General features: G+C 41.3%; 189 protein-coding genes, 6 tRNA genes, 2 rRNA genes and 2 pseudogenes (2 of these 199 running past the window's edge). 109 read left to right on the top strand and 90 right to left on the bottom strand.

Annotated elements, in window-relative coordinates; all coding sequences use genetic code 11:
- The 3 genes and pseudogenes from F5613_RS04375 to F5613_RS04365 form a co-directional block, all read left to right on the top strand.
- Nucleotides 1-812 carry the 3' end of an outer membrane protein assembly factor BamB family protein gene (locus F5613_RS04375; protein WP_394353430.1) on the top strand. The gene continues 1000 nt to the left of window position 1, outside the view, so the window shows 812 of its 1812 coding nt (coding positions 1001-1812); its start codon lies off the left edge, out of view; its stop codon occupies nt 810-812.
- A 20-nt stretch (nt 813-832) separates the two neighbouring features.
- Nucleotides 833-2014: pseudogene (locus tag F5613_RS04370) on the top strand (serine hydrolase domain-containing protein); the annotation flags it as partial.
- Between the two features lie 123 nt (nt 2015-2137).
- A complete protein-coding gene (locus tag F5613_RS04365) occupies nt 2138-2365 on the top strand; it encodes a helix-turn-helix domain-containing protein (RefSeq protein WP_179398809.1) in 228 nt (75 codons plus the stop codon).
- Here F5613_RS04365 and F5613_RS04360 read toward each other — a convergent pair.
- Nucleotides 2358-2996: a protein kinase family protein gene (locus F5613_RS04360; RefSeq protein WP_179398808.1), complete on the bottom strand. Its 639-nt coding sequence runs from the start codon at nt 2994-2996 to the stop codon at nt 2358-2360. The two genes, F5613_RS04365 and F5613_RS04360, sit on opposite strands and share 8 nt — an antisense overlap.
- 403 nt (nt 2997-3399) lie before the next feature.
- On the opposite strand from F5613_RS04360, the gene F5613_RS04355 reads away from it, so the two are divergent.
- The 8 genes from F5613_RS04355 to F5613_RS04320 are packed head-to-tail and all read left to right on the top strand — an operon-like array spanning nt 3400 to nt 12870.
- The gene (locus F5613_RS04355; protein ID WP_179398807.1) at nt 3400-4926 is read left to right on the top strand and encodes a type I restriction-modification system subunit M; all 1527 of its coding nucleotides are present in this window, start codon (nt 3400-3402) and stop codon (nt 4924-4926) included.
- A gap of 54 nt (nt 4927-4980) precedes the next feature.
- On the top strand, nt 4981-5973 hold the full coding sequence (gene xerA / locus F5613_RS04350; RefSeq protein WP_179398806.1) for a site-specific tyrosine recombinase/integron integrase: 993 nt from the start codon (nt 4981-4983) through the stop codon (nt 5971-5973).
- Nucleotides 5974-6029: 56 nt separating this feature from the next.
- Nucleotides 6030-6734, top strand: coding sequence for a restriction endonuclease subunit S (locus F5613_RS04345; RefSeq protein ID WP_179398805.1), 705 nt, complete (start codon nt 6030-6032; stop codon nt 6732-6734).
- 10 nt (nt 6735-6744) lie between these two features.
- Nucleotides 6745-7944 carry a restriction endonuclease subunit S gene (locus F5613_RS04340; RefSeq protein WP_179398804.1) on the top strand — a complete coding sequence of 400 codons (1200 nt, stop codon included), beginning with the start codon at nt 6745-6747 and terminating at the stop codon, nt 7942-7944.
- Between the two features lie 10 nt (nt 7945-7954).
- Nucleotides 7955-8611 carry a DUF4145 domain-containing protein gene (locus tag F5613_RS04335; RefSeq protein WP_179398803.1) on the top strand — a complete coding sequence of 219 codons (657 nt, stop codon included), beginning with the start codon at nt 7955-7957 and terminating at the stop codon, nt 8609-8611.
- Between the two features lie 11 nt (nt 8612-8622).
- Nucleotides 8623-9096 carry a restriction endonuclease subunit S gene (locus tag F5613_RS04330; RefSeq protein ID WP_179398802.1) on the top strand — a complete coding sequence of 158 codons (474 nt, stop codon included), beginning with the start codon at nt 8623-8625 and terminating at the stop codon, nt 9094-9096.
- The gene (locus tag F5613_RS04325) at nt 9097-9726 is read left to right on the top strand and encodes an abortive infection family protein (RefSeq protein ID WP_179398801.1); all 630 of its coding nucleotides are present in this window, start codon (nt 9097-9099) and stop codon (nt 9724-9726) included.
- 6 nt (nt 9727-9732) lie between these two features.
- Entirely contained in the window at nt 9733-12870 is a 3138-nt protein-coding gene (locus F5613_RS04320) for a type I restriction endonuclease subunit R (protein ID WP_179398800.1), read from the top strand.
- A gap of 89 nt (nt 12871-12959) precedes the next feature.
- On the opposite strand, the gene F5613_RS04315 is transcribed toward F5613_RS04320, so the two are convergent.
- The 5 genes from F5613_RS04315 to F5613_RS04295 form a co-directional block, all read right to left on the bottom strand.
- Nucleotides 12960-14405, bottom strand: coding sequence for a DNA primase (locus tag F5613_RS04315; RefSeq protein ID WP_179398799.1), 1446 nt, complete (start codon nt 14403-14405; stop codon nt 12960-12962).
- 5 nt (nt 14406-14410) lie between these two features.
- On the bottom strand, nt 14411-15745 hold the full coding sequence (locus tag F5613_RS04310) for a replicative DNA helicase (protein WP_179398798.1): 1335 nt from the start codon (nt 15743-15745) through the stop codon (nt 14411-14413).
- A 143-nt stretch (nt 15746-15888) separates the two neighbouring features.
- A complete protein-coding gene (locus tag F5613_RS04305) occupies nt 15889-16449 on the bottom strand; it encodes a hypothetical protein (RefSeq protein ID WP_179398797.1) in 561 nt (186 codons plus the stop codon).
- Between the two features lie 518 nt (nt 16450-16967).
- Nucleotides 16968-17486 carry a hypothetical protein gene (locus tag F5613_RS04300; RefSeq protein WP_179398796.1) on the bottom strand — a complete coding sequence of 173 codons (519 nt, stop codon included), beginning with the start codon at nt 17484-17486 and terminating at the stop codon, nt 16968-16970.
- 380 nt (nt 17487-17866) lie between these two features.
- Nucleotides 17867-18091: a DUF4248 domain-containing protein gene (locus F5613_RS04295; protein ID WP_079682895.1), complete on the bottom strand. Its 225-nt coding sequence runs from the start codon at nt 18089-18091 to the stop codon at nt 17867-17869.
- 169 nt (nt 18092-18260) lie between these two features.
- Here F5613_RS04295 and F5613_RS04290 point away from each other — a divergent pair, with 169 nt between their 5' ends.
- The 5 genes from F5613_RS04290 (at nt 18261) to F5613_RS04270 (ending at nt 22661) form a co-directional block, all read left to right on the top strand.
- Nucleotides 18261-18884, top strand: coding sequence for an HU family DNA-binding protein (locus F5613_RS04290; protein WP_246303332.1), 624 nt, complete (start codon nt 18261-18263; stop codon nt 18882-18884).
- Between the two features lie 100 nt (nt 18885-18984).
- Nucleotides 18985-19446 carry a glucosaminidase domain-containing protein gene (locus F5613_RS04285; RefSeq protein WP_179398795.1) on the top strand — a complete coding sequence of 154 codons (462 nt, stop codon included), beginning with the start codon at nt 18985-18987 and terminating at the stop codon, nt 19444-19446.
- 190 nt (nt 19447-19636) lie between these two features.
- The gene (locus F5613_RS04280) at nt 19637-19930 is read left to right on the top strand and encodes a hypothetical protein (protein WP_179398794.1); all 294 of its coding nucleotides are present in this window, start codon (nt 19637-19639) and stop codon (nt 19928-19930) included.
- 341 nt (nt 19931-20271) lie between these two features.
- Complete coding sequence (locus tag F5613_RS04275; protein ID WP_068187292.1) at nt 20272-21249, top strand: IS982 family transposase; 978 nt, start codon at nt 20272-20274, stop codon at nt 21247-21249.
- Nucleotides 21250-21794: 545 nt separating this feature from the next.
- The gene (locus tag F5613_RS04270) at nt 21795-22661 is read left to right on the top strand and encodes a helix-turn-helix domain-containing protein (RefSeq protein ID WP_068187278.1); all 867 of its coding nucleotides are present in this window, start codon (nt 21795-21797) and stop codon (nt 22659-22661) included.
- Here F5613_RS04270 and F5613_RS04265 read toward each other — a convergent pair.
- The 5 genes from F5613_RS04265 to F5613_RS04245 all read right to left on the bottom strand — a co-directional run bounded on the left by F5613_RS04265 (nt 22654) and on the right by F5613_RS04245 (nt 28069).
- Nucleotides 22654-24309, bottom strand: coding sequence for an MFS transporter (locus tag F5613_RS04265; RefSeq protein ID WP_179398793.1), 1656 nt, complete (start codon nt 24307-24309; stop codon nt 22654-22656). The genes F5613_RS04270 and F5613_RS04265 overlap by 8 nt on opposite strands.
- Entirely contained in the window at nt 24306-25385 is a 1080-nt protein-coding gene (locus tag F5613_RS04260) for an HlyD family secretion protein (protein ID WP_179398792.1), read from the bottom strand. The genes F5613_RS04265 and F5613_RS04260 overlap by 4 nt, the downstream gene beginning before the upstream one ends.
- Before the next feature lie 27 nt (nt 25386-25412).
- Complete coding sequence (locus F5613_RS04255) at nt 25413-26771, bottom strand: TolC family protein (protein ID WP_068187284.1); 1359 nt, start codon at nt 26769-26771, stop codon at nt 25413-25415.
- A 35-nt stretch (nt 26772-26806) separates the two neighbouring features.
- On the bottom strand, nt 26807-27547 hold the full coding sequence (locus tag F5613_RS04250) for a hypothetical protein (RefSeq protein ID WP_179398791.1): 741 nt from the start codon (nt 27545-27547) through the stop codon (nt 26807-26809).
- 264 nt (nt 27548-27811) lie between these two features.
- Nucleotides 27812-28069 carry a M24 family metallopeptidase gene (locus F5613_RS04245; RefSeq protein ID WP_068187288.1) on the bottom strand — a complete coding sequence of 86 codons (258 nt, stop codon included), beginning with the start codon at nt 28067-28069 and terminating at the stop codon, nt 27812-27814.
- 107 nt (nt 28070-28176) lie between these two features.
- Here F5613_RS04245 and F5613_RS04240 point away from each other — a divergent pair, with 107 nt between their 5' ends.
- Together F5613_RS04240 and F5613_RS04235 are read left to right on the top strand one after the other, a co-directional pair.
- Entirely contained in the window at nt 28177-29058 is an 882-nt protein-coding gene (locus tag F5613_RS04240) for a helix-turn-helix domain-containing protein (protein WP_179398790.1), read from the top strand.
- 44 nt (nt 29059-29102) lie between these two features.
- Complete coding sequence (locus tag F5613_RS04235) at nt 29103-30080, top strand: IS982 family transposase (protein WP_068187292.1); 978 nt, start codon at nt 29103-29105, stop codon at nt 30078-30080.
- Nucleotides 30081-30152: 72 nt separating this feature from the next.
- Here the strand turns inward: F5613_RS04235 and F5613_RS04230 are convergent, their stop codons facing one another.
- Nucleotides 30153-30386: a hypothetical protein gene (locus F5613_RS04230; protein WP_068186961.1), complete on the bottom strand. Its 234-nt coding sequence runs from the start codon at nt 30384-30386 to the stop codon at nt 30153-30155.
- Nucleotides 30386-31654: an MBL fold metallo-hydrolase gene (locus tag F5613_RS04225; RefSeq protein WP_179398789.1), complete on the bottom strand. Its 1269-nt coding sequence runs from the start codon at nt 31652-31654 to the stop codon at nt 30386-30388. Before F5613_RS04225 ends, F5613_RS04230 begins: the two co-directional genes overlap by 1 nt.
- Nucleotides 31655-32223: 569 nt before the next feature.
- Between F5613_RS04225 and F5613_RS04220 the strand changes: the two genes are divergently transcribed.
- The 4 genes from F5613_RS04220 to F5613_RS04205 all read left to right on the top strand — a co-directional run bounded on the left by F5613_RS04220 (nt 32224) and on the right by F5613_RS04205 (nt 39506).
- Complete coding sequence (locus tag F5613_RS04220; protein ID WP_179398788.1) at nt 32224-32808, top strand: RNA polymerase sigma factor; 585 nt, start codon at nt 32224-32226, stop codon at nt 32806-32808.
- 82 nt (nt 32809-32890) lie between these two features.
- Nucleotides 32891-34024, top strand: coding sequence for a FecR family protein (locus F5613_RS04215; protein WP_179398787.1), 1134 nt, complete (start codon nt 32891-32893; stop codon nt 34022-34024).
- A 66-nt stretch (nt 34025-34090) separates the two neighbouring features.
- Nucleotides 34091-37606, top strand: coding sequence for a SusC/RagA family TonB-linked outer membrane protein (locus F5613_RS04210; protein ID WP_179398786.1), 3516 nt, complete (start codon nt 34091-34093; stop codon nt 37604-37606).
- 25 nt (nt 37607-37631) lie between these two features.
- A complete protein-coding gene (locus F5613_RS04205; RefSeq protein ID WP_179398785.1) occupies nt 37632-39506 on the top strand; it encodes a RagB/SusD family nutrient uptake outer membrane protein in 1875 nt (624 codons plus the stop codon).
- Between the two features lie 264 nt (nt 39507-39770).
- Here F5613_RS04205 and F5613_RS04200 read toward each other — a convergent pair whose 3' ends face one another.
- The 11 genes from F5613_RS04200 to rmuC form a co-directional block, all read right to left on the bottom strand.
- Nucleotides 39771-41210 carry a glycoside hydrolase family 125 protein gene (locus tag F5613_RS04200; RefSeq protein WP_179398784.1) on the bottom strand — a complete coding sequence of 480 codons (1440 nt, stop codon included), beginning with the start codon at nt 41208-41210 and terminating at the stop codon, nt 39771-39773.
- Nucleotides 41211-41256: 46 nt separating this feature from the next.
- Complete coding sequence (locus tag F5613_RS04195) at nt 41257-42456, bottom strand: glycoside hydrolase family 76 protein (protein ID WP_068186976.1); 1200 nt, start codon at nt 42454-42456, stop codon at nt 41257-41259.
- A gap of 29 nt (nt 42457-42485) precedes the next feature.
- Nucleotides 42486-43619 carry a glycoside hydrolase family 76 protein gene (locus F5613_RS04190; protein WP_179398783.1) on the bottom strand — a complete coding sequence of 378 codons (1134 nt, stop codon included), beginning with the start codon at nt 43617-43619 and terminating at the stop codon, nt 42486-42488.
- Between the two features lie 64 nt (nt 43620-43683).
- The gene (locus F5613_RS04185; RefSeq protein WP_068187003.1) at nt 43684-44820 is read right to left on the bottom strand and encodes a SusE domain-containing protein; all 1137 of its coding nucleotides are present in this window, start codon (nt 44818-44820) and stop codon (nt 43684-43686) included.
- 83 nt (nt 44821-44903) lie between these two features.
- The gene (locus F5613_RS04180; RefSeq protein ID WP_179398782.1) at nt 44904-46535 is read right to left on the bottom strand and encodes a RagB/SusD family nutrient uptake outer membrane protein; all 1632 of its coding nucleotides are present in this window, start codon (nt 46533-46535) and stop codon (nt 44904-44906) included.
- A gap of 25 nt (nt 46536-46560) precedes the next feature.
- Nucleotides 46561-49902, bottom strand: a complete 3342-nt coding sequence (locus F5613_RS04175) for a TonB-dependent receptor (protein ID WP_218858860.1) — start codon at nt 49900-49902, stop codon at nt 46561-46563.
- A gap of 228 nt (nt 49903-50130) precedes the next feature.
- Complete coding sequence (locus tag F5613_RS04170) at nt 50131-51060, bottom strand: FecR family protein (protein ID WP_179398780.1); 930 nt, start codon at nt 51058-51060, stop codon at nt 50131-50133.
- 94 nt (nt 51061-51154) lie between these two features.
- Nucleotides 51155-51739 carry an RNA polymerase sigma-70 factor gene (locus F5613_RS04165; protein ID WP_179398779.1) on the bottom strand — a complete coding sequence of 195 codons (585 nt, stop codon included), beginning with the start codon at nt 51737-51739 and terminating at the stop codon, nt 51155-51157.
- An 80-nt stretch (nt 51740-51819) separates the two neighbouring features.
- Nucleotides 51820-53403, bottom strand: a complete 1584-nt coding sequence (locus F5613_RS04160) for a YfcC family protein (RefSeq protein ID WP_179398778.1) — start codon at nt 53401-53403, stop codon at nt 51820-51822.
- A 48-nt stretch (nt 53404-53451) separates the two neighbouring features.
- A complete protein-coding gene (locus F5613_RS04155) occupies nt 53452-53841 on the bottom strand; it encodes an L-rhamnose mutarotase (protein WP_068186992.1) in 390 nt (129 codons plus the stop codon).
- Between the two features lie 24 nt (nt 53842-53865).
- The gene (rmuC, locus tag F5613_RS04150; RefSeq protein WP_179398777.1) at nt 53866-55137 is read right to left on the bottom strand and encodes a DNA recombination protein RmuC; all 1272 of its coding nucleotides are present in this window, start codon (nt 55135-55137) and stop codon (nt 53866-53868) included.
- A gap of 163 nt (nt 55138-55300) precedes the next feature.
- On the opposite strand from rmuC, the gene tpx reads away from it, so the two are divergent.
- Nucleotides 55301-55801, top strand: a complete 501-nt coding sequence (gene tpx, locus F5613_RS04145; protein WP_179398776.1) for a thiol peroxidase — start codon at nt 55301-55303, stop codon at nt 55799-55801.
- A 237-nt stretch (nt 55802-56038) separates the two neighbouring features.
- Here tpx and F5613_RS04140 read toward each other — a convergent pair whose 3' ends face one another.
- Together F5613_RS04140 and F5613_RS04135 are read right to left on the bottom strand one after the other, a co-directional pair.
- Entirely contained in the window at nt 56039-56707 is a 669-nt protein-coding gene (locus F5613_RS04140) for a murein L,D-transpeptidase catalytic domain family protein (protein ID WP_179398775.1), read from the bottom strand.
- Nucleotides 56708-56755: 48 nt separating this feature from the next.
- Nucleotides 56756-57751, bottom strand: coding sequence for a L,D-transpeptidase (locus F5613_RS04135; protein WP_394353438.1), 996 nt, complete (start codon nt 57749-57751; stop codon nt 56756-56758).
- 889 nt (nt 57752-58640) lie between these two features.
- On the opposite strand from F5613_RS04135, the gene F5613_RS04130 reads away from it, so the two are divergent.
- Complete coding sequence (locus tag F5613_RS04130; RefSeq protein WP_179398773.1) at nt 58641-59462, top strand: hypothetical protein; 822 nt, start codon at nt 58641-58643, stop codon at nt 59460-59462.
- Between the two features lie 134 nt (nt 59463-59596).
- Here F5613_RS04130 and F5613_RS04125 read toward each other — a convergent pair whose 3' ends face one another.
- The 3 genes from F5613_RS04125 to F5613_RS04115 all read right to left on the bottom strand — a co-directional run bounded on the left by F5613_RS04125 (nt 59597) and on the right by F5613_RS04115 (nt 63987).
- Nucleotides 59597-61267, bottom strand: a complete 1671-nt coding sequence (locus tag F5613_RS04125) for a peptide MFS transporter (protein WP_068186890.1) — start codon at nt 61265-61267, stop codon at nt 59597-59599.
- Nucleotides 61268-61292: 25 nt separating this feature from the next.
- Nucleotides 61293-62360: a DUF4831 family protein gene (locus tag F5613_RS04120; RefSeq protein ID WP_068186896.1), complete on the bottom strand. Its 1068-nt coding sequence runs from the start codon at nt 62358-62360 to the stop codon at nt 61293-61295.
- A gap of 109 nt (nt 62361-62469) precedes the next feature.
- Nucleotides 62470-63987, bottom strand: a complete 1518-nt coding sequence (locus F5613_RS04115; RefSeq protein WP_079682984.1) for an NAD(P)H-hydrate dehydratase — start codon at nt 63985-63987, stop codon at nt 62470-62472.
- Between the two features lie 122 nt (nt 63988-64109).
- Here F5613_RS04115 and F5613_RS04110 point away from each other — a divergent pair, with 122 nt between their 5' ends.
- The 9 genes from F5613_RS04110 (at nt 64110) to rny (ending at nt 70635) form a co-directional block, all read left to right on the top strand.
- Complete coding sequence (locus F5613_RS04110) at nt 64110-64655, top strand: phosphoribosyltransferase (protein WP_079682914.1); 546 nt, start codon at nt 64110-64112, stop codon at nt 64653-64655.
- Between the two features lie 37 nt (nt 64656-64692).
- The gene (locus tag F5613_RS04105; protein ID WP_068186900.1) at nt 64693-65265 is read left to right on the top strand and encodes an adenylate kinase; all 573 of its coding nucleotides are present in this window, start codon (nt 64693-64695) and stop codon (nt 65263-65265) included.
- Nucleotides 65266-65273: 8 nt separating this feature from the next.
- Nucleotides 65274-66425 carry a GTPase ObgE gene (gene obgE / locus F5613_RS04100; protein WP_179398772.1) on the top strand — a complete coding sequence of 384 codons (1152 nt, stop codon included), beginning with the start codon at nt 65274-65276 and terminating at the stop codon, nt 66423-66425.
- On the top strand, nt 66379-67233 hold the full coding sequence (gene pgeF, locus F5613_RS04095; RefSeq protein ID WP_246303331.1) for a peptidoglycan editing factor PgeF: 855 nt from the start codon (nt 66379-66381) through the stop codon (nt 67231-67233). The genes obgE and pgeF overlap by 47 nt, the downstream gene beginning before the upstream one ends.
- The gene (locus F5613_RS04090; protein WP_179398771.1) at nt 67230-67898 is read left to right on the top strand and encodes a B3/B4 domain-containing protein; all 669 of its coding nucleotides are present in this window, start codon (nt 67230-67232) and stop codon (nt 67896-67898) included. Before pgeF ends, F5613_RS04090 begins: the two co-directional genes overlap by 4 nt.
- Nucleotides 67899-68044: 146 nt before the next feature.
- Nucleotides 68045-68245: a winged helix-turn-helix domain-containing protein gene (locus F5613_RS04085; RefSeq protein WP_068186909.1), complete on the top strand. Its 201-nt coding sequence runs from the start codon at nt 68045-68047 to the stop codon at nt 68243-68245.
- Between the two features lie 150 nt (nt 68246-68395).
- On the top strand, nt 68396-68689 hold the full coding sequence (locus F5613_RS04080; RefSeq protein WP_179398770.1) for a hypothetical protein: 294 nt from the start codon (nt 68396-68398) through the stop codon (nt 68687-68689).
- 5 nt (nt 68690-68694) lie between these two features.
- Nucleotides 68695-68991 carry a cell division protein ZapA gene (locus tag F5613_RS04075; RefSeq protein ID WP_068186914.1) on the top strand — a complete coding sequence of 99 codons (297 nt, stop codon included), beginning with the start codon at nt 68695-68697 and terminating at the stop codon, nt 68989-68991.
- 102 nt (nt 68992-69093) lie between these two features.
- Nucleotides 69094-70635: a ribonuclease Y gene (rny, locus tag F5613_RS04070; protein WP_083227670.1), complete on the top strand. Its 1542-nt coding sequence runs from the start codon at nt 69094-69096 to the stop codon at nt 70633-70635.
- Between the two features lie 69 nt (nt 70636-70704).
- Here rny and fabD read toward each other — a convergent pair whose 3' ends face one another.
- On the bottom strand, nt 70705-71586 hold the full coding sequence (gene fabD, locus F5613_RS04065) for an ACP S-malonyltransferase (protein ID WP_068186917.1): 882 nt from the start codon (nt 71584-71586) through the stop codon (nt 70705-70707).
- A gap of 126 nt (nt 71587-71712) precedes the next feature.
- Here fabD and F5613_RS04060 point away from each other — a divergent pair, with 126 nt between their 5' ends.
- From F5613_RS04060 to F5613_RS04035, 6 genes are all read left to right on the top strand, one after another.
- Nucleotides 71713-71907, top strand: a complete 195-nt coding sequence (locus F5613_RS04060) for a Sec-independent protein translocase subunit TatA/TatB (protein ID WP_068186919.1) — start codon at nt 71713-71715, stop codon at nt 71905-71907.
- A 6-nt stretch (nt 71908-71913) separates the two neighbouring features.
- Nucleotides 71914-72720, top strand: a complete 807-nt coding sequence (gene tatC, locus F5613_RS04055) for a twin-arginine translocase subunit TatC (protein WP_079682919.1) — start codon at nt 71914-71916, stop codon at nt 72718-72720.
- A gap of 87 nt (nt 72721-72807) precedes the next feature.
- Nucleotides 72808-75009: a GH92 family glycosyl hydrolase gene (locus F5613_RS04050; protein ID WP_179398769.1), complete on the top strand. Its 2202-nt coding sequence runs from the start codon at nt 72808-72810 to the stop codon at nt 75007-75009.
- A gap of 56 nt (nt 75010-75065) precedes the next feature.
- Nucleotides 75066-75281: a hypothetical protein gene (locus F5613_RS04045; protein WP_079682921.1), complete on the top strand. Its 216-nt coding sequence runs from the start codon at nt 75066-75068 to the stop codon at nt 75279-75281.
- Between the two features lie 6 nt (nt 75282-75287).
- The gene (gene radA / locus F5613_RS04040; protein WP_179398768.1) at nt 75288-76658 is read left to right on the top strand and encodes a DNA repair protein RadA; all 1371 of its coding nucleotides are present in this window, start codon (nt 75288-75290) and stop codon (nt 76656-76658) included.
- A gap of 83 nt (nt 76659-76741) precedes the next feature.
- Nucleotides 76742-78313: an NAD(P)/FAD-dependent oxidoreductase gene (locus F5613_RS04035; protein ID WP_179398767.1), complete on the top strand. Its 1572-nt coding sequence runs from the start codon at nt 76742-76744 to the stop codon at nt 78311-78313.
- Between the two features lie 89 nt (nt 78314-78402).
- Here the strand turns inward: F5613_RS04035 and F5613_RS04030 are convergent, their stop codons facing one another.
- Both F5613_RS04030 and F5613_RS04025 read right to left on the bottom strand, forming a co-directional pair.
- Nucleotides 78403-78774: a hypothetical protein gene (locus F5613_RS04030; protein ID WP_246303330.1), complete on the bottom strand. Its 372-nt coding sequence runs from the start codon at nt 78772-78774 to the stop codon at nt 78403-78405.
- Between the two features lie 28 nt (nt 78775-78802).
- Nucleotides 78803-79612: a peptidylprolyl isomerase gene (locus F5613_RS04025; RefSeq protein ID WP_179398765.1), complete on the bottom strand. Its 810-nt coding sequence runs from the start codon at nt 79610-79612 to the stop codon at nt 78803-78805.
- Between the two features lie 197 nt (nt 79613-79809).
- Here F5613_RS04025 and F5613_RS04020 point away from each other — a divergent pair, with 197 nt between their 5' ends.
- Both F5613_RS04020 and F5613_RS04015 read left to right on the top strand, forming a co-directional pair.
- Nucleotides 79810-81483: a putative transporter gene (locus tag F5613_RS04020; protein ID WP_179398764.1), complete on the top strand. Its 1674-nt coding sequence runs from the start codon at nt 79810-79812 to the stop codon at nt 81481-81483.
- 116 nt (nt 81484-81599) lie between these two features.
- Entirely contained in the window at nt 81600-82445 is an 846-nt protein-coding gene (locus tag F5613_RS04015) for an ROK family protein (RefSeq protein ID WP_179398763.1), read from the top strand.
- A 58-nt stretch (nt 82446-82503) separates the two neighbouring features.
- On the opposite strand, the gene F5613_RS04010 is transcribed toward F5613_RS04015, so the two are convergent.
- Complete coding sequence (locus F5613_RS04010; protein WP_179398762.1) at nt 82504-83373, bottom strand: hypothetical protein; 870 nt, start codon at nt 83371-83373, stop codon at nt 82504-82506.
- A gap of 92 nt (nt 83374-83465) precedes the next feature.
- Here F5613_RS04010 and F5613_RS04005 point away from each other — a divergent pair, with 92 nt between their 5' ends.
- On the top strand, nt 83466-84374 hold the full coding sequence (locus F5613_RS04005; protein ID WP_179398761.1) for a ThuA domain-containing protein: 909 nt from the start codon (nt 83466-83468) through the stop codon (nt 84372-84374).
- Nucleotides 84375-84432: 58 nt separating this feature from the next.
- Here F5613_RS04005 and F5613_RS04000 read toward each other — a convergent pair whose 3' ends face one another.
- Nucleotides 84433-86727 carry a cation:proton antiporter gene (locus tag F5613_RS04000; protein ID WP_179398953.1) on the bottom strand — a complete coding sequence of 765 codons (2295 nt, stop codon included), beginning with the start codon at nt 86725-86727 and terminating at the stop codon, nt 84433-84435.
- Between the two features lie 100 nt (nt 86728-86827).
- Here F5613_RS04000 and F5613_RS03995 point away from each other — a divergent pair, with 100 nt between their 5' ends.
- The 9 genes from F5613_RS03995 (at nt 86828) to xpt (ending at nt 99596) form a co-directional block, all read left to right on the top strand.
- Nucleotides 86828-88849 carry an alpha amylase C-terminal domain-containing protein gene (locus tag F5613_RS03995; protein ID WP_179398760.1) on the top strand — a complete coding sequence of 674 codons (2022 nt, stop codon included), beginning with the start codon at nt 86828-86830 and terminating at the stop codon, nt 88847-88849.
- Nucleotides 88850-88863: 14 nt separating this feature from the next.
- Complete coding sequence (locus tag F5613_RS03990) at nt 88864-89841, top strand: type I phosphomannose isomerase catalytic subunit (protein ID WP_179398759.1); 978 nt, start codon at nt 88864-88866, stop codon at nt 89839-89841.
- A 117-nt stretch (nt 89842-89958) separates the two neighbouring features.
- Nucleotides 89959-90981: a threonine aldolase family protein gene (locus tag F5613_RS03985; RefSeq protein ID WP_179398758.1), complete on the top strand. Its 1023-nt coding sequence runs from the start codon at nt 89959-89961 to the stop codon at nt 90979-90981.
- 9 nt (nt 90982-90990) lie between these two features.
- Nucleotides 90991-92136, top strand: coding sequence for an MFS transporter (locus F5613_RS03980; RefSeq protein ID WP_179398757.1), 1146 nt, complete (start codon nt 90991-90993; stop codon nt 92134-92136).
- Nucleotides 92137-92419: 283 nt separating this feature from the next.
- A complete protein-coding gene (locus tag F5613_RS03975; RefSeq protein ID WP_246303350.1) occupies nt 92420-94693 on the top strand; it encodes a GH92 family glycosyl hydrolase in 2274 nt (757 codons plus the stop codon).
- A gap of 90 nt (nt 94694-94783) precedes the next feature.
- On the top strand, nt 94784-95629 hold the full coding sequence (locus tag F5613_RS03970; RefSeq protein WP_079682935.1) for a helix-turn-helix transcriptional regulator: 846 nt from the start codon (nt 94784-94786) through the stop codon (nt 95627-95629).
- A gap of 193 nt (nt 95630-95822) precedes the next feature.
- The gene (pckA, locus tag F5613_RS03965) at nt 95823-97415 is read left to right on the top strand and encodes a phosphoenolpyruvate carboxykinase (ATP) (protein WP_179398755.1); all 1593 of its coding nucleotides are present in this window, start codon (nt 95823-95825) and stop codon (nt 97413-97415) included.
- 236 nt (nt 97416-97651) lie between these two features.
- Nucleotides 97652-99028, top strand: a complete 1377-nt coding sequence (locus F5613_RS03960; protein ID WP_179398754.1) for a nucleobase:cation symporter-2 family protein — start codon at nt 97652-97654, stop codon at nt 99026-99028.
- A gap of 1 nt (nt 99029) precedes the next feature.
- Entirely contained in the window at nt 99030-99596 is a 567-nt protein-coding gene (xpt, locus tag F5613_RS03955; RefSeq protein ID WP_068187330.1) for a xanthine phosphoribosyltransferase, read from the top strand.
- 70 nt (nt 99597-99666) lie between these two features.
- Here xpt and sucD read toward each other — a convergent pair whose 3' ends face one another.
- The 7 genes from sucD to F5613_RS03920 all read right to left on the bottom strand — a co-directional run bounded on the left by sucD (nt 99667) and on the right by F5613_RS03920 (nt 104050).
- Nucleotides 99667-100527 (bottom strand): succinate--CoA ligase subunit alpha, encoded by an 861-nt coding sequence (gene sucD / locus F5613_RS03950; protein WP_179398753.1) that lies wholly within the window; start codon nt 100525-100527, stop codon nt 99667-99669.
- Nucleotides 100528-100540: 13 nt separating this feature from the next.
- A complete protein-coding gene (gene sucC / locus F5613_RS03945) occupies nt 100541-101683 on the bottom strand; it encodes an ADP-forming succinate--CoA ligase subunit beta (RefSeq protein WP_179398752.1) in 1143 nt (380 codons plus the stop codon).
- 197 nt (nt 101684-101880) lie between these two features.
- A tRNA-Met gene (locus F5613_RS03940) sits at nt 101881-101952 on the bottom strand.
- Between the two features lie 656 nt (nt 101953-102608).
- Nucleotides 102609-102681: transfer RNA gene (locus F5613_RS03935), tRNA-Gly, on the bottom strand.
- Between the two features lie 8 nt (nt 102682-102689).
- Nucleotides 102690-102771, bottom strand: a tRNA-Tyr gene (locus F5613_RS03930).
- 32 nt (nt 102772-102803) lie between these two features.
- Entirely contained in the window at nt 102804-103298 is a 495-nt protein-coding gene (gene ribH / locus F5613_RS03925) for a 6,7-dimethyl-8-ribityllumazine synthase (RefSeq protein ID WP_068186755.1), read from the bottom strand.
- 71 nt (nt 103299-103369) lie between these two features.
- Nucleotides 103370-104050 (bottom strand): tetratricopeptide repeat protein, encoded by a 681-nt coding sequence (locus tag F5613_RS03920; RefSeq protein WP_068186757.1) that lies wholly within the window; start codon nt 104048-104050, stop codon nt 103370-103372.
- A gap of 180 nt (nt 104051-104230) precedes the next feature.
- Here F5613_RS03920 and recF point away from each other — a divergent pair, with 180 nt between their 5' ends.
- On the top strand, nt 104231-105343 hold the full coding sequence (gene recF, locus F5613_RS03915; protein ID WP_179398751.1) for a DNA replication/repair protein RecF: 1113 nt from the start codon (nt 104231-104233) through the stop codon (nt 105341-105343).
- Entirely contained in the window at nt 105330-105623 is a 294-nt protein-coding gene (locus tag F5613_RS03910; protein WP_179398750.1) for a DUF721 domain-containing protein, read from the top strand. The genes recF and F5613_RS03910 overlap by 14 nt, the downstream gene beginning before the upstream one ends.
- Before the next feature lie 8 nt (nt 105624-105631).
- Here F5613_RS03910 and F5613_RS03905 read toward each other — a convergent pair whose 3' ends face one another.
- The 4 genes from F5613_RS03905 to F5613_RS03890 all read right to left on the bottom strand — a co-directional run bounded on the left by F5613_RS03905 (nt 105632) and on the right by F5613_RS03890 (nt 110551).
- Entirely contained in the window at nt 105632-106183 is a 552-nt protein-coding gene (locus tag F5613_RS03905; RefSeq protein ID WP_179398749.1) for a 5-formyltetrahydrofolate cyclo-ligase, read from the bottom strand.
- A gap of 96 nt (nt 106184-106279) precedes the next feature.
- The gene (locus F5613_RS03900) at nt 106280-107917 is read right to left on the bottom strand and encodes a S41 family peptidase (protein WP_179398748.1); all 1638 of its coding nucleotides are present in this window, start codon (nt 107915-107917) and stop codon (nt 106280-106282) included.
- A gap of 13 nt (nt 107918-107930) precedes the next feature.
- Entirely contained in the window at nt 107931-108365 is a 435-nt protein-coding gene (locus F5613_RS03895) for a dCMP deaminase family protein (RefSeq protein WP_079682944.1), read from the bottom strand.
- A gap of 137 nt (nt 108366-108502) precedes the next feature.
- Entirely contained in the window at nt 108503-110551 is a 2049-nt protein-coding gene (locus tag F5613_RS03890; protein ID WP_246303328.1) for a M3 family metallopeptidase, read from the bottom strand.
- A gap of 245 nt (nt 110552-110796) precedes the next feature.
- Here F5613_RS03890 and F5613_RS03885 point away from each other — a divergent pair, with 245 nt between their 5' ends.
- The 3 genes from F5613_RS03885 to F5613_RS03875 are packed head-to-tail and all read left to right on the top strand — an operon-like array spanning nt 110797 to nt 115339.
- Entirely contained in the window at nt 110797-112731 is a 1935-nt protein-coding gene (locus tag F5613_RS03885) for a glycogen debranching enzyme N-terminal domain-containing protein (protein ID WP_179398746.1), read from the top strand.
- Between the two features lie 13 nt (nt 112732-112744).
- Nucleotides 112745-114007, top strand: a complete 1263-nt coding sequence (locus F5613_RS03880; RefSeq protein ID WP_079682947.1) for a glycosyltransferase — start codon at nt 112745-112747, stop codon at nt 114005-114007.
- An 18-nt stretch (nt 114008-114025) separates the two neighbouring features.
- Entirely contained in the window at nt 114026-115339 is a 1314-nt protein-coding gene (locus tag F5613_RS03875) for a glycoside hydrolase family 57 protein (protein WP_079682948.1), read from the top strand.
- 82 nt (nt 115340-115421) lie between these two features.
- Here F5613_RS03875 and kdsA read toward each other — a convergent pair whose 3' ends face one another.
- The 7 genes from kdsA to prmA all read right to left on the bottom strand — a co-directional run bounded on the left by kdsA (nt 115422) and on the right by prmA (nt 120443).
- On the bottom strand, nt 115422-116225 hold the full coding sequence (gene kdsA, locus F5613_RS03870; RefSeq protein ID WP_079682949.1) for a 3-deoxy-8-phosphooctulonate synthase: 804 nt from the start codon (nt 116223-116225) through the stop codon (nt 115422-115424).
- Nucleotides 116226-116236: 11 nt separating this feature from the next.
- The gene (gene miaA / locus F5613_RS03865; protein ID WP_179398745.1) at nt 116237-117154 is read right to left on the bottom strand and encodes a tRNA (adenosine(37)-N6)-dimethylallyltransferase MiaA; all 918 of its coding nucleotides are present in this window, start codon (nt 117152-117154) and stop codon (nt 116237-116239) included.
- A gap of 69 nt (nt 117155-117223) precedes the next feature.
- On the bottom strand, nt 117224-118225 hold the full coding sequence (gene gap / locus F5613_RS03860) for a type I glyceraldehyde-3-phosphate dehydrogenase (protein ID WP_079682951.1): 1002 nt from the start codon (nt 118223-118225) through the stop codon (nt 117224-117226).
- Nucleotides 118226-118532: 307 nt separating this feature from the next.
- Nucleotides 118533-118904 carry a hypothetical protein gene (locus F5613_RS03855; protein ID WP_179398744.1) on the bottom strand — a complete coding sequence of 124 codons (372 nt, stop codon included), beginning with the start codon at nt 118902-118904 and terminating at the stop codon, nt 118533-118535.
- Entirely contained in the window at nt 118864-119271 is a 408-nt protein-coding gene (locus tag F5613_RS03850) for a phage holin family protein (protein WP_079682953.1), read from the bottom strand. Before F5613_RS03850 ends, F5613_RS03855 begins: the two co-directional genes overlap by 41 nt.
- Before the next feature lie 6 nt (nt 119272-119277).
- Nucleotides 119278-119499, bottom strand: a complete 222-nt coding sequence (locus tag F5613_RS03845; RefSeq protein ID WP_079682954.1) for a YtxH domain-containing protein — start codon at nt 119497-119499, stop codon at nt 119278-119280.
- Between the two features lie 92 nt (nt 119500-119591).
- Nucleotides 119592-120443 carry a 50S ribosomal protein L11 methyltransferase gene (gene prmA, locus F5613_RS03840; RefSeq protein ID WP_179398743.1) on the bottom strand — a complete coding sequence of 284 codons (852 nt, stop codon included), beginning with the start codon at nt 120441-120443 and terminating at the stop codon, nt 119592-119594.
- A gap of 173 nt (nt 120444-120616) precedes the next feature.
- Between prmA and rplU the strand changes: the two genes are divergently transcribed.
- The 4 genes from rplU (at nt 120617) to serS (ending at nt 123308) form a co-directional block, all read left to right on the top strand.
- Nucleotides 120617-120934 (top strand): 50S ribosomal protein L21, encoded by a 318-nt coding sequence (gene rplU, locus F5613_RS03835; RefSeq protein ID WP_068186790.1) that lies wholly within the window; start codon nt 120617-120619, stop codon nt 120932-120934.
- A gap of 19 nt (nt 120935-120953) precedes the next feature.
- The gene (gene rpmA / locus F5613_RS03830; RefSeq protein WP_079682956.1) at nt 120954-121220 is read left to right on the top strand and encodes a 50S ribosomal protein L27; all 267 of its coding nucleotides are present in this window, start codon (nt 120954-120956) and stop codon (nt 121218-121220) included.
- A gap of 141 nt (nt 121221-121361) precedes the next feature.
- The gene (locus F5613_RS03825) at nt 121362-121886 is read left to right on the top strand and encodes a C40 family peptidase (protein WP_179398742.1); all 525 of its coding nucleotides are present in this window, start codon (nt 121362-121364) and stop codon (nt 121884-121886) included.
- Between the two features lie 150 nt (nt 121887-122036).
- Nucleotides 122037-123308, top strand: coding sequence for a serine--tRNA ligase (serS, locus tag F5613_RS03820; RefSeq protein WP_179398741.1), 1272 nt, complete (start codon nt 122037-122039; stop codon nt 123306-123308).
- Nucleotides 123309-123391: 83 nt separating this feature from the next.
- On the opposite strand, the gene F5613_RS03815 is transcribed toward serS, so the two are convergent.
- From F5613_RS03815 to rfbC, 12 genes are all read right to left on the bottom strand, one after another.
- Entirely contained in the window at nt 123392-125848 is a 2457-nt protein-coding gene (locus F5613_RS03815; RefSeq protein ID WP_179398740.1) for a DsrE/DsrF/DrsH-like family protein, read from the bottom strand.
- Between the two features lie 61 nt (nt 125849-125909).
- Nucleotides 125910-126275, bottom strand: coding sequence for a MarR family winged helix-turn-helix transcriptional regulator (locus F5613_RS03810; protein WP_179398739.1), 366 nt, complete (start codon nt 126273-126275; stop codon nt 125910-125912).
- 146 nt (nt 126276-126421) lie between these two features.
- Nucleotides 126422-127399 carry a dihydroorotate dehydrogenase-like protein gene (locus tag F5613_RS03805; RefSeq protein WP_179398738.1) on the bottom strand — a complete coding sequence of 326 codons (978 nt, stop codon included), beginning with the start codon at nt 127397-127399 and terminating at the stop codon, nt 126422-126424.
- 85 nt (nt 127400-127484) lie between these two features.
- Nucleotides 127485-128153, bottom strand: coding sequence for a YggS family pyridoxal phosphate-dependent enzyme (locus tag F5613_RS03800; RefSeq protein WP_179398737.1), 669 nt, complete (start codon nt 128151-128153; stop codon nt 127485-127487).
- A 5-nt stretch (nt 128154-128158) separates the two neighbouring features.
- On the bottom strand, nt 128159-128608 hold the full coding sequence (locus F5613_RS03795; RefSeq protein ID WP_079682966.1) for a DUF4494 domain-containing protein: 450 nt from the start codon (nt 128606-128608) through the stop codon (nt 128159-128161).
- Between the two features lie 273 nt (nt 128609-128881).
- Nucleotides 128882-129343 (bottom strand): nucleoside-diphosphate kinase, encoded by a 462-nt coding sequence (ndk, locus tag F5613_RS03790; protein WP_068186818.1) that lies wholly within the window; start codon nt 129341-129343, stop codon nt 128882-128884.
- A gap of 256 nt (nt 129344-129599) precedes the next feature.
- Nucleotides 129600-130847, bottom strand: a complete 1248-nt coding sequence (locus tag F5613_RS03785) for a DUF1015 domain-containing protein (RefSeq protein WP_179398736.1) — start codon at nt 130845-130847, stop codon at nt 129600-129602.
- Nucleotides 130848-130858: 11 nt separating this feature from the next.
- Nucleotides 130859-131782 (bottom strand): NAD(P)-dependent oxidoreductase, encoded by a 924-nt coding sequence (locus F5613_RS03780; RefSeq protein WP_068186821.1) that lies wholly within the window; start codon nt 131780-131782, stop codon nt 130859-130861.
- Nucleotide 131783: 1 nt separating this feature from the next.
- Nucleotides 131784-132851 carry a 3-phosphoserine/phosphohydroxythreonine transaminase gene (gene serC, locus F5613_RS03775; protein ID WP_179398735.1) on the bottom strand — a complete coding sequence of 356 codons (1068 nt, stop codon included), beginning with the start codon at nt 132849-132851 and terminating at the stop codon, nt 131784-131786.
- Between the two features lie 172 nt (nt 132852-133023).
- Complete coding sequence (locus F5613_RS03770) at nt 133024-134292, bottom strand: replication-associated recombination protein A (protein ID WP_179398952.1); 1269 nt, start codon at nt 134290-134292, stop codon at nt 133024-133026.
- 145 nt (nt 134293-134437) lie between these two features.
- Nucleotides 134438-135577 (bottom strand): dTDP-glucose 4,6-dehydratase, encoded by a 1140-nt coding sequence (gene rfbB, locus F5613_RS03765; protein WP_068186827.1) that lies wholly within the window; start codon nt 135575-135577, stop codon nt 134438-134440.
- A 19-nt stretch (nt 135578-135596) separates the two neighbouring features.
- Nucleotides 135597-136154, bottom strand: a complete 558-nt coding sequence (rfbC, locus tag F5613_RS03760; RefSeq protein ID WP_179398734.1) for a dTDP-4-dehydrorhamnose 3,5-epimerase — start codon at nt 136152-136154, stop codon at nt 135597-135599.
- Nucleotides 136155-136330: 176 nt separating this feature from the next.
- Here rfbC and F5613_RS03755 point away from each other — a divergent pair.
- Nucleotides 136331-136404 (top strand) — tRNA-Cys (locus F5613_RS03755).
- 334 nt (nt 136405-136738) lie between these two features.
- Here the strand turns inward: F5613_RS03755 and F5613_RS03750 are convergent.
- Both F5613_RS03750 and F5613_RS03745 read right to left on the bottom strand, forming a co-directional pair.
- Nucleotides 136739-138313 (bottom strand): RNA-directed DNA polymerase, encoded by a 1575-nt coding sequence (locus F5613_RS03750; RefSeq protein ID WP_179398733.1) that lies wholly within the window; start codon nt 138311-138313, stop codon nt 136739-136741.
- Nucleotides 138314-138401: 88 nt separating this feature from the next.
- Nucleotides 138402-140453, bottom strand: a complete 2052-nt coding sequence (locus F5613_RS03745; RefSeq protein WP_179398732.1) for an ATP-binding protein — start codon at nt 140451-140453, stop codon at nt 138402-138404.
- A 451-nt stretch (nt 140454-140904) separates the two neighbouring features.
- Between F5613_RS03745 and F5613_RS03740 the strand changes: the two genes are divergently transcribed.
- Nucleotides 140905-141783 carry a creatininase family protein gene (locus F5613_RS03740; protein WP_179398731.1) on the top strand — a complete coding sequence of 293 codons (879 nt, stop codon included), beginning with the start codon at nt 140905-140907 and terminating at the stop codon, nt 141781-141783.
- A 102-nt stretch (nt 141784-141885) separates the two neighbouring features.
- On the opposite strand, the gene F5613_RS03735 is transcribed toward F5613_RS03740, so the two are convergent.
- Nucleotides 141886-142341 carry a hypothetical protein gene (locus F5613_RS03735; protein ID WP_179398730.1) on the bottom strand — a complete coding sequence of 152 codons (456 nt, stop codon included), beginning with the start codon at nt 142339-142341 and terminating at the stop codon, nt 141886-141888.
- Nucleotides 142342-142510: 169 nt separating this feature from the next.
- Here F5613_RS03735 and F5613_RS03730 point away from each other — a divergent pair, with 169 nt between their 5' ends.
- The 10 genes from F5613_RS03730 (at nt 142511) to F5613_RS03685 (ending at nt 154560) form a co-directional block, all read left to right on the top strand.
- Nucleotides 142511-142933: a Fur family transcriptional regulator gene (locus tag F5613_RS03730; protein WP_179398729.1), complete on the top strand. Its 423-nt coding sequence runs from the start codon at nt 142511-142513 to the stop codon at nt 142931-142933.
- Between the two features lie 48 nt (nt 142934-142981).
- Complete coding sequence (locus F5613_RS03725) at nt 142982-143419, top strand: hypothetical protein (RefSeq protein ID WP_179398728.1); 438 nt, start codon at nt 142982-142984, stop codon at nt 143417-143419.
- Nucleotides 143420-143575: 156 nt separating this feature from the next.
- Nucleotides 143576-144781 (top strand): efflux RND transporter periplasmic adaptor subunit, encoded by a 1206-nt coding sequence (locus F5613_RS03720; RefSeq protein WP_179398727.1) that lies wholly within the window; start codon nt 143576-143578, stop codon nt 144779-144781.
- Between the two features lie 17 nt (nt 144782-144798).
- Nucleotides 144799-147918 carry an efflux RND transporter permease subunit gene (locus F5613_RS03715; RefSeq protein ID WP_179398726.1) on the top strand — a complete coding sequence of 1040 codons (3120 nt, stop codon included), beginning with the start codon at nt 144799-144801 and terminating at the stop codon, nt 147916-147918.
- Between the two features lie 12 nt (nt 147919-147930).
- Nucleotides 147931-149106: a TolC family protein gene (locus F5613_RS03710; protein WP_179398725.1), complete on the top strand. Its 1176-nt coding sequence runs from the start codon at nt 147931-147933 to the stop codon at nt 149104-149106.
- Nucleotides 149107-149442: 336 nt separating this feature from the next.
- Entirely contained in the window at nt 149443-149964 is a 522-nt protein-coding gene (locus tag F5613_RS03705) for a hypothetical protein (RefSeq protein ID WP_179398724.1), read from the top strand.
- Nucleotides 149965-150157: 193 nt separating this feature from the next.
- Nucleotides 150158-151738 carry an IS66 family transposase gene (gene tnpC, locus F5613_RS03700; RefSeq protein ID WP_179398951.1) on the top strand — a complete coding sequence of 527 codons (1581 nt, stop codon included), beginning with the start codon at nt 150158-150160 and terminating at the stop codon, nt 151736-151738.
- A 147-nt stretch (nt 151739-151885) separates the two neighbouring features.
- Entirely contained in the window at nt 151886-152407 is a 522-nt protein-coding gene (locus F5613_RS03695; protein WP_179398724.1) for a hypothetical protein, read from the top strand.
- 193 nt (nt 152408-152600) lie between these two features.
- Nucleotides 152601-154181 (top strand): IS66 family transposase, encoded by a 1581-nt coding sequence (gene tnpC, locus F5613_RS03690; protein WP_179398951.1) that lies wholly within the window; start codon nt 152601-152603, stop codon nt 154179-154181.
- Between the two features lie 226 nt (nt 154182-154407).
- Nucleotides 154408-154560, top strand: coding sequence for a hypothetical protein (locus F5613_RS03685; RefSeq protein WP_179398723.1), 153 nt, complete (start codon nt 154408-154410; stop codon nt 154558-154560).
- Between the two features lie 146 nt (nt 154561-154706).
- Here F5613_RS03685 and F5613_RS03680 read toward each other — a convergent pair whose 3' ends face one another.
- The 8 genes from F5613_RS03680 to F5613_RS03645 form a co-directional block, all read right to left on the bottom strand.
- Entirely contained in the window at nt 154707-155039 is a 333-nt protein-coding gene (locus tag F5613_RS03680) for a hypothetical protein (RefSeq protein WP_079684134.1), read from the bottom strand.
- A gap of 210 nt (nt 155040-155249) precedes the next feature.
- Entirely contained in the window at nt 155250-155948 is a 699-nt protein-coding gene (locus F5613_RS03675; protein ID WP_179398722.1) for a 3-keto-disaccharide hydrolase, read from the bottom strand.
- Nucleotides 155945-157294, bottom strand: coding sequence for a Gfo/Idh/MocA family protein (locus F5613_RS03670; RefSeq protein WP_179398721.1), 1350 nt, complete (start codon nt 157292-157294; stop codon nt 155945-155947). Before F5613_RS03670 ends, F5613_RS03675 begins: the two co-directional genes overlap by 4 nt.
- 3 nt (nt 157295-157297) lie before the next feature.
- Entirely contained in the window at nt 157298-158779 is a 1482-nt protein-coding gene (locus F5613_RS03665) for a DUF5018 domain-containing protein (protein ID WP_179398720.1), read from the bottom strand.
- Nucleotides 158780-158841: 62 nt separating this feature from the next.
- The gene (locus tag F5613_RS03660) at nt 158842-160668 is read right to left on the bottom strand and encodes a RagB/SusD family nutrient uptake outer membrane protein (RefSeq protein WP_079684130.1); all 1827 of its coding nucleotides are present in this window, start codon (nt 160666-160668) and stop codon (nt 158842-158844) included.
- 5 nt (nt 160669-160673) lie between these two features.
- Nucleotides 160674-163970: a TonB-dependent receptor gene (locus tag F5613_RS03655; protein WP_246303326.1), complete on the bottom strand. Its 3297-nt coding sequence runs from the start codon at nt 163968-163970 to the stop codon at nt 160674-160676.
- A 183-nt stretch (nt 163971-164153) separates the two neighbouring features.
- Complete coding sequence (locus tag F5613_RS03650) at nt 164154-165311, bottom strand: FecR family protein (RefSeq protein WP_179398719.1); 1158 nt, start codon at nt 165309-165311, stop codon at nt 164154-164156.
- A 161-nt stretch (nt 165312-165472) separates the two neighbouring features.
- On the bottom strand, nt 165473-166069 hold the full coding sequence (locus F5613_RS03645; protein ID WP_179398718.1) for an RNA polymerase sigma factor: 597 nt from the start codon (nt 166067-166069) through the stop codon (nt 165473-165475).
- Between the two features lie 261 nt (nt 166070-166330).
- On the opposite strand from F5613_RS03645, the gene F5613_RS03640 reads away from it, so the two are divergent.
- The 3 genes from F5613_RS03640 (at nt 166331) to F5613_RS03630 (ending at nt 170573) form a co-directional block, all read left to right on the top strand.
- A complete protein-coding gene (locus tag F5613_RS03640; protein WP_218858859.1) occupies nt 166331-167527 on the top strand; it encodes an AGE family epimerase/isomerase in 1197 nt (398 codons plus the stop codon).
- 248 nt (nt 167528-167775) lie between these two features.
- On the top strand, nt 167776-169194 hold the full coding sequence (locus tag F5613_RS03635; RefSeq protein ID WP_079684125.1) for a Gfo/Idh/MocA family oxidoreductase: 1419 nt from the start codon (nt 167776-167778) through the stop codon (nt 169192-169194).
- Between the two features lie 23 nt (nt 169195-169217).
- Nucleotides 169218-170573 (top strand): 3-keto-disaccharide hydrolase, encoded by a 1356-nt coding sequence (locus F5613_RS03630; RefSeq protein WP_179398717.1) that lies wholly within the window; start codon nt 169218-169220, stop codon nt 170571-170573.
- A gap of 580 nt (nt 170574-171153) precedes the next feature.
- Here the strand turns inward: F5613_RS03630 and F5613_RS03625 are convergent.
- Entirely contained in the window at nt 171154-171918 is a 765-nt protein-coding gene (locus F5613_RS03625) for a DeoR/GlpR family DNA-binding transcription regulator (RefSeq protein WP_179398716.1), read from the bottom strand.
- 204 nt (nt 171919-172122) lie between these two features.
- Between F5613_RS03625 and F5613_RS03620 the strand changes: the two genes are divergently transcribed.
- The 5 genes and pseudogenes from F5613_RS03620 to F5613_RS03600 all read left to right on the top strand — a co-directional run bounded on the left by F5613_RS03620 (nt 172123) and on the right by F5613_RS03600 (nt 177112).
- Nucleotides 172123-173688: a glycerol-3-phosphate dehydrogenase/oxidase gene (locus F5613_RS03620; protein WP_179398948.1), complete on the top strand. Its 1566-nt coding sequence runs from the start codon at nt 172123-172125 to the stop codon at nt 173686-173688.
- Between the two features lie 84 nt (nt 173689-173772).
- Nucleotides 173773-174684, top strand: coding sequence for a glycerophosphodiester phosphodiesterase family protein (locus F5613_RS03615; RefSeq protein ID WP_179398715.1), 912 nt, complete (start codon nt 173773-173775; stop codon nt 174682-174684).
- A gap of 4 nt (nt 174685-174688) precedes the next feature.
- Nucleotides 174689-175477 (top strand): dehydroquinate synthase/iron-containing alcohol dehydrogenase family protein, encoded by a 789-nt coding sequence (locus F5613_RS03610; RefSeq protein ID WP_179398714.1) that lies wholly within the window; start codon nt 174689-174691, stop codon nt 175475-175477.
- Nucleotides 175478-175551: 74 nt separating this feature from the next.
- Nucleotides 175552-176193 (top strand): annotated as a pseudogene (locus tag F5613_RS03605) (MFS transporter); the annotation flags it as partial.
- A 76-nt stretch (nt 176194-176269) separates the two neighbouring features.
- On the top strand, nt 176270-177112 hold the full coding sequence (locus tag F5613_RS03600; RefSeq protein WP_246303349.1) for an HAD-IIA family hydrolase: 843 nt from the start codon (nt 176270-176272) through the stop codon (nt 177110-177112).
- A gap of 127 nt (nt 177113-177239) precedes the next feature.
- On the opposite strand, the gene lpxA is transcribed toward F5613_RS03600, so the two are convergent.
- The 5 genes from lpxA to F5613_RS03575 form a co-directional block, all read right to left on the bottom strand.
- Nucleotides 177240-178013: an acyl-ACP--UDP-N-acetylglucosamine O-acyltransferase gene (gene lpxA / locus F5613_RS03595; RefSeq protein ID WP_179398712.1), complete on the bottom strand. Its 774-nt coding sequence runs from the start codon at nt 178011-178013 to the stop codon at nt 177240-177242.
- Between the two features lie 7 nt (nt 178014-178020).
- Nucleotides 178021-179415 carry a TolC family protein gene (locus F5613_RS03590; protein WP_179398711.1) on the bottom strand — a complete coding sequence of 465 codons (1395 nt, stop codon included), beginning with the start codon at nt 179413-179415 and terminating at the stop codon, nt 178021-178023.
- A 4-nt stretch (nt 179416-179419) separates the two neighbouring features.
- Nucleotides 179420-182611: an efflux RND transporter permease subunit gene (locus F5613_RS03585; protein ID WP_179398710.1), complete on the bottom strand. Its 3192-nt coding sequence runs from the start codon at nt 182609-182611 to the stop codon at nt 179420-179422.
- A 26-nt stretch (nt 182612-182637) separates the two neighbouring features.
- Nucleotides 182638-183831: an efflux RND transporter periplasmic adaptor subunit gene (locus tag F5613_RS03580; protein WP_179398709.1), complete on the bottom strand. Its 1194-nt coding sequence runs from the start codon at nt 183829-183831 to the stop codon at nt 182638-182640.
- Nucleotides 183832-184048: 217 nt separating this feature from the next.
- The gene (locus tag F5613_RS03575; protein WP_179398708.1) at nt 184049-184999 is read right to left on the bottom strand and encodes an aldo/keto reductase; all 951 of its coding nucleotides are present in this window, start codon (nt 184997-184999) and stop codon (nt 184049-184051) included.
- Between the two features lie 445 nt (nt 185000-185444).
- Between F5613_RS03575 and F5613_RS03570 the strand changes: the two genes are divergently transcribed.
- The 8 genes from F5613_RS03570 (at nt 185445) to F5613_RS03535 (ending at nt 193945) form a co-directional block, all read left to right on the top strand.
- Nucleotides 185445-186038 carry an HU family DNA-binding protein gene (locus F5613_RS03570; RefSeq protein ID WP_179398707.1) on the top strand — a complete coding sequence of 198 codons (594 nt, stop codon included), beginning with the start codon at nt 185445-185447 and terminating at the stop codon, nt 186036-186038.
- Between the two features lie 345 nt (nt 186039-186383).
- Nucleotides 186384-187505 (top strand): BF3164 family lipoprotein, encoded by a 1122-nt coding sequence (locus F5613_RS03565; protein ID WP_179398706.1) that lies wholly within the window; start codon nt 186384-186386, stop codon nt 187503-187505.
- A 33-nt stretch (nt 187506-187538) separates the two neighbouring features.
- Nucleotides 187539-188690, top strand: a complete 1152-nt coding sequence (locus tag F5613_RS03560; RefSeq protein WP_179398705.1) for a DUF4221 family protein — start codon at nt 187539-187541, stop codon at nt 188688-188690.
- Nucleotides 188691-188718: 28 nt separating this feature from the next.
- A complete protein-coding gene (locus tag F5613_RS03555) occupies nt 188719-189780 on the top strand; it encodes a TolB-like 6-bladed beta-propeller domain-containing protein (protein WP_179398704.1) in 1062 nt (353 codons plus the stop codon).
- A 314-nt stretch (nt 189781-190094) separates the two neighbouring features.
- Nucleotides 190095-190301, top strand: coding sequence for a hypothetical protein (locus F5613_RS03550; protein WP_179398703.1), 207 nt, complete (start codon nt 190095-190097; stop codon nt 190299-190301).
- Nucleotides 190302-190508: 207 nt separating this feature from the next.
- On the top strand, nt 190509-192038 hold the full coding sequence (gene istA / locus F5613_RS16490) for an IS21 family transposase (RefSeq protein WP_179398702.1): 1530 nt from the start codon (nt 190509-190511) through the stop codon (nt 192036-192038).
- A 2-nt stretch (nt 192039-192040) separates the two neighbouring features.
- Nucleotides 192041-192814 (top strand): IS21-like element helper ATPase IstB, encoded by a 774-nt coding sequence (gene istB, locus F5613_RS03540; RefSeq protein WP_179398589.1) that lies wholly within the window; start codon nt 192041-192043, stop codon nt 192812-192814.
- 36 nt (nt 192815-192850) lie between these two features.
- Nucleotides 192851-193945 (top strand): 6-bladed beta-propeller, encoded by a 1095-nt coding sequence (locus F5613_RS03535; protein ID WP_179398701.1) that lies wholly within the window; start codon nt 192851-192853, stop codon nt 193943-193945.
- Between the two features lie 57 nt (nt 193946-194002).
- On the opposite strand, the gene F5613_RS16630 is transcribed toward F5613_RS03535, so the two are convergent.
- From F5613_RS16630 to F5613_RS03515, 4 genes are all read right to left on the bottom strand, one after another.
- Nucleotides 194003-194746, bottom strand: a complete 744-nt coding sequence (locus tag F5613_RS16630; protein ID WP_179398700.1) for a winged helix-turn-helix domain-containing protein — start codon at nt 194744-194746, stop codon at nt 194003-194005.
- Nucleotides 194747-194931: 185 nt separating this feature from the next.
- Complete coding sequence (locus tag F5613_RS03525; RefSeq protein WP_068187386.1) at nt 194932-195753, bottom strand: IS3 family transposase; 822 nt, start codon at nt 195751-195753, stop codon at nt 194932-194934.
- Nucleotides 195750-196049 (bottom strand): transposase, encoded by a 300-nt coding sequence (locus F5613_RS03520; RefSeq protein WP_068187385.1) that lies wholly within the window; start codon nt 196047-196049, stop codon nt 195750-195752. Before F5613_RS03520 ends, F5613_RS03525 begins: the two co-directional genes overlap by 4 nt.
- A gap of 438 nt (nt 196050-196487) precedes the next feature.
- Nucleotides 196488-197540, bottom strand: a complete 1053-nt coding sequence (locus F5613_RS03515) for a winged helix-turn-helix domain-containing protein (RefSeq protein ID WP_179398699.1) — start codon at nt 197538-197540, stop codon at nt 196488-196490.
- 676 nt (nt 197541-198216) lie between these two features.
- Between F5613_RS03515 and F5613_RS03510 the strand changes: the two genes are divergently transcribed.
- The 8 genes from F5613_RS03510 (at nt 198217) to F5613_RS03475 (ending at nt 211412) form a co-directional block, all read left to right on the top strand.
- A complete protein-coding gene (locus tag F5613_RS03510; RefSeq protein WP_179398698.1) occupies nt 198217-199362 on the top strand; it encodes a 6-bladed beta-propeller in 1146 nt (381 codons plus the stop codon).
- Nucleotides 199363-199482: 120 nt separating this feature from the next.
- Nucleotides 199483-200541 (top strand): efflux RND transporter periplasmic adaptor subunit, encoded by a 1059-nt coding sequence (locus F5613_RS03505; RefSeq protein WP_179398697.1) that lies wholly within the window; start codon nt 199483-199485, stop codon nt 200539-200541.
- Nucleotides 200538-203609, top strand: a complete 3072-nt coding sequence (locus F5613_RS03500; RefSeq protein WP_179398696.1) for an efflux RND transporter permease subunit — start codon at nt 200538-200540, stop codon at nt 203607-203609. The genes F5613_RS03505 and F5613_RS03500 overlap by 4 nt, the downstream gene beginning before the upstream one ends.
- Before the next feature lie 76 nt (nt 203610-203685).
- The gene (locus F5613_RS03495; protein WP_246303347.1) at nt 203686-205098 is read left to right on the top strand and encodes a TolC family protein; all 1413 of its coding nucleotides are present in this window, start codon (nt 203686-203688) and stop codon (nt 205096-205098) included.
- 2 nt (nt 205099-205100) lie between these two features.
- Nucleotides 205101-208292, top strand: coding sequence for an efflux RND transporter permease subunit (locus F5613_RS03490; RefSeq protein ID WP_179398694.1), 3192 nt, complete (start codon nt 205101-205103; stop codon nt 208290-208292).
- Between the two features lie 72 nt (nt 208293-208364).
- Entirely contained in the window at nt 208365-208643 is a 279-nt protein-coding gene (locus tag F5613_RS03485; protein WP_179398693.1) for a GNAT family N-acetyltransferase, read from the top strand.
- Nucleotides 208644-208687: 44 nt separating this feature from the next.
- Nucleotides 208688-209908 carry an MFS transporter gene (locus F5613_RS03480; RefSeq protein WP_179398692.1) on the top strand — a complete coding sequence of 407 codons (1221 nt, stop codon included), beginning with the start codon at nt 208688-208690 and terminating at the stop codon, nt 209906-209908.
- A 22-nt stretch (nt 209909-209930) separates the two neighbouring features.
- The gene (locus tag F5613_RS03475; RefSeq protein WP_179398691.1) at nt 209931-211412 is read left to right on the top strand and encodes a DUF4153 domain-containing protein; all 1482 of its coding nucleotides are present in this window, start codon (nt 209931-209933) and stop codon (nt 211410-211412) included.
- 87 nt (nt 211413-211499) lie between these two features.
- On the opposite strand, the gene F5613_RS03470 is transcribed toward F5613_RS03475, so the two are convergent.
- Together F5613_RS03470 and F5613_RS03465 are read right to left on the bottom strand one after the other, a co-directional pair.
- A complete protein-coding gene (locus tag F5613_RS03470; RefSeq protein ID WP_079684091.1) occupies nt 211500-212093 on the bottom strand; it encodes a porin family protein in 594 nt (197 codons plus the stop codon).
- 115 nt (nt 212094-212208) lie between these two features.
- Entirely contained in the window at nt 212209-213042 is an 834-nt protein-coding gene (locus F5613_RS03465; RefSeq protein WP_079684090.1) for an OmpA/MotB family protein, read from the bottom strand.
- A gap of 125 nt (nt 213043-213167) precedes the next feature.
- Here F5613_RS03465 and F5613_RS03460 point away from each other — a divergent pair, with 125 nt between their 5' ends.
- The 8 genes from F5613_RS03460 to F5613_RS03425 all read left to right on the top strand — a co-directional run bounded on the left by F5613_RS03460 (nt 213168) and on the right by F5613_RS03425 (nt 223045).
- Complete coding sequence (locus F5613_RS03460; RefSeq protein ID WP_179398690.1) at nt 213168-214502, top strand: sigma-54-dependent transcriptional regulator; 1335 nt, start codon at nt 213168-213170, stop codon at nt 214500-214502.
- Nucleotides 214503-214699: 197 nt separating this feature from the next.
- Nucleotides 214700-214780, top strand: coding sequence for a K(+)-transporting ATPase subunit F (gene kdpF / locus F5613_RS16665; protein ID WP_079684088.1), 81 nt, complete (start codon nt 214700-214702; stop codon nt 214778-214780).
- A gap of 21 nt (nt 214781-214801) precedes the next feature.
- A complete protein-coding gene (gene kdpA, locus F5613_RS03450) occupies nt 214802-216502 on the top strand; it encodes a potassium-transporting ATPase subunit KdpA (RefSeq protein WP_179398689.1) in 1701 nt (566 codons plus the stop codon).
- Nucleotides 216503-216509: 7 nt separating this feature from the next.
- Nucleotides 216510-218546 carry a potassium-transporting ATPase subunit KdpB gene (gene kdpB / locus F5613_RS03445; protein ID WP_179398688.1) on the top strand — a complete coding sequence of 679 codons (2037 nt, stop codon included), beginning with the start codon at nt 216510-216512 and terminating at the stop codon, nt 218544-218546.
- A gap of 129 nt (nt 218547-218675) precedes the next feature.
- Nucleotides 218676-219842, top strand: coding sequence for an IS4 family transposase (locus F5613_RS03440; protein WP_179398687.1), 1167 nt, complete (start codon nt 218676-218678; stop codon nt 219840-219842).
- 41 nt (nt 219843-219883) lie between these two features.
- A complete protein-coding gene (locus tag F5613_RS03435; protein ID WP_179398686.1) occupies nt 219884-220444 on the top strand; it encodes a potassium-transporting ATPase subunit C in 561 nt (186 codons plus the stop codon).
- Between the two features lie 46 nt (nt 220445-220490).
- The gene (locus F5613_RS03430; RefSeq protein ID WP_179398685.1) at nt 220491-221612 is read left to right on the top strand and encodes a sensor protein KdpD; all 1122 of its coding nucleotides are present in this window, start codon (nt 220491-220493) and stop codon (nt 221610-221612) included.
- Nucleotides 221609-223045 carry a HAMP domain-containing sensor histidine kinase gene (locus F5613_RS03425; protein ID WP_079684083.1) on the top strand — a complete coding sequence of 479 codons (1437 nt, stop codon included), beginning with the start codon at nt 221609-221611 and terminating at the stop codon, nt 223043-223045. The genes F5613_RS03430 and F5613_RS03425 overlap by 4 nt, the downstream gene beginning before the upstream one ends.
- Before the next feature lie 118 nt (nt 223046-223163).
- Here the strand turns inward: F5613_RS03425 and mscL are convergent, their stop codons facing one another.
- The 3 genes from mscL to F5613_RS03410 all read right to left on the bottom strand — a co-directional run bounded on the left by mscL (nt 223164) and on the right by F5613_RS03410 (nt 226159).
- Entirely contained in the window at nt 223164-223586 is a 423-nt protein-coding gene (gene mscL / locus F5613_RS03420; protein ID WP_179398684.1) for a large-conductance mechanosensitive channel protein MscL, read from the bottom strand.
- A gap of 132 nt (nt 223587-223718) precedes the next feature.
- The gene (gene hcp, locus F5613_RS03415) at nt 223719-225365 is read right to left on the bottom strand and encodes a hydroxylamine reductase (RefSeq protein ID WP_179398683.1); all 1647 of its coding nucleotides are present in this window, start codon (nt 225363-225365) and stop codon (nt 223719-223721) included.
- A gap of 68 nt (nt 225366-225433) precedes the next feature.
- On the bottom strand, nt 225434-226159 hold the full coding sequence (locus F5613_RS03410; RefSeq protein ID WP_179398682.1) for an ATP-binding protein: 726 nt from the start codon (nt 226157-226159) through the stop codon (nt 225434-225436).
- A gap of 175 nt (nt 226160-226334) precedes the next feature.
- Here F5613_RS03410 and F5613_RS03405 point away from each other — a divergent pair, with 175 nt between their 5' ends.
- The 5 genes from F5613_RS03405 to F5613_RS03385 all read left to right on the top strand — a co-directional run.
- Nucleotides 226335-227003: a Crp/Fnr family transcriptional regulator gene (locus F5613_RS03405; protein ID WP_179398681.1), complete on the top strand. Its 669-nt coding sequence runs from the start codon at nt 226335-226337 to the stop codon at nt 227001-227003.
- Between the two features lie 1049 nt (nt 227004-228052).
- A 16S ribosomal RNA gene (locus F5613_RS03400) occupies nt 228053-229579 on the top strand.
- A gap of 215 nt (nt 229580-229794) precedes the next feature.
- Nucleotides 229795-229868, top strand: a tRNA-Ile gene (locus tag F5613_RS03395).
- Nucleotides 229869-229881: 13 nt separating this feature from the next.
- A tRNA-Ala gene (locus tag F5613_RS03390) sits at nt 229882-229955 on the top strand.
- A 139-nt stretch (nt 229956-230094) separates the two neighbouring features.
- A 23S ribosomal RNA gene (locus F5613_RS03385) occupies nt 230095-230686 on the top strand (it continues 2291 nt past the right edge of the window).
- Together the 16S and 23S rRNA genes with 2 tRNA genes alongside form the textbook arrangement of a ribosomal RNA operon.

The raw sequence follows: 230686 nt of genomic DNA, 5'->3' as shown, positions 1-230686 counted from the left end.
TATTCGGTTCTGCCGATGCATCCATCTACGGAGTAGACGCCAAAAGCGGACAATTACGCTGGAAGATGGAAACACCCAAGGCAGTGCTTGGGGCGGTGACTATCCGGAAAGGGATAGCCTATGTAGGCGGAAGCAGCGGATCCTTCTATGCGATAGACGTAAAAACCGGTCGGCTTCAATGGGAATTCACCGGCGTGAAAGGATACATCGAGACCAAACCGCTGGTGTATGGCGACAAAGTGATATTCGGAGCATGGGACAACAACCTGTATGCCCTCGAAAAGGCAACCGGCCGTAAACTCTGGTCGTGGGATGCCGGCCTTACCCGTATGCATTTCTCACCGGCCGCCGTATGGCCCGTGGCAGCGGCAGGCAATGTGTATGTAACCGCCCCCGACCGGGTGATGAGTGCCATCGACCTGCAGAGCGGAAAGACCGTCTGGCGTACCAAGCAGTCGGTCGTACGCGAAACCATCGGTCTGTCGGCCAACTCGAAACAGCTCTACAGCAAAACCATGCAAGACAGTCTGGTGTGCTATGCAACCGGACCGGAGGTAAAGCAGCTGTGGGCCTGCAACGTAGGTTTCGGGTACGAACATGCCCCCTCCATGCCTGTGGAAAAAGAGGGCGTTGTTTTTGGCAGTACACGAAGCGGACTCCTGTTTGCCGTAGAGGCAAAATCGGGCAAGCTGCTCTGGAAATATAAAGTAGGCAACTCCCTTATCAGTACCGTTGTACCCCTAAGCAAGAACCGTTGCCTGTTTACAAGCTCCGACGGCACCGTAGGACTGCTGGAAGCCGGTACCAAATAAACACCAACAATACAGGAGATATGAAGAAGTACTTCATTGGATTAGGATTGGTTGTGCTTGCATTACAATTGCAGGCACAACCTTTGCAGCGTACCCGTCCCGACAAAGTAGGGATGGACCCTGCTAAATTTATCTATGCCGACCAGGTGATACACCAGGCCATCGATAAACACGAAATCCCGGGAGCCGTGCTGGCGGTGGTCCGGCATGGAAAGATGGCCTACATCAAAGCCTACGGAAACCGGCAGGTCTACCCCGATACGCTTCAGATGGAAGAAAGTACCGTATTCGACCTCGCATCCGTAAGTAAATCGGTCTCCACGGCCATCAGCACCCTGGTGCTGATCGAGCAGGGCAAGATCCGCCTGCAAGACAACGTAAGTCTGTACATCCCCGGCTTCAAACCCTGGACCGATGCCAAAGGCAACACCGTGAACATCAAAGTGGTGGACCTGCTCACCCACACCTCGGGACTGCCACCCTATGCCAGCGTAACCGAATTGAAAGCAACCTACGGAGCACCCAACCCGGCCGGACTCATCGAATACATAGCCGGCTGCAGACGAGACTTTGCTCCCAAAACAGCCTTTCAATACAGCTGCCTCAATTACATCACGCTGCAACGGATCATCGAAACCGCATCGGGAACCAACCTGCGAGCCTTTGCCAAAAAGCACATCTTCGACGTTCTTGAGATGAACAGCACCGACTACCTCCCCACCGGCCAATTACGCGACCGCTGCGCAGCCACCGAAAAGCAACCGGACGGATCCGTGTTGAAAGGCGACGTACACGACCCGCTGGCACGCATCATGAACGGAGGCATCTCCGGCAATGCCGGCGTATTCTCCACTGCCGACGACCTTGCCATCCTGGCAGCTGCACTGCTTAACGGCGGCGAATACCACAAGAAGCGCATCCTGGGACCCCAGACCGTCTGCGCCATGCGCACCGTACCCCGCGAAGTAAGCTCACTGGGCCGCACCCTGGGCTGGGACATTTTCTCACCCTATGCCTCCAATACCGGCGATCTGTTCAGCTCCTACACCTACGGCCATACCGGCTATACAGGCACCTCCTTTATAATAGACCCCTACACCGACACGGCCGTGATCCTGCTAACCAACGCAGTCCACCCCGCCGACAAAGGCAGCGTAGTACGCCTCCGCTCGTTGATAGCCAACATTGTAGCCGGCTCTATTGTGAAATAAAGCAATAATAAGATACCCTTTCGGGTGTTATTCTCCGTATAATCACGAAATAACACCCGAAAGGGTCTATTATTGAATAATAATCTTATATTTGTACCCGAAAAGGTATTGAATATGAATAATCTTCCATTAAACGAATTTGTGAAAGCAAAGCGGAAATCGCTGGGTTTATCACGTGAAGAGTTTGCACAGAAAGCCGGTGTAGGTATCCGATTTTTGCGCGAACTGGAACAGGGAAAAGAAACACTGAAGATGGATAAGGTAAACCAGGTGTTAAAACTTATGGGAATGCAACTCGGTCCGGTACCCATGGACAGACAAAAACTGCTTGAATCTAAATAACTTCAACTTTTACTTTTATACCAAACTTTGAAGCTATTCGCTCAATATCTCGTTTCTTTGTTAGTGTATTGCTATTGGTTATTAAGTACCAACCGTTACCAACGGACTTCTGCGTTCTTTTGTATTTTTCATCAAGTGTATTGGATATCAAAGGAACTTTATTCTGCTTCATACCTAACGAACGGACACGGTCCGGGCCAACCTCCATAACAAATTTACGGAATGTTTCAGCTGCATTCTTTTCTTGAATAACACTGCCATCGGCAAAGGTGATTCTTAATCGTGTAGCGGGAGCGATCTCGCCTTTCGGACCAGTCTTTCCAATCTCCTTGTGAACAACCTGCGGATCAGGAAGAATCTCTTTCGCATCAGCAAATTCAGCTGCAAAGTTGCGTTTACGAGACAAGTGCACGCTAATTGGCGAACCAGGTACATAGTCGACTACCAGTACCAATTCTCGCTGTACCTGCTTAAGTGCCGGAGCTATAGTTTCTGTTACAATTGGAAGAATCTCTTTTTTGATAATATTCTCTTCCAATTCATTCACTTGTTTTTCAAGGTCTTCGTTTAATGAAAGCCCTTCCTTACGCAACGTTTCCATTGCTTTGTATAAGTCGCTTAATCGTGACATCGCAATCTGTTTTTATTGTAGTTTTAGTATAATAGTTTTTTATTTTAGTGTTTCAGTATTTCATTACCATAAACAATGCATTGATTCTTTACAAAAATAGACAATAATATTTAATAGATTATTGATTATTAAAAAAACATCTATTCCAAAACGGAATAATAAAGCTAATTTATTCTAAAGCAGTTTTCAGAAAGATTTGATATATAAATTATTATTTTATTATAATTATCCAGTATTCTTTCTATATTTGCTATTTATAATACAGTCAAGTAATAAATCTAATGAATGATTTAATAGAGTTCTATCCTAATTTAATCATTGAATAAGTGTTTAGAAATCTGCTAAGACTGTTTGAGCATGTAAATATCAATAGAAAAAATAAATAGATTATAGTCAAATAATTATGGCCAAAAATAATACCGTAGAGATTGGGTTCGAGAAAGAAATTTGGAAAGCAGCAGACTTGTTGAGAGGTAATTTGGATGCTTCAGAATATAAATCTGTTGTACTTGGACTAATATTTTTGAAATATATTTCAGACCGGTTTGAAGCGAGATATCAGGAATTGATTGACGAAGGAGATGGCTTTCAAGAAGATAAAGATGAATATACTTCGGAGAATATTTTCTTTGTACCGCAAGAAGCCCGCTGGAGTGTAATTTCTGAAGCAGCACACACTGCAGAAATTGGTATGGTTATAGACGACGCCATGCGTTTAATTGAAAAAGAAAATAATCGCCTGAAAGGAATACTCCCTAAAAACTTTGCTCGTCCGGAATTGGATAAAAGAAGATTAGGTAATGTGGTGGATTTATTTTCCAATGTTCAAATGCATGAGCATGGTAATAAAGATATTTTGGGCCGTACCTATGAATATTGTTTATCAAAATTTGCCGAAGCAGAAGGTAAACTGGCAGGAGAGTTTTATACACCAGCTTGTATTGTAAAGACATTGATAGAAGTGATAAAACCATTTAGTGGTCGTGTATACGACCCTGCATGTGGATCTGGAGGTATGTTTGTTCAGTCGGTGAAATTTATAGAAAATCACCAGGGAAATATTAATGATATCTCTGTCTTCGGTCAAGACAGCAATCCAACAACATGGAAAATGGCTCATATGAATCTAGCGATTCATGGAATAGAAGCAGATTTGGGAAAATTTAATGCCGATACATTTTTCGATGATCAACATCCTACCTTAAAAGCCGACTTTATTTTGGCCAATCCTCCATTTAATCTTAGTGATTGGGGGGCTGATAAACTTCAGGAAGATGTACGCTGGAAGTTTGGAATACCGCCTGCTGGTAATGCTAACTTCGCATGGATGCAGCATATGATTCACCATTTGTCTCCCAGAGGTAAAATGGGAATGGTATTAGCAAACGGTTCGTTATCCTCCCAGACCGGAGGCGAAGGAACAATAAGAGAAAATATTATTAAAGCAGACCTAATAGAAGGTATTGTAGCTCTACCACCTCAGTTATTTTATACAACAGGAATTCCGGTTTCATTATGGTTTATAAATCGTCAGAAAAAACAAAAAGGAAAAATCCTTTTTGTTGATGCTCGTAATATGGGGACGATGATTACCCGTAAACTTCGTGAGCTTACCGACTCAGACGATATGGAGAACGGAGAAATAGGAGATATTCAAAAAATTGCTGATACATTCACTTCATTTAATGAAGGAACATTGGAAGATGAAAAGGGATTCTGCGCAGTTGTTCCATTAAGCGAAGTTGCTAAGCAGGATTATATCCTTACCCCGGGTCGTTATGTTGGTATTGCAGATGTAGAAGATGACGGAGAACCATTCGAGATAAAGATGGATCGACTTACCAGTGAATTATCGGGACTCTTTGAAAAATCTCACGAGCTGGAAGATGAAATTAGAAAACAATTGAAGAGCATTGGGTTTACTATATAATAAGAGATTCATAATTTCTTCAATTTTATATACTTATTTTAAAATTAAAGAAATATGAAAGAAAAACTGATTAACGAAATTGAGAATGCTATGTCTGGAGTTTTAACATTTGAACAAACTGCACAACTCAGCACTTCATTATTACAAATACTTAGTAAATATGAAGTTGTTGTTGATGGAGAAACTGTGCATGAAGATTTTGCTTCAAATTCCAGATTGCTCGAAATTTTCTTATCAGCGAAACAGGTTGAAGGATGTTCTCTAAAAACGATAAAATATTACGACTCAACTATTCGTCATTTATTTAACGGGATGCCTAAAAATGTAGCCGATTATACTACAGAGGATATTCGGGCTTATTTGGCTGTATTTCAGAGTAAACGGAAATCCAGCAAAGTAACAATAGATAATATACGTCGTATCTTTTCTTCATTCTTTGCATGGTTGGAAGAAGAGGATTATATCCTGAAAAGTCCAGTCAGGCGAATTCATAAGGTTAAGACAGGGACACAAATTAAGGAAGTATTAAGTGATGAATCGTTAGAAATGCTTCGGGATAGCTGTACCCAAATCCGTGATTTGGCAATCATCGATCTGCTATCTTCTACAGGAATACGTGTTGGAGAACTTGTAAAATTAAACAGAAGCGACATTAATTTTCAAGAACGCGAGTGTGTTGTTTTCGGTAAAGGAAATAAAGAGCGAATGGTTTATTTCAATGCGCGAACGAAAATACATTTACAACAATATCTTAAATCTCGCAAAGATAGAAATCCTGCCTTGTTTGTTTCATTAGCTAAACCTCATGCTCGCTTACAGATATCAGGAGTGGAGATGCGTCTTCGTAATATTGGTAGAAAACTTAAAATCAACCGATTACATCCACATAAATTCCGTCGTACTCTGGCTACAATGGCAATTGATAAAGGAATGCCCGTAGAACAAGTTCAACTATTATTAGGGCATGTGAAAATAGACACCACGATGCACTATGCCATGGTTAATCAAACTAATGTGAAATTATCGCATCGTAAATACATCTACTGATTATGATTGTTTGTAACTCAACATATAAACACACTATTCATTTTTCCTTAAAGAAAGTGAGAAATGATAATTTAGAGCAGCAGGCACAGGCTTTATTCAAGTCCTGGTTTGTTGACTTTGAGCCGTTCAAAGATGGTAATTTCGTAGATTCTGAGCTTGGGATGATACCTGAGGGATGGAATGTTGCAACTCTAAGAGATATAGTAGTCATTGAAAAAGATAGCATTAATCCCCAAAAGAACTTAAGCAAAACTTTTGTTCATTACAGTTTGCCTGCATTTGATAATGGTCTTACTCCTGAAATACAGCTAGGAACTGACATCAAGAGCAATAAGTTTATATTGAATGACTATACTACTCTATTTTCTAAATTGAATCCGAGAATTAAGCGTATTTGGTTTACGCATAAAGTAGATCTAAATTCTGTCTGCTCAACAGAGTTTATACCATATCAAGCTAAGGATCCTGGTAAATATTCATTTGTTTACTCAGTAATATCTAGCGATGGGTTTTATAATTCTATTATGAGTCTCGTTAATGGTGCTACTGGAAGTCATCAACGTTTTCACTTAGAAGATTCATTAAATCTCAAATTGGCCATTAATGTAGATGTAATCACCGAGCTCTGCAAAATAGTGAATCCAATCTTAGATAAAATACATTATTTAAGACAAGAAAACAAGGAATTATCTTTTTTACGTGATTCTCTTTTACCTAAACTGATGTCTGGAGAGATAAAAATTAACGATTTAAACTGCTAAATTCTCATTTATGGAAGAGTGGAAAGAAGATAAATTAATCGATTTACTGGACCAATTAATCGATTATAGAGGAAAGACACCTGTTAAAACGGAATCAGGAGTCCCTCTTATTACTGCTAAAATTATTAAAAATGGTAGAATTGAGACTCCTACGGAATATATAGCAGAAGATAATTATGATAGTTGGATGGTTCGAGGTCTTCCAAAAGAAGGCGATGTAGTTTTGACAACTGAAGCTCCACTAGGTGAAGTTGCCCAACTTGATGATAGAAAGATAGCATTGGCACAGAGGACAGTTTGTCTTAGAGGAAAAAATGGTATTTTAGATAATAAATATCTAAAATACTATTTTTTATCCAACATAGGTCATTCAAGGTTATGTGCTAGGGAAACAGGAACAACGGTTACAGGTATCAAACAATCTGAGCTTAAAGAAGTTCTTGTTTCATATCCATCTTATGAAATTCAACTAAGGATATCTGAAATTCTATCTTCTCTCGATAACAAAATCGAACTCAATCGCCGGATAAATGATAATTTAGAGCAGCAGGCACAGGCTTTATTCAAGTCTTGGTTCGTTGACTTTGATCCATTCAAAGATGGTAAATTCGTAGATTCCGAGCTTGGGATGATACCTGAGGGATGGAGAGTTGTTACTTTAAGTTCATTCATAACACCTTTTACTGAAAAAGTTCTTGCAGGATCATTGCCTGAATACTCTGTTACTAATAATGGAATTATCCCACGCTCTGGAAAATATAAGAAACAATTAAGTAGTAGTACATCAAAAAATAAAGTTCTAAGAAAATTCAATTTGGTTTTTGGAATGAGTCGTGAAATATTGAATTGGGGAATTATGCTTGACGAAATAGGAGGTGTGAGTTCTGCATACAATATTTATAGTATAGATGATAACGTTATAAATCCACTATACTTAAAATATTATATGGAATCAAAAATAAGTTATTTTAATGATTTGATTGGAACTGCGGCAAGAGAGGGACAAGCATTAGATAAGGGAGGATTAGATAATAAGTTAATACTAGTTCCCCCATTTGATATTTGGTGCAAATTTCAAGTAAAAGATACTACTTTAAAGAAAACAATATCTACAAAGGAAACAGAAACAGTTGTATTAACTAATTTACGAGATTCTATCCTCCCCAAGCTGATGTCCGGAGAGATAAAAATTAACGATTTAAACTGCTAAATTCTCATTTATGGAAGAGAAAATAAAAAGTATATACTGTTATAATTGCAAATGCAAAACTCAACAAAAAGTAATATTTAATAAAGGTGTCTTAGACTCTCCTGAGATAATTGGGTACGATAAAAATGGGAATAAACTTAATAGTTTTTTTACAATAGTTGCTAATATATACGAAATTACAGAGTGTTGTGGCTGTAAGAAAATTAATCTAAATGTTTATGAGCGCAAAGATCCGCGCATAGAAGACGAAATTATCCTTACATATCCCAATAATCAAGTTCGAGATATTCCTAAATGGATTGTAAATCTTAAAATAAATTATATTGGCTTATTTAGAGAAGTATATACTTCCCTAAATTGTGGTAACATTACTTTACCATTAATAGGAGCAAGAACACTTTTGGATTTATATATTGTGGAGAAAATAGGAGATGTAGGAACTTTTAAAAATAAATTGGAAAAACTTCTTGAACAGAATTTCATAACTCAAGTCCAAAAAGATTTTTTATCGGTTGCCTTGGAATATGGAAATGCAGCCGCTCATAGAGGCTATATTGCTGAATTGGAGGAAGTAAATAAGGTGTTGGATATTATTGAAAGCCTTTTTAGAGAAGACGCACTAAAAGTTGAAACAAAAAAGTTAAAAAGAAATATACCACGAAAATAATAAGAATTAAAATGGGCGATGTAGTAGAAAAAAGTCTCGGCGATATTTTGAATTTTAGACGTGGTCATGATTTACCTAAGTCTAAAGTGCAAAAGGGAAATATCCCAGTTGCAGGTTCAAACGGCATAATAGGATATCATAATAAAGAAACATCAATTTATCCATGTATTACAATTGGGAGAAGTGGTAATATAGGCACTCCGTATATTTATAATAAATGTTGGGCTCATAATACAGTTTTGTATGTAGATGATTTTAAGGGTAATGACCCTGAATATTTATATTATTTACTTAGAACATTACCTCTTTCTTCATTTGGTGGTGGTAGTGCAGTACCAACATTAAATCGCAATCATATCCATCCAATAAAAGTAAAATTTTACAAGAAAATTCAAAGACAGAAAAAGATAGTATCAATATTAAAATCCATAGACGATAAAATCGAACTCAATCGCCGGATAAATGATAATTTAATCTTTAATTGAATGTTTTGGATAAGAGAACATATTTCTAAAATGCCGAGTTTTGACACGTTTAATACACACGCAGATACAATAGTTAACAATATTGAAATGAATCCTGCATTGTGTATTGAAACTTGTAAAAGTTTGATTGAGGGAATATGTAAGACTATTCTGACAAATAAGGCCTACATATATAAAGATGATATTAAATTTCAAGAGCTTGTAAGACAAACCATTGAAGTTTTAGTAATTAATTCGTATAACCACAAGGAAAAACTTTGTGAATTGGCAAGAAGAATTGCTTCGGTTGCTCAGGTCATTGCAGAAATAAGGAATAATTCTGGATTTGCATCCCATAGCCAGGATATAAAGAACATTTCCGTTGACTCTACAATGTCTCTATTCATTTACAAAATCACAGATGTAATTGGTGGTTTTATTTTACACTATTACATGACTCATAATAATCCGAAAAAAGACAGTCGGATTCATTATGAAGATTGTGACCAATTCAATGAATATTTTGACGATGCAAATCCTCTTGTAATTGGATTCTTAACACTGTCTGCCTCTGAAGCAATGTATCAGCAAGATTATGAGGCTTACAGAGAAGAATATTTGAATTATTTGGAAACAAAAGTCGAAAAATAAAATACCATGTCATTTACAGAAAACAATTACGAACAAGCGCTTATTCAATTATTCCAACAATTGGGATATAAGCATTTGTATGCTCCCTATATTGAGCGAGATTATTATGTGCCTTTTTACGAGGAACAATTGTTTCAGAGTCTTTATGATGTAAATCCAGAAAAACCACAAATTGCTATTTACGAAGCTGTTACAAAACTAAAAGACATAGATACAGGCAGCTTGGCCAAACGTAACGAGCATTTTACGGATTATCTGCAGCATGGTATAGAGGTGTCGTATTATGACGGGAAAGAGCAGCGTCATGACATTATTTATTTAGTAGATTTTGACAAGATCCACAAAAACACATTCCAGGTGATGAATCAATGGGTGCATGTGGAAAAGTCGGAAAAACGTGCGGATATAATTGTTTTTGTAAATGGACTTCCTTTGGTTATTGCCGAACTTAAATCGCCATCCCGTGAAAACACAGATGTCTCCGAAGCTTACAGGCAATTAAAAAATTATATGCACGAAATACCCTCTTTGTTCGTGTATAACGCATTTTGTGTAATGAGCGACATGAGCTGTTCCAAGGCGGGAACTATAACAAGCAAAGAAGATCGCTATATGGAGTGGAAAACTAAAGATGGGAGCTACGAAAGTACCGAATACGCCGATTACGATACCTTCTTTGAGGGTATTTTTAAGAAAGACCGTTTTCTTGATATAATAAAGAACTTCATTTGTTTTTCGAAAGATGATAAGAATGAATCATTCAAGATTCTATCGGGTTATCATCAATATTTTGCTGTAAATAAAGCTATTGAAAGGACGAAGATAGCGGTCGAGTCTGATGGTAAAATCGGTGTGTTCTGGCATACACAAGGTAGTGGGAAATCTCTTTCTATGGTCTTTTACGCTCATTTACTTCAAACTACCTTTTCGCAACCTACCATAGTTGTTATTACAGATAGAAATGATTTGGATGATCAGCTTTATACTCAATTTTCTACATGTAGGCAATTCTTACGTCAAACACCCATTCGGGCAAAGAATAGAGAACATCTTAAGAAGTTGCTTTTAGGACGTGAGGCTAATGGTATTATTTTTACTACGATGCAGAAGTTTGAAGAGTCCAGCGAACCTTTATCTGAAAGAAAAAATATCATTGTAATAACGGACGAAGCGCATCGGGGGCAATATGGTTTCGAAGAAAAAATCGATCCGCAAACAGGTAAAGTATCCATTGGAACTGCCCGTATTATTCACGATTCGCTTCCCAACGCTTCGTATATAGGATTTACAGGAACTCCCATTTCAACGAGAGACAGAGATACTCAGGAGGTATTTGGTAATTATATTGATGTTTACGACATGACTCAAGCTGTGGAGGATGGTGCAACCTGCCCAGTCTATTACGAGTCTAGAGTAATTAATCTCAACCTGGATGATCAAACTTTAAAAATAATAGATGAGGAATATGATCTTTTGGCTGATGAAGGTGCAGAGAAAGAGCAGATTGAAAAAAGTAAGCGTGAATTATCACACATAGAAGCTATCCTGGGAGCACCCGAAACCATAGATTCTCTTTGTAGGGATATTATCAGGCATTACGAAGAAAATCGTCAGTATGAATTAACAGGTAAAGCTATGATTGTGGCTTATTCAAGGGCTATAGCAATTGATATATATTATAAAATATTAGAAATCAGACCTGATTGGACGGAAAAAGTAAAGGTTGTAATGACCGGAGGGAATAAAGATCCTGAAGAATGGAATGCTATTATTGGCAATAAGTTTTATAAAAAGGAGCTGGCAAAGAAATTTAAAAACAATGACGATCCTCTGAAAATTGCAATCGTGGTTGATATGTGGTTAACAGGTTTTGATGTGCCTTCTCTTGCCACAATGTATGTTTTTAAACCCATGAAGGGGCATAATCTTATGCAAGCTATTGCTCGCGTAAATAGAATTTTTCAAGATAAATCTGGTGGTCTTGTTGTGGATTATATCGGTATAGCTAAAGCATTGAAGGATGCTATGCGCGATTATACCAGACGGGATAGAGAGAATTATGGAAATCAAGATATAAAGGATACCGCGTTTATCAAGTTTAAAGAGAAGCTCGAAATTTGCCGTGATATCTTTCATGGTTATGATTATAGTCTTTTCCAGAAAGGAAGTGATTACGACAGGGCGCAACTTATAAAAGGTGGTGTAAACTTTATTATTGCACCTGATAAAGAAGCCCAAAAGGTATCATTTTTGAAAGAAGCAAAACTATTACATGATGCGATTACGCTGTGTCGTAGTTTATTGGATGAGAAATATAGATTTGAAGCTGCTTTCTTTGAAACGGTTCGTACATTGCTTTCCCGAATGACTGGAAAGGGCAAAGTATCGAAAAAAGAGATTAACGAACGTATTGGCGAGTTGCTGAAACAGAGTGTGAGAAGTCAAGGTATTATCAACCTGTTTTCGGATGTAAAAGCAGAGTTCTCTTTATTCGATACCGCATTTCTGGAGGAAATCTCTAAGATGAAAGAGAAAAACATAGCCATAGAATTACTTAAAAAACTATTGGCCGAACGGGTTTCGATGTACAAAAAAACCAATCTTGTTCAATCGGAAAAGTTTTCTGATTTATTGAATCAGGCTTTATCCAACTACCTGAAAGGGATGCTTACCAATGAAGAGGTTATACAGGAGCTGCTCAAATTAGCGAAAGAGATTTCGGAGTCCGAGTCGGAACGAAATAAATTGGGTCTCAATGCAGAAGAAAAAGCTTTTTACGACGCGTTGACTAAGCCAAGAGCTGTTATGGATTTTTATTCTCATGATATTTTAGTTGAGATGACAAAGGAACTTACGGATATGCTACGTAAAAACCGAACAATCGACTGGCAAAAAAAGGAAGGAGCCAGAGCTGGTATGCGAAGACTTGTAAAACGATTATTGAAAAAATATAAGTATCCACCTGAAGAGTCCGAAAATGCAATGGAGGTGGTTCTCAAGCAATGCGAAGAATGGACAGACAACTCTTCCGATTCACTCTTTTATGAGACTGAGCTGGGTAGTAAATTGTATGTGATGGAAACAGATAAAGAATATATTAATCAGGTTGCAGAATCTACTGTTAAATACAAAAATAACTTTTAAGGCTGAGCCAAACTCTATTAATACAAAGGCAACCGGCCGGGGTGTTGTAATTTCTGATATTGTTAGATTTTACCCGACCGGTGCCTTTTTTATTTATACCAGACTACGGGTCTGTTTAGTTGTTTGCTTACTTCGGAGAGTTGGGAGCGGAGCTTCATCAACTCGGTGTTGATCTGCATTCGCTCTGGTCCCTGACCGAAAAGGAAACGTTTGCTTCCCAGTTTTCGCATTTGGTGTTGCAGTTCCTGCTCCCGGGCCATCAGCCGGGGGCGATCGCTTTGCAATAAACTCAAATCGGTCGTTTCCTCACTGTTCATCCGGATTACTTCTTGGTTTCCGGTTCCTTCTGTACCTAATGAACCTCCAATTGTACTCGACTGATTAGAGGTTGCAAAACTTGCCAGATCCATTCCGGTGCTTTCCTTAAGTGCTTGCAGGTGTCCGGTAAGTTGGGATTCTGCAACGATGGTGCGGAAGGCTTGTTTTCCTATGCGGCGGAAGAGGGAATCGGGATCTTCGCCGGGGGGGAGGAGTAACTCGCTGGTTTGCATGCCGTGGCGATGGAGTACGGCAATGGCTGCGGCTGCTATCTCGCGTCCGCGGTCGTCGGCATCCATCAATACGGCTACGCGTTTGGTGTAACGCTTCAGCAGTTCGGCATGATCGTCGGTAAAGGCGGCGCCGCACTGGGCAACGGTGTTCTTAAAGCCTGCTGCCACCATGGCCAACGTATCTTTGTATCCTTCGGTCAGGAAGACAAAGGTCTCTGTCCGTATGGGTTCCCCAGCCAGATGCAAACCGTACAGAGTGCGGCTTTTGTTGTACAGGTCGCTTGTTTGGCTGTTTACGTATTTAGGGGTGTAACTCCTGTTTTCGTCCGTGATGGTTTGGGTGGTTCGTCCTGCAAAGGCAACCAGCCGGTTGTTTTCGTCGCGGATGGGGAATACAATCCGTCCCCTCATGGCTTTGAACGCGCCGGGCACCGTACTTTTTGCCTGACTTACCTCAAAATCTACATAGGCTTGGGTAATGCCGTCGCAATCGGGGTGGTATTTATTGCCATCCATCCAGCTGTGGTCGTCCAACTTTACCTCATGTATACGGGCCAGGGCAGGATGATGTCCATACATCGACCGCATGAACTTCACGTTGTCGGCTTCCATGGCGGCAAGCTGCGCCGGTGTAGCGGCGGGCTTCTGTGCCCTGGCCTTTTCCCTTCGCTCGATGTGTTGTGGCGGAGGGGTTGATCCGTTGCACCATTCCTGGCGCAACAGATTAACAGCCTCGGCAAAGGTGCACGATTTTATTTTGCTGATAAAGGCGATCACATCACCGCCTTCGTTGCAGGCAAAACATTTAAAGATCTGCTTTCCGGTGTGTACGTGCATGGAGGGGGTGGAGTCGTCGTGAAAAGGGCATAATCCTAAACACTTACCTCCTAATTTGTACTCCAGTTCAACGTAGGTACCTATCACATCTTCGATGTTCAGGGCCTCCTTCAGCTTCGCTATCTCTTCTTTGCTGTTGTCGTTCATGATGCTTAATAGTCGGAGATGCGGGTCATGTGGTTATTATAGCGAAACTTCGTTGTACCGGTGGCACCGTTACGGTTCTTCAGGATGTTGATGGTGCCGATACCCACCATGGATTCGCCATCTTCGCCTTTGCCATTGCCCTGCAGCTCGGGGCGGTTGATAAAGAATACCACATCCGCCGCCTGCTCCAGCACCCCGGAGTCGCGCAGGTCGCTCAGCTTGTGCTTATAGTTGTCGTTCCGCTTCTCAATCTCGCGGTTCATCTGTGCCAAAACTAAGGCTGGGATGTTTTCCTCTACTGCCAGATCCTTGATGCGCTTCATGGCGTGGCCCAGTGATGTAGCCAGGTTCTCGCCTTGAGCATGGCCTGTATCCAACTGGTTGATATAGTCCAGAATCAGGAAGTCACATTGCTTGCGCTTGCGTGCCAGCTTTACTTTGGCGCGGATATCTTCGGGGCGTGCTGCTGCAATGTAATCGATGTAGATGGGAAGTTTCCGCAGCGTATCTTCGTTCAGGCTTTTGGCCACGGCAATCTCTGTTTCGGTGAGTCCGTGCATACGCAGGTTCTCCGGCGAAATGTCCGACATGGACATCAGGATACGACCGTATAACTGTTCCATGCTCATCTCCAATGAGATGATATAAACCGGTATTTTTTTAAGAGCAATCTGAACGGCCATGAAAAGAGAAATAGCCGTTTTGCCGTGGGAGGTAAGCGCCGAAGCAATGGTAACCTCGCCCCTCATAAAGCCGCCCATAATATCGTCCATTCCTTTAAGGCCGGTGGAATAACCTACCGAAGTACCGCCATTCTCCAACAATCGGGTGTGGCGGGCAACCACCTCCTGACCGATTTCACTGATCTGTCGGGTACTGGTGCTGTTTACACCCATGCCGGCAATCTCTTCCAGCTTACTGTTTGCCAACTGTAGGATTTGCTCTACCGGAATGTCCCTGCTGCCGCACTTGCCGGATATCTCCATAGCCAGCAGACGCAGACTGTTACGTTGGTACTCTTCCACAATCAGGTCGGCATAGGTGGTAACGTGAACATCGTCCACTACAGAAAGAAGTCCGTCCCCCACGTAATTTAGTCCGTTCATCTCGGCATATAGCTCGTGGTCCAGGGCACGCATCTCGTGCTCCAACAGGGTGTAGTCCATGGCTTTCCCTTTGTTGAAAAGCTCGATAATTCCTTTGTAGATCAAAGCCAGTTCGCGGCTTGTAAGCATTTCTTCTGTAACGCGTGGGTAAACCTGACTGCTTTCGGCTGCTCCGGTAAGGAGAGCACAAACGAAACTGAGTTCGTTTTTGAATCCAATATTTTCTGTTTTCATAATAATTCTGTTTTGTTTCAGTAGTAACAAATTGCCTGGTCGCGCCTCCCTGCCTTTCGTTTTTTCCTGTTTTTGTTTTATTTACATTTACCTTCCGATATTCAACCTGCAGAGTATCCATCGGAAGATGGTTTTTTTCGCAATTACTTATCCGTGTTTTTGTCCTGAAATTCAGGTATTTTACTTAAATCAATTTCCAGCTTTGGAATGTAGCAACCCTTTACATGATGCTCGGGGTAGTAGTTCTCTACCGAGACTCCCAGTTTCGCCTTCTTGGCTTTAGGAGCTGCCTCTTCTGCTGCTTTATCACCTCCGTTTGCCTGCTTGTACTGGGCACTTTTCTTACCCACAATGCAGTCGTACCCCACTATGGAGAAGCGGGATCCGCCCCTTACGCGTTCGATTTTCAGTATGCTTTCACTTTGGAAATCGGTCATGATGCGGTTCCATTGCTTGCGATCCAGATTGAAATATTCGGCCAGTTCTACTTGTCTGGCTATAAATTCGCCTCTGAAACAAACATATCTCCTTCCGTTGAACGTTACTTCTCCCTTTGCAAAATAGACTTTTTGGTAGAAGTAACTGAGGATCCTTGCTCTGAGTGCTGTTTTTTCGCAGCTGCTCTGCTCGTTATCCACAATCACACGGGGTATGTTGTAGTACCCGCTTTTCAGAAAATTTTCCATAGTGTAAAACTTTTTCATCGTATCGATTTTTGTTAATCATTTGTTTTTTTAATTAATTGTCCCCAAGGATGTCCCCATGTTTTCTTGGATTGAAGCGGGTTTCAGCGGAAAAATGTCCCCAAGAATGTCCCCTTCTTCTTAAATATATTATGCATATTCAAATACTCTTTTAAAAAAAACCGGAATTCAAAGACTTTCCATTACTGATAAATGCTTCAGACAATCGCTATTGTCTTTCCGGATTTGTTTTGCCATCCGGCCGGGCTTTGGTTAAATCGCATCCAAAAGCGGAGGAGATTTGTTTCGCATTTCGTTGTGTGATTCAACAAATTTTGGCTTGTAAATAATCACAGCTGCAAAGTTAAAATTGCATTTCGGCATAAACAAAAGCTGAAATGACAACGGATTTTTGACCCTTTAGTGACTGTTTAATCTCCAAGTTATCAGTCTTTAAGAGGCCTAAAAAAGTCGTTTTTCAGGCAAAAATCCGTTGTTGAATTAACTGATAATATCGCTAAAACATGTTTCTTAACATACTATTCGTCGAGTTTTAGCTTAAATTTGTTTTTTTCAATCACCGAATTCATCGCTTGAACAACCATTTCAGCCATAGAAACATCTAATTTGTAGAATTCTTGTTTGATCTTTTCTTTGTCGATCCGAAGGTCAAAGTATTCGTTGCAGGTATGGATTAACTGATCAACCGAACCGTTGTTGAATAGTTTTAATTTCCATAACGAGGCAATGAACAGGATAAGCATCTTTTTGCATTCCGGTTTAATAATCATACTCTCGGTTTCGGTATGTTTAAGTATCCAAAATAGCCGGATTCGCTCTTTGTAGGTTTCGTCAAACAGCCGGCAAAAGGTTTTCCATCTGCGTGAATTTCTTACTTCTTCGTTGCTTACCAGGTTGGTAATCGAACAGACTATATCCATCTCGTCTTCGAAGGTGGAAACTACATCGTAAAAACGTTTGAACGTAATGTTCTTAGTACCGCAAATTTGCTCAACATATTTTTTTTGATCGTTGAGAAAATCAATTTCAATAATCATGGTTTGTAAATTTCAAAGATTAACATGTAACTGACAACTCTTACTTGCTTATATGAATTTTGCAAGTGATTTATTGTGAGTGTTATACATGGTTTTAAAATAGCTGCCCATTGGTAGCGTTGTTGTGTCTTTTAGAGTTATAACTTAACTTTAAATGAGGCGAAACAGGTCGGAACTTCGGTGTGAAAACGGTTCTGTTAAGGACAAAATTTGCAGGTACATTTTGACAAAAATGTATACTCTTTTTGTTTAAAATGTTATGACATTTTACTCAAAAAGTACCTGAAAAATTGGTTGTTCACACCTGAGATTTTACGCTGTTACCGCTTTGTTTTGAGGATAACAGGGAATTGCCGGAGGCCCCCTTTTCGGGGGCAGGCTCATGGTTCTCCCAGATAGGCTACAATGATTCGTACCTGCATGGAAGTGAGCCTTCGGGTTCCCTTCACCCAGCCTTCGCGGGCCAGTTCGTCACGTAGTTGGGGGTGGTTCTGTATCCACCGGAGCAGCTGTTTATTCTGTGCCGAACTGCTCAAAGCGGGCGAATATAATTGCGCCAGCTCGTTCCACCCGTAGGGATGGATGGGTAGGGATTGGTCTTTCATCTGTATATTGATGTATTTGAAGTTATATAGTTTTGATTAAAAAGCTTACTTTTCATAGTAAAAATCAGATTTAAAGTGAATTAAATTCAATAATTAAATAATAATCAAATATACTCCTATCTTTCCATATAACCAAACATTTTTCGCATAAAAATAACTTGTAAGTGTCATGATTTTTACTTGTTCGGGAGGTTTTCGTGAAGCTGTTTGTAAGCTATCGGGAAACATCGCGCGTTATCGCGCCCTATCGGGACGTTGGCGGACAAACCGCGCCAAACGGGGATGTGCTGGTCGTACATTTGCATTGTTACGTAACGAAAACAAGTTTTATAAACCCTTAAAAAACAAAACAAGTATGGCATTATCTTATTCTTTAATCAAGCGCAGAAACATGGAGAAAGACGCTCCTGTAGGTAGTAAACTGGTATACGGATCCACTCGTACCACTTCGAAAATGGACCTGAACAAATTGTGCGACGCAATCGCTGCACACAGTACCGCATCACGCGGCGACGTGATGCTGGTGCTGGAAGGGCTGATCTATATTCTTACTGAGAGGCTGCAGGCTGGAACGGTTGTGAGCATGGGCAATTTTGGAAATTTTCGCATGGTAGCCGGCTCTGTAGGAGCTTCAACGGAAGAGGAGTTCAACACTTCGATGTTCAAAAAACCGCGTATTATCTTCAAGCCGGGTATCCTGTTGCGCGAAGTGACCAACAACGCCAAGTTCGAGAAATTGCCCACGGTTACGGTTACCGTAACGGAGCAGTGCGACAAAGAGCACGTGTATTAATTCTTCATTGCACCCCCGGATGCAGGTTCCGGGGGTGCAATTTTGTATGCACAAATCTCAATTTTGAATTACAAGATTTAGAAACAAACAAGATATCAATATGTTGAAAGAAATATTTGTACAGAGTTATTACCCCCAGGTAAAGGAGGCGGGAATAAAATATGGCATTAACCCGGTGGTGTTGCTGGCCCAGATCGCCATCGAAACGGGATGGGGCGAGTCGGTGCTGTGTAAGGAGCACTTTAACTTCGGTGGCTTGACGGGCTTCGGCAAACCGTCCGAGTTCTGGCCGGGCACCAAAGTGCAGCTTTGCGAAAAGGGACTTACCTACCGGAGCTACCCCGATGCCAGAAGCGGCATACTGGATATGGCCCGCCTGCTGCGCTCATCCTATGCCTCTGCCTGCAACGTAAGCAACGTTCCTGCTGCCTATGCCCAGGAGATAGCCTACAGCCGCTACATCAGCGAGGTAAACGGCGACAACCGCCAAAACTACAAGATGCTGCTGGTAAAGCTATCCGCCACCATGAGCCGGTTGATAGCGCTGCAGTTTCCGGAGTAAGCGCAAGAGTCTTAACTTATTATTGGTACACCCTATTGAAAAAGGAACCGGATGGTATACATTGCTATTTAGGTAGTATACAAATATCAATAGAGGTTCTGTTTTGGAAATAGATCCGTCTCCAGGATGGTGCTTCCCTAAGCATTAAACAAACGATTCTCAATACAAACCCCTTAAAACAAACAGAAAGATGAAACAAGTAAAACAGATCATTGAATTTATTTTGGTAGTGGCAAGCTGCTTTTTTCGGAAAAGGAAACAGCAAAAAATCTACCCTCACGTTCCTGAAGATCCTTATCCTCCTGGCACTTGTAATGGAAGAAAAGGAGATTGCCCTGGCTGCACTGGGTGTAATTGTAACCCTCAGTCAGAAGCCACCACCGGATACCCCGGTGTCTCAGAGCAATACGGAGCCGCCAACCTGCTTGGCTGGTGTTTGATAGCAGTTGCCGGAACCAGTTACCTGTATAAGTTGCTGGTTTAGAATCCAACATAGCAGGCTGGGGATTTACGTATATAAAAATGTTCGCGCAACGCGCAAATAGTTTAATAAATGGATTATCCAAATTAAACAGTCTGCTATGAAACATTGTATAATTAGTTGCGAAAGGAAAAATAACTCTTATATTTGCAATGGGTATTTCTAGTGTTTTTAATTAGTTTTTTTGACATATTAAGAGATAAAGGAGAGTTTAAGAAGAGTCCGGCTCGTGAGAGTGGGACTTTTTTCAATTTTAGTTTGTTTGAATGTTATTTATTCAATATTCAAAGGTTATTGTATATAAATATTAGTTATACCCGTTGGCGGAATTAATTCACTAAAAAATGTCAGGAAATAAGTTGTGCATATCATTGATTATTAGTATTTTAATGGTGATCAAACTATTAATATACAGCTCAATTATGCACAACTTATATGCAATATTCGCTAAATTTCTTGATATATGCAAGATGTTTTCTGGTGATTTAGTAAACGAAAAAGGGAATATACCTCGCAGAGGAGTCGTCCCGAAGTTCTCTGACTTAGAAGTGATCAGTTTAAGCCTTGCTGCCGAATCAATAGGTATAGATAGTGAAAGCTTTTTGTTTTCTAAATTAAATGAATACAAAGATGATTTTTCTTCTCTCATATCCCGTCGTCAATATAATGATCGCAGGAAGCTCACTATCGGCTTATGTAATCAGGTGCGTGAAAGAATTGCATCAAAAGTTGATGGTGGAGAAGCTATTTTCTGTATTGATTCTATGCCAATTGAAGTCTGTCGTCCCATAAGGTCAAAACGTTGTAAAATGGGAAAGAATAATTATGATAAAGCTCCCAATTATGGCTATTGTGCTTCACAGGGTAAACATTATTACGGATATAAATTACATTCTCTCTGTGGGTTGAGCGGTGTCATACACTCTTTTGACCTGACAAAGGCGAGTGTTCACGACATTCATTATTTGAAAGACGTAAAGTGTAACTTTCAGAATTGCACCATCATCGGTGATCGTGGATATATTGGAGCAGCCATACAACTTGATTTATTTGAAAAAGCTAATATCAAGTTGGAAGTTCCATATCGGTCGAATCAAAAAGATTGGAAACCTGTATTTAGTCCATTTGCTAAAGCAAGGAAAAGGGTTGAAACGCTTTTTGCACAATTATGCGATCAATTTATGATAATCAGAAATTACGCAAAACAAACAGAAGGATTGTTTACCAGAATTACGGGGAAAATTAGTGCACTTACAATCCTTCAATATATAAACAAGATTAATAACAAACCCATTGGACAAATTAAATATGCACTAATTTAATTCCGCCAACGGGTTTACAAAAATAAATCAAAGTGAATATATTAATTGTTGCTGTCTCAGCATTGAGTATCAATATAATCCTTGGAAAGTATCGGGCACGATTCAAAAAAATGACAATCATGTGGTGGGTTATGATACACGCCTCCATACCATTAATTATACCTTTGCGAATTTGGTTAGATACACCTAAAATAGCAATTCCGCTTTTTATAGGATTGGCTATAACCGGACAGCTTATCGGGAGTAGGCTCCTACTTATTAAAAAAAAATAATATAAAGGCGGAAATATAAATATTTTAATTTTTAAGTCTGCAGAACTATTTATGGTCCATCCAAATATAGCTCTGTTAGTTATAATTTTAAAATACGACATTAAATTTTGTCTTTTACTTATTATTGATTTTGCAGTTAATTTCCGATTTTTGATTTAGATGTTTCTATTCTTTGCTGGATATATTTTGTATATGCAAAGGTTCTTTACATAATTGATGTAAATTATTATGAGAAGAAAATATATCTTTGATGATTAATTCAAATTTCTAATAATGAAAATTCAGAATATACGCTCTGTGGTATTACCCAAAGAGTTTTCTTTTTATTCCAATCTGAATAAAGAGCAAATAGAGAAATATAAATACCCCGCCAGATTAAACGCCGGACTATTTATGATTATCCTTAAAGGAAGATGTGATATGTCTATTAATTTGGAGAATTACACAATTACTGAAGAATCGATAGTCACCGTTTTCCCGAATAGCATCATTCAGATGAATAATTATAGTGATGAATTCGATGCATACTATCTGGTCATGATACCGGGATATATTAATAATATAGGCCTGATCCAGTCGATAATGCCTCATTTATCTACTATTATGGATAATCCCGTATTAAATATCGAATCGAAAGCAGACCGAGATTTATTCTTGGATTATTGTAAGATATTTCAGAGGATATATGAAAGACAGCAATCTAATCCTGCAACAGAAGTCATCCAAGGCCTGATGTCAACTCTCATTTACGGACTATTACGGATATGGGAAATCAAACTAAAAAAAAGCAGTAAACACGGTGACGACAAAGGAATACGAAACCGAAAGGAAACGATATACCATCAATTTATACAATGTCTCTTGAAGAACTACAGAGAAGAAAGAATAATCTCCTTCTATGCCGATAAATTATGTATATCAGCCAAATACCTAAGTGTTGCAATAAAAGAAGTTAGAGGAAAGTCTGCTCTGGATCTGATAAATGAAGCGGTAATCTTAGATGCGAAAGCACAACTGAAGAATTCGGATTTAACGATATTACAAATCTCAGATACACTTAATTTCACCAATCCGTCTTTCTTTGCCAAATATTTCAAGAAACATACAGGTATGACACCTAAAGAATACCGTATCAGTTAATTTCTGTCTTCTTCTTTTTCTTATCCTGCCTATGATGTGAATAAGGTATCAGAAGAACGACAACGATACAGGCAACTCCACCGTAAATAGTCCAACCCGATATCTCTTTCAATGCCGCCAAAGTGGCTTGGATCTGTATCCGCCCTTTTACCGATTGTGTCGCCATTATCTGAGCATCTTCTACACTTTTGCCTTGTTGCATACTGCCCATTTGGGTTTGCGTAAACGTTCCTGCAATTTCAGGATTAAGCATATCTACATTTTGCGACAATCGGCTGACATAATACAACTGCTTTTCATTCAGTGTATTTGTGTATAAAGATGTGCCTAAGACCGGTCCTATAACCGAACGAAAGGCCAGCATTACAAATATCCAGGTAGTGAGGTACGCCATATTTAATTTGCGCATCCCCCATATACCCGCCATAGCATAAAGAATAAGCATACCTGCTGAACGAATGATAACAGGGAAAATCATATTTTCGTATAATCCCATACTTTGTACCTGAAAATACATGTATGCCGCAGCGATTGTTATACACAGGAAACCTATGCTAAAGATGTATTTGAAGTGCATATTCCACTTTGCCATCAAAAAAGCAATTATGGCTCCAATCACATACCCCACCAAACTGTAATTGCTTAATACTGCATTTTGCCAATTATCGATTTTCATTGATATACCGACAAATGTGCTCACTAGCATCGAGCTGGAATTCAATACCATGAGCATAATAAACACTGACAATGCTATGACGACATTCCGGAAAGAGAATATCTTTAAGTCTAAATAAGGTCGCTTGCTATATATTTCTAAAATGAGAAATACACCGGTAGATATAAACAATATAATTAAAGAGTAATTTATCAGCGGACTATCGAACCAATCCAGTGTTTTACCATATATAAAAATGAAACTAAATGATAATAATAACAATGAGGCACATACGGTATCTCCAAATTTAATCAGAGTCAGGCGTATGGGCTTTATTCTTTTCTGATAGACCATGGTGACTTCTACCAGTAAGAGGCAAATAAGAGCTATTGCAATCATGAAATAGTACACATACTGCCACTGAAAGCTAAAGGCTAACCATGCAGTAACAAATGAGCCGAGCTGGCCTACCGTCAAAAAGAACAAGTATAAAAAAGGCAATGCCATCGCCTTTATTTTTTCGAATTTCTCTTCCATTTCTTCAGGTCTCTGCTCTGTCGAAGGTTTCAGTAATGGTACGATGTCTCTTCCCGCTATATAGCCCAGCAGACCGAACAATGTATTGAATATAAGTATTATACGGATGAATCCTGTAAAAAAACTACATATCATAAGCATTGGTATCGAAGTTGTTTGGGCACAGATATAACTTATTATAACCAAAACCGTCAGTCCCAACAGATAAGTCATTTTGGAGCGCCTTATTTCCAGAAACAGAATTGTGAACGGCGTAAAAACAACCATCCCCACGGCTGTGGCAAAATTGGCATACTGTATATGTTCGGTCATGATGCCCAGGCTGCCTACCATTTCGCCTACATTACTTGTGTAAGCTCCACTGATAAATAAAGCGGGGACAAACATGAGAATATAAATAAATATGCCCAGCGGTTTAGGAACCCAGCTATGAAAAGGGAAATTCGATCTTTTCATTTTTTCACTTTTGCATTTACTACGGCCATCATTCCGGCGGCTAACTTCATATTATCTTCGGACGACAGATTCTCAAATTCGATACGTATCGGAATCCGCTGTTGTATTTTTACGAAATTACCCGTTGAATTATCAGCCGGCACCAGCGAATATTTTGCTCCGGTGGCATTGGATATTTCTGTAACTTTTCCTTTGAACTCTTTCTTGTCAAATGCATCAATCATAATAATCACCTCTTGTCCTATATACAGATTCTTAACTTGTGTTTCTTTAAAGTTTGCCACTATCCACTTTTGGGTATTGGGAATGATGTATGTCATGTTTTGTCCTGCATTGACTAATTGTCCTTCCTTCAATGCCCTGCGTCCTAAAAATCCGTCACAGGGAGCAGTTATAACGGTATATGACAGGTTGAGCTTAGCCATGTCCAATGCCGCCGAAGCGCGCAGAATGGAAGCCTCTGAGTTTCCTCTGCGTTTCTGCACTTCGTCGGACGACGATTCTGCTGTCCTTTTCTGTTGTTTGAGTGCATTCAAACGGGCAGTTGTAGCATCTAAATCTGTTTTTATTTGTTCTACTTGTATCGGTGTAGTTGCATTCCGAGACAATAGATTCTGATACCTCGTATAATCGGTTTCTAATTTTCTCAACCTTGCTTCCGTTTCTTCGATGTTAGAATCGAAAACAATAATATTACTTTTCGATGTATTTACACTGGCATCTATAACTTGTGAACCTGCCATTGCATCTTGCAAAGATGCTTCGGCTTCTTTTAGCCTTATTTGGTATTCGCGATCGTCTATGACAAGCAGCGTATCTCCTTTTTTTACAAACTGATGTTCGGTAAAATAAATTTTATGGATATATCCGGGAACTTTTACATTGATGGGAGAAACATATTGCTCTACCTGAGCATCATTTGTTACCTCATTACTTTTAAAATTGAGAAATAAATCAATTGCAAAATAGATTCCCACGGCTATAATAACTAATCCTATTGCACTCAGAAACCAACGGGTGGTACGTAATATCCTTAATTTCCTCAATTCTTTTTTATGATTGCTTGATTCTGACATATGATTTTTTTTTATATTAAACGGAATTTATTTGATTGAAAGCTCGTCCAGCTTGCCTGTCAACTTCAACAGCTGCAACTCGGTAATCCTACAACTATAATGTGCATTGATAAAGTTATTCTGCGCATCGGTCAGCCTCATCTCATCCTGCAATAGTTCAGTCATCGATACTATTCCTTCTTTATATCTGTCGGCTGTAACTTTATATACATCCCCGGCCAACGAATAATTGTCTTTTTGTTTGGTGTAATTCCTATAATTATTCAGCCAGTCATTAATTGTATTATCATATTGTGTTTGCATTTTTTTCTCCGTATCTTCAATCTGAAATCTTATTTTTATATAGTCCGAATTTGCTTTTTTTCGATTCATCCGTTTGCTGAATCCGTCAAAAATCGGGATATTGAGAGATACGCCCCAATAAAAAGAATTGTACCATTTATTCAGGCTGTTAGAGCTATTGGAATGGAAATAATTATCAAAATGATCGGTATAGTTCGTATAGGATAACTGCCCCACTAATGATAATGTGGGAATGTAGCCCTGATTAATAGCTTTCTTTTGTTTTTCGACTATATTTTTTTGTGAGTAGAGTATTTTAAACTCGTTCAGATCTTTCGATAAACCGGACAATTCAGGCACAGTCATTTCGTCAGCACTGACATATACGAGTCCAAAATCAGACTCTAAAGGCAGATCCAATATATATTTCAGTAAATTCAGTTGCTGTTGGTACATTGCTTTTGCATTTTCGCGCTGTACGGTTAGGTTCTCTATATTGATATTAACACGTTTCAGATCCACATCCATCGCCATACCGTTGTCAAAGAAGGCACGGGTTATATCGGCCAATGCTTTCAGGCGATCTATATTTTCATCCGTCAGCCGGATTTGCTCAACAGTTGTTTGTGCCAAATAATATATTTTGCATATTTCGATGGTAATATCTTCTTTCGCCTTTTCGTATGAATAGTGTGTCAGTTCTTTCATCTTTTCAGCTATAGAGATACTGGTATAGAGGGTTTGGTTATATAAAGGCATTGAGAGTTGTGCCCCTACCGAGGTATTGTATCTCAAGCCTTGTGTTGTCATATAGGGCATATCTATCCCTAACATGGTTCCCATCCGGGATCCATCAGTAACACTGGTACCTACATCTACATTATTTGTAAAATTTCCAAAGCCGTTGATTACAGGTAATAATTTGGTCCGGCTTGCGGAGTGTTCGTAGCCGGCTTTTCGGATTTCTTCCGATTGGCTTTTAAGCAACAAGTTATTCTCTATTCCTATCCTAATACATTCATCCAGCGTTAGTATATTATCTTGTGCCATAATAAATGTATTGAAGAATAGTGTGGTAACAATAAATAGTGATAATCTTTTCATATTTTTTATTCTATGCATATTTCAAAATATAATGTTTATTCTATTTCCAACAGGAACGAACCCATGAGGATACGCTCCCTGAAAACGAGGATATAAATAAGATCATTTGTTTTAAAGTTTTTATAGTTTTGGGCTAAAGCTAAAAATGAGTCAATGGGTTTACTTATTGGTTTATCTGTATTTACTAAAACCTTATCTTCCGGAATATTTAAAGAATTAATGGCATTTCTGATTACTTTATCCGTCGAATCATTAAATATTAAGTAAGATAAATCGGAAAGAAAGTATCCATTCATTTCCAACATCGAATTGGCATAACTCATGTATAAAAATCTTGATCGTTTGTGCTCGATAGGGGCATGAGAAATACTGATCACCCGACCTTCTTTCGCTGCAACCTTTTCATTCGAGAAGAAACAAGTGACAACCTCTTCTGCTACGTAAATCAGTAATGCTTTGTTTGACAACTTCGATAAAAAATATGAATTAATCAATTCAATAGAATTGATTATGGTGGAGTCTGAAAGTGCTGTTAATATATTTATATTCAATGATTTAAACTCTTTTTTTATAAAACAGAGGATCTCATCGGCTCCTGTATCCGACATGAATATGATCAGATCTATTGCTGTCAGATCATATGGAAGGTGTGGCAACGAATGGATTATCGCATTGTGGTAAGATCGGATGTCTTCTTCCCGAGTCTGCATTTCGTGCTTGATATTGTTTTTCAAGCAATCTTCTCTTCTGTAATATCCGATAGCATTTATATACATCTGCAAATCATTTTTCTAAATGCAAAGAAATAATGATTCAGAGTTAAACTACTGATCTATTTTTCCTTAAAACTATTCCAATTCTCATCAAAATACAATAGGGATTGACATAGAGAATAATAGAAAATCGACAATGTTTAATGTTTATTGAATAGTCTTTATTGTCTTCTAATATTGTAGTGTGTTCATAACCTAGACTTAAGGTAAATTTTAAATTGTAAGAAAAGTATTTATTGATATAAGCATTGACAATCTTACTTATCCTTATATACAGATTCTTGAGGAAGAAATACCGTGTGCCATTTCATTATTAATACTTATGCAAGTCCATCCCGGGAACTTATATGTTACAAATGGAGCTGATTTAGCTCCATAACTTTTAAGTATTCCTGCTCCATAATTATCCAATTCTTTTGTAGTCATACCTATTCTGGCATATTCTCTCATTTGTTTCAATGTGATGGCAACAATGTCACTAATTTCTTGAATACCATTCAAATCTTCATCTGTCTGTACTATCATATCATTTTTAATGCAAAGTTATAACTAAGAAAAATCCGGTCATAGTATAAATTAGACATATCGTAAACTCATTGTCGTTGAACATTATGCATATCTTTGTACCCATTATGCCAATCAACTTTTTAAAAGAAATTATTCAACAGGAAAGAATATCTTCTAATGGAGAATACTGGATCAGGAAATCTCCATCGGAGGTATGTATTGACTATATCGAAGGTTTCTATTTGTTTTATGATATTGATAATAAAACAGATCATTGGATTTTTAATGATGGCTCCCCTTCAATTATGCTATTTCCTGATAGAAACAATAAGGCTCGCATTAATATTGATGGTAAAGAAAACATTGTGAAATCGGGTTGGATTGATGCAGGTGTAATGAAGAAAGTCTATGTGAGATATCTTGAAGACTTAGACTATATTCTGATTATAAGATTTAAACCTGAATATTTTCATAAACTGTTCAACTTACAGCCTTCTTTTTTCAAATGCAGGAATATTGCAACATTTACGGAGATAAATTTTGATAGAGAGTTACTTAATCAAGTATTTGCCACAGATTCCATTGATAACAAGATTACTGTAGTCGAATTATACATAAAGAGCCTAATTACAACAAAGGACAGAATAGGTTTATTAAATTCTGCTGTTGAGCTAATCAATCAAACTAAGGGACAAATCTCCGTAGCTAATGTAATTAAAGAGATTGGGGCCAGTTACAAATGGCTGGAGCGGAATTTCTCCAAGTATATGGGGCTTACTCCTAAAGAATACATACAATTACAACGATTCATCTCAGCATATCTAAACTTACATGCTGAACCAGATGATCTGTTGAATGTAGCAATAGCTAATGGTTACTATGACTACAACCATTTCCTCAAAGAATTTAAAGATTTTACGGGGAAAACTCCAGTCGAATATATTTCAAGAAAAGAAGTACCATTTACAGAAAACTTTAATCAGAAATCTATCTTCACAACTTTATAAGATATTATATTTATTACCCGTTGGCGGAATTAATTCACTAAAAAATGTCAGGAAATAAGTTGTGCATATCATTGATTATTAGTATTTTAATGGTGATCAAACTATTAATATACAGCTCAATTATGCACAACTTATATGCAATATTCGCTAAATTTCTTGATATATGCAAGATGTTTTCTGGTGATTTAGTAAACGAAAAAGGGAATATACCTCGCAGAGGAGTCGTCCCGAAGTTCTCTGACTTAGAAGTGATCAGTTTAAGCCTTGCTGCCGAATCAATAGGTATAGATAGTGAAAGCTTTTTGTTTTCTAAATTAAATGAATACAAAGATGATTTTTCTTCTCTCATATCCCGTCGTCAATATAATGATCGCAGGAAGCTCACTATCGGCTTATGTAATCAGGTGCGTGAAAGAATTGCATCAAAAGTTGATGGTGGAGAAGCTATTTTCTGTATTGATTCTATGCCAATTGAAGTCTGTCGTCCCATAAGGTCAAAACGTTGTAAAATGGGAAAGAATAATTATGATAAAGCTCCCAATTATGGCTATTGTGCTTCACAGGGTAAACATTATTACGGATATAAATTACATTCTCTCTGTGGGTTGAGCGGTGTCATACACTCTTTTGACCTGACAAAGGCGAGTGTTCACGACATTCATTATTTGAAAGACGTAAAGTGTAACTTTCAGAATTGCACCATCATCGGTGATCGTGGATATATTGGAGCAGCCATACAACTTGATTTATTTGAAAAAGCTAATATCAAGTTGGAAGTTCCATATCGGTCGAATCAAAAAGATTGGAAACCTGTATTTAGTCCATTTGCTAAAGCAAGGAAAAGGGTTGAAACGCTTTTTGCACAATTATGCGATCAATTTATGATAATCAGAAATTACGCAAAACAAACAGAAGGATTGTTTACCAGAATTACGGGGAAAATTAGTGCACTTACAATCCTTCAATATATAAACAAGATTAATAACAAACCCATTGGACAAATTAAATATGCACTAATTTAATTCCGCCAACGGGTTAGTTATATGTGTAGAAATGGAAATTTATGTCATATCCGTATGCCGAAAACAATTTTATCAACTTAAAACGGTTGATATTACTAAATCAACCAAAATTGAAATCTCAAAAAGAACAGATAACTCCTTCTCTGTTAAAGGACCATTTAAAGGACCATTTGTAGGACCATTCTTTTTGTCAAACCCCACCCGACACGGAATCTCAATCAAGAAGTAGTTTCTATCTTCATCTTCGGGCAGATTAGTCAGTTCTGCATGTCGTCCGAGAGGATCCGATATGTGAAGTATTTTCATCAGAAAAGTTTCTTAGAGTGTAAGATAAACAAATCGCCGTCTTGCAGAAGGCGTACCGGCCATTGGTCGTTGAAGAGTTTGGCAAATGCCTCCGGTGCATCGGTATGAATAGGAATGATCGCTTTGGGGGAAAGCTGTACAAAGAGCTTACGAAGGTTTTTCATATCGCAATGACCGCTGGTATGGCGATAAAGATATCCCTTTCCCAGTGCTGCCGCAAGCTCTTTGTTATAGGATGGCGATGCCGGATTGCTTACATATCCGTTCCACATAGAGAGGTAACATTGTTTGGACTCACCCGGCATTTTGTCAATGAGATGGTCGAATCGCGGGTTGCTTCTGGCTATCAATACATATCCTTTTTGTTTAAGGAAAGCAATGAATTTCTCACTAATAAGATGTTCCCCCGGATTATCCTTGTCATATTTCAAGACCATAGGCTTACATTTCCCATATTTATAGAGACTTGACTTTGCCCAAATATGGTCGCTCTTGACCACTGCATCCATTATCCGTTTTTGATGCGAATCAACAATGAAGGGAATTCCAATCCGTAATGCGGCATGATATAGCGAGAATAAACGGTCGATATTTGTTGAGGACAAATAAACGATGTTGAATTTATACTGCCAAAACTCCGCCTCCAGTTGTTTCTGTAAATCGTGTTCTGACTGTAAAGCAGCATCCGAACGCTTTACATTTGTGCCTTCGCAAATCACATAATCAACCTTTCCTATGTATTTATCAATCGCTTTAAGGAATTTTCCACTACGAAATCCGTGTGTGCGAAAATCACCGGTATGAAATACACTTGTATCATCGGTCTTAATTTTGAAAGCGCAGGCATCAAATGCAGAGTGGTCTATAACTATCGGCATTATCTCGAATGGTCCAAATTCAAAAGCCGTACCTGCCTCAAAAGGAATTGCCTTGTTAAGGCGTTCAAGTAAACACGCTTGCTTTCGGTCAACCTCTTTCAGATGATTGGATGTTATCTTCTGAATCTCAATTCCCAATTTACCCATAAATACAGGAATCTCCATGGGAATCTGATGAATGTTGCCAATATGGTCGCCATGATAGTGCGTGATGAGCATGGCACTCTTTGAAAGATCGCCTTTAGTAAGTCCTTCCATATCAAGCTGCACGTAGACAGGAGTACCCGGCAACTGTTCTCCGAAATCAACAAACAGCCGCCAGCCGTTGTACCTGTATTCTGTTACAGAGCCACCTATCTGAGTTGCTCCGCGATGAATGATTATTTCCACTTTCTAAGTTGATTTGGATAAGTTCCTGAAAATATAAATGTCTCGTCCTTTTGAAACACATCATCATAATAATATAATGAGTGGCAATGAAGCGTAGTGTCAAGCTCGTCTAACGGTATGTCCACATCACAAAATTCCTCACTTGTTCCTTGGGGCATAATCGTCACAACGTCTATGTCCAGAGACTTCGGCACTTATCTGATTTATTTCCATATTTATATGTTTTTTCTAATATTATCATTCACGGTCAAGTATATCTATGCGGTCTTCTTTTGTAAGAACTGTTTGCACCCATAGTTTATTTTGCCCAAAAGTTAGTGCTTTTCTGTGGTATAAATATTATAATAATAGTAAATCTTTGAACCTAAAACACTCTAAGGTCTATGCGCTTTTTAAATGGGTATTTAGCATAAGATTCACATTTGTTAGGTGAATTTTTGTTTTATTCTTTATCTTTGCCGCATTATAAACATTCCTATGGTTGTAAAGGGAGTGTGTCCCTCAGATTGTAGTGGTAAGTTTTCTGCTTTAATTTTAAGATCAACTATTTGTAATTTGAATCGTGTTCAATGAATTTGATTATTAAGCAATTACAGGATGGAAATGAAAAGGTGTTCGAGCAGATTGTGCGCGAATACTGGCCTCGTATGTTTAAATTTGCCTTGATTTATACGCAAAATAATGAGACATCGCAGGAGCTGGTTCAGGATACTTTCCTGGTATTATGGAACAACCGTGCAATCTTAAAAGATAACACAAATCTGATTACTTACCTGATGGTGGTGCTGCGAAACAAGTGCCTTAATTTATTGGAGCAGACCCGCATCCGTCAGTTATATATTGAAGAGATAGACGACGAGACAATTTATCAGCGGGCCAATCTGTATGTGTTGCAAGACGAGGCTTCGCAGATTGTAGAATCGGAAGATCTTCATAAAGCCATTGAAAGGGCCTTAAGCAAATTACCGGATAAAACACGGGAGATTTTTATGCTGAGCCGCTACGATGGTTTAAAAAATCAACAAATCGCTGAAACAAAAAACATATCCCAGAAAACAGTAGAGTATCACATTTCCAAAGCTTTACAGATTCTAAAAGAGGAACTTCCCCAGGAATACTGGATCTGGATTTTTCTTATTCGATTTATTATTTAAAAAAAAGTGAATTTTTTTAATTTTTTCACTAGGGTAAAACTCAAATAAACTGTTCTTCTGTATAGAGAAAAAGAATGTATAGATGGAAGAGAAGTTACTTATTCGATTTTTAGAACGGAAATGTGAAGGTGAAGAGGCCAGATTGGTTTTGCAATGGATTGAGCAGTCCGAAGAAAACAAGGCTGCGTTTGTTCGTTTGCAATCTCTTTGGACCGCTATCGAAATGGATAAAACGACAGAGCTAAATGAAGCCTGCGTACGCTCCATCATGCATCAGGTTAAAGCCCCACGTATCCGCCGGAATTGGTATGGGGCGATCGCAACGATCGCATCGTGTGCAGCTGCTATTCTGCTGTTTGTTTTTGTTTATCCCTATTTTAATCGCACTCCCGAATACGATTACGAAGCTCTGTTAAAAAATATTCCTTCCGGAAAAGAGATTACGTTGATGCAAGGTTCAGACACGAAACTGAAACTAGCCGACGAAACAGCCGATGTGGATTATCAGAAAAAAGCAGCTATCATTGTTAATGATACGCTTCAAATTGAAAAGGATACAGATTCCAAAGTGCTCAATACGCTTCATATTCCATATGGTAAACGATCCAAACTTATCTTAGCCGATGGTACCCTGGTCTTTTTAAATGCGGGTTCAACATTAATTTACCCTTCCGAATTTAGCGGATCTGTTCGTGAAGTCTACCTGGACGGCGAAGCTTATTTTGATGTCCGTAAGTCGAAAGACATCAAATTTCAGGTTAAAACGGCTTATAAAACCATCGAGGTTTTAGGTACACAATTTAATGTGTCCGTGGATAAAGAATCCAAAAAGTTCGAGACAGTGCTTGTTAATGGACGTATTGCATTAAATGGCAATGAAAGACAAATTGAAATTGAGCCCAACCAATACTATGTATATTCTGAAAGTACCCGAACTGAACAGATAAGGAAAGTAGATGTGGCTGACTATATTTCATGGAAAGATGGACGCCTACGCTTCAAAGAAGAGAGAATGGAGTCTGTATTAAGAAAATTAGAGAAAATATACAATATCAATGTTAATCTGAAAAACCCGAAATATCTCACATATCAGGTAACAGGAAACTTAAATCTTAAAAATACTCCGGAGGAGACTTTGGATGTATTAATGTCAATTCTTGTTCCCGACAATCATTTGAATCGATCAAATATGTATCAGTTAACTGTTAATAAATAATTCTAAATCCAGTATTAATTTAATCTTTTTATTATGTCTAACAACCTGAATCTATTTTTTAATAGAATGAAAAGCCATTGGACTTTTTCTCAGACCTTCCTGGATCTGAGTAGATGGAAATGGAGGAGATGCGTTGCTATCGGCCTTCTGTCATTAAGTGTTTTATCAATAAGTGCCAATGTGTTGAAGTCGCAAGTAACCCTGTCTATAACAAATGCGACGCTTTACGAAGCTTTCGAACAATTGAGAAAGCAATATGGGGTGAGTATTATTTATTCGAACAATGTTTTGAATGACAAAGAAAGAGTAACAGCTCATACAGATAAAATCACGCTTGAGGAAGCGCTGAATCTGTTACTCGCAGGTAAAGAGTGTGCCTATAAGATTACTGAAAACCAGGTGGTACTTCTCCCTGCAGAAAAAAAATCTCCTATTGTGGCTGTAGAACAGCAAAATAGTAAAATTACCGGTCAGGTAAGAGATAACCTGGGAGATCCCTTAGTTGGGGTAAACGTAATGGTTAAAGGAGCTCAATCCGGAACTATAACCGACCTGGACGGTAAATTTACCGTAGAAGTTCCTTATGCCAATGCTACTTTAATATTTTCTTATGTTGGATTTCAGCCTAAAGAGGTGAAATTAGAGGGTAAGAAAGTTATTAATGTGACGTTGGTTGAAGATAGTAAAGCGCTGGAAGAAGTTGTTGTAGTGGGTTATACCACCCAGAAAAAAGCTACCATCACCGGTTCTGTATCAACCATTACTACCAAAGATTTGAAGCAAAGCCCAACGGCCAACTTGAATAATGCCTTGGCCGGTCGTATGCCGGGTTTGATGGTGAACCAGTTTAGCGGTGGTGAACCGGGTGTGGATAGAGCGGATATTAAGATTCGCGGTTTTGGTACGTATGGAGATAAATCGCCCATCGTGATCGTTGACGGGGTAGAACGTGACATGAGTTACCTGTCTGCCGAAGAAATTGAAACCTTTACCATCCTAAAAGATGCTTCGGCTACCGCACCTTATGGTATCCGCGGAGCTAACGGTGTAATAATTATCAGTACCAAAAGAGGTAAAGCTCAGGAGCGTGCTACCGTAAACTTTAAAGCATCCATAGGTACAAACAGTCCGGTTAAATTCCCCGAATATTTGGGATCTGCCGACTATGCTACGTTGTACAACGAAGCAATCCTGAATGATAGCAAAGGGTTAGACCCTTCTAAATTAAATTTGTTTACGGATGAAGCCATAGCTAATTTTAGAAAAGCTAAAGGTGATAACTCGGACGGTCTGGGGTATAACTGGGATTATTTTGATTATGCTTTTAAACCCGGAACACAGGAGGATTACAGTTTATCAATCCGTGGTGGATCTGAAAGGGCCCGCTATTTTGTAATGGCCAATTACTTCAATCAATCCGGAAACTATAAACATACGGATCTTGCCATGTATAGTACACAGGCTGTATTTAAGAGATATAATTTCAGAGCGAATGTGGACGTCGATATTACTAAGAATTTCTATGCGAAGATTGACCTTGCCGCTCGGATCACAGACAGAAATGCTCCCGGAACAACAGCTAGCAGAGTAGTGGAAATATGTAATACTCAACCGTCATATCTGCCTATTATTGTAGAGAATAATGGGAATCCTCTAAATGAAGTTTATTTAGCAAACAATAATGGCACAATGTTATATGGTGACCAGCAACATAGATGGAACCTTTTGGGTGAATTATCAAGAACAGGGTATCTGAATGAAAAGAAAACATTTTTGAATGGATCCTTTTCTTTAGGACATAAGCTTGACTTTATTACAAAAGGTTTGAAGATTGAAGGGGTATTCTCTTACGATGCGGAAGAAGGTCGATGGATTAAGAGAATAGTAGAAACCTATAAAGAGGGTTATAAAGAGTATCCCGGATATGCGACTTTTATGCCAAAAGATGGGATGGATATCTACATGACTCCAGGCCATTACCAGGGTGAATATAAAACAGGGAATAAATATCAGGTTGATCAGACACTCAAAAATGATTTTTCGCAAAATGCTTCTCAAGGAAGAACCTATTATCAGCTTAAATTAGATTACCTGAACTCATTCGGTAAACACGATGTGAGTGCAATGGCATTGTTTAATAGGTCAATTCGTTCATACAACGATGATGTTGAATATCGTTATCAAGGTTTAACAGGTAGAGCAACCTACGCGTATGATAATAAGTACCTTGCTGAATTTAATATTGGTTATAACGGTTCTGAGAACTTTGCTCCTGGTAATAGATATGGTATTTTTCCTGCAGGTTCTGTTGGTTGGGTAATTTCTCGTGAAGGATTTATGAAAGGTACTAACAAGTGGTTGGATAATCTGAAGATCAGAGGTTCTTATGGTTTGGTTGGTAGTGATAAAATCTCTCAACGATTCACATACCTCCAGTTCTTTGAAAACAGTGGTGGGTATCGATTTGGTCAAAATGGCTTTGATATAGATGCCGTAGGAGGTGTACAGGAGGGAGCTCTTGCAAATCCAAGTTTGACATGGGAGAAATCAAGAAAAATGAATATTGGACTTGATGCTGCATTCCTGAATGAAAAACTAACATTCTCTGTCGATTTCTTTAACGAACATCGTTACGACATTATTACAAGCTTGTCTGGTGGAGATAAGTTAGGTTTTCCTGATATCGTAGGTAAAGATGCACCTTATATCAATTCAGGTATCGTTGATAACCACGGTATCGACTTCGAAATTGGATGGAACGGTAAAATTGGGAAAGACTTCCGTTATTATCTGAAACCGAACTTTACATTCGCAAGAAACAAAATTGTTTTTATGAATGAAATTTATCGTGAAAATTCATATCGTGCAGCAACCGGTAAGCGAGTGGATGAGCATTTTGTCTATGTTGTGGATCATTTTGTTAGGGATCAGGCTGAGGCGGATAAATTGAATGCCATGAATAATGGTACTGGTTTCCAGCAGTGGGGGCCGCTGATTCCAGGAGATGTTGTGTATAAGGACTTAAATAAGGATGGAAAAATTAATGATTTAGGAGACAAAACAGCGATGGGTAATCCTCGTACCCCCGAAATTATGTTTGGTCTTCCTATCGGATTCCAGTACAAAGGCCTTGATATGAGCTTCTTGTTCCAGGGAGCTACCAACGCAAGTGTATTATTGAACGGACCAGCTGTTTACGATTTCCCGTTGTTTGATAGCGACAAGTATGGTAAAGTTAAAAAAATGCACTTGAACAGATGGACGCCGGAAACGGCAGAAACTGCTACATATCCAGCATTACATTCAACCAATAATGACAATAATAAGAATGCTTCTAGCAGTTTGTTTTTATACGACGCGTCATATGTACGTTTAAAGAATGTTGAAATAGGATATACTTTGCCAAAAAGTACAATTCGTATTGCAGGTTTACAAAATGTGCGTATTTACATACAGGGACTCAATTTACTAACATTTGATGGCTTGGATGATGTTGATGTAGATCCTGAAACTGGCGATGGTAATGGTAGTTGGTATCCAATCCAACGGGTATTTAACTTTGGAATAGATATTACTTATTAATCTATAAATCAATATGAAATATAGTATGAAAAATATTAGTTTTTTACTTGGGTTCATCCTATGTCTGGTGATGAATTCATGCAGCGATGACTTTTTGGACAAAAAGCCTGATGATAAAATGAATGAACAGCAGGTATTTGAACGTTATAATAAGGTAGATGGATTGGTAACCAAAGTATATGAGCGAGCTAAGTTTGCCAATCGTCCCCTGGTATTCTTTAATCACTTCTCAACAGCTCCTGTAACGGATGAATGTGAAGGATCAACGGCAGAAAAAAGTTTGACAAACGTATTTAATGCCGGAGGTTGGTCGTCTATGGGGATGCCCGACAGAAGTAGCTGTGGACAGTATTGGTGGGATTTATATGATAATATCCGTAAGGCAAACGTTATCCTGGAAGGTGTGCGAAAGTACAATACCCCTGATAATATTCTCAATCCAGGAGATTTAGAAAAACGGATTGGTGAAGTTTATTTTTTTAGAGCCTACTTCCACTACTTATTGATCAGAATGTATGGTGAAGTTCCTTACATTGATCATACCATTGATCCGCAAGGAAGCATGGATTTTAAAAAGGAATCTTATCATGCTTTGGTAGAGAAAATTTGTGCTGATGCAGATTCTGCCTATAGCCGTGTTCCTGACAGATGGTTAAGTACAGATTTTGGCCGTGTAGAAAAAGGTGCTTGTCTTGGATTGAAGGCCATTGTACGCTGGATGGCTGCTACCCCAATGTGGAACGGTGGTACTATGCCGGATGATACCCGCCAGTTTAAAGCCGAATATACCTATGATAAGAAACGATGGGAGGCTGCAAAGGTGGCTTCTAAAGCTCTCCTTGATTTTAAAGTGGATGGAGCAGCCCGTTATACACTCTATACAGGGGATGCTGATAACGAAACGTTTAAAAATGACCGGGGTAAAGATGAAAATGGATCGAAGGTTTACAAACGCCTTTGGAACATGTACTACGACATGAATTCAATTATGGGTGAATGGGTATGGTTTGTTACACGCGACAAGAGTGAAGGTTGGCAGGGTGACTGTTATCCACCTACTTCTCAAGGTTCTTCTCGTCAGATGCCTGTTCAGGAACAAGTGGACGAATATGAGTATATCGGTCCGGACGGTTATGGTTATCCTGTATATGCTGATAGAGCAACCACCGATGGATACGATGATGCAAATCCGTATGCAAGTGTAAAGCGTGACCCGAGATTCCATCGTGATATAATGTATCATGGGGCTGTTTTCAAGAATTCACAGATTAATACGGCTGAAGGAAATAATCGTATCGGTGGAAGTAACGCTACAACAACAGGTTATTATCTGCGTAAATTCTTTAAGGAAGGTTGGAACCGTGATCAGGGATTTATTATCAACGGTCCTGCTATCTGGAGATTGCCTGAGTTCATCTATATCTATGCAGAAGCGGTGAATGAGACAACTGGTCCTACTCAGGAAATATATGATCTTATCAACCAGGTTCGTGCCAGATCATGGATGGCCCCAATGCCTCCAAGCGTTTTGGGTAGCAAGGAGTTAATGAATCAATATATTCAACGGGAACGTCGTGTTGAGTTGTTTTATGAAAACAACCGTATCTGGACTTCAAGATTGTATCTTGAACCAAGTAGCTCTACCGAACTGGCTAAGGAGACTCAATGGATGGCGCAAGGTGCTAATTATTGGCCATATCCAAAATGTCAGCGCGCAATTCATGGGATGAGACCTGTTGAAGATGCGAATGGAAAGATTGTGATCAATGGTAAAAAATACAGAATGGAACGCTACAAAATTGAAGATCGCGTATTTGTAGCGCCTCGTCATTATCTTTTCCCTATTATGGATGACGAGATTAAAAGAACGCCCAGTCTGGTGCAGAATCCTGGGTGGTAATTCATATCTAATACCTAATAATGTAAACTAACCTATCGGGGGCGGGCCTTTTGACCCGCCCCCTTTACTTTTTATAATTTAATTTCAGCGGGTTATTACTGTATTTCCCACACTAAATTTCTGTCAAGATATCTTTATCTGTATAATCTTACGATTGTTTATTTAGTAAAATAGGTAGTGTTATATAAAAAGAGAGCCAAACAATTAAGCTTAGCTCTCTTTATATGTAGAAATTGAGAATTCTTTTAAATCGGGATATCGGTTTTACGATACTTTGATCGCATCCAGTTTTCCTTCGTTTACCAGGCGGTAGATCAGTTCGCCAAACAGCGTATTCGCCCAGGCAAACCACGAACGGGTAAAGTCGGCCGCGTTGTCTTTATGGAATGATTCGTGCATAAAGCCTGTGCCGCCATCTGTATCGCGTAGCATCTGAACACACTTCCTGATCTCTGCCATATCGGTGGATGTGTTGGCACGCATCACAATGCTCATCGGCCATACATAGTCGAAACCAATATGCGGACCACCGATTCCTTCGCCTGCTTTTCCTTTAAAGAAATAGGGGTTGGAATCGCTCAGAACCATTTTCCGTGTGTTCTGGTAGATGGGGTCGTTTAATTCCACGCAGCCCAGATAGGGGAGGGCCAGCAAGCTTGGAACATTGGCATCGTCCATGAATACACGGCTGCCGAAGCCGTCTACTTCAAAGGCATATACTTTACCGAATTCAGGATGCTCGCAGATACCGTATTTCTTTACTGCTGCCTCTACTTCGTTGGCTAAGGCTTCGCATTTTCCGGCAAATGAACCGTTGTTGCGTACCTTCCGCATAATCTCGGCTACTTGTCTTAGCGAAGTAACGGCAAACAGATTGGAGGGAATCAGGAAGCCAAACAGGGAGGCATCGTCTGATGGACGGAAAGAGGATACGATCAATCCAACCGGCTTAACCGGACTTCCGTATCCGAAATTAAGGAGCGTGTCGCCCTGACGGTCGGTTACGCGTGTAAATTTATAGGGGCCCAGATTGTCTTTGCGTTGCTGCTCTACAAATGTTTTATAGACGGTTTCCATTGCTTTTTCCCATTCGGCATCGAAAACACTGGTATCGTTTGTATTTTTCCAGTAGTTGTAAGCAAGTCTGATGGGATAACAAAGAGAGTCGATTTCCCATTTGCGTTCGTGCAACTCTTTCTTCATATCGGTCTTATCGCTTTCCCATTCGCTGCCGGTGGGGCCTTCGTTGAAGCCGTTGGCATACGGGTCGATCAGAATACATTTAGTCTGACGATAGATCACCCCTGCCAGCATCGTTTGCAAAGCCTTATCCTTTTTTGCGAAGGTGATATAAGGGAAAACCTGTGCAGAAGAGTCACGCAGCCACATGGCGTGAATATCTCCGGTGATAACAAACGTATCGGGTTTGCCGTTTACCATTTTATGTTCGCAGGTTGTATCTAACGTGTTAGGGAAACAGTTTTCAAACATCCATGCCAATTTCGGATCTTTAATCTGCTTTTTTGTGGCGGCAATGGCCTCTTCGACTGCTTTGGATGTAAAATTACGGGCACCCGGAAGCGGACGTTTGCAAACATAAGGTGTTGTTTCCGGCATACCGGGTACAGCAAAGGAATGTTGGCCTACTAACAAACCGGCTACCGAAAAAGCACCGGCTTTGATGAAATTTCTTCTGGAAGTCATCTTATCTTATTATTAGAATTGAAAAATATGGTTATTCTCTGCAAAGTTATAATTTTACAGATGGAAGTTCGCTCATTTCCGAGAATAGTTCGAGCATACAAGCGTTATCCAGCAACCATTTGTATTTTTTAGTTTTTTGTCCGGACCAGTCGTGACCGAGTAATCCGTTCTCGTCGCGGGTATTTGCCCACGCATAACGGGCATTTTCTGCCATGGTGTTTACATAAAGCGCGTTACCGTCTACTTCGTACAAAGCTTTAAGTCCGCGGAACATGATTACGTTAAACCACGGTGAACTTGTGTAGAAAAGGACCTCTTTTCCATCCGAAAGCCGGTGTCTGGATGTAAAATGTTCGAAAGATCCCTTTGCCGTACGTTGCGCATCCTGCAAATAAGTTTCATCTCCGGTTTCTTTGTATAAAAGAACACCGGCCTGAATCATTTGTCCGCTGTTATAGGTATACTTCTGAGTAGCCACTTTGCCGTCCAGAGCGATGTTATCCCAATATACATAATCGGTTGTATCGCACAGATGTTGCTTGGTCCACGCATAGGTTTTTTTAGCCCAATCCAGGTATTCGGCTTTATTCGTGAGTTTGTAAAGTTTCATGCAAAGCACTGTAGCCGGAGCGTTGGAGCAGGTGTTTTTTGAAACACGCTGTTGCTCACACCAGAAAATACCTCCACCCAGTTCGTCCGACCATCCGCTGTAGATATACTTGTGCAGGGCCTCTGCCTTTTCAAGATAGGCGGGTTCTTTTGTCAGTTCGTAGTAATCGCAGAAATCAATGGCGATCCAATCGTTATCGTCGTAAAAACGGTCGCTTTTACCATTGAACATGGGGTACGACTGGTAGCAGAACGGTTCGCGGATGTTATCCCAATATTGTTCCAGTCCGGGTAGAATCTGTTTTTCAAGTATTTCCTTATACTTCTGATTTCCCGTTGTCTTATAAAGAGAAACGCATCCTGACAGCATACCCGAATAGGGCCATAGAAAAGAGACTTCCTGACCTTTCTTTTGTTCGCTTCCTTCGGCCAGATAAGTAACCTGGTTGTCTGGATTTACGGGGTAGGTTTCCGACAATAATCCGTGTTTTTCTACATTGTAAAGAGATAGGATGTTGGTAAGCAACGAATCGGCTACGGAAAGATCGCTGGTTTTGTCGGATGTCTTCCGTGTAGCACAACCTCCTATCAAAAAGGGTAGGCAAAGAAATGCAAGACTAAGTACTTTAACTTTCATAATCACTCTGTTCTAAAGATTTAACACAACTATTTAATTACTGATTTTTCTTTTAAAAGTGCCATTGATTCCATCAGCATACAGCCACTTAGTTGCTCTGTAAGTCCGGTTTGTGCATTGGGTTTTGTTTTCCAATACGGACCAAACAACACACCGGTTTTGTTCGTACCTTCATTCCACAATGTTTTTGCATTGTGCTCCATAAATCGTACATACCGGTTACGCGTTCCGTCTTCCAGTCCGGGACAAAGAATGAGCTGTGTAAAATACCTGACAAAGATTCCTTTAAACAGACCACCGTCTCCGGAGCCTTCACTTTGTAAAATACGGTCGTTGCTGTTTACATTGCTGTTAAGGGCATAGTCGGCTGCCTTGATGGCATCATTCAAATAGACCTTTTCGCCAGTGATGTTGTATAATTCGAGGGCTGCACCTAAGAATGTTCCCTGGTTGTAGGTAAACTTCCAGTTGTCTTTTGCACCGTTGTTTTCACGGTTTATACCATCGTACACAAATCCGGTACCAGCTTCAAATAAATGTTCTTTCATCCATGCGTAAATTTTCTTCGACCATTCCAGGTCGCTTGCACCGTTAAACTGTTTATATAAACGGGCGGCTAAAATACAGGCGGGAGCATTGGCGGGGGTATTCTTGTAATAAAGCTGATCTTTTTTCCAGGCGATTCCTCCATTCATGGTAGAATTCCATCCGGTCTGGATATTGCTCCAGACATCTAAAGCAGCGGTTTTGAATTTTTCATCTTTTGTGGCATTGTAAGCACGTAACATGGCAAGTGCGTTCCACTCCATATCATCGTAGAAATTGTTATAAAAGGTATTGCCGTTTTTAATTTTGACACCTGTAAACCATTGGTCTATCTCGTTCTTATAAACAGCGTTCCCCGTGCGCGAATAAGCATCTACCAGCACATCGAGTCCGTGAGCCTGCGGCCAGTAATGAAAGTCTGTATTGCCGCTGTTATTGTAGTTGAAGTAAGAACCACCCGAATTCCAGAAGCCATTGGCCAGAGACTGACTGCTGCTGTCTGCTGCTGCAGTCCAGTTTACAGCCACATCGTTTGGATCGTTCAAGGGTATATCATTTATTTTTCCACAAGAGGAAAGCAAAAAGATGGATAATGAATAGAATAGAATATTTTTCATGTGTATATACTTTTTAGGATGATAAGTCCGCCCGGAATGGTTTTTCCGGGCGGCTTGTTTACTGTTATTGATCACCTACTTTTTTAATGATGTGAGTATAACTGTTGTCTGCCTGGAAAACAACGCTGACATCACTCAGGCTGTTGTCAATTTCGCCGGCAAACTTGAAGCAATTATTCCATTGATCACCCGAAACCGGTACCATGTACCAGAATGATTCGGGCGTTGAGTTGTTAGGACGAGAATTATCTCCGTTAACACTTCCGAACCATTCAAATTCAGTACCTTCTTTTACAGTCATACGGAATTTATAACGTTCGTCGCGTCCCCATCCTTCTTGCTTGAATGTAATAGGCTGACTCGCTGCTTTCCAAACACCCTGACCAACATAAGGCAGTTCAAACAGGTATGAGTTTGTAGGAGCGAAGAAGATTTCCATCTTGCTGATTTCGGTATAAACAACCGCACCGGTAGTGAAGTCCAGATTGATACGGTACACACCCGTTTTAGCCACTGTGCTCTCTCCGTTTTCTTTTAATACCTCGCCATCAGCGAAATAGGTCTTGGCAGCTGCATTGGTACCATCGGCAAAATGATATTTCTTTCCGGCAGTAAGCTTGGTGTAAATTTCGAATTCTCCGTTGGCAACAGCCTTGAATTTAATGGCTTTCGACAAATCAGCACCGCCTTCAGAACCTTCACCGGTAACATATACATCGGTAGGAACCTCTGCAAAACCAGCCAGACGTGTAATAGTCATGGTTCTTACCTCTTCGGCTTTTACCTCATTCACCCCTTTGGACGAAAATACGGTCCAGATGATATTACCTGTTTCCGAAGAGTTCAATCCTGCCAGCGCACCGATCTTATTCAATGTTTTGTGAGTAACAGTGGCATAATTGTAAGTACCATTGTTGTCTGATGTAAGTTTGTAGATAGGTTTAGAGAAGTCGCCGCCCTCTACGTCGAATGCTACTTCGTACATCACCAGACCACCGTCTTCTGCTTTGGCCTGTTCCCATTCGAACAAAATATTGGCAGACGCAGAGCTTTCCAGTTTAACAGCCTTGTTATTGTCCGGAGCATACAGCGTTTTTACGGTTGTCACCTTTAGATGTTCCAATGTGTCGTCGTTTACACAAGACATCAATGCAAAAAGAAAAGAGAGAAATATGGTCGATTTAACTACTAATGTTTTCATAATTTTGTCTTTTTGAAAATTAACTGCTTTTGATTTATGCAATTTCATACAAATACTATTTCATTTACGTATCACGATACGAATCAATAACCCGGATTTTGTCCTAAGTTAGGATTCAAGTCCTTTTGAGACAATGGAACAGCCCATAAGTAATCGCGTTCCGGATTGAATGAACGTTTTTCCAACCGGATATAGCCGTTGTCAATGCTTGCCTCGCCGAAACGTGCCCCATGAGGATAGGTATTCAATACCGTTTCTGCAGTCTTCCAACGGCGGATATCAAAGATACGCAACCCTTCCAATGCCAGTTCCACTCTGCGTTCGCGGCGGATAATGGTTTGTATGTTTCCTTCCGTTGGATAATTCAAGGCAGGAGCGTCGGTAAATCCGGCGCGAAGACGAAGCGGACGGATGGTTTTATTCCAAACAGCTTCATCCATCTTTCCAAGCTCATTCATTGCTTCGGCATACATTAACAGTACATCCGCATAACGGATCAAGATGAGATTCAAACCCGATTTCATACCGATCTCCGACGTAGGATCGTAGTTCTTTTTCAAGTAATAGCCGGTTGAGGTTGAGTTCGATCCTGCACCGATATATTCGTCCACTTTACCATAGGTATTGTCGCTGGGGGTAGAACCCGGTTTGATATAGATGGTCTGAACAGTTCCGTCCGGTCTGGTCCACTTGGCACCGTGGTAAACGATGGTTGCATCCAGACGTGGGTCGCGGTTCTTGTAGGGATTGTTTTCATCGTAGTTTGATCCCGATTCATGTATCGCTTTACCATTCAGCATAAGATAGTCATCCACCAACTCCTGCGTGGGAGCTTTGGCGTTGATACGGGCTCCGGCAGACAGAGGCGCCATGTCGTACATTTCCTCCCAAACTCGCAGAGAAGGAACATACTGATAGTCCAGTATCACTTCGCTGTTGTATTCATTCTCCGGCTTAAAGATACCAGCGTAGGAGGGGAACAGTGCGTAAGTTCCATTGGCCGTATTACCAATTAATTTTTCGCATGTTGCGGCTACGTTTGCCCAATCGTTCTGATATAAATAAGCTCTGGCCTTAAGAGCGATGGCTGCCCCTTTGGTGATTCGTCCACGGTCGGCTTCGGCATAAGCTGTATTTACTGGAAGAATTTCGGTTACCTCGTCCAGTTCGCTGTAGATAAATGCCAGTACGTCTGCCTTCGGACTACGGGCGATGGTTTTAGACTCCGACAAGGAGATGTCTTTATCAAACAAAGGAACATCTCCATACCAGGTGGTAAGCTGCAGATAAAGCCATGCGCGGATGAAACGAGCCTCCGCTTTCATGCGGTTACGCAGGGTTTCATTCATGTTGGGCACTTTATCCACATTTTCAAGAAATACGTTACAGGTTTTAATACCTGCATACGAATTCTTCCATTCGTCGGAAAATCTTGAGTTGGAAGCATCGGCCTGACCGGAAGAGATCATCTTTTCACTGCTGTTGCCTCGGCCTTCGTACATATTGTCCGATAAGGTCTCGTTACTGAAATACCGTCCGCTGCTGCTAAGCTGACTATAAGCGGTATTTAGTACCATGGATGCTTTTTCGGGTGAAGTCCAGTAATTAGCCTCTGTAAATTTATCGGTGGGAGCCAGATCCAGATCCTGACAACCCGATAAGGTAGCCAGACATGCCATTGCAACCACGCTATATTTTAAGAAATTCAGTTTCATATCTGTATCTTTTTAAACGTAAAGGTTAAAACTCTATATCTAAGCCAAAACCTACATAGATAGGTGTAGGATAGTTACGTCCGCTGTTTGCCCCGTTATTACCCATGTTTGATCCAAACTCTGTAGACTCCGGATCGATAAATCCGTTCTTGGCAAGAGTAAGCAGGTTCTGGGCGGTTACATAACCACGTAACTTCTGCATGCCGGCTTTCATCGAAATAGTCTTCGGTAGCGTATAACCGATCTGGATGTTTTTCAAACGCAGATAAGACGCGTTGAACAGGTATAAATCCGACGATTTTCCATAATTGTTCGTGTTGGAAGCTGTGCCGGGAGCGGCCAGACGCGGCCAACGGGCATCGGGATTAACCGGAGTCCAGTAATCGAGCTGATGTGTAAACATCGTATAGGAATAATTGGAGTGGAACGGTTCAACCAATTCGCCGCGGAGGAACATGGAACGTTTACCTACGCCCTGCAGCAAAAGATTGAAATCGAAGTTTTTCCAACTCATATCATAGGTGATACCAAATGTATAACGAGGGAATGCATTTCCTAATACAAAACGATCCTTGTCATCAATAACACCGTTATTGTCGCGGTCTACATAGCGAACGTCTCCCGGTTGAACCGTAGCACCCACAGGGATGGCTCCGTTCTTAACCTCATCTATATTCTGGAAGTATCCGTCGGTTTTGTAACCGTAATAGGAGTTAAACGGTAACCCTACACGGATGATGCGCTGCATCTGATCCGAGCTGCTGATCTGCTCATTCCCGTCGAATGCCAAAACCTCATTCCATGAATCAGCCAGATTCAAGCCTACGTTGTGACGGAAATCGCCTTTGTTGAAACGATAGCTGAGGGTGATTTCCCAACCCTGATTCTGCATTTCACCTGCATTGTACTTAGGAACGGCACCTCCGTATACGGTGGGAACCTCCGGAGTGATTAAGATGTCTGAAGTACGCTTGTTGAAATAGTCGAACGAAGCATATACCGAATTATTGAAGAAGGTTGCATCCACACCCACGTTGAATGTTTTGGAAAGCTCCCATTTCAACTCTTTATTGGCAAAGGTAAAGCCTGTACCGGCAACCGAAACATTATTAAACCCGTATGCATTGTTTGTAATGTTGTACGTAGTCTGATATTGATAATCGTCCACATTCTGGTTACCCAGGATACCGTACGATCCGCGCAACTTCAATTCGCCGAAACGTTCGCGGTAATTTGTCATGAACGCCTCTTCAGACACACGCCATCCTCCCGAAACAGAAGGGAAGAATCCCCAGCGGTTGTTTTCTGCAAACTTGGAAGAACCGTCGTAACGGAAACTGAATTCTCCGTAATACTTTCCATTGTAGGAATATCCGGCGCGACCGAACACAGAGTAAAGGCTGCGTTGGGTAGTTCTGTTAGGCGTGTTGTAACTGGAAGTAATTATTTCGGTTTCCGAAACCGGAATACCTAAATCAGGATCTGTATACTTCTTTTTCAGCTCATTTGCCTTGAAGGTGTACGACTCGTTGGATACTCCCAACAAACCGGTAATCTGATGCATTTTGGCAAAGGTGCGGTTGAAGTCAAGCATAAGCTGCGAATTCAGGAAAAGAACCTTTTCATTGTAATCTTCCGTTTCACGGTTCGAGTTTGCATAACCACTTGGAACTGTAGCTGTTTCGCTTGCATAAAAAGGAACTTTCTTACGCATGATGAGACGGTGGTTAGAACGAAGATCTCCACCAAATACACCCCTTAGCTTTAAACCATCGATAATATCAAGGTCGGCATTCACAGATCCGGTAAAGTTGTCTTCATCTTTCCAGGTCTTACCGCCAGCTTCCAGAATACCCAACGGGTTGAATTCCGATAATACGTCGTTTACCAGATACCGACCGTTGGCATCTTTCATTGAATAGGTATTGTATACCGGAATACGTGAGGCATCCACAATCAGCGTACCGGAAGAAGTGGTATGATCTGTACCGTCTGTACGCACGTAAGCCATGGAGGTACTTAACTTAAGTCTCTGATACTCGGTAGACATGTTTGTACGGAAATTATAGCGTTTCACACCATACTCGGATCCTACAAAGTTACTTTCCTGGTCATAATATCCTCCGGAGATCATGTAGGTAGAGTTTTTCGATCCACCCGAGATATTTAAATTATAATTCTGCTGTAAGGCATTCTTCATAATCTCATTCAGGAACCATTCTGAGTCGCCATTTTGTTGATAACCCTGAATCTGAGCCGGTGAATAGATGGGAGCAGAGCCTCCGTTTACCAAAGCCTGGTTGCGTAAGATGGCATTTTCGTATCCTTTAACCGGTTTGAAAAGAATGTGAGGATTCTGTGTTCCAACCATTCCTGTAAATTTGATTACGGGACGCTCGTCTTTTCTACCTTTCTTCGTGGTAATCAAAATAACACCGTTGGCCGACCGCGAACCGTAGATAGCCGCACTACCGGCATCTTTCAATACAGATATATTTTCGATATCGGACGGGTTCAGGTTATTCATGCTTGATTGTTCAACAACCAAACCATCAATCACTACCAGCGGATCATTGTTATTCATGGTGCTGATACCGCGGATGTTGATGTTAACGCTGTTATCGTTGGGGTTGAAGCTCTTCTGCTGAATTACCAGGTTGGCAGAAGCTCCCTGCAATGCCTGGGTAAGGTTTCCAACGGGACGATCTTCAATCACACCCGATGCAATCTGGTCCACCGCACCCACAATACTTTTACGCTGGGCTGTACCGTAGGCAATAACCACTACCTCGTCCAGTTTCTTGGTATCTTCGCGAAGTACGATCTGCAACGAGTTTTCTTTCTTTAATACCACATCCTGGGTTAAATATCCGATATAGGATACGCGGATAATTGACTTGTCCGGCACTCCCTGCAAAGAGAAGTTACCGTCTATATCCGTAATGGTACCGATGGAAGTACCGGCAACCATCACATTGGCCCCGATTACAGGCTCTCCGTTTTCGTCGCGGATCAACCCTGTAATGGTACGTCCCGGTTCCTGACTGGCAACAGATACCGGTGCATCATGCTTTGACAGCACAATGTGTTTACCCTCCATTGCATAACTGACGTTTGTGTTGGAGAAAATCCTGTTAAGAATTCCTGCAACAGACTCGTTTGTAACATTAAGAGAGGTCTTTCTCTCCACATTTACATTTTTTTTGTTGTAGAGAAACAGGTATTCTGTCTGATTCTCTATCTCATTTAAGATCTCGCTAACCATCACATTTTGTTTGTTTAGCGTAACTTTTGCATTCTGAGAATGGGCGTTTTCGGCCAATCCCGAGCAAACAAAGACGAATAATAGGAATATCGATAGTTTCATAATCCGCACCAGATGGGTTAATTTATGTTTTTTTAAGCCATAGGGATTTCGACAAAGAATATTTATCATAACTTTGTAATGGATTTATTGTTAATACTGAGAATAAATTGGATTGTCTCGTGTTGACATATGCCGGGAGGTACACCACTACTTTCCGGCATTTCTTTTTTTTGATGTTTTATGTATCGATGTTCTGCATGATATTAAATTAAAATAGTTAACACTCTGTTATTTCAATGTAATTGTATTTGATTCGTCGTTGCGGGTAAAAGTAAAGTTCAGATCTTTCTGTATTACCTTTAAAGCGTGTTCGATTCCGTCGTTATGCCTGAATTTACCGGTGCACCGGTACGACAGTAATCCCGGATCGGCCACTTCGATGTGGATGTCGTAATAGATCGAGAATTTCTCCATAAGTGTTCCTAATGGCTCGTCGTCAAAGCATAGGAGACCATCTTTCCATCTGAATTCATCCAGATTGGAGATCGTCCCTTTTTTCAGGGAGCCGCTGGTTCCGGTTGCCACTTCGCCTGGCTTTAAGTTTATTTTATAGTGGTCGGACAGAACTTCTACAGAACCATTTATAAGTGATGTTTTAAAATAATCGGCATTTTCGTAAGCATACACATTAAAGGTGGTACCCAATACCTTTACATCGTATAGGTTTGTTTTAACTATAAAGGGGTGTTCCGTATCTTTTTTTACTTCAAAGTAAGCTTCACCGTTAAGTGTGACTTCCCTGTTTTTACTGCTGAATGCAGCAGGGTAGGTGAAGGTGGTTTTCGAATTAAGCCATACCTTCGTCCCGTCAGCCAGAAGAAGCTGTACCCGCTGACCGGCAGGTACGATGATTGTCTGATTTTGCTGAGAAACAAGATTTGCAGAGCGATCCCAGATTGTCCACGATATACCCAAAAGCAAGGCAATCGATGCCGCCACAGCTATTGCGCGCCAAAGACTGGTCCGGTCAGCACGTTTTTGCACAGGAACTCCCAAATCCTTCGAGTTGGCAGTCAGAGTTACCGCGTCCCAAAGCATTCTTTCCCGGAGGTAATCTTTCCGGTTGCTTTCGGATGCTTCCACCCAGTTCACAACCTGTATTTCCTCTTCCAACGTGCTTTTCCCTTCAAAATACCGATGTAAGGTCTCTTTATCCATTTCTTTTATTCATGATTGAAGACAACAATATGTCTGGTCTCTGCTATAATAACAAGACAGACGTTAAATACCCTAATGAGAATTTAAATTTTTTTTAGATGACAAGTAAAACCCAGGATGGTAAATAGTCCTTCAGGTTGGTGCGCAGCACTTTCAAACCTTTGGTTATATGGAATTCTACGCTTTTTATGCTTAATCCCAGTTTTTCGGCTATTTCCCTGTTGGTAAGATTCTCAAACCGGCTCATCATAAACACCTTTTGAGTCTGATGAGGGAAAGTCCGGATCGTGTCATGAATGATTTCCTGAATCTCAGTAGAAAACAGATCGCTGGGATTACAGGCCTCCAACGTTGAAATACGCAGATTCAGCTCTCTGGAAGCATGATCCATGATCCGGTCTTCCACTTCCAGACGTACATGCATGTGCTGAAGATGGTTCAGGGCTCTGTTTTTAACAATAGTAAGAATGTAAGCCGGAATGTTTGTTCCGGGTTGAAGCGAATCCCGTTTTTCCCAATAGATCAGCATAGCTTCCATGCAGATATCTTCGGCAACCGCCTGGTTCCTTACATACGAATTTGCAAAAAGAATAAAGCGCTCCTGATACTGATTGAAAATCTCCGTAAACGAAGATGCAGCAGCAGGAGCCTGAAGATTGTTTGTCTTATCTGTTTGCATAGAACGGAACCGTTGAATTGTTCCGGCAAATGTACAAATTCATTTGCGGACCTGCAACGTATTCCGATTTTGTGCATTCCTCAGAAGCCATTCATCGGAATCAGAACTGTAGGTAACAGTAAAATGGCTCCGAGCAATATCAGGAATAAAATGAACTTCCAAGACCAGCGCACCCATTTATCGTAAGGAATACGGCTCACACCCAATACGGCCATTAAAACCCCCGACGTTGGTGTAATCATATTTGTAAATCCATCCCCAAACTGAAAGGCCATGACCGTGGCTTGTTTGGATAACCCGATCAAGTCCGAGAACGGCGCCATGATAGGTATGGTAAGAGCCGCTTTGGCACTACCCGAAGGGATCACCAGATTGATCAGGTTTTGAATTACATACATCATCTCGACGGTGGCAATCTGTCCCATGCCGCTCATCTTTTCGGCAAGCGAATGAAGTATGGTGTCTATAATCATCCCTTTCTGAAGGATAACGATGATACCTCCGGCCATTCCCACCACCAGTGCCGCACTCATGATATCTTTGCATCCAGCCAGAAATAGCTGCACCAATTCATTCGGACCTTTGTTGTTGGCGATACCGGCCGCCAATCCCATGGCTAAGAAAAGTGTAGCAATCTCCATGATATACCAGCCATATCCCATCACTCCCGTAATTAAAAAGAATATGGTAAAGAAAAGCAGATTCAGTATATACAGGTGAACCGTTTTGCGTAAGGCAAAAACGGAGCTGACTATAAACAATCCCGTAAGCACCGGAATGGCCGGCAGCCCGTTGATGACTGCATTCCCGATCTGCAGTGAAGAGGTGGGGTAGGCTATGGAAAAAAGAATCAGTATGACCGACGTAACGCCAAAGCTGATCCACGCAATACGGGGTGTGTGATACGTGAACTCCGGACTACCGTTTTCATGCAGGTCGCGCCAATATTGATCTTCTTCGTAAACGAGAGACAATTGAGGGTTCTTCTTTACCCTGTTTGCATAGCGTAATATCCAGGTAAAACCGGCTATGTTGATAATTATCCAGCAAAAGATACGGTATTCGATGCCCGAAAACAGCGGAATACCCGCCAATCCCTGTGCAATACCAATGGTAAACGGATTGAGGATGGCTCCGGCAAAACCCAAAGCTGCCGCAACAAACACCATGCTAACTCCGGTAATGGAGTCGTATCCCATGGAGATGGCCATGGGGACAAGTATAATGGTAAAGGCGATGGTTTCCTCACTCATGCCAAACACTGCACCGAATACGCTGAAAAGAAGCATGATGGAGGTAATTATAAAATTGTCGACGCCAATCCTGCGTAACATCCGGTTGTTTTCCAGTCGCCGGGCTTTCCGCAAAAAGCCGACGGTACCAATATCGAACGCTTTGCTATCGTTAACAATCCAGAAGGCGCCACCTATTATAAGGATAAATATGATGATATCTGCCTTATCGACAAAACCCTCAAAGAATGCCGATAAAACCTGCCAGGTCTGTGGGATACTTTCCACTTGCTGATAAACCATGGTCTTATCGCCGTTTGGGGCAATCTGTTCCACATATTTACCTCCCGGCACGAACCAGGTGAGAAGAGCACAGAAAATAATAATATAAAAAACAATTGTAAAGGTATGAGGTATTTGTCTTTTCTTCATGCGAATGTAATTTTATTAAAAAGGCAATGCTTCAGGTTATTTCTAAACTCAGGGCAATTGAAAAATCTGTTCCATGCGTTGCCACTTCTCATCCGAGGCAGCACCCGCTTCACTTTGTTGGAATTTGTCTACAAAGGCTTCCCATTCGGCTTGCCTCTCCAGTGTCGCCAATCTGCCGAAAGCACTGTCCCAGTCAAAGTCGGCCGGAGTTTCCACAATCATAAACAGACGGTTTCCCAATAAATAGATCTCCATATTGAGTATGCCCACCTCGCGGATGCCTTTGGGTATTTCCGGCCAGATATGCTCTTTACTGTGCCAATGTCTGTATGTTTTAATCAGTTCCGGATCATTTTTCAGATCCAATGTCTGACAATATCTTTTTACAGCTCCTGTATAAACCGGGGTGATATACCCAAAGTCTTCTGTCCTGTTCATAATCTTTATCTATTATAATGTAACCTATTTATATTCTTCTATTTCTTCATCCTTGTGTAATGCACCTATCTCCGGGATGATGGCTCTTGCTTCGGCATCCCCCAACGAATCTACATCTTTCAATTTGCGCTGTATCGCCCTTGTACGGGTTCCCAACACTTCGTCCAGTTGTCCGTTGGCTGCCTGAATGTTCTTTTGAGCCTTTTCCAACATACCGCCAACTTTTTCGAATTCCTTTTTAACAGCCCCTAAAATAGTCCACACCTCGCCCGAGTGCTTCTGAATGGCCAGCGTGCGGAATCCCATTTGCAGACTATTTAGAATGGCCGCCAGAGTGGTAGGCCCCGTAACCACCACCTTGTATGTACGTTGAAGTTCCTCCAACAAGGAAGAACGCCGTACCACTTCGGCATAAATGCCTTCGAAGGGTAGGAACATAATCCCGAAATCGGTGGTAGCCGGAGGAGCGAGGTATTTGTCCGAAATATCTTTTGCCATTTTCCGAATGGTGCTCTCCAATGCCTTCCCGGCAGCATCAATGGCTTGGGTATCCGACGAGTCATAAGCATTAAGAAGTTGCTCGTACACATCCTTCGGGAATTTGGCATCAATGGGCAGGTAAACGAAATCCCTCGTATCATCTTTCCCCGGAAGCTTGACTGCAAACTCCACCACGTCCGACGAGCCCTTCACCGTGCGCACATTGGCGTCATATTGTTCGGGAGCAAGCAACTGTTCAAGCAACATACTTAACTGTATTTCGCCAATGTTTCCCCGTGTCTTAACATTACTGAGCACCCTTTTCAATCCACCTACATCCTGGGCCAGTGTCTGCATCTCGCCCAATCCTTTCTGTACACTCTCCAATTGTTCTGAAACCATACGAAAGGACTGTCCGATACGTTCATTCAATGTTTTCTGTAGTTTTTCGTCGACAGTCACACGTATTTCTTCCAACCGCTTTTCTGTATTTGTAATCATTCGCTGTTGCTGTTCGTCCAGCTGAGCAAATTTTTCACGTTGCAACTGATTAAAAGATTGTATCCCCTGTTCGAACGCTTTACGGAATATTTCCATATTAACCGATAGCTCTTCGCGGAGGTCTTTGCTTACGGCCCGGCTTTCTTCCCTGTTCAACTTGAAATCTTCTCTGAAATTGCGCTCAATCCGTTCGAACGATCGTTGCATTTCAGTACTAATTCTTTCATATTCAACTTTCTGGTTCTCTTTTCGGGTGCGGTAAATAAGCACAATCAAGATAAGGAGGAGTAGCGTAATCAGTACAATATCTATCATCTTTTTAATTTTTTTACAAATATAGGGATTATGAAATGGGTAAAACCAATTAAAAAATGTTAAATATGGCAACTTTGGGTGTTATTACTTGTTTAATCCATAAAAAGTAGCTTATATTTGTAAGCCGCTTTTAAGTAAGTATAATTAATAAATATTTATAAGAATGGCAAGCGTAAATTTTAAAGGTATTGAGGTACACACAAACGGTTCACTGCCGGAAGTAGGAACAGTAGCTCCAGATTTTAAAGGTGTAAAAACTGATTTGTCTGAGTTGTCACTGAATGATTTAAAAGGGAAAAAAGTCGTATTAAATGTTTTTCCAAGTCTGGATACTTCGGTTTGTGCCGCTTCTGTAAGAAGATTTAATAAAGAAGTAGCTTCTTTAAGCAATACGGTGGTATTGGCAGTATCGAAAGATTTACCTTTTGCGCATGGACGTTTCTGTACTACGGAAGGTATTGAAAATGTAGTTGCACTTTCAGCGTTTCGTTGTTCATGCTTTGAAGATAAGTACGGGATGCTTCTGATTGATGGCCCTCTAAAAGGTTTACTTGCAAGAGGAGTTATAGTAATTGACGAAGCAGGCAAGGTTGTTTACGAGGAATTAGTTCCGGAAATTACAACTGAGCCAAATTATGAAGCTGTATTAGCTTCATTACATTAATTAGATTATTGTTTTTCATTGGTTAAAGTTAAGGGTTAGTGTTGAGAGTCGCCGGATGTGAGATCTCGCGGCTCTCTTTTTTTTCAGTCGCTCAACCCCCCTCCCTTTTATTCAGGATCAGTCAGAATTTTATACTTAATAATATGTTAGTGAAGGAATATGCTTTCCCTCACAAGTGCAAATGTGTTGTTTGAAATCAAACTTTAATTTTATAAATGTAGAAAGATGGGATCAAGGTTACAGAAATTCACTTTTCTGCGCATATTCCGAATTACCGGCATAGATATACAATACACTTCCGCCTTTAATGGTATCGATGATTTTGGCGCTGACTGCCTCGGGTAGTGCCGGGCAGCCCTGACTGCGGCCTAACCGTCCTGTATTGGCGATTACCGAAGGATTTGAATAGGCGGCTCCGTGGATCACAATGGCGCGTTCTTTAGCCCGGTCGTTGAATCCTTTTTCCAGTCCCTCGAGTATAAGGGAGTAACCGTTTTTTCCGTTATAGGTGTTTTCTGTTACATAAAATCCGAGAGAGCTTTGATACGATCCCGTCTTATTAGAGAAGGAAGTGGCATAATTGGTGCCGCTGTTTCTGCCGTGCGAAACAACAGATGAATATAATACACAGTGCTGATCCATATCCAAAACAAAAAGACGTTCTTCCGAGGACGGTTTGGTGAAATCGATCAATGTTATGATATTTTTCCGGTGCGCAATCTTTTCGTAACCGGAAAGCGCTTGCTCAAAGGCCGGAAAACTCACCCGGTCGGACAACTGCATATCCAGATACAACTGCATACTTCCGGACAATTTGTTGTTGTCGGCGGCTTCTATCCAGGAAGTCGTTGAGGAAAAATGAACTGGAGTCAGTAATAACAATAAAAATAATACAAATCTATACATAAAGAAAAATTACGAGTGCAAATATATACTATTATTCTGAGCTACAACCTATTCGAGTACAAAAACTACTGTTTTTTCTGCCGGAGCCCATTCGTATATAAATTTAGCGTGTGAAGTGGCATTACGTACACACATGTGCGAACGAGGCGTTGTGCCCAGACTAGCACTATACTCAATCGGGGTGGTGCGAGGTACATTTACGGGTACACCATGCAGGTAGGCACCGTTGGTAAAACGGCTTGCCCAGGGAGCGAAGCCTCCTGTTTCGGTAGTCCCATCTTTATGATATATCATTTTCTGCTTCTTTTCCTGCAGAAGGAAAATTCCTAATGGAGTTTCCTGCGCGTATGGAGGACGGTGCAGACCGGTGGTGATGGGATTCATGCTTCGTACCAGCCACTTGGAACCGACCTTTTCCAGCGTGGCGATATTCTGGTTGTGCCGATCTACAAAAACGGCATGGTTGAAAGTGATCGTGTCTCCAATTACTTTGACGTATTTTTGGGGCACGAGCCACTCTTCGTCTGACGACAAAAGGCATACCCGGGCTAATCCGCCTTCTTCTCCGAGGTATCTGACTGGCGAGCCGTCGCGCCCATAGCGTTCTCCGGTTACCGTATCAGCGGGATGAAACAGGGGGACGGATTGGAAGCGCTCTACTCCATGCATGTCAGCCACACGCTTGTAGACGTTTCGTTTGAATTCTTTGACCAGCGGAGCTACCCCATTCATATTCTTATAGTTTTGCAGGATAGCCCAATTATTATGTTGCTGCTGAACCGAGTCCAGAAGATGTAACAGGTCGCGTATCTTATCCCATTGGAAACTCCGGATCGTATCTTTATAAGGGTATTCATCGGCCAATGTATACTCGTTGTAAAGCAGATCCTTTTCGATGACGATTATAATAGGCGCCGGTGAGACGATGGTTGTGGTGTCGGGTACATTGCTTTCTTCCAAAACAGATGTATCTTCCTTTTGAGAGCAAAAGGTGAAAATAAATATGAACATCAGTAACGGTGAAAGAAGGAATATTCGATTCATCATATATCAATGGTTCGTTAAATAATTGTTTTGCTGAAAAGAAACAATATATACTCATTTATCTTATTTCCACAAGCAAAAAGCTATTATATGAGCTCTTACAAAGTTAATCGAATTTTTGTAATTTCCATACCACCGAAGTAGCACTTAAAATCAAGAAGTTTTCGGATACTAACGTGCATGCTGTTCGGATTCTTTATTTTTAATAACGTCCCAATCTTAATGGAATACTAGTGAATTTATTTTAGTTGTTTCAATTAAAAACTGTTTTTGACTAAACAATCTGTCATCCATCATTTTTGCAGTCAGATCCTTTTATTGAAGCGGCTTCTGACAATGACAGATGCTGAGTGACAGATCCTTTTCATCTGTCATTTGTTATGTATTATTTTTTTGAGTTGTACTCCACTTTCACCCTTTTGTGTTGAATACAACAGTGCCGTTTGCTGGTTTGAAAAGTATCGTGAAGATGATTTACATTTCCCGTTTATAAATAAATGAATCTCTTAAGTAAAGAAATTCTTTCATGACTGTAACTAAATTAGAATACTTAAGAGTAGTATTCGTTCGACAGTTGTCAAAATGTATTTTGACAACTGTCGTAATGCATTACCACAATTGTCAAAATCGATTTCGACATATGTCAAACGATTTGTTTGCTTAAGTGAAAATAGTAAAGTATCCTATGAAATTATTAATATACAGGATGTTATCGCTTAGTATTCTATAGGATAAATTTATATATGTGGCATGCGAAATTTTTGTTTCTATTGCTATTCATAAAAACATGCATAATGTTTTATAAGTAATAATTATACTGTACATTTGTAATGAATAGATAGATTTATTCGTTAAAAAATTAAAGGCTAACCTTAATAAATTAATAACCATGAGAATATTAGCTTATTTACTTTTTACTATTTCTGTGATCATGCTAGTTAGTTGTGAAAAAAACAACGATGATGACGTATATAGCTATGATTTAAGTGTGACAGGCGATACAACGAATGTTTTCTCTGAGACAGGAGAGGAAAGGGAATACATCTTACAGCTCATTTCTATCCCGAAAATTACGCCTGAGCAAGCAGAAACAATCTTAAAATCTTCTGATATAGTTTTTAAATCGGAACATAATCGTTTTTCTGTTTCTGATTCTGTTATTATTGATAATACAATAAGACTAAAAATTAAATGCAATGAAAATATTGTTTCAGATACAATTGCTGATCGGATTGATATTGTAATTGCAGGTCCGGATCTAACTATCAATACATCATTTTATTTGTCTCAGGCAGGCTCTGATATTCGTTACGAATATAAAATAGTGTCAGAGTATATGAGTGATTTTACGATTCCTGATGAAGGAGGAGTATTTAATATTCCTATAAAATGTAGCAGAATTAAGTATCTCAATAGCAAATATGTATTAGAAGAACCTTGCAGTCTAAGTGGCATTCGTTATAAAAGCAGTATCGTTAATGCTGCCTGGGTGCATAGTGATCGCATATACAGTGGCGTAAATCCAGGAGATTATGTGATTGAACTAAATGCTTCACAGCCTTTTAATATAGATGGGAAGTTTAGTTGGTGGGTAGGGTTGTTTAGTAATAATATTTCGATATATAATTTGAATATCTTTCATAACCAAACTCCCGGTGAAGAGTATTTTATTGGAACTTCTTCATTTTTTAAATCAGAGATTCTTCAATGACGTAGCAGATTCTATAGGGTAAGCCTGTGGGGAAGAGGGAATGGAAATTTGAGGGATAAAAAAAGGAGATGTTTCAGACAGAAACATCTCCTTTATCGTTATAGCAATACAGTTTAATCACATAAAAAACGGAATTACTTGGCTACTGCTTCCAGTCTCTTCATCAGGGCGAAGATAATTGATCCGGAAATGATACAGCATACGGTAAAGAATACCCATACCTGCCAGATTTCTGCTTTACCCCAAAGAATTGTACCGATTACCAGCAACTGATTACCCAATGCGGTGGCACACAACCAACCTCCTTGCATAAGTCCCTTGAAACGGGGAGGAGCAACCTTCGAAACGAAGGAGATACCCATCGGACTTAAGAACAGCTCGGAGATAGTCAGCGAGAAATAGGTGGCAATCAACCAATAGGCCGATGCACGTTCGGCATCTGTTCCTTCGGCAAGATCTTTTGGAGCAACCAGTCCCAGTGAACCAACAATCATGATAAGGAATGAAGCGGCAGCCAAAAACATACCGATACCGATTTTACGGGGAGCTGAAGGCTCGATACCTTTCTTATTCAACCAAGCAAAGAATCCAACCACTACCGGTGTAAGTGTTACAACAAACAACGGATTGAAGGATTGGAAAATTTCGGGAGAGATAGGAGATCCGTTAGCAGCAACAAATTCATTGTAGAAGTTGATGGCTATAGCTGTACCGGCAACGAAGGCAATCACGCCGATGATACGATTCAACATTCTGGTTTTAGAGAAAGCAACAATCAATCCACCTACACCGGCTGCAATACCCATCAGAGAGAAGATATTGAAGATAAGGCTGGTTCCCGGACCTACATGTGTTTCTGTGTAGTCTCTGGCAAACAGAGTAAGTGTAACTCCGTTCTGGTGGAACGACATCCAGAAGAAAATTACGATAAGGAATACCAGACCGAGTGCGATAAGGCGTTTCTTTTCCTCGATCCAAGGCATCTTTTCTATTTTAACACCACTTGCAGCAGCGGCAGTGGCCTGCTGAGCAGCAGTAACATCGCCCGGTGCAAGGTATTTTTTAGCAAACGTATAGACCAACATGGAAATAAGCATTGAACAGGCGGCAATGGCAAATGCAAAATGATAGCCGGTGTTAAATACATCCAGGTAGGTATTGGCAAATACGGTAAGGTCTGTTACAGCAGTGCCACCGCTTACTTCGTTGGCAAGATTCTGCATCACAGAAGTGTCGCTCAGTTTGCCGTTGATAAGGTCGTGGCACATTTTAGGCAGTGCACCGTTATAAGACAGTCCGTGCTGAGCTAGCCACCAGTTACGAATACCCGTAGCTGCGTGGGGAGCAAAAATAGCACCGATATTGATACACATATAGAAGATACTGAATGCACGGTCGCGAAGCTGACTGTATTTAGGATCGTCGTACAGGTTACCAACAAGAGCCTGCAGGTTTCCTTTAAACAAACCGTTACCCAAAGCGATAATCAGCAATCCACCCAATACAGGGTATAGACCGGTTCCGGGAATGGCAATAACTATGTATCCCAGAAACATAAGTACGATACCCGAAAAAATGGTCTTTCCAAGTCCCAACCATCGGTCGGCCACAAAGCCACCTACCAGCGCGAGTACATAGATCAAAAAATAGAACGTAGAATAAATACTTCCGGCCTCAACCTGATCGAGTCCGAATTTAGCCTGTAAGAATAGCAACAGGATCGCCATCATGGTGTAAAAGCCGAAGCGTTCACCCATATTGGCAATAGAGGCGATAATTAATCCTTTAGGATGTCCTTTAAACATGCGTCGTTACGTATTAAGTTTATAATTATTGAATGATCTGTTTGATGGCACCGGTCTGCGGGTAGAAATAAACCTTTACAGGTGCTTTCTTGTCTTCAAACATGGAAGGTGCGAGCGACTCCTGACTACCAAATTGTGTTACCTGGTGTTCTCCCTGGTACAGGGTCTTGTTGTTCATTTTTATCTCTATTGTGGCTTTGCCAGGCAGATTGTAGATAATGCCTTTCATATTTTTGAGTTTCTTTTCAGCCTCTTTAGGATCCAGTACGGGAGCCTTCTCGGTAGCCGTAAGGTTGATGTATACAGGAGCTCCTCCCAGATTATCGGCATCCACAATTCCCATCAGTTCCGAAAAGCGGAACAGGATTTCTTTTTCCATGTTGCCGGTAGGCTGTATGGTGAATTGTTTTTGCAACGATTCTTTGGTCACCACCCCGGTAAAGAGGTTGGTGAGCGCTTTTTCCTGTTGTTCCAACTGTTCGATAACCAGTTTCATGGCATCGCCATCGGGTGGCAGGTTATCAGCTTCGCCTGTTAGTATATTGAGGCGGCTTTCACGTATGCGATAGATTTGTTTGGCTGCTACTTCTGCCTGTTTGGCTGTAGATCCCGCCATCAGAAGTTCTTCTGAAAGCACAGAGGCGGAATTGATACCGGCAGGAACCACTTTTTTCTTTTTGGTAGAGTCGGCACTGAATATACTTTCGTCTACCTCTGCATTGATGGAACAGATCAGACCCTCTTCCGTAAGATAGACAAACGGAGCTGTGGTACCCGATTTAAATTCAACCATGTACGAGTTTTCCTTATCCGGAATTCCCTTGTTTTCCAATGTTACCTTGTCAAGTTGAAAAACTACCTTGTCTTCGGTAATAACATCTTTAACGCCCAGGTATTTCTCGGCATATTTATAATAAGGACCGGCCTTGCTTGTAATTTTAGTAACTTCAGCGTCTATTGTAAATGTTGTAAGCGGAAGCGAATAAGCAACACCGAAATTGTTGCTCTTAACGGCGTTCATTTTTACCACTTTAGTCTGGGCTGTCATGGAAAAAGAGAACATCAGACCCGCTATAAGGATGAAATTTTTCATGATTCAAATGTTTTATGTACTAAAACTAATTTGCAAAACTATTCATTTTTTTGTAAGAAGCAAGAGTAAAGTTCAAATAATCAGTCGAAAAACTGTTCATTTTTTACTCTTAATAATTTCTAATCTGCTTAAATGCCTTGCCAAGCATTTCGATCATATCGCTGGCAATCATACTCTCTTCCGAACGATAAACCGCGGCAAGGTCGCCAGCCGTTCCATGAAGGAATACGCCCGATACCGCTGCTGTAACCGGACTAATTCCCTGAGCAAGAAGACTAAGGATGATGCCGGTAAGCACATCTCCGCTTCCGGCTGTGGCCATTCCCGGATTACCGGTGCAGTTAAAATATACGTTTCCTTCGGGCGAACATACCGCCGTATAGGCTCCCTTAAGCACGATACACAAGGAATGCTCCATGGCAAAAGCCCGGGCTTTCAGCAGACGCTCGTAAGAGGTACTGCTTTCGCCTGCAATACGGTCGAATTCTTTAGGGTGGGGGGTGAGGATGCTGAGGGGCGGAACCTTCTTGATCAATTCATTGTTGGATGCCAACATATTGATGGCATCGGCATCGATGACCAGTGCTTTCGTTTTTTGCTGAAGCAAACGTTCGAAGGCAGCGGCAGAATCCATGTGCTGACCTAATCCCGGGCCGATTCCTACAGCCGAGTAAGAGCCCGAATCGGGTACGGAAGAAAAATGTTCCGCATTATTGTCGAAGCTGAGCATTGCCTCCGGAAAGGCTGTTTGCAGGATGTTACCTCCTTTGGCGGGTACATGCACGGTCAGTAAACCCGCACCGCTCCGCAGACAGGCTTTGGCGGCCAACTGAGCCGCACCCATCTTCCCTTTGCTGCCGGCAATAAGCAGGGCATGACCAAAGGTGCCTTTGTGTGAAAATTTATTGCGGGGCCCGAAAACCGGCGAAATGTCTTCCTCAAGCAGATACATAAAGTCGGCCGGCGTCTCTTCCACAATCTGCGGATGTGTCCCGATGTCCAATACTTTCCATTCGCCTACATATACTTCGTTTTCTGCCAGCATAAATGCAAGCTTGGGGAAGCCGAAGGTAAGCGTGGTGTGCGCCTGAATAATGGCGGATGGAATATTGGTGCGGTTGTCTTCGCCAAAGAGTCCGGAAGGTATGTCGATAGAAACTACAGTCGCTTCAGATTGATTGATGTATCTCACTACCGCAGCAAAACCTCCTGTAAGAGGACGGTTCAGCCCCGATCCGAACAGTCCGTCTATCACAACATCGCGGCTGGTAAGTACCGGAGGAATAAAATCGTCCACTACTTCCGTAAAGTCGATATTGGCCATGGCGAGCAGCCGCTGTTTGTTGAGCTCACAATCGTACGAAAGGTGGTTGGTTGGATTAAACAGATAGGTTTTAAGCCGGTAACCTTCGTCAAGCAGTAAGCGGGCAATGGCCAGGGCATCCGCTCCGTTGTTACCCTGACCGGCAAACACAATCAGTTGTGTTTGTTTGGAATAACGACGGCAGAACTCATGTACAAAAACCCTTGCAGCACGTTCAACCAGATCGGCAGAATTGATGGGCTCGTTCTGGATCGTATACTGATCAAGCTCTTTAATGATATTTGTAGGAAATATTTTCATCATAATTTTAATGTATCTGACATAAATCGACATACAAAAGTATAACAAACTTTGCTATCATGCTACACTTTTTTGTGCTTCGGCGAAAAAGTTGTACATTTGTCGTCTCGTAACAAAAACGACATATGAATAGGATTCGGCTTAAAGATAAAGAATTTGAACTGTTTATTCCGGAGAGTAAAATCAAGGAAGCCATACAAGGCATGGCTGTTCGCATAAAAGAAGACATTAAAGGAACAGATCCTTTGTTTGTTGGAGTGTTAAATGGTGCATTTATGTTTGCAGCCGAACTGATGAAGGAGCTTAATGGTCCGTATCAGCTCACGTTTGCACGCTATTCATCCTATAAAGGGACCTCATCGTCCGGCGAAATCAATGAGATTATGCCCATACAGGTGCCGGTGGAAGGACGTACGGTTGTGTTGATGGAAGATATCATCGATACAGGTTTTACCATGGAATTTGTAATGAATAAACTGCGCAATGCAGGAGCCGCCGATGTGAAGCTGGCCACGCTGTTGTTTAAGCCCGAAGCATTGCAGTGCAAATTGATACCCGATTATGTTGGATTGTCCATTCCCACCGATTTTATTGTTGGGTACGGTCTGGATTATGATGAACTGGGACGTATGTACCGCGATATCTACAAGATCGTGGAGCCAGGAAAATAAGGAAATTCAAAATATATAATAAAGAAGAATAAAGAGTATGTTGAACGTTGTAATTTTTGGCGCACCGGGCTCAGGAAAAGGTACGCAGAGCGAATTGATTATTAAGGAGTATGCGTTGGATCATATTTCAACCGGAGATGTTTTGCGTGGCGAAATCAAAGGAGAAACTGAGCTGGGTAAAATAGCGAAAGACTATATCGAAAAAGGTCAGCTTGTTCCGGACGAACTGATCATTAATATGCTTGCCAAGGTTTTGGACAGCAAAAAAGATTCTAAGGGTGTTATTTTTGACGGTTTCCCCCGTACTATTCCTCAGGCAAAGGCGCTGAAGGTGATGCTTAACGAACGTGGAACAGATGTTTCTGTTATGATCGACCTTCAGGTTGAAGAAGACGAACTGATCCAGCGTTTGCTTAAACGTGGTGAAATTTCGGGTCGTTCGGACGATAACCTGGAAACTATTAAATCAAGATTGGATGTGTATCACAACCAGACAGCTCCTTTGGCTGCTTATTATGTAGAAGAAGGAAAACACAAAGCTGTAAAGGGTATGGGTACAATCGAAGATATCTTTGGTCGTATTAAAGTTGCAATTGACGGAGCTAAATAAATTAAACAATGGCTGAATCGAACTTTGTAGATTATGTAAAGATCTATTGCCGCTCTGGAAAGGGTGGAAGAGGGTCTTCTCACTTTCGCCGCGAGAAATATATTCCGAAAGGAGGTCCCGACGGAGGCGATGGAGGGAGAGGAGGTCATGTGTATCTCCGGGGTAACCGGAATTACTGGACACTGCTTCACCTCAAATTTGAGCGCCATGTGATGGCAACTCACGGAAACGGCGGCGGTGCCAAGAAAAGTTTTGGAAAAGATGGCGAAGACCGCTACATCGATGTGCCTTGCGGTACGGTAGTGTATGACGCCGAAACGGGCGAATTTATATGCGATGTAACGTCCGACGGACAGGAAGTGATGCTGCTGAAAGGCGGTAGGGGCGGACTGGGTAACTGGCATTTCCGTACCTCTACCAACCAGGCTCCGCGTTATGCACAGCCCGGCGAGCCGTTTCAGGAACGGAAGGTGATTATGCAGCTCAAGCTGTTGGCGGATGTGGGATTGGTTGGATTTCCCAATGCCGGTAAATCGACTTTACTGTCTGTTGTTTCTGCCGCCAAGCCCAAAATTGCAGATTATCCGTTCACCACGCTCGAGCCTAACCTGGGTATTGTAGGTTACCGCGACGGCCGTTCGTTTGTAATGGCAGATATTCCCGGTATTATTGAAGGTGCCAGCGAAGGCAAAGGTCTGGGGCTGCGTTTTCTAAGACATATCGAACGTAACTCCTTGTTGCTGTTTATGATTCCGGCTGATGCGGATGATATAAAGAAAGAATATGATATTCTGCACAATGAGTTGGTAAAATATAATCCCGAATTACTCGGTAAGCGAAGAGTGCTGGCTATTACCAAAAGTGATATGCTGGATCAGGAGCTGATGGATGCCCTGGCAGAGGATTTGCCGGATGTGCCCTATGTGTTTATCTCTTCCATAACGAATTCGGGTTTGATGGATTTGAAAGATTTGTTGTGGAAAGAGCTTAACAAAGAGACTTTCCACGAGGTTGAACGTATTGTTCATAAGAATCTGGATGTTTCGGCCCTTCAGTTTGACGACGACGATGATTACGTTTTCCCTGAAGATGAGGACGAGGAACCGGAGGAATATGACGAGTATGACTGGGATGAAGACGATGAATCTACTCAAAATTAAAGAGCTTGTAATGTTGCAATTCCCTGTCTTCGGGCAGGATTGCAACATTTCTCATTTTATAACAACCCGTTGCGGGGGAGTGGGTACTGCTGCTTATCAGGGATTAAACACAGGCGACTTTTGTGGTGATAATCCGGATACGGTGCGTACCAACAGACGGTTGCTCTGTCAATCGATGGGGATAGAACCGGATCGGTTGTTTGTGCCTTATCAGAGTCACGAAGACAACATTGTAAAGCTTACCGAAGCATCGTTGTTTCTTGATAATGAAGCCAGACAGGAATTATTGCATGGGGTTGACGCGCTGGTTACAGACGTGCCCGGAGTTTGTCTGGGGGTTACTACTGCCGATTGTGTTCCTGTTTTGCTATACGATCCGGTAAAAAAGGTGGTGGCTGCCATTCATGCCGGTTGGCGGGGTACGGTTAAACAGATTGTTCTTAAAACAATTCGTTTTATGGAGAAGGAGTACGGATGTAACCCCGATGCTGTGCTGGCAGGAATAGGTCCCTGTATCGGTATGGAAGCTTTTGAAGTGGGCGAAGAGGTTGCAGATTCATTTATCGGAGCTGGTCTGCCGGTGGAAGAGTTTAGCCGCAGAAATGGACAGACAGGGAAATTACACCTTGATTTAAGTAAAGCGAACCGCTTGCAACTGCTGCAGGCAGGTGTTTCCCCAACGAAGATAAACGAAGCCGGTTTATGTACTTTTTCAGACGCAAACCTGTTTTTTTCTGCACGAAGGTTGGGTTTTAACAGCGGACGCATGCTGAGTGGCATACAGTTGACAAATACTTTACAAGAATGAATATATCGGTATCGGAACAGATCTATCAGGCGTGCCCCCGGTTACATCTGGGGATTATTTCCTGTGATGTGGTTAATACATCATCGGATGAAGCTTTATGGGAAGAAATAGCAGCAAAGGAAGAGTCTTTGCGCTTATCCATGCGCATGGAAGAGATTGCCCGGAGAATCCCAATATATGAAACCCGGCAGGCCTACAAGAAGCTGGGGAAAGACCCGAACCGATACCGCCCTTCGGCCGAAGCCTTGTGCCGGAGGATTCTGAAGGGATATCCGCTTTACAAAATAGATACATTGGTGGATCTTATCAACCTGGTCTCCATTCACACAGGTTATTCCATCGGTGGTTTCGATGCCGGAAAAATAAAAGGAGATCTTATTTTAGGCGTAGGGCAAGCGGATGAATTATTTAATGGAATTGGCCGGGGCCCTTTAAATATAGAGGGACTTCCGGTCTACCGGGACGAGCAGGGTGGTATAGGAACTCCTACAAGTGACGAAGAGCGCACTAAAATCGATCTCTCAACGACAAAGCTTCTGATGATTATCAACGGGTATTCCGGAGAAGAGGGATTAATGGAGGCTGTTGCATATGCAAAGGATCTGCTTGAAAAGTACGCAACTGCACGCAATATTCAGATTGAAACGATATCGCCTGTTTTGTAATCGAATTGTGATGTTTGTTGAATAAATACTTCGATAATGTTAAATTATAGGCTGTTTTATGCTAAAAAGCATATTATTTCGTTTTAATATCAAATATATATATACATTTGTAGTATTATCCTTATTATTAATCAAAATTAGTGAACATGATTGAATCTATTGGTATGAATGCCGGTCTTGTGTGGAACGCTTTGAACGAAGGCGGGCGTATGGATGTAAAGTCCATTAAGAAAGCAACAAAAATAAAAACCGACAAAGAGTTATATGCCGCTTTTGGCTGGCTTGCTAAGGAAAATAAAATTGCTTTCGAAGAGGAAGATGCCAATTTGATGGTCTCACTTATTTAAATAAGTGGGGTCAAACAAAGGAAAGAAGGGCTGTTCGATATGATTGAACGGCCTTTTGTATTTTACAAATTGATTTAGTCGTAAAATAATTGATACAGTTGTTGTTTAATTCAATCCAAAAGGTTACTTTTGTGTAGAATTTGGTGCGAAATGACCGAAGAACAAGTAAAATTGATAGCTGTTTTTGAATCTAAAGTCAGACAATTGATGTCTTTGTGCGATGAACAGAGAGTGGAGTTGGACAGACTTAGAGCATTGTTGGAACTGAAAGAGTCCGAATTACAGCAAGAAATTCTTCGTTCGGAAGAGTTGGCAGTCAAATGCAATAACCTGCTTACGGCACGGGTTGTCTCCGTTAAAGAGGGAGAGATTAAGAGTGCCAAAACGCGGTTATCAAGGTTAGTGCGGGAAGTAGACAAGTGCATTGCACTATTAAATGAATAGAAGCGATGGACGATAAGTTTCTTATACATGTAGATATAGCCGATAGATCTTACGGTTTATGGATAGACCGGAGTGATGAGCAATTGGCGCGGGAAGCAGCAAAGCAGATCCGCAATAAAATGCTTCAGTATCGGAATAGATTTAACAAGTCCGATGTGGACGTGAAAGATTTGTTAGCCATGGTTACGTTACAGTTGTCGATGTCGAATCTTCAGCTTGAGGACCGGAATGATACAAGTCCTTTTGCAGAGAAGATGAGAGAACTCGGAGACGAAATCGATGGGTATCTGAACAATCGGTAATTGATGATAATAAGAAGAGTTTCCGCACTCCTGTGTATGGTTAAACATATACCGGCAGTGCTTTTTTTGTATTTATATATAAACGAATAAATAATTAGTTTAATGGAAATGTATATAATCATAGGACTTTCAATTGTGACCTTCTTTATAGGAGGGCTTATCACATGGTTGGGTATCCGTTTCCTTTTCAAGTCCAGGTATGATGCAATAATTCTGGACGCTGAAAAAGAGGCTGAAGTAATAAAAAAGAATAAATTACTGGAAGTTAAAGAAAAGTTTTTACATCTGAAAGCCGACTTGGAAAAGCAGGTTTCGGCACGTAATTCTAAAATTCAGTCGATTGAAGCCAAATTGAAACAAAAGGAGCTTACAATCAACCAGAAACAAGAGGAATTACAACGTAAGAACAACGAACTTGATGTGGTTAAAGAAAACCTGAATTCGCAGCTCGAAATTATCGAAAAGAAGAAACAGGATCTGGAAAAACTCCATCAGAAAGAAGTTGAACATCTTGAGACTATTTCAGGATTATCGGCAGATGAAGCCAAGGAACGACTGATCGAATCATTGAAAGATGAGGCTAAGTCGCAGGCTACGGCATATATCAGCGAGATTGTGGAAGAGGCTAAGATGACAGCTAATAAGGAAGCTAAGAAAATTGTGGTTCAGTCAATACAGCGTGTTGCCACTGAAACCGCCATTGAAAACTCGATTACAGTGTTCCATATCGACTCCGACGAGATCAAAGGCCGCATTATCGGTCGCGAAGGTCGCAACATCCGTGCATTGGAAGCTGCAACCGGTATCGAAATCGTGGTGGATGATACCCCCGAAGCTATTGTTCTTTCAGGATTTGATCCGATTCGTCGTGAAGTAGCCCGTCTGGCTTTGCACCAATTGGTACAGGACGGACGTATTCACCCTGCACGTATTGAAGAGGTGGTTACCAAAGTTAAAAAACAGGTGGAAGAAGAGGTTATCGAAACCGGTAAACGTACTGCCATCGATTTAGGTGTACATGGTTTGCATCCGGAGCTGATCCGCTTGATTGGTAAGATGAAATATCGTTCATCATACGGACAGAATTTATTGCAGCATGCACGCGAAACTGCCAATTTATGTGCGGTTATGGCTTCCGAGCTGGGCTTGAATCCCAAAAAAGCGAAACGTGCCGGCTTGTTGCATGATATTGGTAAAGTGCCAGATGACGAACCAGAATTGCCACACGCAATTTTAGGTATGAAGCTTTGCGAAAAATACAAAGAGAAACCGGATATCTGTAACGCCGTTGGTTCTCACCACGACGAAGTGGAGATGACGTCATTGCTTGCTCCTATCGTACAGGTATGTGACGCAATTTCGGGAGCCCGTCCGGGAGCCCGCCGCGAGATTGTTGAAGCATATATCAAACGTTTGAATGACTTGGAACAACTGGCTATGTCGTATCCGGGTGTAATGAAGACCTATGCTATCCAGGCCGGTCGCGAATTACGTGTGATCGTAGGTGCAGATAAGATTGATGATGCTGCCACCGAAAACCTGTCCAACGAAATCGCTAAGAAGATTCAGGATGAGATGACCTATCCGGGTCAGGTTAAGATCACGGTAATCCGTGAAACCCGTTCTGTAAGTTATGCAAAATAAAGAATAGACAGATAGAATAAAAAAGCCGGCTTGTATCAAGCCGGCTTTTTTTATGAGAAAAGGTCTGAATTATTGAATTCCTTCGGTTTCAACCTCTTTGTTTACTTTCTTAACTAATCCTTGTAATACGGCACCCGGTCCTACTTCTGTAAATTTAACTGCACCATCGGCAATCATGTTTTCGACCGACTGAGTCCAGCGTACCGGAGCTGTTAGCTGTGCAACCAGATTTTCTTTGATTGTAACAGGATCTGTCTGCGGTTTCGCGTTTACATTCTGGTATACCGGACAAACAGGCTTGTTGAAACTGGTCTGTTCAATAGCTTCAGCCAGTTCTGTACGGGCCGGTTCCATCAATGGAGAGTGGAAAGCGCCTCCAACCTTTAGTTTAAGGGCTCTTTTGGCACCTGCAGCCAGCATCTTTTCGCAAGCCGCATCAATTCCCGGAACAGATCCGGAAATCACGATTTGTCCCGGACAATTGTAATTGGCAGGAACTACGACTTCGTCGGTAATGGTAGCACAAATCTCTTCTACGGTGGCATCGGGTAAATTTAAAACCGCAGCCATGGTTGAAGGGGTTGCTTCGCATGCTTTTTGCATAGCTAATGCACGTTTGGATACAAGTACAAGTCCGTCTTCGAAAGATAGTGCTCCTGCTGCTACCAAAGCAGAGAATTCACCAAGGGAATGACCTGCAACCATGTCTGGTTTGAACTGGTCTCCCAATGTTTTTGCAAGAATAACCGAGTGAAGGAATATAGCAGGTTGTGTAACCTTGGTTTGTCTCAGATCCTCGTCTGTTCCGGCGAACATCAGATCGGTAATACGGAATCCGAGAATCTCATTGGCCTTTTCGAACATCTCCTTTGCAAGAGGATTATTTTCGTAAAGATCTTTCCCCATTCCAACAAACTGGGCACCCTGTCCGGGAAATACATACGCTTTCATCTTTTCTTTATTTTAGTTTTTTAAGACGCGCAAAGGTAATAAATTTAGAATAAAGAGTGGAGTATTCATTTCAAATAGTATCTTTGCCCCTGTAAACAGACAAGTTTAATTTAAATCATACATATCATGAACAACTTAGCATTTCTTGGAAATTTGGGTACAGGTGAAATTATTATCATTGCAATTATCGTATTGCTTCTTTTTGGTGGAAAGAAAATTCCAGAATTAATGAAGGGTATCGGTAAGGGCGTGAAAAACTTTAAAGACGGTGTAAAAGGACTGGAAGACGATATTAAGTTGGACGATACCGAAAAGAAATAAAGATCTATGCAGCAAGATGAAATGTCTTTCTGGGACCACCTGGAAGAACTTCGTTGGACTTTATTTCGGACTGTTTTAGCTCTTTTTGTATTTGCAATCGGAGGGTTTGCGGTAATGCCTTACTTGTTTGACCATGTAATTATGGCTCCGTGTACTTCCGATTTTATTGTGTACAGGGAAATGTGCAAGCTTAGCTCGCAATTTTCTATGTTGCCCGATTTTTGTAACGATTCCTTCGAAGTGAAGATCGTTAACATCAAGCTGGCTTCCCAGTTTTTCACACACATGACTACCTCTTTTTGGTTAGCAGTGTTGTTGGCATTCCCTTACATGATGTACGAAGTATGGAGATTTATTAGTCCGGCTTTGTACGAAAACGAAAAAAAGAATGTACGTTGGGTTTTCTTTTTTGGGACCATCATGTTTTTTATTGGTTGTTGTGTTGGCTACTTCTTAGTATTCCCGATGACCTTACGTTTTTTAGCAACGTACGAGCTAAGTGCGGCCATTACGGAGCAGGTGTCTTTGGATTCCTATATGGATAATTTCCTAATGTTGGTATTTATCATGGGGATCGTATTTGAAATGCCTTTGGTGTCGTGGTTACTTTCACAAATCGGACTATTGCACAAGTCTTTCTTCCATAAATACAGAAGACATGCCGTAGTAGCGTTATTGGTGGGGGCTGCGTTTATAACACCAAGTAGTGACCCGTTTACTTTGAGTATCGTATTTATTCCGCTCTACTTCCTGTACGAACTGAGTGCTTTCTTTGTAAAGAAAGACCCGGTAGTTGAGGAGGACGAAGATTAATAGTTAATCTGTAAAAATGTATTATGAAAGAGACGCAACCACAGTGTGCGTCTCTTTTTTTATTAATAATGTAACCTGCTTATTTTAATGAAACAAATTTTTCTTCTGACCTTGATTATTTGTGTGTTGCAAGGCTGTGCTTCCGAAAAGAGATTGAAAGCCGATTACGTGAAATATGTGAATCCGTTTATCGGAACCGATTTTACGGGTAATACCTATCCCGGCGCCCAGGTGCCTTTTGGAATGGTGCAGCTTAGTCCGGATAACGGATTGCCGGGCTGGGACCGAATCGCAGGCTATTTTTATCCGGACAGTACCATTGCCGGATTCAGTCACACGCACCTCTCCGGAACCGGGGCCGGCGATTTATATGATATTTCCTTTATGCCGGTAACGCACCCTGTTAAAGAGGCTCCGGCTCCTTTGGGAATTCACTCCCTGTTTTCGCATAACGACGAAGCTGCTTCGGCGGGATATTACCGGGTTTTGCTGAAAGATTATAATATTAATGTAGAACTGACTGCCACAGAACGTTGCGGAATTCAGAAATATACGTTTCCCAAGGCGGATGCATCTGTTTATTTGAATTTGGCCAAAGCCATGAACTGGGATTTTACAACCAACTCGAAGATAGAGGTGGTCGATTCTGTGACCATCCGCGGCTATCGTTATTCTGAGGGTTGGGCACGTGGACAACGCATTTATTTTGTTTCCAAATTTTCTAAACCGTTTGAAGGATACAAACTCGATACTACATCTGTTATTAATCCGGCCGATAAGAAATGGATGGGAACTGCCTATGTGGGAAGATTTGATTTTACAACACAGCAAAACGATGAGATACTGGTACGTACGGCAATATCGGGTGTAAGCATGGAAGGCGCAGAAAAGAATCTGCTTGCCGAAGCTTCCCACGAGGATTTCGATCGTTATCACCGGGAAGCGGCAGATCGCTGGAACCGGGAGCTTGGTAAGATTGAAGTTGAAGGAAGTAATGTTGACGATCTCACCAATTTCTATACAGCTTTGTACCATAGCATGCTGGCTCCTACTATTTACAGCGATGTGGATGGCGGTTATTATGGCCCTGATAAAAAGGTACATCAAACCGACGGCTGGGTGAATTATTCTACCTTCTCTTTGTGGGATACCTATCGTGCGGCTCACCCGTTGTTTACATTTACGCAACCCCAAAGGGTGAATGATATGGTGAAATCTTTTCTTGCCTTTTACGACCAGAACGGACGTTTGCCGGTGTGGAACTTCTTTGCAAGCGAAACAGACATGATGATCGGTTACCATTCGGTGCCTGTAATTGTGGATGCGTATATGAAAGGGATCGGCGATTTTAATGCAGAGCATGCGCTGGAAGCCTGTATTGCAACGGCCAATATGGATGATTACAGAGGTATCGGCCTTTATAAGTCTTACGGATATATACCCTACGAGAAAGAGGGTGAGTCGGTATCCAAAACCCTCGAATATGCTTTCGATGATTACTGTATTTCGTTGATGGCCGAAAAGATGGGTAAAAAGGAGATTGCCGAGACATTCCGCAAGCGCTCTGAGAACTACCGTAATCTGTATAATCCGGAATCCGGATTTATGCAACCCCGTGATGAGAAAGGGAATTTTATTAATGGATTCGATGCCAAGGAGTATACAACGCATATTACTGAAAGTAACGGATGGCAGTATTTTTGGTATGTTCCGCAAAATATAGAGGGCCTTATTGGTCTGACAGGAGGTACGGATCGTTTTGCACAGAAACTGGATAGCATGTTTACATATGCGCCGGATGCAAAAGATGATCTTCCTATCTTCAGTACCGGAATGATTGGTCAGTATGCCCATGGAAACGAACCGAGTCACCATGTCATTTATCTTTTTAACGCAGTAAAGCAGCCTTGGAAGACACAGGAATATACTGCTAAAGTGATGCACGAGTTATACCTGAATACTCCGGCGGGATTGTGCGGAAATGAAGACTGCGGACAAATGTCGGCATGGTATGTATTTAGTGCCATGGGATTTTATCCGGTAAATCCGAATGGGCTGACGTACGAAATTGGAACCCCTTTATTCCCTAAAGTATCTTTGCAGCTGGCAAATGGAAAAACCTTTACGGTTACAGCTCCGGCCGTTTCACGCGAGAATAAGTACATTCAGTCGGTTAAGGTAAACGGAAAGCCGTACGATAAAAGCTATCTGACGCACGACCTTATTCTAAGCGGTGCATCGGTAGAATTTACAATGGGAGCTACTCCGGGACCGGTTTGGTATAAATAACAGGGTGATATTGTATTTCTTTTTTGTACTTTTGTTTTTAAATTAATTTGTAGAGTATGAGAAAGTTGAATTGTCCCCAATGTAATATACCCAATTTCTATATTATGAACGATGCCGGAGAACGTAGATTGGTCTACGTTATGGAAGATCTGAGTATCTGTCCGAAAAATGAAGGCGAATCGCTGGATGGGTTTAACCTGGATAAGATTTATTGTCTGGGTTGCTCCTGGTCCGGTAGTCCGGCTCGTTTGAAACAAACCAAGAGATACTAAGTACCCATGGCTAAAACGAAAACGGTTTATGTCTGTTCTTCCTGCGGGGCAGATTCTCCCAAATGGGTCGGGAAATGTCCCTCGTGCGGCGAATGGAATACCTACGTGGAAGAGGTGATGATAAAGGAATCGCCGGCCAAACGGATTATTCCGGGACTTACGGAATCGTCCAAAGTACGCCCGGTACTTCTTAGGGATATCACGTCGAAAGAAGAAAGTCGTATCAACTTGAAGGACGAAGAGCTTAACAGGGTTTTGGGCGGGGGACTGGTTAAAGGTTCCCTTGTTCTGATTGGCGGTGAGCCGGGTATCGGAAAGTCGACATTGGTTTTGCAGACGGTGTTGGGGCTGACCGGACTTAAAACTCTTTATGTATCAGGAGAGGAGAGCAGCAGTCAGCTTAAGTTGCGTGCCGACCGGTTACAACATCAGAATCCGGATTGTTTTATCCTTTGCGAAACCAATCTCGAACAAATATTTGTTCAGGCAAGTACCATTCAACCCGATTTGGTGATTATCGATTCTATTCAGACAATGTTCACAGAAATGGTGGAGTCTTCTCCCGGAAGTGTTTCCCAGGTGCGTGAATGTTCGGCTGCCATTCTGAAGTATGCCAAAGAGACAGGTACTCCCGTGTTGCTTATTGGTCATATTAACAAGGAGGGGAGTATTGCCGGACCTAAGGTGCTGGAGCATATTGTGGACACGGTTCTGCAATTTGAAGGGGATCAGCATTATATGTACCGCATTCTGCGAAGTATTAAGAATAGGTTTGGAAGTACATCCGAATTAGGTATTTACGAAATGCGCCAGAACGGATTGCGCCAGGTAAGCAATCCGTCCGAGTTGCTGCTAACCCAGAACCATGAAGGGCTGAGTGGTGTAACCATTGCTGCAGCGATCGAAGGGATGCGTCCGTTTTTAATAGAAACACAGGCATTGGTAAGCTCGGCTGTCTATGGCGTACCTCAGCGAAGTGCTACCGGATTCGATATCCGCAGAATGAATATGCTGTTAGCCGTTCTGGAGAAGCGGGCCGGTTTTAAGCTGGTGCAAAAGGATGTCTACCTGAATATTGCAGGTGGATTGAAAGTGAATGATCCGGCTATAGATTTGGCTGTTATCAGTGCGGTGCTATCATCGAGCTTGGATATCAGTATCGATCCGGATATTTGTATGGCCGGAGAGGTAGGCCTTTCGGGCGAGATACGTCCGGTCAACCGCATCGAACAACGTATTCTCGAGGCCGAAAAATTAGGGTTTAAACGGATAATAATACCTTACAACAACCTTAAAGGATTTGATCTGCGGCAAACAAAGATTCAGATTATACAGGTAAAGAAGGTGGAAGAGGCATTCCGTCAGCTGTTTGGATAAGTATTCCAAAAGGGTCAATGCCGGGAACGAATGCAACAAGCCGGCGGCATTTACTGTTATATCCTATAAAAGAATAAAAAACAATGATAAAAGAGTTTCAGTTACGGGTTTTGCCAGAGGAGGCTGCCAACGAACAGGCTTTAACACAGGTGGTTGTACGCGAAGGAGGAATCCGGGCTGACGAAGTTCGTGCTATACGGATTTTGAAACGTTCGGTTGATGCAAGACAGCGAACCATCTTGATAAATCTTAAATTGCGTGTTTTTATTAATGAAGAGCCTACGGAGCTGGAATATATACCTACCGAATACAAGGATGTTTCCAATGGAAAACCGGTTATTGTAGTTGGCTTTGGTCCCGGAGGAATTTTTGCTTCACTGCGTCTTATAGAACTGGGCTACCGTCCGGTAATCATCGAAAGAGGGAAGAATGTTCACGACAGGCGTAGGGATATTGCCCAGATTAGCCGCGAACATATTGTAAACGGAGAGTCGAACTATAGCTTTGGCGAAGGTGGAGCAGGAGCCTATTCCGATGGCAAACTATATACGCGAAGCAAGAAAAGGGGATCTGTAGATAAGATTCTGAATGTTTTCTGTCAGTTTGGAGCCACTTCATCTATCCTTGCTGATGCACATCCTCATATTGGAACGGATAAATTGCCTTCTATTATCGAGAATATGCGGAATCAGATTGTGGCATGCGGTGGAGAGGTTCATTTTGAAACACGTATGGATGCCTTGATTCGTAAAGGAGATGAGGTTATTGGAGTAGAGACAAACACAGGGAAGACTTTCATAGGGCCGGTTATTTTGGCAACTGGCCATTCTGCAAGGGATGTATATTATTATCTACAGCGCACCCAGGTGCCCATTGAGGCGAAAGGGATCGCGGTTGGTGTCCGGTTGGAGCATCCACAGGAGCTAATCGATAAAATACAATATCACCGGGCCGATGGCCGGGGAGAATACCTGCCCGCCGCTGAATATAGTTTTGTAACTCAAAGTGCGGGAAGAGGAGTCTATTCTTTCTGTATGTGTCCCGGAGGTGTTGTGGTGCCGGCGGCAACCGGTCCTAAACAGGTGGTTGTGAATGGTATGTCGGCATCGAGACGAGGATCCAAATGGTCGAATTCGGGTATGGTGGTAGAAATTCATCCCGAGGACTTTCCGGAATATGCATCGCATAAAGAGTTGGCACTAATGAAGTTTCAGGAGCATCTGGAAGAACTGAACTGGTTGAACGGAGGAATGAAGCAAATTGCACCGGCTCAGCGTATGGTCGATTTTGTAAATAAAAAGAATTCGGGTGATACTCCGCCAACTTCATATGCTCCCGGATTACTCGCCTCTCCCTTACATTTCTGGATGCCGGAATTTATTACGAGCCGCTTACGTGAAGGTTTCCGTAATTTTGGCAAGATGTCTCATGGATTCCTTACCAACGAGGCTGTGATGATTGGTGTGGAGAGCAGAACTTCATCGCCGGTACGTATAATCAGGGATCGTGAAAGCATGCAGCACGTTACAATAAAGGGTTTATTCCCTTGTGGTGAAGGGGCTGGGTATGCAGGAGGAATTGTTTCTGCCGCCATCGACGGCGAACGATGTGCCGAAGGAGTGGATGCATGCTTCAGCAGTTTATCGCGTATCTGAAACGAATCCGTTTTTATATATCTTAATAATACGAGAGAGGATGAACTTATAGAAGTTCATCCTCTCTCGTATTATATTTTTTCGGGGGACTAATCTTTCAATAGATTTGATATGAAGTCGATCAATTCAACACGTTCCAACGAAAATGTCTGATCAGATTTTTGAATAAAGGTTAATATGTCCTTCGCTTTTGTAAGTAGTGCTCTTGCCTCTATGCTGTTATGGAAGCTTTCTTCAAGCATTGTTTTGGCTATCAGTTCCATCCTTTGAAGTCCCGCATGATCTCCCTGGTCTAGTTTTATCCGAAGGGTTTCCAAATCCATTGTAAGTGCCTGGTGCTTGTCTATCTTTAAAGATGTATACAATGTGTCGATAAGGGACGCTGACTTCCCGTCGTTTGAATCGTGACGTATATCGAAGAGTTGTGCCAGTACTTTGCCCAATTCCTCAATTTGTACCATGATGAAATCTCTTTTAAGCATACTCTTACTATTGGATGGTTACTTTTATAATTCGGATATCTTTTTTAGGCCGGTCGTAAGCGTCTTTAGGTTGATTCGCTATCGCATCAATCACTTCGAAACCTTCTGTTACTTCGCCGTAGATGGTGTAGAATCCGTCCAGATGCGGACAACCACCCAGGGTTGTGTAGGCTTTACGTTGTTCTTCGGTAAAGATGAGGTGCCCGGGTGTAGAACGGATTACGGAGTCGACTTTGCTGTTTATCTCTACAACACGTTTATTGAATTCCCGTGGATTATCTTTTTTAAGGATTTCCAATTCTGTTTTAAACGGTTTATAATAGGTATCCATTGCTTTGCGTCGGATGGGTTGATTTTTAATTAGTTCGAGAGTGTCCAGTGCTCCATCGGTATATACTTTTCCATGAACGATAAAGAATTGAGACATATCCGATTTCTTTTTTGGGTTGATGTCGTCGTTCTGACGAGGTGCTGCCAATGCTCCCTTTTTATGAAAGTAATGGTTTCGAAACTCCGGTAAAATCTCCGATCTCCGATCTCCAAATCCACATCTGGCACCTGCCGGGGCATTTTTTGAGTCGGGTGATCCTCCCTGAATCATAAATTCCTTAATAACTCGGGTAAAGAGGGTGCCGTTATAGTCTCCGTTAGCCGCTTTTTTTATGAATACGGAGGTATGATTGGGTACATCATTGTATAAACGGGCTTTGATAACACCGGCGCTGGTTGTAAATGTGACCGTTTTTTCCTGTGCATAACAATATGCCAAAACGGACGACAGCATAATGTTTATTAAAATAAAATGCAACTTTTTCATTTCTATATAGTTGTGATAATATATTGCGGATTTAGACAGAGTCGTTTCTATCTGATCATTATCCTTTATTTGCAAAGTTACGCAGCATGTAGTTATGCTGATAATTTCGTAAAGGTAAAATAAATATGTTGTTAAACACAAATAATATGGTTAACTTTGCACTGGTTTTTAACGGTAATAAAGGTAAATAATTAATTATGAGTTGGTTGAATGAATTGTTGTGGGGCGAAGGAATTGCGCACTCGGTAATGCTATTGGCTTTTGTCATTGCGGCTGGTATCCAGTTAGGTAAGATTAAAATCTTTGGCATTTCTTTGGGAATTACTTTCGTCCTTTTCGTTGGAATTTTACTCGGACAGATCGGTTTTAAAATGAATCATGAAGTTTTACACTTTATGAAGGAGTTCGGATTGATATTGTTCGTTTATTCTGTAGGTATGCAAGTTGGGCCTGGTTTCTTCTCTTCTTTCAAAAAAGGAGGAATCACGCTGAATATGTTAGCTTGCGGAATAGTTCTTTTAGGGGTTGCAACAACCATTATACTTCACTTTGTTACCGGAGTACCTATGGCTACGATGGTTGGAATACTCTCCGGTGCTGTTACAAATACACCGGGTCTAGGTGCGGCACAGCAAGCCTATAACGATGTTTTCGGTACAACAGACAATACGATTGCATTGGGTTATGCGGTAGCCTATCCACTTGGTGTAGTTGGGATTATCCTTTCTTTGATTGTAATCCGTTATGTTTTCCGTGTGTCGTTCGAAAAAGAAAATGAGGCATTAAATGCTACCGAAGGAAAAAATACCAATGAAGCTAAACCAATCTCATTGATGGTGAAGAATCCGGCTATTTTTAATAAATCGGTAAGTGAGGTAAGTGCCCTTATTGAAAACCGTGATTTTGTTATCTCACGTATCAGCCATGTAAACAACGAGGTTGAGATACCTTCTTCCACAACGGTTTTATGCGAAAACGACAAGATATTTGTAATAACAACCGAACGGGATGCCGAAGCATTGAGAACTTTTATTGGTGAAGAGATCGATATGGACCGTAAGGAGTGGATTCGCAAAGACAGCCAGTTCATCAACCGTCGTATTCTGATCACGAAGTCAGAGCTTAACGGAAAGCGTTTGGGTACATTGAAGTTACGCAATTTGTATGGTGTCAATATTACAAGGGTAAACCGCTCGGGGGTTGATCTGGTTGCCAATCCGAATCTGACCTTACAAGTGGGCGACCGTGTTAATGTGGTTGGTACCGAATCGGCCATCGAATCTGTTGAAAAGGTGTTAGGTAATTCGATGAAGCGTTTGAATGAGCCTAATTTGCTGTTTATTTTTGTAGGAATTTTCTTAGGTATATTCCTTGGAAGTATTCCTTTTGTATTTCCGGGTATTCCTCAGCCTGTAAAGTTAGGATTGGCTGGTGGTCCTCTGATTGTTTCTATTCTAATCAGCCGTTTCGGTTATAAATATAAATTGGTTACCTATACTACCATGAGTGCAAATTTAATGTTGCGTGAGATAGGTATTACCCTTTTCCTTGCTTGTGTAGGAATTGGTGCCGGAGACGGATTTATAGATACAATCGTAAATAACGGCGGACTTTCCTGGATCGGTTACGGTTTTGCAATTACAACGATTCCATTGCTGATTATCGGAACAATAGGTCGTTATTTCTTTAAATTGAATTATTTTACCTTGATGGGACTTATTGCCGGTAGTACAACGGATCCTCCTGCATTGGCCTATGCAAATATGACCGCCGGTAATGATGCACCGGCTGTTGGATATGCAACGGTTTATCCTTTAACCATGTTTCTTCGTGTGCTTACGGCTCAATTGTTGATTTTGTTCTTTGTATAAATACATATAGATTACTGTACGCGGGACTTTCCTTCAGGGAAGATCCCGCGTATTTTTTTGTTTTGAAAATTATACATACTTTTGAGTGCCTTTCATTAATCTAAATACATTCTAAGATGAAAAAAGAGGGATCTTATATCGGCGTTGATCTGGGTGGAACGAATATGCGAGTTGCCAAAGTAAAAGATGGCGTCATTGTTGATTTGAAAATATGGCCAACTCCCCGGTTTGCCAAATCGTGTGAAGAAACAATTCAGGCTCTGATTTCAATAATATCAGAGGTCTTCGATAAGGAAGTCCTTTCCATAGGTATAGGAGTACCAAGTGTGGTTGACCGTCGTGCCGGCATTGTTTACAATGTGGCAAATATACCTTATTGGGAGGAGGTTCACTTGAAAGAGCTGCTTACCCAACGTTTCTCGGTTCCGGTTTTTGTTGATAATGATGCCAATTGTTTTGCCCTCGGCGAACGATACTTCGGTAAAGGGCAGACGGTGTCTAACTTTGTTGGTCTTACCATCGGTACCGGATTGGGTGGTGGAATTATTCAGCAAGGCCAGCTGCTTGCCGATGCCAATTGTGGATCCGGTGAATTTGGTGAAATACCATATAAGGAACATAATTTGGAATATTATTGCAGCGGGAGTTACTTTATGAATGTATGGCAGACAAACGGAAAGGAGATGTATGATCTGGCTGTTCTGCAAGATTCCAGGGCTCTAGAGGCTTACAGACAATTCGGACTCCATCTGGCTGATGCAGTAAAGATCGTGGTGCTGACATTGGATCCTCAGATGATCGTTTTTGGAGGATCGGTTGCGGATGCGCATCGCTTTTATGAAGCAAGTATGTTGGAAGGACTGAAGGATTTCCCATATCCGAACTCAATCCGTAATCTGCAGATCGAATTCTCTACTCTGGAGAATGCCGGTATTCTGGGAGCTGTGTCTCTTTGTTATTAATAGCTGAGATTTATATAGCCCTTTTTTAGGCAAATTCCTGAAGAGGGCTATGTATTTATTAGAAGCAACGGATGTATCCTATGGAATAGGAATCGTACAGATTATCTCTCATTCCGTGTGAGTATTTGAATGATAGAATATTCTTTTTCAGCTCGTAACTCAGATTGCTGCGTAATACGCGGGGGCGGTCTCCGTTATTCTCGTAACCCGTATAACCTGCATAGTCTGTTTGCAGCATCAGATTTTTATATTTACCGGTGAGGCCGATTGCATAAGAGTAGGCATCGTCTTGCCTGTGGACCAGGCTGTTTGTCATCCAGCAATAGAATCCGCCCATCCCATGAACACGGAGTGATGCCGTTCCGTCTGTAGATTTAAGCAGATTTTTCCCGAAGGTAAGATCAAACCAATAACCTGCTGCGTCCGTGTAACGTGCTAAAGCGAGTCGTTGCCCGGTAGCTGTGCGGATGTACATCCTTCCAACCAGATCAACCCACTTTTCACTTCGCAGAATTTGGTAATGAGTCCCGATAATAACATCTCCCAGTATATTGTCCCAGTTTTTGGTGCCAGCTGCAAACCTCTCTGCCTTGGTTTCCGGGGTAGTTTCAAATTCTGTTTCAAGGGTGCAGCTAACTTCAACGGCAACACGGTTATTCACCAATGGAATGTATAATCTACCGTACCAGTTTTTTGTTTTATCTCCGGAGTAACGATGGTATTCGCCCCGTACTTCAACTTCCCATCGGTTGCTTACACTGCCAGAATGCATCGTTGGGATGGGTAACGCATTCGGACCGAAGTATCTTGAAGAATAGATGAGCTTTTTCATTTCTTCACGCCAGGGTTCATCTCCCGAACTTTCGGCTTTCGCAACTCCTGCGGAAAGTGTGATGAGAAGAAATAATACTGCATACTTATATAACATATGATATTATCTTATTATTTTGTGGTCAAAAATACATTTTTCAATTCTATTAAACTAATTTTGTATATCTATATTCAAAAATTTGAGCTGTTATGAAGTACCCTATTCTTTACAAATTAGTTTGTGTTTTTGCTTTTATTCTGTTGGCAGGATCGGTTTCTGGGAAAAAGCCTATTAAAACGTTGATAGTAACCGGCCAGAACAACCATAATTGGCAGGTAAGCAATGTGGCTTTGAAAAAAATAATGGAGCAATCCGGACGTTTTGTTGTAGACGTTGCAGTTTCTCCCGCAGCAGGAGAAGATATGTCTTCTTTCAGCCCTAATTTTGCAGCTTACCAATTGGTGGTGGTGGACTATAACGGAGACTCATGGATTGAAGCGACCAAGCAAAACTTTATATCTTTTGCCCGTAACGGAGGGGGAATAGTAATTTACCACGCTGCCGATAATGCCTTTTCCAATTGGCCCGAATTCAATAAGATATGTGCCTTGGGCGGATGGGAAGGCCGGGATGAAAAATCTGGTCCCTATGTATATTGGCTGGACGGAAAGTTGATTGAAGATAGTGCTCCGGGGCCTGGTGGATCCCATGGCAAACAGCATGAGTATGTATTGAATGCCCGAGACGAGGTACATCCTATAATGAAAGGACTCCCAAAGAAATGGAGACATGCTACAGATGAATTGTATGACAGGATGCGTGGACCTGGTAATATTCAAGATATTCTGTTTACTGCCTATTCTGATAAGTCAACCAATGGATCCGGAAGAGAAGAGCCTTTGATGTTTACGGTTAATTACGAAAAAGCCCGTATTTTCCATACAATGTTGGGACATGCAGGTGAGTCTCTCGAAAATAATCCTGCCATGCAATGTACCGGTTTTCAGATTACCTTCCTTCGCGGTGCTGAGTGGGCTGCAACAGGTAAAGTTACAATCAAAGTACCGGAAGATTTTCCTACCGAAACCAGAGTAACTTCCCGGCTTGATTATAAATAAGCCGGTTAAATCTGCAGTGAAAAAGCATCCCCAAAGGGAAAAGCATACACGAAGGATATCATTTTGAAGCTTTGTTCAGAATCAACGTTGAAGGCATCTTTTGGAGCGCGTCTTTACGGGTTTCACAAAGAATGTTCCATGTTGGATAGCTTATAAGCATGAAATTAAATTTTGCAAGAATATCTCCCGATAGTTTCTTCTCCGGGAGTAGGGTTGCATGTTTCGTTTCAAAAATAAACTTTTGTATGCTTTCTGTCATAACCGACTCCTCTTCACTATTGGGCGGATTACTTACAATCCCCACCGATCCGTGGGTGGCTTTTACCAAACGATGTACATATTCGAGTAAGAATAAGTCTTCCACATTCGTCAGCGTAACCAATACGTTGGTTGCCTTTACAAACCCTCTGTTAACGAACACTCCTACAGGGCAGTTGGTCTGTTCGATAAACATTTTAGTCTTGTCCTTCAGCAATCCTCCCGGATAGAACCATGATTCAGGGGCATTGAGCTTTTTAAAGTAACGGTTATAGAACGTTGCCCGGTATTTGTTGGCAGCAACATCGTCCGGGGCGTCAGACATGGAAATCCCTGCGCCTACCAAAAGGAAATCATAGCCCTCTTCATTTACAATATCACAAATATCCTGACCGGCATTATTTGATACTTCATAACGGGTAATCAAAGGTATACCCAGTTTTTTTGCTCCATAGAGTATTGGCCCAAAGCTCACCTCTTCAAAATTATCCGCATGCAGAGGGTTTACGTCCGATCCGACCGTTAAATGTAATGCTGTAATTTCCAAATGGTTTTTCCCTTTTGAAAACATTTGATGGGCAACATCCAGCATAATCTGACCATTCCCGGCTCGTCCGAATGAAAGCAGTACTTTAAATACGCCTGACACTGTACCTGCTTTTTTATTTTCAATAATCTTTTCTCTCGTCCGGTAACAGAAGTCGATAAATGAGATCAGAGGGGTGGTCATAAAGGTTGTGACAAGAGTCATTAATACAAGCATCACAAAAATCGCCGGAGGTAATATTTGCATTTCATATCCGATGGTAAGGACAATAAGCTCCATCAATCCTCTGGTATTCATTAATGCCCCGATATACAAGCTGTTTTTCCAGCTTTCGCCAACAAAACGTGCTGAAAATAAAGCTCCTCCAAATTTCCCGACAATGGCTACTAATATAATAGCCAGGCAGGTCCCCCATAATTGAGGTGTATTAAGTAGTCCGATCTCAGTCCTTAATCCCGTGGATACAAAAAACAATGGAAGAAGAAGGGTTAAGGATATATCTTCAACCTTTTCAGACATTATTTTCCTGAATTTTAAATTTGAAGGCATAACAACGCCTGCAATAAAGGCACCGAAAAGCACATGTAAACCTAAAACCTCGGTCAGGAACGACGAAAGGATAAGGAAAAGGAAAATAAATGCCACCATACCCTTGTTTACCACCTCCTTGTTGTGGTAAATATTACCTATCATTGCAAAAAATGGACGGACAGCAAAAAACATGATTAATACATAGAGTACGGAGAATAATATATTATACGTGGCACTTAACATATTTCCAGCTTGTGCAACAGCTACAACCACCGCAAGCAGACACCAGGCAGTAATATCTCCGTTTGCCGCACTAGCCAAAGAGACTGTTCCCAGGTGAGACCTGGTAAGACCTTTTTCCTGTATAATCCGTGCTAAAACAGGAAAAGCGGTTATACTCATTGATATTCCTATAAATAGAGCAAATGACAAAAAAGGGGTGAATTTATAAGAATAACTTTCATACATAAAATAAGCCACAAGCATACCCAGGAAAAATGGAATCACAATACTGGCATGACTGATCAGCAAGGTTTCCCGTAATTTCTTTTTCACCTCCATCAAATCCAATTCCATACCGATGGCATACATAAATAGAATTAAACCAAACTGGCTTAGAATATTTATGTTGGCTAGTGATTCAGGCCTGAAAAGAAAAGAAGATACCTCCGGTAACAGGTTTCCTAAAACCGATGGTCCCAGAAGTATTCCGGCAACAATCTCGCCGATAACAGTAGGTTGTCCCATTTTCTGGAATAACCATCCGCACGCTCTGGCAATTATCAGGATTGTTATAATCTGTAAAAGAAGAATCCCCAGAGGACTTTCGGTATGGTGTAACACCAGTTTTTTGAATGTGTCGAATCCACTCAAAAGATCGGTAGGTTTTTCTGATATAGAATTCAGTGCGCCGTCAATCTGATAGGTCTCACCTTCTTTGGCGATGAGATACATCAGCGAACCGAAGACGAGAATCATCAATATGTAAAAAGTAAAACTTTTCGCTCCTTTACTCATCATTTAACCCGTTTTTGCAAAAGTAAGAAAAATATATATAAATACAAGGTGTCCGTTTTTTTCTTTTATCTTTGCAAAACAACCAATATGGAATCCATCTATGGAATTTCTTAATCTGATAAAAAACGATTCATGGCTTGCTCCTTTTGAAAAGGTAATTGCAGGCCGTCACCAGTATACGATTGAAAAAGAAAACGTGTTGACAAATAACGGGAGTTGCTCATTGGCTTCTTTTGCAACAGGTTATTTATATTTTGGACTTCATAAAGTTTCGGATGGCTGGATTTTCAGAGAATGGGCGCCTAATGCAACATGTATCTATCTTATAGGTACCTGCAACGGATGGCAAAAGGACCCGGCATATAAACTGAATAACATCGGTTCGGGTGTTTGGGAGATTTTTATTCCGGAGCATGCCCTTCATCATGGAGATTTATATAAACTCTGGATAGAATGGAACGGTGGAGCTGGCGAACGCATTCCTGCATGGTGCAGGAGAGTAGTTCAAGATACCGAATCAAAAATCTTTTCTGCACAGGTTTGGAACCCATCTGTACCTTATGTGTTTAAAAATAAGAAATTTGTTCCATCCAAGACTCCTCTGTTGATTTACGAGTGCCATATAGGAATGAGCACCAGTAAGGAAACGGTAGGTAGTTATACCGAATTCCGTGAAAATGTGTTGCCTCGTATTTACAAGGCCGGATACAATGCAATTCAAATTATGGCCATTCAGGAGCATCCATACTATGGGTCGTTCGGCTACCATGTTTCCAGTTTCTTTGCGGCATCGTCCCGGTTTGGAACTCCCGAGGAGCTGAAAGAGTTGATTGATACAGCTCACTCCTATGGAATTGCTGTTATCATGGATATTGTGCATTCACATGCTGTGAAAAATGAAACGGAAGGTCTGGGTCGCTTTGATGGAACCACCCATCAATATTTTCATGAGGGTGACCGCAGGGAACATCCTGCATGGGATTCACTCTGTTTTGATTATGGAAAGAATGAAGTGCTTCATTTTTTGTTGTCTAACTGCAAGTTTTGGCTGGACGAGTACAAATTTGACGGATTCCGTTTTGATGGAGTAACCTCGATGCTGTATTATAGTCACGGATTGGGAGAGGCCTTTTCATCTTATGCCGATTATTATAACGGGAATCAGGATAGAGATGCCATCGCATATCTCACTTTGGCAAACAGGCTGATACATGAAGTGAATCCTCATGCGATAACTATCGCCGAAGAGGTTAGCGGTATGCCGGGTTTGGCCGTGCTGCCTGAGGACGGAGGCTATGGATTTGACTATCGTATGGCTATGAATATCCCCGACTTCTGGATCAAGATGATAAAAGAGAAGAAAGACGAAGATTGGCATCCTTCAGCTATCTGGTGGGAAACGACCAACCGGCGCAAAGATGAAAAAACAATCAGCTATGCCGAGAGTCATGATCAGGCTTTGGTAGGAGATAAGACAATCATCTTCCGCCTGATCGATGCTGCCATGTATTGGCATATGCAGGTTAACGATCATAATATGGTTGTTGAGCGTGGGATTGCTTTGCATAAGATGATCCGTCTGGTTACAGCTTCTACCATCAATGGAGGCTATCTTAATTTTATGGGAAATGAATTCGGTCATCCGGAGTGGATCGATTTCCCGCGCGAAGGAAATGGCTGGTCTCACAAGTATGCACGCAGACAGTGGGATTTAGTGGACAATATGGATCTTAAGTATCATTATTTGGGTGACTTCGACAAGGAAATGCTTGCAGCGATAACAAGCATAAAGAATTTTGAGAAAACACCCCTTGAAAAGTTATGGGATAGTGATGCCGATCAGACACTGGCCTACAAGCGGAAAGATTTGATATTTGTGTTTAATTTCAGTCCTACCCGTTCCTATTCTGATTACGGGATCCTTGCGCCAAAAGGAGAGTACGAGGTTATATTGAATTCGGATTCCCTAAAATTTGGTGGTTTCGGACTGACGGACGACTCAATTAGGCATTTTACTCATTTTGATCCGTTGTACAAAAAAGAAAAGAAAGAGTGGTTGAAGTTATATATACCGGCACGAACCGCTATGGTGTTGCGTAAAGTTAAACCGGTAAAATCGTAAAAGTTAATAAATATATGTTGTATCCAGTTACATTTAGACCTATCCTGAAAAGTGTTATTTGGGGAGGAGCCGATATTTGTCCCTTTAAGGGAATTGAACCTTTGCAAGATGGTATAGGAGAAAGTTGGGAATTATCTCACGTGGAAGGAAATGTTTCGGTCGTGGCCGAAGGTTCTTTAGCCGGTAAAAGCCTGGAAGAATTAATAAATACCTATGGAGATAAGCTGTTGGGTAGGAAAGTGATGGATTCTTTTGGAACTACATTTCCGTTGCTTATCAAGTTTATTGATGCCCGTGATCATTTATCCATTCAGGTTCACCCGGACGATGAATTGGCCGCCAAACGACACAATTCATTCGGAAAGACTGAAATGTGGTATGTAGTTAAAGCTTCGGATGATGCTATTCTATATTCCGGTTTCTCTCAGCAAATAGATTCGGAAGAATATGTGAAAAGAGTGAATGACAATACGATCATGGATGTATTGAAAAAGTATAATGTAAAGCAAGGAGATGTATTTTTCCTGCCGGCGGGTCGTGTTCATGCGATCGGGGCCGGATGTTTTATTGCAGAAATTCAGCAGACATCCAATATCACCTATCGTATCTACGATTACGATCGTAGGGATGCCCAGGGAAATGGTCGCGAACTTCATACCGAACTGGCTAAAGATGCTATTGATTACACATTGTATCCGGATTATCGTACCAGCTATACTCCCAAACGAAATGAGTCTGTGTCGTTAGCAAGTTGCAAATACTTTACAACGAATCTTCTGGAACTCGACAACGAGCTGAATCGCGATTTTACTTCGCTTGATTCGTTTGTAGTTTATATCTGTATGGAAGGAGCCTGCGAGCTTTTGGACGATAAAGGAAACAAAGTTTCTTTAAAGCAAGGCCAGACTGTACTGGTTCCGGCAGACACGCAGAAGGTTACTCTTTCTCCGGTTGGTAATGGAGTTAAATTATTGGAAACCTATATCGGCTGATCTCGGCTGAAGGATAAAACAGAGGGGTTGAAACAAGTTTTCAACCCCCTTTTTCTTTAAGAGAAAAATTAGGGTTCCTATTTTATTTATTATTTACTTTTGCATAAAAAAAATATAATGAGAAGTTTTGCTAGCGATAATAATTCCGGCGTTCATCCTTTGGTTATGGATGCTCTATTAAAAGCGAATGTAGATCATGCTGTAGGTTATGGAGACGATAACTGGACACATGCGGCTGAGAAGAAGTTGAAAGAAGTTTTTGGAGAAAAGGCGACTCCTTTTTTTGTATTCAACGGAACAGGGGCAAATTCGGTCGCCTTACAAGCTGTTACAAGATCTTTTAATTCGATCCTTTGTGCTGAAACCGCACATATCAACGTGGACGAATGCGGAGCACCGGGACGGATGACCGGATGCGCCCTGGTTTCTATCCCTACTTCGGATGGTAAACTGACACCGGAACTAATAAAAGCAAGATTACATAATTTTGGTGTTTGCCATCATTCGCAACCTAAGGTCGTATATATTTCGCAGGTAACAGAGTTAGGTACGGTTTACACGATCGACGAGGTTAAAGCCGTTGCCGATTTGCTTCATGCACATTCTATGTACCTGCACATGGATGGTGCCCGTTTAGCCAACGCATGCGCTTACCTGAAGTGCTCGATGAAGCAACTTACCGTAGATGCGGGGGTAGATATACTTAGTTTCGGCGGCACCAAAAATGGAATGATGATGGGGGAAGCCGTTATTGCCTTTTCGCCCGAAATTGCTGAAAATTTAATGTATTTCAGAAAACAGTCAGCTCAGCTGGCTTCCAAGATGAGGTATTTATCGGCTCAGTTCATCCCATATCTTGAAAATGATTTATGGCTTGTGAATGCCGTAAAAGCCAATGCTGCCGCAATTAAATTATCAAATATACTCAAACAATATCCAGGGATTGTCTTTACACAAAAGGTTGAATCCAATGCATTGTTCTTTACCATTCCAACCGATGCACTGCGTAAGCTGCAAGAAGAATACTACTTCTATATGTGGAACGAGGAGAGGAATGAAGCCCGATTAGTCACCTCCTGGGATACAACGGATGAAGATATTTCAAAGTTTGAAGAATCTCTCAAAACAATATTCAAATAAAGTCAGGCCATGAAACACACAAAATCGTTAACCTTGCTTGTTCCTGTGATGTTTACCTTTTTTACAATGGGGTTTGTAGATCTGGTAGGTATTGCGACCAATTATGTAAAAGAGGATTTCACCTTGTCTGATACGATGGCTAATTTGCTGCCATCGATGGTTTTTCTTTGGTTTCTGGTCTGTTCTGTTCCTACGGGAATGCTGATGAATAAGATAGGAAGACGAAAAACGGTTATAATCAGCGTCCTGGTAACATTTCTCTCGTTGTTGGTTCCGCTGATCGAGTACAGCTATAGCATGATGTTGATCTCTTTTGCCCTGTTGGGAATGGGCAATGCCATGATGCAGGTGTCATTAAACCCATTGCTGTCTAATGTGGTAAGCGGTCACCTGCTTGCAAGCAGCCTTACCCTGGGTCAGTTTTTCAAGGCGATTGCCTCATTCCTTGCTCCGATAATTACAGCCTGGGCAGTGGTGGAGTTTGGTAACTGGAGGATGTTGTACCCTATCTTTGCCTCTATTTCACTTATTGCCGCTTTCTGGTTGTTGTTTACGTCTGTAGAGGAACAGAAAACTGAAGGGAAGACATCCACATTCTCTCAATGTTTTTCATTGTTGGGAAATCAGTCTATTTTAATGCTCTTTATAGGAATAATGTGCCATGTAGGTATCGATGTAGGTATTAATACCACTGCTCCCAAAATTCTAATGGAGCGGACAGGAATGACGTTGGCTGATGCAGGTTATGCAACCAGTCTTTATTTCTTGTGTCGTACGATAGGTTGTTTCGGCGGAGCTTTCATTCTGGCGAGGTTTGCCCCCAGGAAATTCTTTTTAATAAGCATTGTCGGCGTGGCCCTTGCTATTGGTGGCCTGCTTGTAGTGGATAAGCTTGTATATATATACCTGTGTATAGGACTGATCGGTTTCGGTAATTCAAACCTCTTTTCCATCCTATTCTCTCAGGCATTTCAACTTCAGCCGGAAAATAGCAATGAAGTGTCCGGCTTGATGATGATGGGTATTTTTGGAGGAGCCGTTTTACCATTGCTTATGGGAATTACATCAGATGCCATCGGTTCGCAGTTGGGAGCTGTAATCATTCTGGCAATTTGTACGGTGTACCTTTTTATCTTATATCCAAAATTAAAATAAAACAACTGGCAATACACATAGATAAGGGAGGGTGATACGTAAGTTTACCCTCCCTTTTTTGTTAACCGTATTCGCCAACGAATACTAAATCCGGCAAGATTTAGAATGTTATATTAAGTTAAATGTTAGACGGACGTATAGTGGTTATGGCCGGATTACGCGTCTCATATAAGATTTAACCTGAAAGTGTCAATCTATCATCATCATAACAGTTCAGATTCAAATGAGAATTAAAAAAACTACAGCATGCAATTTACTTCTTTGCCTGCTCTCTCTTCCTGTAATGGCTCAGGTAAAACCGGCCGATTACGTTAATCCTATTATTGGAACCAATGGTATGGGGCATACCTTTCCCGGAGCATGCGTACCTCATGGTATTGTACAGCTAAGTCCGGATACGGATACCATTCCCCATAATGTAAACGGTGTCTACCAACCACGTGCCTACGAGTATTGTGCCGGATATCAATACAAAGACAGCACCATTGTTGGATTCAGTCATACCCATTTAAGCGGAACGGGGCATTCGGACCTGGGAGATATCTTAATTATGCCATTTACCGGACCCTTGCAGACCAATCCGGGAACGGCTTCCGATCCTGATAGTGGATATCGATCCAGATTCAGTCACAATACAGAGGTTGCCCGTCCGGGTTATTACGAGGTGATGCTATCGGATGATGCGATTAAAGTACAGCTCACCACAACCGAACGTGTGGGTATTCATAAATATACGTACCCCCGGGGGGCTTCCCAGAAAATAATAGTAGACCTGAATCACGCCATTTATAATTACGACGGAAAGGTTTTATGGGCAAATTTACGGGTAGAGAATGATACCCTGCTGACCGGATATCGCATAACGAATGGCTGGAGCCGGGTGAATTACACCTACTTTGCAATCTCTTTTTCAAAATCCATCAAGAAGTATGGGTATGAAGACAAGCAGAAGATTGCCTATAATGGTTTTTGGCGTCGGTTTAAGGTGAATGAGAATTTCCCCGAGATAGGTGGACGGAAAGTCGTTTCGTATTTCGAGTTTGATGATTCCGACAATAAACCTTTGGAAATAAAGGTGGCACTTTCCGGAGTAAGTACTTTGGGAGCACTTAAAAACCTGGAAGCAGAAGCCTCCGGCCGGACTTTCGACGAACTTACAATCCAGGCCGCTGAGAAGTGGAATAAGGAATTGTCAGTTATCGAAGCCCATGGAGATAAGGATAAGCTGACCATGTTATATACTTCTCTGTATCACACCCTCATCAATCCATCGGTTTATGCCGACGTGGACGGGCAGTACAGGGGGGTAGACCAGGCGGTACATCAGACAAAAGATTTTATGAATTATACGGTGTTTTCTGTTTGGGATACCTACCGGGCATTACACCCATTGTTCAATATCATCAACCGTGAACGTAATACGGACATGGTGAAATCGATGATAGCCCACAGTCAGCAAAGTGTGCACAAAGCATTGCCTGTATGGAGTCATATGGGAAATGAAAATTGGTGTATGATCGGGTACCACTCAGTCTCCGTTTTGTCGGACGCAATCGCCAAAGGATTGCCTGTGGATAAAGACCAATCGTTGAAAGCAATGATCAGCAGCTCATCGATACCCTATTACGATCATACCGATGAGTATATGAAACTGGGGTATGTTTCCTTCGACCAGAGTGCATCAGCCGCATCCATTACATTGGAATATGCCTACGATGACTGGACTATTTATAAGTTGGCTCAATCTATGGGTAACCAAAAGGTAGCCGACGAGTATAAAAAGAGAGCTTTGAGTTACCGTAATCTATTTGATAAAGAGCTGGGTTTTGCCCGTCCCCGTTATGCAGACGGCACTTGGAAGCCGGCGTTCAGTCTGCTCAACACCCATGGCGAAGGTTTTATTGAAGGTAATTCATGGAACTACTCGTTTTATGTACCCCACGATGTAAACGGGCTGATCGAAATGATGGGAGGCGACAGCCGTTTCATCAATAAGCTTGATTCGTTGTTCTCCATGCATTTGCCGGACGAGTTCTTCGCCCACACAGAAGATGTAACCCGCGAAGGATTGCTGGGTACCTATGTACATGGTAACGAACCGAGTCACCATATCCCTTATTTGTATATGTGGAGCAGCAAACCCTGGAAAACCCAGTACTGGATCAGGGAAATCATGAACCGGATGTACCGGAATAATATCGACGGACTTTGTGGGAACGACGACTGCGGACAAATGTCTGCGTGGTATGTACTTTCTGCCATGGGATTTTATCCTGTTTGTCCGGGTACAGATCAATATGTAATAGGAGCACCCTATCTACCCTATATGAAGCTTACGCTTGAAAACGGAAAAGAGTTGGTTATAAAAGCGGATAAGGTGAGCGACAAGAACCGTTATGTGAAATCGGTCAAACTTAACGGAAAACCTTACCATAAAGCTTTTATCGGGCAACAAGATATAATGAATGGGGGAGAGCTTACTTTCGAAATGTCGTCTCAACCAAATAAACAGAGGATATTTAAGGGCGAGAACAGACCATATTCGTTGTCTGAATAACCGTATTGACGCACAAAAATAGCTCAAAACAGATTAATGTACGACGAAAATATGCTATCTTTCGGCTGAAATTGCGAAAGATGACAGCACATGAACAGATTGTACAACGAAAGATATAAAAGTTTTGATCAGTATGTATCCGATCAGGAAATTGGATTTACAAAATGGGATTTAACAGAAGGAGAAAGTTTAAATAGAGAGCTTATCGATCACAATCATATTTTCTTTATTTTAAATGGCTCTGTTAAGATTTCTTGTAATGAATTTCATGATCGGATATTTAAAGCCGGTGAAATGGTGTTTATTCCCAAATCCGCTTCATTTACGGGAGAGACGCTTGAAGCCAGCCTGATTATCAACCATTCTTTTGAAAATCCGCTCAACATATGCGATAAGGCCATGATGGAATCGCTGGCACCCTTAAGCGATACCATTGCCTATCGGTTTCAGCCCCTGGCAATCCGTCCGCCACTGGATCATTTTCTGGAGTTATTTGTAAGCTATCTGGACGATGGGGTACGATGCAGCCATCTGTTCCAGGCGAAGCAGTCCGAGATCTTTGTCCTTTTCAGGTTGTATTACACGCGTCTTGAGAATGCAACCTTCTTTTACCCCCTGATAGGTAAAAGTGTGGATTTTAAAAGTTTTGTAATGGCTAACTATCTAAAAGTTGAAAGTGTGGAGGAATTTGCACGATTAGGAGGCTATAATGTATCCACCTTTCGTAAAAAGTTCAAAGCGCATTTTAACGAATCGGCTTACCAATGGATTTTAAAGCAAAAGTCAAAACATATAAAGTATAAGATATCTATTGAGAATGTTGCTTTCAAGGATATTATGGACGAATATGGCTTTGCCACCCCGGCTCATTTCAACGAATATTGCAAGACTCATTTTGGAATGACACCTTCCCAATTAAGGGAGAGCCTTAAATAGAAATTAAGTCTCAAGCTATTCTATAAAAGATGCTAAAAAACACCTTTTAGTCCTTCCTGTATCAGATTCCATAACAACAATCATATTTTGCGTAACAATAGTGGCGCAAGGATGTTCTATATTTGTAACCGTAAGTTTTACGAGTTGAAAGCGAGTTAGAACTAGATAATTTAATCAAATTAATTTACTGTAAATGGCAAATTTAGATTTAAGTAAGTATGGAATTGTAGCGGATGCTGTAATTGTTCATAACCCTTCTTATGAGCAGTTGTTCCAGGCAGAAACTGATCCAAGTAACCAAGGTTACGAAGTTGGAAAACTGACAAACACAGGTGCAGTGGCAGTAGACACAGGTGTCTTTACCGGTCGTTCTCCTAAAGACAGATACATCGTTAAAGATGCAACTACTGAAGATACAATTTGGTGGGACGGCACAATCAACAAGCCAGTTTCAACCGAAGTTTGGAATGATTTGAAGGCATTATCTTTGAAACAGCTTTCTTCTGCAAAGAAATTATACGTTGTTGATACTTATTGCGGTACAAACGAAGACACACGTATGAAAGTACGTTTCGTTATGGAAGTTGCATGGCAGGCTCACTTCGTGACAAACATGTTTATCCGTCCTTCACAATATGAACTGGAACACTACGGCGAACCTGATTTCGTTGTATTGAACTCTTCAAAAACAACCAATCCGAACTGGAAAGAGCAGGGCTTGAACTCAGAAGTATTTGTATGCTTCAACCTGACTGAAAAACTTCAGATCATCGGTGGTACATGGTACGGTGGTGAAATGAAGAAAGGTATGTTCGCTATGATGAACTACTACCTGCCTCTAAGAGGTATGGCTTCTATGCACTGTTCTGCCAACGTTGGTAAAGATGGTGATGTAGCTGTATTCTTCGGTCTTTCAGGAACAGGTAAGACAACTCTTTCTGCCGACCCGAAACGTTACCTTATCGGTGACGACGAGCACGGTTGGGATGACAACGGTGTATTTAACTACGAAGGTGGTTGCTACGCTAAGGTTATCAGCTTGAGCCAGGAAAACGAACCAGATATCTGGCAGGCTATCAAACGTGATGCTTTGCTTGAAAACGTAACAGTTCGCGAAGATGGTTCTGTTGACTATGCTGATGGATCAAAGACAGAAAACACACGTGTTTCTTATCCTATCTATCACATCAACAAGATCGTTCTTCCTTCAAGAGCAGGTCACGCTAAGAAAATCATCTACTTGTCTGCAGATGCTTTCGGAGTATTACCTCCGGTTTCTATCCTGGACGACAAGCAAGCTCAGTACCACTTCCTTTGCGGTTATACTTCTAAGTTGGCCGGAACAGAACGCGGTATCACTGAACCGGTTCCTTCTTTCTCTCCTGCTTTCGGTGAGGCATTCCTTACTTTGCATCCTACTATGTATGCTAAGACACTTGTGTCTAAAATGCAGGAGCACGGAGCAAAAGCTTATTTGGTTAACACCGGATGGAACGGAACAGGCAAGCGTATTTCTATCAAGAATACACGTGCTATTATCGATGCTATCATTGATGGTTCTATCGAAAACGCAGAAAAGGTTACTCTTCCAGTATTGAACCTGACAGTTCCAAAAGCATTGAACAATGTTTCTGAAGGTATCCTTGACCCACGTGATACGTATGCCGACGTAAACGAATGGACAGAAAAGGCTAAGAGCCTTGCTGCAAAATATATTAAGAATTTTGAGCAATACTGCGATAACGACGATGCAAAAGCATTAATTGCATCAGGTCCGCAGTTGTAATTAGTTAAATTGATGACGATTGGATATGGGCTGCCTGTTGATAGGTAGCCCTATCTTTTTATATAGATGCCCGGTGTTTATTTTTTTCCTTCTCTATTTCGGTGAATTATGACTATAGTATAGTTCCTTTTTTGTATTTTTGCCCCTTATTTTATTAAATTGACGAAGCGTTTAAGAAAGAGAGAAATGTGTGTCTCTTTCGTACCAGAGCGAACAACCTAATAATAATCATAAAAATGGATACTCAGACAGAAACAGCAAAAGAGACAATCAATCCCGCTAAACCTGCGGATTTAATTTATGGAGTAGACGATCGTCCACCTTTCAGAGATGCCTTTTTTGCAGCACTGCAGCACTTGTTGGCAATCTTTGTTGCCATCATTACTCCTCCGCTTATTATTTGCGGGGCATTGAAAACAGATCTTGAAACAACCGGTTTTATGGTTTCAATGGCATTGTTTGCTTCTGGTATCTCAACCTTTATACAGTGTAGGAAAGTGGGTCCCGTTGGAGCCGGATTACTTTGTATCCAGGGTACAAGCTTTTCTTTTATCGGCCCAATCATCTCCATGGGACTTTCGGGCGGACTTCCGCTTATTTTTGGGGTTTGTATCGCGGCTTCGCCCATCGAAATGATCATCAGCCGTACATTCCGCTATATGCGTTCCATCATCACTCCACTGGTTTCCGGTATCGTAGTACTGCTTATCGGTCTTAGTCTGGTTAAAGTGGGCGTGGTATCTTGCGGTGGTGGATACGGCGCAATGGATAACGGAACTTTTGGTAGCTTAGAGCATGTAGGAATTGCTGCTGTTGTAATGGGAAGCGTTTTGTTCTTCAACCGCTGTAAAAACAAATATTTACGTATGAGCTCTATCGTACTCGGTCTTTGTATCGGTTACGGAATAGCATTGGCAATGGGCAAGGTGGACTTCAGTCAGGTAACATCTCAAAATATCTGGTCGTTCAATATCCCGGTTCCATTCAAATACGGACTGGACTTTAATATCTCTTCATTCATTGCCATTGGTTTGATTTATTTGATTACAGCCATCGAGGCAACCGGCGATGTTACTGCAAATTCAATGATTTCTGGTAAGTCGATCGAAGGAGAAAGCTATTTGAAACGCGTATCAGGTGGGGTTTTGGCAGACGGATTCAATTCTATGTTGGCCGGTATTTTCAACTCATTCCCCAATTCAATATTTGCACAGAATAATGGTATTATCCAGCTTACAGGTGTTGCCAGCCGTTACGTTGGTTATTATATCGCCGCTATGTTGGTTTTGTTGGGCTTGTTCCCAATAGTAGGACTTATATTCTCTTTAATGCCCGATCCTGTTCTGGGTGGTGCAACCTTATTGATGTTTGGTACAGTTGCCGCTGCCGGTATCCGTATCATCTCTTCTCAGCAGATCAACAGAAAAGCTACGTTGGTACTGGCCGTGAGCTTGTCGCTCGGACTTGGTGTAGAATTAATGCCGGATATCCTTAAAACGGCTCCGGAAGCTATAAAAAGTATCTTCTCATCGGGTATCACTACTGGTGGATTAACTGCCATTTTAGCGAATGCCCTGATTCACGTTAAAGAAGAAAAAGAAGTTAAAGAATAATATGGATGCATTAAAAAAGAGAATACTCCAAGATGGCAAATGCTTTGAAGGAGGAATTCTGAAAGTAGACAGCTTTATTAATCATCAGATGGATCCCATGCTGATGCATCAGATAGCTCAGGAATTTGTTAACCGGTTTAAGGGTGTAAAAATCAATAAAATCGTAACAATCGAGGCAAGCGGAATTGCGCCTGCGATAATGGTTGGTTTTATAATGCAGCTTCCGGTTGTTTTTGTTAAGAAGAAACAACCTAAAACTATGGAGAACATGCTTACAACCACTGTGCATTCTTTTACGAAGGACAGAGATTATACGGTATGTATCAGCAATAACTTTCTTACTGCCGAAGATCATGTTTTGTTTGTTGATGATTTTCTTGCAAACGGAAATGCGTCTCTGGGAATGATCGATCTTATTAAGCAGGCCGGTGCTACCCTGAGTGGTATGGGGTTTGTTATTGAGAAGGCATTCCAAAACGGAGGGAAAATCTTACGAGAGAAGGGCGTGCATGTAGAATCGCTGGCAATTATAGAAGATTTATCCAATTGCGAAATAAAAATCCGCTAACTAAGGCTGGTTGCGGATAGAGTAAGTCCCTCCGGATATTATCCGGAGGGGCTTTTTTTGTTTCGGAAATTTAGCTTTTCAGCAAGTCGGGAATCATCGAAGGTTCCGGAGCTACACGGATACCTACTGCTTCGAGTGCGGCAATCTTCTCTTTGGCACTTCCAGATCCGCTGGATATGATGGCTCCGGCATGCCCCATCTGTTTGTCGGGCGGAGCCGATAACCCTGCAATAAATGACACAACCGGCTTGGTTACGTGGTGCTGGATGTAAGACGCTGCCCTTTCTTCTGCATTTCCGCCAATTTCGCCAATTAAAACAATGGCTTCGGTATCTTCGTCTTCTTCAAACATGGACAACAGTTCCAGGTAGTGAAGTCCCACTACAGGGTCTCCACCTATTCCAACTGCGGTAGATTGTCCCATTCCTGCCGCTGTAAGGTGATAGACTACTTCGTAGGTAAGTGTGCCGCTTCGGCTTATAACACCTACGCCACCGGCCTTAAATATAGAAGCAGGCATAATGCCGCATAAACTCTTTTCCGGCGAAATAAGTCCCGGACAGTTCGGCCCGATCAGGGAGGCACCTTTTAACTTTACATAATTGTAAGCTTTGATCACATCGAGGGTGGGTACCCCTTCGGTAATGCATATAATCAGCTTTATTCCGGCGTCGGCAGCTTCCATTATAGCATCGCAGGCAAATGCGGCTGGTACAAAGATGATGGATGTGTCGGCCTGCATAAGTCGTACCGTTTCATGTACGGTGTTAAATACCGGCACACCATTTACAAATGTGCCTCCTTTACCCGGAGAAGTACCTGCAACAACCTGTGTACCGTATTCTTTCATTTTTCCGGCATGGAATCCACCATCCCGGCCGGTTATACCCTGAACAACTACTCTTGTATTTTTATTGATAAGAATGCTCATAATTAAATATAGATTAATAGGTTTTTAGTGCAAGATTAACAGCCATTCTTGTTGCCTCGCTCATGGTATTGGCTACATACAGTTTGGAGTCTTTAAGCAGAGCCCTGCCAAGCTCCTCGTTTGTACCCGTTAGCCGGACTACCACCGGTATATCTGTATCAATTTGTTCGAAGGCCTTTAAAAGTCCGTTTGCTACATCATCACACCGGGTGATTCCGCCAAAAATATTGATTAGAACCACCTTTACATCACTGTCCTGCAATAACAATTTCATTGCATGCACTACTTTCTCGCTGTTAGAGCTTCCGCCGATGTCAAGGAAATTTGCAGGTTTCCCCCTATATCTTTTAATAAGATCCATGGTAGCCATGGCAAGACCGGCTCCGTTAACCATGCAACCAATCTCTCCTCCCAGGTGTACATAGCTGAAACCTTTCGCTTTTGCCTCTTTTTCCTTCTTCTCTTCTACTGTGGGTTCAAAGAGGGTGGCAATTTGGGGATGTCGATACAACGCGTTGTCATCGAAAGTCATTTTCGCATCAACTGCCACCAACGTATCATCCGGAGTAAGAACCAGGGGATTTATCTCGGCAAGCGAAGCGTCGGTTTCGAGCATAAGTTTGTATAAGGATTTTATAATGTGGCTGAGCTGGTTGATCAGTTTAATATCGGTGAACAATGAAAATGCCACTTTTCTGGTAAAGAAATCGGGTGTTCCCAATAGCGGGTCGATCTGAAATTTATAGATACGTTCGGGAGTGGAGTGCGCCACCTCTTCAATATCTATCCCCCCGTCGCTGCTCAACATAAGTAAAGCCGATTTTGTGTTACGGTCTACGACTATACTCATGTAATATTCTTTTTTGATATCTGCAGCTTCGGTCACCAGAATTCTGTCTACGGGAATATCTTTAATCTTTATGCCCAATATGGCTTCGGCATTTGCTTTCACCTTTTCCGGACTGTCGGCAAGTTTGATTCCGCCCGCCTTTCCCCGTCCACCGGTTAAAACTTGTGCTTTTAATACCACCAGAGGTACATTTAAGCGCGAGTATGCATCTACAGCTTCGTCGGCCGTATGGCATAGTATCTGCTTCTTTACCGGAATATCATACGCGGCAAACAATTCTTTTGCCTGGTACTCGTGTATCTTCATTCGTGTTGAGTATTTATAAGGTAAAACAATAAGGAATATTCATAGGATTGATGTAGACAACGATGGATGTCCAATTTGATCTACTCTAATCAAACAGTTGAAAAGTTCGGATTGTTTTTTGTTTCTTTATAAATATAAAGATATGGGGGGCAATAAACAAATAAGGACCGGTAGTGAACCGATCCTTATTCTTTCTGTTGCGGAGGCAAGACTCGAACTTACGACCTTTGGGTTATGAGCCCAACGAGCTACCACTGCTCCACTCCGCGATATGTTTGTTATTGGATAACGAGTGCAAAGGTACGATAATATTCTTATAAAGCAAGCGAATTGGCATATAGATTTCGCAGTGTTTGGTGGAGAAGCGTGTAAGCTGTTAGGCTATAGTACATTATCGACCTAAATTATTTTATATAATTTATAGAAGAGCCTCTGTTATTATCCATTTTAAGAGATAAGACATTCTTTTTCTTTTGAAGGCAGGATCTATTGGTCTCTATGTTATGAATTAGTGCGTTCCCTGTTGTGTTCTATTATTTTCAATACGAAGAACTATTCGTTCGACAATTGTGTACTTTGCGTTTGCCATATGACAAACGCAAAGTACACAATTGGATAACTTGCATTCAACAATTGGCAAACGAATAGATGTTCGTTATAAAAAAAATAGTTCTCCGTATCTTCGCCAATACTTCTCTTAAGTAATGGAAATAGATGGATGAAGGCAAAGATGATTGTAGATAATAATTTGTTCTTGATCCACCGTTTAGAGGTGTAACGGACATTAAATTCTTCCTGTACAGATTATGCAAAATTTATGCTTAGACCCAGAATTTGTTCGTGATCCCAAGAGAGAGGGAAGGGGATAGGAGAGATGGATATACTAAATAAAAAAAGAGGAATCCGTTTGGATTCCTCTTTTGAGAGCGGAAGACGGGGCTCAAACCCGCGACCCTCAGCTTGGAAGGCTAATGCTCTATCAACTGAGCTACTTCCGCAATTTTTGTGGGCAGTGATGGATTCGAACCACCGAAGACGAAGTCAGCTGAGTTACAGTCAGCCCCATTTGGCCACTCTGGTAACTGCCCCCATTATTTTCTATTGCGTTGCAAAGGTACGATTAATTTTGTAACTTGCAAGAAAAATCTATCATTTTTATTGCAGTAATTGCAGCTTCATCACCTTTATTTCCATGCTTACCTCCGGCACGGTCTTCAGACTGCTCCATAGTATCGGTAGTTAATAGCCCGAAAATGAATGGAATATCATACATAAGATTGAGTTCGGTAACCCCTTGAGTAACTCCCGAACAAACGTAATCAAAATGCGGTGTATCACCTTTTACTACACATCCAAGTATAATTACAGCATTTAAATCCTTGCTTTCGGCCAATCTTTTTGCTCCGAAAGTCAATTCGAAGCTTCCTGGTACACGTCCAACAATGATGTTTTCTGATTTTACGCCATGTTTTTCCAACGTGTTGATAGCTCCTACAAGTAATTTCTCTGTAATATTTTTATTCCACTCAGCCACTACTATACCAATAGTCATCTCCGATGCATCGGGAACGCTGTCGAAGTCGTAAGCTGATAAATTTTGATAAGCTGTTGCCATTCTTTTTTTTATTAAAAATTAGAGGATGCCCTGATAAAAGACATCCTCTGTTTATAATCTGTTTTTTATACTTATTTTGCCGATGCGCGGGCAATATATTTGTCTATGTCTGCTGCTTCAAGGGAATTGAAATATTTTTCCTTAATAGTTGTGTATGCCTTAACAGCATCCTTCGGTTGATTCAGGCTTTCGTAAGCTAGACCGGCCTTTTTCAGATAAACCGGACTGATAACTTCATTGTCTGCCTGTGAAGCTGCTTTTTCGAAATAGCCGATTCCATCTTTTACTTTGCCTTCGTTAACAAGACAATCGCCAATCAGACCTGTTACAGAAGGAGCAATCATTTTATCGCTTCCGTCGTACGATTTTAAAAGATCCAATGCTTTCTTAGTGTCTCCTAATTTGAAATAACAGATACCTGCATAAGCCTTGGCAAGGTTTGCTGCGTCTGTTGTACCGTAATCGTCAATTATAGCTTCAAAGCCAGGATAATCAGCCCCGTTGCCGTTTAAGGCCAATGCAAAAGAATCCTGTGCGAAATATTGTTCACCTTTAAACATGGCTGCATTTGCTTTCTTTTCCTGAGGAACCAAATATGCATAGTTAAAGCCAACAAAAGCGCCAACAACAACTGCTATTGCAACAACGCCGTAAATAATTTTTTTAGTGTTCTTTTCGATGAATTCTTCAGTGCGCGAAACGATTACTCCGATTTCCGCTTCTGTGTGGGTGCCATTTCCGTTAGTAGCCATAATATTTTTTTGTTATTTATTAGTTTGCCTAATCGCATCAATTACTTTATTCAAAGCGCAAAAGTAAATTTTTTTAATGAAATAAGCTAAACTTATAGTATATTTTTTACGTATAAGATTAAATGCTCACTTGTTGGCATCTCTTTTTATTTTAACTTTGTAAATCAAAACGAGCAACAGATGATACTTAAGAGGCTTTCTATCCTAAATTACAAAAATATACGGCAGACAGAGGTTGCTTTTTCACCCAAAATGAATTGTTTTTTTGGAAATAATGGAATGGGAAAAACAAACTTGCTGGATGCCATTCATTACCTTTCCTTTTGTAAAAGTTACCTGAATACTCCCGAAAGTCTACTTGTTACAACCGACGAAGAATTATGTGTCCTTCAGGGTGCTTATTTATATGAAGGGCGTGATGAAGACATTTTTTGCTCCATCCGCAGGAAGTCACGCAAACAATTTAAAAGGAATAAGAAAGAATACGATAAATTATCCGATCATATCGGATTACTGCCATTGGTCATGGTTTCGCCGGCCGATTCCGAATTGATTCAGGGTGGGAGCGACGAACGTCGTAAATTCCTTGATATGATCATCTCCCAACAAGATAAGAATTACCTGCATGCCCTTATTCAATATAACAAAGCATTGGTGCAACGGAATGTGTTGCTTAAAAATCAGGTTACAGATTATTCGTTGTTCGAAGTTTTGGAAATGCAGATGGAGCTTTACGGCTCAAAAATATATAAGGATAGAGTCCGGTTGGTTGAAGAACTCACGCCTTTGTTCAACTCATATTATCAGACCATATGCAGTTCGTCCGAATGTGTGGGACTTACCTATATTTCGCAGTTGTCGGACTGCGGACTGGCCGAATTGCTACAGCAATCCCGCGAAAGGGATCGTTACCTCGGTTATACGTCGTCTGGTGTACATAAGGATGATCTGGAAATGACATTAAGCGGGCAGCTGATTCGCCGTGTGGGGTCGCAGGGACAAAATAAAACATTCCTGATTGCTTTAAAACTGGCTCAATTTGCCTTGTTGGCTAAAAAAGGGAATACGCTTCCGGTTTTATTGCTGGATGATATTTTTGATAAGCTGGATGCAAACAGGGTGGAACAGATTATAAAGCTTGTTTCGGGCGAAGGTTTCGGTCAGATTTTTATTACCGACACCAACCGTAAATACCTCGACGAGATACTGGAGGCGATGGATCATGCGTATTGTTTGTTTAAAGTGGAACAGGGTGAGGTGTGCCCTTTGGAAGAAGAAAATGAAACGAAATAATACACAGAAGCTGGGCGAACTGCTCCGTGATTTTTTCGAAGATAATACGGAGCTTTACGAAAAGATGATGGAAATACGCATCCGGCGGGCCTGGCAGGAGGTGCTCGGTCCGATGGTTTTGCAGTACACGCGCAATGTATATGTAAAGGATAAGGTGCTTTATGTATCTCTTACATCCTCTGTATTACGGAGTGAGCTGGTGCTGTGCCGCGAAAAATTAGTGAAGAGTCTGAACGACTATGCCGGTTCTCAGGTGATAAGAGATATTGTAATCCGTTGAATTTACTGTTATATAACCTTCGATTCGGTAATCACAACATCCATCGGAACATCGAACGACTCGGAGGGAACTTCTTCTATAAGCTGAAATTCGTAGCAGATTCCTATTTTACATGCCTGCGAATGTTTCAACAGCTTATCGTAATACCCTTTACCTCTTCCCATGCGGTTCCGGTTTTTATCAAATGCAACGCCGGGAACAATTATGAGTGAAATATCACTTACATCTACGGGGTGATTACTTGCCGGTTCCAGGATTCCGAAAACTCCTGCTTTCAGGTTATCCGGACCGTGATAGGGTTGCAGCTTCAGGAAATCGTTCTCAATTACGGGCAGATATAATTGTTTTGTTTTGTGCCATTTGTTGATAAATGATTCGGTTTGTACTTCACCCGGTATGGCATGGTATATAGCAATCGATCTTGCATTTCTGAATTGGTCGGTTTCTTCCAGTTTAGAAAGAATCAAAGCCGACATCTTTTCCTGCCATTCCATTGTATGATTCTTTTTCAAATGGGCGATCTCTTTCCGAATTGTCTTCTTAATCTCTTTCTTATCCATTGACTATAGCATTTAATTTTATTTGTACGAAAATATAAAGGAGAGGGGTGATCCTCTCCTTTATACTGATATACTATTAAAAACAAATAGATGTCCTTATTGTTTTGCCTGCTTGGGTGCCTGCGGCATCGATTTTCCTTGCTCAATCACTTCAATAGCCTTAAGCAGGGTTACATCGTCCTTCAAAAAGATTGGGTAGAACCCTTCGTCATTAAAGAAGTTGCGTACAATATACGAATGCAGCTGGTTCTCAATAAGCTTGGCCGAGATATTGATCAGGGTAACGCGCTTGCGAATGCCTTTGGATACTGCATAGTTTGTAAACTTGTCTAATAATGGCTGCTTTTTCAGGTAGTTATATAATTCCTGATAGGTTTTGAATGATGATAGTTTTTCTCTGTTATTATCAGAATATTCCAATGTAAAGAGATTCAATACGCCGGAATTTATCACATTGCTGAAGTAGGAGGTGACGCCCGAAGTATCGCGTGGAATAAAGATATCAGGCATGATACCTCCGCCGCCATAGACTGTTCGTCCCAGCGAGGTCTGATATTTCAACGAATTGTTAATCTTGATACTGTCAGCCGAATCAAACTCTCCATGCATGAAGCGGTTGAAAAGATCCTGATCGTATTCGTCTGTCTTACCCAGTTCGTAATCCTTTTGTATACATCTTCCCGAAGGGGTATAGTAGCGGGCGATGGTAAGGCGCAAAGCCGATCCGTCACTCAATGGAATCTGAGATTGAACCAATCCTTTACCGTAGGTACGTCTGCCGATTATAAGTCCCCTGTCGTTATCCTGGATTGCTCCGGCAAAGATCTCACTGGCAGAACCGGAGAATTCGTCCGTTAGTACAACAATAGGAGCATCCTGGCAAGTTCCGGTTCCGTTTGCATACACATCGTTTCTTGGAAAGGCTTTACCCTCTGTATAAACAATCAGTCGGCCGTTTGCCATAAATTCGTTTATCATGTTGATAGCCGCATCCATATATCCTCCTGTATTACCCCGAAGGTCTATAATGAAACTCTTGCAGTTTTGCTGCTTCAGTTTTGCTATGGCTGTAATAAATTCGTTATAGGTTGTTCTTGCAAATTTATTTACCTTGATGTAACCGACACCTTCGCGAACTACATAAGCTACATCGACCGAATTAACCGGTACATCGCCACGGGTAACATTAAAATAAAGCAGGTCTTGTGAGGTGCTTCGCTTGATACCCAGTTTTACGACACTATTCTTTGCCCCACGCAAGGTTTTCATGATTTTACCCTGACTGCTGTTATTGCCTGCAAACAGAGAGTCGTTGATGGTTATGATACGGTCGCCCGCCAATAATCCGGCTTTCTCGGAAGGACCTCCCGGAATAACACTTATCACCAGAATTGTATCGGTCTGCAGATTAAAAGACACGCCAATGCCGCTGAATGAACCTTCAAGCTCTTCGTTTACCATCTGTGCATCCGCAGCAGGTATATAACCCGAGTGAGGATCCAGTTCGCTGAAAATCTTTGGAATGGCTCCTTCCACCAGTTGACTCATATTTACCGTATCCACATACTGTTCGTCAATGATGTCCAGAATGGCATTGATCTTATTTCCGCTGGCATAGTTGCGGAATTTTCCGGTTGAAATGGAAAGATAGTGGTTCCCAATAAATATACCCAAGGCAATGCTTGCGGCAATGATGACAGGCAACCAGATAGCAATTCTCTTATTCTTATCCATAAGATTGTATCTATTATTCGTTTAAATCAATATAGGAAAGTTCAATGCCGGCACGGGATAGCAAATTGCATCCATCTTCTACGCGGTATTTCTCTGAATATACTACGCGCCTGATACCCGACTGAATAATGAGTTTGGCACATTCTATACAGGGGGCGGAGGTGATGTATATGGTGGCATCCTTGCTGCTGTTTGACGAAGCCGCTACCTTGGTGATCGCATTTGCCTCGGCATGAAGAACATAAGGTTTGGTAACATTGAATTCGTCTTCACATACATTCTCGAATCCGGATGGTGTGCCGTTATATCCATCCGAAATAATCATCTGGTCTTTAACAATCAGAGCGCCTACCTGTCTGCGTTTGCAGTATGAATTTTCAGCCCAGATGGCAGCCATTCGCAGGTATCGTTTGTCTAATTCCAGTTGTTTATCAGTCTTTTCGCTCATATGATCACATATTTTAAGGTACAGGTTAATGGTTGAGAGCGTACCATTATGAAAGAATAACGGTACGCTATTGAATTCTCTGTACATTCAAGCCACAAAAATAGCGATATTTAGCTTAGTTGTAGTCAGTTTTAGTATTAATTTTTAATACCATTCCTTTTTAACAATGCGTTAATTTCGGGTTTCTGACCGCGAAAGCGGATATACAGTTCCATAGGGTCTTCCGTTCCACCTTTTGAAAGTATATTTTTGTAGAATGAACCTGCCACCTCTTTGTTAAATATACCGGCTTCCTTGAAGGCCGCAAATGCATCGGCATCAAGTACTTCGGCCCATTTATATCCATAGTATCCGGCTGCGTAACCTCCGGAAAAGATATGTCCGAAACTGCTGCTCATCAAAGTACCATCCACTTCCGGAAGTATAGAGGCTGCCGACCAGGCATTCTTTTCAAATTTAGTTACGTCGCCGTCGAAAGGTTGGGTTAACGTATGCCAGGCCATATCGAGCATGCCGAAACTTAGCTGGCGGCAGCATTGATAGCCTGTATTGAAGTTCGAAGCGTCTACCAATTTCTGTACCATCTCCTGAGGGATCTTCTCTCCGGTCTGATAATGGATTGCAATTTGGTCGAGGAATTCCTTCTCCGTAAGCCAGTTTTCCATTATCTGCGATGGAAGCTCGACAAAATCTCTGTAAACATTGGTGCCCGACAGACTTGCATAGGTTCCCTTGGCAAGCATACCATGCAGTGCATGTCCGAATTCGTGCAAAAGTGTATTCACTTCATCAAAAGAGAGCAACGATGGTTTCGTATCCGTAGGCATGGTGAAGTTCATCACGATCACAACCTGTGGACGGCTGTCTTTGCCATTTTCCATATATTGTTCTTTTACACTGTTCATCCAGGCACCGGACTGCTTCCCTTCCCTTGGGAAGAAGTCGGTATATAAAACGGACAGAAATTTTCCATCGGCATCATATACTTCGTATGTATTTACATCGGGGTGATAGACCGGGATGTTTTTGTTTTCCTTAAATGTGATGCCATACAGTTGGGTAGCCAATCCGAACACACCCTTCTGAACCTGCTTCAGCTCAAAATAGGGACGGGTCATCTCGTCGTTGATGTTAAACTTGACATCTTTAAGCTTTTCAGAATAATAGCTCCAGTCCCAGGGCATGATGTCGAAGTTTTTCTTTTCCATTCCCAATGCAAATCCCTGTACCGCATTATATTCGTTCACTGCTACCGGTTTGTAAGCTGCCAGTAATTTGTCTGTCAGCTCGTATACCGCTTCCGGTTTTTGGGCCATTCTTCTTTTTAAGGTATATTCTGCAAAGGAATTATATCCCATCAGCCGGGCAATGGCAAGGCGCGTGTTTACAATATTCTTGATGTTTTCCTTGTTATCATACTCATCCCCTTTATTACCCACAGCCATATTTGCGAGGTAAAGTTCTTTGCGCAGCTCTCTGTTGTCTGCATACCGCATAAAAGGAACATAGCTGGGAGCGGACAGCGTGAACATCCAACCTGTCTTACCTTTCTCCTTTGCCTTTAGTGCAGCCGCATCAATCACTCCCTGAGGCAATCCGGCTAACTGATCCTCCGAGGTTAGCAGCAGTTCGTACCTGTTTTCGTCTTTTAATACGTTCTGATCGAATTTAAGAGTGAGTTTACTTAATTCGGTGCTTAGTTCCCTGTATTTTGCTTTATCTTCGGCCGAAAGGTTTGCTCCACGTACTGAAAAGGCGTAGTAGGTCTCTTCCAGAAGTTTAGCCTCTTCTGTGGAAAGAGGTAGTTTGTCTTTCTGTTCGTACACAGCTTTTACCCTGGCAAATAGTTTTTCGTTGAGGTAGATGTTGTTAGAGCTCTCCGACAACTTGGGTGAAATGCGTTCGGATATCTCCATCATTTCATCGTTGCTTTCCGCACTTAGTACATTATAGAATGCCGAACTCACCTTGGTTAATAATTTACCGCTGTATTCGAGCGCTTCTATGGTGTTCTTGAATGTAGCCGGCCGGGGATTGCCGGCAATGGTTTCAACCTCCTGGGCTAATTGTTTTATTCCTTCATCAAAAGCCGGTTCGTAATGTTCCGTTTTAATTTTGTTAAAAGGCGGCGTTTCAAATGGCGTTTTATATTTACTAAAAAAAGGATTTGAAGCCGCTTGTGTCATATTTGTCATAGTTAAAAATAATACTAGGATAATAAATAATTGTCTCATAAGATATTGTAATTAAGGAAATGAATGCAAAGATGCGAAAACCTTTTCAAAAAACCGCCATATGTTCATACTATGTATTATCTCTCAATTCTAAAAAAAACTGAAAATGAATTTGTTTATTCTACATATTAGTGATATATTTGGTACATAAATAAGAATAAAACCAGTTAGCATCTAACTTAAAACCAACTATCAGTATGAGTTATCTTAAATTCGATAAGACAGTAATGATAAACCTCGAGGAGTCTCTTAGACGGGAAATTCTGCGGACGAATCGAAACGGTGCTTATCATTGTACGACTGTGGTGGATTGCAACACTCGAAAATATCATGGGCTGCTTGTAATGCCCTTGCCCGAACTTGATGATGATAACCACGTTTTGCTATCGTCATTGGATGAAACTGTTATTCAGCATGATGCACCCTTTAATCTGGGGCTTCATAAATATGCCGGAAACAATTATAATCCCAAAGGTCATAAATATATCCGCGAATTTACATGCGATACCGTTCCCAGAACAGTCTATCGTGTGGGAGGTGTGGTGCTTGCCAAAGAAAAGGTGTTCTCGCTTTATGAGAACAGGATAATGATAAAATATACCTTGGAAGACGCCCATTCGGATACAACATTACGTTTCAAACCTTTCCTCGCATTTCGTAACGCAAACAGCCTTGCGCAGGAAAATGGATCTGTAAACAAACTTTATCAGGATGTGCCCAACGGAATAAAGACCTGTATGTACAAAGGGTATCCCGATTTATACATGCAGTTTAATAAGAAGGTGAAATTTGTTTTTGAACCCTATTGGTACAACGGCATCGAATACCTGAAAGAGCAGGAGAGAGGATATCCATATAAGGAAGATCTGTATGTGCCAGGTTATTTTGAAGTTCCGATCAAGAAGGGTGAAACAATCATATTCAGTGCGGGAGTAGGTCCGGTTGCAACCAATCAGTTGAAGAAATTATTTGTGCAGGAAGCCGAAGCCCGTACACCGCGTACCAGTTTTTATAATTGTTTGAAAAATTCGGCACAGCAGTTTTATTTCCGTCCCAAGGAAGAAGATGCCTATTTGCTGGCCGGATATCCGTGGTTTAAAGTCAGGGCCCGTGACTTGTTTATATCGTTACCGGGATGTACCTTGTCTATCGACGACCCGGTGAGATTTGAAAAAATAATGCATACGGCCATGCCGGCTATACGGAACTTCATGCAGACCGGCAAGGGGGATGGGGTTATCAGAGAGATTGAGCACCCGGATGTATTCCTGTGGGCGATATGGGCCATTCACCAATATGCGAGAGCCATGGGAATTGACAAAGCGCAAACGCTTTATGCCGATTTCGTGGGAGAGATCATAACCTATTTCCGGGATCAAAAGCATCCGGATATGAAACTCATGGAAAACGGGTTGCTTTTTGCCGAAGGACGGGATAAAACCATTACCTGGATGAATTCAACTATAAACGGCAAACCGGTTGTGGCAAGATCGGGATATATTGTAGAGTTTAATGCCTTATGGTACAATGCGCTTAAGTTCTACAAGGAGCTGGCCGGGGATAAAGCGGACGAGTCTGCAGATGTTCTGATTAATAAGATGGATACCTCTTTTGTAGAGACATTCCTGAACGGATATAATTACCTGCTGGATTCGGTTAGTGGCGGGTATGTGGACTGGAGTGTACGCCCAAATATGATTTTTACAGTTGCGTTTCCATATTCGCCTCTTAACCGTGTACAGAAAAGAGCGGTTATCGATATGGTAACCAAAGAACTTGTTACACCTAAAGGACTTCGCTCCCTCAGTCCCAAAAGCGAAGGTTATAGACCTAATTATGTCGGGACTCAGAATGAACGGGATTTAGCTTACCATCAGGGTACTGCCTGGCCGTGGTTGTTTGGTGCTTACCTCGAATCGTATCTGAAGATATTTGGAAAAGGTGGAATTTCGTTTGTAGAGCGCATGTTGATAAGTATGGAAGAAGAGATGTCTTTACATTGTATTGGAACCTTGGCGGAAATTTTTGATGGGAATCCTCCCTACACGGGAAGGGGTGCAGTTTCTTTTGCAATGAATGTGGCTGCCATTCTGAGGGTTCTGGAAATGTTGAAAAAGTATAACGCCGAATAAAAATTAAACGATTATGAAAGCACTAATGTTCGGTTGGGAATTTCCTCCGCATATTCTAGGAGGATTGGGAACCGCCAGCTATGGATTAACCCGTGGAATGGCGTTGCAGCCAGATATGGATATTACATTTGTAATTCCTAAACCCTGGGGTGATGAGGATCAGAGTTTCCTGAAGATTGTAGGGGCCTGTAATACGCCTATAGTTTGGCGGGATGTTGATTATAATTATGTGAAGAACAGATTGGGAGAGAAGATGTCTCCCGAGGAGTATTATAAATTAAGAGATAATATCTACGCAGATTTCAGTTATCGGGGGGTGAACGACCTGGGTTGCATTGAATTTTCGGGACGGTATCCCGATAATCTGCTTGAAGAAATAAATAATTATTCCATTGTAGCAGGCGTCATTGCCCGTGCTGAATCTTTTGACGTGATTCATGCACATGATTGGTTGACCTATCCGGCAGGGATACATGCTAAACAAATTTCCGGCAAACCCATGGTTATACATGTGCATGCTACAGATTACGACCGCAGCAGGGGGAATGTAAATCCGGAGGTGTACGCTATTGAGAAAAATGGAATGGATTTTGCCGATCATATTATTACGGTTAGTAACCTCACACGAAATACGGTGATCGAAAAATATCACCAGGATCCGTCTAAAGTAACCACGGTGCATAATGCGGTAGAGCCTTTAAGTCAGGATATTGTTTCCATTCAGGATAAACGGGGTGTGAAAGATAAAGTTGTCACTTTTCTGGGGCGTATCACCATGCAGAAGGGACCTGAATATTTTGTAGAAGCTGCAGCTAAAGTATTGGAAAAGGCTGATAATGTGCGTTTTGTTATGGCTGGCAGCGGAGATATGATGGATCAGATGATAAGACTGGCGGCTTCACGGAATATTTCCGACCGTTTTCACTTTACCGGATTTATGAAAGGGAAGCAGGTTTACGAGGTGCTGAAGTCGAGTGATGTTTATGTGATGCCTTCGGTGTCTGAACCTTTCGGAATCTCTCCCCTTGAAGCTATGCAATGCGGGGTGCCTTCTATTATTTCTAAACAGTCGGGTTGCGCCGAGATCCTCGATTACGCTGTTAAAGTGGATTACTGGGATATCGAAGCCATGGCAGATGCCATATATGGCATTATTACCTATCCGGCCATGTATCAATTCCTGAAAGAGGAGGGAAAAAGGGAAGTCGACAATATTAAATGGGAATACGCCGGACAAAAAGTGCGTCGTATTTACGATCAGGTAATGAATAAATAAAATACTAAAAATATAGATATGAAGACGATCTGCTTTTATTTTCAAATACATCAGCCGTTTCGACTTAAAAGATACCGCTTTTTTGATATAGGGAACGACCACTATTATTATGATGATTTCAGTAATGAGGAGATAATCCGCCGCATTGCCGAGAAGTGCTACATCCCTGCCAACCGGACAATTCTGGATATGATAAAAAGTAGCGGCGGAAAGTTTAAAGTGGCTTTCTCCATTTCGGGTACTGCTATCGAACAGATGGAAATCTACGCTCCGGAAGTGATTGATAGTTTCAAGGAGCTGGCTGCAACTGGTAATGTGGAGTTTCTTGCCGAAACTTATTCGCATTCTCTGGCATCGTTGGCCGACAAAGAGGAATTTAAGGACCAGATACGGATGCATAAAGAAAAGATACATTCATTGTTTGGTGTAACTCCTAAAGTATTTCGTAATACCGAACTGATTTATTCGGATACAATATCCGAATGGGTTTACAAGGCTGGATTTAAAGGAATGATCACCGAAGGAGCCAAGCACGTATTAGGATGGAAAAGTCCAAATTATCTATACACATCCAAGGTACAGCCGTTGCTAAAGTTATTACTCAAGAATGACCGGTTTAGTGAAGATATCTCCGACCGATTCAATAACTATGCCTGGAATGAATATCCGCTGACAGCCGATAAGTTTATTTCATGGATTGCCGAGACTCCACCCGAACAACAAATCATAAATTTATTTATGAATTACGAGGTTCTCGGATCATACCATCCCGCTGAATCCGGAATTTTTGATTTCTTTAAGGCATTGCCTCGTTTTGCTGCCGAAAAAGAAATCGGATTTATTTTACCGTCGGAAGCATTCAATCTCCTTAAACCGGTAGATTCGATTTCGGTTCCTTACCCAATGTCGTGGGTTGACGAGGAGCGCGACTGCAGTGCATGGCTGGGTAACCTGCTGCAACAAGAAGCTTTTACCAAGCTGAAAGAAATTGTTGAACGTGTTCGTTTGTGTGAAGACCGGCGCATCAGGCAAGACTGGAATTATCTGCAGAGCAGCGACCATTTTTACTATATGAGCACCAAACATATGGGAGGCGGTGCATTTAGTCCGTACGATAATCCATACGAGGCATTCAATAACTACATGAATGTTTTATCCGACTTTATTTTACGGGTTGAAGCCCAATATCCAACATCTATAGAAAACGAAGAGCTTAATTCTTTGCTTACAACTATTAAGAATCAGGGATTGGAGATTGAATCACTAAAAAAAGAATTGGATAAATTTAAAAAGAAAGAAACCGTGACTGAAGTAAAGAAGGGTAAGAAATGAATCCTTTCGAACTCTTTTTGCTATATACAATAAAAGGATGAAACCATAAGTTTCATCCTTTTATTGTATATACAGTTGTCTCTTACTTTATGGCTTCGCGGATGCGAACCAGACGAGTGAGCAATCCTTCCAATAGATCGAGCTGCAGCATATTGGCACCATCCGATTTAGCAACAGATGGTTCTGGATGAGTTTCTATAAACAGGCCGTCTGTTCCAACTGCTATTGCTGCTTTGGCAATGGTTTCAATCAGCTGAGGTAAACCTCCGGTAACACCCGAAGTCTGATTCGGTTGCTGCAATGAATGGGTGACATCCATTATGACCGGAAATCCAAACTCCTGCATTTGAGGTATTCCCCGGTAATCGACCACCAGGTCGGTATAACCAAATGTAGTTCCTCTTTCGGTAATCATTACCTGAGGATTACCGGCGTCTACCACCTTCTGAACCGCAAAAGACATTGCGCCCGGCGAAAGAAATTGTCCTTTCTTAATATTAACTATTTTACCGGTTTGGGCGGCAGCAATAAGCAGATCGGTCTGTCTGCAAAGAAATGCCGGAATCTGCAACACGTCTACATAGTTGGCCGCCATAGCCGCTTCTGCACTTTCATGTATATCTGTTACAGTAGGAATACCGAATGTAGTTCCAACTTTTTGCAGGATTTTCAACGCTTTTTCGTCGCCAATACCTGTAAATGAATCGATACGCGAACGGTTTGCTTTACGGTATGATCCTTTAAAGATATAGGGAATCCCTAATTTGTTTGTAATCGTAACTACCCTTTCGGCAATGCGAAGGGCCATATCTTCTCCCTCAATCACACAAGGGCCGGCCATTAGAAAGAAATTATCGCCGGAAGTTAAATCCTTTACAGAAATCATATGTTTGAAGTTTATTGATTTAACAATGTTATAACAGCCTGGATGTTTTGTTCGGCCGGTAAGGTGGCATCCAGCCAATGGATGGTGAAACCTCGTCGTTCCATTCCCCTGAACCAGGTCATCTGTCTTTTGGCAAATTGATGAATCGCTATTTCAAGCTGCGACACCATTTCTGTATAGGAAAGCTCTCCCAGTACATAAAGGGTGAGGTATTTATATTCCAGACCATAATAAATAAGATCGTCCGGTTTCACACCCTTAGCCAGAATCCCTTTCACCTCGTCCACCATCCCTTCATCCAGTCGGCTTCGTAAGCGTCGGGAAATCTTTTCCCTTCTCAATTCGCGGGAAATATCCAAACCCACTATAAGGCTGCGGATTGGGTCATATCCGGTTGCATCCGGAGCCTGCGTCTTGTAGTATTCTTCAATCTCAATAGCTCTGATAGCCCGTTGAGGCGAATCTACATCCGTTTTATTATGCAATGTTTTGTAAGAGGAAAGCAGCTGCTCAAGTTCGGCAAGCGACTTCCCCTTCAATGATTCACGCAAAACCGGATTGGCAGGAACATCAAGGAGTTTATATCCTTTCAGCACAGCTTCAATATACATCCCCGTACCTCCGCAAAGGACAGGTAGTTTACCCCGATTGCGAATATCCTCGAATGCCCGGAAAAAGGCATGTTGATATTCGAATACATTGTATTTATCACCCGGATCGCAAATGTCAATCAGATGATAAGGCACAGGTTTGCCGTTAATGGTGTAATCGGCCAGGTCCTTTCCTGTACCAATATCCATCGAACGATAAATCTGGCGCGAATCGGCACTGATAATCTCCGAATCGAGACGGGCAGCCAGTGCTGCGGCAAATGATGTTTTGCCCGAAGCGGTTGGCCCTAAAACTGTAATTAATTGATAGCTTTCCATAGCGGAACAAAGGTAATAAAAAAAGCCACACCCCGGAGGATGTGGCTTTGAAACTATATAATACGATGATTATGCGTTTACTTTAGCCATGTGCTGGATCAATTCAACAACCTTGTTTGAATAACCCCACTCATTGTCATACCAGCTAACCAATTTAACGAAGTTTCCGTTCAATGCGATACCTGCTTCTGCATCAAAGATAGAAGTACGAGCGTCGCCTGTGAAGTCTGTAGAAACAACAGCATCTTCAGTATAACCAAGGATACCCTTCATTTCGTTTTCAGAAGCTGATTTGATAGCAGCTTTGATTTCTTCGTAAGTAGCAGCTTTTTCCAAACGAACTGTCAAGTCAACAACAGAAACGTCCAAAGTTGGAACACGGAAAGCCATACCTGTAAGTTTACCGTTCAACTGAGGAATTACTTTACCTACAGCCTTAGCAGCACCTGTAGAAGAAGGGATAATGTTGCCACCAGCAGCACGACCACCTCTCCAGTCCTTAGCAGAAGGACCGTCAACAGTCTTTTGAGTAGCTGTTGTAGCGTGTACTGTAGTCATCAAACCTTCAACGATACCAAATTTATCGTTGATAACCTTAGCCAAAGGAGCCAAACAGTTAGTTGTACAAGAAGCGTTAGAAACGATCTTCTGACCAGCATAAGTATCGTTGTTAACACCCATAACGAACATAGGAGTAGCATCTTTTGAAGGAGCAGACATTACTACATACTTAGCACCAGCCTGGATGTGAGCGTTTGCTTTTTCTTCTGTAAGGAAAAGACCAGTTGATTCAACAACATATTCTGCACCTACAGCATCCCATTTCAAATCAGCCGGATTTCTTTCAGCAGTAACACGGATTACGTTTCCGTTTACAACCAAGTTACCATCCTTAACTTCAACTGTACCATCAAACTGACCGTGAACTGAATCGTATTTCAACATGTAAACCATGTAATCTACGTCGATCAAGTCGTTGATACCTACAATTTGAACATCGCTCTTAGATTGAGCAGCACGGAAAACTAAACGTCCGATACGGCCGAAACCGTTAATACCTACTTTAATCATTTTTATAAATCTTTATTTGGGTTTTTAAAAAAACTACGCAAAATTAGTGATTTCTGTAATATATGCAAAGTAACAATGTACAAAACGAATGCAAATTGTAACTTATCATCAACAGCCACAAGGAGTGGCACAAGACGCAAACACAACTAACATCAATAGACACAACACCCAGATTTTACTTTGTTTCTCCATATTTCATTCTTTGTATTACAGAAGTTATCTCGTATGCAAAGGTAGGATGTTTTTTGTTTATTTATGCTTATTCAGATAAAAAAATATGTCCTATAACATAAATTAATGGTATGGATTACATTTTTTTCTTAAAGAGAACTTTGGATAAAACAGAACCGGCTTTTTTAATTCCCCAAGAGATAAGAATCGGCTTGATAATATCCCATGCCACCGGCATCATACTCCTGCCCAGAGACAATATATCAGTCAGACCAAGTGTCTCAATATTTTGGTCTTCTTTAGTATAGGCCGTTTGCCCGGTATTGGGTGACGCCTGCTTTTGTTTAGGAAAAACCAGTGCAGAGAATCCAGACAATAAAAGTGATGCTGCATTTTCCTGTATATAGGTAAAGTCTGCATTTAATTTTTGTTCCTGTAAAAGGCAACGTTCCTGTAACCGGTTTTTGTCAGAAATCAGTTTCTCCAGCGGTGTCTGTTGTTTGTTCATTGTCGGACTCCTTTTTTTTATCTTCAATTGCTGTAAGTACAGAAATTATTTCATTTACAATTGCTTCACTAATTTTGTTTTTGTTGAAAATGATAATGGCAAATAATATCATATAGAGTAATGCTACGATAGCAAAACCTCCTGCCACATTGTCCAGAATATCGCCTAAAAAGAATCCCAGGGCAAGGAAAATAAATAAAATGGCGAAGAAAGCCAGAAACAGTAAAATTAAACCATACGAAAGAACGGAGACCAATTTCCCCGTCCTTTCGTATGCAGTTAACTTTAGGAGTTCAACTTTCAACTCCACATAAGCTGATAGATCCTCTTTAAGCTTCCGGAAGATTTGTTCTGCGTCTTTTCCCATAATTGCTTATTCGGAAACTACATCTTCAACCGCCTTTTCACAACCGCCTTTGGCTTCTTTGATTTTGGCCATTGCACCACTGAAGCCTTCTTTTACCTTGCCAACTACATTGTTTAGCTCATCCAGTATTTGTTCCTTCTTATCGGTTGCTACCAAATAACCAACAGCGGCACCTACTGCAGCGCCAACAACTAATCCCAATAACAATTTTGAATCGATACTTTTCATAACTTGTCTATTTTAAGAGTTACTACTATTGTAACCTTTTTTTTTACGGGTTAGTTCAATGTCCCGGCGATTTTTATAGATAATTTTCTGGATTATTGTTTTTCGACACGTACGGCGACCCAATTATTTTTTTCGTTGAACGAAACTAATTTTAATCCGTTGTTTGTGCAAGATTCCGCTATAACCGGAATGTCTTCACTATAAAACCCACTCATATACAAGATGCTTCCCGGCTTCATGCAGGCGCTGTAGGATGCCATATCGTTCAATAAAATATTTCGGTTTATATTGGCAAAAACAAAATCGAATCTGCCAAGTTCTGCGATTTTCTCGGCTCCCCCTAAATGAATGCTTACGTTAGGCGTTTGATTCGTTGCAATATTCTCAAGTGCATTGTTATATGCCCACTCGTCGATGTCTACAGCCTCAATGCGCGACGCCCCTTTTTTCGCGGCAAGAATGGCTAATACTGCTGTTCCGCATCCCATATCAAGTACCTCTTTGCCTTCAAGATCGAGTTTGAGTATCTCGCTGATCATAAGAAAGGTTGTTTCATGATTCCCGGTCCCAAAAGCCATCTTCGGATCTATGATGATGGTATGAGTAATATCTGGAACCGCTTCGTGGAATGAAGCTCGTATGATACATTCATTTCCGATCCGGATGGGTTGGAAGTAATTCTTCTCCCATGCTTCGTTCCAGTTTTTGCTTACAATAAACTTTTCGATGTAAGCGAAAGTTACAGGCCCCAGAGGAAAAGAGGTAATTTTATCTTTAATAGCTTCCGTATCGTAAAGTTTCTCTGATATATAAGCTGTTAGTCCGTTTTCGTTTGAAGTAAAGCTTTCAAAGCCAATTTCACCCAATTCGGAAGCAAGCACATCGTTTATAATTTCGGTATCTATAGGAGATGTATATGTAAATTGTACTTCGTAATAGTTCATACTGCTTCTTATTTAATGTTTTACGCGTACAAAGGTAGTGAAAAAAGTTTGGCAAAGTTTGTTTGTTTTACAAACTTGTACTACTTTTGCAGTCTGAATTCTGCAGAGGGTAAATAAGCGAAGCCTGAAGAGGCATCCACCCCCGGGAGATAACCTGTATAATTAAAAGACAGATGTACGTAATCGTAGAAATTAACGGTCAGCAGTTTAAAGCCGAAGAAGGCAAAAAATTGTTTGTTCACCACATTCAGAATGTTGAAGGTGGAGCAGTTGTTGAGTTTGACAAAGTTTTGTTGGTCGACAACAATGGTGATGTAAAAGTAGGTCTTCCTACTGTAGAGGGAGCAAAGGTTGTTTGCGAAGTTCTTTCTCCGCTTGTAAAGGGTGACAAAGTTCTGATTTTCCACAAGAAAAGAAGAAAAGGTTACCGTAAGTTGAACGGTCACCGTCAGCAGTTCACTGAAGTGAGTGTTAAAGAAATTGTTGCATAACGATTAAAAAGGAAAGAAAATGGCACATAAAAAAGGTGTAGGTAGTTCGAAGAACGGCCGTGAATCACAAAGTAAGCGATTAGGCGTTAAAATCTTTGGTGGTGAAGTTGCTAAAGCCGGTAACATTCTTATCCGTCAGAGAGGAACACAACATCATCCGGGTGAAAACGTTGGTATTGGTAAAGACCACACGTTGTATGCTTTGGTAGACGGTGTTGTAAAATTCCGTAAGAGAAAAGATAACAGATCATTTGTTTCAGTTGAAGAAATCAAAGCTGAAGCATAACATATCTTTCGCTAAAAAACAAAAAGCAGGGTATTCATCCATTGAATATCCTGCTTTTTTTATGCTTTAATTTTGGAATAATGATTTTTGTTGATTCAATAGACTGACTTTATATTTATATTTGTGTCAAACCTTCTATGTATGAATCCGATTAAACAAATCTATAAACTCTCCCCTTTACTCTTTTGTTTACTGCTAGTAGCTTGTGGAACCAAAAAGCAAGTGGAAAAGGAGCCGATAATCTCTGATAACCTTTCTCAGATATATGGTATGCGTATTACTTCCTCCGATAATGAAATGCTTTATGCGGAAGGTGCTAAATGGTTGGGAGTTCCTCATCGTTATGGCGGATCAAATAAGCAGGGAGTCGATTGTTCCGGATTTGTATCTATTCTCTACGAACAGGTGTACGGTCGCCAACTATCACGTTCTTCGGCTGATATGCTGAAACACGACTGCAGGAAAATTTCCCGTGATGAGCTAAAGGAAGGAGATCTCGTATTCTTCCGGACGGAAGGTGGACGGAAAAAGAGTCCCAATCACTCCGGTATCTACCTTAAAAATGGCAAATTTATTCATACCAGCACCTCCCGTGGGGTGATGGTGAGCAGCTTGAGTGAACCTTACTATCTGCGTACCTGGGTGGCAGCCGGGAGGGTTAAGTAACATGTTCCTTGGTTTACTGCCAATTGATATTGATGCGCTGTATCGATTTCCGTAAACTTCATATAAAGTTTTTTTTCATTTGTTGTTTAAATAGTATGTTCTCTATAATTTGTTTAACTTTGTAGCTCAATTAAAAAGCATAGATAAAGTATGTTGACGCTTAAAGTAATTACGGAAAACCCGGACGAAGTAATCCGCAGGTTGGCCAAAAAGCATTTTGATGCGAAAGAGATTATCGGTAAAATTATCGAGTTAGATAAAACAAGACGTACTACACAGTCGGTTTTGGATGAGAATTTGGCTACGTTGAATAACTTATCGAAAACAATCGGCGCCCTGATGAAAGAGGGAAAGAAGGAAGAGGCGGAGCAAGCCCGGGCTAAAGTTGCCGAGATGAAAGAAGGTAACAAAGAGCTGGATGCCGCAAAAACCGCAGCAGAGCAGGAGATGAACAATCTGTTGGTACTGGTTCCCAACTTGCCTCACGATTCGGTACCCGAAGGTCGTGCAGCGGAAGATAATCTATGCGAAAAGAGTGGCGGAGTAGTTCCTAAATTACACGAAGGTGCAGTTCCTCACTGGGATTTGTGTAAGAAATACGACCTGATCGATTTCGAATTGGGTGTTAAGATAACCGGTGCAGGTTTCCCTGTATATAAAGGATATGGTTGCCGTTTGCAGCGTGCGCTCATTAATTTCTTTTTGGATAATGCGCGCGAAGCCGGCTATTTGGAGATACAACCTCCTTATGTAGTAAATGCCGACTCGGGTTATGGTACCGGTCAGCTTCCCGATAAAGAGGGACAGATGTACCACGCTACGCTTGACGATCTGTACCTGATACCAACAGCCGAAGTTCCGGTAACCAATATTTACCGTGATGTGATATTGAACGAATCTGAATTACCTATCAAGAACACAGCCTATTCGGCTTGTTTCCGTCGCGAAGCAGGCTCATACGGCAAGGATGTTCGCGGATTGAACCGTCTGCATCAGTTCGACAAGGTAGAGATTGTTCGCATCGATACTCCCGAGCATTCTTATGAATCATTGAAGGAAATGGTAGATTACGTACAATCGTTGGTAGAAAAATTGGAACTCCCCTGGCGTATTTTGCGCTTATGTGGAGGCGATATGAGTTTCACATCGGCCATCACGTTCGACTTCGAGGTATATTCTGCAGCACAAGAACGTTGGTTGGAAGTGAGTTCCGTATCCAACTTCGAGAGCTATCAGGCAAACCGACTGAAATGTCGTTACCGTGATGCCAGCAAGAAGACGCAGCTTTGTCACACGTTGAACGGTAGTGCCCTTGCTTTACCACGTATCGTTGCGGCATTGTTGGAAAACAACCAGACTCCCGAGGGTATCCGTATACCAAAAGCATTGGTACCTTACACAGGTTTCGATATGATTAAATAAGCTTCTTTGAAGTATGCAAAATAATAAAGGGTTGTCCGCTGCGGACAACCCTTTTCCTTTTATTACAACTATGCTGGTAATTACTAGATAAAGAGATTCACATTCGATTCTTCTGCACGTTCCAGATAAGAAGCCACCCCTCCGTAAACAACGTTGTCCAGTAGTTCTTCCTCTTTTACGCCCATCACATCCATACTCATGGTACAGGCAATCATCTCCACACCATTGTCAACGGCCTGTTGCATCAATTCTTCCAGACTGGATATCTTTTTATTTTTCATGATCAGGCGCATCATCCAGCTACCGGCTCCACCCATATTTAATTTGGATAGTTTCAGCTTACCGCTGTGCGAAGGCAACATCATGCCGAACATCTTGCCAAAAATATCTTTTGCTACCGAAGGTTTTTCACGTTTCTTGATTACGTTTAGTCCCCAGAAAGTAAAGAACATACTCACTTTCTTTCCTGTAGAGGCTGCCCCGTTGGCAATTACAAATGAGGCGAGTGCTTTATCTAAATCATCGCTGAACACGATGAAGGTTTTATTATCTCCGTTACTTATCATTTTATTCTGATTTTGAGATTCTGTTTTTTCAATCGTTGCATGAATAACACCGGCCTTGTTTTCGACCGACAGTAAGTTGGCTCCGGTAATTTTGCACCACGCCACCACATCCTTGGCAAAGCCAGGATCGGTTGCGGTAATGTGTAATTGCTCGCCCAAACCTATTTCTCCATAGTTCTTTTTTAGCTGCATAACCGGTCCCGGACATTGTAACCCGCAGGCATCAATCATTTTCAACTCTTTTATCTCCTTCAGAGCCGGAATAACAACCTCTTCTGTACCGTCTTCGTTAGCCGGCTTTGAGGTGATGTGCTGATTTATATTCGGTTCGATACGGGCCAACGACCATGTTTTGTATCCACCGGATAAGTTTCTTACCCTTTCGTATCCATTCTGAACCAGAATACGGTAAGCAACATAACCACGTAATCCAACAGCACAAGTAACCACTATATCTTTATCCAGCGGAAGCTCTGGAAGACGGCTGCGTAGTTCATCCACCGGAATATTCACAGATCCGGGTATGGAACCCAATGCAAATTCCTCCCGTGTACGTACGTCTACGATAAGAGCCTCTTTCGATAGACCCTCTATGTCTCTCCACTGAGCCGTCTTTACTTTACCGGTAAGGATATTTTCTGCTACAAAACCAGCCATATTAACCGGATCTTTAGCCGACGAGTAGGGAGGAGCATAGGCATGTTCCAACTCCATTAAATCGTATACAGTACCATTATTACGGATAACCTGAGCCAACATCTCGATACGTTTGTCAACTCCATCAAAACCTACCACCTGCGCACCCAGAAGTTTGCCTGTCTTTGGAGCAAATAATATCTTGATGGATAAAGAAAGGGCACCCGGATAATAGCCAGCATGCGATCCGCTGTGGGTAAACGATTCATGGTAAGGAATACCCTCTTTGGCTAGTAATTTACTGTTGGCTCCGGCTGCAGCGACAGTAAGATGAAATATCTTCGCAATGGATGTGCCGATTGAACCTTCGTATACCTTCTTATTTCCATAAACGATGTTGTCGGCAACGATACGTCCCTGTTTATTTGCAGGACCTGCCAGCGGAATCAATGCTTTACTACCGGTAACAAGATGAGTTACCTCTACGGCATCACCCAATGCATAAATATCCGGATCGGAAGTCTGCATATATTCATTCACTTCAATTCCTCCCAGTTTACCAAGAGCAAGACCTGCCTCCTTGGCAAGAAGAGTTTCCGGACGAACTCCGATACTTAGTATCACCATATCTGTTTCCAGCTCTTTGCCGCTGGCCAATACTACGACAACCCCGTTTTCTGTTTCTTTGAAGCTTGCTACGCCATCACCAAGATATAAGGATACGTTGTTTTCAACCATATGATGATGAACGATGGCGGCCATCGAATAATCCAGCGGAGCCATAACCTGGTTGGCCATCTCAATAACACCTACTTCGATACCCAGTTCGTGAAGGTTCTCGGCCATTTCCAAACCAATAAAACCACCCCCAATCACCAAGGCTCTTTTGGGTCTAACTGTGTTTATATATCCTTTAATCGTATCGGTGTCCGGCACATTTCGTAGTGTAAAGATGCGGTTAGCCGATATTCCGTCAACTCGCGGACGAATGGGCTCAGCCCCTGGCGATAGCACCAGCTTGTCGTATCCTTCAGAATAAGTTTCATTTGTAAGCAGATTCTTTACCAACACCGTTTTGCCTTGCGTCTGAATGGCAACAACCTCTTGTTGTGTACGGATGTCGATATTAAAGCGAGCTGTAAATCCCTGAGCAGTCTGCACGAAAAGATTGTCGCGCTGGGTAATGGTATCACCGATATAGTAGGGGAGTCCGCAGTTTGCATACGAAACATAGGCTCCGCGTTCAAAAAGAATGATCTCAGCCTGTTCGTCCATTCTTCGCAAACGGGCTGCTACCGTAGCCCCTCCGGCTACACCTCCGATAATAAGATACTTCATATGTTTATAATTTGTAATGCTAATAGTTCGTAATGGAAAATAAATGGGTAAAAAAAGGGAATTAATCCCTTTTCATACATTCTGTAAGCTTTTCAAACAGACTTTCAATCTGCAGTTCGGCTGTCATCATCTGAGCTACTTTTGTTTTGCCGGTTTCAGACAATTCAAATATCATCTGACGTTTGTCTTCTTTACATATGGTTCTGTTTATTAGACATTTGTCTTCAACCGAAGTGATAATTTTAGATACCCTCGAATTAGACAATCCGATAAAGTCGCATATCAGTCCGGCCGACTTACATTCGCCGTCTTTCAGGCAACAAAGCAGCATTGCCTCATTGATTGTAAGTTCGTACGCATCCAGAAAATCCTTTTCGAACTGGTACAAGGTCTTATAAATATCTTTAATTACACAAATTGGTTCCATATTATTCCTATTAATTCGTTGCAAAGATAAACATATATTCTTTAATGTAATAATTTTTAGTGGAAAATATTTCAAATAATTGTTAGCTATATATAAAAAAGGGCAGTTCAACTAAATGAACTGCCCTTTTTATGGATAAACCCGTATTAATCGCGGTTTGAAAAGTACTTCATAAACTGAGCACGTTCGTAGCGAGACGGATCACTACTATTTTTATAATTTAATTTACCACGGAATTCTTCGATGGTTTTAATGCGCGACTGATGCATCCATTCCTCAATACAGGTAAGGATCTGCGAGATAATTTCGGATCCGTGTGTATACAAAGCACTGGTTAGCTGTACAGTGGATGCTCCTGCAAGCAAGCACTTAATCACATCTTCCCAATCGTGCACACCGGTTGAGGCGGCAATATTAATTCCCGGGATTTGTCCGCTTACGATACCAGTCCACCGCAAGGTATCACTCAGGTCCGAATGGTTACTGAATACATTACCCGAAACAATCTGCATCGTATTGATGTCTATATCCGGCTGGTAGTAGCGGTTAAACAACACCACAGCATCAGCACCGTTAACTTTTAAAGTGTTTACAAGTGCAGGTATGTTGGTAAAGTTCTTTCCTATTTTGATAATAATCGGAATACGAACTGTCTCCTTTACCTTACGTACAATATTCACGTACGTGGTCTGCATCTTATAATAATCGTGGGTGAGTGATGTTTCCAGGTAAAAAACGTTTAGCTCCAGAGCGTCGGCTCCGGCAAGTTCAATCTGACGGGCAAAGTCAATCCAGTTATCAGCTTTATAGCAATTGATGCTGGCAATAATTGGAATTGTACACAATGCTTTTGTTTTTTTGATAAGTTCGAGGTATTCGTTTACCTGATTCACCTTTACATATTCCTGTACATAGTCTGATGCTTCCGGATAATCGGAATCCTTTAAGAGGTTGGACGACTGCATCTCAATTTGCTCTTCAAAGAGTGATTTCAACACAATGGCGCCTACACCAGCCTTTTCAAATTCTTTATTTCTTTCCGGATTGTTTGTCAGGCCGGAGCTTCCGGCTATTAGCGGATTACGAAGTTTTAATCCGGCATATTCAGTTTTCAAGTCAATCATGATCCCGATTTATTTTAGTTCAAGTTTACAAAGATAACCATTAATCCTAACCAAAAAACAGGCAAGCTATTTAATAAGGTTAAAACTAGTAAGAGCGTTCCCCAAAAATACTGCTTCCAACGCGTATCATTGTGCTCCCTTCCGCAATGGCAAGCTTATAATCGTGGCTCATTCCCATTGAAATTTCACGGAAGGAATCCTGGTTTGAAAAGTATGATGCTTTTACTGTTTTAAAGAAAGTATTCAGTTTGGCAAATTCCTCACAGATTTGAGTTTCGTTGTCGGTATTGGTGGCCATGCCCATCAATCCGCAAACCTCTACATGCTTACAGTCGGCAATAAGGCCACTTTCCAGTAATTCGATGCACTCTTCAAAGCTAAGTCCGAATTTAGTATCTTCCCGTGCGATGTAAATCTGTAGTAAAACGCGTATGGTGCGGTTGAACCTGGCAGCCTGCTTGTCCACCTCCTGTAATAATTTAGCAGAATCAATACTGTGGATCGTATGAATAAACGGAGCAATTGTTTTTACTTTATTACTTTGCAGATGCCCTATAAAGTGCCACTGAATGTCTTTTGGCATCACTTCCTGTTTTAAAAGCAGTTCCTGTGCTTTGTTTTCTCCAAAAACACGCTGACCGGCAGCATAGGCTTCCTGCAAAGCTTCCACAGGATGAAACTTTGAAACAGCAACAAGCGTTACCCCTTCAGGGATAGACGCTTGTAACTGTTTTATGTTAGACGATATGCTCATGTCGGTTAACGAGCCTCTTTTTTATCGTCAACAGCAAAAGGAAATACATCCATCAGCATGGTTTCGGCAACAGATCCGATGGAATAATCAGCCATAGTGCTCTTCATGCCTTCTTCCAGAACTGCAATAGCCTCTTTCAGGGTACAAGCCTGTGCAAGCATATTGACAGCAGTCTTCTTCTCCGCGCCACTCTTTTCGTCAAGCGTGATGAAGTAAACCTTAAACTTAAAGAAGCGGTCGCCGGCCTCATTGAAGAAAAGCTCCGAAATCTTGGCGCGCTTGATATCAGCTACAGTGAAATCGCCTGTAATATAGGGCTGGATCTCTTCGATAATCCGAGCTTCGGCTTCTGTAAACGACAAGGCATCAACCAAGTAAGGTTCCGTTACTTTCTTCTGCATCCCGTTTTCCATCATCTTCTCGTAAGTTACCTTACACTCAAACCAATTATGCATATTCAATTTTTTTATGGATTGTTTATTACTAAAACAGCACACAAAAGTAGCTGCTATCCTTAAATAATCCAACTTAAAACATGAAAAACAATTAAACTATTCCGTACACCCGTATGTTATAAATATACAGTATAGTGTTTTTCATGGTATTAGATTTTTAAGATTAGTAAAGAGAATGATCATCCAATTCGTGAGAACAGGATGAATTGCATGAGATAGCAACCGGAGTTAGAAAGCTTTTATTTCTTTCCCGGTTGTTTTCGTTTGATAAAATCAAACCTCATCAATCGCATAAAGGCTTGAAAAGCAAAGACGTTTGTAATCAAATATCTCTGAAGGATCAAAGAAACGATTCAATTCGATTTTTGCTGTTTCGATAGAGTCGGATGCGTGAACCATGTTTTCCTGTATACTCATGCTATAATCTCCTCTGATGGTTCCCGGTTGAGCGATTCGCCCGTTTGTAGGTCCGGATATAGTCCTTACAACCTGAACAGCATCCACGCCTTCCCAGCAACAAACAATAACAGGACAAACTTCCATAGCATCTTTGATTCTACCAAAAAACGGCTTATCAAGTAAATGTGCATAGTGTTCTTTAAGAATCTCATCTGTAAGCCAAATCATTTTCGCGCCTACAAGTCTTAATCCTTTTTTTTCAAATCGTGAGATGATTTCTCCAATCAAACCTCGCTGTATAGTACAAGGTTTTAGAATAACAAGTGTTCGTTCCATAACAATTTTATATTAGAATATTTAGACGGTTAATTCTTCGCGCCAAAGATACCTTTTTTGGCTATGGTTCCAAATAGTTTGTTTAGAATTTGAGTGATAAATTTGATTTATTTTGAAGAAAAGCCTGGAAATATAGCTAAAGCCGGAAAGAAAAGGTCGTGCGACAGGTCTTTTTGACCTGCGCACGACCTTAAATTTGTTTATGTTTGCGGGAAGCGTTTAGGGCAGCTTCCGTACCCGATATAAATCTTATTCCTTAATCGAGTGAATGAATCACCAGACCCGAACGGAGCTTAGGCTCGAACCAGGTTGTTTTAGGAGGCATGATGTTGCCGGTGTCGGCAATGTCGATCAATTGCTTCATCGATACGGGATACAATGCCAGAGCCACACGCATTTCGCCACTGTCCACCCGTTGCTTCAATTCACCTAAACCACGAATACCGCCTACAAAATCGATACGCTTGTCGGACCGGAGATCCTTGATACCAAGAATTTCATCCAAAATAAGATTGGAAGAGATGGTTACATCCAGTACACCGATGGGATCGTTATCATTGTAAGTTCCCTGTTTTGCCGTAAGTGAGTACCATTTACCAGACAGATACAATGAGAAGTTGTGAAGCTGGCCGGGCTTGTAAATAGCCTCTCCTTTTTCTTCCACTACAAAGTTTTCGGCGACTTTTGCAAGAAACTCTTCGTCGGTCAGACCGTTCAGATCTTTAACCACACGGTTGTAGTCGATGATAGTAAGCTGATCAGCGGGGAAACATACAGCCATAAAATAGTTGTACTCTTCCTTCCCTGTATGATTTGGATTTTGTTGAGCTTTTTCGGCACCTACCAATGCGGCCGCGGCCGAACGGTGATGACCGTCGGCAATGTACAGCGAAGGCATAGCGGCAAACAGTTCCGTGATACGGGCCATATCAGCCTCGTTGTCGATAATCCAGAACTGGTGACCAAATCCGTCGTGTGCAGCAACAAAATCATAAACCGGCGTCTGAGCCGTATATTTCTTTACCAGTGCATCCAGTTCGGCATTGTCGGGATAAGCGAAAAACACAGGTTCTATGTTAGCATTGTTTATACGTACATGCTTCATGCGGTCTTCTTCCTTGTCGCGACGGGTAAGCTCATGCTTTTTGATGTTACCCTTCATGTAGTCGTCCACATAAGCACAAACCACCAGTCCGTACTGGGTACAGCCGTTCATAGTTTGTGCATATACATAATACTGTTCTTTTTCGTCTTGTACCAACCATCCGTTTTTTTGGAACTTGGCAAAATTCTCTGCTGCTTTTTGATAAACAGCTTCATCGTGCTCATCAGTACCCACCGGAAAATCGATCTCCGGTTTGATGATGTGATACAACGATTTCTCGTTCCCTTCAGCCTCTTTGCGGGCCTCTTCAGAATTCAGTACGTCGTAAGGGCGTGAAGCCACTTGCTCAATTAAAGCCTGCGGGGGTCTAATTCCCTTAAACGGTTTAATAATTGCCATGGTTATCTTTTTTATTTATTTACCTGATACTTGCGAACTCCGTTTGCAATGAATTCAACAATCTGCTTAGCTGCTGCAATACCAGCATTGATATTGGCCTCGGCAGTCTGTGCACCCATCTTTTTCGGGGTTCCGAAATAGCGTGCACCATATTTTTCCGCCAATTCGGCGTCGTTGGATGGCTTGATATCGGTGAGGTAAACAAAGTCCGGACGCTCTTCAAACATCTTAACCAATCCAGCCTCGTCAACCACCTCTTTACGAGCTGTGTTGACAATAGTAGCACCCTTGGGCATCTTTGACATCAGATCGAAGTTGATCGAATTCTTAGTTTCGGGAGTAGCCGGAATATGCAAAGAAACCACCTGGCATTTTTCAAACAACTCTTCGGTAGAACCAAGAGCCTTTACTCCGTCGTTCTCGATGATGGCAGCCGGACAGAAAGCATCGTAAGCATATACCTTCATCCCGAAACCTTTAGCGATACGAGCAACGTTGCGGCCCACGTTACCATAAGCCAGAATACCCAATTTCTTGGTAAGCAGCTCGGTACCCGATGTTCCATTGAAATGGTTACGAATAGAATATACCAACATACCGAAAACAAGTTCAGCTACAGCGTTGGCATTTTGTCCCGGAGTGTTCATCACACACACATTGTGAGCCGTGGCGGCATCCAGGTCTACGTTGTCGTATCCCGCACCAGCGCGTACCACGATCTTTAGATTTTTGGCCGCTTCAAGTACCTCGGCATCAATAATGTCGCTTCGGATAATGATCGCGTCTACATCCTTCACAGCATCAAGCAGCTGTGCTTTTTCCGTATACTTTTCAAGGAGTGCCAGTTCAAAACCGGCAGCCTCCATGATTTCACGGATTCCTTGTACAGCTACTGCTGCAAAAGGTTTATCTGTTGCAATTAATACTTTTGTCATCTTAGTGAAGTTTTTCAAATTCCTTCATTGTGGCAACCAAAGCCTCAACACTGCTTTTTGGCATTGCATTATAGATAGATGCTCTGAAACCGCCAACCGAACGGTGACCTTTAATACCTACCATACCGGCAGCCGATGCAAACGAGTTGAACTCAGCTTCCAGTTCCTGGTATTCTTCATTCATAACAAAACAAACGTTCATGATCGAGCGGTCTTCAACAGCTGCAGTTCCTTTGAAAAGTTTGTTACGATCTATCTCATCATAAAGAATAGCTGCTTTCTCAAGATTAATCTTTTCGAGCGCTGCCACACCACCCAATTCCTTATACCATCTCAATGTTTGCAAAGCTGCAAAAATAGGCAATACAGGAGGAGTGTTAAACATTGATTCTTTTTTGATATGTGTACGGTAATCAAGCATGGTTGGAATCGGACGCTCTACATTGCCCAGGGCACCTTCGCGAACAATTGCCAACGTAACACCTGCCGGAGCCAGATTTTTCTGAGCGCCTGCATAAATGACATCGTATTTTGAAACGTCGATGGGACGCGAGAATATGTCCGACGACATGTCTGCAACCAGCGGACAGCCAACTTCCGGGTCATAACGCATCTCTGTACCAAAGATCGTATTGTTTGTAGTAAAGTGAAAATAATCGGAATCCGGCGAAACTGTGAAGTTTTTGGGAATAAAAGAGTAATTTGAATCCTTCGAGGAGGCTACAACTTCTACGTTGCCAAAGAATTTAGCCTCTTTGATCGCATTTGATGCCCAGGTGCCAGTGTCTAAATAAGACGCTTTTTTGTTTAACAAGTTAAACGGTACCATACAGAACTGTAAACTTGCCCCGCCGCCCAGGAATAAAACTTCGTAGCCAGCCGGAACATCTAACAATTCTTTAATAAGTGCACGTGCTTCGTCGCTTACGGCCACAAACTCTTTGCTTCTATGCGAGACTTCAAGAATCGATAACCCGGTGCCGGCGAAATTTTCGACAGCTGCGGCTGTGTTCTTGATTGTGTACTCGCTCAGAATAGAGGGACCAGCATAAAAATTGTGCTTTTTCATACCATTGTTTTTATTATTATTTTATAGAAAGTAACATTCTTCGTTATTTAGAGCCGCGAAAGTACTGCTTTTTTTGAAATCAACCATCTAAATTTATGAAAATTGTTCTTCAAAATGCGTTTTATTGTAACAATACTCAAGTAAAACCCGTGGAAAAGGTAACAGAATAATACTAAAACCTGTCTCCCCATAAGCTTTTCATATATTGGATAAGTTTGCTTTCCGACGCATTTGACTGGCCAATCCAAAGCCTTTCGTTCTCTACTTCGTGGGGAAGATAGGCCTGTTTTACGAAGTGACCTTCGTAATCGTGGGCATATTTGTACTCTTTCCCGTAATTCAATTCGGACATCAGCTTGGTGGGGGCATTGCGCAGATGAAGGGGCACAGGCAGGTTGCCCGTACGATTTACAAGAGCCAGGGCCTCGTCTATGGCCAGATAGGCCGAATTGCTTTTTGCACTGCAGGCAAGGTAGACCGTTGTTTCGGCCAGAATAATCCGACCTTCGGGCCATCCTATCTTCTTAAGTGCATCAAAACATGCATTTGCCAGTAATAAGGCATTTGGATTTGCCAGTCCGATGTCTTCCGCAGCCGATATAACCAACCGGCGGGCAATAAATTCAGGATCTTCGCCACCGGCAACCATGCGGGCAAGCCAGTAAATGGCAGCATCGGGGTCGCTACCCCGGATCGACTTAATAAATGCTGAAATAATATCGTAATGCATTTCGCCGCCTTTGTCGTACGCCGCCGGATTTTCCTGCAGCCTTTCAACCACAGCCTCGTCGGTCACCTCAACCACTTCATCCTCATTGGCCGAAACCAGCAAATCTATTATATTAAGTAGTTTACGGGCGTCTCCTCCGGAAAAACGAAGTAAGGCATCCGTCTCCTTTATATCAAATTTCTTCTCCTTCAATAGTATATCCTCTGTGATTGCCTTGTGCATCAGAGAAAGGAGATCTTCCTTATCCAACGACTTGAGCACATAAACCTGGCAGCGCGAGAGCAGGGGACGAATCACTTCGAAGGAGGGATTTTCGGTAGTGGCACCTATCAGGGTAACCACACCGGTTTCTACCGCGTGAAGCAGCGAATCCTGCTGAGACTTGCTGAATCTGTGAATCTCGTCGATAAACAGAATGGGCGATACCGTATTGAAAAACCGGTTGCTTTTAGCCTTGTCGATTACCTCGCGTACATCCTTTACACCAGAACTGATGGCACTTAACGTATAAAAAGGAGCTTCCAGGCGCGAAGCGATAATCTGAGCCAGGGTTGTCTTCCCCACACCCGGCGGACCCCAAAGAATAAATGACGGAATACGTCCGGATTCAATCATTTTACGCAATACCGCACCTTGTCCGACCAAGTGTTTTTGTCCCACATAGTCGTCCAACGTTCTGGGTCGCATACGTTCTGCCAACGGTTGATTCATGCTCACAAAATTGGGATTTTAAATTTACTTATCAAAACAACTCACCGTTAAAAAACAAGCAACAAATGCGCACATGTTTTCTAACGGTGGTACTATAGGGTAGGATATTGGGGGTGTACCTATATCCAGAGCCGATGAATCGTTATCAGCGATTGTGGTACATCTGTTCGTAGTACTTCAGGTAATCGCCGCCGGTAATTTCTTCAACCCACGACTGATTTTCAAGATACCAGCGGATCGTCTTTACAATGCCAACTTCGAAGGAAGTTTCAGGCAACCAACCCAGTTCGGTGCTTATTTTAGTAGGATCGATGGCATAACGCTGGTCGTGACCCAAACGATCTTTTACAAAAGTAATCAGGTCGTAGTTTATCCAGCTTACCGAGATTTCGCCGTTTGCATCCAACTCCTGTTTCTTAAGCACCTTACGGTAGCGAGGCTCCTCAGTCATCAGTTGGCGAATCGTATCAATGGTAAGCTTTACGATTTCTATGTTCTGCTTCTCGTTATGTCCGCCTACATTATATACTTCGCCCACACGACCTCTGCGTACAACCGCATCAATCGCCTTGCAATGATCTTCCACATACAACCAGTCGCGAACATTGGTACCATCTCCATATACCGGAAGAGACTTGCCTTCCAGAATGTTCTTTATAATGAGCGGAATCAATTTTTCGGGGAAATGATAAGGACCGTAGTTATTTGAACAGCGGGTGATGCTCACCGGCATTTTGAACGTTTCGAAATAAGCCTTTACAAACAAGTCGGCACTCGTTTTAGAAGCACTATACGGACTGCGGGGATCCAGAGGCGTAGTTTCATGGAAATACCCTTCTGCACCCAAACTGCCATATACCTCGTCGGTAGACACCTGATGGAATCTCACCCCTTCACGCCAGGTAGGATAACCCTGTTCGTCCTTGCCCGTAACCCAGGCACGGCGTGCTGCATCCAGCAGATTCTGAGTTCCCAGAATATTTACCTTCAGGAAAAGCTGCGGATTTTCGATGCTACGGTCAACGTGACTCTCTGCGGCGAAATTCACTACGTAATCAAACTTATATTTGTCAAACAAGCTATCGGCCAATTCTTTGTCGCAGATATCCCCTTTCACAAATTCGCAACGATCCCCATCAATATCTCCGGCAATCGTACCCAGGTTTCCTGCATAGGTAAGTAAATCCAGCACCACAATCTTGCAATCGGTATAAGTTGCAAGCATATACTTAACATAGTTAGCTCCAATAAATCCGGCAGCACCGGTAACGAGGTAAGTTTTCATTGTTTATCGTTGATGTATATTAGTAAATATAATTAATGTCGGCTTCCGCCAGCAGCGGTGCAGTTTTATCTTTTTCAGAGAGGATAACATTTTCCGGATCCGTAATCTGCCAGTCAATCCCAATCTGCGGATCATCAAAACGCAGACTACGTTCGTGCGACGGCATATACGGATTATCCACTTTATAGGTAAAAACAGCCCTTTCGCTAAGAACATGAAAGCCGTGGGCAAACCCCTGCGGAATATAGAACTGGCGTTTGTTTTGTCCGGATAGCTCTACAGCCATATACTTTCCGAAAGTGGGCGACCCTTTCCGTAAGTCCACCGCCACATCAAGTACCGTGCCCTCAATCACCCGCACCAGTTTGGCCTGCGAGTAAGGAGCCAGCTGATAATGCAAACCACGCAACACACCACGGGAAGAGCCTGATTCATTTTCCTGAATAAAGTCTACCTTCCCCACATTCTGATTAAAAACCTCCTGTTTAAACGATTCCATAAAGTAACCTCTCGAATCGGAAAGAACTTTTGGCTCAATAATCCACAACCCTGCTATTTCTGTCTCTATATATTTCATTCTGTATTTTCTGTAAGAAAAAACAAAGTAAATCATTTTTGCCAACATGTGCAATAAAATATTTTCTTAACAAAAGTTGACCTAACTCTTGCAAGATTCAAAAAGATTGCCTTACTTTGCACTCGCAATTCGGGAGAGACTTGCAATAATGTAATGATCCACCATTTGCAATGAATGGTTCCTTGGCCGAGTGGCTAGGCACCGGTCTGCAAAACCGTTTACGGCGGTTCGAATCCGCCAGGAACCTCCAAGAAAAGCTCCAAAGCTATTGAATATCAATGCTTTCGGAGCTTTTTTGTTTTTTGTGGGTGTAAATTAAGGCGGCAAAATATACCTCAAGTCATACTTTCGAAACGCTTAGTATTCTCGCCACACAACAATGTCCTTCTCATTTAAAAACTCTTGAAACATTCAGATATTAGAACGACAATGATATATTTTAACGATACTGATAAGCTTATAGAAGACCAGACAAAGAACGGAAGCCAGATTTTAGTAGAAATAAATCGAAGTCGAAATAAGCTCTTATAGACAGATGAAAATTCCGAAGTTTTATTGATAACAGGCTCGGAGTTTATTTGATTTTATTTAGCCAATGACCATTTTATTATTATGCTTTCCATTATATCATTTGTCTCATTTAGCCCCGCCTTAATGCCTTTTAGGTAAAAGGCTCTCTCTTCTTTTGGCAGAATCTTCGTTGATATTAAGAATGCATATTGAGTCCATTTATCAAGAGTATTATAGCTTTCCTTCAATGTAGATATCCAACCCGACAGTTCAACATTATTCGCACTTGCTAACAAAATTTTTCGTTGCTCCTCTTTCGTTGCTTTTTTATATCGCTTTATCAAATTTTGAGTATGGTTTAGTTTGGGGTTTCGGACAAAAAGATTCAATAAAGTAATTTTGAAATATTCAATATTTGCAATCGAAGAATGATCCAACAAATTTAATATATTCTCACCTACTTCTTTCCAGTCGGAAATGTAATTCTCTGCACAAGAATTTATATATAAGCAAACATCATTTAGCGCAGGGATTAAACTATCAATATTATCAATTGAAAACTCAACAGCGTGCGGTAGCCCTACCTGACTTAATCTTCTATAAAACCAACGGATTCTACTGAAATTTGGCTCTTTAACATCCAAATATTCCTCAAGCAAAGATATGACATTGTCCTTTGATAAAACAGATAAATGTTCATCAGTTATATCAGATAACTTAATTCTAGTATAGGCATTTCCTCCAGAATAAGCGCGAATTACGTCAAGTATGATTTTTTCTTTATCATTGATAGGATTATCTAAAAGCATATCTTGGGTATGATTAAAGAAATCAACAATATCATAAATCTTAGTTTTTTCTCTTTGCAAAACAAGTCTTTGCTGCTTGTCTAAAGTATCAGCAATATCATATAAAATACTTTTAGCCTCTAATTCACTATCACAGAAAACGACAATATCATCAACATACCGGATGAATTTATATCCTTTAGCTTTAAGCGTATTATCAAATGGAATTAAAGACATTTCTGCTATTAAGTGAGTAGCATGGGGGCCAATCGGGATGCCTCTTGACATTTTAGCAGTAACAAGCTCCAATAATGACATAATTTGCTTCTTTGCTTGATTTGGAAAACCGCTTTCTATCAATTGATTTTCAATTATATGATGATATATTTGATTGTAAAAATCCGAAATATCACAATACAAAACATAGGGATGGTTATTATTTATTTTATATCCGTCAATGAGGCAATAACGTTTACATCTATTCCAAAATTCATACCAAGAATTATTCGTTGAATATAAAGCCCCATTCGTATTTGGTGAAAATCGGTAGCTAATAGCATTATCAATTCTTCTATTTTCGATACTTTGTCCATATTCATGGATTATAGATAATAAAACTATATTATCTATCGGATTCAATTGGGTTGCTAATCGATAAGAAATCTCATCTTTAGGAATTAAGAATCTCCTATGACTATTCCATTTATAATTTGAAACATCAATATTGAGACATGCAGACACAACATCTTCTTTCATTTCTGCAATAATATCAATTTCTATGGGCTTAGGATATAAATCAGTATCGCTTTCTCTCAACAAATGATTTATTGCCCATTTGATAGAATCTTCTTTCAATTTCATATTCTTTAGTTACAAGGTATATTTCTTTATATTTACAATATTTTTCGCTATATAGGATGTAAACCATAGTTTTAAACAGTTAGAAATATTATTCTATTCCCAATTTTTTAAAGAATGCTTTATTTCTTCTCCGAGAGTTTACTAATAGAGTTTGATATGTCATTATTTCAACATATATATTTTCAACAAGTCTCATTAGGCTTTTATATGGAGTTTCTCTAAATCCTTCTATTTTCGCCCTTGATTTCAGCGAGTTATAGGCATTTATGTCGCAAACATAGTAAAAGAATATAGGAGTAGATTCGGAAGTTGTTACATGCTTGCCATTCTTGTCAATAACTTTACCTTCATTAACAGCTTCTATCTGAGTACCCATTTGCTTGCTAAACTCGTCATAAGTTAATGGTCTGTCAGGACGTTTAAATTCAAAAATAACAGCAGATGCAACTTCGTCATAATCCGTTTTTTCGCCATATGTATAAGGAACATCATATATAACCAAATCAGTTTCTAATCGGCTATTAGTCTTTCCCTTCTTTGGCTTATGTTTGCTTACAGCTTTGTCGGAATAAATATATCTATGAAAAGCTAATCTATCATCAAGCAGCCATAAATTATGTGAATCATAAGGTGTATTTTCATGTGAGCCTCCCATTGCAAAAATCAAATTATGCAATGTTGCTTCTTCAGCATAATTATTATTCTCTTCACACCAATCTAAGTACTTGTCTAATAATTCAATAATAGTTTTTCTATGGGCAACATATTGCCCCAATTTAAGATTGCCTTCTTTTGTAATTAAAGAAACAACATCGCTTAATAATGATTGATAATCTTTCCTTCGACTAAAATCTTTTTTCAACAATCGTTCTCTTTTCTTTAGTATTTCTTTTCTTTTTTTATACTGATGTTCATGCAAAACATCATCCAATTTCTTGTCATCAGCCGTATCTGGAATAGTAGCAAGAAAGTCATTGTCAATATTCAAAGTCCTATATTCCAATCCATCATCACTGTTCATATAGTTATTTACCATACAACGTAAATAATTCCTTCTTTTCTCTATAATTTCTTGATATTTATTTTCCAATCCTTTAATTACAAAAGTATCAATATCCTTTTCGACAATTACTGTTCTATGCTCATCGTCAAATTTCAAAGAGCAGTCTTCATTCTCAAAGTCATCTTGTATTTTAGGAAAAACAATTTCATTTCTTGACATATTAACTTTCCCATCTAAATAATCCGAGACGACATATATCTGCAACCAACAATCCTCTCCTTCATTAACAATTTTAGAGGTGAAAATTGGAAATATTTTATCTATACGTTTACCTCTTACCTTCCTATTATGAGCACATAACAAATATTCATGAGCTTTTAGCTTGTCATTTTTAACAAAGTAGCAAATAAAATCATATTTCAGGATCTTATCTTCAATTTTATGCTTCACAAAATCAGAAGGACTGAATTGTTGGGTGAGATTGATAGCTTCATCGTCTTCAACAACTCTTATTAAAGGAGCTTTATCTCCTAAATAGTATAATAAACAATGCTCTAAAATGTTATCTGCAATATTTTCTTGAGAATATTTTGCGGTAGCTTGCTTAAATTTATCATTTATATCAGAAAGGGTTATTTCGGTAGTATTTTTTTGAGTTTTTGCTAAAACTGGGTCGTTAGGAATTAATCCATTTTTACGAGATAATTCAAATGATCTAAGCCATAAACATTCATCGCTTGACAATTCTTTGTAAATGCTCTTAATCTTGATAGAATTGAAGACTGAAAGCATTGTAAAACGTCCCAATCCTTTCCCTCCAAGATTTTGCTTTTTGGTAGAATGAGCCTTTAAAAAGCCATCATGATAATTTGAACTATTAAAGCCAATTCCATTATCTACAATTTTAATACTCTTAATGGGATAATTTCCTTCTTTCTCGAAAAGATTTAATTCTTGCCTATCTCTTTCTATGAAAATAGAAACTTCTCCTTGTACAGAATTATCCATTTTTTGTATTTCATGAATAGATTGTATTGAGTTTACAACAGCTTCAAAAAATGGGAATAATACATCTGTCTCAGACAGATTGAGTTCCCTGATAATCCCTTCAATATCTGTATTTATATTAGTTCCCATAACACATTTTTTTTCAAATATAGTATATTTATTTCTGGTAATGATATTTTATAAATGAATTAAAATATTATTACTTTCGGGTATTCAATTTTATTCATCTATTGCTTTGTAGCCTACTCTTATTTTCTATTTATAGCATTTTTCTATTAAAAGCGAAGCCGAATAAACCCACGAATGAGAAAAACTGAATTTCAGCACGAAAACAATTCGGGTAAAAAATTTCCTCAAAATATACTTCATAAACCTCTCTTCTAAGGCTGAGTGAAACAAAGCCTTAGAAATTGGAAAAAATGTTGTAATAGTATTCTATGACAGTCTTAATTGTTCGTTAATCCATATTACATTAAGGTATCTCCAAGAGGGTGAATAATTATTTAAAAATAAATGCTATTTATGTATTTAATAAGTAACTTTACTTTTTTAAACCTAATTAAATCAAATCCAACTTATTATGAAACGACTGTTTGTTATTTTATCCGGCTTGTTTCTTGCGCTGTCTGCAAGTGGACAGGATTTGCCGGCTGCCTGGGAAGAACTTACCTCTCCTGATTTTGTTAAGGCGACTCAGAAATCCGAAGGTGTTTGTATAATTCCGATGGGGGTAATAGAGAAACATGGTCCGCATCTACCTTTGGGAACCGATGTGTTTACCGCAAGAGCTATAAGCTTAAAGTCGGCATCTACGGAATACTGCATCGTTTATCCTTTTTATTTTGCCGGACAAATATTTGAAGCCAAGCAACAACCCGGAACCATTGCATATAGTCCGGAACTGCTTTACAAGATGCTTGATGAAACCTGTAAAGAGATAGCCAGAAATGGTATTAAGAAGATACTCCTTGTAAATGGTCACGGCGGTAACACAAACTTTCTTCAATATTTCTGTCAGTCTCAGCTAGCAGAAGCAAAGGACTATGCAGTCTACCTTTTCACCCCTTCGGTTGATGCCGCAACCAGAACTAAAATAACTTCTATGCGTAAAAGTACTACCGGAGGACATGCAGATGAAGAAGAATCGAGTGTAATGATGCTAATTAAACCAGATCTGGTAAAAAAAGAGCAGGCTACCAGTCAGTCGGGCGTCGACCAGAATCGGTTACAATTACCTAATGCCTATACAGCTATCTGGTGGTATGCGAAATACCCCAATCATTATGCGGGAGATGCTAAAGATGCGGATGCAGAATTAGGAAAGGTGATCTTTGATCAGCGTTGTAAACAGCTTTCGGAAGTGATTAAAGCCGTTAAAGCCGACAAAATTACCCACAAGCTGCAGAACGATTTCTATCAAGAATCTGCTTCACCTCAAAACACAAAGGTAAAGCCGTAAAGATTAGGAAAGTATAATTTCCTAAATTAGTATAGAAAAGCCAAGCAGTTAGCTGGATTGCCCCAATACCAGGCAGAAAAACAATTCTGCCTGGTACATAAGTTATTCTAATTCTACAATATCATCAATTTTAATGATGTCGTTAAGTATTGTTGTTTTTAAAGGGATAATTACACAATGTTGATAATATGAATTATAGTAAGATACAGCATACCAGTCACCTTCAATGTGTTTTACAGCCAATGATTTTACTCCTGTTTGATCAAAATCTTGAGCATAAATAACCAAATCATAACCATTTGTTTGAGCAACTCTTTTCTTTTTGTCAATCAATTTATTCGTCAAATATTGTGTAACAAGTTTATCTCCTGTAGTTTTATCTATACCTCTATCCATCCAAGTACAATAGGCAACATAGAAGTTCATAATATGTTTTTCTACTTCTTTTATTTTATCTGATTGTTGATTCCCTAGTATAATCCTACTATCAGACATTTCCGAAGATATATTGTTGAAAATCAAAAATATGGCAAGAAAAAGTAATAATATTTTTTTCATAATGTAATTATTGTGTTCGTAAAATTGTAATTTTGAGCGCGACTATTTCTATATGCCGAACCTCCATATTAACGAATATATAGATATTTGTAAGGATGTTCTTTCTGAATTTGAAACAAAGTTAAGCAAAAGCTTCAAAGTTTAATCATTGAAACACATCAAGAAATAAATGAATGATAAAATATTGAAAATTCTTGAAAACAGGAATATTAAACCTACCTCCAATCGTATGCTGGTTTTAAAAGCCATGTTAAACTTTGATTGGGCATTTACCTTGGCTGATTTGGAAAATGAATTAATAAGCGTTGATAAATCTACTATTTCGCGTACCATTCATCTATTTCGTCATCAACAATTAATACATAGTTTTGATGATGGTTCGGGGTCTGTAAAATATGCTGTATGCAATACTGAATGTAATTGCAGCTTAGAGGAATTGCATGCACACTTTTATTGTAATTATTGTAAAAAAGCATTTTGTCTTAATAACATCCATATCCCACAATTCGATTTGCCAACGGATGTTGAAATTGAGGGTGTGAATCTGGTTATTAAAGGTTTTTGCGGAAAATGTAGTAAAATTGCAACTTAGTTGCAGAATCTAAATTGTATCTTTGCATAATTAAAGGTTGAAAATAGTTTGAAAAAGAATTTATCCATATCATTCATTTCTCTATCAACGATGCTGTTGTTGTTGCTTACTTTTGTACCGCATCATCATCATCATGGTATTGCCTGTGTGATAATGGAACATTGTGAACTGGATAATGCTGTAAACGATAAGAATACCAGCCACAATGACGCGCCAGATAAAGGGCAACAAGGGCAATCTTGTGTGGCGGAACTCGAATACATTGCTTCTACATCCGATAAAGAAGTAAATTGTACGGTTTCGTGCGATAATCATCACCATACACACTTTTATCCTATCTTAATCCTTGTTGCGGATTTTTTGATTTATAATACCGACAACTCCGGGATTCTCGAATCCGAATGGGGAGAATATCTTTTATGTTACAAATCTGCTGAAACAAGCAGCTTCCTCAATCTAAGGGCACCTCCGGCTCTTATTTCTTGAATTATTGACCATTCCTGGACAATAGTTACTTCTGAATTTAATTCAGGAGTTCGCTATCTATTCCGTATTTTTTACTAATCAAGGATAATATCCCGTTTACGGCCTATAGAACAGGCTGTAAACTGAGTTGCCCTTATTCAACAATTCAATATTAAAATGAAAACGTATATATCATTTGTAACCATTATAGCCGTGATATTCTTCACGGCCTGTAATCAGGGAAAAGAAGAGCATAATGAAGATTCTAAAGGTATCCACACGCAAGCTGAGGGAGAAAGCCATAATCACTCTGACGATGACGGACACGATCATGCCAAAGGTGAGAGTAATCATACCGACGAAATTTCCTTTACCAAAACGCAAGCCGAGGCTGTTGGCTTAATTGTAGAGACAGTATCTCCGGGTGCATTTCAGCAGGTAATCAAAACAAGCGGACAAATACAAGCTTCGCAAGGTGATGAGGCCACGATAGTATCAACTTCCAACGGTATTGTATCTTTTTCCAATCGATCCATTACAGAAGGGGCAGCTGTTAGATCTGGTGAGGCTATTGTAACAGTTTCAGCAAAAAATCTGTTAGAAGGTGATCCTTCAACCAAAGTAAAAATTGTTTACGAAACCGCTCAAAAAGAGTTTTCACGTGCCGAAAAATTGATAAAAGATAATATCATTTCCGCTAAAGAATACGAACAAATCCGTTTACGTTATGAAACTGCCAAAACAGCTTATGAAGCACAGGCAGCTAATATCACCTCAAGTGGTGTACGGATTACATCACCTATAAGCGGTTTCATCAAGAATCGTTTGGTAAGCCAGGGTGACTATGTTTCGGTAGGTCAACCCATCGCTACTGTTTCGCAAAACAAACGCCTTCAATTGCGTGCGGAGGTATCAGAGAATTATTACAAATCACTGAAAAATATAGGTGGTGCTAATTTTCAGACATCATACGACAATGAGGTGTATAAGCTTTCTGACCTGAACGGACGTTTACTGTCGTTTGGTAAAGCATCAGGCGGACAATCATTCTATATCCCGGTAACGTTTGAATTTGATAATATAGGCGATATCATTTCGGGTTCATTCGTTTCGGTATATTTGCTTTCCAACCCTCTGGAGAATGTAATTTCTGTCCCGGTATCGGCTTTAACTGAAGAGCAGGGATTGAATTTCGTTTATCTGCAATTGGATGAAGAGGGGTATAAAAAACAAGAGGTAACTCTTGGGCAAAGCAACGGAGACAGAGTACAAGTGCTTTCCGGCCTAAAAGCGGGCGACAAGGTGGTAACCAAAGGTGTTTATCAAGTCAAATTAGCGGCCGTTTCGTCTATCATGCCAGAAGGACATAGTCACAGTCATTAACTCCTAAAATGAATTTTATGCTAAACAAGATAATAAAATTTTCGCTTAATAACCGGATGGTTGTGCTGGTAGCATCCCTGCTGTTGATGATAGTGGGAACCTATACTGCCACCAATATGGAAGTTGATGTATTTCCTGATCTTAATGCCCCAACCGTAGTTATAATGACTGAAGCCAAAGGTATGGCGCCTGAAGAGGTAGAGCGTTTGGTTAGCTTTCCGGTAGAAACTGCTGTAAACGGAGCAACTGATGTGCGTCGTGTACGTTCGTCGTCTACCACCGGGTTTTCAATTGTGTGGGTCGAATTTAACTGGGGAACGGATATTTACCGCGCCCGCCAAATAGTTTCCGAAAAATTGGCCGTAGTTAAAGATGCTTTACCTTCTAATGTGGGTAATCCTACCTTAGGTCCGCAATCGTCCATTTTAGGAGAATTAATGATTATAGGGTTGACGGCCGACACTACATCTTTGCAGGATTTGCGTACGTTGGCAGACTGGACTATACGTCCGCGACTGCTTTCTACCGGGGGAGTGGCGCAGGTAACCGTATTAGGCGGCGATATCAAGGAATACCAAATTTTGCTCAATCCTGAAAAGATGAAGCATTACGGTATCAGCCTTGATGAAGTAATAAAAGTAGTAACGGAAATGAATCAAAATGCTTCGGGGGGAGTACTGTATGAATACGGAAACGAATATATAATCCGTGGTTTACTCTCCACGAACAATATTGCTTCTTTGGGTGCAACTGTTGTCAAAAGTATGGACGATGTACCGGTGTTGCTTGAAAACATCGCTCAGGTAAAAATAGGCAATAAAGCTCCCAAGTTAGGTATCGCTTCAGAAAAAGGAAAAGCTGCTGTATTGATAACTGTTACCAAACAACCGGCTACCAGCACAATAGAACTGACAAACAAGCTGGATCAATCGCTGGCCGAACTTAAAACAACATTTCCCTCGGATGTGAAACTATCCACGGATATCTTCCGTCAGGCTCGTTTTATCGATAATTCTATAGGTAATGTTCAGAAATCGCTCTACGAAGGAGGAATATTTGTTGTTATCGTTCTATTTGTTTTCCTTATGAACGTTCGTACAACCATTATTTCATTAATAACGATTCCTCTTTCGTTGGTTGCTTCGATTTTGGCCCTTAAATTAATGGGACTAACCATCAATACCATGAGTTTGGGTGGTATGGCCATTGCTATTGGTTCGTTGGTTGACGATGCCATTGTAGATGTAGAAAATGTTTTTAAACGATTGCGTGAAAACAGGCAGAAACCTAAGGACGAGCAAAAAACTGTGATGACAGTGGTCTTTGAGGCTTCAAAGGAGGTTAGGATGCCAATATTAAATTCGACTCTTATTATTATTGCCAGCTTTGTTCCACTATTTTTCCTTTCAGGAATGGAAGGCCGTATGCTGGCTCCACTTGGTATTGCGTTTATCGTGGCATTGATTGCATCGACAGTGGTGGCGTTGACGCTGACTCCCGTTCTATGTAGTTATCTGTTGGATAAGCCAAAGAAAAATAACGATAAACCCGAAAGTGATCCTTATGTAGTGCGTAAACTGAAAAACGTATATGGAAAAGCATTGAAATCGACGCTTAACCATCGTAAATTGGTGCTTGGCGGAACGGGAGTGGTGCTGGTGGCAACGGTTATTATATTCTTTACATTGGGACGCAGTTTTCTCCCGCCGTTTAATGAAGGTTCGTTTACAATCAATATTAGTACACTTCCCGGTATTTCGTTGGAGGAATCAGATAAGATGGGGCGTATCGCCGAAAACATATTGTTGTCTATTCCCGAAATACAAACTGTAGGGAGAAAGACGGGGCGTGCCGAGTTGGACGAACATGCTTTGGGCGTGAATGTATCGGAAATAGAAGCCCCTTTTGTTCTTAAAAAACGTTCGAAAGATGAAGTATTAGCCGAAATTCGTGAAAAACTTAAAGTCTTGTCGGGTGTGAATATTGAAATTGGGCAACCTATTTCCCACCGTATTGATGCGATGTTGTCCGGTACACGGGCCAATATTGCCATTAAACTTTTTGGAACAGACTTGAATAAAATGTTCACAATAGGCAATCAAATCAAAGCGTCTGTTCAGGATGTGGAAGGTGTTGCCGACCTTAATGTGGAACAGCAAGTGGATCGTCCGCAATTAAAAATAGAACCCAAACGTGAAATGTTGGCTAAATATGGTATTACACCTCCCGAATTTGCTGAGATTGTTAATGTAATGTTGGCCGGGGAAGTAGTTTCGCAGGTTTATGAAGGCAACAAATCCTTTGATTTAACGCTGAAAGTAGACGATGATTATCGCACAACTACTGAACGTATCCGCAACCTGATTGTTGATGCCGGTGGACGGAAAATTCCGTTTAGCTATATTGCCGAAATCTCTTCATCTACTGGTCCCAATACAATTAACCGTGAAAATGTGGCGAGAAAAATCGTTATTTCTGCCAATGTAGCCGGGCGAGATTTACGGGGTGTGGTAAACGATATGCAGAAGAAAATAAATTCGGAAATAAAATTGCCCGAAGGTTATCATATTGAATATGGCGGACAGTTCGAGAGTGAACAGGCGGCGTCTCGTATTTTACTTATTACTTCCATTTTTTCTATCATGGTTATATTCATGCTGTTGTTTGCTCAGTTCCGAAGCGTTACCCAATCGGCAGTCATCCTGTTGAACCTTCCGTTGGCACTTATCGGAGGCGTATTTACTATCTTCTTAACAGACGGCGTTATCAGTATTCCTGCAATTATTGGGTTTATATCACTGTTTGGTATCGCCACGCGTAACGGCATGTTGCTTATTTCGCACTATAACGATCTTCAAAATGATGGAATGTCGGCATTTGAAAGTATAATGCATGGTTCGCTTGACCGTTTGAATCCGATTTTGATGACTGCGCTAAGTTCGGGATTAGCTCTTATACCATTAGCTTTAGGTGGTGATTTACCGGGTAACGAAATTCAAAGTCCTATGGCGAAAGTAATTCTTGGAGGATTACTTACATCAACCTTCCTTAATGGATTTATTATTCCTATTATGTATCTCTTAACCAATAAGAAAATTGTGGAAGAGGTAATAACAGACGATGAAGTAACAGAGTAAAACTTAAAGAATATGAAAATATTAATAATAATATCGACAATATTGGTGAGCATTCCGTTGATTGCCCAGAATAATATAAATTCAGTATTAGATTCGATTGAGGCAAACAACACAACGCTGAAATCGTTACGCCTGACTGCTGATGCGCAGAAATTAGGAAATAAAACGAGTATATACCTTGACAATCCTGAAGTTGAATTCAACTATTTGTGGGGAAAGCCGGGTAATATTGGTTCCCGAACTGATATCAATATAAAGCAGACTTTCGATATCCCGACTATTTCGGGAATGAAAAGTCGTGTAGCCAACGGACAGAATACTTTGATAGAATTTCAATATAAAGCCGATCGCATGAATATCCTGTTGGAAGCGAAGCAATATTGTATTGATTTAGTCTACTTTAACGCCCTGAAACGAGAATTGGATGTGCGCATGCAACACGCTGAAACCATTGCTAAAGGCTATAAAGACCGACTGGATAGAGGAGATGCGAATCGTTTGGAATATAATAAGATTCAATTGAATCTAGCCTCTGTTCTAGGCGAGCTTTCTCGTGTTGAGGTAGAACGCAATGCTTTATTGTCGCAATTGAGAAGGCTTAACGGCGGTGTGGATATAGCGTTGGACGAAGACCAATTTGTACAAGCACAATTACCGCTGAATTTTAATGATTGGTATGCAGAGGCTGAGCAAAAAAATCCGGTGCTGGCTTATATCAAGCAGGAAATTGAAGTTGGAAAAAGTCAGGTTAGCCTTAGTAAGGCTTCAAACTGGCCTACTTTTTCGACAGGTTATATGAGTGAGAAAGTTGTTGGTCAGCAATATCAGGGATTTACTGTTGGTATTTCCATTCCCTTGTGGGAAAATAAAAACCGTGTGAAACAAGCAAAAGTTGCTGTTTCGGCAGCCGAATCGCGAGAAGCTGACCGTAAACAACAGTTCTACAGTCAACTTCAATCTCTTTACAATAGGGCAAATGGATTGAAAGTAATTGCCGAAAAGTATCGTCAGTCGCTGGCAAACGTAAACAATACAGATTTACTGAAAAAAGCACTTGACACGGGTGAAATTTCACTGTTGGACTATATAGTTGAAATTGGTTTGTACTATACAACTGTAAATCAGGCATTGGAAGCCGAACGTGATTATCAGAAAGCGATTGCTGAACTATCTGCAGTGGAACTCTAAAGGTGTAAATTATTGAAATTGCACCTTCTATCTCCTGAGGTTTAGGGATCTATTTATCGTATGTTCGTTATGTGTAAATTTATATGCCGTAAAACAAGCTTTTTACCTTAAGTAAACTAATTGTTTTATAGCTATATAGAATGTTTTTTACTTAAATGTTTGAATCGTTTGACATATGTCGAAATCGATTTTGATATATGTCGAAATGTATTACGACAGCTGTCAAAATGCATTTCGACAATTGTCGAACGATTTTTTCTTTTAAGCCTAAGTATCTATTCGGTGTAGTACGTGTCTTATTATATAGTATAATAAAGTTTCTTTGTCCTCAAAAAGATGTCATATAGTGTATTGTATTTTCCAGACCGTAATGAGAAGTTACTATCATTACTTTCAGAACGTAATTCATTTGATTCAGTATTATTTATTTTTGATGGTTGTCGGCGTTATAAATTTGAGAAAGAAGATTTAGGTATCCGCTCACCGGCTGATTTATTAATCCGTAACCGTGGTGTGCTTTCATTACTGAATCCAGAGTGGTCCTATTATCTTTACATGTTGCCCGAACGATCCACCTACAGTATCGACAGTCTATGCGGGAAAGTGAAGCGTTGTTGGGGATTTTATCCAAAAGAGGGAGAATGTCATGTGTTTGTAAGAAAAAATAAACATTCTTTGACCCTGCTCTACAGCCTCTCCGGCGAATATATCAGCATCCACCGTCAGCTTCGGCAGGGAGTGCTTCGTCTTAAAAAAGAGGAAATTGCAGGGGGCTATCGGACTAGTGACTGGCAAGAAATCAACCGCTTGTTATCTGAAAAAAGAGAGGTTAAAAGAAGGCGGTTAAAAAGAATGTAACACGCTTTATACAAGCGATTTAATACATAGCTTGCTTGTTAAAACCATTGTTTTTACATATCTTTGTGGCATGAAAAAAGATCAGATACAAACTCTTCCTCCCTTGTCTGTAACACTCTCTTTAGAGGAGTATCAAGGCCTGTTGGACAGGCTTCGTTTGAGTGAACAGAAGGATCTGGAGTATGTGCAAAAGATCTTAGAGAATGAGCAAACTATCCGGGCGAAGGAACAAGAGATCCTTGATAAGAAACAAGAGATTCTTGCGAAAGAACAAGAGATCTATGAGAAGAAGCAAGAGGCCTTTGAAAGTAAACTTGAACTTATAGAAGCGCAGGAAGAGATTGACCGCCTGCGCTGGAAGCTGGTCTGTTTGAATCGTTTCTGCTGGGGAAGCTCCAGTGAAAAACGACGGCTTCCTCTGGATCCTTCCCAATTAAGCATCTGCTTTGTTCAGTCTCCACAAAATGTGAATATAGAACAGGAGAAGCAGAAAGAACAGAAAGAGATAGAAAAGGACAAAGAATATTCCCGTTTTCGTAAAAGCTTCAAGGAGAAAAAGATCTCGCATGCACGCAAACCTATTCCTTCAGAACTTCCACGCATCAGCAAAGTTCTGGAGCCATCGGTTGATCTGAGCGGAGCGATCAGAATGGGTGAAGAGGTTACCGAGCGTTATGCTGTTCAGCCGCGCAAGTTGTATGTGGAGCAATTGGTACGCCCGCGCTACAAACTCCCTGATGGAAGTATTGTAATAGCTCCCCTTCCTACAATGGCCTATCCCCGGAGCAATGCATCGGAGAGCGCGTTGACCCATATCGCCGTATCTAAGTATGCAGACCATCTTCCACTAAACCGTCAGATAGAGATATTTTCACGCGAAGGGGTTCACTTGTCGGCTTCTACGGTCAGCAACTGGATGACTGCGACCGCCCAATGTATAGAGCCTATATATAATGAACTGCGTGAGACGCTGAAAGCGAGTCGTTACGTGCAGGCTGATGAAACTCCTCATAAGGTGTTGGAATCAGAGAAACCCGGATCGTTGCATCAGGGGTATATGTGGGTTTTTTATCTGCCCCATTGCAAAAGTCCATATATTGAATACCACCCGGGCCGTAGCTCTTCAGCGTTAGGTACACTGTTAAGCGGAAAAACCGAGATCGTACAAAGTGATGGTTATGCAGTCTATGATGTTTTCGACAAGCTGGAAGGGAAGATACATCTGTGCTGCTGGGCCCATGTCCGGCGAAAGTTTGTCGAAGCCGAAAGCTATGATCCGCCATCGGCACGTTATGTGCTTGATGAAATTGGAAAACTTTATGCCGTGGAAGACGAAATACGGAAAAAAGAACTAACAAATGCCCAGGCAACCAACTTGAGGAAGGAAAATGCGTACCCGATAATTAAAGGGCTGGAAGTCTGGACAACAGAAAACCTGCTGAAAACACCCCCTGACTCTCCACTTGATAAGGCAATACGTTATATGTATACCCGCTTTGAACAGCTATCTCATTATGTCAATGATGCCGAATTGGCTATTGACAACAACGCTGTGGAGCGTGCTATACGCCCAATTACCCTGAGCCGGAAAAATTGCCTCTTCTCCGGATCACACGATGCGGCACATACCGCTGCTATATTTTTCTCTTTACTGGGTGCATGTAAAGAAAACAACGTAAACCCAACACACTGGTTAATGGATTGCCTGACCAGGGTACAAAACTGTGATCCCAAAAATTACAAGGAACTATTACCTCATAACTGGAAAAAGTAATCTAAAAAATTATCTTGCTAAAGCTATAAATAGAATAATACTATTTTAGCACACGTACTACACCGAATACTTACAAGCCTAAGTATCTATTCGGTGTAGTACGTGTCTTATTATATAGTATAATAAAGTTTCTTTGTCCTCAAAAAGATGTCATATAGTGTATTGTATTTTCCAGACCGTAATGAGAAGTTACTATCATTACTTTCAGAACGTAATTCATTTGATTCAGTATTATTTATTTTTGATGGTTGTCGGCGTTATAAATTTGAGAAAGAAGATTTAGGTATCCGCTCACCGGCTGATTTATTAATCCGTAACCGTGGTGTGCTTTCATTACTGAATCCAGAGTGGTCCTATTATCTTTACATGTTGCCCGAACGATCCACCTACAGTATCGACAGTCTATGCGGGAAAGTGAAGCGTTGTTGGGGATTTTATCCAAAAGAGGGAGAATGTCATGTGTTTGTAAGAAAAAATAAACATTCTTTGACCCTGCTCTACAGCCTCTCCGGCGAATATATCAGCATCCACCGTCAGCTTCGGCAGGGAGTGCTTCGTCTTAAAAAAGAGGAAATTGCAGGGGGCTATCGGACTAGTGACTGGCAAGAAATCAACCGCTTGTTATCTGAAAAAAGAGAGGTTAAAAGAAGGCGGTTAAAAAGAATGTAACACGCTTTATACAAGCGATTTAATACATAGCTTGCTTGTTAAAACCATTGTTTTTACATATCTTTGTGGCATGAAAAAAGATCAGATACAAACTCTTCCTCCCTTGTCTGTAACACTCTCTTTAGAGGAGTATCAAGGCCTGTTGGACAGGCTTCGTTTGAGTGAACAGAAGGATCTGGAGTATGTGCAAAAGATCTTAGAGAATGAGCAAACTATCCGGGCGAAGGAACAAGAGATCCTTGATAAGAAACAAGAGATTCTTGCGAAAGAACAAGAGATCTATGAGAAGAAGCAAGAGGCCTTTGAAAGTAAACTTGAACTTATAGAAGCGCAGGAAGAGATTGACCGCCTGCGCTGGAAGCTGGTCTGTTTGAATCGTTTCTGCTGGGGAAGCTCCAGTGAAAAACGACGGCTTCCTCTGGATCCTTCCCAATTAAGCATCTGCTTTGTTCAGTCTCCACAAAATGTGAATATAGAACAGGAGAAGCAGAAAGAACAGAAAGAGATAGAAAAGGACAAAGAATATTCCCGTTTTCGTAAAAGCTTCAAGGAGAAAAAGATCTCGCATGCACGCAAACCTATTCCTTCAGAACTTCCACGCATCAGCAAAGTTCTGGAGCCATCGGTTGATCTGAGCGGAGCGATCAGAATGGGTGAAGAGGTTACCGAGCGTTATGCTGTTCAGCCGCGCAAGTTGTATGTGGAGCAATTGGTACGCCCGCGCTACAAACTCCCTGATGGAAGTATTGTAATAGCTCCCCTTCCTACAATGGCCTATCCCCGGAGCAATGCATCGGAGAGCGCGTTGACCCATATCGCCGTATCTAAGTATGCAGACCATCTTCCACTAAACCGTCAGATAGAGATATTTTCACGCGAAGGGGTTCACTTGTCGGCTTCTACGGTCAGCAACTGGATGACTGCGACCGCCCAATGTATAGAGCCTATATATAATGAACTGCGTGAGACGCTGAAAGCGAGTCGTTACGTGCAGGCTGATGAAACTCCTCATAAGGTGTTGGAATCAGAGAAACCCGGATCGTTGCATCAGGGGTATATGTGGGTTTTTTATCTGCCCCATTGCAAAAGTCCATATATTGAATACCACCCGGGCCGTAGCTCTTCAGCGTTAGGTACACTGTTAAGCGGAAAAACCGAGATCGTACAAAGTGATGGTTATGCAGTCTATGATGTTTTCGACAAGCTGGAAGGGAAGATACATCTGTGCTGCTGGGCCCATGTCCGGCGAAAGTTTGTCGAAGCCGAAAGCTATGATCCGCCATCGGCACGTTATGTGCTTGATGAAATTGGAAAACTTTATGCCGTGGAAGACGAAATACGGAAAAAAGAACTAACAAATGCCCAGGCAACCAACTTGAGGAAGGAAAATGCGTACCCGATAATTAAAGGGCTGGAAGTCTGGACAACAGAAAACCTGCTGAAAACACCCCCTGACTCTCCACTTGATAAGGCAATACGTTATATGTATACCCGCTTTGAACAGCTATCTCATTATGTCAATGATGCCGAATTGGCTATTGACAACAACGCTGTGGAGCGTGCTATACGCCCAATTACCCTGAGCCGGAAAAATTGCCTCTTCTCCGGATCACACGATGCGGCACATACCGCTGCTATATTTTTCTCTTTACTGGGTGCATGTAAAGAAAACAACGTAAACCCAACACACTGGTTAATGGATTGCCTGACCAGGGTACAAAACTGTGATCCCAAAAATTACAAGGAACTATTACCTCATAACTGGAAAAAGTAATCTAAAAAATTATCTTGCTAAAGCTATAAATAGAATAATACTATTTTAGCACACGTACTACACCGAATACTTACAAGCCTAAGTATTTAAATGCCGGATAAAAAGATTTATTCTCTTAAGTATCGGTAATTGTGATTAGGCAGGAAATATTGCAAGCGTTTGCAGAGAAAATTAACGACGGGTGTTCGGAATATCCAATTGTGAGAGTAGTTTATATATTTCTGATTTGAGTTGGAGGATTGAATCCGAAGCTCATTCAGCACAAGGGGAGGAGGGAGTGAAAGACCTGGTGCTGTTCCCGTATGATAATTTGCTGACAGATGACACATGGAAAGGATCTGTCACAGGCATCTGTCATTCTCAGAAGCCGCTTCAATAAAGGGATGTGAGGCTAAAAATGAGGGATGACAGATGTTTTCGCAATTAATTCAAGCTGGACAGGTTTCTGACTTTAAATAACGACACACCAATGCCAATGACTTGCTTTGCAGGCCATTGTTTCCTATTACTTTATTACACTATTATTTAGTCGATTGAAAAAAGAGTTTTAGAATCGGCCTTGACACAAATTACAGGATAATTGTTTGAGTCGAAAAAAATAGGTTTGTTGTACTTAATCTCGAGGGGTTTCCCAATGTATTGAGAATTAAATTTCGAAACATTGATTTGCTCTTCGTAAATGTTAACGTAATAAAGGGAGCTGTCGTTATCAAAACGTAAAACTATTTTATTATTTGCGACCATTGTAACTTCCGAGAGTATCCCTTTCTTGGTCTCTTTTTTTACAATAGACATAAATAGCGTTCCGATTGCAATGATAACAAATACCGATACTAAAAGTGAGTGTTGTATTTTCATAATTTAACAAGCTAAATCCATTGGAGTCAACAGGTTTATTTAATAGTGCAAAGATAGCTTGTTGTCCGCATAATTACAATAAGTATAGCGCTTTTTTTTATCATTTTTAATCAAAAAAGATATCTAATAGTTGAAATTATAAGTTCATGCAGAGAAATAATTACACTACGACAGTGGATGATTCCATAATCGTAGTGTAATTTATTATAACTAACGGATTTCTTTTATACGGATGTTTCTGAATTTCACAACCGACCCGTGTCCAAGAAATGCGATACGGCCGTTCTTGTTAAGCAAACCTTTTTGAATTTTCTCTGCCGGGATATCTTTGGTTACCTCATTGATGTCTGTGTCTAATATCACTTCTCCGTTGAGTGTAATTTTAATCCGGGATCCATCGGCTATAACCTCCTGCTGATTCCATTCGCCGGTCTTTTTCAAAAATCCGCGCTTGGCAGGTGCATATCCGTACAGCGAACCATGATATTGATAGGGTTTTAAGTCGGCATACACCGGTGCTTCGTTATCTAATATTTGCAGCTCCATTCCCTGATAGTTCTTATCGTCCATCGTTTGGTGACGGATACCCAGACCGTTGTTGGCCTCGGGGGTGAGCATGAATTCGAAGCGTAAAACAAAATTATCAAAGGAATCTTTGGTGTACAGGTTGCCTCCTATGTTTTGTTGAGGTCGCATAACAATGCATCCGTCTTCCAATACATATTCGGTTTTGTTGCCCACCCAGTTATCCATGGAAGATCCGTCAAAGAGAAATCTGAAATTTTCTTTTTTCTCGGATTTGCTCAGTTTGAAAATCTTGTTCTCATCCGTTTTGTCCCGACTTTGTACCTGCACCGTGCATGCAATGAGAAAAAACAAGATCCAATTTAATGTCACGTTGTACTTCATCTTCTCTTTCTGTTTTTGCTGATTTTCAATTTCTCGGAATCCCAGTAAACCGGAAGTCCGCTTTGATAACTTTTATAACTTAATAACGCAGGGGCGGCAGACTGAACCGCAAACATTACATCGGCTGTAAGCTGGCTTTTGGTACGTATTGCCTTAAAGAAGTTATTGAAATGGTCGTAGTGCCCGCCTTTGTATCCGTTTTCTGTCTGGAATACCACCTTATTGGCTGTTTCGGCTTTAGCCTGGTCTATTCCCTGTCCGATGGCAGGCAGCTCTTCAATTGCCTGAAGGTCCGCATCCTTAATGGTGTGCAGTACTACTTTGTCCCAGCCAACCTCCAGCATCCCTTTGTTGCCTGTTATTTTGAAATAGGTGCTGCCCCATTCCTTGGAAAAGGCATCCACATAGTTGGCCGACAACGACAAGGTGAAGGCTCCCACATTGTTTTTATCCGGATAGTCGAAATATCCCATCATAATGTCCGGCGTATCCCTGTAGCCGTCTGTATAGTGGTAGATGCCTCCGGTGGTGTAAATTTTATCCGGACCGTTGGAGTCGGTAATGAAATTTATACTGGCTAAAACATGTACAAATAAATCGCCGGCAATACCGGTTCCATACTCTTTCCAGTTGCGCCAATAGAAGAATCGCTGAGGTTGGAACGGATGTTTGGGTGCATTGCCCAAAAAACGTTCCCACCAAATGGTCTTTTCGCTTGCATCGGCAGGAATTGAGTATTTTCCCGGCTCGGTAGGTACGGCTGTAAATTTGGCTTCGATACTGTTTACCTTTCCGATGAGTCCGGATAAAACAAGTTGACGGGCCTTCCGGTTTCCAAGAGAGGCCATTCCCTGACTTCCGGGCTGGAAGTAGCATCCGGTCTGCTGCTGTGTGGCAACCAGTTCTTTAATCTCCTCCACCTTGTGTACCACCGGCTTCTCGCAATAAACGTGTTTGCCGGCTTTCATCGCTTCGATGGAGATGGGTTGATGCCAGTGGTCGGGCGTGGCAACAATTACAACATCCACATCGTCTCTTTTCAAGATCTCTTTATAATCTTTGGTGGTGAACAGATTGTCGCCCCAACTTCTTTTGGCATCCTCCAGCCTTTTGTCGTACAGATCGCAAACAGCAGTAAGCTTTACACCTTCAACCATAAGTGCCGTATTGGTATCGGCGGTTCCCATGCCTCCTTTACCTATCAGGGCAAGGCGGATAACAGAAGGTGCAGCGGCCGTTTCCTGCAGGACAGAAGTCTGTCTGCCGGCATGAAGCCATTGACCGGAAGCCAATAAAGTGCTTCCGGCCAGTGCTTGCTTGATAAATATTCTTCTGCTCGTTTTCATTTGTTATTCTTCCGATTTGCAGTCAAACTGAGTAGCTACAATACTGCCGTTGGTACCCAGTACGTACATCTCCATTGTTTGTCCGTCGCCCGAAGTCTTCACATGGATATCGCCGGTCATATTCGCATTGTTGTTGCATCCGAATTTGTTTAACCGGAAAGCCAGCAGGTAAGAATCCAGTGGATTGAGACTTAAGTTTTGGGGAGAGGTTACGTCCAGCAGACGGCCGTTCATATACATGCTTCCTTCCACAGTTCCCACAGCCAGATAAGTGGCGGCATTAAAGGTGGTTAGGTCAAGTGCCTGGGTTGAGAATCCTGCAGCCGGATCCAGCTCTCCATTCTTCAGGTCGTATTTCGATACCATATTCCCCTGATTGTCAAAATAGCCCAATCCCGGTAAAGTACCATAGCCCGCAATGAAGAATCCGTTGGAGATATCTGTTCCCCGCGGCATGGCATCGCCAAACAGGTTCCATGCGATAGTGCCCGGTTGGGTTTCGAATACCTGCGGATCCTGCGAAACAAGCTGACCGTTTCTGACTGTCCAGTAGAGGAATTTGGATGAATTCTCGATAGTGGATACAATTAACGCATCTCCATCCAGATCTCCCTTGATGGATAATTTCCGACCGTTAGGATAGATATGAGACGAGTTGATATATTCAACCGGATCTCCGGTTCCCGTAATTCGGTAGATAAGCTGCTGGTATGGATTCCCGTCGTTCTTGTTTCGGAGATTGGTAATCAGCAGGTTGTCTTTATCGTCGTTGGCAATGGTGAAGTTGGCCAGACTGCCCTTAAACGGTAATGCGATTGTTCCAACGTATTCGCCGGTAAGCTTATTGAAATACTTGAGGTCGGCATTACGGGAGTTTACAAATAAGTAGGAAGAGGTTACAGCAAAGCTGGCCGTAAAATGGTCGGTTCCGCTGATGCCCATCTCGGTTAACGACTTGGACCAAAGCAACTTTTCGCTGTTCGGTCTGATTCCGCCGCTGATTTCAGGAATTAAGATAAGCTCCGACTTGTCTGCAACAACAGATATGCCGCTGGTAGTTGATATCTTGAGCGGAATGGCATATTGCTTGTTTCCGATGCCTTGCAGGCTTTCCACCTTTTTAACATCCAGGGTGATCTTTACTTTCTTGCTTACGGTTTCGGGGTCGAACTGAACCGTGCTGTTGTCTATCGTATAGCAATCCGCCGGCAACTGTTTGTATGAAACCCCGTTGGCTGTATTGTAATTGCTCAGCACGCTTTCGTCGGCCACAAAGGTTACCTCTCCGCTGGCTGTGCCCATCCCACTTTTGTATATTGAAACTTCGAAATCAACCAGACTCTTCTGCCGGTAGGCTTTCAAAATGTAATCACCATTTTTCAGAAGATAAAACTGGTCATCCATCATTCCCTCCATCCTGTTATCTTCGCAAGCGGAAAATAGAACAGAAACAAGTAAAATAATAAATGCTAAATTCTTTTTCATATGATATGATTTATTATTCGTAACTGAATTAATACTTTAATGACTGCAGGATTCGCTGCAATTTACCATCCATAGTTTTGAGTGATGTTTTTCATCTCGTTCAACTGATTCTGATGGATAGGGAAAAAATAGTGCTTGGGTTCGAAAACAATGGGTGAACAGATCTCGCTGGTTCTTTTCCATGAGTCTTCGAAATTCTTAGCTCTCAGTTCGCGTCCGAAACGTGGACCGTTGCTTTCCTGTGGTGCAATCATCCATGTTCTGATGTCGTAATAACGATGATTCTCGAAGGCTAATTCAACCATTCTTTCCTTACGCAGCAGTTCCCTGAAAAGTGCCTGATTGCCGATTATCTCGGGGTAGGCCACTTCGATATTATTCAGTCCGCTTCTGTTTCTTACCTTATTGAAATATAATAGAGCTTCGGCTTCATTCCGGTTGGTCATTTCGTTGCATGCTTCGGCATAGTTCAGGTAGATCTCGGCCAGACGGAAGAAAGGCCAGCTGAATTTACCCCATTTACCGTTTTCGGTGTCGTTACGCGGATCGCTCATACGTCTGAACATATAACCAACCTTTACAAAGTCGCCGGTCTTGTTGTTGAACGAAGAGGTTCCTCCATCGTAGAATGTAACCAGTTTGGTGCCGTTGAACGTATTGATCCAGTTCATACCATTCCATAATATGGATGCGTAGAAACGGGCATCCCTGCCTATCACACTGTGGTGTGCCTTTATCTGAGTACCGTCTATAGGATGTGTATAATTATCAACGAAACCATCTTCCTGATATCCTGAAAGTTCGTCAACAATAGGAGTCCCGTTGCTTTTGTATCCGGTTATAGGATATCGGCCGGATTCACCCATCGGATAGGTGTCTACCAGTTTAATTGAAGGTGCATAACCTCCGTATCCCTCTTTTAATACCATGGGGGGAGCAGCACGAACACCCCAGCTGTAGCCGTCGCCATCCCAGCGGGCAAAAATCAATTCGTCGTTCCATAATTCGAAGAAAATTCCCGAATAGGAGTTGATGGCCTGCATAAAAGGTGTGTCGCCGGTTGTGGTTTTATATAGCTGGTATGCTCCCAGGTCGATAACCTCTTTGGCTGCTGCAGCTGCCAGATCCCATTTGGATGGATCGGCGGTTTGAGGGAACAGGAAGTTCCCGTAATGATTTTTCATCCCTTTATACAGGCTGGCTCCGTTAAACAAGGGTCGGGCTGCATAAAGCATTAATCTGGATTTGGCTGCCAATGCGGCACCTTTGGTTGCACGTCCGTACCAGGAAGGGTCGGCTATCTTGAGAGGAAGATCGGCCGCAGCAAGACTTAACTCGTCCGAGATAAACTTCACGCATTCGTCCACCGTATGTCTGTCCACTTCGTCGTTCGGGATGGTAAGGTCAGGAGTGTTGTCTCCCCAGATAAAGACCGGTCCGTATTGTCTGAAGAGCAGGAAATAATAGAATGCCCTTAAGAAACGGGCTTCCGCTTTCATTATCTTTCTGTTCTCGGCAGATACTTCCAGACACAGATCCACGTTGTTCATGAAAACTGTAGCCTGATTAATCCCTTTGTAGTAATTGCTCCAGGTGTGATAATTGTTTGTGGTTGGATTCCACGATCCATCGTTCTGAGAAATGTAATTAACCCAGGCTGTCCACGAAAAATAGGCTTCGTCCGAACAGGGTACCATGTTGTCCAGTACATTCTTATCGTTAGGAAGAAAAGAGTATACCTGAGCCAGATACCTTTCAGTTGTTTCACGTTTGTCAAACACCTCTTCCACGGTCATCTGATCACCCAGGTAATGGGTTAGATAAGATTCGCACGAAGTGAAGGATAAACAGCACATCAGTATGGTGATATAAATGATTTTTGTTTTCATATTTATTAGAAATTAAGATTAATACCCAAATTTACTACTCTCATATTCGGATAAGTTGCTCCCATGGAGTTGTTGAGTTCCGGGTCCCAAAGCTTGAATTTAGAGAATGTAAGCAGATTCACTCCCTGCAGATAGAATCTGAAGGTGGATACTCCCAAACGTTGTGTAATGTTTTTTGGAATGGTATATCCCAGTTCGGCATTTTTTAGACGCATGAAGCTGGCATCATATTGCTTGGCAGTGGACAATTGCTTGTTGTTCTGGTTTATATACGACGACATGCGTGGATATTTGGCATTTGGATTCGGATTTTCGACAGTCCACCGGTTTAACGCCACATCTTCGTAAACGCCCGACAGGAACAGGTTTGCATTCTCAAAGCCATTGATAGGTGATCCGTCCATAAAGTTAGTCACGTTGGCAACGCCTTGCATAAATATGGATACGTCGAATCCTTTCCAACCGATACTTACTCCGTATCCATAGTTGATTTCGGGAACGTGGGTTCTTCCGATGGCTACTTTGTCGTAACTGTTTACCACTCCGTCGCCGTTTACATCCTTGTATTTTCTATCACCCGGACGAACAACGCCATATTGCTGAACCGGACTGTTGGCTATGTCTTCTTCAGATTCGAAATATCCAAGGCATACCAATCCGAATTGCTGGTACAACGGTTTACCTATCACACTCTGGTAGTCGTAAATAGGGGTAGGAGCGTCGTCGTACAGTTTTTTATTACGGTTAAACGTAAAGTTTCCCCTTCCGGATACATTGAAATCGCCTATCTGTTTATTGTATTCCAACGAAAGGTCGATACCGCTGTTCTTCATTCTACCCAGGTTTACATAGGGGTTAACGTTGATACCCACTACCGAAGGTACGCTTTCTCTTAAGATAAAGATTCCCTCTCTTTTCTCTTCAAAGTAATCGGCCTGGATTTTGAGGGAGTGGAACAGTTCCATTTCTACACCCACGTTCATCTTGATGGCCTTTTCCCAGGATACATTCGGACTGCCCGGATAGCCTGTGGCTATACCTGTAAGCCAAGTCTGACCTACTTCGCCGAAACCGTATCCACCGCCCACAAGCATTTCCGGATTAAAGGCAAAACGTCTGTCGCCGCCAATCTGGTCGTTACCGATGGTTCCGTACGATCCCTTAAACTTCAACGAGCTGATAACCGGTAAAAGTGGTGTGAAAAATTGCTCGTTGCTTATCATGTAACCTAATGCAACGGATGGAAAGAATCCGAATCGTTTGCCGGGTGCAAAGTTCTCGGAGCCGTTGTATCCGAAGTTTCCTTCAACAAAGTACTTATCCATAAACGAATAGGTTGCTCTGGCTGCGATACCCTGATGGCGATAGGGCAGAGACAGTACGTAGGATCCGGGGAAGTTGTTGATGCGTTCGCGCATGTTGAACAGGAACAATCCGCCAACCCGGTGCTTTTCGTCAAAAATATTTTCATAATTCACCGATGCTTCCAGATAGGTGGTACGCTCGCCGCTACTGCCGCTCCACAACGAAAGGTAGTCGTTTCCATCGTTGTTCTTCTTGAAAATAAGATTTCCCTCTTCGTCGCGACCGGTGGCATAATAGGTTGAAGGAGATTTATACCTTGATGTAGTGGTAGAGTTTACCGCATCCCACGAAAACTTAACATTCGCTTTCAGTCCCGGAGTAATTAAATCCGAAAAGTCTTGTGTAAGTCCAATCAGCGACTGGGCATTGTTATTAAATTGTTGTACGTAACCGGTCTTATTAAGCAAGTTGTACGGGTTTACTCCGATGGGGGTACGGGCAGTGGTTCCGTCAGAATACTCTTTCGGAATGGCAATAGGTACGGTTTGGAATGAATAAATCCAGAGGTCGTCTGTATCAGGTTTGTTCTTTACATCATACTGTGTAGATAAATTAAGGTTCAGCATGGTGCTTTTAGATAGATCAATATCTATGTTAGACCTGAAATTATACTTGGTCCATTTCAGTGAAGGGTTGTATTCGTCACCCTTTTCGGCATTGAATACCCCGTTTTCGTTGTATATGGATCCGGCCACATAGTAACGTACATTCTTTCCACCACCGGAGATGTTTATGTTGACACGCTGACTGGTGGTCATGTCTTTGTATATCTCATCCATCCAGTTTACATTGGGATATAGATCGGGATCCACACCGCTAAGGTATTTGTTCATTTCCTCTTCGGTATAAAAGACATTACCGTTGTTGTCTTCTTTATATACATCGTTATAGAGCTTCATGAACTCCAGTGCGTCGGTCATTTTAGGCATTTTGGTAGGAGACATAACCCCGTACTCAACGCGGCCGCTTATCACCGGTTTTCCCTCTTTCCCTTTGCGGGTGGTAACAAGTACAACGCCGTTGGCACCTCTTACACCGTAAACTGCCGTAGCGGTAGCGTCTTTTAATATGGAAAATGTCTCAATATCTTCCGTATCCACAAGGTCGAGGGGGCGTTCAATCCCATCCACCAGAACAAGCGGACGGTTATTCGCTCCGAAGGTATTAACCCCGCGGATCCAGAAATCGGCTCCCGATCCGGGTTCTCCAGAACGTTGAACGGCAACAATACCGGCCATCTGTCCGGCCAGACTGGTACTGATCTTACCTACCGGAACCTTCAGGTCGCTTACCGTAACAGAGGTAATGGCACCGATAACACTTTCTTTCTTTTGCTTACCGAAAGCAACAACCGTAACTTCATCCAGTTCGTCGGCCTTGGCTTTAAGTTTAACAACCAAAGTGCGTTGGTTACCAACGGTGATTATCTGGTCTTGCATCCCTAAGTAAGAGATGGTAAGTTTCTCGGTTGCTCCTACTTCAATCTCAAACGATCCGTCTATATCCGTCGTAACGCCTCGCGTACTTCCTACTACCAATATGGCAGCGCCCGGCAAGGGCTCGTCGTTCTCGTCCAGTACTTTCCCTTTGACCAGATTCCGTTGCTGTGTAGTGGATGGATTACGGGGTAGATCGGACTTCTTTGAAATAAAGATCTGACGGTCGTTGATAACATACGTATTATCCGTACCGGCAAATACCTTGTTCAGAATTTTATCGACGGTCTGATTCTTACTGTTTACGTTTACCTTTCGGTTCACGTCGACTGCATTATCATAGTAAAAGAATATAAAGTTACTCTTCTTTTCTATTTCATTGAATACCTCTTTTACCGTCCGATTGTTCAGTTCCAGTGTAAAGAAAGTCGACTGTGAATAGGTCTCCGGCTTTGCACTGATACTCATTGCTATAATCAGAAAGAGAGTCGTGATTCTCATAATTCTACAGAATTTCTCAATATTAGCATCTAACGCTCTTATATTTCGATTTTTCATCATACATTTGTATAGATTTTAGGTTTAAAACTTTAGTGAGTTATTGAAATTAAAATCCGGACCGGGAAGTATGGGGGTATTTTCCGGTCCATTTGTTACATAAACAGCTATCTTACATAGGCTCTTCTATTTATAGGTTATACAAAGTTCGTTTTCTATCTCGTTATACTGCCAGGTGATCGGTGCCGTTTGGGCAAGACCGGCCAGTACATCCAGCAGTTCGTCTTTCATATCCAGTTTACCGGAACATCTTAATTCGGAAACCCTTGCATCATAGGTGATGGTCTTTCCGTAGTACCGCGACAGACGGTCCAGAATGGTTCCAAGCTTTTCGCTGTTATAGATGTATAAGCCTTCCACCCATGATACATAGAGGGATGCATCCACATTTTCTACATCTAACTGGCCGCCGGTATAGGTGAGCCGGTTGTTGGGTGTAAGTGCAATTTTCTTATTACTATCTGTTTTTACTTCCACAGCTCCGGTTACAAGGACAACCGACTGCTCCTTGTCTGACGTGTAGGCCGTTACATTGAAAGAGGTTCCCAGCACAGCTATGTTCATTTTATTGGTCGATACGATAAACGGCCGGCTTTTATCTTTGGTGACTTCCAGATATACTTCGCCTTCAACATAGATTTCTCGTTTGTCCTTTTCGAAACTGATAGGATAGACTATGCGGCTGCCCGAATTTACCCAGAGCTTGGTGCCGTCTCCAAAAACGATGGACGACCTTTTCCCTTTGGGGACAATCAACTGGTTGTATGTATTCGTTTCGGCCAACTGTGCAGGTCCATTCGTATTTGATGCGATATTATGTGCTACCTGTTGTTTGTTTACAATAACGTCTCCTGTGGCATTGTATTCGATAGTTACATTCTCCTGATCAAGCGTAATGTTTTTTTCATTATTCAAGATAAGTTGCACAGCCGACGAATCTCCCTGTATCTGCATCGATTTTGCAATTGAGATTAAAGAACTGTCGTTATTGCTTTGTTTACTCCAGAAGGTATACGAAAGGGCAAACAAGATGGCGAGACTGGCTGCAACAGATGCAAATTGAATGAGTCGGCTATGCCGTTGCAACGGCTTTTGCTTATTGGATTTTTCTATCTTATTCCATAGTTCACTCAACTCCTCCTCCGAAATGGTATGGTGAGGTATATTGGCCGACAAAATGATATTTTTTGCAACCCTGAATTCCTTTTCCCGAATCTTTTCAGTCAATAATTGTTCTTCCCAAAAGGCATTCGACTCTTTGGTTGGCGTTTTTATTGATTTCAAAAAGTACGTGTCTTTTAAGAAATCTTCGGATGTAAATTTAGAATAATCAACGTTTGTCATTATATTTTACTGGGCCGGATTTATTACCCAACTACATATAATACACAGCCGGATTTTATTTATACTCACTTTGTGTAAGAAAAAAGTTTTTTCCTTTAAAATTATTGGAATATAATAGGGAATAGTGCATACAGCACATAATCGGGAAACTTTTCCCTTACTTTTTTGATAGATCGCTGGATAAGATTCTGAATGGATTGAACGTTGATTTGCATAAGTTGTTCGATTTCTGCAAATGAAAGTTCCTCAATGTATCGGTAGTAGATAACCTCTCGCTGCCTGGGTGTAAGTATTTCGAGAATCTGAGAGATCATATTGTTCCGCTCAATGCTTTCTTCGTCGTTGATAAGCTTATCTTCCAGTTGTATGTCCGACGCCAGGTCGTACTCCATCGTATGAATGGAATAAAAGGTGATGTTTTTCCTGAAAATATTGAATAGTTCGTTTTTCATGGCAACAAGCAGATAAAATTTAATGCTGCCTGTGCTGTTAAGCTGCTGCCTTTTACTGTATAATTTCACAAAAATGTCCTGAATGCAGTCTTTTACCAGTTCGCGGTCTGTAGTAAACCGCATGCCAAATGAAAACATAACATGGGCATACTCTTTATAAATCAAAGAATAGGCGGTATCGTCTCCTTCCCTGAAACGGTCCCACACCTGTTGTTGGTTTTCAATATTCAGATCTTCTGTTAACATTTTGAGGTTTATATCTGTCCCAAAAGTAGACTATTTTTTATTCTTTAACAACTTCTTTTTACTTTCATCTGGTAAAACTTTAATCTGCCCCTCATTCACAGCTGATTTTGACAGTATAAGGATGGTTTATATAGTTTTCAAATCTGTTTTATCCGAATTAATAGTCACAATTTAACGAAAAAGTTTTACTTTTGGCCGGATTGATTTATCGGATAATGTTGCTTTTTTATTTAAATAATTTATATCCCTTATTTTATGATTATGAGAAATTCATTATTAATCTTATTTTCTTTTCTATTGATCATGCCATCGGTAAACGCCCAATCAGATCCTGGAATGGCAGAGGTGATCGACCAAGTACTCAGCCGGGCAGAATCTCAGAGTTTGCTTCTTGCTAAAACCATGGAGGAGATTCCGGATGCCTTACCTCGTACCGTGGATAAGGAGGGAAAGCTGGTAACTTCTAACTCTGCTTGGTGGTGCAGTGGATTCTTTCCGGGTACATTGTGGTATTTGTATGAAAACTCCGGAAATAAGGAGCTGGAGAAGTACGCATGGATGTTTACAAACCGGATAAATAAAGAGCAGTATAATAAAGGAACCCACGATCTGGGTTTTATGTTGTATTGCAGTTATGGAAATGCCTTACGGATTACGGGGGTGGACTCTTGCAACCGGGTGCTTCTAAACGGAGCTGCGTCTTTATCGTCTCGTTTCAACGGGAAGGTGGGTTGCATCCAATCGTGGGGGAGAAGTAATAAATGGCAGTTTCCGGTTATTATTGATAACATGATGAACCTGGAATTTCTTATGTGGGCTGCCAAGGCTTCCGGCGACAACCGTTTTCGGGATATTGCCGTTACTCATGCCAATACAACGATCAGCAATCATTTCCGTCCCGATTACAGTTCGTATCACGTAGTGTCTTATGTTCCCGAAACCGGTAATGTGGAGGTTAAGTGTACACATCAGGGTTACAGCGACGAAAGTGCCTGGGCCAGAGGTCAGGTTTGGGGTTTGTACGGTTTTGGAATGATGTATCGTGAAACAGGAGACAAACGCTACCTGGATCAGGCGAAACACATTGCGGCTTTTTTGATGAATCATCCCAATATGCCGGCCGACAAAATTCCGTACTGGGACTTTAACGCGCCCGATATACCTAATGCATTGCGTGATGCTTCGGCTGCTGCGATCATGGCTTCGTCGCTTATCGAATTGAGTCAGTTTGTTGAGGAGCCCCTTAAACAGAACTACCTGGCCTTTGCCGAATCGCAACTACGTACGTTGGCTTCGCCTCAATATCTGGCTGAGACAGGAACAAACGGCTGCTTTATACTTAAGCACGGAGTGGGTCACCTTCCCGGAAACTCGGAAGTGGATGTACCGCTAACCTACGGCGATTATTATTTTGTTGAGGCGCTTTTGAGATACAGAAAGCTGGTATTGCATCGGTAGACTGTCTTTTTAAGGTCTACTATCTATATTTTTTGTTAATTTGATAATATACTAAAGTTTTTTGGTAAATAACTCTATTGTACCTACCGATAAATTGAGTACGTTTGCTCCGTTAGACAGTGTAAATGTATGGAGTTTAAGCAGTGCTATTTGTAACCATTCAGTTTTTACATTTTTTTTAAAAGTGAATGTGTGCGAGCACGTTGTCGATTTAACCTAATTTAATAACTTACTTAATATTCTTTGTAATGACAACAAGAAGAGATTTTTTAAAAAACACAATGCTTCTCTCGGCAGGATTGACTGTTGGAGGCGTTAACCTGAATGCAGCCGGTCAGAAACGGGTAAGCGGAGCTAACAGGCGCATCAATTTGGCATGTGTGGGGATCGGAAACCGTGGTGGTGAGATTCTGAATGAGTTTGATAAAACAGGTCTTGCAAACATCGTTGCGTTATGTGATGTGGATATGGGTGCTCCTCATACCCAGGCTAATATGGCTAAATTTCCGTCGGCGAGACAGTTTAAAGACTTCCGGGTGATGTTTGATAAGATGGGAAACGAAATAGAGGCTGTGGTTGTGGGTGTTCCGGATCATGCCCATTTTCCTATTTGTATGATGGCAATGGCATTAGGTAAGCATGTATATGTTGAGAAGCCTATGGCCAGAACATTTTATGAAATTGAATTGCTGATGGAGATGGCCCGTAAGAATAACAAACTTGTAACCCAGGTGGGTAATCAGGGGCATTCGGAAGCAAACTATTTTCAGTTCAAAGCCTGGAAAGAGGCCGGAATTATAAAAGATGTAACTGCTATTACGGCCCACATGAACTCTCCGCGCCGTTGGCACGGATGGGATACGAATATTCGTAAATTCCCGGATAAAGAAGCTGTCCCTGCTACATTGGATTGGGATACCTGGTTGATGTCTGTACCTTATCATGACTATAATAAGGATTTTCATCTGGGACAATGGCGTTGCTGGTATGACTTTGGTTTAGGTGCCTTGGGTGACTGGGGTGCACATATCCTGGATACGGCTCACGAGTTTTTGGATCTGGGACTTCCAACGGAGGTTAATGCTCTGAAGCTGGACGGGCATAACGATTATTTCTTCCCCATGTCTTCCACTCTTCAGTTTAAATTCCCCAAACGTGGTAATATGCCTGCTGTAGATGTTACGTGGTACGATGGTGTGAACAACATTCCGTCGGTTCCCGAAGGTTACGGTGTATCAGAAATTGATCCGAACATCCCTCCAGTGGGTGGTGGCAAGATTCAGCCGGCCAAATTAAATCCGGGTAAGATTATCTACTCTAAAGAGCTTACCTTTAAAGGTGGTTCACATGGCAGTACCTTGTCTATCATACCCGAAGAGAAGGCAAAAGCCATGGCTTCCAAACTGCCGGAAGTACCTAAGAGTCCGTCCAATCATTTTGCAAACTTCTTGCTTGCCTGTGCCGGAGAAGAGAAAACCCGTTCGCCGTTCGCTATTGCCGGTCCGCTTTGTCAGCTCTTTTCATTGGGAGTTATCGCTCAGCGCCTGAATGCTAAATTACAGTTCGACCGTCAGACCAAACGAATCACAAACAATCCGTTTGCCGATGCTTTGTTGGCCGGAACTCCTCCCCGTAAAGAATGGCAAGAGTTTTATATGATTAAATAATCTGTTTAATTTCAATTATCTACATGAAAAAATATAATCTGACAGCTGTGATGCTGTTGTTTACTTTAGCCTTGTGCGCCCAAACTCCTCAGTGGGAATCTTTATTTAACGGGAAAAACCTGAAAGGATGGGAGAAGCTGAATGGAACTGCCGAGTATAAGGTTGCCAATGGTGAGATAACAGGTATCTCTAAAATGGGAACACCTAATACCTTTTTGGCCACTAAAAAAACGTATGCCGACTTTATCCTTGAATTCGAATTCAAAGTGGCGGACGGACTCAATTCCGGAGTCCAGTTCAGAAGTAACAGCCTGAAAGAATACATGAACGGTCGGGTTCATGGATATCAGTTTGAGATAGATCCGTCCTCGAGAGCATGGACTGGTGGTATTTACGATGAAGCCCGCAGAGGTTGGTTGTATCCGCTTACCGAATATCCTTCTGCCCAGAAAGCATTTAAGAGTGGAGAATGGAACAAAGCCCGGATCGAAGCGATCGGTAACTCCATCCGTACATGGGTGAATGGTGTTCCTTGCGCAAATTTATTGGATAACACCACTGATAAAGGATTTATCGCCTTGCAGGTACATGCTATCGGCAATAAAGACCAGGAGGGTAAAACAATCAGTTGGCGTAACATACGGATTTGTACCTCTACACCCGAAGCCTTTGCCACTCCTCAGTCACAATCGGCTCCTCAGGTAAACCAGATAGCCAATACGATTTCTGATCAGGAAGCGAAGGAGGGTTGGAAATTGTTATGGGATGGCAAAACTACTGAAGGTTGGAGAGGTGCCAGGCTTACTACTTTCCCTTCTAAAGGTTGGGTTATCGATAACGGTATTCTGAAAGTGATGAAAAGTGATGGCGGCGAATCTACCAACGGCGGTGATATTGTTACTGTAAAAAAATACAAGAACTTTATCCTGAAAGTCGATTTTATGATTACTCCCGGAGCCAATAGCGGAATCAAGTATTTTGTAAATACGGAAATCAATAAAGGAGCTGGATCATCTATCGGATGCGAATTTCAGATTCTGGATGACCAAAAGCACCCGGATGCTAAGTTAGGCGTAAAAGGAAACCGTACCCTTGGTTCGTTGTACGATCTTATCCCAGCAGATTCAACCAAACCATTCCGTCCCGGATTTTTCAATACGGCGATGGTGGTTGTTAAAGGTAATAAGATTGAACATTGGCTTAACGGTGTGAAAATAGTTGAATACGAACGCGGAAATCAGATGTGGCGTGCTTTAGTTGCCTATAGTAAGTACCGGGATTGGGAGAACTTCGGCGACTGGGAGGAAGGTAACATCCTTTTGCAGGACCATGGTGACGAGGTACTTTATAAGAATGTAAAAATTAAAGAGCTTCCCTAATCTTCGTAAATCCGATCCTTATTACATTGCTTGATATAACGTCTAATACGTATATAAAAGTAGTATAATAGGATATAAGGAGAATAAAATATAAAACCCTGAAAGTTTGATAAAAACTTTCAGGGTTTTATATTTTATACGATCCTATATTCGATCCTAATATTTAAATATAACATCTTCTACGTCAATCAGTAGATCCGTAAAACTACCTTTAATTGTAACTCGAAGTACAACATCTGGATTATGTCAACGTCGTCAATCAGTAGATCCGTAAAACTACCTTTAATTGTAACTCGAAGTACAACATCTGGATTATGTCAACGTCGTCAATCAGTAGATCCGTAACACTTACCTTTAATTATAACTCGAAGTACAACATCTGGATTATGTCGATGTCGTCAATCAGTAGATCCGTAACACTTACCTTTAATTATAACCACTTTCAAGATTTTAACATAACAGGCAGATATATGACTACGAGCTGGACTTTACTACGGTGGTAGCTACTTTCTCGTTTTTACCGCAACAGGAAGCAGAAGTGGCGGTTGTTACAACAAGTGATTCTCAGTACTACCGTCTGTCAGGCAATTATCAGTTCGATACCCGCCTCTTCAATGATTTTTGCCATTGAAGCCGGGATGCCTGCATCTGTAATGATTACGTCTACGCGGTCCAGACTGCATATCCGTCCGAAACCTCTTTTACCAAACTTTGACGAGTCGGCCAGGATGATGGTTCTTAACGAAGCATCCATCATACGCTTGTTCAACTGAGCCTCTTCAATATTTGAATTGGTGATACCGGTTTCAGGATCGATACCGTCCACACCCAGAAATAATTTAGAACAGGTTATGTCCGTAAAGAACCGGTTGGTATAATCGCCAATAACAGATGCCGAGTTTTTGCGCACGGTTCCACCCAATTGAATGATGTCCACATCAGCAATATCATTCAGCAGTAACGAAACCTTAAGTGAGGCAGTTACAACAGTAAGGTGCTTGCCCGGAGTGATGTTTTCTGCAAAGGTATAAACGGTAGACCCCGAAGCGATGATGATGGAGTCGTTTTCCTCTATCAGATTACAGGCCGCCAGTGCTATCCTTTTCTTTTCATCCTTTTTCATCTTTTCTTTTTCAACTACATTCAGGTCGGATGCAAGAGGGTTTATCGGACTGGCACTCCCGTGCGTACGATACAACAGATGCTTTTCTTCCAGGTATTTTAAATCTTTCCGTACTGTTACAGTGGTTACTTCCAGTGCCTTGGCAATATCAGCTACCTTCACGAATCCATCCTTCGCCAGCGTGTCGAGGATGTACTTATGTCTTTCTGCAATGCTTATCATATTTCTACCTGATTAAGTTTGAATATACAAAAGTAATAGAATTATTGATAAATAAAATGAAACGGAACTAATATCTTGATCAAAAAATAAATAGAAATAAAAAGAAAATAAAAGTTTCGTTTAATTTCTTTTTATCATTTCTATTTGTTTATATTTGCAAAGTTTTCTAGACTAAGTATAAAAAGCGCTCTAATGGTTAATCTTATGGATCGGAATGAATTAATAAAAGAAACTTGCAAAAAGAATTTTACTTGCGAAATTTTGGTTATAGGCGGAGGAGCTACCGGGTTAGGGGTAGCTGTAGATGCCGCATCAAGGGGATATAATGTTATCTTGCTCGAACAGAGTGATTTTGCGAAAGGAACTTCAAGCCGTAGCACTAAACTGGTACATGGGGGAGTTCGTTACCTGCAACAAGGAGATATACAAATGGTGGTTGGGGCTTTGCACGAAAGAGGAAGAATGAGGCAAAACGCCCCTCATCTGGTTAAGGACATGCGCTTTATTATAGGGAATTACCGCTGGTGGGAACAGCCATTCTATACAATCGGACTTTCCTTATACGACCTGTTGGCTGGTAGATTGGGATTGGGACGTTCGCTGCCATTAACGAAAAAAAAGGTGGTAAACGAAATTCCAGGACTTAAGAAATCGAAACTTAGAGGTGGGGTAGTATACCACGACGGACAGTTTGACGATGCCCGCCTTGCCATTTCGCTGGCCGAAACAGCTGTAGAGCACGGAGCCGTATGCCTTAATTATGTGAAGGTGGATAAACTACTTAAGAACCCGGAAGGAAAGCTGAACGGGGTTGAGGCTACCGATCTCATTCATGGCGAGAAATATACGTTCAATACGAAAGTAATTATAAATGCTACGGGTGTGTTTGTCGATGATATCATGAAGATAGACAATCCCGAAACCAAAAACAAAGTACGTCCAAGTCAGGGTATACACCTTGTTGTAGACCGGAAGTTTCTGGGAGGTAAGTCGGCGCTGATGATTCCCAAAACCGAAGACGGCAGGGTCCTGTTTGGTGTACCCTGGCATAATAAGGTAGTGTTGGGCACAACCGATACACCGCTCAACAATCATTGTCTTGAACCTAAGGCGCTGGAAGAGGAGATTGATTTCGTTTTGGATCAGGCCGGACAATACTTGGAACTGAAACCAACCCGGAAGGATGTACTATCTGTATTTGCGGGTCTGCGTCCCCTGGCAGCACCCACACAATCCGATACCCGCAAGACGAAGGAAATATCCAGGAGTCACAAGATATATAAATCCAAATCGGGCTTGCTTACCATAACGGGAGGTAAATGGACCACCTATCGCGAAATGGCGGAAGAGGCTGTAGACCGGTCCATTGCATTGGGAAACCTTGTTCCGAGGCTTTGTGTTACCAAAACACTTAAAGTACACGGATATTCCACCAACACCGACGATTCCACATGGGACTATGTATACGGTTCGGATGCAAAGAAAATAAACCTGCTAAAACAGGAAAACAAGGAGTATGCCCAGTTGCTGCATAAAGACTATACCTTTACTGTGGCACATGTAGTATGGGCTGTAAGGGAAGAGATGGCGCAGACCGTGGAAGATGTACTTGCCCGGAGGGTGCGTCTGCTGTTTCTGGATGCCCGGGTGGCAGCTGAAGTAGCCCCGATGGTTGCATCCATTATGGCAAAGGAGCTGTGTAAGGATCGAAACTGGGAAGAAGAACAAATTACTGAATTCCGTTCTTTAGCCAAAGGTTATATCTTGTAGAAAAAGTTTATCTTCACGACATTTTACAATTGAATTTGTCTTTTATGTAGAATTGAGTAATCTTAAAGTAATATCTAGAATAATATGAATGAAAAAAAACGGCAAAATGTTTTCCTTAGACTGATGTGTGCCGGTTTATTGTTAACCTCTTTGAATGTAACTGCTCAGTCCGATGCGAAGATTTCATCGCCTTTTCGGAACCACGCATCGATCAGCGAATACATAGCATATAAGGCCGACGGATCAATCATCGTAAGCGGTCACCGGGGCGGACGGGAGAAGGGTTACCCTGAAAACAGTCAAGAAGGATTTAAGAACATAATAGGCCGGATGACTGCCATATTCGAAATCGACCCCCGTCTTACAAAAGACAGTGTGATTGTCCTCATGCACGATGCTACCTTAGATCGTACCACTTCCGGTAAAGGAAAGCTGGTCGATTATACCTGGAATGAATTACAGCATATACGGCTGAAAGACAGCGAAGGCAACGTAACTCCATATAAAATACCTACGCTGGAGGAGGTTATCTTATGGAGCAAAGGCAAAACCATCGTTAACCTGGATAAAAAAGATGTTCCGATGGAACAGATTGCCGACTTAATCCGTAAGCTCGATGCAGCCGACTATGTGATGCTGACGGTCCATACCGGAGCACAGGCAAGATACTACTACGATCGTTTCCCTGAAATCTTATTGTCTGTCTTCGCCCGAAACTGGAAAGAATACGAAGATATCGCTATTTCGGGTGTGCCATGGAAAAATATGATTGCCTATGTGGGACCATCCATCAACGACGAAAACAGGAAGATAGTGGACCTACTGCATAGTCACGGCGTAAGGTGTATGATCTCGGTGGCACCTACACACGATAAGCTGGCATCTGCTGCCGACCGGCACAGCAAATATCTGATGGAGATTGCCACACATCCGGACATTATCGAATCGGATATCCCAACAGAAGTCAACGACGCTTTAAAAGCACAAGCAAAGTAAGGCGATGAATGCAAACATAGAAAAGGCTCTGGCCGATGCCTTACAGGTGGAGGCGATAGACAAAAGGGCCTGGTCGGTTGTGCAAGACGGACTGCCCGGTGCTTTGTCGGATCCGGAAGGGATTGCGGCAGGGAGCGAACAGGCTATCGGCAAACTGATTGAAGGATTGATGCTTGGCGGTTTTGCCATGCAGGCCACCCAATCCAGCAGACCGGCTTCCGGAGCAGAACATCAGTTCAGCCACCTGTGGAATATGGAACATTTCCTCAATCACGGCGAACATGTATCCCATGGATTTCAGGTCAGCATAGGAACGATAGCCCTAACCGCTTTCTACGAACAGGTGCTGCAGACCGATCTAAGTGAGCTGGATGTTGAAAAAGCCTGCCGGCTTTGGCCGGACAGAGACGAGTCGGATGCCCGTGCCCTGAAGCTTTTCGAAGGAACCGACTTCCCGCTTATCGGAGTTCAGGAAACCGGAGCGAAGTATATTCCGGCCGATGAACTGAGGGAGCAGCTCCAGTTGTTGAAAAGCAATTGGGCAGAAACCAGGAGCCGCCTTCGCAGTCAGCTTCTCCCGTTATCCGAACTGAGACGGCGACTCGAACGGGTGGGAGCACCCGTAGAACCGGAACAGATCGGGCTTTCGCGTTCACGATTACGCGAAGCCTTTATCCGGGCTCAATACATCCGCCGCAGGTACACAGTTCTCGACCTGGCGGTTCGTACAGGATACCTGGATACCTGGCTGGATCAGCTTTTCGGAGCAGACGGAATCTGGGAAATAAAGTAACCGGCAGCATGAAAAAACATATATAACCTTAGACGAGACAGACAAATAACAAACTTTATTATCATTTAAATCACATGGACCAAGCTACATCACAACGTTTTAAATATTGGCAAACACGTACCATCATAGCAACGATGATCGGATATGCTCTTTTTTATTTTGTACGTAAAAACCTTAGCATAGCCATGCCTGCCATGCAAGCAGACCTGGGTATTACGAAAACCGAGCTGGGATTGTTTCTAACCCTGCACGGATTAATATACGGTCTGTCCAAATTTATCAATGGATTTATAGGCGACAGGGTGAACGCACGCTATTTTATGGTAACGGGACTTGTGCTATCTGCCATTTGTAACGTGGTATTTGGCTTCAGCTCGGCAGTATTGGTATTCGGTATCGTGTGGATGCTGAACGGCTGGTTTCAGGGAATGGGATTTCCTCCCTGTGCCAGGATGCTTACCCATTGGGTGCCGCCCAGAGAACTGGCAACCAAAATGTCTGTATGGAATACCTCTCACTCCATCGGGGCCGGGTTGGTTGTAATCGTATGCGGGTATGTGGTCTCGCTGGGTTGGAGGTGGTGCTTTTTCGTACCTTCCATTATCGCACTGCTGGGTGCGGTAGGTGTGTGGTTTACTATGAGAGATACCCCGCAGTCGGTAGGCCTGCCGGCACTGGTTCCCGAAGGTCTTACCAAAGAGGAGGCCGAACACGAGGAATGCGAAAGCAGATGGATATGGAACTAAATAACTTAGAACAATGGAATTTACAATAAACAGATACATACATAAAATGAAGATCAATTCATTCATCCAGTTGCACGAGCGTTTAAAAAACATCAAACACGTAGCACTGGATATGGATGGAACTATCTATAACGGAAGCACGCTGTTTCCCTTTACCATCTCGTTTTTAGAGAAACTGGATAAATTGGGTATCGGCTATTCTTTCCTGACCAACAATCCGTCTAAAAGCATAACAGATTATCTGTTGCATCTCGAGGCGATGGGAATTCCGGTTAAAAGAGACGAAATGTATACAACGGCAGTGGCAACCATTCAGTACCTGCAAAACAACTATCCGGAGATAAAACGGCTGTTTATATTGGGAACACCCAGTATGATGGACGAATTCGAGGCGGCAGGCTTCGAGTTGACGGCAGACAGTGCAGAGGATAAGCCCGATGCGGTTGTTGTGGGTTTCGACAAATCCCTTGTATATTCCCGTCTGTGCAGGACTGCCTGGTGGATATCCAAGCAGATTCCCTATCTGGCAACCAACCCCGACAAAGTTTGTCCCACCGACACTCCCAATATTCTGGTGGACTGCGGTGCAATATGTTCTTGTCTGGAAGAGGCAACCGGTCGCAAACCCGATATGGTAATCGGGAAGCCGGATCCCAGAATGCTGGAAGGTATATTGCAAAAGCATCGCCTTAACCCCTGGGAGGTTGCCATGGTGGGCGACCGTATCTATACCGATATCCGTATGGCGTACGAAGCCAGAACATTAGGTGTTTTGGTACTTTCGGGAGAGAGCACCCTGGAAGATGCCGAGAAGTCCGAACTGAAACCCGATGTAATTGTAGACGATCTTTCCAAATTCGGATCCATGCTGGAAGCATCCCGCATGTAGAAAAGCATTCATAAGTAGTCCAAAACTAAAACAAGATGTCCGGCAGGGAAGCGGACATAAAAAAGGTCCGGAGCTGAAACCAGCCCGGACCTTCTTGCCTGAAGTTGCATTTAGAAACTCAGAAACATCAGACGATACCTTTTCCCGAGCTTCTGATAAATTTAACCAACGAACGGATCTCATCACTCATCGGCACCTCTTCTTCCACTCTAATCAATGCATCCGTAACACTTACCTTTGCATGGTAAATAATTTCGTAAGCATGGGCTATGTGCTTTATAACCTTTTCGGGAAATTTATTGTATTCAAGCACCTTCACGTTTACACCATAATAGGAGGTGGGATTGGCAGTGGTTACAACAAAAGGAGGAACATCCTTTTTAAAACGGGCTCCACCGCGAACCATACTCCATTCTCCAACGTGTGTATCCTGGAACATGATTACCATCGAACTCAGAATAGCGTGCGAGTCGATGATGGAGTTGCCGGAAACCAAGGTCTTGATCCCTATTACACAATGATCGGCAATACGGCTGTCGTGACAAACATGCACTCCTTCCATCAGGAAGTTCTTGTTTCCGATTACGGTTTTTCCTCCCGCATGCGACGACCGGCTTACCAATACCCCTTCGCGGAAAACATTGTCGTTACCTATTTCGAGAAATGATTCATCCCCATGAAAGGTAAAATCCTGAGGAGTGGCACCTAGCACAGCTCCCTGATAAATCTGATTGCCATTTCCCATCCGGGTACCACTTAACACACTGGCATAAGGCATGATGGTGCAATTGTTTCCAATTACAACATCTTTATCAACGTAAGCAAAAGGATGAATGGTAACACCCTCGCCTAGTTTTGCATCGGGGCTGACAAATGCCAGTGGACTAATTGTATTATTCATATCCTGATTATTTAAAATTACTTTCGCCTCTGCCACCGCCAAGCGCCTGATACAGGCTCACAACAGACTGGATCTGATCAAAACTATCCTTAACACCCGTAAGTTCTGCGCTCAGCAACGATTGCTGTGCCGTAAGCACTTCCAGGTAGTTGGAAGAACTAAGCTGCATAAGCTGCTTGGTTTTATCTACCGCGCTACGTAACGATTGGATCTGCATCTCGCGCTGTGTACGCTTTTCGCCTGCCGCTTTGTACTTGAACAACGCGTTGCTCACCTCCGTACCGGCATTCAGGATGCTGTGTTCGAAAGCGAGACGGGCCTCTTCCTGCTGAGCTTTGGATATTTTAAGACGGGCAATATTCTGACCCTTGGCAAACAGCGGTTGTGTAAGCGAACCTACAGCCGAAGCCAGGAACTTGGCCGGATTTACGATCATACCACCCGCACTGTTGGTCCACCCCGCCGATCCGCTCAAGGTAATCTTTGGATAAAAGGCAGAACGAGCCTGGTTGGTTGCGTAATAGGCACTGGCCAAAGCCATTTCGGCCTGCCTTACATCCGGGCGGTTCGATAACAGCTGCAAAGGAACACCCGCCGAAAAGGTATCCGGCATTTCCTGTTCCTCCAGCGTAGCACGGTCTATACGTTGCGGAGTCTGTCCCAGCAACAGCGAAAGGGCATTTTCCGTTTCGCGGATCTGACGGTGAATCTCCGGCAGCGAAGCCTGTACCTGATAGTAATAAGCCTCACTTTGAGCCACGGTAGCTTCGTTGGTCATACCCAGATTCTTCAACGCCTTCATAGCCCTTACCTGCTCGCCCCAGCTAGCAGCTGTCTTCTCTGTAATTTCGAGCTGCTTGTCAAGCATCAGCAAGGTATAATAGCTGTTGGCTATGTTGGCTATGACCTGTGTCTGCACCGCCTGGCGGTATGCATCTGTTTCAAGCAACCCGGCTTTAGCCCCTTTCGCGCCATTCATCAAATTACCAAACAAGTCAATCTCCCAACTGGCACTGGCAGGCAACGAATAAGTCTGAATCGCCTTACTGCCGTCAAAACTATTTACAGACGCATTGGGTGTAAGAGCCAGCGACGGAGCAAAGGCCAGGCGGGCCGCAAGCAATCCGGCCTTAGCCTGTTCAACACGCAGTAAAGCCGTCTGCATACTTATATTCTCTGCCAGTCCCTGTTCAATCAGTGCCTGAAGTCTGGCATCGCGGAAAACCTCCTTCCAGGGAAGGTTTCCAAAGTTGGCCGTATCAGAAACCAGGGTATCGTTTACACTTACCGTATCGCGATACACCCCGGCGGTTTGTACTTCGGGCCGTTCGTATGATTTGTAGATGTGGCAACTGCTCAGCAGAGCCGTTGCACACATCCATCCTATGATTTGTATTTTCATGCTGTTATTCTTTATCAATATTACTATACTGTGCCAATTCGGGTACAACCTCTTCTACATCCATACCCGTTTTCTCGATCGGTTTGATCTTTTCCTGCAGGTATTCAAATACCACAAACAATCCCGGTACCACAAATATCTGGAATATCACACCGATAAGCATACCGCCTACAGCACCTGCCCCCAGCGTTTTGTTACTGTTTGCACCAACACCCGAAGCGAACATCAGCGGAAGCAGACCGATAATCATGGCCAGCGAAGTCATCAGAATAGGACGTAAACGGGCGGTGGCACCTAATACGGCCGACCACTTGATACTCATACCCGATTTCCTTCTCTGCAGTGCGAACTCCGTAATAAGGATAGCATTCTTGGCCAGAAGACCAATCAACATGATCAAGGCAATCTGCATATAAATGTTGTTTTCCAATCCAAACAGCTGAGCAAAAACAAAGCTGCCTGCCAGACCGAACGGAATGGATAAAATAACAACTAAAGGCAAAATATAACTTTCGTACTGGGCACTCAGCAACAGGTAAACGAATATAAGACACAATGCAAACACAATGGCCGTAGTTCCGCTACCCGTGCTATGCTCTTCGCGGGTCATCCCCGAAAATTCGTAGCTGTAACCAACCGGCAAAGTTTCGGCAGCCACCTCTTCAATAGCCTTGATAGCCTGTCCGGATGTATATCCCGGAGCCGCGGCACCATTCAGACCAATGGATGTGTACATATTGAAACGGTTGATAACCTGAGGTCCGTACACTTTGGTAAGCGTCATAAACTGAGAGATAGGCGCCATCTCGGCTCCGTTACGAACAAATATCTTGTTGAGCGATTCCGGGTTAATACGGTCTTGCGGATCAGCCTGGATGTATACACGATACAATTTACCAAACCGGTTGAAGTTAGACACATACATACCACCGTAATATCCCTGAAGCGTGGTTAACACCGTGCTCGGACTGATGCCCGCCTGCTTACATTTGGCAGCATCCACATCAACCAGGTACTGAGGGAAGGTTGGATTGAACGAAGTTTGTACAACCGCCACCTCCGGACGCTGCATCAGTTTACCCATAAACTCCTGCGTGAAGCCGAAGAATTGATTCAGGTCGCCCCCGGTTTTATCTTCCAGGTGCATTTCAAAACCACTGGTTGCACCATAACCCGTAATCATAGGCGGAGCGAATATAAATATCTGGGCATCCTTAACCTTGGCCGTTTGCTGGTACAACATACCGATAACGCTGTTAACATCCTGTCCTTTACCTTTACGCTCGTCCCAGTTTTTGAGTCGGCAGAAATAGGTACCATACGAACTACCGCTACCGGATAAAAGTCCGTATCCGCTAATCTGGGTACTGATATCGATCAGGGGATTAGCCTTCAAAATTTCATTCACCTCGGCCATGGCAGCCTCGGTACGTTCGAGTGATGTACCCGGAGCCATGTTTACAGCCATCATAAATGTACCCGTATCCTCATTCGGAACCATTCCGGAAGGAGTTGTTTTCATAAAAAATACAAGCGCAACAATACTTACCACAACCAGACCCATCGAAAGCCAGCGGTGATTGATAATCCGGGTGATACCACCTTTGTATTTACCCAGAAGCATATCATACGAAGTATTGAACGCAATATGGAAACGATCAATAAAGCTTTTACGCTTGCCGTTTTCACCCTCGCCATGTTTCGGACTCAGGAAAATCGCACACAAAGCCGGACTCAGCGTCAAGGCATTCAAGGCAGAGAAGCCGATAGCCACAGCCATGGTTATACCAAACTGGCGATAGAATACCCCGGATGTTCCGCTCATAAAGCTTACAGGGATAAATACGGCCATCATCACAAGCGAAATAGAAAGGATAGCACCCGATATCTCACTCATCGCATCCAGCGAAGCCTGTTTACCCGACTTATAGCCCTGGTCCAGCTTGGCATGCACCGCCTCGACGACGACTATCGCATCATCGACCACAATCGCAATGGCCAGCACGAGGGCACTCAGTGTAAGCAAGTTCACACTAAACCCAAACAGGTACAACATAAAGAAGGTGCCGATCAGCGAAACCGGGATTGCAATGGTTGGAATAAGCGTAGAACGGAAGTCCTGAAGGAAAATGTATACAACCAGCACCACCAGGATAAAGGCCTCAAGCAACGTACTCAATACCTTGTTTATAGAAGCGTACAGGAAGTCGCTTGTGTCCATCTGAACATCAAACTTCAACCCTTCCGGCATCTCCTTTTCGGTATCCTTTATAAGACTTTTAATATTACCGATAATTTCCGTAGCGTTCGAACCCGGAGTCTGGAAGATAATCATAACAGTAGCCGGATGACCGTTGGTGTAGGTGTTCACTGTATACGATTGGGCACCCAGTTCGATACGGGCAACATCCTTCAGTCTGAGAACTTGTCCGTCGGTTGTAGCTTTCACCACAATATTCTCAAACTCTTCTGTTTGCTGTAATCTACCTTTAGTCTTCATAATATACTGAAACGACTGACCGCCGTTCTCACCAAACTGTCCGGGCGCCGCCTCGATATTCTGTTCGGCCAAAACCGCCGTTATATCATTAGGCATCAGCTTATACTGCGCCATAACCTCCGGTTTCAGCCAGATACGCATTGTGTACGTACGAGCACCCGGAGACATGGCATCCCCTACACCGGGTACACGCATAATCTGCGGGATAACATTGATGCTGGCATAATTCTGAATAAACGTCTGGTCGTATTTGTTATCCGGACTGTTTAACGAAAGCACCATCAACATACTGGTCTGCCGTTTGGCCGTAATAACACCCACCTTGGTAACCTCGGCAGGCAGCAGACCCAAAGCCTTCGATACACGATTCTGCACGTTTACCGCCGCCATATCGGGGTCGGTTCCCTGCTTGAAATAAATCTGAATCTGTGCCATCCCGTCGTTGGATGCAGAAGATGTCATATACATCATGTTCTCCACCCCGTTGATCGACTCCTCCAGAGGAGTGATAACACTATTCATTACAGTCTGGGCATTTGCACCCGTATAAGAGGTACTTACCGAAATAGTAGGAGGGGCAATATCCGGGTACTGCTCAACAGGCAGCGACCCAAGCCCCAGTATACCCAGGATGACGATAAAAATGGAGATAACCGTCGAGAGTACGGGGCGATTAATAAATCTATCTAACTTCATATTTTTCTGTTTTAGTATTCACTTCCTTATTTCGAAGCTCCCTGGGCAGGACTATTAGCTCCGGTATTTTTTGCGGCAGCCTGCTCCGGAGTTACCGCTTTGATCTGCATACCATCTTTAAGCGAAGAGATGCCTTCTACAACAATCTTATCGCCGGCCTTCAGACCCGAAGTAACAACGAAGTTCTTACCATCATCCAAAGTGAATATTTCAATAGGAGTACTTTTAACAGTAGACTGTTCGTCCACCACATAAACAAAACGTTTGTCCTGAATCTCGAAAGTAGCCTTCTGCGGAACAACGATGCAGTTGGCCATCTTTGCCGGAATCACTACAGTTCCGGTACCGCCGCTTCGAAGGATATGGTTCTTGTTTGGGAATCTGGCACGGATGCTTACCGATCCGGTTGCCTGATCAATCACACCACTCATGGTTTCAACCTTTCCGCTATCGGCATATATGCTTCCGTCAATCAGTTTAAGCTTAACAGCAGGCATCGTATTCAGAATATCTTTAGAAGAAGTACCGGTCGAGGTATAGCCAAGCAACTGACGCTCGGTCATCGAAAAATAGGCATACATCTCCGAAATATCCGATACCGTGGTAAGAGGAGTGGCAATGCTTGGGCTAACCAGACTACCTACACGGAAAGGAATACTTCCCACAACACCGTCCGACGGACTGGATACGCGGGTATACGACAAATTCTTCTCGGCACTGATAAGCTGGGCGTTAGCCTGAGCCAATACAGCTTTGCTGGACAACAGCGAATTCTCTGCCATCTGCAATTCGTAAGCACCGATAATATTGTTCTTAGCCAGTTCGCGCTTATTCTGTGCAGTAAGCTCGGCGGTTGCAACATTGGCCTTGGCCACTTGTACCGTTGCCCGGGCTGCATTGGCAGCCTCTTCGTACTGAACAGGATCGATAATAAATAAGGTCTGTCCCTTTTTAACGACAGAACCTTCATCTACAGCCAGCCGGGTAATAAAGCCCGATACCTGCGGACGGATTTCAATGTCTTGTTTTCCTTTAATTACAGCCGGATACGAACTGCTAAGTTCAACATCCGCACCCGATAGAGTTATTACAGCCAGTTCTTTTATTTGCTGACCTCTTTGCTGGTCTTGCTTCCCGCAAGAATTGAGTGATAAACACAAAAACAATACTGCGGCTACCGAAACGGATGCCGTAAATAATCTTCTTTTTTCTTTGCTCATAAAACTACCTATTGTTTGGTTGTATTCTTATTTTTACTTTTCGATTCACAAAGTAAGAACTAATTTCATAAAGAATCTAGTTCCAAACATTGCAAATACTGTTCCAAATGTAATCTTATCTGTGTTTTATAGTGAAATAATCCTAAAAAATGTGGTCAAAAATAGAAATTTAATCTGTTTTTAACATAAAAGCTGCCACTTTATTGAGGGTTTAACCCTATTTGTTGGCAAATAATGGAGGCGTTTGAGCAGCCAGTGCCATCAGCTGTTCAGACTCAAGTGGCGTAATGGGTTTATAGTCTTTCATAAATTCGATGGCTTTTAGAAACAATGTCGATTTTCCGGGAGGAATGGCTGTAGCAATCTCCTTCGAAAGAGTGAATTTCAAGGCCAGCTTCATGGTCTCTTCGTCGGTTACCGGCTGGTACCATACATTTTTGTCGTACTTTTCCTGTCCGGGTTTGTTGGCCGTAAGCGCCATAGCCTTCAGTGCGATAACACCCATGTTGCGCGACAATGCTTTTTCATAAATCTGCGGACCGAAATCGCCTGCGTTCCAGCATGCGAAATTCAAGGGAAACATAGCTGTGTCGAAATCATATTTCTCCATGGCAAGCAAAGCCGCTTCAACCGAATGAGCCGAGAAACCTACATAACGTATCTTGCCATCCCGTTTTGCCTTCTCAATCACCTCCATGGCTCCGCCCGGAGCAAAAGCCTTCTCCACATCATCACGCGTAGTGATGGCATGTAGCTGAAACAGGTCGAAGTAATCTGTCTCAAGATAGGTAAGCGACTGGTTCAATGTTTTCTCCGCACCCTCACTGCCTCTTTCGTGTGTTTTGCAAGCCAGGAAGCAATTCTTTCTGTATGGTTTGAGGGCCGGACCCAACTTTGCTTCGGCATTACCGTAACTGGGTGCCACATCAAAATAGGTAACCCCCAACTCTATTGCCTTTGAAACAATTTCTTTGGCAAATTCAGGCGAATGATCATTCAACATAATACCCCCGAAAGCAATGGACGAAACCCGCTCGCCCGTTCTGCCTAAAACCCGTTTAGGTAGCTCGAAATTGTTGCTCCAGGTAGATCCGAAAGCCCTTACCTGCGGAATGCTGAGTGCCAAACTACCTAATGCAGCGGCATGAATAAATTCTCTTCGTTTCATAGGATCGTATTTGATTGATTGAAAGTGCAATATATAATTTAAAACCAAATACTCTGCCATTAGGTTCTGAATTTTTAAAAACTATCTGTTATCTATCATTTTTAGGGTCTACTTCTCTGTAAAACAAGATGATACAAGCTGACAGATGCCTTTTTGCATCTATCATCTATCTGTCATCTGTCATTAATCAAAATTCGCCCGCAACGTAAACCATAATTTTTATTTACAATAATAGTGCTTTTTATAGGGTAAACTGGTTGTAAATCAATAGGATTAATTATATTTGCATTAAGTGTACGAATCGTTTGACATATGTCGAAATCTATTTTGATATATGTGGTAATGCATTATGACAATTGTCGAAATGCATTTTGACAATTGTAGGACGATTTGTTCACTTAACCAATGAAATTTAAACATAAACTAAACGTAATAATTTATAACTATGGCAGCAAAGTATAACCTATTCAAAAATCCGCCCAAAGGGAACAAGAGTGAGCAAGAAACGTTTCATGCGCGGATTGTGCCCGGAAGAACCATTCAGACCGAACAGATTGCCCGCGAACTGGCCACCATGTCGTCCGTTTCCACCGGCGATGTTATAAGCGTGCTCGACAATCTTTCCTACATGATCAGTGTACACCTTAAAGAGGGAAATATCGTAAATCTGGATAAGATAGGCCATTTTTCCATTTCAGTATCCTGCCCGAAACAGCTTACCGGAGATAGAAAAATACGCTCGGCATCTGTCCGTTTCAAGAAGGTAAACTTCCGGTGTGCAAACGAACTTAAGCAGAAATTCGTCTCAATGACCATGAAAAGAGAGCCTTCCGGAAACGAAAACCCATTAACTCCGCAGCAACGGCAACAAAGAATTCTCGATTTCCTGGCTAAGGAGACCAGTATAACTTCCACCCAGTGCATTTCTCTTAACGGCTGTACCCGTTATGCGGCAATCAAAGACCTTAAAACTCTTACCGAGGCCTCTAAAATAAAAAGATTGGGAGTTGCCAAGAGCATCATCTACATCTTACCTTAAGAAGATAAAAACAAAAAATACCTGATATATTCTTAAAAAAAATAATATGTCAGGTATTTTTAGTGTGTTTTGTTTGATAAGTTGATTAAATAAATTAGATTTGTCAAATAACTATATCGTATAAATTATGAAAGAACACATAGCCCTTATATTATGAAAAACTACCTTCGTCTAATTCAATTAGCACCCAAAATGAGGTATCCTTTTACAAGGAAGTATCCAGCTAACAGTTGTCATTGGTGTAAAACAATGAATGTCATTAAAATATCACCATATTAATTAAGAAACTTTGCATACGAATCATACATTTGTGAATGAATAGAATACAATGAAATACCTATAAATATGAAAAGAATAATGAATATTTGGATTATTGGACTTTTTCTTCTGCTGAATTTAGGAGGATGCAGCTCGAAAAAAGCAGAAAAGAACATTGTTAACTTTACCCGGGATGATTTTAAAGAACAGGTAATACTAAGTAACCCTGAATTAATTACGCTGGATGATTCTACATTAAATGATCCTGCAGCATTTTATTTGATGCATGATAGTATTATTATTGTACAGAATCAGCCTCATTGTGATCATTTGATCGAACTATTTTCTCTTGATAGCCGGAAGATCGTGACTCAGTTTGCATCTAAAGGGAATGGACCGGGAGAATTTAACACCTGTTACTGCTATGTGCCAAACAGTAACGACTCTGTATTTTATCTGAAAGATGATGGCGCTTACTCATATATAACGGTTGATTTGAATTCAACACTGCACTCAAAAAAACTAGTTGCAAAGAACCGTTTTCAGTATAATCCTGAATTACATTATTATGTTGAAATATGTCCGATTGATGATAGCCATTACATAGGTTATCATATGTGGTATTTAAATGACTCTACATATAATAATAATGTGACTGCCCTTAAAAAATATACAGTCAATGAAAATATTGAAGAGTCTAATACTATGGAGGCTGCAATGTCTAAGTACAAGTACTTTGTTGCATCTGTAAATGATGTCCATTTATTTATGAATCAAACAAGAAATGCTTTTTGGATGGCGGATGCACATAAAGATAAAATCGAAATTTACGATGAATCGTTGAACCTGGTAAAAACGCTTATAGGTCCTGACAATTATAATTTTAAATATTCTTTGCCTCAAAGTAACAGTCCAATTCCATTTGTTGGATTTGAAGGTGATAAAAGTTATAAAACCTATTCGTCTTTCACGGTAACCGACAAACATGTTTATATTTTATATCAGGGAATAAATGGAGTCGTAGATGATACTGAAAATCTTAAACCAGTAGAGGTTTTTAAATTTGACTGGGACGGAAATCTTCTTTGCAATTATAAGTTGGATCGTTTCGTATACACATTATCGGTAGATAGTAAGGAAGAGTATCTTTATTGTTCCACATTTAAATCGCCAAAAGATATTCGAGAATTTGTAAGGTATAAACTTTAGTTATTACTTATTGAGCTTTGATCTAAATAATCTATGGAAAAAATTAAACTGATATTATTCCTTTTAATGCCGTTGTTCTGCTTCATATCGTGTGTTGAAAAGAAAGCTAAAACGAAGAAATCCTATATGCTGGAAGTATCCGACAAACAGTTGTCGTTTGCTCTTGATCCCAATACCAAAACTTTTATTCTGGCATTGTTTCCCTTTACGGATGAAAACGGGAAAGAGCATTTGACCTTTCAAAACCAGGATCAAAATGAAATACTGTTTTACGATATGAATTCCGGTAAGCTTGAATTTAAGGTTAAACCAGCCTATGAAGGTCCTAATGGAGTTGGCAAAGTTATCGGATACTATGTGCATACCTTAGACAGTATATTTCTGACCGCTGCATATGAATGTAATATTGCATTAATAGATAGAAAAGCAGAATTAAAGGGTATTATTAGTTACGAAAAAGCCACAGATGGTACAAAACTAACACAACATTGTGCATTATCATCTACATACTGCCCTATTATAATGATTGATAATGAGATGTATATAATGTCCGGATGCAACAGATGGTTGGATAAAGATCCGGTATCTGCGGTAATTAATTTGAAAGACAAAACCATACGTGCCTTTCCTTATTATTATCTCTCCTTTCCCGGAGCTGATAATAAAGCAAAAAGATTTGGAGTGGAAGAGGGTCTGAGTCGTTGTTTTGATGGTAAGCATTTTGTTTATTCATACCACTTTGATGAAACTATTTATATTGCATCGCAAGAGCATGATTCTATAAAACCGGTGAAGGTAAAAAGCAAGTATATCGACAAAGTGAGAATGCTGGATGATTATGGTAATCTAACATTCATTGATGCGTGCGAAAATCCCAATTACGGTAATTTACTTTTTGATAAGTACAGAAATGTCTATTACCGCATCGCCTATCCGGAAACGAAAATAGAAAAAGGCGTAAATGGGTTGGAACTCTTACAATACGGACGAAAAAGATTCTCAATAATTATATTAGACAAGGATTTTAATATCATTGGAGAAACGCTTTTCCCGGACTATACATATAATTCCACCGTGATGTTTATTCGCGAAGATGGTCTTTACATAAGTGATAGCCATTATCTGAATCCTGATTACAACGATGATGTGTTGAGCTTTCGTAAATTTAACCTGGTTGAGAATTGATTATTAATTAACTTGTAAATATTGACAAATGAAATATGTATTAGCTATTGCTTTATGTGTTTGTTTTTCTTGCAGTGATAACTCAAGTGTAAGAAAAATGAATGATGTTTTTAGTGACGATGTGAAATTGGTGGCTGAAAAAATGCCGGTAAAGGAGGTTCTTAACCCAGGAAACATTGTTAAATTGAAAGATTACTTGATTGTACAGAACGAATATATATCTGGAGAGGATTGTTTTTATGTCTATTCGCTGGATAAAATGAAGTTTTGTTTCAGTTTCGGACGGTTGGGACAGGCTGATGGAGAATTTATAGCACCTAGGATAGTGCAAAATAATACTGGAAACAGTTTGTCAATATTTGATTCTGCCCGCGATAAAATCTTCGTTTACGATGTTTCAGATACAAAACCTCAATTAGTAAATGAAAGAAAAATGATAGATATACAATATCCAACACAGGATATTTCGTATGTAAATGATTCCATTGTTCTTTTTCAAACTATGGGACGAATAGGTAATAAATTGTATAGCTATAACTTGAACACGAATAATACGCTTGATTCATTAGAATTTGATTCTGGGCTAAAAGAGGTAATGGATAGTAAATACAACTCTAATTATGATGTGTTTAATCTAGCGAATGTAGGCCGCAAGTTTGTGGTTGGATTTAATTATATAAACGAATTCAAAGTGGGAGAATTGGATGATGATTATAGATTTCAGGTACATGAAGGAGCTAAACTGAAAAATTATGGCTTAGCTCCTACTAATCCAGATAAATTGTATAAAAACTATTTTTACTATATGTTCCCAAGTGCTACATCGGAATTGTTATTTTTGCCTTATTTAGGTCAAGAGGCCACTATCTTACAGCCTTTTCCCATTAACCTGAAGGGACGTCATTTCGATTTTTATATCGAGGTGTACGATTGGAACCTAGCCCCGGTAGCAAGATTAAAATTTGATAATGATTTAATAAGACTATGTATTGATGAAGAGCGTCATAAAATCTATACATGGAACCCCCTGGAAGATTTTGATAATGTATTGGTATATTCTATTGAAAACATAGGTCGGGATGTGAATTAATGTGTTTGAAATCAGATATATACACTGCTTGTCATTGCGAGTAAACTGAGCCTGTAATTTAAACTGTGTTATTAAAGAAAAAATATTAGCTTTAATAACACACTTGAAAATTACAGGCTCTTTTATATAGTAGACTACTATTCCGACTTAATGCAATAGTAATGTTATCGTATTTATTGAAAACTAGTTGTTAATAAATGTAGGTTTGAAATATTAATTGTATATTTGTTTTATTTTAAAATTAGATATTTATTTATTAAAGGTTTGCTTTTAGAAGCATCACTAGTTTTTATTTCTAATATAGCTTTATAATTATGAAATTAAATATTATTATTATAATACTATTGATATTAACAGGCTGTAAACAAAAGGATAATTCCTTAGCCTTATTTTCGGATGTTATACCTAATCAATATGAAAAAAATGTTCATGACATGGACATTGCATCTTCTCAAGCGATAGACATAGCTGTAGATAAAAATCAATTAGTAGACAAAATAAAGATTTCATCATGGGTATAAATAACAGTTCAAAAGTATACCACCATTCCAATTGAAAAGTATACCAGCTAATCAGAAAAAATAGAGGCTAATGTCAGCACTTGATGGAGTGCAGGCGTAGCCGAAACGGAATCAAGTGCTGACATAATTAATCAAGATTAAGCACTACTTCCATAACGTTTAATTTCTTTGTGATGTAAAAACCAGCACAGAGATAAAATGATTAGCATGAAAGACAAATCAGAAATTATCAGATTACGAAATTATGAGGGTTTGAGTGAAAGGGAAATTTCACGCAGACTAGGTTTTAGCCGCATTACGGTTCACCGTATCCTGGATGAGTATACCAAAGCCCTGAAGGAACAGGAAGGGGATAAATCCAGGATAGAGGCGTATATATTAACGCCCCCAATTTATAAAACAGAAAATCGTCCCAAACGACGTCTTACCGAGAATATCATCCGTATTATAGACCATTGTCTGGAGGAAAACGAAATTAAGAAACGGTCCGGGCGTCATAAGCAGCGTATGTTCAAACAAGATATACATGAGTTGCTAGTGGAAAAAGGTTATGACATATCCTATTCTACAGTATGTGGTTATATCAGCAACCAAAGCAGTCAAAAAGAAAAGGAAAGCTTTATCAAACAGGGTTATATCCCGGGTGAGAAGGCGGAGTTCGATTGGGGGGAAGTAAAGCTTTGCATAGCGGGTCGTTGGCAGAAACTGTACATGTCCGCATTTGCTTTATGTAGCAGCAATGGCCGTTGGGGGGATCTGTTTCACCGGCAAGACACGCTGGCCTTTATGGAATCTCACGCCAACTATTTTGAAGAATGTAAAGGTGTTCCCCATGAAGTTGTATACGACAATATGCGTGTAGCCGTAGCTTCTTTTGCCGGAAATGAAAAGGAACCAACCCAGGCTCTTCTTCGAATGACGGCATTCTATGGCTTCAAATACCGGTTCTGTAATGTCAGACGAGGAAACGAAAAAGGACATGTGGAACGTACGGTGGAGGTTTTGCGCCGCAAAGCCTTCTGCCTAAAAGACACTTTTGATACCATAGAACAGGCAACGGAGCATCTGCACCAGACCTGCAGGAAGCTAAACGCATCCGAAGATATCAGGCCAAAACTGGAGGAAGATCTTCGCTCGCTGTTACCCTATACAACACCAATGGGTTGTTTTGAAAGGCGAGAACTCAAAGTAGATAAATGGTCTACCATCACATTGAATACCTCCCATTACTCTGTACCCGACACGTTGGTAGGCAGAATGGTCGAGGTTAAAATATTCAGTGAAAAGTTACTGATATATATGGACAATGCCCCTGTGGCGGAACATGAACGTTCTTATTATTCAACCTGGTCGCTCAATCTCAATCATTATCTACAGACACTGAAGCGAAAACCGGGTGCTTTAAGTGGTTCTGTTGCGTTATCACAAGCTCCGGAATCAATCAAAGAGCTGTATTATAAGTACTTTACGGATAATGGAAAGTCTTTTGTTGACCTGCTTATCTTCGCAAAAGAACATGCAATCTCTTACGATGAAATCGCTCTTGCTGGCAAAGAAGCCGAACAGTCCGGAATCAAAACAGTTACAGCAGCACATATTACAACCTTGCTATATAACAGGCTCAATCAAACACCTCCGCTTTACAAGCATGAACAAAAAGACGAGATAGAAGATTTTGCCATCAAGCAATTATCCATGTGGTCTATGATGATGAACAACAACTCTAAAATAGTATAATAATGAAAGAAAATGAATCCAACCTAAGGCAGCAAATAACAGACTTGTCGAAAACGCTGAAGTTGCCTTCCATTCGCAAAACATTGCAAGATACCACACAGGAAGCTGTTTGCCACTCCTGGAGCTATGAACAGTTCCTCTTCACCCTGCTTCAGAATGAAGACGCACATCGAGAAGAGAATCGTAAAAAAGCTCATGTTAAACGTGCCGGATTCCCTCAGTATAAATACCTGCAGGAATTGAACCGGGAAGAACTGCCCGATGATGTAAGAATCGTATTGCCTGAATTAGAAACTCTTGAGTTTATTAAAAACGCTCAGAATATAGTCCTTGCCGGCAATCCGGGAACCGGAAAAACCCATATAGCCATCGGCCTTGGTATTAATGCATGTAAAATGGGATATAATGTGTTGTTTACTTCCATCCCCCAGTTGCTTACTCAGATCCGGGAATGCCGTTCGGCCAGAACGCTGCACCAGCTGGAGTTGAAGTTTATTAAATACGATCTGGTAATATGTGATGAGTTTGGTTATGTATCCTTTAACAAAGATGGTGCTGAAGCCTTGTTCAATCACCTTTCCTTAAGGACTGGACGAAAAGCAACAATTATTACTACCAATCTGGCTTTCGATCGATGGAAAGAAATCTTCGGAGATCCAATCCTCACGGCCGCAATGGTAGATAGATTAACCCATAAAGCATATCTAATAAATATGAACGGTGATTCTTTTAGAATGAAAGAAACTCAAAAATGGATCAAAAATAAAAGAATCTAACCTGCGTTTAGATAACTTTTTTTATCTTCGCAAACAATGAGCACTGGTATACTTTTCAACTGGAATATGGTATACTTTTCAATTGTTATATACACATGGGTCGATTCTATAACCTTTGTACAACTTTCCAGCAGCGATAATGCTTTAATTGGTTCAATAAACAAATTGATAACAAAATCAAATGATATTTATATATTGGACAGATATAAAACTAAATCTTTAAAGAAATTCAATATTAATGGCGTGTTTATAACGGATATAGGTAGATTTGGTGAAGCACCTGGAGAATACCAAGAGCCAACAGACTTTATTGTTAATGACAGCCTTATTATTGTTTATGACCAATTTGCTAGTCGTTTTAATTATTATACATTAGACGGTAATTTTCAATATTCGAAGAAACTTCCTTTTTTATGTTTAAGGTTTAAACAGGTTTCAGAAAATAATTTCATTTTTTATACACAAGATGCAGATAACCAACATTTATCATCAATAGAAAACTATTCTATATTTCAAACAGATAGTAATTTCGTTATAAATGAACGATGTTTTTACAGAGAACGTGATAAATACACGAGTATTATTAACGACTATAATTTTGTAGATATAAACAACAGGTTGTACTGTCACCCATCATTTAGTGGAAAAATATATGAAATTTTCAACGATGGTAAGTATGCATTGAAAATAAATTTAAATTTTGGTAAACATCAATTACCTGAAGAATATTTGTTAAAAGAGAATTGGAATGATTTTAAGAATGAAAGTGCTAAGGATAGATATAGCTTTTTTTTAGGTGAATATTTAATTACAAATGATGTCCTTTATTTCTCTTACACTCAACAACATGAAGCAGTTAGATGTTTCTATTCTTTTAAAGATAAAAAATTAGCAAGAAGTTCAATAATGGTAAATGACTTGCTACCGATATTCCCATTTGCAAATTTTATTGGTGTAGACGGTAATACTCTTGTTAGTTATGTATTCCCTAGTGATATTATAGCTATTAGAGATAATTATTCTTCTTCAGAATGGTATAAAATGGTTGGTGAAAAAGCTTGCGAAATTACGAAACAACTCAAAAATGAAGATAATCCTTTTATAGTATGGTATCATCTCAAAAAACAATGAGTCTACATAAATCCTGATGATTGTCTGTTAAACCTTCAATTGTTAAACTTTCAATATCTAAGCTTTGATAATGAGTTTATAGCCGTATCCTCTAACGTTTTCAATTGTGATTTCCGGACAGTCAGCCAGATTGTTTCGTAGCCTCTTGATAGTTTGAGTAAGTCTTTCTTGTCCTTTTACTTCAATTTCACCCCAAATCTCATTGATAATTTCATCATAAGGTATGATTTGATTTGGTCTTTTCAAAAATAAAGTAAGTACTTTGCATAATAATTCTGTTAAAGGGATAGTAGACTCGTTTCGAATTAAAAGAAACTTATTGGTATTTAAATAAATAGCATCGTTAATGTAAATGTTACTTTCATTAACTATTAGTGTTTTTTCTGCCTTTACTACTGCGTCTTGATTCAATGTTAGACGACTTTGTTTGGTTTTTTTCGTGCCTAAAATAAACCCTACTGCTGTAAGAATCCATAAAATAAGGATAAAAAATAGTTTCTCTTTCCCAGCTTTAAGCACTAGCAATACTGGCAGATCAACAAAGGCTTCGAGAGATATTTCTCCATGAACGCCATACTTAATTATACCTGTAGTATAAGCGGTCTTAATAAATGAAGAATCGTCTAAACTAACTATACTCTTGTGCGTAATATTATCCGTGTATCTAACGGCTGTTTTTGCATTTAGTTTGTTGCTTTTTAATTGAGAATTAAAGATGCTGTCTAGAGAAGTAACCTTAATTGGATTTATATGATACAGAAGGGTCTGATATATATATAGTACTCCCTCTTTTTCGACCACTTGATCAGCCTTTTACCTATATGAAGGCCTTTTAATATTTTTATTCGTTTTTTTCTTTTCAATGCTTTTTTAAGGTATGAGTAGATTCATGCAAGGCCAACCCGTAGCTTTAGCGAAGGGTTGTTCATTTTAGCCTTTCAAGAATCGGAGCATACCTTTTCTTTGCATTTAAAAGAAAAGAACGCTCAGGCAACCGTTTTATACACCACACCGGGAATTTGTCTTCCTATCCCCTGATGCGCCCGGTTGTAGTTGTAATATTGCATATATTTCCTGATTCCCTTATAAAGCTCCAGTCCGTCATCACACGGATTCAAATATACATACTCTTGTTTGATCGTGCGCCAAAATCGTTCAATCCAGATATTATCCTTGGCACGTCCTTTTCCATCCATGCTTATTTTAATACCATTTTCTTTAAGCGTTTCGATCCAAGACGGATTGGTAAATTGAACACCCTGGTCGGAGTTGATGATTTCCGGTGCACCATACTTTCTGATCGACTCTTCAACCAGATCCAGGCAAACACTTTTCTCAAGTGTGTTGGATAAGCTCCAGCCCACAATGTAGCGGCTTTGCACATCCATGATGGCTGTTAGATACATAAACCCCTGTTTCATAGGAATGTAACTGATATCTATGGACCACACCTGATTTGTCTTTACAATATCAAGTCCCCGAAGCAGATAAGGGAGGATGTACTTGCGGGCACCCGGATTACTCAAGCTTTTTTGAGGATATTTGACCCGGATATTCATCAAGCGCATCAATCGTCGGATTCGTTTGTGGTTTATCTGAAATCCATTTAAACGAAGCATATCCTGCATCCCCAACACGCCACAAGTGGGATGTTCAATATGGTGCTTATCCATCTTTTGCATTATTTCCAAATTTTCAGGACTTTCTCCTATCGGTTTGTAATACAGTGTACTTCTTGGTATTTCCAATAATTCCGTTTGTGAACGAACGCTGAGCTCTTTATGCCTGGGATTTACAAGTTGTCTCATTTCTTTTTTAGACCGGCTCTCTTGCAGGCATCTGCTAAAAAATCCCGTTCGACGGTCAGGCGGCCGATCGTAGCATGTAGTTTTTGAATTTCCTCCTCACTGTCCTCTTTTTCAGCTGATCGAGCACCCTCAAAAACCTTGCTGCTGCCATTTAAAAACTCTTGTTTCCATTTACTGATCGTCATGGCACTTACTCCAAAGCGATGAACCAACTCACTTAGCGTTTCTTGTTCCTTTAAGGCTGCAATAGCAACCTTGGCCTTAAATTCGGCCGTGTAATGTGTTCTTTTCCCCATCTCTAAAATACTCTTTTTTAATTCAAATTAAACCCTTTTTATTCGACTTCACAAGTGGTCCAGGTTTTGGGGAGTATTATATATATGCTTTAAGCTGTCTGGATTAGGAATGACGGTCTTGTAATCATTTTTGATAATATATTTTTTTGATGAAGATCGTTGATTCGATGCAGATTTATCGGTGGTTATTGCAATGGAAGACCCAATGCTATAACTTGTATTAGTTTCCTCGTTTCTTTTATTCTGATCTATTTGTATTGTCTTAATAAATAATTGATCAATCTTTCTGCAACATCTATTCTTTGTGAAAATAAATGAAAGATAAAATAGATACCCTAGCGTAAGAGTTATGATAATAAATAGTAGTATGATTGTGTTTTTTTTTCTCATATTTTGTTTTGTCAGTTATGGTATTGAGCATAAATATATTAATAGCTTTCAATCTTTATTTTTGCTATTGTTGTCTTTATTGTCAATTTTAAGTTGATACCCTGCTCCTCTAAGATTCTCAATAATAATCTCAGGAAATTCTTCCAGACTTTCTCTAAGCCGTTTAATAGACTGAGTAAGTCTTTCCTGGCCTTTGTTTTCGATAGGTCCCCAAAGCTGATTTATAATTTCTTGATATGTAAGAAAATAGTCAGGACTATTAAGCAATAATGCCAGTAATTGGATTGATTGTTTTGTTAATGGACCGGATTTGTTGTTTCCAACTAATTGGCATAAGCTTGTATCCAATATGAGTTCATTATTGATAGTAATGCAGTGACTAGATCCATTACAGGTATTCACAGCCGGGCTGCACAACTGGGTTGCCTTTCTTTTTATATCTTTTACTAATATGATTATTGAAGGAATAATTAATATAAGCCATATAGATATGATCGTTAATAGAGCAATTGATTCGTTAAATAAAATATATAGAACAGGCAATTCAGTTGAAGCCTTTAAAGATATTTCGTTTAGAATCCCGTAATCATACCTTTTTGTTGATATTACTGATATACCATTAAGCGTATCTTTTCTGCTGTATAAAGTATCTTTATTCATATTGTCGATATACAAAATAGCTGTTTTAACATCTGGAATTTCGGCCGATAATTCTTTATGAAATATACTGTCAAGCGTTTCAATTTTTATAGGATTGGTAGAATAAAGAAACGTTTGAAATGAATTATTCATCTTTTCAGAATTGGACAGCTTTTTCATCCGTTCGGTTTTCTTTATTCTAATTGTTGGTTTGCCTTCTTCCTGTATTGTCGCATATTCTGAATCCCCTTTCTGATTTGATAAAATTACATAGGGTATATTTAATTGCTTTAATCTTGATTTCCAATCTGTTTCGATAGATCTATTAAAAGCTTCGACCACTTTTTCCCTATTAGCCTCTACCACTTTCTTATAGTTCAATAGAATGAAATGCCAACAAATGAGGCTTGTAATTAGAATGAATAAAAGTATTATGGTTTTTTTTATCATTGGTGTCAGCATTAGTTATATGTTAATTATTAAAGTACAAAAATATAAATAATTAATGAATAGTGCAATGGCTCTATCATTTTCTATGTCATTAAAATGTCATTAATGACAATGTTAAAATATCACCAAATTGTCATCGCCAAAATGGCTATTATACAATTATGAAATATACTTTTAAAGTCGTAAACGAATAATGATTGTATTAAACGAATATTTACATAACGTCAAAACAAATGAAAAAAATTAAACAAGCTTTATGTTCAGCCTTATGCTAACTACATTAACCATTCAATATATATGCCGTAATAAGGCGATTTCTTACGGATTATAATTGTAATTTATTAATAGTGTGATTTTCCTTATCATCTTAACCATTACCGGGATCGTTCGGTAACGAACAGAGTGAGGGACGGATGCTTTTTCGAATATCTGAGTATAAGGCTCCGTCCCGTACACTTGTTCAAAATGAAAGGAAATAATAATGTTATTGGGAGAAGATATAAAATAGTTGAGATTAAAATAACTTTAGCCTGACATTAATTCTTAGTTAACAACATGTCAGGTCGTTTATTTGAATTTCTATTGTATGTTGCCATTTTTTAATTAATTTTGAAAACTCAGGGAATCATTTGATGATTGTATATTAATATTTGGAATAATATTGAATTAAATAGAAAACTGAAATAATATGAAAAGAATTTTCTTTGTTGTTCTTTTATTCTGTATGCTTTCTTGTAAAGGGAAACATACGGAAAAGGATGTGGTTGAAGTGATGAATGAATTGCGAACGATTAAAATAGAGTTGGCAGATACTGCATTTAGAAATGTAAATCAATTGCTTGAAATGAGTTCTTTTGTCGTTTTGGCAAATGATGAGCCGTTGGGTGGTGTTAAACGGATTATTGTTGATGATGAAAGAGTTTTTGTATTAGATGACACGCCTAAAATAGTGTGTTATAATATGAAAGGAGAGATTGAATATCAGATCAATAATAAAGGTGGTGGTCCCAAAGAGTTTTTCAGCCTACTGGACTTTACAATAAATAAAGTATCCAATCAATTAATAGCATATGATAGCGGAAAACGTCAACTTAATATTTATAATTTAAATGACGGGCAATTTTTATCGTCGCTCTCAACTTCAACGTTTGCTCCCATGGGCATGGCATCTGTTAATGGCGTTTTCTTTTTTGACAACCCTGACCACTTTAATTATCCAGACAATAAAGAGTTGCATTATTCTCTTCTTTATTCTACGATTGGGAATAAAATAGATAATAGATTTTTTGAGCATGATGAAATTTCAAATTATAGTATGAACTATGGTGAGGGCCATCCTTTTTTCTATAATAATGGCAGCTTATTATACAATAAAAGGTTTGATACTATGGTTTATCGTCTCGTTCCCAATAAATTAATACCATATTTAAATATTGAATTACCAAATCCTCTACCTGATGAGTTGTTAAAAGATAGGATTCAACCCATAGAGCTGGTTAAAAATGATTATTCCTTTGGTATAACCAATCTTTATCAGTGTGATGATATTTTATATTTCTGGTTTTCGAAAAGCGGTTTTTATCAGACTGTATTTTATGATTTGAAAAAGAATAAAATAATTTATGCTGGAAATAAGGTGTCGAATAATCCGGTAAAAGAGCTTCCTGTATTTTATCCTGTTGTTGGAGTTTATCAGGACTGCTTCTTTTCACTTGTATCTCCAATGACTATTCTGGAAAAGTTGTCAATTGACGCCAGTGTTTTCCCAAAAGAATTACAAGAAATTAGTGAGGATAGTAATCCAGTTTTGATGTTCTATAAAGTGAAGAAGTAGACAGGAGTATTATGAATGGTAATTTATATTAAATTATTGATTAGAATAGATTGTTTAGTGAATTAATAATTATATTTGGAGTTCAGCATGCTTTGTTTATCCAATGAAACTAAAAAATATATGAAACACACTTATCTGGTTTTTGCTTTCTTTCTTTTAGGTACAATGGCTTGTGGCAGCGGCGAAAAGAAATCTGTGGATGACGAAGCTGTACAAACAGTGCTTCCCGACGAAAAGAATGTGGTAACGGTAATTAATCTTTTGCCGTCTCAATTTGATCATGAATTGCTTAGTAACGGAAAGTTGTCTGCCCGCAGGCAGGTGGAGTTGAAGTTTCAGTCCGCTGAAACCATTGCTGCCGTATATGTAAAGAATGGCGACCGGGTACAAAAGGGGCAAAAGCTGGGTGAATTGGATAAGTTTCGTTTGCACCGGCGGACCGAAGCGGCGAGGGATGCTTTGTCAAGAGCTCGCCTGGAATTGCAGGATGTTCTGATTGGTCAGGGGTATGCCTTGGCCGACTCTGCCAAAGTCCCTGTGGCTACCATGCAGTTGGCCCGCGTTAAAAGTGGCTACGATAAGGCTCGTATCGATTACGATCTTACTTTGTTCGAAGAGCAGCATGCTGTACTCACTGCTCCGTTTGATGGTATAGTTGCCAATTTATTTACCAGGGCCCTTAATACGGCTTCTCCACAGGAAGCTTTTTGTACCGTAATAGATAATCAGAGTTTGGAGGCGGATTTTACCGTACTGGAAAGTGAGCTGGCTTTAATAAAGTTGGGCGACAGGGTACGTGTTTCTCCTTTTTCTGCTCCGGATGCCGAAGTGGAGGGTCGTATCTCCGAGATTAATCCGCTTGTAAACGCCGATGGTATGGTTAAGGTGAAGGCTGCGGTTTCGGGTGGTGGCAAATTGTTTGAGGGGATGAATGTACGTGTGCGTATCCAGCGATTGCTTGGTAAAAAGCTGGTGGTTCCTAAAGAGGCAGTGGTATTGCGTTCGGGAAAACAAGTTGTTTTCACGCTCGAAAAGGGCAAAGCAATGTGGAATTACGTAACTACCGGACTGGAAAATGTGGATAGTTATACGGTGGAAGATGGATTAAAAGAGGGTGACGTGGTGATTGTGAGCGGAAATATAAACCTGGCCCATGAGGCTCCTGTATCTGTACTATGATTAAATTCTTATTACAACGGCCTATCGCGGTGCTGATGGCCTTTACGGCTTGTTTTATCTTGGGCCTGGCTACCTATTTTTCGTTGCCGGTGAGTTTGCTGCCCGATATCGCCATTCCCGAAATAACGGTGCAGGTGGCGGGCGAGAACAGGTCGGCCCGCGAGCTTGAGAATACAATTGTAAAGCCGATCCGGCTACAGCTGATGCAGTTGTCCGGATTGCGTGACATCAAGAGTGAAGCGCGCGACGGTTCGGGGATTATTCGTCTGAGCTTCGACTTTGGAACGAATACGGAACTGGCGTTTATTGAAGTGAATGAAAAGATTGACGCGGCGATGAATTATCTTCCGCGCGATGCGGAACGTCCGCGGGTGGTAAAAGCAAGTGCTACGGATATTCCGGTGTTTTGTCTGAACCTGACGCTTCGTTCGGATAAAGGTGGTGAGCAGGATGAGGAGGCATTTCTTAATTTGAGTGAATTTGCCGAAACCGTAATTAAGCGTCGTATCGAACAGCTTCCGGAAGTGGCGATGGTGGATATGACGGGGCAGGTGGGGCGTGAGCTGCAGATTGTTCCGGACCGTGCAATGATGGAGATGGCGGGTATAACCCAGGAAGATATTGAGATGGCGTTGACGGCCAACAATATCGAACCGGGTAGTATGACGGTGCGTGATGGCTATTACGAATATAATATTAAATTTTCGACATTGCTTCGTACGGAGGAGGATGTCAGGAATATATACCTGCGAAAGGGGGGACGGATATTCCAGCTGAAGGACTTGTCTAAGATTTCCATCATTCCGGAGAAGTCGGCAGGTGCTTCTTTGTCGGCCGGAAAGCGGGCTGTAACACTGGCTGTAATAAAGCAGGCCGACGAGAATATGGATAATATGAAGGAGGCTTTGCAAGAAACTATGGATTATTTTGCAGGTATTTATCCGGATATTGAATTTAGTATTTCGCGAAATCAGACGGAGTTGCTGGACTATACGATCTCAAACCTTAAACAGAATCTTTCTCTGGGATTTGTATTTATCTGTATTGTAGCTGTACTCTTTTTAGGGGATGTTAAAAGTCCGGCAGTAATTGGCTTGAGTATGGTGGTTAGCATGGTTATCAGCCTGCTATTTTTCTATCTTTTTAATATGTCGCTCAACATAATCTCGCTTTCGGGCCTGATTCTGGCACTGGGTATGATGATAGACAGTTCGATTGTTGTTACCGAAAATATTGCCCAGTATCGTGCCCGGGGTGAAACGTTGGAGAGGGCATGTGACCTGGGTACAACGGAGGTTATTACGCCGATGCTCAGCTCCACACTTACCACCATTGCGGTTTTTGTTCCTCTGGTGTTTATGAGTGGAATTGCCGGTGCAATTTTCTATGATCAGGCTTTTGCAGTTACTGTAGGCTTGATGGTGAGTTATTTTACCGGAATCGGATTGTTGCCTGTACTATATAAACTGGTCTATATGCATGGAAACCGTGGCTGGTTAGCCAAACAATGGGGGCACGATTCAGGCAATAACAGGTTACGGGCATGGTACGATAAGGGTATTGATTTTGTATTCAGACACAAAAGAAGCAATGTGTTGGCTTTGGTGCTTACCATACCGTTGTGTGTGTTTTGTTTTTATCAGATCCCTACGAGTCGTATGCCCGAAATTGATCAGAATGAACTTATCATGCGGGTGGAATGGAATGAAAATATTCATTTGGACGAAAATAGGGCAAGGGTTGAAGCTCTTTGCAATCAGGTGGATAGTATGGGGGCGGAACATACGGCTTATATTGGTAGACAGCAATTTTTGCTGAACCGGGATAAAGAATTGTCTGCAACTGAGGCTGAGGTGTATTTCCGTACATCCGATCCGAAAGAGATCGATCCGTTGCAAAAGCGTATCTCTAAATGGATTAAACAGAATTATCCTACGGCTGTTGTTGCCTTTTCGCCTCCCGAAACAGTTTTTGAGAAATTGTTCGTAACCGGCGAAGCGGATGTGGTAGCCGAATTGTATGCCCGCAATAAAGCGCTGGCTCCGAAAGCCGATTCGATCCGGCTGATTGAACAAGGGATTGCGGATGCTACGGGATTGAATCCTTCGGGTGTGGCATTCGACAATCAACTGAATATTGCTGTTGATCAGGAAAAGTTGCTGCTGTATCAAGTGCCATATAGTGAGGTTTACAGGGTTTTGAAAACGGCTTTCCGAGCCAATCAGGTGGCTATGTTGCGTTCGTTTCAGCAGTATTTACCAATTACAGTTACCGATAAAGAGCGTACAGTGAATGAGGTATTGGAGAATACGCTTGTTTATACACAACCGAAGGATGGGAACGGGGCTCCGACTCCCGTTCCTTTACGCGAGTTGGTTACGGTTTCGCATGGGGAGGATCTTAAAGCAATTACTTCGGGGAAGAACGGAGAGTTCGTTCCGTTGAGTTTCTATAAAGTGGATGATGCGGAGGCTTTGATGACGGGGGCCCGCGATGAGGTGGCAAGAACGAACAAATGGGATGTGGCTTTTTCGGGCGCTTTCTTTTCCAATGCAAAGATGTTGCGCGAATTGGTGCTGATCTTAATGTTGTCTATTTTGTTGATGTACTTTATTCTGGCTGCTCAGTTTGAGAGTTTCCTGCAACCGCTGATTGTATTGGCCGAGATTCCCATCGACGTGGCTGCGGCGTTGCTTATCTTGTGGATAACGGGGCATACCCTGAATCTGATGAGTGCAATCGGTATAGTGGTTACTTGCGGGATAATTATTAATGACTCTATCCTTAAAATTGATGCAATGAATGAGTTGCGTAAGGAGGGGGTACCGTTGTTGGAGGCTATTCACGAGGCGGGGCACCGCAGACTACGACCGATTGTGATGACCAGCTTGACAACCGTTTTCGGAATGGTGCCTTTGTTGTTCTCCTTCGATATGGGGAGTGAGTTGCAGAAGCCGCTGGCTATCGCCATGATATCGGCGATGGTGGTGGGTACAGCGATCAGTTTGCTGGTTATTCCGATGGTTTATTGGTTGATATACAGAAAAAAGGAAATTGTAAAAGCATAAGGGTATGAATAGATATAATTATAAAATAGGAGTGATTGCTGTGCTCTTGCTTTGTCCTTTTCTGGGTAGAGCGCAGATGGAGCTTACATTGGATAAGGCTATTGCGTTGGCTGCGGATAGTTCGCTGGAGGCTTTCAGAATGAAGAATCTGTTTCTTTCGGGTTATTGGGAGTATCGCACATACCAGGCTGGCAGATTGCCAAGTCTTACGCTTGATCTTACGCCGGCACAGTATTACAGAGATATTACCCGTAGGTATGATTCGGAGAGTGACCTGGATGTATATCGTAAGCAGCAGTCTTACTATGCGGGTGGGAGTCTGGAGATGAAACAGAATTTCGACTTGTTTGGAGGTACTTTCTTTTTGGATTCCGACTTGGGGTATATCCGGAATTTTGGCGATAATACCTATAGTCAGTTTACTTCTGTGCCAGTGCGTTTGGGATACAGGCAGAGTTTACTGGGATATAATCCGTTTAAATGGTCGCGCAAGATTGAGCCTCTTAAGTATGAGAAGGTGAAGAAGGAGTTTATTTATAATATGGAGGGGGTAAGCGAACAGGTGACCAACCATTTCTTTGTACTGGCCATGGCTCAGGCGGAATATGATCTGGCAAAAGAGAATGTGGCTAGTACGGATACGTTGTATATTACCGGTAAGAGGCGTCATGAAATTGCTGCAATCAGTCAGGCTGACTTGCTTACATTACGTCTGGATGCGGTAAATGCGCGCAATACGTTGCAGAATGCCCAGATTGCTTTGCAAAGGGCGATGTTCAGCCTGGCCTCTTTTCTGGGTTTTGAGAAGAATACGGAGATACGATTACGTTTGCCGGGTAAACCGATGCAGGTGAAAGTGTCGGTCGACGAGGCCTTGGCTTTGGCCCGGGAGAATAATCCTTCTTTTCTTTCGCTTCGTCAGCAGGTTCTGGAGGCGGAGCAGGTGTTGGACAAGACGAAAAAAGAGGCGATGTTCAATGCATCGGTGAGTGCGAGTATCGGCTTTAACCAGGTTTCGGATAAGTTCAACCAGGTGTATCGCGACTTATTGCAACAGGATGTGGTGTCTGTTTCAGTTTCGATTCCTTTGGTGGACTGGGGTGTACGTAAAGGAAAGAAAAACATGGCGCAGAATAACCTGAATGTTGTGAAGATCTCTTCCGAACAGGGCTCTCTTTCGTTGGAAGAGGATGTGATTATGACGGTGAGCGACTTTAATACGCAGCAGTCCATGATTGTTAGTGCCGAAGAGGCGCTGGATCTGGCGCAAATGGCTTATGCACAGACAAGGCAGCGTTTTATGATCGGAAAGGCTGATATAAATAGTCTTACCCTGTCGCATAACCGCCAGCAGGAGGCGCAACGTAATTATATTTCGGCTTTGCAGAACTACTGGCTAAGCTATTACAAAATACGGAAACTTACTTTGCACGACTTTGAGACGGGTGTTTCTTTATCGTCTGAGTTTGATTTTAAACATGGCTTGTAAGAATGAGTAAAGTATCGCCTAAAATATCTTCGTTTACGTTGATCGTTGCTTTCTTGTGCGTGGCTATCGCGGGAATTGCTTTTATCCCGTTGTTGCCCGTCAAGCTGTCACCATCGCGTACATTGCCCAAGTTGGTGGTGTCTTTCCAGATGCCGGGTAATTCGGCCCGGGTAATTGAAATGGAAGTCACCAGTAAACTGGAGGCTATGTTGGCTCGAATAAAAGGAATTAAATCGATTTCATCTACCTCGGGTAACGGATGGGGAAGTATTCAGCTTGATCTGGATAAGCATACGGATGTGGATGTGGCTCGTTTTGAGGCTTCTACCATTGTGCGGCAAAGTTGGTCTCAATTGCCGTCCGGACTTAGTTATCCTGTATTGCAGGTAAGCCGACCGGATGATAAGGAGACCCGGGCGTTTATGAGCTACACCTTGAATGCGGCGGCTACACCTGTTTTTATACAACGTTATGCCGAAGAGCAGATCAAACCCCGTTTGTCTTCTATCAAAGGGATTTACCGGATTGATGTAAAAGGGGCTACTCCCATGGAATGGCGTCTTACGTATAACAATGATCAGCTTATTTCGCTGGGTATCACAGTAAATAAACTACAAGAGGCTATAAGGCAATACTATAACCAGGAGTTTCTTGGTACAGCCAACGTGCAGCTGTCAAAAGGAGAGAAGGAGTGGATACGACTGGCTTTGGTGTCTGAAGCTCCGGAAAACGGTTTTGATCCTTCGAAGATTAGTGTGAGTACTCCGGATGGAGAGGTGATCAGTCTGGCGAAACTGATCCGTGTTACCCGTCAGGAAGAGATGCCTCAGAGTTATTACCGTATCAATGGGCTGAATTCTATTTACTTATCGATAGTGGCGGACGAGTCTGCCAACCAGTTGCAGCTTGCCAAGCAGGTTAAGGATGAGATTGCTAGAATGGAAGCTGTGTTACCGGCAGGATATGAGATACACACAAGCTACGATGCCACGGAGTATATTCAGACAGAGCTGGATAAGATTTATGTTCGCAGTGGGTTGACGGTGCTTATTTTGCTATTGTTTGTATTACTTATTATGCGTAACCTGCGCTATCTGCTGCTTATTGTAGTGAGTCTGACGGTCAACATCCTGATTGCTGTAATCTTATATTATCTTTTAGGTCTGGAAATGCAGCTTTATTCTTTGGCCGGGGTTACTATTTCTCTTAGCCTGATTATTGATAATACAATCGTAATGGCCGATCATATCCGTACGCATCAGAACAGGCTTGCCTTTTTATCGGTGTTGGCCGCTACGCTTACAACCATCGGTTCTCTGGCCATCATTTTTTTCCTGAACGAGGAGATCCGACTGAATCTGCAGGATTTTGCTGCTGTCATTATTGTGAATCTGTTTGTATCGCTGGCCATAGCATTGTTTTTTGTACCTGCATTGATGGATAAGATGGGCTTGAACAAGCGCAAAGTGAGACGAAATGCTCGTTTCGCTTTTATCCAAAAATGGAAATTAAAGGGAAGTTTATTGTTCAGAAAATATTACGGAGCGCAGATACGCTTCATGTGTCGCTGGAGGGTTGTTGTTTGTTTGTTGTTGATTCTTGCTTTTGGTTTGCCGGTGTTCTTGTTACCCGAAAAGATTGAACCAAAAGATGATTTGCCGCTTAAAGGGTGGCAAAATACGTACAATGAAGTTGTGACAAGCTCGTTTTATAAAGAATCGGTAAAACCCATAATAGAAAAGGTGCTGGGTGGAACATTGAGGTTGTTTGTGGACAAGGTTTACGAAGGAAGTTATTTTACCCGCAGTGAAGAGACTGTATTGAGTGTTTCGGCTTCTATGCCCAACGGTACCACATTGGCCCAGATGAATAATCTGATGCAACGGATGGAGGCTTATCTGAGCACGTTTACCGAAATTAAACAATTTCAGACGAACGTTTATAGTGCCCGCCAGGCCGGAATCTCTATCTATTTTACAAAAGAGAGCGAACAAAGTGGCTTCCCTTATACCTTGAAGAGTAAAATAATAAGCAAAGCGCTTGAATTGGGTGGAGGAAGCTGGGGTGTTTGGGGATTGCAGGACCAGGGGTTTAGCAACGATGTAAGAGAAAACGCCGGTTCTTACAGAATTGAGATGTTGGGTTATAATTACGATGAGTTGTATAATTATGCCGAAGCGTTGAAAGACACGTTGCTTACTTACCGCCGTATTAAGGAGGTATTGATAAATGCGCGTTTTTCGTGGTGGAAAGATGATTACAAAGAGTTTTATTTTAACCTGAACAAGGCGCGTATGGCAGAAGAGAATATAATGCCTATGCAACTTTTCCAGATAATGCGTCCTGTTTTTACAAAGGATGAATTTACAGGCAGTGTCTTAGTGGACGGAAGCAAAGAGAATCTGAAATTATCTTCCACTCAGTCGGCTTCATACGATGTATGGGCATTGCAGCACAATGCGTTGGAAGCATCCGACCGGAGTTACAAGATGTCTGATCTGGCGGCGGTCGAAAAAGGACAGATGCCGCAGGAGGTGGCTAAGGTGGATCAGCAATACCGGTTATGTCTTCAGTATGAATATATCGGGGCAAGCAATCAGGGAAATAAGATACAGGAAAGGGTGCTGAAAGCTTTTAATAAAACCTTACCCATGGGGTACTCGGCCAAATCCGATAATCAGATGTGGACTTGGGGTGAAAAAGACAAAAAGCAATATTTGTTGTTGGCTCTTATTATTGTGATCATCTTTTTTACAACCAGCGTGTTGTTTAATTCGCTCAGGTTACCGTTGGCTGTGATTTTTGTAATTCCTATTTCATACATCGGAGTGTTTCTTACCTTTTACTTGTTTAAGCTCAATTTCGATCAGGGAGGTTTTGCCTCTTTTGTCTTGCTTTGCGGTATAACGGTAAATGCCAGTATTTATATCCTGAATGAATTTGATTCGATACGGAAGGATTCTCCTGCTATGCCACCGGTTAAAGCCTATCTGAGAGCTTGGAATCTAAAGATTATTCCTATCTTTCTGACGGTGGTTTCCACAATTTTAGGTTTTATTCCTTTTTTGGTAGGTACGGGAAAAGAGGGGTTTTGGTTTCCGTTGGCTGCCGGAACTATTGGTGGACTGGTGATGTCTATTGCTGGAATTTTCTTTTATCTGCCGGTTTTTACCCTGAGCAGGAAGAAATTATAAGGGGCTTTAACAACGTATTGTTGGTTTCGTTTGTTATGCCTATATTTGAAGATTGACAAAACAAACAGAAATATGGAACCTATCACTCATCTGCAGGATAAAAAACGTTTCGAAATAACCGAAGACGGCTATACGGCCTATGTTGCTTACGAGCTATTTGAAGGAGGTATTGATATAACACATACATTGGTACCCAAGCCTTTGGAAGGAAGAGGACTCGCATCTGCTTTAGTGAAGCACGTGCTTGAATATGCCGGTGTTCAGGCTTTAAAAGTGCGTCCCACCTGCCCGTTTGTAAAGGTGTATGTGGAAAGACATCCCCAATACCGTTACCTGATTTTTGAATCCTGATTCTTAATTTAAAACAAGTCAGGGAATCTAATTCCCGTTATTATATGGATAGTTGGAAAAAAAAGTTTGCCGTTATCTGGAGCGGCCAGTTGTTTTCCATTCTTAGCAGTGCCATTGTTCAGTTTGCCATTGTGTTATGGTTAAGCTTTGAAACAAAATCGGCGGAAGTATTATCTTTTGCCATGATTGCTGCTTTGTTACCTCAAACATTGATAGGCCCTTTCGTAGGGGTGTTTGTGGATCGATGGAGCCGGAAGCGTACCATGATATTAGCCGACACCTTTGTGGCTTTTTGTTCGGCTGTGCTGGCATTGCTCTTTTATATGGATTGTGTGGAGATATGGCATATCTATGTGCTGCTGGCCTTTCGATCGGTCGGCAGTGCTTTTCATAATCCGGCCATGGAGGCCTCTGTTCCGTTGCTGGCTCCAGAATCGGAGTTGCTTCGTGTTTCCGGCATTAATCAGGTAATATATTCTATCTGCAACATAGCCGGTCCCGCTTTGGGGGCTGTGTTTATGACGTCGTTCGACATGACGTATGTTCTTATGTTTGATGTTGCCGGTGCATTGATTGCCTGTACCTCGTTGTTGTTTGTGGTAATTCCTAATCCGGAAAAGAAAGCGGAAGACGAAGATCGTCACGTGTTGCGTGAAATGAAAGAGGGTTTCAATGTGGTATATAGACAACCGGGATTGAAATGGATGATGATGCTTTCTATTATTGTAACTTTCTTTCTGATGCCGGTGGCAACCTTGTTTCCATTGATGACGCTGAATCATTTTAACGGCAATGCTTTTGAAATGAGTCTGGTTGAGGTAATTTGGGGTGTAGGAATGCTTTTGGGTGGAGGTATTCTGAGTGTTTGGAAATTTAAAGGGAGGAAAACAATCTTGATTAATGCTTCGTATGTTGTATTGGGGCTCACATTCCTGTTTTCTGGAGTGTTACCCCATTCAGGGTTTATTTATTTTGTTATCCTTACCGCCATTGCCGGAGTTTCAGCTCCTTTTTTTCACGGACCGTTTACCTCATTGTTGCAAATTTATATTCATTCGTCTTATCTGGGACGGGTGTTTTCACTGTTAGGTAGTGCCAGTATGTTACCCTCCATGATAGGTTTGGCAGCAACTGGTTATATTGCAGATACTATTGGCGTTGCAAATTCGTTTATAATATCGGGTACAGTTATCACGCTGGTAGGATTATATTCATTTTTTGTAAAACCGATCCGTTTGCTTGAAGAAGGTACCCGGAATTTGTAAGTTTCTTTAAATTATTATTCAAATGAAAGAACGTATTGCAAAAGTGTTTGAACAAGTGGGCCTTGCTGTCCGCTCCAATCCGGTGGAACTTATAATCTGCCTCTTTGGTTTTATTATTTGCTGTCTGACTTACGAAAAGGTAATTACGGGGTGGGAGGGACTTCCATACTACCTGCCTGTATTTTTTCTTATCTCCTACACTTTGAACCAGCTTAGTTCCTACAAGTTTGTCAGCTGGATCTATGGTATGTCAGGACTTTTGGTTTTGCCGCTTGTATGGAGTAGTGAACCCCGCGAACCGTGGTTTTATCTAATTTCTTTAGGGGCGGCTTTTGGTATTTACTTTATCAGCAGTGGTCAGCGTGAGAACAGGCCTTTCGTTGAAAGTGTATTGAGGTTTTTGCGTTCGTCTGCTTTTGCGGCGCTGCTTTCATTGGTTAGTTGGATTCTTATTTATTCTGTATACCTTTCCATCCAGTATATTTTTGAAATTTGGAAGGACAGCAACAACCGGATGGAATTTTATCTGCTGCACTTTGTCTACTTGTTGCTGTTTCCTTTGTTTTTCCTTTATTTTCATCAGGACAAGCGAGATCTGTTTACGAACAACAAAGTAACCGATCTATTGTTTAATTATGTCTTGTCGCCTGTATTGTTAGTGTATACAGCTATCCTTTATATCTATTTTGTGAAGATAGCTGTCCTTTGGTCGTTGCCGAAAGGGGGAGTGGCTCTCATAGTAATTTTCTTTTCTATAGCTTTATTTGTGTTGAAAGGCTGTATTCCTTTCGTGCGTAAAAGCTATTATGCATGGTTTTACAACCGTGCAAGTTGGATTGTATTACCGGCCCTGGTTATGTTTTGGATAGGTACGGTATATCGTATCTCTCAATATGGTTTTACTGAAGACAGGGTATATCTTGTGGTGACAGGGGTGGGTATCTCATTAACAACATTGTTGTTTTTTACGCATAAATGGGGGCGATACCTGTATGTGGTAACCCTAATAGTCGTTTTATTTAGCACCTTTACCTATATACCGGGAATTACTGCTAAAGATATTGAAGTATTTTCGCAGAAAGATCGTGTTCAGAATAAAGTTCCTGAAGTAAAATTACCGGATAATGTATTTTTGAAATGGGATGAAACGCTTCCAACAGATAGTTTCCGTACGGTGGATATTGTAAATACCGTGCATATGGATTATCCAAAAGACTACGAAATTGACTCAACCCGGGTAAATTTAAATTTCGATTTAGATTCCATTTCACTTTTTGATAAAGACAAGATGTTGTTGTTTAGTATGCCAACGCGGGATTTTCTTAATAAGCAACTGATGAAGTGCGGTCTTACTCATAATGACACGATAGATGCAAAGGTTGGGAAAGGGTTGCTTAAAGTTGAACTGGATTCGATGGTTATGATACTTGATAACATGGTGCTAAGCCGGGATTCTCTGTATCGGATTGAGAATATAGAAGGTGGCTTATTGTTGAAGAAATAAGGATGAGGTAGATATAAAATATACCCCGAAAGTTTTAGTTATCTTTCGGGGTATGTTTTTTATTGCAGCTTGGTTGTTGATCGGAAATTAAAAACGCCAACCAACATTTAATTGTATGACATTATTTTTTGAATTAACATCGTCTAAGAACTCAATATCGTTAAAAGAACTAAGTGCCTTGATGGTGTTCGTGAGTCCCAGATTGTAATTGGCCGATAATTGCAATCCTTGCTTAAACTGGTAGCCAAATCCAATTCCAATAGAGAAATCGAAAGGTTCAATCATGTCAAGATCTTCACTGTATGAAACACCGATAAGTGATGCTTCAACCTTTTCGGAAACCTTGAATCCGAATTGCGGACCGGCAAAAACATTGAATCCCTCTGCAAGATATGCCTTTGCATAAACGGGGATATTAATGTAGTCGTTTTTCATTTTTACTGTAACTCCGCTTTCACTAACTTTTGTTCCCTGCATGGAATAAAATAGGCCCGATTCAATGGAAAAACCTTCGGATAGCATATATTCTCCTGCCAATCCTATGTTAATTCCTGGTTTTAAGTCACCGCCTGCATTTGTCATATCCGCCAGATTAAGTCCCACCCTGGGAGCAAACAAAATGTTTTGTGCTGTTGCAGGCACAGATAGTAAAACCAATAAAACAAAGAGTAACTTTTTCATATGTTTTTTATTTAATAGTGTATACTTCGTCTTAACAATATGTCTTACTATCTAATAAAACACTCCGGTTAAAGGAATGGTTTTACAATGGAGGCTGTCCATCGTAAAACTATTTTTATTGCAGCAACTGCATTAACTTATCCAGTTTCGGAGCCATGATAATTTCAGTACGGCGGTTTTTGGAGCGACCATCGGCAGTTTCGTTGGAGGCAACCGGCATAAATTCACCACGACCGGATGGCTGAATCTGAAGCGAGCTTACACCGTAGTCTTTAGTCAGAATACGTACCACCGAGGTGGCGCGGATCACACTTAGATCCCAGTTGTCTTTAAACTGAACTGTATTGATGGGCTTGTTGTCGGTATGCCCTTCAATAAATACATCAATGTCGTTTTGTTTATTCAGGACATCGGCTAACTTGGCCAACGCCTCTTTACCACGTTTATCGACTTTGGCGCTTCCCGATTCAAACAAAAGTTTGTCCGACATGGCTACATATACTTTGCCATTCTTTTGTGTTACACTCAGTTCGTCGCTGCTAAAGCCAAGTAAAGCATCTTGTACGCTGCCTAAGAGTGCCTTAACTTTGTTGTTTTGCGCATTTATCATATCCTGCAGTTCATTGATAGTCTTCTCCCGATCGCCCAGTTCATTCATTTTCTGCTGCAAAAGACTGTTCAACTTTTCCTGTTCGGATAGATTAGTATTCAGCATGGTCTGATAGTTGCGTACGGTTCTACCTAATTCTGTTGTGTCTCGTAGCAGATCTGCAATACGGGCCGTCTGGCGATCTGCTTCATCCTTGCAGTTTACTAATTCTTCTTTTAATGCGTCACCACGTCCTACGGCTTCCAACCTTCCGTTTTCGGCAATCATATACTTCTTTTTTGTAACACACGAAGTGCAGACTAACAGCGCACAAGCTGCCACATAAACGATATTCTTCATTGTAGATTCAATTTAGTTTACGCAAAAATAGTAATTTATTCTTTCCTAATTTTATAAATCCTCCAGGAATAGCCATAGATAGGATATTTTTGGTTACGTTTGCATACAGTTCCAATTTGTATTCTATGGGAAAAGTACTGATCATTGATGATGAAAAACAGTTGCTGCGCTTACTTTCGCGTATGATTGGGTTAGAAGGGTATACTGTTTATGAAGCCGAATCTTGTAAAGCCGGTTTAAAGTTATTGGCTTTGCATAGACCGGAAGTGGTTTTATGTGATGTCCGTTTGCCCGATGGAAGTGGAGTTGAATTTGTGAAAGATATTAAAAAGCTATATCCTTGTACCGAAGTTGTATTGCTCACTGCTTATGGAAATATAAGCGATGGTGTTTTGGCTATAAAGAACGGTGCATTCGATTATATAACTAAGGGAGATGATAACCCTAAAATAATTCCTTTGATTGCGAAAGCAATGGAAAGTGCAGTCCGCTTATATAATGAAAAAAACTGCCAGCTTACAGATGATGGCAAACATTATACATTTGAAGGTATTGTAGGTAATTCTCTTGCTATTCAGGATGCTATCTCGTTGGCTAAAAAGGTGTCGCAGACGGATGTGCCTGTATTGCTTACAGGCGAAACCGGCACAGGTAAAGAGGTATTTGCTCAGTCCATCCACCAAAACAGTAAACGAGGAAGACAGCCGTTTTTGGCAATCAACTGTTCTGCTTTTAGTAGGGAGCTGCTTGAAAGTGAAATGTTTGGATTTAAGGCAGGTGCATTTACCGGTGCTGCAAAGGATAAACAGGGACTTTTTGAGGCATCGGATCGTGGTACAATCTTCTTGGACGAGATTGGTGAAATGCCAATTGATTTGCAAGCAAAATTATTACGTGTTTTAGAGTGCGGTGAATTTATTAAGATTGGAGAATCGGTTCCTTCCAAGGTAAATGTTCGGATTATTGCAGCTACTAACCGGGATTTAAAAAAAGAGATTGCCGCAGGTAATTTTAGAGAAGACCTATTTTACAGACTTTCTGTATTTCAAATTCATTTACCATCTTTAAGAGAACGAACAGAAGATATTGAATTGTATGTACACTCTTTTGTTACTATTTTATCTGCCAAAATGGGAAAAGAGATTCCGTCTATCGCCCCCGGATTTATTAAGGTACTCAAGAAGCAACCCTGGAAGGGGAACGTGCGTGAGCTGAGAAATGTTATTGAAAGAAGCTTGATTCTCACAGATGGAGAGCTTCTTACCGAAGAAGTGCTTCCTCCCGGAATGTTACATCCGGAAGATATGGAGGCTTATTGTGGTTTCGATTTGAGCGGGGTCGAGAAAACGCATATAAGGAAGGTCCTTCAATATACGCACGGAAATAAAACAGAAACGTCTCGTTTGTTAGGTATTGGGCTGACTACGCTATATAGGAAAATAGAAGAATACGGATTGTAATTTTAAGTTCTGGTACGTCATTATAAAAAGCAACCCTTCCATTTTGGAAGGGTTGCTTTTTATATAATATAGCTGTATTATATGTATTAATTTGTTTATCAGTGTTTTAAATGCATATTTGATTTTTTGGCACGTATTTGGATTATATGTCTGTGAAATAAAAAACAGAGTGTATATAATTAAAGACGGAAAGATGTATGTATAGTGTATTATTGATTTTATGTATGGGAATTGCAGGGTATTTAATGTATGTGTTAATTAATCCGGAAAAGTTTTAGGACTAATAAATATAAATACTCATGAATAAAGAATTGATGACCGGATTAATCCCGCTTTTTGCCGTTATTATTGCAAGCTATCCCTTAGGAAGACATTTGGCCAATGTTTACACGGGAGAGAAAAATTGGATGAGCTTTATGAGTCCGATCGAACGTTTCATTTACAAATTGGCTGGTATTGACCCAAAGGAAGAGATGACATGGAAGCATTTTTTGCGTTCATTGCTTATCTGTAACCTATTCTGGTTTTTCTGGGGAATTTTACTGCTACTTATTCAGGGAATACTTCCCCTTAATCCAGATGGTAATTCCGGCCAGTCGTTGCATCTGGCATTGAATACCTGTGTTAGCTTTCTTGTCAATGCAAACTTACAGCATTATAGTGGTGAATCGGGAGTTACATACTTCTCTCAGCTTTTTGTAATTATGTTGTTTCAATTCCTGGCTGCGGCAACTGGTATGGCAGCAATGGCAGGAATAATGAAAGCAATGCTGACCAAATGTGGTAAAACAATCGGAAATTTCTGGGTTTATTTAGTTTCAAGTATTACCAGGGTATTGTTGCCGCTTACATTGATTATGGCTTGTTTCCTGATTCTGGATGGAGTCCCGATGACATTTGAAGGGAAAAAGGAGGTAACTACCTTGGAAGGAAATAAGCAGTTTATATCTCAAGGGCCTGTTGCAGCCATAGTTGCGATAAAACAACTCGGAACAAATGGAGGTGGCTTTTACGGTGCAAATGCAGCACACCCTCTTGAGAATCCTACATTTCTTAGCAATACAGTAAGCTGTATGTCTATGTTGCTACTTCCCATGTCGTTTGTATTTGCTTTGGGGTTTTATTTAAAGAAAAAGAAGTTTGCTTTTAGTGTTTTTACTGTAATGTTGGTTGCTCTGATTATTGGTATCGCTGTAACTGTATCAACCGAACGTTTGGGTAATCCTAACATCAGCTTCATGGGAATTGATCAGTCGGGAGGAGCGATGGAGGGTAAAGAGTCGCGCTTAGGAGCTTCGGCAACCGCACAATGGAGTGCGATAACGACAGCTACTTCTAATGGATCTGTCAACGGAATGCATGATAGTATGATGCCGCTTAGTGGATTGGTAACATTGCTTAATATGCAAGTGAACAGCTGGTTCGGAGGCGTTGGTGTAGGTTTTATGAACTATTATGTATTTATTATTATTGCGGTGTTTATTAGTGGTTTAATGGTGGGACGCACCCCCGAATTCCTGGGTAAGAAAATAGAAGCGAAAGAGATGAAAATAGCAATTATGCTCGCACTTCTTCATCCGTTCCTTATTCTTACAAGTGTAGCTGTTACTTCATGGATGATTGTCAGAAATCCCGAACTATCAGCGCAATGGCTTGCCAATCCTTCGTTTCATGGTTTTACAGAAATACTGTACGAATATACCTCAAGCGCAGCCAACAACGGATCAGGCTTTGAAGGTCTTAAAGATTCATCCATTTATTGGAACATCAGTTGTGCGATTGTGCTAGCTGCAAGCCGGTTTCTTTCTATAGGCGGACAGATTGCAATTGCAGGATTATTGGCTGGAAAGCAGTTTATTCCTGAAAGTGTGGGTACACTTAAAACCGACACGTCAACCTTCGCTCTGATGACATTTGTGGTTATCCTGATTATTGCAGCCTTGTCGTTTTTCCCGGTTCTTACATTGGGCCCGTTGGCAGAATATGTTACAATAAAATAATAAATAAATGAAAGATAATAAATCAGCTTCGCTTTTTCCCCGCAGGCTTTTTGTTGATAGCCTGAAGCAGGCGTTTGTCAAGTTAAATCCTTGTTCAATGTTTTGGAATCCGGTTATGTTTATCGTTGAGGTAGCCACATTTCTTATGTTGCTGCTTACCGTTAAATGTATAGTAGACGACTCCGCTACATTTATGGAAAATATATATAACATTGTGTTATTTCTGGTGCTGTTTTCCACTTTATTGTTTGCAAACTTTGCCGAGGCAATTGCCGAAGCCCGTGGAAAAGCACAAGCAAACAGCTTACGTAAAACACGTGAGGAAACTCCGGCAAGGATGCTTTTAAATGGAAAAGAATGTATAGTAAGTAGTTCTCAATTGCAAAAGGGAGATTTCTTTATCTGTGAGGCAGGGGATATGATTCCTGCTGATGGCGAAATTGTGGATGGCCTTGCTTCGATTGATGAAAGCGCCATAACAGGCGAAAGTGCTCCTGTTATCAGAGAAGCAGGGGGCGACAAGTCTTCTGTTACCGGAGGGACAAAAGTATTATCAGATAGAATTACAGTTAAGGTTAGTACGCAACCAGGTGAGAGCTTTCTGGATAAAATGATTGCGTTGGTGGAAGGAGCGTCACGTAAAAAAACTCCCAATGAGATAGCGCTGACCATTCTTTTATCTGGATTTACACTCGTTTTTGTTATTGTGTGCACAACCCTAAAGCCTATCGCGGATTTTATGCATAGCTCGATTGCCTTGTCTTCATTTATAGCCTTATTTGTCTGCTTGATTCCTACAACGATAGGCGGACTTCTCTCGGCTATCGGGATTGCTGGGATGGACCGGGCGTTAAGAGCCAATGTAATTACCAAATCCGGTAAAGCTGTCGAGACAGCTGGAGATGTGGATACATTGTTGTTGGATAAAACAGGTACCATTACGATAGGAAACAGAAAGGCCACCCGATTTTATGCAATTGGAGGAAACGGTGAAAAGGAATTTGTAAAAACCTGCGTCATGGCCTCTCTATCTGACACAACTCCAGAGGGAAAATCAATTGTTTCTTTAGGCGAGAGTTTGGGTTGTATTGGCGGACATACAGGATCTATTTTACGTATGGTACCTTTCACTGCCGAAACCAAATGTTCCGGGATAGACTTGTCTGACGGTCGTAGAATTCGTAAAGGGGCATTTGAGGTTATGCGTAAACGGTGTGAAGCTGCAGGGAATACTTACCCTGATGAAGCCGAAGTACTTGTACATTCCATTTCTGAGAACGGAGGAACACCTCTTGTGGTCAGCGAAAACGACATAATCATCGGTGTCATAGAACTTCAGGATATCATTAAGCCCGGAATACAAGAGCGATTCCAACGTTTGCGGAAAATGGGAGTTAAAACAGTGATGGTTACAGGAGACAATCCCCTTACTGCCAAATATATTGCCAATAAAGCCGGTGTTGATGATTATATAGCTGAAGCGAAACCTGAAGATAAAATGGAGTATATTCGTAAGGAACAGGAGGCTGGCAAGTTGGTTGCCATGATGGGAGATGGTACCAATGATGCTCCTGCGCTTGCTCAGGCGAATGTAGGTGTTGCTATGAATAGTGGAACGCAGGCAGCAAAAGAAGCTGGCAATATGGTTGACCTGGATAACGATCCAACGAAACTGATCGAAATTGTTGAAATTGGAAAACAGTTGTTAATGACCCGCGGTACACTTACAACATTTAGTATTGCAAACGATGTGGCAAAATATTTTGCCATTGTTCCTGCTTTGTTTATGGCATCAATTCCAGCATTGGAAAGTTTAAATATTATGAAGTTACATTCACCGGAAAGTGCAATTCTGAGTGCGGTTATTTTTAATGCAATTATTATTCCGATACTTATTCCGCTTGCATTGAAAGGGGTTGCCTATAAACCCATAGGGGCTTCTGCATTATTACGCAGGAATCTGCTTATCTACGGGGGAGGTGGAATGCTGGCCCCATTTGCAGGAATCAAATTGATTGATTTAATGATTGGTATGTTTTTTTAATATTAATCATTGCTGTCCCATTAAAATCTAAAATAGCTCTTTGAAATATTTGAAATTTAGTTAGTTACAGAGGTTTTTCGATTCAACGGATTTCAATTCTCATCTTTGCGGTCTAAAACAGGCCTACATATGCATAAGGATAAATTCGTTTTCTCTCAACTGATAGTATTCTTAGATAGAAACAAGTTCAACTACATCGTTCGCAAGCATGATGGCGACAAATATGTAAAGCATTTCACTTGTTGGAATCAACTTCTATCTTTGATGTTCGGACAACTCTCCAATCGTGAAAGTTTGAGAGATTTGATTATCGCTCTTGATGCCCATCACTCTAAATGTTATCACTTGGGAATAGGAAGGAATGTATCAAGATCATCTCTGGCAAGAGCCAATCAAGATAGAGACTATCACATCTTTGAAGAGTATGCCTACTACCTGATAAACGAAGCAAGACAAAAGCGTGCCACAGAAATCTTTAAACTCGGAGGGAACATCTATGCTTTCGATTCGACAACCATTGATTTGTGTCTGGCCGTATTCTGGTGGGCAAAATTCCGCAAGAAAAAAGGTGGTATTAAAGTACATACATTATACGATGTGGAAACACAGATACCTGCATTCATTCATATCACTGAAGCGGCAGTACACGATTCAAAGGCAATGAAAGAAATCCCTTATGAATCTGGTTCTTACTACATCTTTGACCGGGCTTATAACAATTTTAAGATGTTGTATAAAGTTCATCAGATTGACGCATTCTTCGTTGTCAGGGCAAAGAAAAACCTGCAATACAAATCCATCAAATGGAAACGCAGACTCCCCAAGAATGTACTTTCAGATGTGACAATCGAATTGATTGGTTTTTATCCCAAGCAATACTATCCCGAGCAGTTCCGGCTTGTAAGATACTGGGATGAAGAACAAAAACGAGAGTTTGTATTTCTAACCAATGCGATGCACATTTCTGCTCTTCAGGTGGCTGAACTTTACAAGAACCGCTGGCAAGTAGAGTTGTTTTTCAAATGGCTGAAGCAGCACCTCAAAATCAAGAAGTTTTGGGGTACTACCGAAAACGCTGTCCGGGTTCAAATCTATTCAGCCATATGTACATACTGCCTGGTGGCAATCGTTCAACACGATATGCAACTGGATAGAAGTACATACGAAGTTCTTCAAATATTAAGCATTTCATTGACTGATAAAACTCTTCTTCGAGACCTCTTTGATAAAACTAAATTTCAAAATGACAAAGAACGATTTGGACCAAATGGGCCAAATTTATTTAATTATAAATAACGTCCTATTTTTAATGGGACACTAGTGAATATTAATAGAGTATGAAGACTGATTTAATTAAAGCATTTAAACTAACATTGGCTTTTTGCTTGTTGTTAAGTGTTGGATATATAGGCGTTTTATGGATGTTTGCCAAATTAGAAGGTCCTGCCAATGGAACTGTTGAAATGTTATCGGTGAAAAATCGTGAAGTCGGAGCTGTTTTGGTTGGGCAGGAATTTACCCGGAACGATTTGTTCTGGGGCAGACCTTCGGCGGTAGATTACAAGGCAGACGGATCCGGTGGTAGTAATTATGGTCCCGATAATTCAGAATACCTTGCAATTGTGAAAAAACGTATTGATAAATTTTTGATAGCACATCCATATCTTAAAAGAGAAGAAGTCCCGGCCGAACTTGTTACTGCCAGTGGAAGCGGTCTGGATCCACATATTCCTGTAAAAGCGGCTTATGTACAGATAGAGAGAGTTGCTGATGCAAGACATTTGTCGGTTACCCCTCTACGTGCATTGGTAGATGAACTTGCCGAAAAACCAATAGGAGGACCATCCGTAGTGAATGTACTTAAATTAAATGTGAATTTGATTAAAATAACGGAATAACATCCTTACATTCGTGTTTGGAAGCATATTCAAAATATTATGGCGAATGGATAGAGAGCAAAATATTGAACGGTTTGTAAATCTTCTGAAAAGATCCCGCCGGGGAAATCTTAAGATTTATATCGGGATGATCGCGGGTGTAGGCAAATCATACAGAATGCTTCAAGAAGCTCATGAATTGATTCGTAATGGAATTGATGTGCAGATTGGTTTTATAGAAACGCATGAACGTCCGGAGACGGCGGCCTTGATAGAGGGACTTACCGAAATTCCTAGGAAAAAGCTTTTCTATAAGGGCAAAGAGTTGGAAGAGATGGATTTACAATCTATTTTAACCATTCATCCCGAAGTTGTCATAGTCGATGAATTGGCACATACCAATGTTGAAGGTAGCATCCATTCCAAACGTTGGCAGGACGTTCTCGATATATTGGATGCAGGTATTAGTGTAATAACTGCAGTTAATATACAGCATCTGGAAGGTATCAGCGAGATTGTAAGTGATATTGCCGGATTTGAAATAAAAGAACGTGTGCCAGACAGTCTTTTGGCTGATGCCGATGAGGTAGTAAATATTGATCTTACTGCAGATGAACTTCTTACCCGGCTTAAGAGTGGAAAGATATATAAACAGGATAAGATACATCATGCACTGGCTAATTTCTTCAAACCGGAAACGATTCTACAACTAAGGGAACTTGCTCTTAAAGAGGTGGCGCTTCGGGTGGAAAAGAAAGTTATCAGTACCATTCCGGTAAACAGCGGAATCAGACACGAGAAATTTCTGGCCTGCATAAGTAGTCATGAGAAAACTCCGCGTAAGGTTATACATAAGGTTGCCAGATTAGCCACTCGTTTTAATGCCTCTTTTGTGGTATTGTATGTACAGACACCGAAAGAGCATCCGGATAAGATTCCATTAGCGAATCAACGGTATCTATCCAACCATTTTAAGTTGGCAACCGAATTAGGAGGAGAGGTGATTCAAATCAAGTCGTCTCATGTAAGTAAAGGAATAATAAAAGCTTGTGAAGAAAATCAGATTACCACGGTTTGCATTGGAAAACCGGAATTGGGTTTTATTTCTTTGCTATATTCACTGTTTATATACAGATGGTTCGTAAATAGGCTTTATAAATTTAACATTGATCTAATTGTTTTGACATGAATATTAAAAATAAGCTATTTTTAGGTATAGGTCTTCTTGTGGCAATGATTGTAATGCTGGTAGTGCTTTCAATCGTAAATCTGCAGGTGCTTACTGCTACAGAACCTGATAGTCCGGCAGCAGTGCCGGCATTGCACCGGGCATTGGTCTGGATTTCTATTTTTGGCGCAGCCTGTATATGTATCGGTGTTGTAATGTTGGCGGTGCTACCAGGTTCAATTAATAAGCCCATAAAGACTTTAGTTAATGGGATCATGGAAATAGCAGATCATAATTATAACAAAAGACTTGACTTAGGAAAGTACGAAGAATTTGCAGAGGTCTCCGATTCATTCAACAGAATGGCCGAGCGATTGGCTGAATATCAGAAAAGTGCTTTAACTGATATTATACAGGAAAAGAAATACAGCGAAGCAATTGTAAATAGTATAAAAGAGCCGATACTTGGTCTGGATAAAGAGCGAAGGGTTTTATTTGTCAACGACGGGGCACTTACTGTTTTAAATCTGAAGAGGGAACAGATTATCGGTGAGTCTGCTTACGACCTGGCATTGAAAAACGATTTGCTTCGCCGGTTGATTCGTGAACTAGGGCAGGTAGATGGCAATAAGGACCCACTAAAAATCTATGCAGATAACAAGGAAAGCTTCTTTCAGGTTAAGTATATACCAATTTATATGGTGCCCACCGGCGAAAAAGAACAACATTATATTGGCGATGTAATTTCTTTGCAAAATATAACTGAGTTTAAAGAACTTGATTCAGCGAAGACTACTTTTATCTCAACTATCAGTCATGAGCTAAAAACACCCATCTCTTCCATTATGATGAGCCTTAAGCTACTGGAAGACTCAAGGATTGGATCAATGAACGACGAACAGCAAATGCTATCCAAAAGTATAAAGGAAAGTACAGATCGCCTGTTGGAAATTACTGGAGAACTACTTAAGATGACACAAGTGGAAACAGGTAAATTGCAACTAAATCCTAAAATAACTAAACCTATCGAGCTGATTGATTATGCAGTAAAAGCAAACAGAGTTCAAGCCGAGCGATTTAATTGTCATATTGAGGTCGAATATCCCGAAAAAATTTCGAAGTTATTTGTAGATAGTGAAAAGATTGCCTGGGTGATTACGAATCTGCTTTCTAATGCGATTCATTATACAAAGGAAAATGGCCGGATTATAATCGGTGCCCGTCAGAAAGACAAAGTTGTTGAATTGTTTGTGCAGGATTTTGGAAAAGGAATTGATCCAAGATATCATCAAAGTATCTTTGACAGATATTTCCGGGTACCCGGAACCAAGGTACAAGGAAGTGGTCTGGGGCTAGCAATAAGTAAGGACTTTGTCGAAGCTCACGGTGGTACCATAAAAGTAGATAGTGAGCTGGGTAAGGGAAGTCTTTTTACAATACAGTTTCAGGTTTAACTTTATATCGTTGCCTTCTAATTTATAGCTTTAAATGGTAAATTCGGCATCATGCGTTTGAAAATAAAAGGGTATTGCTTATGTTCAAAACAATACCCTTCCTTTTTTGTATGTAACCTTATTTCTTATCTTTCAGCAAATCGCGGATTTCAGTCAGCAAAACAATGTCTGCAGGAGGAGCGGCAGGGGCAGCAGGAGCAGCCTCTTCTTTTCTTTTTAATTTATTCATCGCTTGGATCATCATAAATATAGCAAATGCTATAATCAGAAAGTCGACCGTAACCTGAATGAAGTTACCGTAATTAAGTGTAGAAGCCGGCGTAACAACCTGGCCGGCAGAATCAAGCACGGCATCTTTCAATGTAATCTTGAGGTCAACGAAGCTGGCTCCGCCAAAGAAGAATCCGATTACAGGCATGAGGATGTCCGAAACAACAGATGTAACAATCTTACCAAATGCAGCACCAATAATGATACCGACTGCCATGTCAACCACATTACCGCGCATGGCAAAGGCTTTGAATTCCTGAATTAATTTCATTTGTGCATTGTTTTGAATGAATACTAAGTGAATTATATCAAAAAAGCCTCCGGATGTACAATCCAGAGGCTTTAAATTTTCCTTTTATTACTGATTTGTACTACGCAAATCTAATAAAAAAATTGTGAAATATTACAAAATCCATTCTTTAATATCTTCTTCAGGAGTACGGATACTGCTGATACCGAAGTTTTCTACCAATACATTGGCTACGTTTGGAGAAAGGAATGCAGGCAACGTTGGTCCCAGATGGATATTTTTAACACCAAGGCTTAACAGAGCCAATAAAACAATAACTGCTTTTTGTTCGTACCATGCGATGTTATATACAATAGGCAACTCATTGATGTCCTGTAGCTCGAATACCTCTTTAAGTTTCAAGGCGATCAGTGCTAACGAGTAGCTGTCGTTACATTGTCCGGCATCAAGTACACGGGGAATTCCATTAATATCTCCCAGAGGAAGTTTGTTGTAACGGTATTTAGCGCAACCGGCAGTAAGGATTACATTATCTTTTGGCAACTGAGTGGCAAAGTCTGAATAATAATCGCGGGTTTTCATTCTACCGTCGCAACCGGCCATTACTACAAACTTCTTGATAGCACCTGATTTTACGGCATCTACAACCTGACCGGCCAATTGCATAACCTGGTTATGGGCGAATCCTCCGATAATTTCACCATGTTCTATTTCTGTAGGTGCAGCACACTTTTTGGCCACCTCTATAATTTCACTGAAGTCTTTTGTTCCACCTTCTTTGCGAGCCGGAACATGCTTAAAGCCAGGATAGCCAGCAGCGTTGGTAGTGTAAACCTTATCTTTGTATGAAGCACCAGACAATGGAGGAACAATACAGTTTGTAGTGAATAGGATAGGACCGTTGAACGATTCGAACTCTTCACGTTGTTTCCACCATGCGTTACCATAGTTACCTACAAAATGTTTGTATTTTTTGAAAGCAGGATAATAGTTGGCAGGAAGCATTTCACTGTGAGTATACACATCCACTCCTGTACCTTCGGTTTGGGCCAATAGTTCTTCCATATCCTTCAGGTCGTGACCGCTGATCAGGATACCCGGGTTCTTGCCTACACCTATATTTACTTTGGTAACTTCAGGATTTCCATAGCTGGTAGTATTGGCTTTATCAAGCAGAGCCATGGTCTTCACACCAAAACTTCCGGTTTCAAGTACAAGAGCAGTCAGCTCGTCGGCACTGATGTCTGTACGTGTAGTGGCAGCCAATGCATGTTGGATAAATGCATAAATATCTTCCTCTTCAAATCCAAGTTTGGAAGCATGTTCGGCATAAGCAGCCATTCCCTTAAGTCCGTAAATAACAAGCTCTTTTAAAGATCTTACGTCTTCATTGCTTTCACGTAGTACACCTACAGAGGCAGATTTGCTTTCGTATTCGCTTTCGTTTCCGTTCCAGCTTAACTCTTCCAGCTTAGGAAGGGCGATGCCGGCAGCAACTGCTTTTCCAATTAAATCGTTACGTAGTTTCAATCCTTCGGTAACTCTTGCGGAAATACTATTTACGTCGAAGTTTGCATTGGTGATCGTAGAGAAAAGTCCCTCTGTGATAAAATGGTTGGCTGTGGTTGCCGGTGTTCCGTTTGCACGCAGTTTTTCGGCTACTACGGCAATACCTTTCATAACGAACATCAACAGGTCCATACGGTTGGCAGTAACATCGTCTTTACCACAAACACCTTTAATTGTACAACCTATTCCTTTGGATGCTTCCTGACATTGATAACAAAACATTTTGTCCATATTGCTTAAATTTTAGTCCCCTTTCGGGAGTATTATATTTTTATTGATAAATTACGGTTGTTGACTGATCAAATCCATTCTTCACGCAGAACTTGTCCTTGAACACTTACCTGAATCAACTTAACGGGGACTTTCCGGATGGCAGAGGCGGTAGCCTCTTTGGCAATTTGGAGTAATCCGCTGCAGCAGGGAACCTCCATAATCATAACCGTGAGAGTGTTCAGATAGTTGTCGTCAATCATGTTAATTAACTTGTTTATGTAGATTTCGCGACCTTGATCCAGCTTCGGACAAGCAATAGCCAGCTTCTTACCTTTCAGATATTTGCTGTGGAAATCACCTACTGAAAAAGCTGTGCAATCGGCAGCCAGCAGCAAGTCTGATCCTCTTAAATAAGGGGCCGAAGGAGATAACAGATGAAGTTGAATCGGCCATTGTTGTAACTCGGAAGAGCCGGATACCATTGATGTTCCTGCCGGTTTCTCAAAACTACGGGCCATGCTTCCCGGACAACCCTGATGAATAGGGGCGAAGTGTACTTCCGGGGCTTTCTTCTTTCCGGTAACATGAGCTTCAACTGCTGCTTCATCGAAAGCTTCAGCCTCTCTTTCTTCTAAAGTTAAGGCTCCGGTTGGGCAGTCTCCGATACAAGCACCCAGTCCGTCGCAGAATACTTCGTTTACCAATTTTGCTTTTCCGTCGATAATCTGCAGAGCTCCTTCATGGCAACCCGTTACACATTCGCCGCAACCGTTACATAATTCTTCGTCTATTTTAATAATTGTCCGTTTCATCTCTTGTTTCATTTCGTACGGCAAAGGTAAGGTGCACACTTCACCCTAAAAGTACCATATGTTACAATCAGAAAAAAAGTTTTATATTTATGCCCAGAACTATTCAACAATCAGTAATCGTAGTTTCATTAATATATACAGTTCCGTAAGGTTGTTTAATCATAAGTTATAAAACATGTTTGATATAATATGCAAATCACCCTTGTTTAGAGGTGTTTCTTCACAAATTATCGCTTCCGAGCTCGAATCCATTCCTTATCGGGTCGAATCTTATAAAGCGAAGGACCTGGTGGCTATGCAAGGAAATGCATGTAATCATTTGATGATCGTAATTAAAGGGCTTTTACAAGGTCAGATGGTAAATGATGCCGGGAAACTGGTTGTTATCGAGGAGCTGGCCCCTCCTCAGCTTTTGGCTCCTGCATTTTTGTTTGCACCTAAAAGCGATTTACCGGTAAATATCATAGCGGTTGAGGACTCTGATGTATTATTTATCTCACGGAATGATTTTACAACCTGGATGCAGAAAGATGCTCAAGTACTGCAAAATTTCTTAATGCTTATCTCCGGAAGAAGCCGTTTTCTAAGTGATAAGATAATGTTCCTTTCGCTGAAAAATATAAAGAATAAGGTGGCTGAGTACCTGTTAGGAAAGCTTACAGACGATAAATGCAGTGTAATTCAACTATCCGAAACGCAACAGGATATAGCCGACTTCTTTGGTGTAACTCGACCTTCTTTGGCACGGGCTTTAGCCGAAATGGAGCAGGAAGGTATTATTTCTATCGACCGAAAGACCATCGTAATCCATAAACGTTCGGTTTTACAACAGCTTTCGCAGTAAAATAGGGTGTGATTATTCCCATAAGAGAAATAAAGGAGTCTTATGCGAAAAATTGCAGGTACATTTTCTTTAAAAAGTATATACTTTTTGATCAAAATGTACTGACTTTTAAAGTGAAAAGTCCTTACGATTTTCAGGGAATCATTTGAGTTGTTCTTGGTACTATGGAATATATTCATAGTGAGGAATACGAAGCGATCTAATTGTCCCTCCTTCTATTGAGTTTTCTCCATGTCGTATTACCTTATATAGAGTAGGAATAATAGAAGATCAAATCGTAGGGGTGTTGTTGCTTTTTATCTTTGAGGTCTTTCTTAATGCTTACCGGCAAACAATCCTCCGTGATTTCAGTGACGCTCAAAGATCCGGTACCCTGGTTTCAAGGATTCATCAACTTGCTGTCAAAGATATACGAATCGTTTTCAAAAGATATTGGAGTGTTTTCCCAAAGATATATGAATTATAAACCGAGGATGGTCTGAGTATATTCAACTCAATTTTATTTTTTTTGAGACAATCCATAAAGAAATCGGTTTCTCCCGGGTTTACAACGGAGGATCGTGGCATAATCTTCGTTAGGCAGTTTTCTTTTAATATATATAATGTACGCGAGGGAAAAAGGCTTTGCAAGGGGGTGTAAGTGGGGTGAAAAAAAGATTTGTAGTTAAGGTGCGGGATATCAGGGATTAAGGGAGATTGGGTGAAAATAGTTTAAAAAATAGTTTGCAAAAGGTTTGGAGTGTATGTTGTAAAGCACTACTTTTGTCCCCGCATTCAAGAGAGAACGGCACAATAAATAACAAAATGACAAAAACTTCCGAAAACATTTGGAAGATAAGAAATAAAGTTATTATCTTTGTACCCGCTTTCACTCTGAAAGTATAAACAAGAGTTCTTTGAAAGATTTACATATCAACAAAAAGTAGTACAAGAATTGAGAAGATCAGTGATGATTTTCTTGGACGTAAAGAATCAAAATTAATACCGTCAATTGTAAACTAATAATAGAAGGGAATTCTGAGCAAGAGATATTAAGACAAACAAATTATACAACGAAGAGTTTGATCCTGGCTCAGGATGAACGCTAGCGACAGGCTTAACACATGCAAGTCGAGGGGCAGCATAGAAGTAGCAATACTTTGGTGGCGACCGGCGCACGGGTGAGTAACGCGTATGCAACCTACCTATCAGAGGGGAATAACCCGGCGAAAGTCGGACTAATACCGCATAAAACAGGGGCACCGCATGGTGATATTTGTTAAAGAAATTCGCTGATAGATGGGCATGCGTTCCATTAGGTAGTTGGTGAGGTAACGGCTCACCAAGCCGACGATGGATAGGGGAACTGAGAGGTTGGTCCCCCACACTGGTACTGAGACACGGACCAGACTCCTACGGGAGGCAGCAGTGAGGAATATTGGTCAATGGGCGAGAGCCTGAACCAGCCAAGTCGCGTGAAGGAAGAAGGATCTATGGTTCGTAAACTTCTTTTGCAGGGGAATAAAGTGCAGGACGTGTCCTGTTTTGTATGTACCCTGAGAATAAGGATCGGCTAACTCCGTGCCAGCAGCCGCGGTAATACGGAGGATCCGAGCGTTATCCGGATTTATTGGGTTTAAAGGGTGCGTAGGTGGTTTGATAAGTCAGCGGTGAAAGTTTGCAGCTTAACTGTAAAAATGCCGTTGAAACTGTCGGACTTGAGTGTAAATGAGGTAGGCGGAATGCGTGGTGTAGCGGTGAAATGCATAGATATCACGCAGAACTCCGATTGCGAAGGCAGCTTACTAAGCTACAACTGACACTGAAGCACGAAAGCGTGGGGATCAAACAGGATTAGATACCCTGGTAGTCCACGCAGTAAACGATGATTACTAGCTGTTTGCGATACACAGTAAGCGGCACAGCGAAAGCGTTAAGTAATCCACCTGGGGAGTACGCCGGCAACGGTGAAACTCAAAGGAATTGACGGGGGCCCGCACAAGCGGAGGAACATGTGGTTTAATTCGATGATACGCGAGGAACCTTACCCGGGTTTGAACGTAGGGAGACAGGGGTGGAAACATCCTTTTCAGCAATGACTGCCTACGAGGTGCTGCATGGTTGTCGTCAGCTCGTGCCGTGAGGTGTCGGCTTAAGTGCCATAACGAGCGCAACCCTTATTTCCAGTTACTAACAGGTGAAGCTGAGGACTCTGGAGAGACTGCCAGCGTAAGCTGTGAGGAAGGTGGGGATGACGTCAAATCAGCACGGCCCTTACATCCGGGGCGACACACGTGTTACAATGGTAAGGACAAAGGGCAGCTACCGGGCGACCGGATGCGAATCTCTAAACCTTATCTCAGTTCGGATCGGAGTCTGCAACTCGACTCCGTGAAGCTGGATTCGCTAGTAATCGCGCATCAGCCATGGCGCGGTGAATACGTTCCCGGGCCTTGTACACACCGCCCGTCAAGCCATGGGAGCCGGGGGTACCTGAAGTTCGTAACCGCAAGGATCGACCTAGGGTAAAACTGGTGACTGGGGCTAAGTCGTAACAAGGTAGCCGTACCGGAAGGTGCGGCTGGAACACCTCCTTTCTGGAGCCTGAGTTCCCTTTTACGGTTTGCAAGGTATTAAGGAAGGAACAAACTTTATGTTCCTTGTACTACTGCTGTTTGATATGATAAACAATATATGATCTTATAAAACTGGGAAACCAGAAGAGAAACAAGAGGCTGAAGCGCCGCCCGGATATCTCCCTGCAAAGGAAGATGAACAAAAGGAAAGAGCTTCAGGCAAAGGTAAGAAAGCCAGTCCTATAGCTCAGTTGGTTAGAGCGCTACACTGATAATGTAGAGGTCGGCAGTTCAACTCTGCCTGGGACTACGAACGAAAAGACGGGGGATTAGCTCAGCTGGCTAGAGCATCTGCCTTGCACGCAGAGGGTCAACGGTTCGAATCCGTTATTCTCCACAACAACCGGAGCCGCAAGGCAAAGGTAAAAAGATCTTTGACATGATGGACAACAAAGCAATAAAGTAACAAAAAAAGAGCAAGCTTTAAAGATATATCAATCCGACACATGCCTTATGGCAATATATGTGCACGGAAAGAGAAAGTAAGCAAGGGCAGACGGTGGATGCCTTGGCTCTCGGAGGCGAAGAAGGACGTGATAAGCTGCGATAAGCGCGGGGGATGTGCAAATAACAATTGATCCCGCGATTTCCGAATGGGGCAACCCGGCAGGTTGAAGGCCTGTCATTCCGTAAGGAAGGCAAACGTGGGGAACTGAAACATCTAAGTACCCATAGGAGAAGAAAACAAAAGTGATTCCCCAAGTAGTGGCGAGCGAACGGGGAACAGCCCAAACCTATGCTGTTGAGGCAGTATAGGGGTTGTAGGACTACGATGTGGCAAGAAATTAGTAAAGTGGAACGTTTTGGAAAGAACGGCTATATAGGGTGACAGCCCCGTACACGACTTACTGACGAAGCCTAGTAGTATCCTGAGTAGCGCGGGACACGAGAAATCCTGTGTGAAACTGCGGGGCCCATCCCGTAAGGCTAAATACTCCCGAGAGACCGATAGCGAACCAGTACTGTGAAGGAAAGGTGAAAAGAACCTCGAACAGAGGAGTGAAATAGACCCTGAAACCGTCTGCCTACAAGCGGTCGGAGCATCTATAGGATGTGACGGCGTGCCTT

The organism is Macellibacteroides fermentans (assembly GCF_013409575.1).
Taxonomy (GTDB): Bacteria; Bacteroidota; Bacteroidia; order Bacteroidales; family Tannerellaceae; genus Macellibacteroides; species Macellibacteroides fermentans.
The sequence above is the reverse complement of the archived record's forward strand: the minus strand, read 5'-3'. Positions and strand labels throughout refer to the sequence as shown.

What these genes read in the sequence shown, in the direction of transcription:
- pckA (WP_179398755.1), top strand. Translation starts at nt 95,823, where the DNA reads ATGGCAAATTTAGATTTAAGTAAGTATGGAATTGTAGCGGATGCTGTA.
- F5613_RS03670 (WP_179398721.1), bottom strand. Translation starts at nt 157,294, where the DNA reads ATGAAAACGAGCAGAAGAATATTTATCAAGCAAGCACTGGCCGGAAGC.
- kdpF (WP_079684088.1), top strand. Translation starts at nt 214,700, where the DNA reads ATGTATAGTGTATTATTGATTTTATGTATGGGAATTGCAGGGTATTTA.
- F5613_RS04265 (WP_179398793.1), bottom strand. Translation starts at nt 24,309, where the DNA reads ATGAAAAGATCGAATTTCCCTTTTCATAGCTGGGTTCCTAAACCGCTG.
- ndk (WP_068186818.1), bottom strand. Translation starts at nt 129,343, where the DNA reads ATGGAACGAACACTTGTTATTCTAAAACCTTGTACTATACAGCGAGGT.
- rpmA (WP_079682956.1), top strand. Translation starts at nt 120,954, where the DNA reads ATGGCACATAAAAAAGGTGTAGGTAGTTCGAAGAACGGCCGTGAATCA.
- F5613_RS04140 (WP_179398775.1), bottom strand. Translation starts at nt 56,707, where the DNA reads ATGTATAGATTTGTATTATTTTTATTGTTATTACTGACTCCAGTTCAT.
- F5613_RS04060 (WP_068186919.1), top strand. Translation starts at nt 71,713, where the DNA reads ATGAACAACTTAGCATTTCTTGGAAATTTGGGTACAGGTGAAATTATT.
- F5613_RS04125 (WP_068186890.1), bottom strand. Translation starts at nt 61,267, where the DNA reads ATGTTTAAAGGACATCCTAAAGGATTAATTATCGCCTCTATTGCCAAT.
- F5613_RS03655 (WP_246303326.1), bottom strand. Translation starts at nt 163,970, where the DNA reads ATGAGAATCACGACTCTCTTTCTGATTATAGCAATGAGTATCAGTGCA.
- F5613_RS04175 (WP_218858860.1), bottom strand. Translation starts at nt 49,902, where the DNA reads ATGAAACTATCGATATTCCTATTATTCGTCTTTGTTTGCTCGGGATTG.
- F5613_RS04275 (WP_068187292.1), top strand. Translation starts at nt 20,272, where the DNA reads ATGTCAGGAAATAAGTTGTGCATATCATTGATTATTAGTATTTTAATG.
- F5613_RS04135 (WP_394353438.1), bottom strand. Translation starts at nt 57,751, where the DNA reads ATGAATCGAATATTCCTTCTTTCACCGTTACTGATGTTCATATTTATT.
- F5613_RS03465 (WP_079684090.1), bottom strand. Translation starts at nt 213,042, where the DNA reads ATGAAGAATATCGTTTATGTGGCAGCTTGTGCGCTGTTAGTCTGCACT.
- F5613_RS03845 (WP_079682954.1), bottom strand. Translation starts at nt 119,499, where the DNA reads ATGAAAAGTATCGATTCAAAATTGTTATTGGGATTAGTTGTTGGCGCT.
- F5613_RS04200 (WP_179398784.1), bottom strand. Translation starts at nt 41,210, where the DNA reads ATGACTTCCAGAAGAAATTTCATCAAAGCCGGTGCTTTTTCGGTAGCC.
- F5613_RS04115 (WP_079682984.1), bottom strand. Translation starts at nt 63,987, where the DNA reads ATGATGAAAATATTTCCTACAAATATCATTAAAGAGCTTGATCAGTAT.
- F5613_RS04180 (WP_179398782.1), bottom strand. Translation starts at nt 46,535, where the DNA reads ATGAAACTGAATTTCTTAAAATATAGCGTGGTTGCAATGGCATGTCTG.
- F5613_RS03490 (WP_179398694.1), top strand. Translation starts at nt 205,101, where the DNA reads ATGAGTAAAGTATCGCCTAAAATATCTTCGTTTACGTTGATCGTTGCT.
- F5613_RS03990 (WP_179398759.1), top strand. Translation starts at nt 88,864, where the DNA reads ATGTTGTATCCAGTTACATTTAGACCTATCCTGAAAAGTGTTATTTGG.
- F5613_RS03440 (WP_179398687.1), top strand. Translation starts at nt 218,676, where the DNA reads ATGCATAAGGATAAATTCGTTTTCTCTCAACTGATAGTATTCTTAGAT.
- serS (WP_179398741.1), top strand. Translation starts at nt 122,037, where the DNA reads ATGTTGACGCTTAAAGTAATTACGGAAAACCCGGACGAAGTAATCCGC.
- gap (WP_079682951.1), bottom strand. Translation starts at nt 118,225, where the DNA reads ATGATTAAAGTAGGTATTAACGGTTTCGGCCGTATCGGACGTTTAGTT.
- F5613_RS04105 (WP_068186900.1), top strand. Translation starts at nt 64,693, where the DNA reads ATGTTGAACGTTGTAATTTTTGGCGCACCGGGCTCAGGAAAAGGTACG.
- F5613_RS04120 (WP_068186896.1), bottom strand. Translation starts at nt 62,360, where the DNA reads ATGAAAAATTTCATCCTTATAGCGGGTCTGATGTTCTCTTTTTCCATG.
- lpxA (WP_179398712.1), bottom strand. Translation starts at nt 178,013, where the DNA reads ATGAATAATACAATTAGTCCACTGGCATTTGTCAGCCCCGATGCAAAA.
- tatC (WP_079682919.1), top strand. Translation starts at nt 71,914, where the DNA reads ATGCAGCAAGATGAAATGTCTTTCTGGGACCACCTGGAAGAACTTCGT.
- pgeF (WP_246303331.1), top strand. Translation starts at nt 66,379, where the DNA reads ATGACGAGTATGACTGGGATGAAGACGATGAATCTACTCAAAATTAAA.
- F5613_RS03500 (WP_179398696.1), top strand. Translation starts at nt 200,538, where the DNA reads ATGATTAAATTCTTATTACAACGGCCTATCGCGGTGCTGATGGCCTTT.
- F5613_RS04080 (WP_179398770.1), top strand. Translation starts at nt 68,396, where the DNA reads ATGACCGAAGAACAAGTAAAATTGATAGCTGTTTTTGAATCTAAAGTC.
- kdpB (WP_179398688.1), top strand. Translation starts at nt 216,510, where the DNA reads ATGAAAGATAATAAATCAGCTTCGCTTTTTCCCCGCAGGCTTTTTGTT.
- F5613_RS03525 (WP_068187386.1), bottom strand. Translation starts at nt 195,753, where the DNA reads ATGAGACAACTTGTAAATCCCAGGCATAAAGAGCTCAGCGTTCGTTCA.
- F5613_RS04290 (WP_246303332.1), top strand. Translation starts at nt 18,261, where the DNA reads ATGATTTTTACTTGTTCGGGAGGTTTTCGTGAAGCTGTTTGTAAGCTA.
- F5613_RS03635 (WP_079684125.1), top strand. Translation starts at nt 167,776, where the DNA reads ATGACAACAAGAAGAGATTTTTTAAAAAACACAATGCTTCTCTCGGCA.
- F5613_RS03750 (WP_179398733.1), bottom strand. Translation starts at nt 138,313, where the DNA reads ATGAAATTGAAAGAAGATTCTATCAAATGGGCAATAAATCATTTGTTG.
- F5613_RS03590 (WP_179398711.1), bottom strand. Translation starts at nt 179,415, where the DNA reads ATGAAAATACAAATCATAGGATGGATGTGTGCAACGGCTCTGCTGAGC.
- rplU (WP_068186790.1), top strand. Translation starts at nt 120,617, where the DNA reads ATGTACGTAATCGTAGAAATTAACGGTCAGCAGTTTAAAGCCGAAGAA.
- F5613_RS03770 (WP_179398952.1), bottom strand. Translation starts at nt 134,292, where the DNA reads ATGAATCAACCGTTGGCAGAACGTATGCGACCCAGAACGTTGGACGAC.
- F5613_RS03850 (WP_079682953.1), bottom strand. Translation starts at nt 119,271, where the DNA reads ATGGGAAAAGACGCAGAACAAATCTTCCGGAAGCTTAAAGAGGATCTA.
- F5613_RS04240 (WP_179398790.1), top strand. Translation starts at nt 28,177, where the DNA reads ATGCCAATCAACTTTTTAAAAGAAATTATTCAACAGGAAAGAATATCT.
- F5613_RS04030 (WP_246303330.1), bottom strand. Translation starts at nt 78,774, where the DNA reads ATGGTACAAATTGAGGAATTGGGCAAAGTACTGGCACAACTCTTCGAT.
- F5613_RS03995 (WP_179398760.1), top strand. Translation starts at nt 86,828, where the DNA reads ATGGAATTTCTTAATCTGATAAAAAACGATTCATGGCTTGCTCCTTTT.
- F5613_RS03985 (WP_179398758.1), top strand. Translation starts at nt 89,959, where the DNA reads ATGAGAAGTTTTGCTAGCGATAATAATTCCGGCGTTCATCCTTTGGTT.
- F5613_RS03600 (WP_246303349.1), top strand. Translation starts at nt 176,270, where the DNA reads ATGAAGATCAATTCATTCATCCAGTTGCACGAGCGTTTAAAAAACATC.
- F5613_RS04130 (WP_179398773.1), top strand. Translation starts at nt 58,641, where the DNA reads ATGAGAATATTAGCTTATTTACTTTTTACTATTTCTGTGATCATGCTA.
- kdpA (WP_179398689.1), top strand. Translation starts at nt 214,802, where the DNA reads ATGAATAAAGAATTGATGACCGGATTAATCCCGCTTTTTGCCGTTATT.
- F5613_RS03570 (WP_179398707.1), top strand. Translation starts at nt 185,445, where the DNA reads ATGGCAGCAAAGTATAACCTATTCAAAAATCCGCCCAAAGGGAACAAG.
- miaA (WP_179398745.1), bottom strand. Translation starts at nt 117,154, where the DNA reads ATGGAAAGCTATCAATTAATTACAGTTTTAGGGCCAACCGCTTCGGGC.
- F5613_RS03900 (WP_179398748.1), bottom strand. Translation starts at nt 107,917, where the DNA reads ATGGATAAGAATAAGAGAATTGCTATCTGGTTGCCTGTCATCATTGCC.
- F5613_RS03435 (WP_179398686.1), top strand. Translation starts at nt 219,884, where the DNA reads ATGAAGACTGATTTAATTAAAGCATTTAAACTAACATTGGCTTTTTGC.
- F5613_RS04215 (WP_179398787.1), top strand. Translation starts at nt 32,891, where the DNA reads ATGGAAGAGAAGTTACTTATTCGATTTTTAGAACGGAAATGTGAAGGT.
- F5613_RS04025 (WP_179398765.1), bottom strand. Translation starts at nt 79,612, where the DNA reads ATGAAAAAGTTGCATTTTATTTTAATAAACATTATGCTGTCGTCCGTT.
- F5613_RS04330 (WP_179398802.1), top strand. Translation starts at nt 8,623, where the DNA reads ATGGGCGATGTAGTAGAAAAAAGTCTCGGCGATATTTTGAATTTTAGA.
- F5613_RS04195 (WP_068186976.1), bottom strand. Translation starts at nt 42,456, where the DNA reads ATGAAAGTTAAAGTACTTAGTCTTGCATTTCTTTGCCTACCCTTTTTG.
- F5613_RS03460 (WP_179398690.1), top strand. Translation starts at nt 213,168, where the DNA reads ATGGGAAAAGTACTGATCATTGATGATGAAAAACAGTTGCTGCGCTTA.
- ribH (WP_068186755.1), bottom strand. Translation starts at nt 103,298, where the DNA reads ATGGCAACAGCTTATCAAAATTTATCAGCTTACGACTTCGACAGCGTT.
- F5613_RS03745 (WP_179398732.1), bottom strand. Translation starts at nt 140,453, where the DNA reads ATGGGAACTAATATAAATACAGATATTGAAGGGATTATCAGGGAACTC.
- kdsA (WP_079682949.1), bottom strand. Translation starts at nt 116,225, where the DNA reads ATGATTTCTGTAAAGGATTTAACTTCCGGCGATAATTTCTTTCTAATG.
- F5613_RS03405 (WP_179398681.1), top strand. Translation starts at nt 226,335, where the DNA reads ATGTTTGATATAATATGCAAATCACCCTTGTTTAGAGGTGTTTCTTCA.
- F5613_RS03410 (WP_179398682.1), bottom strand. Translation starts at nt 226,159, where the DNA reads ATGAAACGGACAATTATTAAAATAGACGAAGAATTATGTAACGGTTGC.
- F5613_RS03430 (WP_179398685.1), top strand. Translation starts at nt 220,491, where the DNA reads ATGGATAGAGAGCAAAATATTGAACGGTTTGTAAATCTTCTGAAAAGA.
- recF (WP_179398751.1), top strand. Translation starts at nt 104,231, where the DNA reads ATGATACTTAAGAGGCTTTCTATCCTAAATTACAAAAATATACGGCAG.
- F5613_RS03620 (WP_179398948.1), top strand. Translation starts at nt 172,123, where the DNA reads ATGGATCGGAATGAATTAATAAAAGAAACTTGCAAAAAGAATTTTACT.
- rfbB (WP_068186827.1), bottom strand. Translation starts at nt 135,577, where the DNA reads ATGAAAACTTACCTCGTTACCGGTGCTGCCGGATTTATTGGAGCTAAC.
- prmA (WP_179398743.1), bottom strand. Translation starts at nt 120,443, where the DNA reads ATGAACTATTACGAAGTACAATTTACATATACATCTCCTATAGATACC.
- F5613_RS03880 (WP_079682947.1), top strand. Translation starts at nt 112,745, where the DNA reads ATGAAAGCACTAATGTTCGGTTGGGAATTTCCTCCGCATATTCTAGGA.
- F5613_RS04050 (WP_179398769.1), top strand. Translation starts at nt 72,808, where the DNA reads ATGAAACAAATTTTTCTTCTGACCTTGATTATTTGTGTGTTGCAAGGC.
- F5613_RS03975 (WP_246303350.1), top strand. Translation starts at nt 92,420, where the DNA reads ATGGCTCAGGTAAAACCGGCCGATTACGTTAATCCTATTATTGGAACC.
- F5613_RS04320 (WP_179398800.1), top strand. Translation starts at nt 9,733, where the DNA reads ATGTCATTTACAGAAAACAATTACGAACAAGCGCTTATTCAATTATTC.
- F5613_RS03810 (WP_179398739.1), bottom strand. Translation starts at nt 126,275, where the DNA reads ATGGAACCAATTTGTGTAATTAAAGATATTTATAAGACCTTGTACCAG.
- F5613_RS03710 (WP_179398725.1), top strand. Translation starts at nt 147,931, where the DNA reads ATGAAAATATTAATAATAATATCGACAATATTGGTGAGCATTCCGTTG.
- F5613_RS04220 (WP_179398788.1), top strand. Translation starts at nt 32,224, where the DNA reads ATGAATTTGATTATTAAGCAATTACAGGATGGAAATGAAAAGGTGTTC.
- F5613_RS04315 (WP_179398799.1), bottom strand. Translation starts at nt 14,405, where the DNA reads ATGAACGACAACAGCAAAGAAGAGATAGCGAAGCTGAAGGAGGCCCTG.
- F5613_RS04045 (WP_079682921.1), top strand. Translation starts at nt 75,066, where the DNA reads ATGAGAAAGTTGAATTGTCCCCAATGTAATATACCCAATTTCTATATT.
- F5613_RS03885 (WP_179398746.1), top strand. Translation starts at nt 110,797, where the DNA reads ATGAGTTATCTTAAATTCGATAAGACAGTAATGATAAACCTCGAGGAG.
- F5613_RS03875 (WP_079682948.1), top strand. Translation starts at nt 114,026, where the DNA reads ATGAAGACGATCTGCTTTTATTTTCAAATACATCAGCCGTTTCGACTT.
- xpt (WP_068187330.1), top strand. Translation starts at nt 99,030, where the DNA reads ATGGATGCATTAAAAAAGAGAATACTCCAAGATGGCAAATGCTTTGAA.
- F5613_RS03580 (WP_179398709.1), bottom strand. Translation starts at nt 183,831, where the DNA reads ATGAGCAAAGAAAAAAGAAGATTATTTACGGCATCCGTTTCGGTAGCC.
- F5613_RS04340 (WP_179398804.1), top strand. Translation starts at nt 6,745, where the DNA reads ATGGAAGAGTGGAAAGAAGATAAATTAATCGATTTACTGGACCAATTA.
- F5613_RS04005 (WP_179398761.1), top strand. Translation starts at nt 83,466, where the DNA reads ATGAAGTACCCTATTCTTTACAAATTAGTTTGTGTTTTTGCTTTTATT.
- F5613_RS04015 (WP_179398763.1), top strand. Translation starts at nt 81,600, where the DNA reads ATGAAAAAAGAGGGATCTTATATCGGCGTTGATCTGGGTGGAACGAAT.
- F5613_RS03920 (WP_068186757.1), bottom strand. Translation starts at nt 104,050, where the DNA reads ATGGCTACTAACGGAAATGGCACCCACACAGAAGCGGAAATCGGAGTA.
- tpx (WP_179398776.1), top strand. Translation starts at nt 55,301, where the DNA reads ATGGCAAGCGTAAATTTTAAAGGTATTGAGGTACACACAAACGGTTCA.
- F5613_RS04305 (WP_179398797.1), bottom strand. Translation starts at nt 16,449, where the DNA reads ATGAAAAAGTTTTACACTATGGAAAATTTTCTGAAAAGCGGGTACTAC.
- F5613_RS03960 (WP_179398754.1), top strand. Translation starts at nt 97,652, where the DNA reads ATGGATACTCAGACAGAAACAGCAAAAGAGACAATCAATCCCGCTAAA.
- F5613_RS03825 (WP_179398742.1), top strand. Translation starts at nt 121,362, where the DNA reads ATGAATCCGATTAAACAAATCTATAAACTCTCCCCTTTACTCTTTTGT.
- F5613_RS04355 (WP_179398807.1), top strand. Translation starts at nt 3,400, where the DNA reads ATGGCCAAAAATAATACCGTAGAGATTGGGTTCGAGAAAGAAATTTGG.
- obgE (WP_179398772.1), top strand. Translation starts at nt 65,274, where the DNA reads ATGGCTGAATCGAACTTTGTAGATTATGTAAAGATCTATTGCCGCTCT.
- F5613_RS03550 (WP_179398703.1), top strand. Translation starts at nt 190,095, where the DNA reads ATGAAATTAAATATTATTATTATAATACTATTGATATTAACAGGCTGT.
- F5613_RS04285 (WP_179398795.1), top strand. Translation starts at nt 18,985, where the DNA reads ATGTTGAAAGAAATATTTGTACAGAGTTATTACCCCCAGGTAAAGGAG.
- F5613_RS04245 (WP_068187288.1), bottom strand. Translation starts at nt 28,069, where the DNA reads ATGATAGTACAGACAGATGAAGATTTGAATGGTATTCAAGAAATTAGT.
- mscL (WP_179398684.1), bottom strand. Translation starts at nt 223,586, where the DNA reads ATGAAATTAATTCAGGAATTCAAAGCCTTTGCCATGCGCGGTAATGTG.
- F5613_RS04185 (WP_068187003.1), bottom strand. Translation starts at nt 44,820, where the DNA reads ATGAAAACATTAGTAGTTAAATCGACCATATTTCTCTCTTTTCTTTTT.
- F5613_RS03645 (WP_179398718.1), bottom strand. Translation starts at nt 166,069, where the DNA reads ATGTTAACAGAAGATCTGAATATTGAAAACCAACAACAGGTGTGGGAC.
- F5613_RS04085 (WP_068186909.1), top strand. Translation starts at nt 68,045, where the DNA reads ATGATTGAATCTATTGGTATGAATGCCGGTCTTGTGTGGAACGCTTTG.
- F5613_RS03640 (WP_218858859.1), top strand. Translation starts at nt 166,331, where the DNA reads ATGAGAAATTCATTATTAATCTTATTTTCTTTTCTATTGATCATGCCA.
- F5613_RS04310 (WP_179398798.1), bottom strand. Translation starts at nt 15,745, where the DNA reads ATGAAAACAGAAAATATTGGATTCAAAAACGAACTCAGTTTCGTTTGT.
- F5613_RS04325 (WP_179398801.1), top strand. Translation starts at nt 9,097, where the DNA reads ATGTTTTGGATAAGAGAACATATTTCTAAAATGCCGAGTTTTGACACG.
- F5613_RS03730 (WP_179398729.1), top strand. Translation starts at nt 142,511, where the DNA reads ATGAATGATAAAATATTGAAAATTCTTGAAAACAGGAATATTAAACCT.
- F5613_RS03785 (WP_179398736.1), bottom strand. Translation starts at nt 130,847, where the DNA reads ATGGCAATTATTAAACCGTTTAAGGGAATTAGACCCCCGCAGGCTTTA.
- F5613_RS04010 (WP_179398762.1), bottom strand. Translation starts at nt 83,373, where the DNA reads ATGTTATATAAGTATGCAGTATTATTTCTTCTCATCACACTTTCCGCA.
- F5613_RS04020 (WP_179398764.1), top strand. Translation starts at nt 79,810, where the DNA reads ATGAGTTGGTTGAATGAATTGTTGTGGGGCGAAGGAATTGCGCACTCG.
- F5613_RS04250 (WP_179398791.1), bottom strand. Translation starts at nt 27,547, where the DNA reads ATGTATATAAATGCTATCGGATATTACAGAAGAGAAGATTGCTTGAAA.
- radA (WP_179398768.1), top strand. Translation starts at nt 75,288, where the DNA reads ATGGCTAAAACGAAAACGGTTTATGTCTGTTCTTCCTGCGGGGCAGAT.
- F5613_RS03980 (WP_179398757.1), top strand. Translation starts at nt 90,991, where the DNA reads ATGAAACACACAAAATCGTTAACCTTGCTTGTTCCTGTGATGTTTACC.
- F5613_RS04270 (WP_068187278.1), top strand. Translation starts at nt 21,795, where the DNA reads ATGAAAATTCAGAATATACGCTCTGTGGTATTACCCAAAGAGTTTTCT.
- F5613_RS03495 (WP_246303347.1), top strand. Translation starts at nt 203,686, where the DNA reads ATGGAGCTTACATTGGATAAGGCTATTGCGTTGGCTGCGGATAGTTCG.
- F5613_RS04295 (WP_079682895.1), bottom strand. Translation starts at nt 18,091, where the DNA reads ATGAAAGACCAATCCCTACCCATCCATCCCTACGGGTGGAACGAGCTG.
- F5613_RS03470 (WP_079684091.1), bottom strand. Translation starts at nt 212,093, where the DNA reads ATGAAAAAGTTACTCTTTGTTTTATTGGTTTTACTATCTGTGCCTGCA.
- F5613_RS03535 (WP_179398701.1), top strand. Translation starts at nt 192,851, where the DNA reads ATGAGCACTGGTATACTTTTCAACTGGAATATGGTATACTTTTCAATT.
- F5613_RS03485 (WP_179398693.1), top strand. Translation starts at nt 208,365, where the DNA reads ATGGAACCTATCACTCATCTGCAGGATAAAAAACGTTTCGAAATAACC.
- F5613_RS03480 (WP_179398692.1), top strand. Translation starts at nt 208,688, where the DNA reads ATGGATAGTTGGAAAAAAAAGTTTGCCGTTATCTGGAGCGGCCAGTTG.
- F5613_RS03665 (WP_179398720.1), bottom strand. Translation starts at nt 158,779, where the DNA reads ATGAAAAAGAATTTAGCATTTATTATTTTACTTGTTTCTGTTCTATTT.
- F5613_RS03735 (WP_179398730.1), bottom strand. Translation starts at nt 142,341, where the DNA reads ATGAAAAAAATATTATTACTTTTTCTTGCCATATTTTTGATTTTCAAC.
- F5613_RS04230 (WP_068186961.1), bottom strand. Translation starts at nt 30,386, where the DNA reads ATGAAAATACTTCACATATCGGATCCTCTCGGACGACATGCAGAACTG.
- F5613_RS03475 (WP_179398691.1), top strand. Translation starts at nt 209,931, where the DNA reads ATGAAAGAACGTATTGCAAAAGTGTTTGAACAAGTGGGCCTTGCTGTC.
- F5613_RS04090 (WP_179398771.1), top strand. Translation starts at nt 67,230, where the DNA reads ATGAATATATCGGTATCGGAACAGATCTATCAGGCGTGCCCCCGGTTA.
- F5613_RS04360 (WP_179398808.1), bottom strand. Translation starts at nt 2,996, where the DNA reads ATGTCACGATTAAGCGACTTATACAAAGCAATGGAAACGTTGCGTAAG.
- xerA (WP_179398806.1), top strand. Translation starts at nt 4,981, where the DNA reads ATGAAAGAAAAACTGATTAACGAAATTGAGAATGCTATGTCTGGAGTT.
- F5613_RS04300 (WP_179398796.1), bottom strand. Translation starts at nt 17,486, where the DNA reads ATGATTATTGAAATTGATTTTCTCAACGATCAAAAAAAATATGTTGAG.
- F5613_RS03585 (WP_179398710.1), bottom strand. Translation starts at nt 182,611, where the DNA reads ATGAAGTTAGATAGATTTATTAATCGCCCCGTACTCTCGACGGTTATC.
- F5613_RS03780 (WP_068186821.1), bottom strand. Translation starts at nt 131,782, where the DNA reads ATGACAAAAGTATTAATTGCAACAGATAAACCTTTTGCAGCAGTAGCT.
- F5613_RS04075 (WP_068186914.1), top strand. Translation starts at nt 68,695, where the DNA reads ATGGACGATAAGTTTCTTATACATGTAGATATAGCCGATAGATCTTAC.
- F5613_RS04190 (WP_179398783.1), bottom strand. Translation starts at nt 43,619, where the DNA reads ATGAAAAATATTCTATTCTATTCATTATCCATCTTTTTGCTTTCCTCT.
- F5613_RS04160 (WP_179398778.1), bottom strand. Translation starts at nt 53,403, where the DNA reads ATGAAGAAAAGACAAATACCTCATACCTTTACAATTGTTTTTTATATT.
- F5613_RS04255 (WP_068187284.1), bottom strand. Translation starts at nt 26,771, where the DNA reads ATGAAAAGATTATCACTATTTATTGTTACCACACTATTCTTCAATACA.
- F5613_RS03720 (WP_179398727.1), top strand. Translation starts at nt 143,576, where the DNA reads ATGAAAACGTATATATCATTTGTAACCATTATAGCCGTGATATTCTTC.
- F5613_RS03510 (WP_179398698.1), top strand. Translation starts at nt 198,217, where the DNA reads ATGAAAAGAATTTTCTTTGTTGTTCTTTTATTCTGTATGCTTTCTTGT.
- F5613_RS03895 (WP_079682944.1), bottom strand. Translation starts at nt 108,365, where the DNA reads ATGAGCGAAAAGACTGATAAACAACTGGAATTAGACAAACGATACCTG.
- F5613_RS03795 (WP_079682966.1), bottom strand. Translation starts at nt 128,608, where the DNA reads ATGCATAATTGGTTTGAGTGTAAGGTAACTTACGAGAAGATGATGGAA.
- F5613_RS04235 (WP_068187292.1), top strand. Translation starts at nt 29,103, where the DNA reads ATGTCAGGAAATAAGTTGTGCATATCATTGATTATTAGTATTTTAATG.
- sucC (WP_179398752.1), bottom strand. Translation starts at nt 101,683, where the DNA reads ATGAAGATACACGAGTACCAGGCAAAAGAATTGTTTGCCGCGTATGAT.
- serC (WP_179398735.1), bottom strand. Translation starts at nt 132,851, where the DNA reads ATGAAAAAGCACAATTTTTATGCTGGTCCCTCTATTCTGAGCGAGTAC.
- F5613_RS03905 (WP_179398749.1), bottom strand. Translation starts at nt 106,183, where the DNA reads ATGGATAAGAAAGAGATTAAGAAGACAATTCGGAAAGAGATCGCCCAT.
- F5613_RS03505 (WP_179398697.1), top strand. Translation starts at nt 199,483, where the DNA reads ATGAAACACACTTATCTGGTTTTTGCTTTCTTTCTTTTAGGTACAATG.
- F5613_RS03695 (WP_179398724.1), top strand. Translation starts at nt 151,886, where the DNA reads ATGTCATATAGTGTATTGTATTTTCCAGACCGTAATGAGAAGTTACTA.
- F5613_RS03425 (WP_079684083.1), top strand. Translation starts at nt 221,609, where the DNA reads ATGAATATTAAAAATAAGCTATTTTTAGGTATAGGTCTTCTTGTGGCA.
- F5613_RS03575 (WP_179398708.1), bottom strand. Translation starts at nt 184,999, where the DNA reads ATGAAACGAAGAGAATTTATTCATGCCGCTGCATTAGGTAGTTTGGCA.
- F5613_RS04035 (WP_179398767.1), top strand. Translation starts at nt 76,742, where the DNA reads ATGATAAAAGAGTTTCAGTTACGGGTTTTGCCAGAGGAGGCTGCCAAC.
- F5613_RS03705 (WP_179398724.1), top strand. Translation starts at nt 149,443, where the DNA reads ATGTCATATAGTGTATTGTATTTTCCAGACCGTAATGAGAAGTTACTA.
- F5613_RS03555 (WP_179398704.1), top strand. Translation starts at nt 188,719, where the DNA reads ATGAAATATGTATTAGCTATTGCTTTATGTGTTTGTTTTTCTTGCAGT.
- F5613_RS03805 (WP_179398738.1), bottom strand. Translation starts at nt 127,399, where the DNA reads ATGATTGACTTGAAAACTGAATATGCCGGATTAAAACTTCGTAATCCG.
- F5613_RS04365 (WP_179398809.1), top strand. Translation starts at nt 2,138, where the DNA reads ATGAATAATCTTCCATTAAACGAATTTGTGAAAGCAAAGCGGAAATCG.
- F5613_RS03740 (WP_179398731.1), top strand. Translation starts at nt 140,905, where the DNA reads ATGAAACGACTGTTTGTTATTTTATCCGGCTTGTTTCTTGCGCTGTCT.
- istA (WP_179398702.1), top strand. Translation starts at nt 190,509, where the DNA reads ATGAAAGACAAATCAGAAATTATCAGATTACGAAATTATGAGGGTTTG.
- F5613_RS03970 (WP_079682935.1), top strand. Translation starts at nt 94,784, where the DNA reads ATGAACAGATTGTACAACGAAAGATATAAAAGTTTTGATCAGTATGTA.
- F5613_RS04335 (WP_179398803.1), top strand. Translation starts at nt 7,955, where the DNA reads ATGGAAGAGAAAATAAAAAGTATATACTGTTATAATTGCAAATGCAAA.
- sucD (WP_179398753.1), bottom strand. Translation starts at nt 100,527, where the DNA reads ATGAGCATTCTTATCAATAAAAATACAAGAGTAGTTGTTCAGGGTATA.
- F5613_RS04165 (WP_179398779.1), bottom strand. Translation starts at nt 51,739, where the DNA reads ATGCAAACAGATAAGACAAACAATCTTCAGGCTCCTGCTGCTGCATCT.
- F5613_RS03715 (WP_179398726.1), top strand. Translation starts at nt 144,799, where the DNA reads ATGCTAAACAAGATAATAAAATTTTCGCTTAATAACCGGATGGTTGTG.
- F5613_RS03560 (WP_179398705.1), top strand. Translation starts at nt 187,539, where the DNA reads ATGGAAAAAATTAAACTGATATTATTCCTTTTAATGCCGTTGTTCTGC.
- F5613_RS04110 (WP_079682914.1), top strand. Translation starts at nt 64,110, where the DNA reads ATGAATAGGATTCGGCTTAAAGATAAAGAATTTGAACTGTTTATTCCG.
- hcp (WP_179398683.1), bottom strand. Translation starts at nt 225,365, where the DNA reads ATGGACAAAATGTTTTGTTATCAATGTCAGGAAGCATCCAAAGGAATA.
- rfbC (WP_179398734.1), bottom strand. Translation starts at nt 136,154, where the DNA reads ATGAAATATATAGAGACAGAAATAGCAGGGTTGTGGATTATTGAGCCA.
- F5613_RS04000 (WP_179398953.1), bottom strand. Translation starts at nt 86,727, where the DNA reads ATGAGTAAAGGAGCGAAAAGTTTTACTTTTTACATATTGATGATTCTC.
- F5613_RS03890 (WP_246303328.1), bottom strand. Translation starts at nt 110,551, where the DNA reads ATGACACAAGCGGCTTCAAATCCTTTTTTTAGTAAATATAAAACGCCA.
- F5613_RS03855 (WP_179398744.1), bottom strand. Translation starts at nt 118,904, where the DNA reads ATGAACAAACAACAGACACCGCTGGAGAAACTGATTTCTGACAAAAAC.
- F5613_RS03610 (WP_179398714.1), top strand. Translation starts at nt 174,689, where the DNA reads ATGAATGCAAACATAGAAAAGGCTCTGGCCGATGCCTTACAGGTGGAG.
- rny (WP_083227670.1), top strand. Translation starts at nt 69,094, where the DNA reads ATGGAAATGTATATAATCATAGGACTTTCAATTGTGACCTTCTTTATA.
- F5613_RS03520 (WP_068187385.1), bottom strand. Translation starts at nt 196,049, where the DNA reads ATGGGGAAAAGAACACATTACACGGCCGAATTTAAGGCCAAGGTTGCT.
- F5613_RS03675 (WP_179398722.1), bottom strand. Translation starts at nt 155,948, where the DNA reads ATGAAGTACAACGTGACATTAAATTGGATCTTGTTTTTTCTCATTGCA.
- F5613_RS03660 (WP_079684130.1), bottom strand. Translation starts at nt 160,668, where the DNA reads ATGAAAACAAAAATCATTTATATCACCATACTGATGTGCTGTTTATCC.
- F5613_RS03515 (WP_179398699.1), bottom strand. Translation starts at nt 197,540, where the DNA reads ATGCTGACACCAATGATAAAAAAAACCATAATACTTTTATTCATTCTA.
- F5613_RS03910 (WP_179398750.1), top strand. Translation starts at nt 105,330, where the DNA reads ATGAAACGAAATAATACACAGAAGCTGGGCGAACTGCTCCGTGATTTT.
- F5613_RS03630 (WP_179398717.1), top strand. Translation starts at nt 169,218, where the DNA reads ATGAAAAAATATAATCTGACAGCTGTGATGCTGTTGTTTACTTTAGCC.
- F5613_RS03565 (WP_179398706.1), top strand. Translation starts at nt 186,384, where the DNA reads ATGAAAAGAATAATGAATATTTGGATTATTGGACTTTTTCTTCTGCTG.
- F5613_RS03815 (WP_179398740.1), bottom strand. Translation starts at nt 125,848, where the DNA reads ATGAAGTATCTTATTATCGGAGGTGTAGCCGGAGGGGCTACGGTAGCA.
- F5613_RS03615 (WP_179398715.1), top strand. Translation starts at nt 173,773, where the DNA reads ATGAATGAAAAAAAACGGCAAAATGTTTTCCTTAGACTGATGTGTGCC.
- F5613_RS04170 (WP_179398780.1), bottom strand. Translation starts at nt 51,060, where the DNA reads ATGGATAAAGAGACCTTACATCGGTATTTTGAAGGGAAAAGCACGTTG.
- F5613_RS04260 (WP_179398792.1), bottom strand. Translation starts at nt 25,385, where the DNA reads ATGTCAGAATCAAGCAATCATAAAAAAGAATTGAGGAAATTAAGGATA.
- F5613_RS03625 (WP_179398716.1), bottom strand. Translation starts at nt 171,918, where the DNA reads ATGATAAGCATTGCAGAAAGACATAAGTACATCCTCGACACGCTGGCG.
- F5613_RS04280 (WP_179398794.1), top strand. Translation starts at nt 19,637, where the DNA reads ATGAAACAAGTAAAACAGATCATTGAATTTATTTTGGTAGTGGCAAGC.
- F5613_RS03800 (WP_179398737.1), bottom strand. Translation starts at nt 128,153, where the DNA reads ATGAGCATATCGTCTAACATAAAACAGTTACAAGCGTCTATCCCTGAA.
- F5613_RS03680 (WP_079684134.1), bottom strand. Translation starts at nt 155,039, where the DNA reads ATGAAAATACAACACTCACTTTTAGTATCGGTATTTGTTATCATTGCA.
- F5613_RS04155 (WP_068186992.1), bottom strand. Translation starts at nt 53,841, where the DNA reads ATGAACAGGACAGAAGACTTTGGGTATATCACCCCGGTTTATACAGGA.
- istB (WP_179398589.1), top strand. Translation starts at nt 192,041, where the DNA reads ATGAAAGAAAATGAATCCAACCTAAGGCAGCAAATAACAGACTTGTCG.
- F5613_RS04210 (WP_179398786.1), top strand. Translation starts at nt 34,091, where the DNA reads ATGAAAAGCCATTGGACTTTTTCTCAGACCTTCCTGGATCTGAGTAGA.
- rmuC (WP_179398777.1), bottom strand. Translation starts at nt 55,137, where the DNA reads ATGATAGATATTGTACTGATTACGCTACTCCTCCTTATCTTGATTGTG.
- F5613_RS04205 (WP_179398785.1), top strand. Translation starts at nt 37,632, where the DNA reads ATGAAAAATATTAGTTTTTTACTTGGGTTCATCCTATGTCTGGTGATG.
- fabD (WP_068186917.1), bottom strand. Translation starts at nt 71,586, where the DNA reads ATGAAAGCGTATGTATTTCCCGGACAGGGTGCCCAGTTTGTTGGAATG.